The sequence below is a fragment of the Stenotrophomonas sp. YAU14A_MKIMI4_1 genome (assembly GCF_003086855.1).
Lineage (GTDB): Bacteria > Pseudomonadota > Gammaproteobacteria > Xanthomonadales > Xanthomonadaceae > Stenotrophomonas.
Genome location: NZ_CP025998.1, coordinates 3,637,994 through 3,868,679, shown reverse-complemented (window position 1 = coordinate 3,868,679; position 230,686 = coordinate 3,637,994). Strand labels below are relative to the sequence as shown.

At 67.9% G+C, this 230,686-nt stretch carries 184 protein-coding genes (2 of these 184 cut by a window edge); 111 read left to right on the top strand and 73 right to left on the bottom strand.

Going from position 1 to position 230,686, the window contains the following annotated elements:
• On the top strand, positions 1-587 hold the 3' end of the coding sequence (gene glmU, locus C1931_RS17445; RefSeq protein ID WP_108757231.1) for a bifunctional UDP-N-acetylglucosamine diphosphorylase/glucosamine-1-phosphate N-acetyltransferase GlmU. Its footprint begins 781 nt before the window's first position; only the last 587 of its 1,368 coding nucleotides appear in the window; its start codon lies off the left edge, out of view; it ends in the stop codon at positions 585-587.
• The gene (locus C1931_RS17440) at positions 556-1,089 is read left to right on the top strand and encodes a GNAT family N-acetyltransferase (RefSeq protein ID WP_108757230.1); all 534 of its coding nucleotides are present in this window, start codon (positions 556-558) and stop codon (positions 1,087-1,089) included. The genes glmU and C1931_RS17440 overlap by 32 nt, the downstream gene beginning before the upstream one ends.
• Before the next feature lie 92 nt (positions 1,090-1,181).
• Here the strand turns inward: C1931_RS17440 and C1931_RS17435 are convergent, their stop codons facing one another.
• The 6 genes from C1931_RS17435 to C1931_RS17410 all read right to left on the bottom strand — a co-directional run bounded on the left by C1931_RS17435 (position 1,182) and on the right by C1931_RS17410 (position 8,571).
• Positions 1,182-2,543: an ATP-binding protein gene (locus tag C1931_RS17435; protein ID WP_108757229.1), complete on the bottom strand. Its 1,362-nt coding sequence runs from the start codon at positions 2,541-2,543 to the stop codon at positions 1,182-1,184.
• Complete coding sequence (locus C1931_RS17430) at positions 2,540-3,886, bottom strand: sigma-54 dependent transcriptional regulator (protein ID WP_108757228.1); 1,347 nt, start codon at positions 3,884-3,886, stop codon at positions 2,540-2,542. The genes C1931_RS17435 and C1931_RS17430 overlap by 4 nt, the downstream gene beginning before the upstream one ends.
• Positions 3,887-3,990: 104 nt before the next feature.
• Entirely contained in the window at positions 3,991-5,208 is a 1,218-nt protein-coding gene (locus C1931_RS17425) for an FtsX-like permease family protein (protein WP_108757227.1), read from the bottom strand.
• 20 nt (positions 5,209-5,228) lie between these two features.
• On the bottom strand, positions 5,229-6,530 hold the full coding sequence (locus C1931_RS17420) for an ABC transporter permease (RefSeq protein ID WP_108757226.1): 1,302 nt from the start codon (positions 6,528-6,530) through the stop codon (positions 5,229-5,231).
• A 10-nt stretch (positions 6,531-6,540) separates the two neighbouring features.
• Positions 6,541-7,263, bottom strand: coding sequence for an ABC transporter ATP-binding protein (locus C1931_RS17415; protein ID WP_108757225.1), 723 nt, complete (start codon positions 7,261-7,263; stop codon positions 6,541-6,543).
• 24 nt (positions 7,264-7,287) lie between these two features.
• Positions 7,288-8,571 carry an efflux RND transporter periplasmic adaptor subunit gene (locus C1931_RS17410; RefSeq protein ID WP_108757224.1) on the bottom strand — a complete coding sequence of 428 codons (1,284 nt, stop codon included), beginning with the start codon at positions 8,569-8,571 and terminating at the stop codon, positions 7,288-7,290.
• A 201-nt stretch (positions 8,572-8,772) separates the two neighbouring features.
• On the opposite strand from C1931_RS17410, the gene glmS reads away from it, so the two are divergent.
• Positions 8,773-10,611 (top strand): glutamine--fructose-6-phosphate transaminase (isomerizing), encoded by a 1,839-nt coding sequence (gene glmS, locus C1931_RS17405; RefSeq protein ID WP_108757223.1) that lies wholly within the window; start codon positions 8,773-8,775, stop codon positions 10,609-10,611.
• 119 nt (positions 10,612-10,730) lie between these two features.
• Here the strand turns inward: glmS and C1931_RS17400 are convergent, their stop codons facing one another.
• The 3 genes from C1931_RS17400 to C1931_RS17390 all read right to left on the bottom strand — a co-directional run bounded on the left by C1931_RS17400 (position 10,731) and on the right by C1931_RS17390 (position 12,410).
• On the bottom strand, positions 10,731-11,132 hold the full coding sequence (locus C1931_RS17400; protein ID WP_108757798.1) for a hypothetical protein: 402 nt from the start codon (positions 11,130-11,132) through the stop codon (positions 10,731-10,733).
• 426 nt (positions 11,133-11,558) lie between these two features.
• The gene (locus C1931_RS17395) at positions 11,559-12,005 is read right to left on the bottom strand and encodes a 3-dehydroquinate dehydratase (RefSeq protein WP_108750447.1); all 447 of its coding nucleotides are present in this window, start codon (positions 12,003-12,005) and stop codon (positions 11,559-11,561) included.
• A gap of 3 nt (positions 12,006-12,008) precedes the next feature.
• Positions 12,009-12,410 carry a hypothetical protein gene (locus C1931_RS17390; RefSeq protein ID WP_108754228.1) on the bottom strand — a complete coding sequence of 134 codons (402 nt, stop codon included), beginning with the start codon at positions 12,408-12,410 and terminating at the stop codon, positions 12,009-12,011.
• A 255-nt stretch (positions 12,411-12,665) separates the two neighbouring features.
• Between C1931_RS17390 and C1931_RS17385 the strand changes: the two genes are divergently transcribed.
• The 6 genes from C1931_RS17385 to C1931_RS17360 all read left to right on the top strand — a co-directional run bounded on the left by C1931_RS17385 (position 12,666) and on the right by C1931_RS17360 (position 21,344).
• A complete protein-coding gene (locus tag C1931_RS17385; protein WP_108757222.1) occupies positions 12,666-13,394 on the top strand; it encodes a TorF family putative porin in 729 nt (242 codons plus the stop codon).
• Positions 13,395-13,465: 71 nt separating this feature from the next.
• Entirely contained in the window at positions 13,466-15,199 is a 1,734-nt protein-coding gene (gene kdpA / locus C1931_RS17380) for a potassium-transporting ATPase subunit KdpA (protein WP_108757221.1), read from the top strand.
• A 25-nt stretch (positions 15,200-15,224) separates the two neighbouring features.
• Positions 15,225-17,273 (top strand): potassium-transporting ATPase subunit KdpB, encoded by a 2,049-nt coding sequence (gene kdpB / locus C1931_RS17375; RefSeq protein ID WP_234412924.1) that lies wholly within the window; start codon positions 15,225-15,227, stop codon positions 17,271-17,273.
• Between the two features lie 9 nt (positions 17,274-17,282).
• Positions 17,283-17,909, top strand: coding sequence for a potassium-transporting ATPase subunit KdpC (kdpC, locus tag C1931_RS17370; protein ID WP_108757219.1), 627 nt, complete (start codon positions 17,283-17,285; stop codon positions 17,907-17,909).
• A 71-nt stretch (positions 17,910-17,980) separates the two neighbouring features.
• The gene (locus C1931_RS17365; protein ID WP_108757218.1) at positions 17,981-20,623 is read left to right on the top strand and encodes a sensor histidine kinase KdpD; all 2,643 of its coding nucleotides are present in this window, start codon (positions 17,981-17,983) and stop codon (positions 20,621-20,623) included.
• Between the two features lie 10 nt (positions 20,624-20,633).
• Positions 20,634-21,344: a response regulator transcription factor gene (locus tag C1931_RS17360; RefSeq protein WP_234412688.1), complete on the top strand. Its 711-nt coding sequence runs from the start codon at positions 20,634-20,636 to the stop codon at positions 21,342-21,344.
• A gap of 22 nt (positions 21,345-21,366) precedes the next feature.
• On the opposite strand, the gene C1931_RS17355 is transcribed toward C1931_RS17360, so the two are convergent.
• A complete protein-coding gene (locus C1931_RS17355; RefSeq protein ID WP_108757216.1) occupies positions 21,367-22,482 on the bottom strand; it encodes an NADH:flavin oxidoreductase/NADH oxidase in 1,116 nt (371 codons plus the stop codon).
• A gap of 47 nt (positions 22,483-22,529) precedes the next feature.
• On the bottom strand, positions 22,530-23,054 hold the full coding sequence (locus tag C1931_RS17350; protein ID WP_199912372.1) for an SRPBCC domain-containing protein: 525 nt from the start codon (positions 23,052-23,054) through the stop codon (positions 22,530-22,532).
• 101 nt (positions 23,055-23,155) lie between these two features.
• On the opposite strand from C1931_RS17350, the gene C1931_RS17345 reads away from it, so the two are divergent.
• The 5 genes from C1931_RS17345 (at position 23,156) to C1931_RS17325 (ending at position 29,916) form a co-directional block, all read left to right on the top strand.
• Entirely contained in the window at positions 23,156-24,046 is an 891-nt protein-coding gene (locus C1931_RS17345) for a LysR family transcriptional regulator (protein WP_108757214.1), read from the top strand.
• A 212-nt stretch (positions 24,047-24,258) separates the two neighbouring features.
• A complete protein-coding gene (gene yddG, locus C1931_RS17340; RefSeq protein WP_199912371.1) occupies positions 24,259-25,251 on the top strand; it encodes an aromatic amino acid DMT transporter YddG in 993 nt (330 codons plus the stop codon).
• Between the two features lie 138 nt (positions 25,252-25,389).
• Positions 25,390-28,131, top strand: coding sequence for a TonB-dependent receptor (locus C1931_RS17335; protein ID WP_108757212.1), 2,742 nt, complete (start codon positions 25,390-25,392; stop codon positions 28,129-28,131).
• Between the two features lie 27 nt (positions 28,132-28,158).
• Entirely contained in the window at positions 28,159-29,118 is a 960-nt protein-coding gene (locus C1931_RS17330) for a pectinesterase family protein (protein WP_108757211.1), read from the top strand.
• A gap of 366 nt (positions 29,119-29,484) precedes the next feature.
• The gene (locus C1931_RS17325; RefSeq protein WP_108750461.1) at positions 29,485-29,916 is read left to right on the top strand and encodes a CBS domain-containing protein; all 432 of its coding nucleotides are present in this window, start codon (positions 29,485-29,487) and stop codon (positions 29,914-29,916) included.
• A 166-nt stretch (positions 29,917-30,082) separates the two neighbouring features.
• Here C1931_RS17325 and C1931_RS17320 read toward each other — a convergent pair whose 3' ends face one another.
• The 3 genes from C1931_RS17320 to gloA form a co-directional block, all read right to left on the bottom strand.
• Complete coding sequence (locus C1931_RS17320) at positions 30,083-30,913, bottom strand: prolyl oligopeptidase family serine peptidase (protein WP_108757210.1); 831 nt, start codon at positions 30,911-30,913, stop codon at positions 30,083-30,085.
• A gap of 88 nt (positions 30,914-31,001) precedes the next feature.
• Entirely contained in the window at positions 31,002-31,430 is a 429-nt protein-coding gene (locus C1931_RS17315; protein ID WP_108754214.1) for a VOC family protein, read from the bottom strand.
• A gap of 141 nt (positions 31,431-31,571) precedes the next feature.
• Positions 31,572-32,090 carry a lactoylglutathione lyase gene (gloA, locus tag C1931_RS17310; RefSeq protein WP_108754213.1) on the bottom strand — a complete coding sequence of 173 codons (519 nt, stop codon included), beginning with the start codon at positions 32,088-32,090 and terminating at the stop codon, positions 31,572-31,574.
• Between the two features lie 124 nt (positions 32,091-32,214).
• On the opposite strand from gloA, the gene C1931_RS17305 reads away from it, so the two are divergent.
• Entirely contained in the window at positions 32,215-33,327 is a 1,113-nt protein-coding gene (locus C1931_RS17305; RefSeq protein WP_108754212.1) for a PLP-dependent cysteine synthase family protein, read from the top strand.
• Between the two features lie 132 nt (positions 33,328-33,459).
• On the opposite strand, the gene C1931_RS17300 is transcribed toward C1931_RS17305, so the two are convergent.
• A complete protein-coding gene (locus tag C1931_RS17300) occupies positions 33,460-33,819 on the bottom strand; it encodes a hypothetical protein (RefSeq protein ID WP_233615042.1) in 360 nt (119 codons plus the stop codon).
• Positions 33,820-34,036: 217 nt separating this feature from the next.
• Here C1931_RS17300 and C1931_RS17295 point away from each other — a divergent pair, with 217 nt between their 5' ends.
• On the top strand, positions 34,037-36,067 hold the full coding sequence (locus C1931_RS17295; protein ID WP_108757208.1) for a M3 family metallopeptidase: 2,031 nt from the start codon (positions 34,037-34,039) through the stop codon (positions 36,065-36,067).
• A 457-nt stretch (positions 36,068-36,524) separates the two neighbouring features.
• On the opposite strand, the gene C1931_RS17290 is transcribed toward C1931_RS17295, so the two are convergent.
• Complete coding sequence (locus C1931_RS17290; RefSeq protein WP_108757207.1) at positions 36,525-37,328, bottom strand: SDR family oxidoreductase; 804 nt, start codon at positions 37,326-37,328, stop codon at positions 36,525-36,527.
• Positions 37,325-37,891 (bottom strand): DUF1415 domain-containing protein, encoded by a 567-nt coding sequence (locus tag C1931_RS17285; protein ID WP_108754208.1) that lies wholly within the window; start codon positions 37,889-37,891, stop codon positions 37,325-37,327. Before C1931_RS17285 ends, C1931_RS17290 begins: the two co-directional genes overlap by 4 nt.
• Before the next feature lie 195 nt (positions 37,892-38,086).
• Between C1931_RS17285 and C1931_RS17280 the strand changes: the two genes are divergently transcribed.
• From C1931_RS17280 to C1931_RS17270, 3 genes are all read left to right on the top strand, one after another.
• Positions 38,087-39,553, top strand: a complete 1,467-nt coding sequence (locus tag C1931_RS17280) for a benzaldehyde dehydrogenase (protein ID WP_108757206.1) — start codon at positions 38,087-38,089, stop codon at positions 39,551-39,553.
• 18 nt (positions 39,554-39,571) lie between these two features.
• Complete coding sequence (locus C1931_RS17275) at positions 39,572-40,699, top strand: NAD(P)-dependent alcohol dehydrogenase (RefSeq protein ID WP_108757205.1); 1,128 nt, start codon at positions 39,572-39,574, stop codon at positions 40,697-40,699.
• A gap of 129 nt (positions 40,700-40,828) precedes the next feature.
• Positions 40,829-41,914, top strand: a complete 1,086-nt coding sequence (locus C1931_RS17270) for a helix-turn-helix domain-containing protein (protein WP_234412841.1) — start codon at positions 40,829-40,831, stop codon at positions 41,912-41,914.
• Positions 41,915-41,989: 75 nt separating this feature from the next.
• Here the strand turns inward: C1931_RS17270 and C1931_RS17265 are convergent, their stop codons facing one another.
• Entirely contained in the window at positions 41,990-42,472 is a 483-nt protein-coding gene (locus C1931_RS17265; RefSeq protein ID WP_010481366.1) for a YajQ family cyclic di-GMP-binding protein, read from the bottom strand.
• Positions 42,473-42,629: 157 nt separating this feature from the next.
• Here C1931_RS17265 and C1931_RS17260 point away from each other — a divergent pair, with 157 nt between their 5' ends.
• From C1931_RS17260 to C1931_RS17250, 3 genes are all read left to right on the top strand, one after another.
• Positions 42,630-43,526: a DMT family transporter gene (locus tag C1931_RS17260; RefSeq protein ID WP_108750472.1), complete on the top strand. Its 897-nt coding sequence runs from the start codon at positions 42,630-42,632 to the stop codon at positions 43,524-43,526.
• 205 nt (positions 43,527-43,731) lie between these two features.
• Positions 43,732-44,739 (top strand): methionine ABC transporter ATP-binding protein, encoded by a 1,008-nt coding sequence (locus tag C1931_RS17255; RefSeq protein ID WP_108757203.1) that lies wholly within the window; start codon positions 43,732-43,734, stop codon positions 44,737-44,739.
• Complete coding sequence (locus C1931_RS17250) at positions 44,736-45,425, top strand: methionine ABC transporter permease (RefSeq protein ID WP_108750474.1); 690 nt, start codon at positions 44,736-44,738, stop codon at positions 45,423-45,425. The genes C1931_RS17255 and C1931_RS17250 overlap by 4 nt, the downstream gene beginning before the upstream one ends.
• A gap of 86 nt (positions 45,426-45,511) precedes the next feature.
• Here the strand turns inward: C1931_RS17250 and C1931_RS17245 are convergent, their stop codons facing one another.
• Positions 45,512-46,120: a lipocalin family protein gene (locus C1931_RS17245; RefSeq protein WP_108754201.1), complete on the bottom strand. Its 609-nt coding sequence runs from the start codon at positions 46,118-46,120 to the stop codon at positions 45,512-45,514.
• Positions 46,121-46,246: 126 nt separating this feature from the next.
• Between C1931_RS17245 and C1931_RS17240 the strand changes: the two genes are divergently transcribed.
• The gene (locus tag C1931_RS17240; protein ID WP_108757202.1) at positions 46,247-46,570 is read left to right on the top strand and encodes a hypothetical protein; all 324 of its coding nucleotides are present in this window, start codon (positions 46,247-46,249) and stop codon (positions 46,568-46,570) included.
• A gap of 69 nt (positions 46,571-46,639) precedes the next feature.
• On the top strand, positions 46,640-48,736 hold the full coding sequence (locus C1931_RS17235; protein WP_108757201.1) for a prolyl oligopeptidase family serine peptidase: 2,097 nt from the start codon (positions 46,640-46,642) through the stop codon (positions 48,734-48,736).
• Positions 48,737-48,844: 108 nt separating this feature from the next.
• Here C1931_RS17235 and C1931_RS17230 read toward each other — a convergent pair whose 3' ends face one another.
• Positions 48,845-50,029 carry a pyridoxal phosphate-dependent aminotransferase gene (locus C1931_RS17230; RefSeq protein WP_108757200.1) on the bottom strand — a complete coding sequence of 395 codons (1,185 nt, stop codon included), beginning with the start codon at positions 50,027-50,029 and terminating at the stop codon, positions 48,845-48,847.
• 69 nt (positions 50,030-50,098) lie between these two features.
• Entirely contained in the window at positions 50,099-51,061 is a 963-nt protein-coding gene (locus C1931_RS17225; protein ID WP_108756303.1) for a transposase, read from the bottom strand.
• Positions 51,062-51,375: 314 nt separating this feature from the next.
• Between C1931_RS17225 and C1931_RS17220 the strand changes: the two genes are divergently transcribed.
• From C1931_RS17220 to hslU, 8 genes are all read left to right on the top strand, one after another.
• Positions 51,376-53,487 carry a S9 family peptidase gene (locus C1931_RS17220; RefSeq protein WP_108757199.1) on the top strand — a complete coding sequence of 704 codons (2,112 nt, stop codon included), beginning with the start codon at positions 51,376-51,378 and terminating at the stop codon, positions 53,485-53,487.
• 54 nt (positions 53,488-53,541) lie between these two features.
• Positions 53,542-53,964 (top strand): YbaN family protein, encoded by a 423-nt coding sequence (locus tag C1931_RS17215; protein WP_108757198.1) that lies wholly within the window; start codon positions 53,542-53,544, stop codon positions 53,962-53,964.
• Positions 53,965-54,057: 93 nt separating this feature from the next.
• Positions 54,058-54,297, top strand: coding sequence for a lipoprotein (locus C1931_RS17210; protein ID WP_108750481.1), 240 nt, complete (start codon positions 54,058-54,060; stop codon positions 54,295-54,297).
• The gene (dapF, locus tag C1931_RS17205) at positions 54,290-55,141 is read left to right on the top strand and encodes a diaminopimelate epimerase (protein WP_108757197.1); all 852 of its coding nucleotides are present in this window, start codon (positions 54,290-54,292) and stop codon (positions 55,139-55,141) included. The genes C1931_RS17210 and dapF overlap by 8 nt, the downstream gene beginning before the upstream one ends.
• Complete coding sequence (locus tag C1931_RS17200) at positions 55,138-55,812, top strand: DUF484 family protein (RefSeq protein WP_108754195.1); 675 nt, start codon at positions 55,138-55,140, stop codon at positions 55,810-55,812. The genes dapF and C1931_RS17200 overlap by 4 nt, the downstream gene beginning before the upstream one ends.
• Before the next feature lie 16 nt (positions 55,813-55,828).
• Positions 55,829-56,707 carry a tyrosine recombinase XerC gene (xerC, locus tag C1931_RS17195; RefSeq protein ID WP_108757196.1) on the top strand — a complete coding sequence of 293 codons (879 nt, stop codon included), beginning with the start codon at positions 55,829-55,831 and terminating at the stop codon, positions 56,705-56,707.
• Positions 56,708-56,819: 112 nt separating this feature from the next.
• Positions 56,820-57,371, top strand: a complete 552-nt coding sequence (gene hslV, locus C1931_RS17190; RefSeq protein ID WP_005411093.1) for an ATP-dependent protease subunit HslV — start codon at positions 56,820-56,822, stop codon at positions 57,369-57,371.
• 89 nt (positions 57,372-57,460) lie between these two features.
• Complete coding sequence (hslU, locus tag C1931_RS17185) at positions 57,461-58,834, top strand: ATP-dependent protease ATPase subunit HslU (RefSeq protein WP_108750485.1); 1,374 nt, start codon at positions 57,461-57,463, stop codon at positions 58,832-58,834.
• A gap of 589 nt (positions 58,835-59,423) precedes the next feature.
• Here the strand turns inward: hslU and C1931_RS17180 are convergent.
• Positions 59,424-60,077: a TetR family transcriptional regulator gene (locus C1931_RS17180; RefSeq protein ID WP_108757195.1), complete on the bottom strand. Its 654-nt coding sequence runs from the start codon at positions 60,075-60,077 to the stop codon at positions 59,424-59,426.
• 226 nt (positions 60,078-60,303) lie between these two features.
• Here C1931_RS17180 and smeD point away from each other — a divergent pair, with 226 nt between their 5' ends.
• Genes smeD through smeF form a run of 3 tightly spaced genes read left to right on the top strand, consistent with a single transcriptional unit; the run spans position 60,304 to position 66,070 of the window.
• Entirely contained in the window at positions 60,304-61,491 is a 1,188-nt protein-coding gene (gene smeD, locus C1931_RS17175) for a multidrug efflux RND transporter periplasmic adaptor subunit SmeD (RefSeq protein WP_108754192.1), read from the top strand.
• Positions 61,492-61,503: 12 nt separating this feature from the next.
• A complete protein-coding gene (smeE, locus tag C1931_RS17170; RefSeq protein WP_108757194.1) occupies positions 61,504-64,626 on the top strand; it encodes a multidrug efflux RND transporter permease subunit SmeE in 3,123 nt (1,040 codons plus the stop codon).
• A gap of 58 nt (positions 64,627-64,684) precedes the next feature.
• Complete coding sequence (gene smeF / locus C1931_RS17165; RefSeq protein ID WP_108757193.1) at positions 64,685-66,070, top strand: multidrug efflux RND transporter outer membrane subunit SmeF; 1,386 nt, start codon at positions 64,685-64,687, stop codon at positions 66,068-66,070.
• 220 nt (positions 66,071-66,290) lie between these two features.
• Here smeF and C1931_RS17160 read toward each other — a convergent pair whose 3' ends face one another.
• The 4 genes from C1931_RS17160 to C1931_RS17145 all read right to left on the bottom strand — a co-directional run bounded on the left by C1931_RS17160 (position 66,291) and on the right by C1931_RS17145 (position 68,099).
• On the bottom strand, positions 66,291-66,713 hold the full coding sequence (locus C1931_RS17160; protein WP_108754189.1) for a low affinity iron permease family protein: 423 nt from the start codon (positions 66,711-66,713) through the stop codon (positions 66,291-66,293).
• 70 nt (positions 66,714-66,783) lie between these two features.
• Entirely contained in the window at positions 66,784-67,110 is a 327-nt protein-coding gene (locus C1931_RS17155; protein WP_108750491.1) for a hypothetical protein, read from the bottom strand.
• A 75-nt stretch (positions 67,111-67,185) separates the two neighbouring features.
• A complete protein-coding gene (locus tag C1931_RS17150; RefSeq protein ID WP_108757192.1) occupies positions 67,186-67,446 on the bottom strand; it encodes a hypothetical protein in 261 nt (86 codons plus the stop codon).
• A 200-nt stretch (positions 67,447-67,646) separates the two neighbouring features.
• Positions 67,647-68,099 carry a nucleoside deaminase gene (locus C1931_RS17145; protein WP_108750493.1) on the bottom strand — a complete coding sequence of 151 codons (453 nt, stop codon included), beginning with the start codon at positions 68,097-68,099 and terminating at the stop codon, positions 67,647-67,649.
• Between the two features lie 81 nt (positions 68,100-68,180).
• Here C1931_RS17145 and ubiE point away from each other — a divergent pair, with 81 nt between their 5' ends.
• The 4 genes from ubiE (at position 68,181) to C1931_RS17125 (ending at position 72,530) form a co-directional block, all read left to right on the top strand.
• Positions 68,181-68,942, top strand: a complete 762-nt coding sequence (ubiE, locus tag C1931_RS17140; protein WP_108750494.1) for a bifunctional demethylmenaquinone methyltransferase/2-methoxy-6-polyprenyl-1,4-benzoquinol methylase UbiE — start codon at positions 68,181-68,183, stop codon at positions 68,940-68,942.
• Between the two features lie 193 nt (positions 68,943-69,135).
• Positions 69,136-71,064, top strand: coding sequence for a M1 family metallopeptidase (locus C1931_RS17135; protein WP_108757191.1), 1,929 nt, complete (start codon positions 69,136-69,138; stop codon positions 71,062-71,064).
• Positions 71,065-71,184: 120 nt separating this feature from the next.
• Positions 71,185-71,916 (top strand): hypothetical protein, encoded by a 732-nt coding sequence (locus tag C1931_RS17130; RefSeq protein ID WP_108757190.1) that lies wholly within the window; start codon positions 71,185-71,187, stop codon positions 71,914-71,916.
• Positions 71,904-72,530 carry an HAD-IA family hydrolase gene (locus tag C1931_RS17125; protein WP_267895957.1) on the top strand — a complete coding sequence of 209 codons (627 nt, stop codon included), beginning with the start codon at positions 71,904-71,906 and terminating at the stop codon, positions 72,528-72,530. Before C1931_RS17130 ends, C1931_RS17125 begins: the two co-directional genes overlap by 13 nt.
• 72 nt (positions 72,531-72,602) lie before the next feature.
• Here the strand turns inward: C1931_RS17125 and C1931_RS17120 are convergent, their stop codons facing one another.
• Entirely contained in the window at positions 72,603-73,541 is a 939-nt protein-coding gene (locus C1931_RS17120) for a carbohydrate kinase family protein (protein ID WP_108757189.1), read from the bottom strand.
• Positions 73,542-73,824: 283 nt separating this feature from the next.
• Here C1931_RS17120 and C1931_RS17115 point away from each other — a divergent pair, with 283 nt between their 5' ends.
• The 5 genes from C1931_RS17115 to rodA all read left to right on the top strand — a co-directional run bounded on the left by C1931_RS17115 (position 73,825) and on the right by rodA (position 79,728).
• Positions 73,825-74,871, top strand: coding sequence for a rod shape-determining protein (locus tag C1931_RS17115; RefSeq protein WP_005419402.1), 1,047 nt, complete (start codon positions 73,825-73,827; stop codon positions 74,869-74,871).
• 122 nt (positions 74,872-74,993) lie between these two features.
• A complete protein-coding gene (gene mreC, locus C1931_RS17110; protein WP_108757188.1) occupies positions 74,994-76,055 on the top strand; it encodes a rod shape-determining protein MreC in 1,062 nt (353 codons plus the stop codon).
• Positions 76,052-76,537 (top strand): rod shape-determining protein MreD, encoded by a 486-nt coding sequence (mreD, locus tag C1931_RS17105; protein WP_005419400.1) that lies wholly within the window; start codon positions 76,052-76,054, stop codon positions 76,535-76,537. Before mreC ends, mreD begins: the two co-directional genes overlap by 4 nt.
• 3 nt (positions 76,538-76,540) lie before the next feature.
• Positions 76,541-78,619, top strand: a complete 2,079-nt coding sequence (mrdA, locus tag C1931_RS17100) for a penicillin-binding protein 2 (protein ID WP_108757187.1) — start codon at positions 76,541-76,543, stop codon at positions 78,617-78,619.
• Positions 78,616-79,728 (top strand): rod shape-determining protein RodA, encoded by a 1,113-nt coding sequence (gene rodA / locus C1931_RS17095; RefSeq protein ID WP_108754183.1) that lies wholly within the window; start codon positions 78,616-78,618, stop codon positions 79,726-79,728. Before mrdA ends, rodA begins: the two co-directional genes overlap by 4 nt.
• A 451-nt stretch (positions 79,729-80,179) precedes the next feature.
• On the opposite strand, the gene C1931_RS17090 is transcribed toward rodA, so the two are convergent.
• Positions 80,180-80,590, bottom strand: a complete 411-nt coding sequence (locus C1931_RS17090; RefSeq protein WP_108757186.1) for a hypothetical protein — start codon at positions 80,588-80,590, stop codon at positions 80,180-80,182.
• A 1,286-nt stretch (positions 80,591-81,876) separates the two neighbouring features.
• Here C1931_RS17090 and mltB point away from each other — a divergent pair.
• From mltB to C1931_RS17075, 3 genes are all read left to right on the top strand, one after another.
• On the top strand, positions 81,877-83,022 hold the full coding sequence (gene mltB / locus C1931_RS17085) for a lytic murein transglycosylase B (RefSeq protein ID WP_108754179.1): 1,146 nt from the start codon (positions 81,877-81,879) through the stop codon (positions 83,020-83,022).
• Entirely contained in the window at positions 83,019-84,272 is a 1,254-nt protein-coding gene (locus C1931_RS17080) for a septal ring lytic transglycosylase RlpA family protein (protein WP_108757185.1), read from the top strand. Before mltB ends, C1931_RS17080 begins: the two co-directional genes overlap by 4 nt.
• A 99-nt stretch (positions 84,273-84,371) precedes the next feature.
• Positions 84,372-85,589, top strand: coding sequence for a D-alanyl-D-alanine carboxypeptidase family protein (locus C1931_RS17075; protein WP_108754177.1), 1,218 nt, complete (start codon positions 84,372-84,374; stop codon positions 85,587-85,589).
• Between the two features lie 190 nt (positions 85,590-85,779).
• On the opposite strand, the gene C1931_RS17070 is transcribed toward C1931_RS17075, so the two are convergent.
• A complete protein-coding gene (locus tag C1931_RS17070) occupies positions 85,780-86,853 on the bottom strand; it encodes a lipid A deacylase LpxR family protein (RefSeq protein ID WP_108757184.1) in 1,074 nt (357 codons plus the stop codon).
• 340 nt (positions 86,854-87,193) lie between these two features.
• Between C1931_RS17070 and C1931_RS17065 the strand changes: the two genes are divergently transcribed.
• The 8 genes from C1931_RS17065 to gnd all read left to right on the top strand — a co-directional run bounded on the left by C1931_RS17065 (position 87,194) and on the right by gnd (position 95,880).
• Positions 87,194-88,186, top strand: coding sequence for a CsgG/HfaB family protein (locus tag C1931_RS17065; protein ID WP_108757183.1), 993 nt, complete (start codon positions 87,194-87,196; stop codon positions 88,184-88,186).
• Positions 88,187-88,381: 195 nt separating this feature from the next.
• The gene (locus C1931_RS17060) at positions 88,382-88,660 is read left to right on the top strand and encodes a DUF493 family protein (protein ID WP_108750506.1); all 279 of its coding nucleotides are present in this window, start codon (positions 88,382-88,384) and stop codon (positions 88,658-88,660) included.
• Positions 88,648-89,358, top strand: coding sequence for a lipoyl(octanoyl) transferase LipB (gene lipB / locus C1931_RS17055; protein WP_108757182.1), 711 nt, complete (start codon positions 88,648-88,650; stop codon positions 89,356-89,358). Before C1931_RS17060 ends, lipB begins: the two co-directional genes overlap by 13 nt.
• A gap of 18 nt (positions 89,359-89,376) precedes the next feature.
• The gene (gene lipA / locus C1931_RS17050; protein ID WP_108750508.1) at positions 89,377-90,387 is read left to right on the top strand and encodes a lipoyl synthase; all 1,011 of its coding nucleotides are present in this window, start codon (positions 89,377-89,379) and stop codon (positions 90,385-90,387) included.
• Between the two features lie 262 nt (positions 90,388-90,649).
• On the top strand, positions 90,650-92,827 hold the full coding sequence (locus tag C1931_RS17045; RefSeq protein ID WP_108757181.1) for a carboxy terminal-processing peptidase: 2,178 nt from the start codon (positions 90,650-90,652) through the stop codon (positions 92,825-92,827).
• Positions 92,828-93,045: 218 nt separating this feature from the next.
• Positions 93,046-93,705 carry a DUF2242 domain-containing protein gene (locus tag C1931_RS17040; protein WP_108757180.1) on the top strand — a complete coding sequence of 220 codons (660 nt, stop codon included), beginning with the start codon at positions 93,046-93,048 and terminating at the stop codon, positions 93,703-93,705.
• 2 nt (positions 93,706-93,707) lie between these two features.
• Positions 93,708-94,964: a hypothetical protein gene (locus C1931_RS17035; RefSeq protein WP_108757179.1), complete on the top strand. Its 1,257-nt coding sequence runs from the start codon at positions 93,708-93,710 to the stop codon at positions 94,962-94,964.
• A 10-nt stretch (positions 94,965-94,974) separates the two neighbouring features.
• Positions 94,975-95,880, top strand: coding sequence for a phosphogluconate dehydrogenase (NAD(+)-dependent, decarboxylating) (gene gnd, locus C1931_RS17030; RefSeq protein ID WP_108754170.1), 906 nt, complete (start codon positions 94,975-94,977; stop codon positions 95,878-95,880).
• A 292-nt stretch (positions 95,881-96,172) separates the two neighbouring features.
• Here the strand turns inward: gnd and C1931_RS17025 are convergent, their stop codons facing one another.
• Positions 96,173-97,216, bottom strand: a complete 1,044-nt coding sequence (locus C1931_RS17025; RefSeq protein ID WP_108757178.1) for an oxidoreductase — start codon at positions 97,214-97,216, stop codon at positions 96,173-96,175.
• 171 nt (positions 97,217-97,387) lie between these two features.
• Here C1931_RS17025 and C1931_RS17020 point away from each other — a divergent pair, with 171 nt between their 5' ends.
• The 4 genes from C1931_RS17020 (at position 97,388) to C1931_RS17005 (ending at position 101,671) form a co-directional block, all read left to right on the top strand.
• Positions 97,388-97,774 (top strand): BON domain-containing protein, encoded by a 387-nt coding sequence (locus tag C1931_RS17020; protein WP_108750513.1) that lies wholly within the window; start codon positions 97,388-97,390, stop codon positions 97,772-97,774.
• Between the two features lie 126 nt (positions 97,775-97,900).
• Positions 97,901-99,718, top strand: coding sequence for an ATP-binding protein (locus C1931_RS17015; RefSeq protein WP_108757177.1), 1,818 nt, complete (start codon positions 97,901-97,903; stop codon positions 99,716-99,718).
• A complete protein-coding gene (locus C1931_RS17010; protein WP_108750515.1) occupies positions 99,715-100,155 on the top strand; it encodes a response regulator in 441 nt (146 codons plus the stop codon). Before C1931_RS17015 ends, C1931_RS17010 begins: the two co-directional genes overlap by 4 nt.
• 4 nt (positions 100,156-100,159) lie before the next feature.
• Complete coding sequence (locus C1931_RS17005) at positions 100,160-101,671, top strand: ATP-binding protein (protein ID WP_108757176.1); 1,512 nt, start codon at positions 100,160-100,162, stop codon at positions 101,669-101,671.
• A 27-nt stretch (positions 101,672-101,698) separates the two neighbouring features.
• On the opposite strand, the gene C1931_RS17000 is transcribed toward C1931_RS17005, so the two are convergent.
• Positions 101,699-102,451: a 20S proteasome subunit A/B gene (locus C1931_RS17000; protein ID WP_108757175.1), complete on the bottom strand. Its 753-nt coding sequence runs from the start codon at positions 102,449-102,451 to the stop codon at positions 101,699-101,701.
• 92 nt (positions 102,452-102,543) lie between these two features.
• Between C1931_RS17000 and folK the strand changes: the two genes are divergently transcribed.
• Positions 102,544-103,029: a 2-amino-4-hydroxy-6-hydroxymethyldihydropteridine diphosphokinase gene (folK, locus tag C1931_RS16995; RefSeq protein ID WP_108757174.1), complete on the top strand. Its 486-nt coding sequence runs from the start codon at positions 102,544-102,546 to the stop codon at positions 103,027-103,029.
• An 86-nt stretch (positions 103,030-103,115) separates the two neighbouring features.
• Here the strand turns inward: folK and C1931_RS16990 are convergent, their stop codons facing one another.
• Positions 103,116-103,853, bottom strand: a complete 738-nt coding sequence (locus C1931_RS16990) for a pteridine reductase (RefSeq protein WP_108757173.1) — start codon at positions 103,851-103,853, stop codon at positions 103,116-103,118.
• 58 nt (positions 103,854-103,911) lie between these two features.
• Between C1931_RS16990 and C1931_RS16985 the strand changes: the two genes are divergently transcribed.
• Entirely contained in the window at positions 103,912-105,096 is a 1,185-nt protein-coding gene (locus C1931_RS16985; RefSeq protein WP_108754163.1) for an SAM-dependent methyltransferase, read from the top strand.
• A complete protein-coding gene (locus C1931_RS16980; RefSeq protein WP_108757172.1) occupies positions 105,093-105,485 on the top strand; it encodes a VanZ family protein in 393 nt (130 codons plus the stop codon). The genes C1931_RS16985 and C1931_RS16980 overlap by 4 nt, the downstream gene beginning before the upstream one ends.
• A gap of 143 nt (positions 105,486-105,628) precedes the next feature.
• Here the strand turns inward: C1931_RS16980 and C1931_RS16975 are convergent, their stop codons facing one another.
• The 3 genes from C1931_RS16975 to C1931_RS16965 all read right to left on the bottom strand — a co-directional run bounded on the left by C1931_RS16975 (position 105,629) and on the right by C1931_RS16965 (position 111,867).
• Positions 105,629-107,962, bottom strand: coding sequence for a family 20 glycosylhydrolase (locus C1931_RS16975; protein ID WP_108757171.1), 2,334 nt, complete (start codon positions 107,960-107,962; stop codon positions 105,629-105,631).
• Between the two features lie 128 nt (positions 107,963-108,090).
• Positions 108,091-110,715: a TonB-dependent receptor gene (locus tag C1931_RS16970; RefSeq protein ID WP_108757170.1), complete on the bottom strand. Its 2,625-nt coding sequence runs from the start codon at positions 110,713-110,715 to the stop codon at positions 108,091-108,093.
• A gap of 135 nt (positions 110,716-110,850) precedes the next feature.
• Complete coding sequence (locus C1931_RS16965) at positions 110,851-111,867, bottom strand: glucokinase family protein (RefSeq protein WP_108757169.1); 1,017 nt, start codon at positions 111,865-111,867, stop codon at positions 110,851-110,853.
• A gap of 375 nt (positions 111,868-112,242) precedes the next feature.
• On the opposite strand from C1931_RS16965, the gene C1931_RS16960 reads away from it, so the two are divergent.
• From C1931_RS16960 to C1931_RS16935, 6 genes are all read left to right on the top strand, one after another.
• Positions 112,243-113,532 (top strand): sugar MFS transporter, encoded by a 1,290-nt coding sequence (locus C1931_RS16960; protein ID WP_108757168.1) that lies wholly within the window; start codon positions 112,243-112,245, stop codon positions 113,530-113,532.
• A gap of 39 nt (positions 113,533-113,571) precedes the next feature.
• Positions 113,572-114,639 carry a LacI family DNA-binding transcriptional regulator gene (locus C1931_RS16955; RefSeq protein WP_108757167.1) on the top strand — a complete coding sequence of 356 codons (1,068 nt, stop codon included), beginning with the start codon at positions 113,572-113,574 and terminating at the stop codon, positions 114,637-114,639.
• Between the two features lie 7 nt (positions 114,640-114,646).
• The gene (locus C1931_RS16950; protein ID WP_108757166.1) at positions 114,647-115,675 is read left to right on the top strand and encodes an SIS domain-containing protein; all 1,029 of its coding nucleotides are present in this window, start codon (positions 114,647-114,649) and stop codon (positions 115,673-115,675) included.
• Positions 115,675-116,838, top strand: coding sequence for an N-acetylglucosamine-6-phosphate deacetylase (gene nagA / locus C1931_RS16945; RefSeq protein ID WP_108757165.1), 1,164 nt, complete (start codon positions 115,675-115,677; stop codon positions 116,836-116,838). The genes C1931_RS16950 and nagA overlap by 1 nt, the downstream gene beginning before the upstream one ends.
• Positions 116,838-117,905 (top strand): heparan-alpha-glucosaminide N-acetyltransferase domain-containing protein, encoded by a 1,068-nt coding sequence (locus C1931_RS16940; RefSeq protein WP_108757164.1) that lies wholly within the window; start codon positions 116,838-116,840, stop codon positions 117,903-117,905. Before nagA ends, C1931_RS16940 begins: the two co-directional genes overlap by 1 nt.
• A gap of 373 nt (positions 117,906-118,278) precedes the next feature.
• Positions 118,279-121,284 (top strand): autotransporter outer membrane beta-barrel domain-containing protein, encoded by a 3,006-nt coding sequence (locus C1931_RS16935; RefSeq protein ID WP_108757163.1) that lies wholly within the window; start codon positions 118,279-118,281, stop codon positions 121,282-121,284.
• A 176-nt stretch (positions 121,285-121,460) separates the two neighbouring features.
• Here the strand turns inward: C1931_RS16935 and C1931_RS16930 are convergent, their stop codons facing one another.
• Entirely contained in the window at positions 121,461-121,856 is a 396-nt protein-coding gene (locus tag C1931_RS16930; protein ID WP_108757162.1) for a hypothetical protein, read from the bottom strand.
• Between the two features lie 387 nt (positions 121,857-122,243).
• Between C1931_RS16930 and C1931_RS16925 the strand changes: the two genes are divergently transcribed.
• From C1931_RS16925 to C1931_RS16915, 3 genes are read left to right on the top strand one after another with little or no spacing between them, the layout of a single operon-like run.
• Positions 122,244-123,269, top strand: coding sequence for a S41 family peptidase (locus tag C1931_RS16925; RefSeq protein ID WP_234412840.1), 1,026 nt, complete (start codon positions 122,244-122,246; stop codon positions 123,267-123,269).
• Between the two features lie 3 nt (positions 123,270-123,272).
• Positions 123,273-123,608, top strand: a complete 336-nt coding sequence (locus tag C1931_RS16920) for a hypothetical protein (RefSeq protein ID WP_108757160.1) — start codon at positions 123,273-123,275, stop codon at positions 123,606-123,608.
• Positions 123,609-123,658: 50 nt separating this feature from the next.
• Positions 123,659-124,093 carry an SseB family protein gene (locus tag C1931_RS16915; RefSeq protein WP_108750534.1) on the top strand — a complete coding sequence of 145 codons (435 nt, stop codon included), beginning with the start codon at positions 123,659-123,661 and terminating at the stop codon, positions 124,091-124,093.
• A gap of 6 nt (positions 124,094-124,099) precedes the next feature.
• On the opposite strand, the gene C1931_RS16910 is transcribed toward C1931_RS16915, so the two are convergent.
• Together C1931_RS16910 and C1931_RS16905 are read right to left on the bottom strand one after the other, a co-directional pair.
• Positions 124,100-125,320, bottom strand: coding sequence for a multifunctional CCA addition/repair protein (locus C1931_RS16910; RefSeq protein ID WP_108757159.1), 1,221 nt, complete (start codon positions 125,318-125,320; stop codon positions 124,100-124,102).
• Positions 125,321-125,446: 126 nt separating this feature from the next.
• On the bottom strand, positions 125,447-127,420 hold the full coding sequence (locus tag C1931_RS16905; protein ID WP_108757158.1) for a transglycosylase SLT domain-containing protein: 1,974 nt from the start codon (positions 127,418-127,420) through the stop codon (positions 125,447-125,449).
• 163 nt (positions 127,421-127,583) lie between these two features.
• Here C1931_RS16905 and C1931_RS16900 point away from each other — a divergent pair, with 163 nt between their 5' ends.
• Complete coding sequence (locus C1931_RS16900) at positions 127,584-127,991, top strand: biopolymer transporter ExbD (RefSeq protein ID WP_108757157.1); 408 nt, start codon at positions 127,584-127,586, stop codon at positions 127,989-127,991.
• Positions 127,992-128,080: 89 nt separating this feature from the next.
• Here C1931_RS16900 and C1931_RS20350 read toward each other — a convergent pair whose 3' ends face one another.
• Positions 128,081-128,434: a hypothetical protein gene (locus C1931_RS20350; protein WP_159095510.1), complete on the bottom strand. Its 354-nt coding sequence runs from the start codon at positions 128,432-128,434 to the stop codon at positions 128,081-128,083.
• Between the two features lie 259 nt (positions 128,435-128,693).
• Between C1931_RS20350 and C1931_RS16895 the strand changes: the two genes are divergently transcribed.
• Positions 128,694-131,552 (top strand): TonB-dependent receptor, encoded by a 2,859-nt coding sequence (locus tag C1931_RS16895; RefSeq protein ID WP_108757156.1) that lies wholly within the window; start codon positions 128,694-128,696, stop codon positions 131,550-131,552.
• 401 nt (positions 131,553-131,953) lie between these two features.
• Here C1931_RS16895 and fhuE read toward each other — a convergent pair whose 3' ends face one another.
• The 7 genes from fhuE to C1931_RS16860 form a co-directional block, all read right to left on the bottom strand.
• The gene (gene fhuE / locus C1931_RS16890) at positions 131,954-134,119 is read right to left on the bottom strand and encodes a ferric-rhodotorulic acid/ferric-coprogen receptor FhuE (protein ID WP_108757155.1); all 2,166 of its coding nucleotides are present in this window, start codon (positions 134,117-134,119) and stop codon (positions 131,954-131,956) included.
• Between the two features lie 271 nt (positions 134,120-134,390).
• A complete protein-coding gene (locus tag C1931_RS16885) occupies positions 134,391-134,864 on the bottom strand; it encodes a hypothetical protein (RefSeq protein ID WP_108757154.1) in 474 nt (157 codons plus the stop codon).
• A gap of 101 nt (positions 134,865-134,965) precedes the next feature.
• Positions 134,966-135,517 (bottom strand): M23 family metallopeptidase, encoded by a 552-nt coding sequence (locus C1931_RS16880; protein ID WP_108757153.1) that lies wholly within the window; start codon positions 135,515-135,517, stop codon positions 134,966-134,968.
• Positions 135,518-135,644: 127 nt separating this feature from the next.
• Complete coding sequence (locus C1931_RS16875) at positions 135,645-136,382, bottom strand: endonuclease/exonuclease/phosphatase family protein (protein WP_199911379.1); 738 nt, start codon at positions 136,380-136,382, stop codon at positions 135,645-135,647.
• 52 nt (positions 136,383-136,434) lie between these two features.
• On the bottom strand, positions 136,435-137,274 hold the full coding sequence (locus C1931_RS16870) for a thiol:disulfide interchange protein DsbA/DsbL (RefSeq protein ID WP_108757152.1): 840 nt from the start codon (positions 137,272-137,274) through the stop codon (positions 136,435-136,437).
• 107 nt (positions 137,275-137,381) lie between these two features.
• Positions 137,382-138,032: a thiol:disulfide interchange protein DsbA/DsbL gene (locus tag C1931_RS16865; RefSeq protein ID WP_108754143.1), complete on the bottom strand. Its 651-nt coding sequence runs from the start codon at positions 138,030-138,032 to the stop codon at positions 137,382-137,384.
• A gap of 106 nt (positions 138,033-138,138) precedes the next feature.
• Positions 138,139-138,939 carry a c-type cytochrome gene (locus C1931_RS16860; RefSeq protein ID WP_108757151.1) on the bottom strand — a complete coding sequence of 267 codons (801 nt, stop codon included), beginning with the start codon at positions 138,937-138,939 and terminating at the stop codon, positions 138,139-138,141.
• Positions 138,940-139,096: 157 nt separating this feature from the next.
• Here C1931_RS16860 and yihA point away from each other — a divergent pair, with 157 nt between their 5' ends.
• Positions 139,097-139,699 carry a ribosome biogenesis GTP-binding protein YihA/YsxC gene (yihA, locus tag C1931_RS16855; RefSeq protein ID WP_108750547.1) on the top strand — a complete coding sequence of 201 codons (603 nt, stop codon included), beginning with the start codon at positions 139,097-139,099 and terminating at the stop codon, positions 139,697-139,699.
• Between the two features lie 82 nt (positions 139,700-139,781).
• On the opposite strand, the gene C1931_RS16850 is transcribed toward yihA, so the two are convergent.
• From C1931_RS16850 to C1931_RS16840, 3 genes are all read right to left on the bottom strand, one after another.
• Entirely contained in the window at positions 139,782-140,753 is a 972-nt protein-coding gene (locus C1931_RS16850) for an MBL fold metallo-hydrolase (RefSeq protein WP_108757150.1), read from the bottom strand.
• Between the two features lie 660 nt (positions 140,754-141,413).
• The gene (locus tag C1931_RS16845) at positions 141,414-142,238 is read right to left on the bottom strand and encodes a helix-turn-helix transcriptional regulator (protein WP_108757149.1); all 825 of its coding nucleotides are present in this window, start codon (positions 142,236-142,238) and stop codon (positions 141,414-141,416) included.
• Positions 142,235-142,939 (bottom strand): VIT family protein, encoded by a 705-nt coding sequence (locus C1931_RS16840; protein WP_108757148.1) that lies wholly within the window; start codon positions 142,937-142,939, stop codon positions 142,235-142,237. Before C1931_RS16840 ends, C1931_RS16845 begins: the two co-directional genes overlap by 4 nt.
• Before the next feature lie 153 nt (positions 142,940-143,092).
• On the opposite strand from C1931_RS16840, the gene C1931_RS16835 reads away from it, so the two are divergent.
• Positions 143,093-144,457 (top strand): glutamate--cysteine ligase, encoded by a 1,365-nt coding sequence (locus C1931_RS16835; RefSeq protein ID WP_108757147.1) that lies wholly within the window; start codon positions 143,093-143,095, stop codon positions 144,455-144,457.
• Positions 144,458-144,504: 47 nt separating this feature from the next.
• On the top strand, positions 144,505-144,921 hold the full coding sequence (locus C1931_RS16830) for a hypothetical protein (RefSeq protein ID WP_108757146.1): 417 nt from the start codon (positions 144,505-144,507) through the stop codon (positions 144,919-144,921).
• Between the two features lie 87 nt (positions 144,922-145,008).
• Here the strand turns inward: C1931_RS16830 and C1931_RS16825 are convergent, their stop codons facing one another.
• Complete coding sequence (locus C1931_RS16825; RefSeq protein ID WP_108757145.1) at positions 145,009-146,061, bottom strand: NAD(P)-dependent alcohol dehydrogenase; 1,053 nt, start codon at positions 146,059-146,061, stop codon at positions 145,009-145,011.
• Positions 146,062-146,168: 107 nt separating this feature from the next.
• Between C1931_RS16825 and C1931_RS16820 the strand changes: the two genes are divergently transcribed.
• Positions 146,169-147,053, top strand: coding sequence for a LysR family transcriptional regulator (locus C1931_RS16820; protein WP_108750552.1), 885 nt, complete (start codon positions 146,169-146,171; stop codon positions 147,051-147,053).
• A gap of 49 nt (positions 147,054-147,102) precedes the next feature.
• Here the strand turns inward: C1931_RS16820 and C1931_RS16815 are convergent, their stop codons facing one another.
• Entirely contained in the window at positions 147,103-147,519 is a 417-nt protein-coding gene (locus C1931_RS16815; protein WP_108757144.1) for a VOC family protein, read from the bottom strand.
• Positions 147,520-147,643: 124 nt separating this feature from the next.
• Here C1931_RS16815 and C1931_RS16810 point away from each other — a divergent pair, with 124 nt between their 5' ends.
• A complete protein-coding gene (locus C1931_RS16810; RefSeq protein WP_108757143.1) occupies positions 147,644-148,321 on the top strand; it encodes an SMI1/KNR4 family protein in 678 nt (225 codons plus the stop codon).
• 159 nt (positions 148,322-148,480) lie between these two features.
• On the opposite strand, the gene C1931_RS16805 is transcribed toward C1931_RS16810, so the two are convergent.
• Positions 148,481-149,584: an alkene reductase gene (locus C1931_RS16805; protein WP_108757142.1), complete on the bottom strand. Its 1,104-nt coding sequence runs from the start codon at positions 149,582-149,584 to the stop codon at positions 148,481-148,483.
• A gap of 126 nt (positions 149,585-149,710) precedes the next feature.
• Between C1931_RS16805 and C1931_RS16800 the strand changes: the two genes are divergently transcribed.
• The 8 genes from C1931_RS16800 to C1931_RS16760 all read left to right on the top strand — a co-directional run bounded on the left by C1931_RS16800 (position 149,711) and on the right by C1931_RS16760 (position 173,170).
• Positions 149,711-150,619 (top strand): LysR family transcriptional regulator, encoded by a 909-nt coding sequence (locus C1931_RS16800; RefSeq protein WP_108757141.1) that lies wholly within the window; start codon positions 149,711-149,713, stop codon positions 150,617-150,619.
• Between the two features lie 56 nt (positions 150,620-150,675).
• Positions 150,676-150,951 carry a metal/formaldehyde-sensitive transcriptional repressor gene (locus tag C1931_RS16795; RefSeq protein ID WP_108757140.1) on the top strand — a complete coding sequence of 92 codons (276 nt, stop codon included), beginning with the start codon at positions 150,676-150,678 and terminating at the stop codon, positions 150,949-150,951.
• A gap of 58 nt (positions 150,952-151,009) precedes the next feature.
• Positions 151,010-152,119 (top strand): S-(hydroxymethyl)glutathione dehydrogenase/class III alcohol dehydrogenase, encoded by a 1,110-nt coding sequence (locus tag C1931_RS16790; protein WP_108754128.1) that lies wholly within the window; start codon positions 151,010-151,012, stop codon positions 152,117-152,119.
• Between the two features lie 48 nt (positions 152,120-152,167).
• Complete coding sequence (fghA, locus tag C1931_RS16785; protein WP_108757139.1) at positions 152,168-152,998, top strand: S-formylglutathione hydrolase; 831 nt, start codon at positions 152,168-152,170, stop codon at positions 152,996-152,998.
• Positions 152,999-153,254: 256 nt separating this feature from the next.
• A complete protein-coding gene (locus C1931_RS16775) occupies positions 153,255-154,685 on the top strand; it encodes a GGDEF domain-containing protein (RefSeq protein WP_108754126.1) in 1,431 nt (476 codons plus the stop codon).
• A gap of 272 nt (positions 154,686-154,957) precedes the next feature.
• Positions 154,958-155,557: an ECF-type sigma factor gene (locus C1931_RS16770; protein ID WP_108754125.1), complete on the top strand. Its 600-nt coding sequence runs from the start codon at positions 154,958-154,960 to the stop codon at positions 155,555-155,557.
• A gap of 8 nt (positions 155,558-155,565) precedes the next feature.
• A complete protein-coding gene (locus C1931_RS16765) occupies positions 155,566-158,382 on the top strand; it encodes a serine/threonine-protein kinase (protein ID WP_108757137.1) in 2,817 nt (938 codons plus the stop codon).
• Positions 158,383-158,530: 148 nt separating this feature from the next.
• Complete coding sequence (locus C1931_RS16760) at positions 158,531-173,170, top strand: ESPR-type extended signal peptide-containing protein (RefSeq protein ID WP_108757136.1); 14,640 nt, start codon at positions 158,531-158,533, stop codon at positions 173,168-173,170.
• A 215-nt stretch (positions 173,171-173,385) separates the two neighbouring features.
• Here the strand turns inward: C1931_RS16760 and C1931_RS16755 are convergent, their stop codons facing one another.
• Positions 173,386-173,826 carry a universal stress protein gene (locus tag C1931_RS16755; RefSeq protein WP_108757135.1) on the bottom strand — a complete coding sequence of 147 codons (441 nt, stop codon included), beginning with the start codon at positions 173,824-173,826 and terminating at the stop codon, positions 173,386-173,388.
• A 142-nt stretch (positions 173,827-173,968) separates the two neighbouring features.
• On the opposite strand from C1931_RS16755, the gene C1931_RS16750 reads away from it, so the two are divergent.
• The 4 genes from C1931_RS16750 (at position 173,969) to C1931_RS16735 (ending at position 179,119) form a co-directional block, all read left to right on the top strand.
• Entirely contained in the window at positions 173,969-174,877 is a 909-nt protein-coding gene (locus C1931_RS16750) for a LysR family transcriptional regulator (RefSeq protein ID WP_108757134.1), read from the top strand.
• Between the two features lie 259 nt (positions 174,878-175,136).
• Positions 175,137-176,651, top strand: coding sequence for an MFS transporter (locus C1931_RS16745; protein WP_108757133.1), 1,515 nt, complete (start codon positions 175,137-175,139; stop codon positions 176,649-176,651).
• Between the two features lie 21 nt (positions 176,652-176,672).
• Positions 176,673-177,710, top strand: coding sequence for an HlyD family secretion protein (locus C1931_RS16740; RefSeq protein ID WP_108757132.1), 1,038 nt, complete (start codon positions 176,673-176,675; stop codon positions 177,708-177,710).
• Positions 177,707-179,119, top strand: coding sequence for an efflux transporter outer membrane subunit (locus C1931_RS16735; RefSeq protein ID WP_108757131.1), 1,413 nt, complete (start codon positions 177,707-177,709; stop codon positions 179,117-179,119). The genes C1931_RS16740 and C1931_RS16735 overlap by 4 nt, the downstream gene beginning before the upstream one ends.
• A gap of 151 nt (positions 179,120-179,270) precedes the next feature.
• On the opposite strand, the gene C1931_RS16730 is transcribed toward C1931_RS16735, so the two are convergent.
• The 5 genes from C1931_RS16730 to C1931_RS16710 all read right to left on the bottom strand — a co-directional run bounded on the left by C1931_RS16730 (position 179,271) and on the right by C1931_RS16710 (position 184,035).
• Positions 179,271-179,609, bottom strand: coding sequence for a hypothetical protein (locus tag C1931_RS16730; RefSeq protein ID WP_108757130.1), 339 nt, complete (start codon positions 179,607-179,609; stop codon positions 179,271-179,273).
• Between the two features lie 68 nt (positions 179,610-179,677).
• Positions 179,678-180,619 (bottom strand): DegV family protein, encoded by a 942-nt coding sequence (locus C1931_RS16725; RefSeq protein ID WP_108750563.1) that lies wholly within the window; start codon positions 180,617-180,619, stop codon positions 179,678-179,680.
• Between the two features lie 93 nt (positions 180,620-180,712).
• Positions 180,713-181,345 (bottom strand): 2-hydroxychromene-2-carboxylate isomerase, encoded by a 633-nt coding sequence (locus C1931_RS16720; protein ID WP_108757129.1) that lies wholly within the window; start codon positions 181,343-181,345, stop codon positions 180,713-180,715.
• 18 nt (positions 181,346-181,363) lie between these two features.
• Entirely contained in the window at positions 181,364-182,626 is a 1,263-nt protein-coding gene (locus C1931_RS16715; protein WP_108757128.1) for an amidohydrolase family protein, read from the bottom strand.
• Positions 182,626-184,035: an amidohydrolase gene (locus C1931_RS16710; RefSeq protein ID WP_108757127.1), complete on the bottom strand. Its 1,410-nt coding sequence runs from the start codon at positions 184,033-184,035 to the stop codon at positions 182,626-182,628. Before C1931_RS16710 ends, C1931_RS16715 begins: the two co-directional genes overlap by 1 nt.
• 265 nt (positions 184,036-184,300) lie before the next feature.
• Between C1931_RS16710 and C1931_RS16705 the strand changes: the two genes are divergently transcribed.
• The 3 genes from C1931_RS16705 (at position 184,301) to C1931_RS16695 (ending at position 189,167) form a co-directional block, all read left to right on the top strand.
• Positions 184,301-187,687, top strand: a complete 3,387-nt coding sequence (locus C1931_RS16705; protein WP_108757126.1) for an autotransporter serine protease — start codon at positions 184,301-184,303, stop codon at positions 187,685-187,687.
• Between the two features lie 119 nt (positions 187,688-187,806).
• A complete protein-coding gene (locus C1931_RS16700; protein WP_108754113.1) occupies positions 187,807-188,583 on the top strand; it encodes an AMP nucleosidase in 777 nt (258 codons plus the stop codon).
• Between the two features lie 44 nt (positions 188,584-188,627).
• Positions 188,628-189,167 (top strand): DUF924 family protein, encoded by a 540-nt coding sequence (locus C1931_RS16695; RefSeq protein WP_108750569.1) that lies wholly within the window; start codon positions 188,628-188,630, stop codon positions 189,165-189,167.
• Between the two features lie 110 nt (positions 189,168-189,277).
• On the opposite strand, the gene grxD is transcribed toward C1931_RS16695, so the two are convergent.
• A complete protein-coding gene (gene grxD / locus C1931_RS16690) occupies positions 189,278-190,204 on the bottom strand; it encodes a Grx4 family monothiol glutaredoxin (protein WP_108754112.1) in 927 nt (308 codons plus the stop codon).
• A gap of 59 nt (positions 190,205-190,263) precedes the next feature.
• On the opposite strand from grxD, the gene C1931_RS16685 reads away from it, so the two are divergent.
• Positions 190,264-191,043 (top strand): polysaccharide deacetylase family protein, encoded by a 780-nt coding sequence (locus C1931_RS16685; protein WP_108757125.1) that lies wholly within the window; start codon positions 190,264-190,266, stop codon positions 191,041-191,043.
• A 102-nt stretch (positions 191,044-191,145) separates the two neighbouring features.
• On the opposite strand, the gene C1931_RS16680 is transcribed toward C1931_RS16685, so the two are convergent.
• Genes C1931_RS16680 through C1931_RS16670 form a run of 3 tightly spaced genes read right to left on the bottom strand, consistent with a single transcriptional unit; the run spans position 191,146 to position 193,756 of the window.
• A complete protein-coding gene (locus C1931_RS16680; RefSeq protein ID WP_108757124.1) occupies positions 191,146-191,856 on the bottom strand; it encodes a class I SAM-dependent methyltransferase in 711 nt (236 codons plus the stop codon).
• A 4-nt stretch (positions 191,857-191,860) separates the two neighbouring features.
• On the bottom strand, positions 191,861-192,478 hold the full coding sequence (locus C1931_RS16675; protein ID WP_108757123.1) for an SGNH/GDSL hydrolase family protein: 618 nt from the start codon (positions 192,476-192,478) through the stop codon (positions 191,861-191,863).
• A 3-nt stretch (positions 192,479-192,481) separates the two neighbouring features.
• Complete coding sequence (locus tag C1931_RS16670; RefSeq protein ID WP_026347275.1) at positions 192,482-193,756, bottom strand: pyridoxal phosphate-dependent aminotransferase; 1,275 nt, start codon at positions 193,754-193,756, stop codon at positions 192,482-192,484.
• 111 nt (positions 193,757-193,867) lie between these two features.
• Between C1931_RS16670 and rsgA the strand changes: the two genes are divergently transcribed.
• The 4 genes from rsgA to C1931_RS16650 all read left to right on the top strand — a co-directional run bounded on the left by rsgA (position 193,868) and on the right by C1931_RS16650 (position 200,300).
• Entirely contained in the window at positions 193,868-194,968 is a 1,101-nt protein-coding gene (rsgA, locus tag C1931_RS16665; protein ID WP_199913887.1) for a ribosome small subunit-dependent GTPase A, read from the top strand.
• A gap of 192 nt (positions 194,969-195,160) precedes the next feature.
• On the top strand, positions 195,161-196,414 hold the full coding sequence (locus C1931_RS16660) for a flavohemoglobin expression-modulating QEGLA motif protein (RefSeq protein ID WP_108757121.1): 1,254 nt from the start codon (positions 195,161-195,163) through the stop codon (positions 196,412-196,414).
• Between the two features lie 445 nt (positions 196,415-196,859).
• A complete protein-coding gene (locus C1931_RS16655) occupies positions 196,860-199,151 on the top strand; it encodes a TonB-dependent receptor (RefSeq protein WP_108757120.1) in 2,292 nt (763 codons plus the stop codon).
• Positions 199,152-199,304: 153 nt separating this feature from the next.
• Positions 199,305-200,300, top strand: a complete 996-nt coding sequence (locus C1931_RS16650) for a DUF4274 domain-containing protein (protein WP_108757119.1) — start codon at positions 199,305-199,307, stop codon at positions 200,298-200,300.
• Positions 200,301-200,407: 107 nt separating this feature from the next.
• On the opposite strand, the gene phbB is transcribed toward C1931_RS16650, so the two are convergent.
• From phbB to C1931_RS16635, 3 genes are read right to left on the bottom strand one after another with little or no spacing between them, the layout of a single operon-like run.
• A complete protein-coding gene (phbB, locus tag C1931_RS16645; RefSeq protein WP_108757118.1) occupies positions 200,408-201,148 on the bottom strand; it encodes an acetoacetyl-CoA reductase in 741 nt (246 codons plus the stop codon).
• Between the two features lie 25 nt (positions 201,149-201,173).
• Positions 201,174-202,502: a CitMHS family transporter gene (locus tag C1931_RS16640; protein WP_108754875.1), complete on the bottom strand. Its 1,329-nt coding sequence runs from the start codon at positions 202,500-202,502 to the stop codon at positions 201,174-201,176.
• Positions 202,503-202,559: 57 nt separating this feature from the next.
• Complete coding sequence (locus tag C1931_RS16635) at positions 202,560-203,696, bottom strand: porin (RefSeq protein ID WP_108754874.1); 1,137 nt, start codon at positions 203,694-203,696, stop codon at positions 202,560-202,562.
• A gap of 272 nt (positions 203,697-203,968) precedes the next feature.
• Between C1931_RS16635 and C1931_RS16630 the strand changes: the two genes are divergently transcribed.
• The 5 genes from C1931_RS16630 to C1931_RS16610 are packed head-to-tail and all read left to right on the top strand — an operon-like array spanning position 203,969 to position 208,252.
• A complete protein-coding gene (locus C1931_RS16630; RefSeq protein ID WP_108751623.1) occupies positions 203,969-204,658 on the top strand; it encodes a response regulator transcription factor in 690 nt (229 codons plus the stop codon).
• Positions 204,651-206,036: a sensor histidine kinase gene (locus tag C1931_RS16625; protein ID WP_108757117.1), complete on the top strand. Its 1,386-nt coding sequence runs from the start codon at positions 204,651-204,653 to the stop codon at positions 206,034-206,036. The genes C1931_RS16630 and C1931_RS16625 overlap by 8 nt, the downstream gene beginning before the upstream one ends.
• The gene (locus tag C1931_RS16620; RefSeq protein WP_108757116.1) at positions 206,033-207,088 is read left to right on the top strand and encodes an ABC transporter substrate-binding protein; all 1,056 of its coding nucleotides are present in this window, start codon (positions 206,033-206,035) and stop codon (positions 207,086-207,088) included. The genes C1931_RS16625 and C1931_RS16620 overlap by 4 nt, the downstream gene beginning before the upstream one ends.
• Before the next feature lie 60 nt (positions 207,089-207,148).
• Complete coding sequence (locus C1931_RS16615) at positions 207,149-207,796, top strand: response regulator transcription factor (RefSeq protein WP_108754101.1); 648 nt, start codon at positions 207,149-207,151, stop codon at positions 207,794-207,796.
• Between the two features lie 3 nt (positions 207,797-207,799).
• Positions 207,800-208,252, top strand: coding sequence for a DUF695 domain-containing protein (locus C1931_RS16610; RefSeq protein ID WP_108757115.1), 453 nt, complete (start codon positions 207,800-207,802; stop codon positions 208,250-208,252).
• A 98-nt stretch (positions 208,253-208,350) separates the two neighbouring features.
• Here the strand turns inward: C1931_RS16610 and C1931_RS16605 are convergent, their stop codons facing one another.
• From C1931_RS16605 to C1931_RS16595, 3 genes are all read right to left on the bottom strand, one after another.
• Entirely contained in the window at positions 208,351-209,187 is an 837-nt protein-coding gene (locus C1931_RS16605; RefSeq protein WP_199913886.1) for an ankyrin repeat domain-containing protein, read from the bottom strand.
• A 64-nt stretch (positions 209,188-209,251) separates the two neighbouring features.
• Complete coding sequence (locus C1931_RS16600; protein WP_108757114.1) at positions 209,252-211,900, bottom strand: PAS-domain containing protein; 2,649 nt, start codon at positions 211,898-211,900, stop codon at positions 209,252-209,254.
• A gap of 80 nt (positions 211,901-211,980) precedes the next feature.
• Positions 211,981-213,147, bottom strand: coding sequence for a porin (locus C1931_RS16595; RefSeq protein WP_108757113.1), 1,167 nt, complete (start codon positions 213,145-213,147; stop codon positions 211,981-211,983).
• Between the two features lie 321 nt (positions 213,148-213,468).
• Between C1931_RS16595 and C1931_RS16590 the strand changes: the two genes are divergently transcribed.
• A complete protein-coding gene (locus C1931_RS16590) occupies positions 213,469-214,824 on the top strand; it encodes a dicarboxylate/amino acid:cation symporter (protein ID WP_108754097.1) in 1,356 nt (451 codons plus the stop codon).
• 228 nt (positions 214,825-215,052) lie between these two features.
• Positions 215,053-217,344, top strand: coding sequence for an NADP-dependent malic enzyme (locus tag C1931_RS16585; protein ID WP_108754096.1), 2,292 nt, complete (start codon positions 215,053-215,055; stop codon positions 217,342-217,344).
• A 152-nt stretch (positions 217,345-217,496) separates the two neighbouring features.
• Here C1931_RS16585 and C1931_RS16580 read toward each other — a convergent pair whose 3' ends face one another.
• Together C1931_RS16580 and C1931_RS16575 are read right to left on the bottom strand one after the other, a co-directional pair.
• Positions 217,497-218,234 carry a basic secretory protein-like protein gene (locus C1931_RS16580; protein ID WP_108750587.1) on the bottom strand — a complete coding sequence of 246 codons (738 nt, stop codon included), beginning with the start codon at positions 218,232-218,234 and terminating at the stop codon, positions 217,497-217,499.
• A gap of 4 nt (positions 218,235-218,238) precedes the next feature.
• Entirely contained in the window at positions 218,239-221,583 is a 3,345-nt protein-coding gene (locus C1931_RS16575; protein WP_108757112.1) for a GH92 family glycosyl hydrolase, read from the bottom strand.
• Between the two features lie 394 nt (positions 221,584-221,977).
• Here C1931_RS16575 and C1931_RS16570 point away from each other — a divergent pair, with 394 nt between their 5' ends.
• The 4 genes from C1931_RS16570 to C1931_RS16555 all read left to right on the top strand — a co-directional run bounded on the left by C1931_RS16570 (position 221,978) and on the right by C1931_RS16555 (position 225,185).
• On the top strand, positions 221,978-222,175 hold the full coding sequence (locus C1931_RS16570; RefSeq protein WP_108750589.1) for a zinc-finger domain-containing protein: 198 nt from the start codon (positions 221,978-221,980) through the stop codon (positions 222,173-222,175).
• 15 nt (positions 222,176-222,190) lie between these two features.
• Positions 222,191-223,306 (top strand): glycosyltransferase, encoded by a 1,116-nt coding sequence (locus C1931_RS16565; protein WP_108757111.1) that lies wholly within the window; start codon positions 222,191-222,193, stop codon positions 223,304-223,306.
• A complete protein-coding gene (locus tag C1931_RS16560) occupies positions 223,287-224,618 on the top strand; it encodes an O-antigen ligase family protein (RefSeq protein ID WP_108757110.1) in 1,332 nt (443 codons plus the stop codon). Before C1931_RS16565 ends, C1931_RS16560 begins: the two co-directional genes overlap by 20 nt.
• A 117-nt stretch (positions 224,619-224,735) precedes the next feature.
• Positions 224,736-225,185: a transposase gene (locus C1931_RS16555; RefSeq protein ID WP_108757109.1), complete on the top strand. Its 450-nt coding sequence runs from the start codon at positions 224,736-224,738 to the stop codon at positions 225,183-225,185.
• A 352-nt stretch (positions 225,186-225,537) separates the two neighbouring features.
• Here the strand turns inward: C1931_RS16555 and C1931_RS16550 are convergent, their stop codons facing one another.
• Positions 225,538-226,455: an LpxL/LpxP family Kdo(2)-lipid IV(A) lauroyl/palmitoleoyl acyltransferase gene (locus C1931_RS16550; protein WP_108757108.1), complete on the bottom strand. Its 918-nt coding sequence runs from the start codon at positions 226,453-226,455 to the stop codon at positions 225,538-225,540.
• Between the two features lie 60 nt (positions 226,456-226,515).
• Here C1931_RS16550 and waaA point away from each other — a divergent pair, with 60 nt between their 5' ends.
• A complete protein-coding gene (gene waaA, locus C1931_RS16545) occupies positions 226,516-227,814 on the top strand; it encodes a lipid IV(A) 3-deoxy-D-manno-octulosonic acid transferase (RefSeq protein WP_108757107.1) in 1,299 nt (432 codons plus the stop codon).
• Between the two features lie 204 nt (positions 227,815-228,018).
• Positions 228,019-229,230, top strand: a complete 1,212-nt coding sequence (locus C1931_RS16540) for an amino acid transporter (RefSeq protein ID WP_108757106.1) — start codon at positions 228,019-228,021, stop codon at positions 229,228-229,230.
• Between the two features lie 76 nt (positions 229,231-229,306).
• On the opposite strand, the gene C1931_RS16535 is transcribed toward C1931_RS16540, so the two are convergent.
• Both C1931_RS16535 and C1931_RS16530 read right to left on the bottom strand, forming a co-directional pair.
• A complete protein-coding gene (locus tag C1931_RS16535) occupies positions 229,307-230,665 on the bottom strand; it encodes a TolC family outer membrane protein (protein ID WP_108754088.1) in 1,359 nt (452 codons plus the stop codon).
• A 16-nt stretch (positions 230,666-230,681) separates the two neighbouring features.
• Positions 230,682-230,686 carry the 3' end of a protein-L-isoaspartate O-methyltransferase gene (locus C1931_RS16530; protein WP_108750596.1) on the bottom strand. The gene runs 643 nt beyond the window's last position, so the window shows 5 of its 648 coding nt (coding positions 644-648); its start codon lies off the right edge, out of view; the stop codon is at positions 230,682-230,684.

The window sequence follows — 230,686 nt, the reverse complement described above, 5'->3', positions numbered from 1 at the left end:
TACGCGGCCAGGTGACCGTGGGCAGCGACGTGCAGATCGACGTGGACGTGATCCTGGAAGGCGCCGTGGTGCTGGGCGATGGCGTAAGCATCGGGCCGTTCACCCGCTTGAAGGACGTGACCCTGGGGCCGGGCACCGAGGTGCGCGCGCACTGCGATCTGGAAGGCGTGGTGAGCGAAGGCGCCGCGCAGATCGGCCCGTTCGCGCGGCTGCGTCCGGGCACGGTGCTGGCCGATGGCGTGCACGTGGGCAACTTCGTGGAAACCAAGAAAGTGACCCTGGGCGTGGGCAGCAAGGCCAACCACCTGACCTACCTGGGCGATGCGGTGATCGGCAGCAAGGTGAACATCGGCGCCGGCACCATCACCTGCAACTACGACGGGGTGAACAAGTCGACTACGACCATCGGCGACAACGCCTTCATCGGTTCCAACAGTGCACTGGTGGCGCCGGTGCTGATCGGCGAGGGCGCCACCATTGCGGCCGGCTCGGTCATCACCCGCACCGCACCCGATGGCAAGCTGACCCTGGCGCGCGCACGACAGGAAACCATCGATGGCTGGAAGCGCCCGATCAAGAAGTCCTGAGCCACGTGTGCCGCACGCCGATGAGCTCGGCGTGCTGCCAGGCATCGAACAGCGCGCCGGCGAGCTGCTGAAGGGCCATGATGCCTATCCGGTGTTTGCCGGGCATGGCCTGGATCTGCCTGCGCTGCACGAAGGTCTGCGGCGCCGGCAGGTGTGGGTGGTGGATGCGGCCGACGGCGGAATCGCCGGTTACCTGCTGGCCGGTGAACTGGCAGGTGAGTTCCATGTGCTGCAGATGGATGTGGATCCCGCGCACGCGCGCCGGGGCCATGGACGTGCGCTGTTGCGCCACGCATTGGCGATGGCCAGGGCAGACGGCTATCCGGCAGCGGTACTGACCACGTTGAGCGATGTGCCGTGGAACGCGGCCTTTTACGCCAGCGAAGGATTCGTCACGGTGCCGGAAGCGGAATGGGGCGCCGGCCTTCAGGCCGTGATGGCCGAAGAGGCTGCGTTGGCGTTTCCGATGCATCTGCGGGTCGCGATGCGTCGGGTGCTGTAGCGGCCGACCTTGATCGGCCTATGGATCTACTGCCGCCCGCCATGGTCCTATCCCCGGTAGATCCACGCCATGCGTGGATACGCCCCCCCTGTTCACCCCACCGGCAACAGGATCGACACGCACAGCCCGCCCTCGCCGCGGTTCTGCAATGACACCCGCCCGCCGTGCGCTTCCACGATTTCCCGGGTCAGCGCCAGGCCCAGCCCGGTGCCGTTGCGCTTGGTGGAATAGAACGGCATCAGTGCGTTCTGCAGCACCTGCTCGTTCATGCCCTTGCCGCGGTCCAGCACATCCAGCCGCAGCCACTGCGGCAGGCGGGTCAGCTGCACCTGCACATCGTCGTTGGGCGGGTCGGCTTCGGCGCAGGCTTCATGCGCGTTCTTCAGCAGGTTCAACAACGCCTGGCCGAACTGGGCGATGTCGATGCGGCTGCTCAGGTCTTCGCTGGGCGGGTGGTCCATGGTGAACGGAATCTGCTGGCCCAGGCTGGCCAGGAACGGCGCCCAGTGCACGGTCTGCAGCTGCGGCTGCGGCAGCTTGGCAAAGCGCGCGTAGCCGCGGATGAAGCCTTCCAGGTGGCGTGCGCGGTCTTCGATGGTGCTGAAGATCTCGGGCAGGCGGTCGAAACGCTCGCGCTTCACCAGCTCGCCGCCGGAATGGGCCAGCGAGGCAATCGGCGCCAGCGAGTTGTTCAACTCATGGCTGATCACCCGGATCACCTTCTTCCAGGTCTGCACTTCCTGCCGCCGCAGTTCGGCGGTCAGCAGCCGCACCAGCAGCAGATCGTGCGGGCGGCCGTTCAGATGGAACGCGCGCCGCGACAGGTGGTAGACCTGTTCGTCGTCCTCGTCCAGTTCGGTACCGTCGTCCACGTCCGGGCGCACCGCGAACAGGCTGTCGCCGCCGCGCTCGATGGCATCGCGCAGCTCCACCGGCATCTGCTGCAGCACATCCTGCAGCCGCTGGCCCTCCAGCTTCCAGCCGCCGTGCAGCAGCTTGCGTGCGGCCAGGTTGGAAAACACCACGCGCGCAATGCCATCGCCACCGGCGGCGATCAGCAGCATGGCCACCGGCGTGTTCTGCACCATGGTGTCCAGCAGCAGCTCGCGCTGCACCAGCCCCTGGCGCTGTTCGCGCAGCACATCGCCCAGTTCGCGGTGGGCCTGTACCAGGTCACCCAACTCGTCGTTGCCCGGCCAATGCACGCTGAAGTTGTATTCGCCGTCGCGGTAGCTGCTGGTGGTGCCGGCCAATGCCCGCATCAGCGATCGAACCGGTGCGGTGGCACGGCGCAGCGCCCACCACATCAGCGCCAGCAGCAGTACGGTGGACACCAGGGTGACCGCCCAGCCGTGGTCCAGCCAGTAGGCCAGCAACCACGGCAATGCCGCAGCCAGCGCCAGCACCGGCAGCAGGCGCAGGAACAGGCGGAAGGTGAACGAGCGCCGCTTCATTCGCGCGGAATGCCGTGGCGGTCCATGCGGCGATACAGCGCCTGCCGGCTCAGCCCCAGTTCGGCGGCCGCCTGCGCGATCACCCCGTGGTTGCGTGCCAGCACCTCTTCAATACGCGCACGGTCCGGGTCGTTGCCGGCGCTCGGCGCGGGGCGTGCTGCGGCCGGCGCACGCGGCAGGTTCAGATCGGTCACCTCGATGCGCGGGCCACTGGCCAGCAGTTCGGCGCGCTGGATCACATTGCGCAGTTCGCGCACGTTGCCCGGCCACGGGTGGCGCTGCAGCGCGGCCGCGGCGGCGCTGGACAGCGGCTTGCCGGCGGCCAGGAAACGCTCGGCCAGCGGCAGGATGTCACCGGGACGCTCGGCCAGCGGCGGCAGTGCCAGCTCCACGGTGTTCAAGCGGTAATACAGATCTTCGCGGAAGCTGCCGTCGCGGATCATCGCCGGCAGGTCCGCATTGGTCGCGCTGACCACGCGCACCTTCACCTGCCGCTCGCGGTTGGAGCCCAGGCGCTCGAAGCGGCCAGTTTCCAGTACGCGCAGCAGTTTCATCTGTCCGCCCAGGGACAGGTTGCCGATCTCATCCAGGAACAGCGTGCCGCCGTCGGCCGCTTCGAACTTGCCCTCGCGTGCCTTGTTGGCACCGGTATAGGCACCGGCCTCGGCGCCGAACAGTTCGGCTTCGATCAGTTCCGAGGGCAGCGCGCCGCAGTTCACCGCCACGAACGGGCCCTTGGCGGCCAGTGAATTGGCCTGGATGATCTGCGCGATCTTTTCCTTGCCGGCGCCATTGGGGCCGGTGATCAGCACCGGCAGTTCCGAGCGTGCGACCTGGCAGGCCAGGGCGATGATGCGCTCGCTGGCCGGATCGGCGAACACTGCATCACACAGCTCGTACTTCGTTTCCAGGGCGGTGCGCTGGCGCTGTTCGCGGGCGCGGCGCTGGTCCAGCTCGCGGCGCGCCTCGGACAGCTCCAGCAGGTTGTTCACCGTGGTCAGCAGCTTGCGGTCATCCCACGGCTTGGCCAGGTAGTCGGCGGCACCGGCCTTGACCAGGTCCACCGCACTGCTCAGGTGGGTCCAGGCGGTCAGCAGGATGACCGGCAGATCGGGGTGGCGCGCGCGGATCTGCGCGAACAGTGCTTCGCCCTCCTCACCTGAGGTGGTGTCTTCGGTGAAGTTCATGTCCTGGATCACCAGATCCACCGGCTGCGATTCCAGCAGGGCCAGCCCTTCGGCCGGGCTCTGCGCCTGCAGGGTGTCGATGTCATGCAGGGAAAACAGCACGTCCAACGCGGTGGCGACGCTGGCGTTGTCGTCGATGATCAGGATCGCAGGCATGGACGCATTCTGGAGAAGGGATGGGTGGCGCCAAGAGAGCCGTGACCGGCGCCACCCATCAAGCATAGCCAAACCCGTGGCCGCGCAGGGCCCGGGGGTACGTCTCAGGCCCCGCGGGTGGCCACCGCCGGCGGTACCGCGGCGGCGCGCCGGGCTGGGCCGAACACTGCGATCTGGCCCAGCACCCACAGCAGCAGGGCGCCCAGCGGCAGGTACAGCAGCGGCATGCGCGGCAGCTCGTACATGTTCATCAGGGCCAGGTTGATGGCGTAGGCCGCCAGCATGCCCAGCACGATGCCCAGGGTGGCCAGCAGGAAGTTCTCGGTCTGGAAGTAGCGCAGGATCTGCCCGCGGGTGGCACCCAGCGCACGGCGGATGCCGATCTGCTTGCTGCGCTGCTGCACCCAGAAGCTGGCCAGGCCGACGATGCCCAGGGCCGTGACCACCAGCAGCGCCACGCACACCGTCACCAGCAGGCCGACCATGGCGCGGTCGTTGCTGAAGTACTTCTGGCGCTGTTCTTCATAGGTCATCTTTTCGCGCATCAGGCGGTTGGGATCGTTGCGTTCCAGCGCAGCCACCGCAGCCTTCAGCACCTCGTCGCGGCGCTCCGGTGCGGTGCGCAGCATGTAGGTGCCGCCTTCGTCGAAGCCACGGCGCAGCGGCAGCAGCATCGATTCGGACCAGTTGTTGGCCCAGCCGGTGGGGGTGGTGAGGGTGTCGACGATGCCGATCACATGCAGCGGCTGCTTGCCCATGTAGTAGGTCTTGCCCAGCGCATTGCCATTGGGTTCCATCTTCGCGGCAGTGGCCTGGGTGAAGATCACCGGGATCGCCTTGTCCTGCGAACCGGCCTTGCTGACCACTTCGTAGTCCCGGTATTCGTCGGGCTGGAAGTCACGGCCGGCGATCACGTTGATGCCCATCGTGCGGATGCCATCTTCGGACATCGTGTACATCGATGCTTCGGTGGTGGGCTGTTCCTGGTCCTGCTGGCGCTGGATGCTGCTGCTTGAAGAACCGCCGCGGAACGGCACCTGGTTGATGATGGTGGCGCTGGTGACACCGGGAATGGCGCGCAGCGCGGCCAGGTCTTCGCGGGTGCGGGCCAGGCCGTTGGTCTGCTTGCCGATGCCGCTCACGCGCACCATTACCAGTTCGTTCTCGGCGATGCCGCTGGGCATGCTGATCTTTTCCACGCGCTGGCTGACCAGGAACAGCGCATTGCAGACGATGGCGCAGGTCAGGGCGACTTCCAGCACGATCAGCGCGGCAGCGGTCTTGTGCCGGCGCAGGGTGCTGAGGATGGGGCGGATGTCCATGGGAGTCCTCGTTCGGGTGCTTACTGCGACTTGAGCTGGATGGCCGGGGTGACCTGCATCGCGCGCCAGGCGGGCAGGAAGCCGGCAGCAAGGCTGGCAAACAAGGTCAGGCCGATGGCCAGCAGCAGCATGCTGCCGTCCAGGTGGGCCAGCTTGGCGTAGTCCACCGGCTGCTGGCGCACCGCGAACAGCCCCAGCAGGGCCACGCCGATGCCGAGCACGCCGCCGACCACGCCCACCGCACCGGCTTCCACCAGACACTGCAGGAAGATCTGCCCACGGCTGGCGCCCAGCGCACGGCGCACGCCGATTTCACCGCTGCGGCGCAGGAACTTGGCCAGCAGCAGGCCCACCGTGTTGACCAGGCACACGCCCAGGAAGCCCAGGGCCAGCCACAGCTGCAGGCGCACATCGCTGGGCACCGCGCCGTTGAAGTCCAGCCACTCCATCACGTTGCGCAGGCGCACGTTCGGCGGGCGCTGGAAGCGACCGGCCTCACGCTGCTGGCTGGAATAGTTTTCCAGGTAGCGGCGATAGTCGTCGGCCTTGGCCGGGTCGACCTCGACCCAGTACTGCAGCCAGGTGCAGGGTGCGTTCAACGAGTAGCTGTTGCCGTCCGGGTTCTCGCCGAAGCAGTTCATGTTGCCGCTGCTGCCCAGCTTCATTTCGAAGGACGTGCTGACCGGCAGCAGCAGGTCTTCATCCTTGCCGTAGCTGCCGGTGGTCAGGTCGAAGAACTGCGGTTCGGGATTCCATTCCTTCATTACGCCCACGATGCGGAAGCTCTGGCCATCCATGCGGATGTCCTTGCCCACGCTGTTGCCGCCCTGGTACAGCTTGTCGTTCAGCGCCTTGGAAATGACCACCACGCGCGCGCGGGCGTCATCGTCCTGGCGGGTCCAGGGGCGGCCGTACTGCATGGGCACGTTGAACATCGGGAAGAAATCGGCCGAGGTCCAGCGCGTATCGATCGTGAACGGCTGCAGGGTGCTGTTGTCCGGTTCGATGGTGCCGCCGCCGGCGCTCATCAACGCCTGGCGTTCGGCCTTGGCCTCGCGCAGCAGTGCCTCACCGTCGAAGCGGGTCATCTGCGAATTGGGTTCTTCGCCGGGCACGTAGCCACCGCGCTGGCCCGGGTCCAGCTGCACGTAGAACAGGCGATCACTCTTTTCCGGGATCGGATCGCCGGAAAGCACGTGGAAGACAGTCAGGGTGGTCATCGAGGCACCGATGCCCAGCGCGATGGCTACCACCATCAGCGCGGTCAGCACCTTGTTGCGGCGGAAGCTGCGCGCCGCCAGGCGGGCGTAGTAGGCGAACATGGTCAGGCCCTCACTCGTTCACGGCAACGATGCGGCGCGGGGTAGCCAGCACCGGCTCACGCACCAGGTCGGTCACCTGGCCATCGACGATGTGCACGTTGCGCTGCGCGCGCGCGGCCAGTTCCGGGTCATGGGTGACCATGACGATGGTGGTGCCGGCGGCGTTGATTTCTTCCAGCAGCTCCATTACGCCGCGTGCCATCTGCGTGTCCAGGTTGCCGGTCGGTTCGTCGGCCAGCAGCAGGCGCGGGCTGCCGGCCAGGGCACGAGCAATGGCCGCGCGCTGCTGCTGGCCGCCGGACAGTTCGTTGGGATAGTGCTTCATGCGCGAGCCCAGGCCGACCTGGGTCAGCGCCTTTTCAATGCGCTCGCGGCGTTCGTTGGCGCTCATCTTGCGGTAGCGCAGCGGCACGTCCACGTTGTCGAACAGGTTCAGGTCGGGAATCAGGTTGAAGCCCTGGAAGATGAAGCCGATCTTCTGGTTGCGCAGGCGGCTGCGCGCATCATCGCCCAGCGTGCTCACGTCCTGGCCGTCCAGCAGATAGGTGCCGCTGGTGAAGGTTTCCAGCAGACCGGCAATGTTCAGGAAGGTGGTCTTGCCAGAGCCGGACGGGCCGGTGACGGCCACGAATTCGCCTTCCTTCACCTGCAGTTCCAGCGAGCGCAGTGCGTGGGTTTCCACCTGTTCGGTGCGGAAGACCTTGGCGACCGAACGCATTTCGAGCATGTACATGGGGTGTCCTCTCTCCAGGATGTGTCAGTTGACGGAGACGCGTTCGGCGTCCTTGAACAGGTCGCTGCCGGAGACCACGATGCGGTCGCCCGGCTGCACACCCGACTTGATTTCCACTTCGCCCAGGCTGCTGACGCCCAGTTCCACCGGCCGGCGCACCGCGGTGCGGCCGTCCATTACATAGGCCACGCCGTTGCCCTGTTCCACGAACGGGCCACGCTCGACCTTCATCACGTTCCGGCGCGTATCCAGCAGCACGCGCACCGACATGCGCTGGCTCTGGCGCAGGCCTTCGGGCTGTGCGGCGGCAAAGCGCACGCGGGCGTTCACTTCACCGTTCACCACCTCCGGCGAGACGGCGCTGATCTCGCCGGCGAACGGCTTGCCGTTGCCGCCGGTCAGCTGCGCCGGCATGCCGATGGCCAGGTCGCGGGCGAAGCTTTCCGGCACCTTGATCTCCACTTCGAACTTGGACAGGTCCACCACGCCCAGCACCGGCGCGTTGGCCGCCAGGTTGGTGGCCTGGGTGGCCTGCACCTGGCCCACCTGGCCGTCGAACGGGGCACGCAGGGTCAGCGCGTCCACCTGGCGCTGCACTTCGGTCACCACGGCCTTCTGGCGGTCGGCCAGCAGGCGCTTGTTGCGCGCATCCAGGTCGGCGCCCTGGCTCTGCAGGCGGGCGTCGGTGGTGGCGTTGGCCAGGGTGATGTCGGCCTTCTTCAGGCTGTCCTGGGCCTTGGCCAGGTCGATCTGCGGCACCGCGCCGCCGTCGTAGCCGCGCTGGTAACGCTGCAGGTCGCGGTCGGCGGCCTGCCGTTCGATGCTGGCCTGGTCGGTTTCCTTGCGCGACTTGGCGCGGGCCAGGGTGGCGTCCAGCGCGGCGCGGCTGGCTTCGGCTTCCAGGCCGGCCAGGGTGGCCTGTTCCTGGGCCAGCTTGCTGCGCAGTTCCGGGCTGTCGATGATCGCCAGCTCCTGGCCCTTCTTCACCACGTCACCGGCCACCACCTTCAGGTCCACGGTGCCGGCCGAGATGGCGTACAGGGTGGGGCTGTTGGCGGCGATCACGCGGCCGTCGGCGGCGATGTCGCGCACCAGGTCGCCGCGCTGCACTTCGGCAATGCGCACCCGGCTGCTGTCGAAGGAGCGGCTGGCATTGGACCAGGCATGCACCGCCCAGCCGATGGCGGCCAGCAGGGCAAGCCCGCCCAGCACCGGCCAGCGGTAACGGCGCAGGGCGGCGCCCGAGCGGGAGGTGCCGGCCGGGGCGGAGGAAACGATCTGGTCCTGGGCAGAGGTGTCGCGGATCATCGGGTACGTGCCTGTCGGTGGTAGTCCATACCAAGCACGTCGCGTGCCAACTTTTTGGTGTTATGAATCAGTGATTTAGCGGCCCGTGATCGGTGTCCGGGTGTCCGCGGACACTGCAGCGGACACTTTCATTAAGCGGACAGGCGGGGGAGGGCGGACACCCACGCTAGAATGCCGACACCGTCTTGAAGGAAACGCGACATGTGTGGAATCGTAGGTGCGATCGCTGATCGCGATGTGGTGCCGGTGCTGATCGAAGGACTGAAACGACTGGAATACCGCGGCTACGATTCTTCCGGTATTGCGGTGATCGACCAGGGCGAGCGCCCGGACGTGCGCCGCGTGCGCCGCACCGGCCGTGTTTCGGAAATGGCCACCGCCGCCGAGGCCGAGGGCTTCAACGCCAGCCTGGGCATCGGCCACACCCGTTGGGCCACCCATGGCGGGGTGACCGAGGCCAATGCGCACCCGCACATCAGCCACGGCGTGGCGCTGGTGCACAACGGCATCATCGAAAACCACGAAGAGCAGCGCGAGAAGCTGCGCGCGCTGGGCTACACCTTCGAGTCGCAGACCGACACCGAAGTGATCGCGCACCTGATGCACCACCACCTGAAGGGCGGCGACAGCCTGCTGGGCGCGTTGCAGCGCACGGTGAAGGAACTGACCGGCGCCTACGCCCTGGCCGTGGTCAGCCGCGCCGAGCCGGACCACTTCGTCTGCGCGCGCATGGGCTGCCCGCTGCTGGTGGGCCTGGGCGAGGGCGAAAACTTCGTCGCGTCCGATGTGTCGGCCGTGATCTCGGCCACGCGCAAGGTCATCTTCCTGGAAGAGGGCGACACCGCCGATATCCGCCGTGATGGCGTGCAGGTGTTCGACGAACACGACCAGCCGGTGCAGCGCGACACCCATCTGTCCGATGTGTCGCTGGCCTCGCTGGAACTGGGCCCGTACCGCCACTTCATGCAGAAGGAAATCCACGAGCAGCCGCGCGCGCTGGGTGACACCATCGAAGCGGCGATCGACGCCGGTGGTTTCCCGGCCGAGCTTTTCGGCAAGAATGCCGAAACCGTGCTGGCCGGCATTGAAGGCGTGCAGATCCTGGCCTGCGGTACCAGCTACTACTCGGGCCTGACCGCGCGTTACTGGATCGAATCCATCGCCGGCCTGCCGTGCAGCGTGGAAATCGCCAGCGAGTACCGCTACCGCTCCGCGTATGCCAATCCCAAGCACCTGATCGTGACCATTTCCCAGTCCGGCGAAACGCTGGATACGATGGAAGCGCTGAAGTACGCCAAGTCGCTGGGCCACACCCACACGCTGTCGATCTGCAACGTGCCGGAAAGTGCGATTCCGCGTGCCAGCGAACTGGTCTGCTACACCCGTGCCGGCGCCGAAATCGGCGTGGCCTCCACCAAGGCCTTCACCACCCAGCTGGCCGCGCTGTTCCAGCTGACCGTGGTGCTGGGCAAGCTGCACGGCCGGGTGGATGCAGCACAGGAAGCGGAATACCTGGAACAGCTGCGTTTCCTGCCGGGCAGCGTGCAGCACGCCCTGAACATGGAACCGCAGATCGCCGCCTGGGCCGAGCGCTTCGCGCGCAAGAGCAGCGCGCTGTTCCTGGGCCGTGGCCTGCATTACCCGATCGCACTGGAAGGTGCGCTCAAGCTGAAGGAAATCACCTATATCCATGCCGAGGCCTACCCGGCCGGTGAGCTGAAGCACGGCCCGCTGGCGCTGGTGGACGAAGACATGCCGGTGGTGGTGATCGCGCCCAACGACAGCCTGCTGGAAAAGGTGAAGTCGAACATGCAGGAAGTGCGCGCGCGTGGCGGCGAACTGTTCGTGTTCGCCGACCAGGACAGCAACTTCAACGAGTCCGAAGGCGTGCACGTGATCCGCACCCCGCGCCATGCCGGCGTGCTCAGCCCGGTGGTGCACACCATTCCGGTGCAGCTGCTGGCCTACCACACCGCGCTGGCACGCGGCACCGACGTGGACAAGCCGCGCAACCTGGCCAAGAGCGTTACGGTGGAATAAGCCGGAAGGGCTGTGGCCGCCGGGCATGGCCCGGCGCTACCAGGGGCCGGGCAACACCGGCGCCGCGGGGCACGGCTCGGCCACCATCGGTAGCGCCGGGCCATGCCCGGCGGAATGCCTCAGGCCGCGTGCACCTGCACATCCACGTATTCGGCCAGGCCACGGCACGCGAGCAGCAGGCCTTCGCGCACATCGTTGCCGACCTGCTGCGCTTCGTCGCCATCCACGCGCACGCGCTCGCTGGCGTGCAGCAGTTCCAGCAGCAGCGTCAGCCCGGCGTTGGCGCGATTGATGCGCGCCAGTGCCATGCACTGGCCGTTGCTACGCCCCTTGCGCTGCAGCGGCTGGCCATCGGCGGCATCTACCTGGCGGATGCGCTGCAGGCTGCCCAGCAGAGTGATGCCCGCATCGGTCTGCTGGGCGGCAAGCGTGGTTTCCAGCGGCTGGGCAAGTTCATCGGGCAGGGTGTTGGCGGCCTCGCCCAAAGTGGCGAACAGGTACGGGTATCGCGAGGTGCTCATGGCGGCTTCCTTCTGCATGCGGCGAAGAAGCCACCCCGCTTAACAGCAAGGGTGGCGGACGGTGCGTGGTTGCAATACCGGGGAGCTTCTGCAAAAGCCGGCGGGCACGAGGCCCCCACGCACCGCCCGCCATAGGTGCGCGGACAGAGTGCCTGCCGACGCCACCCACAGGGAATGGGCGACGCCGACAGGCTAGCGTAACCAGCAGAAACTACCCACGGGATTGCAAGCCCGTGCCACCCGTTTTCGGTGGCCACCCATATTTCGCATGGGTCGCCTTGGCCGCCAATGAGGAAAGTTGGAAAGATCGAAATTGTTGCAATACACCGATGCGCTGCAGACGCACGCGGCGGCGCGCCGATTGCGACACCGGTTGCCGACGGTTCGTCGAGCAAGGCTCGACGCTACAGATCTTCCGGGTGCGGCTCAGGTCCCCACGTGGAAGCGGTTGCTGTCTTCGGCCAGCCCCAGGTGTTCCAGCGCGATCTCCAACCCCAACGCATAGCTCTGCGCACCGTAGCCACTGGCCACCGCCAGCCGGCGCCCCGCACCGGCGGGAATGCAGGTCTCGCGCTGTGCGCCATCGTCATGCACTTCCACATAGGCGTTATGCAGGTGCGGCAGCAGGCGCTGCAGGCGGGCGCTGTCGGCGCACGCACCGGGGTCGAGCAGGGTGATCTCGCCGCGGCTGTGGTCGGCCACGCGCAGTGCGTCCAGCAGTTCCTGCTCGGAACCGCACGCGCGGATGGCGATGGTGGTGCCGGCATCGATGGCGCGTTCCACCAGCGCCTTCAGCACGGGGCTGGGCAGCGGTGCGGCCGTGCGGATAAGACGGCCACTGGCTTCCGGGCCACGAATGATGAAGATCGACATGGCTCAGGCCTCCATGGCCAGACGGTGGCGGATGATGCCCAGCGAGAGCGGATAGCCGCCCTGCGCGTTGCGATGGTCGACCACCACGGCGGCCGGCGCGTGCTGCAGGCGCAGCCGCGACTGCAGGTCCAGTTCGCAGGTGGCCTGGACTTCGATGTACTGCGCCGGCAACTGGTCCAGCGCGTGGCCCAGCGCGGCGGCCTGTTCGCACCATTGCTGCTCGTCCACGGCACCCAGTTCCAGCACCACCCAGTCGCGGGGCTGGGCATCGATCTGGCACAGACACTGGCGAATCTCTTCCACGCCACTGCAGTCTTTGCAGACCACGGGATGGTTGCCCACGTGCGCAGGCAGGCTCGGCGGCACACTGCTGGGGGTTGCGTGGCGAATCACGATCACGGTCATGGCGGTTCTGGTTTCACACCCTGCGGTGCGGTGATGCCATGGTCGCGGTGGGCTACGTAAAATCGCCAGCCGTGTTCTGCCTGCCCTGCATAAAATCAACGTAACGGCCGGCGCGGTGCGCTGCATCGTCGCCAGCGGGGCGTGAAATTTTATGAAGATTTTACGCGGCGTATCAACGCGGGAATGGGCTTTTTACAGGCATCGATTCGACAATTTTCGCATCGGCTGAACAGCCATCCTGTGAGTTGTCATTCCATGTCTCTGCACCTCTTCCCGGGCCAGCGCGTCAGCGCCCAGGTCATTGCCATCCGTAGCCTGGCCGGCCTGGTCCTGTTCGCCGGCACCGCGCTCAGCAGCCATGCGGCCACCGTGTCCGGCTCGGCCGCCATTGCCAATGATTACGTGTGGCGCGGTTCCAGCCAGACCCAGGGCGATGCGGCCGTGCAGGCCGGCTTCAAGGCCAGTGCCGAATCGGGCTGGTACGCGTCGGTCTGGGGCTCCAACGTCGAATTCGCGCCGGAGACCCATGCCAGCAGCGAGCTGGATTTCATCGCCGGCTGGTCCGGCGGCCTGTCCGACGATTGGGCGCTGGACGTCAACCTGACCCACTACCGGTACCCGTCCACCACGGTGGATCTGAACTGGACCGAATTGAACAGCACCGTGACCTGGAAGCAGAACTACTGGCTGCAGGTGGCGTACTCGCCCGATGCCCTGGCCACCGACGAGCGCGGCGTGTACGCGCAGCTGGGCGCGCGACTGCCGGTCAGCGACAGCGTCCGCTTCGAGGCCGCCGTGGGCCATTACTGGCTGGAAGACGCCTACAACGACAGCTACACGCACGGCCAACTGAGCGGCATCTGGGCCTTCAAGGCGCCGTTCGAACTGCGCGTGACCGCGCACGCCACCGATTCGGCGGCCAAGCGCATCTTCCCCGATCTGGCGGGGTCGCGCGTCGAAGCCGCGCTGCAGGCGTCGTTCTGAACTGAGTCCGGCATCGCTGGCAGGCGCCCCCGCGCGCACGGCGATCCAACCACAACAAGGTGGGACATCCCATGTTCGAGTTCCTTTCCGTAATTGCGCTGGCCCTGTTGCTGGGCTGGCCCATTGGCCGCTATCTGGCGGCGGTGATGCGTGGCAACCCCATGTGGGGTGACCGCGTGTTTGGCCTGATCGAACGGCCGCTCTATCGCATCCTGGGCGTTGCGCCTGGCCAGGGTATGGGCTGGAAGCAGTACGTTACGGCGTTCCTGGTCAGCAACCTGGTGCTGGCCGTGCTGACCCTGGCCATCTTCATGACCCAGGCCTGGTTGCCGCTGAACCCCAACAACGCGCCGAACATGCGCTGGGACCTAGCGCTGCACACGATGGTCTCGTTCCTGACCAACACCAACCAGCAGCACTATTCCGGCCAGGCGCAGTTGTCCTACTTCGCGCAGATGACCGGCATCGTTGGCCTGCAGGTGATCACCCCGATGATGGGCCTGGCCCTGGTGGTGGCGACGCTGCGCGGCCTGTTCGGCGGGCGCAGGCGCGATGTGCTGGCCGCTACGGGCAAGGATCGCGCGCCGTCGGCCGTTGCAAGCGATGGCGAACCCGACCTGGGCAACTACTGGGCCGATGTCATCCGCCCGGCCGTGCGCCTGATGCTGCCGCTGTGCCTGCTGTGGTCGCTGCTGCTGACCTGGCAGGGCGTGCCGTCCACATTGAACGGCGGCCCGGTGGCCACGCCCATCGACGCGTCTGCGGGCATGGCCGAGCAGAAGATTCCGCTGGGGCCGGTGGCCTCGATGGTGGCGGCCAAGCAGCTGGGTACCAATGGCGGTGGCTGGTACGGCCCCAACAGTGCGGTGCCGCTGGAAAACCCGACCGCGCTTTCCAACCTGCTGGAAACCCTGGCTCTGATCCTGATTCCGGTCAGCATCGCCTTCATGGTCAGCGCCTTCACCGGGCGCCGCCGCTTCACCGCGCTGGTGGTCGGCACCATGCTGGCCATGTCGCTGGTTTCCACCGGTGTGGCCCTGTGGTCTGAATCGCTGTCGTCCACCAGTACGGACATTGCGCTGATGGAGGGCAAGGAAGTGCGCTTCGGCGCCGACGCTTCCGCGCTGTGGGCGGCGTTGACCACGCAGACCTCCAACGGTTCGGTCAACGCGATGCACGATTCGCTGGCGCCGCTTACTGGCCTGGTCACGATCGGCAACATGCTGGTCAACTCCATCTGGGGTGGCATCGGCTGCGGCCTGCAGCAGTTCCTGGTCTATCTGTTGCTGAGCGTGTTCCTGGCCGGCCTGATGACCGGCCGCACCCCGGAACTGTTCGGCCGCAAGATCGAAGCGCCGGAAGTGAAACTGCTGGCCGTGCTGGTGCTGCTGCAGCCGCTGGTGCTGCTGTCCCTCACCGCCATCACCCTGGCCGTGCCCAGCCTGACCGGCAATTCCAACCCGTCCTTCCACGGCATCAGCCAGGTGTTCTATGAATTCACTTCGGCCTTTGCCAACAACGGCTCCGGCTTCGAAGGTCTGGGCGATGCCACCTACTGGTGGAACCTGACCTGTGCGGTGGTGCTGGCGCTGGGCCGTTACCCGGCACTGATCATCCCGCTGGTCATTTCGGCAATGTTGGCGCGCAAGCGTGCCGTTCCGGAAAGCCCGGGCACGCTGCACGTGGAAACGCCCACCTTCGCACTCACCCTGATCGCGGTGGTCGTCATCCTGACCCTGCTTCAGTTCATGCCGGTTCTGGTGCTGGGCCCCATCGCCGATCACCTGGCGCTCAAGGCCTTCTGAGGATTTCCCAATGACTGATACTTCCATGCACACCGGGCATCGCCCCGGTCGCCCGGCGCTGCTGGATGCCGCCGGGTTCAAGGCCGCTGTCATTGCGTCCTTCGCCAAGCTGTCGCCTGGCCATGCCTTCCGCAACCCGGTGATGGCGGTGGTGTGGCTGGGCACCCTGCTCACGGCGGGCCTGACCATCACCGGCAAGGCCGCCACCGGCACCGGCTGGGCGGTTACCGCACTGCTGCTGGTCACCGTGCTGTTCGCCAACTTCGCCGAGGCCGTGGCTGAAGCGCGCGGTCGCGGCCAGGCCGCCTCGCTGCGCCGTGCACGCAAGGATCTGGTGGCGCGCCGGATCAGCGATGCGGCCAAGCCGGCCAGCGCGGTATCGGTGCCGGCCGCAGAGCTGCGCCCGGACGATCTGGTGGTGGTGTCGGCGGGCGAGATCGTGCCCGCCGACGGCGAGATCATCCGTGGCCTGGCTACCATCAACGAATCGGCGGTGACCGGCGAATCGGCACCGGTGCTGCGCGAGGCGGGCACCGACCGCTCCGGCGTGATCGGTGGCACCAAGGTGCTGTCCGACGAGATCGTGGTGCGGGTGACCGCCGAACCGGGCAACAGCTTCCTGGACCGCATGATCTCGCTGGTGGAAGGTGCCAACCGGCAGAAGACCCCGAACGAGATTGCGCTGGGTCTGCTGCTGGTCACCATGACGCTCACCTTCCTGATCGTGGTGCTGACCCTGCCGTCCATCGCCGGTTTCGTGGGCATTTCGCTGGACCCGCTGCTGCTGGTGGCGTTGCTGGTCTGCCTGATCCCGACCACCATCGGTGGCCTGCTGCCGGCCATCGGCATTGCCGGCATGAACCGCGCGCTGTCGTCCAACGTGCTGGCCAAGTCGGGCAAGGCGGTGGAAGTGGCCGGTGACGTGGACGTGCTGCTGCTGGACAAGACCGGCACCATCACCCACGGCGATCGCCAGGCCACGGCGTTCCATCCGCTGGCGGGCGTGGACATGCAGCGCCTGCGCGAAGCGGCCCTGCTGTCCTCGCTGGCCGACCCGACCCCGGAAGGCAAGTCGATCGTCAAGCTGGCCCGCCAGCCGAACACGCCCATCGAAGAGCCGACCAACGCGCACTTCGTGCCGTTCAGTGCGCACACCCGCATGTCCGGTGTCGACCTGAACCTGGCCGATGGCCACGTGCGTGCCATCCGCAAGGGCGCCATCGACGCCATGGTGAAGTACGCGCAGTCGCTGGGCTCGGAGCCGTCGCCGGAACTGTCGGCGCGCGTGGAACAGGTAGCCCGCAATGGCGCGACGCCGCTGGTGGTGGCCGATGGTCGCCACCTGCTGGGGGTGATCGAGCTGTCCGACGTGGTCAAGCACGGCATCAAGGAAAAGTTCGCGCAGCTGCGTGCAATGGGCATCAAGACGGTGATGATCACCGGCGACAACCCGCTGACCGCCGCGGCCATCGCTGCCGAAGCCGGCGTGGACGACTACATCGCCGAGGCACGCCCGGAAGACAAGCTGGCCCGTATCCGCCAGGAACAGGCCTCGGGGCGCCTGGTGGCGATGGTTGGCGACGGCACCAACGATGCGCCGGCGCTGGCGCAGGCCGACGTCGGCCTGGCGATGAACTCGGGCACGCAGGCAGCCAAGGAAGCCGGCAACATGGTCGACCTGGATTCGGACCCGGCCAAGCTGCTGCAGGTGGTGGAAGTGGGCAAGCAGCAGTTGATCACCCGCGGCGCGCTGACCACGTTCTCGCTGGCCAATGACGTGTCCAAGTACTTCGCCATCCTGCCGGCGATGTTCGCCGCCGTTCCCTCGATGGCCGCGCTGAACGTGATGCACCTGTCCAGCCCGACCAACGCGGTGGTGGCCGCGCTGATCTTCAACGCGATCATCATTCCGATCCTGATTCCGCTGGCCCTGCGCGGTGTGCGCTTCCGTGCCGCCAGCGCCACCGCGCTGCTGCGCCGCAATGTGCTGGTGTACGGCCTGGGCGGCGTGCTGCTGCCGTTCCCGGCCATCAAATTGATCGACATTGCGCTGGCCGCCGTGTTCGGTGCCTGAGGACCTGCCATGAACAACATCATTGAACACGCTTCGTCGCACTCCGCTCCCACCCGCAGTGGCGTCTGGCGCGCTTCCATCGGCCTGGCGATCACCTCGCTGCTGGGCTTCGGTTTCGTCTACTCGCTGGCGGTCACGAACCTGGGGAACCTGATGTTCCCGGCCGCCGCCAGTGGCAGCCTGATCGAGCGCGACGGCAAGGTGGTCGGCTCGTCACTGGTGGCGCAGCCGTTTGCCGATGACCGCTACTTCCAGTCGCGCCCGTCGGCGGCGTCCTACGACGTGATGGCGCTGGCCGGCAGCAACCAGGCCCGCACCAACCCGGACCTGCGCACGCGGGTGGACGAGGCCCGCGCGGCCGTGGCGGCGCGCGACGGCGTGGCGCCGGAAGCGGTGCCCAGCGACCTGGTGACCCAGTCTGGTGGCGGCATCGATCCGCACATCTCGCCGCAGGCCGCGCAGATCCAGGTGCAGCGCGTGGCCAAGGCACGCGGCATGCAGGCTGCCGATGTGCAGGCCTTGCTGGCCAAGCACACCGAAGGCATGCGCTTTGGCCTCTATGGTGCGCCGCACGTGAACGTGCTGGAGCTGAACCTGGCGCTGGACCAGGTGGCACCGGCCCCGACCCGGAACTGAGCGCGGCACGCTCGGATCGAGCCGCCCCTGTGTACGCACAGGGGCCTGCGCACACCTGATGGAACCTGCCCATGAACGATGACCGCAACGCCAAGGCCGATGCGCTGGCGGGCGAACTGCGCCGGCAGAACAGCGGCCACCTGACCGTCTTCCTGGGCGCCGCGCCCGGCGTGGGCAAGACCTACGCCATGCTGTCGCGCGCACGCGAGCTGCGCCGCCAGGGCATCGACCTGGTGGTGGGGATCGTCGAAACCCACGGCCGTTCCGAAACCGCCGCGCTGGTGGACGGGCTGGAGCTGATTCCGCGCAGGCGCATTGAATACCAGGGCCGCAAGCTGCAGGAACTGGATGTCGATGCAATCCTGGCGCGCCGTCCGCAGGTGGCGTTGATCGATGAACTGGCCCATCGCAACGTTCCGGGAAGCCGCCATGAACGGCGCTGGCAGGATGTGATCGATCTGCTGGATGCGGGCATCGATGTCTACACCACGATCAACATCCAGCACCTGGAAAGCCTGAACGACGTCGTCCATCGCATCACCGGCATCCGCGTCAGCGAGACCGTGCCCGATGCGGTGTTCGACCGCCTGCGCGACATCCGCCTGGTCGACCTTCCCGCGCGCGAACTGATTGAACGCCTGAACCAGGGCAAGGTCTACCTGCCCGAGCAGGCGACCCACGCCTTGCAGGCGTTCTTTTCGCCGTCCAACCTGGCGGCGCTGCGCGAACTGGCCATGCAGACGGCGGCCGACCACGTGGAAGAAGACCTGCGCGAATCGCAGATCGCACGCGGCCTGCCCGGCATTGCGCTGCGCAACCGGGTGCTGATCGCCATCGATGGCATGGGCGCATCGGAATACATGGTGCGCGCGGGGCGCAGGATCGCCCAGCGCCGTGATGCGCCCTGGACGGTGGTGACCGTGCAGTCCGGCAAGCCGGTGGAGGCCACACGCCAGGCCGAGCTGGACCGCGCCTTCGCACTGGCACGCAGCCTGGGTGCGGACGCCGAGGTGGTGCACGGCACCCACGTGGCCGATGCGCTGCTGGACCACGCCGAACGCTGCGGTGCATCCACGCTGATCGTGGGCCGCACCCGCGAGCGGCCGCTGGCCCGCATGATCAACCGCACGCTGACCCAACAACTGCTGCAGCGCGGGGCGCATTACGAACTGGTCATCATCAGCTCGCCCGAAGCACGTGCGCGTGCGCGCCGCCGGCTGCGCATTCCCGACCGTTCGCTGCTGCGGCACGATCTGAGCGCTGCCGTGCTGGCCACCCTGGGCGCGATCGTGGCTTCGTGGATGGCGCAGCGATGGCTCGGTATCGACGACATGTCGATGGTCTTCATCGTGGCGGTGATCCTGGTGGCCACCCGCACCAGCATGCTGGGCGTGGTTGGCACCGCGGCGCTGTGCTTCTTCAGCTACAACTTCTTCTTCATCGAACCCACCTTCACCTTCAGCATCAGCGCCAACCGTGGCGTGGCCACGGTGGTCATCTTCCTGGTGGCCGCACTGGTCTGCGGCAGCCTGGCCACCCGGCTGCGCGCGCAGATCCTGGCGCTGCGCGCGGTCAATGCGCAGGCCACGATGATGGAACGGCTGGGGCGCGGCCTGAGCAGCGCGGCCGACCTGGGCCAGGTGCTGCATGTGGGGCGCATTGCGATGGAACGCAGCCTGGGGGTTGCGGTGTGGATCCAGTCCGCCGATCGCACCGAGCAGTCGCCTGGCACGGTGCTGCAGGCCACCGATCAGGCGGCGGCGGACTGGTCATTGGCGCATCGCCAGCAGGCCGGGCGCTTCACCGATACGCTGGCTGGCTCACCGTGGTGGTTCGTTCCGCTGCTGGCCAACCGCACCGTGGTGGGCGTGATGGGGCTGCGCTGGGGCGAGGACACCGCGCGCCTGGCGCCCGAGCAGCGCCGCCTTGCCGAAGCGATGATCGACGATGTGACCCAGGCCATCATGCGCACCCGGCTGGTGGCCGATCTGGAGGGCGCGCGGGTCAGCAATGAAACCGAGCGCCTGCGTTCGGCGTTGCTGTCGTCGGTGTCGCACGACCTGCGCTCGCCGCTGGCGTCGATGATTGGTTCGGCCAGCAGCCTGGTGAGCTACCCGGATGCGCTGTCCGCCGAGGACAAGGCGAACCTGCTCGACACCATCCTGGAGGAGGGCGATCGGCTCGACCGCTACATCCAGAACCTGCTGGACATGACCCGGCTGGGCCACGATGGGCTGACGTTGAACCGGGACTGGGTGGGCGTGGATGAACTGATCGGATCGGCCGCCGGGCGTCTGCGCCGGTACCAGCCGGGGGTCACGCTGGATGTGGCCATCGCCGCGGAACTGCCGCCCATCTGGGTGCATCCGGCCCTGGTCGAACAGGGGCTGTTCAACGTGCTGGAGAACGCCGCCAAGTTCTCCCCGCCGGGCGCGGCGGTGGATGTGTCCGCTCGCCTGCTCGGCGGCAACCTGCAGATCGACGTGCGCGATCGTGGCCCCGGCATTCCCGAAGACGAGCGCAAGCGCATCTTCGACATGTTCTACAGCGTCGAGCGTGGCGACAGGAACCGCAAGGGCACCGGGCTGGGCCTGACCATCGCGCAGGGCATGATCGGCGCGCATGGCGGATCGGTTGAAGCGTTTGCCGGGCCGGATGGCGTGGGCACCGTCATCCGCATCACCCTGCCGATGCTGCGGCCCACGGCGGCATGAGGAACCCGATGTGACGCAGATTGCCGCCGTGGAATCGGGCATCAACGTGCTGGTCATCGATGATGAGCCGCATATCCGTCGCTTCCTGCAGATCAGCCTGCGTGCGCAGGGCTATACGGTGCTGCTGGCCGAGAACGGGCAGGGCGGGCTGGACGTGGCCCGCAGCTGCAGCGTGGATATCGTGGTGCTGGATGTCGGCCTGCCCGACATGGACGGGCACGCGGTGCTGGCCCAGCTGCGGGCGTTTTCGCCGGCACCGGTGATCATGCTGACGGCGCGCGCCGGTGAGCGCGAGAAAGTGGCCGCGCTCGATGGCGGTGCACATGACTACGTCACCAAGCCGTTCGGCATCGATGAACTGATGGCGCGCATCCGGGTGCTGCTGCGCTCGGCCAGCCGCAGCGGCGATGAGCCGTTCCGCTTCGACGACGGTTGCCTGTGCATCGACGACCAGACCCACGTGGTCACCTTCCAGGGCAGCCCCCTTGCGCTGTCGCGCAAGGAGTACGCGCTGCTTCTGCTGCTGGCCCGCAACGCCGGGCGGGTGGTGACCCAGCCGGTCATCCTGACCGGCATATGGGGTCCCACCCACAACCGCGATGCGCACTACATCCGCATCCTGCTGGCACGCCTGCGGCCGAAGATCGGCGACAGCGCCGCCGCACCGCGTTACATCCAGACGCTGCCCGGGGTGGGGCTGCAGTTCCACGGCAGCGGCTGACAACGGCGCCGGTGCTGCGCCGTTACTGCGCGGCGCCCTTGCCGGGGCCGCGGTAGCGCGACAGCCAGTACGCGTAGGGCGGCGGCAGCACACCGGCCGGGTTCTGTTCGCCCAGTGCCAGCGCCAGCTGGTACGGGTAGTGCGGGTTGGCCAGGTGCGCACGGGCGATCAGCACCAGGTCCATGCTGCCCTCGGCCACGGCCTTTTCGGCCATGTGCGGATCGTCGATGCACCAGCTCGCGGCCACCGGCATCTGCACATCGCGCTTCAGGCGTGCGGCTACCGGAACGAAGAAGCCCGGTCCCCACGGCGCGCGACTGGCGGCGGTGGAAAAGCCGATGCTGGCGTCGATCAGGTCCAGCCCGCCATCGCGCATCTCCCGCACCAGCTGCGCGGCTTCGTCGTAGAAGCGCTCGTCGTTGCCGTCGTATTCCACGACGCCGAAGCGCGCGGTCAGCGGCAGGTGTTCGGGCCACACGCGGCGCACGGCGGCCAGGGTTTCGCGCAGGAAGCGGCCGCGGTTTTCAGCGCTGCCGCCGTAGGCATCGGTACGCTGGTTGGCCACCGGCGAGAAGAAGCTCTGTGCCAGATAGCCATGGGCGAAGTGCAGTTCCAGCCACTGGAAACCTGCGGCAAGCGCGCGTTGGGCGGCGGCCACGAAATCGGCCTGCACGCGCGCGATGTCGTCCAGCGTCATCGCCTGCGGCACCTTGCCCAGCCCGCCACCGAAGGCCAGCGCGGACGGCGCCAGTGTCGGCCAGCCACGGCGGTCGCCCTCGGCGATATGGTCGTCGCCTTCCCACGGCAGGTTGGCGCTGGCCTTGCGCCCGGCATGGCCGATCTGGATGCCCGGCACGGCGCCGGCGGCCTTGATCGCCGCGGCAACCTGCGCCATGCCTTCGATCTGGCCGTCTTCCCACAGCCCGGCACAGCCGGGGGTGATGCGGCCTTCAGCGGAAACGGCGGTGGCTTCGACGATGACCAGACCGGCGCCACCCCGCGCCATGCCGGCGTAATGGGTGGTGTGCCACGGGCTGAGATAGCCCTCGTGCGCCGAGTACTGGCACATGGGCGGAATGGCGATGCGGTTGCGGAGCGTGATGCCCTTCAGGGTGAAGGGACTGAACAGAGCGGTCATGAAGATCTCGGTAGCGGGGTGCAGCGAACGGGCGGGGAGCGATGGGATCAGCGCGGCGGAAGGGCGCGGGCAGCGCCGACCAGACCGTCCAGCCAGTCCTGGTGGCCGTTGATCATCGGGTTGGGCTTGGCCGCCTGCAGCGCCTTGGCCGGTGCGCCGTTCTGGGTTTCCTGGGTGAGGATGCGCACGCGGCCAGCGTCCAGGTCTTCCACCAGCCAGGCATGGTGGACATCCAGCCGATCGGCGGCGCCTTCCTCGCCGGCCCAGCCGTGCCACGCCACCCGGCCCGGCGCGCCGGCGGTGGGCGCAACGTATTCGGTGCAGCGGGCTTCGACCGGGAAGCCGAAGGTTTCGAAGTAAAAGCGGTCGCCGGCTGCCAGCACCGGGCCACGGCCATCGTGGAAGCGCACGTTGGCCGAGTTGGCGTAGTAGGTCGGCCAGTGCGCCGGGGTGGCCAGCAGCGGCCAGAGGTCGGCGGCGGTCAGGCCGGCGACGATGACTTCGTTGGAGACAAAGTTGTCGGTCAGGCCCGGCAGGTAGCCGTCGGGCCAGTGGATGGCGTTCATTTTCATGGGGGAGTGGTGCAGGGAAGGGAAAGAGGGCCTTACAAGCGTAGGTGGCCCATGCCCATAGGTGGTCTAATGGCGACTTATCCCGTGGATAAAATCTGCTTATGCATAATCCGCAGTGGCTGCGCTCGTTCGCGGCCGTGGTCGCCCACGGGGGCTTCACCCGTGCGGCGCAGCAGCTCGGCCTGACCCAGGCCGCGGTGAGCCAGCACGTACGCCACCTGGAAGACGAACTGGGGCCGCTGTTGATCCGCCGGCCGCGGCAGGTCGAGCTGACCCCGGCGGGCACCGCCTTGCTGGCCTTCATCCAGGACATGGAGCGCGCGCACGGGCGCTTGCGAGCGAGCCTGTCGCAGACGGTTTCAGACCAGGGTGAGGTGAGCCTGATCAGCCCCGGCAGCGTGGGCCTGGCGCTGTATCCCATCCTGCTGGACTACCAGCGCAATCACCCCGGGCTGGTGATCCGCCACCGCTTCGCGCCCGACCCGGAAGCGCTGCAGGCCGTGGTGAACAAACAGTACGAACTGGGCCTGGTGACGCTGAAGCCGGACGACCCGCGCGTGGCCGCCTCGGCCTTCACCGAGGAAGTGCTGGAACTGGTGGTGCCTGCCGGTGCGCAGGCCGAAGACTGGGCAGATCTGCAGCGGCTGGGCTTCATCGACCACCCCGATGGACGAGCGATGGCTACCCGCCTGTTGTCGCGGCGCTTCCCGGGCAACCCCGGGGTGGGCACGCTGCCGGTGCACGGCTTCACCAACCAGGTCGCGCTGATCCTGGAGCCGGTGTCGCGCGGCCTGGGCTTCACTGTCATTCCGCGCCACGCACGCGAATCGTTCGCGCAGCCGGCGCTGATCGATACGGTGGAATGTGGCGATCCGGTGCGCGATACGCTGTGGCTGATCCACCGTGCGGAGTGGCCGTTGTCGGGCGCGGCGCAGTGGCTGGTGGAGCGCCTGCGCGGGCTGCCGCGCTTCCGCCGCGACCGCGCCACGTAGCGCCTGAACAGGGTTCTATTGCGGCGCAACATCGAAGGCGTACAATCCGCTTCGGCCAGTCGGCTGCTGTAACCCGCCTCCCGCCGTTTTCCCCTGCAACGCACAGTGCCGGGGCATTCCGGGGACGTCGCTACGGACCAGCGTACTTCCCAGGACTCACCTGTCCCCCTGTCCTGCCTGTCCCGTTGTCGGGGCCGGGCGCAGGCGGGCGCGTGCCTTTCAACCGAACTGCCCTTGTTGTCGTCGCCCCCATGTACGGCTTCCGCGCGCTGCGCGCTTCTGCGTCCCCCCATCTTCCTACCCTGATCGGCGCCAGTGCCGTGCTGCTGTGGAGCCCCACGCTGGGCATGCTGCGCACGATCAGCGAGATCTTCGGTGCCACCGGTGGCGCCGCACTGATCTTCACCGCTGCTGCGTTCTTTTCCGCGTTGATGCTGGGCATGCCGCGGCCATCGCAGCTGCCGCGACGTTACCTGCTGCTGGGCGGTGCGTTGTTCATCGGTACCGAGGCGTCGCTGTCGCTGTCCATCGGCCTGGCCCACCACCGTGGGCAGGCGCTGGAACTGGTGATGATCAATTACCTGTGGCCGTGCCTGACCGTGCTGCTGACGGTGTTGACCCGCATGCAGCGCGGCAACTGGCTGCTGCTGCCGGCCACGGTGCTGTGCCTGCTGGGCGTGGTGATGGTGGTGACCGGCGAGGGCGCGTGGTCGCCGGCGGTGCTGTGGGGCAACCTGCGCAGCAACCCGCTGGCCTATGCGCTGGCACTGGGCGCGGCCTGCATGTGGGCTACCTATTCGCTGGTGACCAAGCGCATCGGCGGCACCCGCAATGCGGTACCGCTGTTCATGGCCGCCACCGCGGTCGTGCTGTGGCTGAAGTACCTGCTGGGCGATGCGCCGCCGCTGCACCTGCACTGGGGCGGGCTGGCCCAGGTGGCGGTGTTCGGCCTGCTGACCGCCACCGCCTATGGCTGCTGGAACCACGGCCTGCAGCACGGCAACGTCACCTCGATGGCGATCTTTTCCTACTTCGCGCCGGTGCTGTCGGTGCTGTGGAGCAGCCTGTGGCTGTCGCTGCAGCCGGGCATGGGCTTCGTACGTGGGGTGGCCTGCGTGACCGCCGGTTCCCTGCTGTGCTGGTGGGCCACCCGCCCGCCGCGCGCGCTGCCACCGCCGGCGCCGCCGGCCGCACATACCGCCTGATATCCCTTGGCTGCCTGTGGCGCCGTGTTGCGCCGCACGATGTTTCAGCCGGATGACACTGTTACGTTGCCTGTCCCCCGGTGTCATCGACTGATGCGCACCTACGACCGCCAGTAGCAGTGATTGCAAGGGATTTTCATGACGCACAGGCTGAATCGCAAAAAGACACCGGTTACCTTCGTCGCCAGCGCGCTGGCCAGCGCCGTGATGCTGGCCCTGGCCGGCCCGGCCGCCGCGCAGGACAGCGGCGCCAACCCCACCGACCTGGATGCGGTGACCGTGACCGGCTATCGCGCCAGCGTGGAAAAGGCGCTGGACATCAAGCGCTCTGAAAAGGGCATGGTCGATGCGATCGTGGCCGAGGACATCGCCAACTTCCCCGATCTGAACCTGGCCGAATCGCTGCAGCGCATTCCCGGGGTGACCATCACCCGCGACGCCGGCGAAGGCCGCAACATTTCCGTGCGCGGGCTGGGCCCGGATTTCACCCGCGTGCGCATCAATGGCCTGGAAGCGCTGACCACCGTGGGCGGCTCGGACCAGTCCGGCGGCACCAACCGCAGCCGCGGCTTCGACTTCAACGTGTTCGCCTCGGACCTGTTCTCGCAGCTGATCGTGCGCAAGACCGCCTCGGCCGACGTGGAAGAGGGTTCGCTGGGCGCCACGGTGGACCTGCGCACCGCGCGTCCGTTCGACTACGACGGCTTCACCTTCGCTGCCAGCGGGCAGGGCAGCTTCAACGATCTGTCGAACAAGGCCAGCCCGCGCGCGGCCGCGCTGATTGCCGATACCTGGGCCGATGGCCGCTTCGGTGGCCTGCTGTCGGTGGCCTATTCCGAGCGCCAGGTGCGCGAAGAAGGCAGTAACACCGGGCGCTGGTACAGCGCCAGCAGCAATGGCGGCTTCAATCCGGCGTCGCCGTTCACCGCCGGCCTGGCCGATGGCGTGTGGCACCCGTACTTCCCGCGCTACACGCTGTTGGAACACGACCAGAAGCGCCTGGGCGTGACCGCCGCGCTGCAGTGGAAGCCGACCGACAACACCGAGTTCGCGTTGGATGCGCTGTATTCGAAGATCGATACCGTGCGCAGCGAGAAGTACATCGAAGCGATCTCGTTTGCCTATTCGGCGCAGAAGCAGAACATGCTGCTGCGCGATGGCTACATCGATCCGACCTCCGGCGCGCTGCTGTACGGCGTGTTCGATGGCGCCGGCGTGCGCTCGGAACAGCGCCGCGACGAATGGAGCACCGAGTTCAAGCAGGTCTCGCTCAGCGGCGAACACCGCTTCAGCGATGCGTTCAAGATCAACCTGCTGGCCGGGCATTCCAGTTCCAGGCACGCCAACCCGGTGCAGACCACGTTGATCATGGACAAGGCCAACGTGGCCGGCTACAGCTACGATTTCCGCGACAGCGTCACCCACCCGACCTTCAACTACGGCATCGATCCTACCGACGCCAGTGGCTGGACCCTGGCCGAAGTGCGCCTGCGCCCGCAGTACGCCACCAATACCTTCGACACCGCCGCGCTGGATTTCAGCTGGAACTTCGGGCCGTCGTTCACCCTGAAGGGCGGTCTGCTGGCCAAGGACTACCAGTTCGACACCAGCGAATACCGCCGGCGGAGCGAGACGGTGGTGCCGGCCTTCGCCGATGGCAGCTACACCGTGCCGGCGGCCATGGTGGACATCGCGCGCCTGGGCGGCGTGGCCGGTTCGCCCGACGCCTGGGCCGTGCCGGATCTTGCCGCGCTGTCGCAGCTGCTGGGCATCTACAGCGGGCAGGGCATCTACCAGCTGTACGAACGCAACGCCACGCGCCGCAGCGTGGAAGAGCGCGACCGCGGTGCCTGGCTGATGGGTGAGTTCGGCTTCGATATCGGCAGCGTGCCGGTGTCGGGCAACGTGGGCGTGCGCCGGGTGAAGACCACCCAGTCGTCCACCGGCTATTCCACCGTGGACGGTGCGATGGTGCTGACCCATGTCTCGCGCGACTACACCGATACGCTGCCCTCGCTGAACCTGGTGGCCGAGCTGGGCCCCGACGTGATGCTGCGCTTTGGTGCGGCCAAGGTGATGGCGCGGCCGGGGCTGTCATCGCTCACGCCGGGCACCACGCTCAGCCTGTCCAGCGGTCACCGCTACGTAAACGGCGGCAACCCCAACCTGGACCCGATCCGTGCGCGCACGCTGGATCTGGGCGTGGAGTGGTACTTCCAGGAAGGCGGTCTGCTGGGGTTGGCGTTGTTCCACAAGGACATCGAAAGCTTCGTGCAGGGCACCAGCACGGTCATGCCGTTCACCGCCAGCGGCCTGCCGGCCAGTCTGCTGGACGGCACCGGCGTATCGCCCAACGAGGACTTCACCTTCACCCGCCCGTTGAACACGCCCGGCGGTGACCTGAAGGGCGCCGAGTTCAACTACGTGCAGCCCTTCAGCTTCCTGCCCGGGCGCTGGAGCAACCTGGGCCTGCAGTTGAACTACACCTGGGTGGATTCGCAGATCCAGTACCTCACCTCCACCGGTGCGGCATCGCTGAAGACCGATCTGACCGGGCTGTCGAAGAATGCGTACAACAGCACGCTGTTCTACGAAGGCGAGAAGCTGGGCGCGCGCGTGTCCTACACCCACCGCGATGGCTACTACACGCAGGTGCCGGCCAGCGTGCAGGGCTTCAGCTTCCACGGCATGGATGCGGTGGACACGGTGGATGCCTCGATCAGCTGGAAGATTGATGACCAGCTGGAAATCAGCCTGGAAGCGATCAACTTGACCAACGAAACCAGCAACGAATGGGTGGGCACGACGGCGTGGAAGCTGCCGCTGACCTACACCCAGACCGGGCGCGAATACCTGGTCGGCCTGCGCTACAAGTTCTGACCGTTGCCACGTCCAGCAGGAGCCAACATGCGCAAACCATGCCGTCGTTTCCTTCCCCTGGCGGTGCTGCTGCTGTGTGCCAGCCTGCCGGCCACTGCCCGTGACTGGGTGGTGGCCGCCGATGGCAGCGGCGACTACCGCAGCGTGCAGGCCGCCATTGATGCGGTGCCCGATGGCAACCGCACGCGCCAGGTGATCGTGCTGCGCGAAGGCCTGTACCGCGGCGTAGTGAAAGTGCCCAAGGAGAAGAGCCGGGTCACCCTGCGCGGAGCGGGTGCAGGCGCCTCGATCATCAGCTGGAACAACTACGCCGACCTGATTGACCCGGCCACCGGCAAGGCGATGCGCACCAGTGGCTCGGCCACGGTCTATGTGTACGGCGATGAGTTCATCGCCGAAGACCTGACCATCGAGAATACGGCCGGCAATGTCGGCCAAGCCTTGGCACTTTATGCGGCGCCGCCGCGCGGTGGCTTCCGCAACGTGCGCCTGCTTGGCAACCAGGACACGCTGTACACCCACGAAGGCAGCGTGCTGCATTTCAAGGACTGCTATATCGAAGGCACGGTGGACTTCATCTTCGGCGCGGCCACCGCGTTGTTCGATGACTGCACGATCGTGTCCAAGGGTCGGCTGGGCTGGGTGACTGCTGCATCCACGCCGGAAGGCCAGCGCTTCGGTTACGTGTTCCGGCGTGCGCTGCTGCGTGGCGAAGGTGCCGGCACCACCTACCTGGGCAGGCCGTGGCGGCCGTTCGCGCGCACGGTGTTCCTGCAGTCCAACCTGGGCCCGCACATCGTGCAGGCCGGGTGGCATAACTGGGACAAGCCCGATGCCGAACGTACCACTTACTACGGTGAGTTCGGCAGCACCGGGCCCGGTGCCTCGCCCGAGGAACGCGTGCCGTGGTCGCACCATCTGTCGGGCGATGAGGCGGCGCAGTACAGCACCGAGGCGGTGCTGGGCAGCTGGCGCCCGTTCCCCTGACTTTGCAGGGTCGGGCGGCTGCGCGTGCGTCGGCCGGCGCGGCGCCAACTTTAGCGTTGGCCGACGGCTGTATTCAGCGCCGGTTTCAGCGCGGGTGCGATTCTCGGAATCGTCGACAGGTTCCACGACGAACTGTCCCACCGGTGCCGGTAGTGGCCGCACAGAGCAGTCGTAGAATCGAATCGACCGGGGCCTTCGCTGCTGCTGCAGCGTTCGGTTTCGATCGCGTTGCAGCACGCTACCTGCCCACTGATTCCACCGGCAGGTGGCATGCGCCAGACGTGCGCTGAAAGGTCTGTTCCCGGGGAGGGGGCGATTCGGAAGAGCACACTTTTTGACTTCAGTGACCTGCACCAGGAAACAAGAATGAACGTCCGCGAACTCCTGCAATCGAAGAAAGAAGCTGTCATCACCATCGACGCCGAAGACACGATCGGTGCCGCCGCGCACAAGATGAGCGCGAACCGTATCGCCGCGTTGGTCGTGGTCAAGGACGGTGCCCCGGTGGGCATCATTTCCGAAAAGGACATCGTGCGCGTGCTGGCCGACGACGGTCCGCAGGCCGGCCGCCGGGTCATTTCCACGCTGCCGTCCACCGGCCTGGAAGGCATTGCGCCGGACGCCACGCTGAAGCAGGCCATGTCGCTGATGACGTACTCGCGCCGCCGCCACCTGATGGTGACCGAAGGCAACACCCTGGTCGGCATCCTCAGCCTGGGCGATATCGTGAAGAACCTGCTGGGCGAGCTGGAGCTGGAAAAGGCTGTGCTGCAGGACATCTACATGGCGGCACACTGAGTGCCGTGTGCGCGCCGGCGTCGGCCCCGGCGCGCAGCAGGTATTCGTACAGCGGAAAAGCTGCAACAACGCAGACGTTCCGATGTTCCGGTCCGCCGGGCATGGCCCGGCGCTACCGGTACGCACGATGACAAGTGCAACGGGCGTCTAGCCTGCGATCTGCGCCTTACGGATGTGCGTCGAACCAGGCCAATATGCGCGCCGGTGAACTGGCGAACCATTCATGCCCGCCAAGCGGTTCGGTGTAGAGCGCCGTTTCCAGGCCCTGGTCCTGCAGGCGGTTGAAGTAGCGGTTGGTGGTCCACCACGGCACCACCGTGTCGACGAATCCTTGCAGGAACAAGGTGGGCGGATGGTCGGACGGCAGCACCGCCGGCACATCGCACAGCGGCCCGCTGCAGGTGGCGTACGAGCCGGACTGGATGGCCAGCGCGCGGAACTCGCCCGGGAACGATACGGCCATGCGGCTGGTGTTGTAGCCGCCACTGGAAATGCCGGTGGCGTAGCGCCGCAGCGGGTCGAGCGGGCCGAACTGGCCGGCGGCAATCGCATCGAAGACGTTGCTGAGGAAATCGTAATCGGTGCCCAGCTCGTAGGCCGCACTCAGGCCCGGCACATTGGTCTGCCAGAACAGATCGGCCGGCGCGGCCGGTGCCACCACCGCGTAACCGTGGTCGAGCAGGGTCTGGATCAGCTTGCCTTCGTAATAGCCGCCAAACGGCTGGTTGCTGCGGTAGTCGAAATTCTGCAGCGGGAAGAACGAGCCCTGGTAGACCAGCACTACCGGCCAGCCATGTGTCGGCGGTGTGCCCAGCGGCAGCTGGTAGGTCACCCGGCGCTGGCCGACCACGCCCGAATCGATCCACGCGGTCTGGTGCGTGCAGGTCACCCGCGCGGGAGTCAGCAGGCCGCGTGGTGTATCGGTACAGCGCGATTGCGCAGCGGCGTTCTGGCCCAGCAGGGCCCACAGCAACAGGCACGACAACCACATCCTCATTGCACGCTCCTTGCAGACAGGGACGGCGGGGATCAACTCGCTTCCGTCCCACTGAGGTAGAGCGACGCGATCCCCTTCGTCGCTGGGTTCAGAAGGTGACTTTCACCGAGTCGGCGCTGTAGCGGGCCGGGCCGTGGTAGACCACTTCGATATTGTTGCCATCGGGGTCGAGCACGAAGGCGCCGTAGTAGCCGGGGTGGTAGGGGCGCTCGCCGGGGGCGCCGTTGTCGGTGCCGCCAGCGGCCAGGGCGGCGCGGTGGAAGGCATCGACGGTGGCCGCATCACGGGCCTGGAACGCCAGATGGTGGCGGCCGGTCAGCTGGCCGGCGGCGGCCCCGCTGCTGGCGGTGGAAATGAACAGTTCGTCGGCCCAGAAATAGTCCGGGCCTTCGCCGGCCACCGGAATGCCGATCGTGTCGAACACCGCCTGGTAGAAGCGGCGGCTGGCGGCCAGGTCGCGCACCACCAGTTGCAGGTGGTCGATCAGGCGGCCGCGGTGCAGCTCCATTGTTTCCATACGCACCTCATCAAAGTGGCTCGTTGGTAGCGCCGGGCCGTGCCCGGCGAGCGCTTGGCGCGGTCTGCTTCCGGTGCCGTGAAGCCCGGAGGCGGCCGCCGGGCATGGCCCGGCGCTACCGGAACGATACCTTCTTTTGGATCAGGTATTGGCGATGATCTCGACCCAGTAGCCGTCCGGGTCCTTGATGAATGCGATGTTCTTCATGCGGCCGTCGGTCAGGCGCTTCTGGAACGGTACGCCCAGATCCTCGAAGCGCTGGCAGGCCGCTTCCAGGGCCGGCACCGACACGCACAGGTGGCCGAAGCCGCGCGGGTCGCTGTTGCCGTCGTGGTAGACCGGGCCGTCCTGGCTTTCCGTGCCGTGGTTGTGGGTCAGTTCCAGCACGCCCGGCAGGCCGGCCATCCACACCCGGCGGGTGGCATCGTCCTCCGGCACGGTCACGCCGGCCGGCACGTAGGCCAGGAAGTACAGGCTGAACTGGGCTTCGGCGAAATCGCGCTTGTCGATCAGCTGGTAACCCAGCACGCGGGTGTAGAAGTCCAGCGAGGCGGTGATGTCCTTCACCCGCAGCATGGTGTGGTTGAACACGAAGCCGTGGGTTTCGGCCGGGGCCTGGGCAGCCACGCCGGGAACGTCGCGCAGGGCGGCAAGGGTCATGGGGGAAGTCCTTCAGACAGGGCCGGGAACGGCCGGATGGACCATTCTAACGGGCGCCCACCGTGCTGATTGCGACATACAATGGACGGATCGCACCGTTCCGTCCTGACAACGACTCTCCGCCATGTCGCAGCGTGAATGGGTGGCTGCCGCCATCCGCAAGATCGAAGCCGATTTCAACCGCTCCGCCGATACCCATCTGATCCCGCTGGCGCTGCCCGGGTTTGCCGGGATCGATGTCTATCTGAAGGACGAGTCGAGCCACCCCACCGGCAGCCTGAAGCACCGGCTGGCGCGCTCGCTGTTCCTGTATGCGCTGGCCAACGGCTGGCTGCGTGAAGGGCGGCCGGTGATCGAGGCCTCCAGCGGCTCCACCGCGGTGTCCGAAGCGTACTTCGCGCGCCTGCTGGGGCTGCCGTTCGTGGCGGTCATTCCGGCCAGCACGTCGCCGGAAAAGATCGCGGCCATCGAATTCCATGGTGGGCGCTGCCACCTGGTCGAGCGTGCCTGCGACCTGAACTGCGAATCCGAACGCCTGGCCCGCGAAACCGGCGGCCACTTCATGGACCAGTTCACCTACGCCGAGCGCGCCACCGACTGGCGTGCGAACAACAACATCGCCGAATCCATCTTCAAGCAGATGGCCGAAGAGCCCAGCCCGGTGCCGGACTGGATCGTGTGCAGCCCGGGCACCGGCGGCACCGCCGCCACCCTGGGCCGTTATGTCAGCTACCGCCGCCACGACACGCGCATCCTGTGCGCCGACCCGGAAGTCTCGGTGTTCTACGCCGGCTACCAGGCGGCCGTGGCCGGTGAACAGGACTGGCGCGGGCTGACCTGCAGCGGCGGTTCGCGGGTGGAAGGCATTGGCCGGCCGCGGGTGGAACCCAGCTTCATTCCGACCAGCGTGGATGCGATGGTGAAGGTGCCCGACGCGCTGAGCCTGGCCGCCATGCGCCATGTCAGCCGCCAGCTGGGGCGCCGCGTGGGCGGTTCCACCGGCACCAATTTCATCGGCGTGCTGCAGGCCGCGCAGTGGATGCGGGCGGCCGGGCGCAGCGGCAGCATCGTCAGCATCCTGTGCGATGCCGGCGAGCGCTACGCGCACAGCTATTACAACCCCGAGTGGTACCTGAAGCAGGGCATCGATGTGGACGGCGCCGATGCACAGCTGGCCGCCGCCGTGGCCGGGCAGGGGCTGCCCGAGCTGGCATGCTGCAGCCTGGAAGCGCTGTAACGCAGCGACCTCATCCGCCGGGCATGGCCCGGCGCTACCACGGTGGGTGGCACGGTAGCGCCGGGCCATGCCCGGCGAGCGAAGCGGTGGTCAAGATAGCGCCCGGCCATGCCCGGCGGTCGCGATGGCGTCTCAATACCCCGCCGCCATGAACGCATCCAGCACCGCATCGCGCAGTGCATCGGGCAGCGCCTCGATATCCATCGCGCGGTCATCCAGGTGCAGGTGCGGGTCCAGGCTGCTGGCCCGGCCCTGGGCCAGTGCCTGCAGCCACAGCAGCACGCAGATCACGAACTCGCGCTCATGCCCGGGATGCAGGTGGCTGGCGCCCCGTTCGATCACCTCGAACGGGTACCACTCCTGGGTCTCGTTCAATCGACCGCCCTGCTGCTGCACGGCCTGCAACTGGGCAAGATGGCGCGGCGCATCGTCGCCGGCGTCGCACAACGCGGCGATCCAGGCCAGTTCGTTGGCACTGGCCGTCAGGGCCATCGACCGGCCCGGTGCTGCGGTTGGGGCTGGAGCCAGACCTTCCATGTGGGGCCTCGTCGGTACGTACCGCTGCGGTCTCCCCCGCGCGGCCAGCTTCGGCGCGGTGCCGTAAGGCCGGTGTGAATGCCCGGTGCGCCGCCCCCTTGTCTGCTGCCGCTGCCAGCGCCATATCGACGGTGATGCCCGCGCGCCGGGCCTGTCCCCCTGGAGATCTGCCGTGACCGAAGCCAACCCTCTGCTCGATTTTTCCGGCCTGCCGCGTTTCGAGGCGATCCGCCCCGAGCACGTGGCACCGGCGCTGGATGTGCTGCTGGCCCAGGCCGAGGCGGCGGTCAGCGCGGCCGAGCAGGTGCAGCCGGTCACCTGGCAGACCTTCGTAACCCCGCTGGACGATGCCACCGAGCGCCTGTGGCGTGCCTGGGGCCTGGTCAGCCATCTGCAGGGCGTGGTGAACACCCCTGAGCTGCGCGAGGCCTACAACAGCAACCTGCCGCGGGTGACCCGCTTCGCCAGTGCGCTGGGCCAGAACCTGGCGCTGTTCCGCCAGTACCAGGCCCTGGCCGCCAGCGCCGAAGCGGCGCACTTCGATGTGGCCCAGCGCAAGGTGCTGGACAACACCCTGCGTGATTTCCGCCTGGGCGGTGCCGAACTGGAGCCGGCCGCGCAGCAGCGCTTCGCCGCAATCAAGGAGGAGCTGTCGGCACTGTCGGCGAAGTTCTCGCAGAACGTGCTCGATGCCACCGACGCCTGGTCGCTGGTGGTGGACGACGAAGCGCGCCTGGCCGGTGTGCCCGACGACGTGAAGGCCGCCGCGCGTGCGGCCGCACAGAAGGACGGCCACGATGGCTGGAAGCTGACCCTGCAGATGCCGTGCTATCTGCCGGTGCAGACCTGGGGCGAAGACCGCGACCTGCGCGAGATCCTGTACCGCGCCAGCGCGCAGCGCGCCTCGGAATTCGGCGATGACGCGCTGGACAACAGCGGCAACATCGACCGCATCCTGGCCCTGCGCGGCGAGCTGGCGGCGCTGCTGGGCTTCGCCTCGTACGGCGACTATTCGGTGGCCACCAAGATGGCGCAGGACCCGGCCGAAGTGCTGGGCTTCCTGCGTGACCTGGCCGTGCGTGCCAAGCCGTTCGCCGCACAGGATCGCGCCGAACTGGAACAGTTCGCCAGCGAACAGCTGGGCATCGCACCGCTGCAGGCCTGGGACCTGGCGTTCGCCGCCGACCGTCTGAAGCAGGCGCGCTACAGCTATTCCGAGCAGCAGGTGAAGCAGTACTTCACCGAGCCGAAGGTGCTGGCTGGCCTGTTCGCGGTGATCGAGCAGCTGTACGGCCTGCGCGTGCAGCCTGACAGCGCACCGATGTGGCACGACGATGTGCGCTTCTTCCGGCTGGTGGATGCGCAGGGCGCGCTGGTGGGCCAGTTCTACCTGGATCTGTACGCGCGCGAAGGAAAGCGCGGTGGCGCGTGGATGGACGACTGCCGCAACCGCCGCGTACGCGCCGATGGCAGCGTGCAGACGCCGCTGGTCTACCTGGTGTGCAACTTCGGTCGCGGTGCCGACGGCAAGCCGGCCACCTTCAGCCACAACGAAGTCACCACCCTGTTCCATGAAATGGGCCATGGCCTGCACCAGCTTCTGACCCGCATCGGCGAACTGGGCGTGGCCGGCATCAACGGCGTGGAATGGGACGCGGTCGAGCTGCCCAGCCAGTTCATGGAGAACTTCTGCTGGGAATGGGACCACCTGCAGGCGATGACCGCGCACGTGGACAGTGGCGAGCCGCTGCCGCGCGCGCTGTACGAGCGCATGCTGGCCGCGCGTAACTTCCATAGCGGCATGGCGACCGTGCGCCAGCTTGAATTCGGCCTGTTCGACATGCTGCTGCACAGCCAGTTCGAACCGGCGCAGGACAGCGTGCTGGCGTTGCTGGATCGCGTGCGCGCGGAAGTGGCGGTGAACCATCCGCCGGTGTGGAATCGCTTCCCGCACCAGTTCAGCCATATCTTCGCCGGTGGCTATGCGGCGGGCTATTACAGCTACAAATGGGCCGAAGTGCTGAGTGCCGATGCGTATGCGGCCTTCGAAGAAGCGCCGCAGGCACTGGCCGAAACCGGTGCGCGTTTCCGCGACGAGATTCTTTCGCGCGGCGGCAGCCGTGCCGCAGCGGAGAACTTCAAGGCCTTCCGCGGCCGCGCACCGCAGATCGACGCGCTGCTGCGGCATTCGGGCATGGCGTAACACGGTGGTGCTGTGGTGGGTGCCAACCTTGAAGCGGTGATGCCGTGGTAGGTGCCAACCTTGGTTGGCACTGTCCGGCATTTGTGCGGACCAAGGTCCGCACCTACCGAAGAGCGGTGGTGCTGCGGTGGGTGCCAACCTTCAAGCGGTGGTGCTGTGGTAGGTGCCAACCTTGGTTGGCACTTGCTGGCAATCGTGCGGACCAAGGTCCGCACCTACCGAGCAGCGGTGGTGCTGCGGCGGGTGCCAACCTTAAAGCGGTGGTGCTGTGGTAGGTGCCAACCTTGGTTGGCACTGTCTGGCATTTGTGCGGACCAAGGTCCGCACCTACCGAAGAGCGGTGGTGCTGCGGTGGGTGCCAACCTTCAAGCGGTGGTGCTGTGGTAGGTGCCAACCTTGGTTGGCACTTGCTGGCAATGGTGCGGACCAAGGTCCGCACCTACCGAGCAGCGGTGCTCTACTCGGTGTAGATCATCTTCCGGGTCATGCCGCCGTCCACGATGAAATCCTGGCCGGTGCTGAAGCCGGACAGCGAGGACAGCAGGTACACCGCCAGCGCGCCGATGTCTTCGGGCTGGCCCACGCGGCCGACCGGGTGTTGGGCGTGGTCGCTGGGCGAATAGTCCGGCGCGTAGCGGCGCGACGGCGCCTGCCAGGCACTGGTGCCGATCCAGCCCGGGCTGATGCTGTTCACCCGAACCGCCGGCCCGGCACTGATGGCCAGTGCATGGGTGAAGGCCACCAGCCCACCCTTGGCGGCGGCGTAGGCTTCGCTGTGCGCTTCGGACTGCCAGGCACGGGTGGAGGCGATGTTGATCACCGCGCCTGCGCCACTGGCCGCCAGTGCCGGCAGCGCATGCTTGCAGCACAGGAACGCGCCATGCAGCGACGACAGCCGCCGTTGCCATTCGTCCCACTCCATGTTTTCCAGGGTGGTGCCATGCGGTCCGGCGATGCCGGCGTTGTTCACCAGGCCATCGATGCGGCCGAAGCGCTGCTGCGCCACGGCCATGAACTCGCGCACGCTGCCTTCGTAGGCAATGTCCAGACGCTGGAACGCGGCATCATCGCCGCGCTGCCATTCGTCCAGACAGGCCTGGCCCGCCTCGGTGTCCAGATCGCCGATCAGCACGCGGCCGCCGGCGCCCAGCACCGCCTGGGCGATGCCGCGGCCAATGCCGTTGGCACCGCCGGTGACCAGCACCACCTTGCCCAGCAGGGGCGCCGCAGGCCACGGGGCGATTGGTGGTGCCGCGCTCACGACAGGTCTTCCCCGCGCAGGCGGCGGTACCAGCCGTCCACGCCAATGCGGTCCAGGGTCTGGATGTTGCGCTCCACGATCACGTCCGGGTCCGGGAAGGCGTCCACCGCGCGCGCCACGCTGTCTTCGCGCAGCAGGTGCAGGGTGGGGAAGGGGGCCCGGTTGGTGTAGTTGCTGGCATCGTCAGCGGCCACGCCGTCGAACTGGTAATCCGGGTGGAAGCTGGCCACCTGCAGGATGCCCTGCAGGTCCAGTGCCTCGATCGCCGCGTCGGCGTTGTCGAGGAAATCGTTGTAGTCCAGGAAGTCCACCAGCACCTGCGGATGCACGATCAGCGTGGTGTCGATCTGTTCGGCCGGGGTGTCGCGCAGCAGCACCAGCTCTTCGGCCAACTGCTCCACCAGCGCTTCCGGCGTGGTGGCATCGCTCAGCACGAAACGCACCTGGTCCTTCACGTACACGGCCTTGGCGAACGGGCACAGGTTCAGGCCGATCACGATGCGCTCCAGCCACAGGCGGGTGGCGGCGATCGGGTCGTCGGTGGGCAGGGCGGTATCGGTCATGGCGGGCACATCGGCTGGCGGGGCCGCCATTGTAGGCGTGCGGTCACCGCCGCGCTGTTCACTGTCCACGAACTGGACAGCGGCGATGCTGGAAAGCCGTGTGCATTCAATCACCTGGCCGCGCACAGCCAATGGCCGATTGCCGCCCCGGCAGTGAAAGGCGTGCAATGGCCCCACGTAACTGGAGGACCCAACATGACTGCATCTTCCCCGTGGCTGCCGGCCGATCTCTGGTCCGGTGCTTTCTTCGACGGCCAGTGGCGCGCCGCCGCGCAGCAGCAGCCGGTGCTTGAACCGGCCACCGGCCAGACGCTGGGCCAGGTGGGCCTGGCCGATGCCGCGCAGGTGGCACGTTCGGCCGCGGCCGCCGCGCAGGCACAGCGCGACTGGGCCGCCGCGCCCTACGAACAGCGCGCGCAGGTGCTGCGCCAGGCCGCACGCTTGGCCGAAGACAACATCGACACGCTGGTGGACTGGCTGGTGCGCGAAAGCGGCTCGACCCGCCTGAAGGCCGGCTTCGAGGCCAAGGTGACCATCAAGGCGCTGCACGAAGCGGCCGCGCTGCCCTCGCGCAGCACCGGCGAAATCCTGCCTTCCGAACCGGGCCGGCTGAGCCTGGCGCGGCGCCGCCCGCTGGGCGTGGTCGGGGTCATTTCGCCGTTCAATTTCCCGCTGTACCTGGCCATGCGCGCGGTGGCCCCGGCCATCGCGCTGGGCAATGCGGTGGTGCTCAAGCCCGATCCGCGCACGGCGGTCTGCGGTGGCGCGGTCATCGCACGCCTGTTCGAGCAGGCCGGTCTGCCCGCTGGCGTGCTGCACATGCTGCCCGGTGATGGTGCCGCCGGTGCCGCGCTGACCAGCGACCCGCACGTGGCAATGATCCAGTTCACCGGTTCCACCGCGGCCGGCCGCAAGGTGGGCGAAGCGGCCGGCAAGCACCTGAAGAAGGTGTCGCTGGAGCTGGGCGGCAAGAATTCGCTGATCATCCTGGACGATGCCGATCTGGATCTGGCCGTGGCCAACACCGCCTGGGGCGTGTACCTGCACCAGGGCCAGATCTGCATGGCCACCGGCCGCGTGCTGGTGCATCGGAAGATCCACGCTGCCTTCCTGGAAAAACTGGTGGCCAAGGCGAAGTCGCTGAAGGTGGGCGACCCGGCACGCGAAGACGTGGCCATCGGGCCGCTGATCAACGCCACCCAGCGCGACCATGCTGCGCGCGTGGTGGCCGATGCAGTGCAGGCCGGTGCCACGCTGGAAGCCGGTGGCACCCATCAGGACCTGTTCTTCGCCCCCACCGTGCTGGGCAACGTGGCCGCCGACAACCCGGCGTTCAACGAAGAAATCTTCGCGCCGGTGGCGGTGGTGGTGCCGTTCGACGATGACGACCATGCGGTGCAGCTGGCCAACGACAGCGAGTACGGCCTGTCGATGGCCATCGTGTCCAGCAACGTGGGCCGCGCGCTGAAGCTGGGCGAGCGCCTGCGCACCGGCCTGCTGCACATCAACGACCAGACGGTGAATGACGAAGTGATCAATCCCTTCGGCGGCGTGGGTGCGTCCGGCAACGGCACCAGCATCGGCGGCCCGGCCAACTGGGAAGAGTTCACCCAGTGGCAGTGGATGACCGTCAAGGGCGAAGCGCCCGCCTACCCGATCTGATCCAGGAGGAACATCGCGATGAGCAACACTACTGCAGGCCGTGACATCACCGCGGCCGTCGTGCGCGGCAAGGAACAACCCTTCGTGATCGAGCAGGCGCACCTGCGCGGTCCACAGGACGACGAAGTGCTGGTGAAGGTGGTGGCCACCGGTCTGTGCCACACCGACCTGATCGTGCGCGACCAGTACTACCCGGTGCCGTTGCCGGCGGTGCTGGGCCACGAAGGCGCGGGCATCGTCGAAGCCGTGGGCCCGAATGTGCGTGACCTGAAGGTGGGCGACCACGTGGTGCTGACCTACGGCGCCTGCGGCCACTGCAATCCCTGCCGCGGCGGCCATGGTGCCTACTGCAAGGATTTCTTCGGGCTCAACTTCGGCGGCGATGATGGCCACGGCCATACCGCCATCACCGATGCGCAGGGGCAGCCGTTGCACGATCATTTCTTCGCGCAGTCCTCGTTCGCGACGTTTGCCATCGCGCGCGAGATCAATGCCATCAAGGTGCCCGACGATGCGCCGCTGGAACTGCTGGGCCCGCTGGGCTGCGGCATCCAGACCGGTGCCGGTGCGGTGCTCAATTCGCTGCAGGTGCGTTCGGGCAGCAGCTTCGCCAGCTATGGTGCCGGTGCGGTCGGCCTGAGTGCGGTGATGGCGGCCAAGGTGGCCGGCGCGACCACCATCATCGCCATTGATGTGGTGTCTTCGCGGTTGGAACTGGCGCTGGAACTGGGCGCCACCCACGTGGTGAACAGCCGCGAGACCGACGTGATCGAGGCGGTGCGCGCGATCACCGGTGGTGGTGCGGATTACGCGCTGGAATCCACCGGTCGCCCGGAAGTGCTGTCGGCCGGCATCGAGGCGCTGGGTGGGCTGGGCATGATGGGTGTGGTGGGCGCGCCGAAGCTGGGTACCACGGCCAGTTTCGATGTGAATAACCTGCTGCTGGGCGGGCGCAGCATCCGCGGCATCGTGGAAGGTGACAGCGTGCCGCAGGTATTCATTCCGCAGCTGGTGACGCTGTACCAGCAGGGCCGGTTCCCGTTCGACAAGCTGGTGAAGTTCTATCCGCTTGAGCAGATCAACCAGGCGGCCGAGGACAGCACCAAGGGCATTACGTTGAAGCCGATCCTGCGTATTGCCGCGTAAGGGTGGGGTGGGTCCGGTTGCGGGGAACGAGCAAGGGGTCGGATCCGTTTTCCAGAGGAAAACGGCTCTGACCCCGCAAACGACCACATAACGCGGGCATGGCACGGGTAGGTGTACGCTGTTGCGATGATGGCCACGACAGTCGGGCAACAACAGTTGGTGGCGGCGCGCGATGCGTTCGTCGAGGGCGACATGGCGTCGCTGGCCGGGCTGCCGTTGCCGCTGCAGCAGTCCTGGCAACGCTCGCGGGCGGCCGGGGTGCTGCCCGGGCAGGAACCGTATTACCCGCCGCTGCAGGGCGATGGCCGGCGCCTGCGCGATGCCGACGACCGTCGCCTGGCGCGCTGCGTGCAGCCGGAACTGGAACAGCTGTGGGCGGCCTTCGGCGGGCGTGGCTGGACGATGTTCTGTGCCAACCGCCACGGCATGGTGATCGCGCAGCAGGCCCATGGCCTGGAAGATGCCGCCTTGCTACGGCCGATCCAGGTGGGGCGGCAGCTGGGTGAAGCGGAGATCGGCACCACCGCGCCGGCAGTCAGCCTGGCCGACGACATGCCCGCCCTGGTGCGCGGCAACGAGCATTACCTGCAGCGCTTCGCGCCGGTGTTCTGCCTGAGTGAGCCGCTGCACGATCTGGACGGCCAGGTCTGCGGGGCGATCGACATCACCGGGCTGGGCGAGCGTGATCCGGCGCTGCTGCAGGGCTATTTCCGGCAGGCCGCGCTGGCCAGTGAAAACCGCTTGTTCCATACCCTGGCCGATGTGCACCTGCTGGCCGTGCAGCATGATCCGCGCTGGCTGGCCACGCCCCTGCAGGGGCTGTTGGCAGTGCAGGAGGACGGGCAGCTGCGTGCGGCCAACCGTGTGGCGCGGCGCCTGCTGGGCCTGCCGCGGCGGGGGCCATTGCCCCTGTTGTCGATGGAAACCGTGTTTGCTGGCGCCAGTGCGGCGCAGCGTCGCCATCTGCTGCAGCCTGGCCCTGCGCACCGGGTGCGGCTGGGCGAGGGCAGTGCGGTCTATCTGCAGCACCTGCGGGCCCCACGGGCACCGCGCACACGTGCGCCGGCGCCTGCAGCGGTGGCTGCCGCGCCCCTGCGCGAGCAGCAGCGCGAAGCGGCGCGACGTGCGGCACATGCCGCCGATGGCAACCTGAGCCTGGCCGCACGCCAGTTGGGTGTCTCGCGCACCACGCTGTACAAGCTGCTGCGCGATTAGTCGCGCAGTCCGCCGGGCATGGCCCGGCGCTACCGCTGAGGCGCGGGTAGCGCCGGGCCATGCCCGGCGAAAGAATCAATCGCGGAAGTTGTTGAACTGCAGCGGCAGTTCGAACTTGCCGGCCTTCAGCACGGCAATCGCATCCTGCAGGTCGTCGCGCTTCTTGCCCTGCACGCGCAGCTTGTCGCCGTTGATCTGGCTTTCCACCTTCAGCTTGGCTTCCTTCAGCGCTGCGGCGATCTTCTTGGCGATCTTCTGCTCGATGCCCTGCTTGACGGTGATCTTCTGCCGGGCCTGGGCCAGGTTGGTTTCGATATCGCCAAATTCCAAGCTCAGCACGTCGATGCCGCGGGCGGCCAGACGCGCGCGCAGGATGTCGTTCATCTGCTTGAGCTGGAATTCGGTCGGTGCGGTCTGGTTGATCACATCGCCATCGCGTTCGAACTTCGCATCCACGCCCTTGAAATCGAAGCGGGTGGCGAGTTCGCGGTTGGCCTGGTCGATGGCGTTGGTCAGCTCGTGGGTGTCGACTTCAGACACGACGTCGAAGGAAGGCATGGGCGTGGCTCCGCGGAATTCAGTGGCGGCCATTCTATCGCGTGGGCCCCGCGGTGTTCGTAGAGTCGAGCCTGCTCGACTGCCCCGTGCCCGTGCCCGTGCTGCCAGTCGAGCAAGCTCGACTCTACAGACGGCGGTTGCCGGGCGATAATGGGCCATGAACCTGCAACGCTCCCCTTCGCGCGCGGTGGCCTGGATGGTCGCGGCGGTGGCCTGTTTCTCGCTGATGGACGCCGGCATGAAGCAGCTGTCGGCCAGTTACCCCTCGCTGGAAGTCACCTTCCTGCGCGGTGCGGCCTCGCTGCCGTTCGTGCTGGTCTGGGTGCTGGCCAGCGCCGGCCCGCGCTCGCTCATTCCGCGCCGCTGGGGCCTGCATCTGCTGCGCGGCGGCCTGGGCATGGCGATGATCGGCTGCTTCGTGTTCGCCCTGCGCGACCTGCCCCTGTCCACCGCTTACAGCATCTACTTCGTCGCCCCGCTGCTGATTGCCGCACTGTCGGTGCCGCTGCTGGGCGAGCGGGTGGGGCCGCGCCGCTGGGTGGCCATCGGCGTCGGCCTGCTGGGGGTGATCGTGGTGCTGCGGCCGGGCGTGGACGGCTTCATTTCCATCCCAGGCCTGATGGTGCTGGCCGCAGCCACGGCCTATGCCATCGCCGCCATCACCGTCAGCCTGCTCACCCGCACCGATACCTCGCAGTCGATGGTCGTCTGGTTCCTGGTCATCATGGCCATCGGCGCCGGCCTGCTGGCGCTGCCTGACTGGGTGCCGCTGCAGCTGGCCCATGCGCCGCTGATCGCCGGCATGGGCCTGGCCGGCGCACTGGGCCAGATTGCCCTGACCCGTGCCTTCCAGCTGGGCGAGGCCTCGATGATCGCGCCGCTGGAGTACAGCGGCCTGGTCTGGGTGATCGGCTGGGACCTGGCGTTCTGGGGCCAGCTGCCGGACGCCTACACCTGGGTGGGCGCGGCCATCATCGTGGCCTCGGGCCTGTACCTGCTGCACCGGGAGCGCCTGAACCGGGTGCAGCCTCCGAAGCCGCTGGACCACCCGTAATCGTGGCGGGTCGGGGGTCGGAGCTCCTGCGGGGATCCGACCCCGGGGTCAGCCCCCCCGCAGGGGCTCTGACCCCCGCCGTCATCGCCGGTACACGCGGCTTAGAACCAAAAGGAATAACATTCTGGCCCAAGGCGCAGGCGCGGAACCGCCGGCGCTGGTAGGCTGCACGCCCCTTCTTCCGCCCCGCCGGTGAGCCACGCCCGTGATCGAGTTCCAGCGCCTGCACAAATCCTATGCCGTTGCCGGCCGCCAAGTGAGCGCGCTGCAACCGTTGGACCTGACCATCGACGCCGGCGAAGTGTTCGGCATCATCGGCCATTCCGGCGCGGGCAAGTCGACCCTGATCCGCATGATCAACCGCCTGGAAGAACCCACCGGTGGCAAGCTGCTGATCGGCGGTGAAGACATCACGGCGCTGGATGCCGACGGCCTGCGCGCGCTGCGCCGTCGCATCGGCATGATCTTCCAGCACTTCAACCTGCTGTCTTCGCGCACGGTGGCCGGCAACGTGGCCTTCCCGCTGGAACTGGCCGGCACGCCGAAGGCAGAGATCGACGCGCGCGTGGCCGAGCTGTTGCAGACCGTTGGCCTGCAGGACCACGCGACGAAGTACCCGGCGCAGTTGTCCGGCGGCCAGAAGCAGCGCGTGGGTATTGCCCGCGCGCTGGCCACCCGCCCGCAGATCCTGCTGTGCGACGAAGCCACCAGCGCGCTGGATCCGCAGACCACCGCGTCGGTGCTGGCGCTGCTGTCGAAGATCAACCGCGAGCTGGGCCTGACCATCGTGCTGATCACCCACGAAATGGATGTGATCCGCCGCGTCTGCGATCGCGTGGCCGTGCTCGATGGCGGCCACCTGGTGGAAACCGGTCCGGTCACCCAGGTCTTCCTGCACCCGCAGCATGCCACCACGCGGCGCTTCGTCAGCGAATCCGAACACGTGGACGAAGGCGTGCTGCACCGTGATTTCGACGTGGTGGGCGGGCGCATCGTGCGCCTGACCTTCCTCGGCGGTGACACCTACGAGCCGTTGCTGGGCCGCGTGGCCCGCGAAACCGGCATCGACTACAACATCCTGTCCGGCCGCATCGACCGGATCAAGGACACCCCGTATGGCCAGCTGGTGGTCGCCCTGGTGGGCGGCGACCAGTCCGCCGCGCAGGCCGCGTTCGTGGCTGCCGGCGTGCACGTTGAGGAACTGCGCCGATGATCGTCGCCACTGCTGAAGGTTTTTTCCGCCACCTGGATGCCAACAAATGGGTGGATATCGGCAAGGCCACCATCGAGACGCTGCTGATGATGGCCGGCTCGCTGCCGCTCACCCTGGCCATCGGCCTGCCGATGGGCGTGCTGCTGTATGTGTTCGGTGCGCCGCAGATGAAGCGCCGGCCCCTGGCTTACGGCGTGCTGGCGATCGTGGTGAACCTGCTGCGCTCGGTGCCCTTCATCATCCTTATGGTGGTGCTGATTCCGGTGTCGCTGTGGCTGATGGGCCAGTCGATCGGCGTGCTCGGCACGCTGCCGGCGCTGGTGATCGGCGCGGCGCCGTTCTATGCGCGCCTGGTCGAAACCGCCCTGCGCGAAGTGGACCGTGGCGTGGTCGAGGCGGCGCAGTCGATGGGCGCCACCACCTGGCAGCTGGTCACCCGGGTGCTGCTGCCTGAAGCCCGGCCAGGCCTGATCGCGGCCGCTACCGTCACCACGGTGGCCCTGGTCGGCTTCACCGCCATGGGCGGTGCGATCGGTTCCGGTGGCCTGGGCGACCTGGCGCTGCGCGAAGGCTACCAGCGCAACCGCACCGACGTGGCCCTGGTCACCGTGGTGGTGCTGCTGATCCTGGTGCAGCTGCTGCAGATGCTCGGCGACCGCCTGGTCGCGCATTACACCCGCAAGTAACCGGTTCATCCGCCGGGCATGGCCCGGCGCTACCGCGATGATCGCGCGGCTACGGTAGCGCCGGGCCATGCCCGGCGAACGCTCTTTCAGCGCACGTTCGGCACTTCGTAACCGAGCTTGCCCACCTGTTCGGGGTGCTGCGGCACGCGCTTGAGCTTGTCGGTGTTCACGCCGTACTCGTCACGCAGCCGCTCGGCCAGCTCCTTGTACAACGCTTTGTCCATGTCCGGCTGGCGGGCAAAGATCCAGGCCATCTCGCGGCCGGGATAGCCGATCAGCGCCCACGAATAGTCCGGCGCCACTTCCAGCACGCGCGAATGGGTCGGTACCACCCGGTAGAACCAGGTGCGCCACGCGTGGTTGCCACTGTCCGCATCGACGCTGGCGCGCGCCCGCACTTCCTGCAGCGGCTGGCCGAAGCCATCGCGGTAACGGTAGGTGATGGCGACCTTGTGGTCGTCGCGCAGTTCGTACTGGTTGACGCTGGCCACGTGGCCACGCTCGATGAAATTCGGCACGCGGCCGATCACATACCAGGTGCCCATGAAGCGCTGCAGGTCGACCGGGGCGTCCGGATCGATGGCCGTACGGTCAGGCAGCGCGCTGCGCGATGCCGGCGGATCTTCGGCAGCCAGCGCGGCGCCTCCCAGTGACAGGGCCAACACCATGGCGCAGAACGGGCGGATCGGGGACATGCGGGAGCGGGCTCCAAAAGGCTTGCCCGCGCATGGTCACTGGGTGCAGCCGATCCGTCAATGGTGTCGCAGCCGGTGAGAAGCGTTGCCGCCACGCTGTGCACCATCGACCACGGGAGAACGACCATGAACGCACGCACCGCACATCGCCCCTCGGCTGAACGCCTCAGGCAGCGCCCCGATCCGCGCGTGCTGCGCCTGGTGCAGCAGCTGGCCCTGGCGGGCGTGGCGCTGGTGCTGGTGTGGCCGGCTGCGCGTGGCCACCACGCCTGGCTGGGCTGGGCGCCGCTGTGGCTGGTGGGCATGCCGCTGGTGGCATGGTGGGCCCTGCTGGGCTGCCCGTTGCCCGTGCGGGCCGCCCTGCGGCGGCTGCGCGGCCCGCAGCAGCAGGCACGGCGGCGTCCGCCGCGCAGGCAGCGGCGCGCACGTGGGCAGGCGGCCACAGCCTGACCTTCGACACGGGGGCGGCTCATCCGAACCGTGCTAGCGTTCCACGGCTAATGACTGCCTGGAGCTGCAATGTCGCGATTCGCTTCCGCCTGCCTGTTGGCCGGCATGATGACCGGCGCCTCGGTGGGGACCGCCGTGGCCGCTGAAGACACCGACCGTTACGCTTGGCTGGAGGACGTGACCGGCGACAAGCCGCTGTCCTGGGTGAAGGAACAGAACGCCAAGTCCGAGGCGCGCCTGGCGCAGACGCCGGCGTTCAAGCAGATGGAAGCGAGCATCCGCGAGGTGCTCGATTCGGACGCCAAGATTCCCGGCGTGCAGAAGATCGGCGAGTACTACTACAACTTCTGGAAGGACAAGCAGCACGAGCGCGGCCTGTGGCGCCGCACCACGCTGGCCGAGTACCGCAAGGCCTCGCCGCAGTGGGAAACCGTGCTGGACCTGGACGCGCTGAACAAGGCCGAGGGTGAGAACTGGGTCTGGCACGGTGCCGATTGCCTGCGCCCGGATTACAGCCGCTGCCTGATCGCGCTGTCGCGCGGTGGCGCCGACGCCGATGTCACCCGCGAATTCGACCTGGCCAGCAAGACCTGGATCAAGGACGGCTTCTTCCGCCCCGAATCGAAGGGCGGGCTGAACTGGATCGACCGCGACACGGTGTTCGTCTACACCGATTTCGGTGCCGGTTCGATGACCACCTCCGGCTACCCGCGCATTGCCAAGCTGTGGAAGCGTGGCACGCCGATGGCCTCGGCCAGCGTGGTCTACGAAGGCAAGCCGGAAGACATGTACATCGCGGCCATGCACGATGACACCCCCGGTTTCGAACGCAACCTGGTCAGCCGCACGCTGGCCTTCTACAACAACGAACTGTACCTGCGCGCCGACGACGGCACGCTGAGCAAGATCGATGCGCCGAATTCGGCAGAAAAGGGCCTGCACAAGCAATGGCTGACCCTGGAACTGCGCGATGCCTGGACCGTGGGTGGCAAGACCTACGCCTCCGGCTCGCTGCTGGCGACCAGGCTGGACGATTTCCAGGCCGGCAAGCGTGATTTCGAAGTGCTGTTCACGCCCACGGCCACCACCTCGCTGGCCGGCACCGCCTGGACCCGCAACCATCTGGTGCTGAACGTACTGGATGACGTGAAGAATCGTCTGTCGGTGCTCACCCCGGGCGCCAAGGGCTGGCAGAAGAGCGAGTTCGTCGGTGCGCCGTCGTTCGGCACGCTGGCCGTGGGCGCGGTCGACAGCAATGACAGCGACGCGGTCTGGCTGACCGCCACCGATTACCTGACCCCGACCACCCTGGCCCTGGCCGAGATCGGCAAGGCACCGGAAACGCTGAAGACCATGCCGGCCTTCTTCGATGCCGACGGCAAGGTGATCGAACAGCATTTCGCCACCAGCAAGGATGGCACCCGCGTGCCGTACTTCGTGGTGCACGACAAGGCGATGAAGCTGGACGGCTCCAACCCGACCCTGCTGTACGGCTACGGCGGTTTCGAGATCTCGCTCACCCCGAACTATTCCGGCGGCATGGGCCGCGCGTGGCTGGAAAAGGGCGGCGTGTACGTGGTCGCCAACATCCGCGGCGGTGGCGAGTACGGCCCGCGCTGGCACCAGGCGGCGCTGAAGCAGAACCGTCACAAGGCCTATGAGGACATGGCGGCCGTCGCCCAGGATCTGGTCACCCGCAAGATCACCAGCGCCAAGCACCTGGGCGTGCAGGGCGGCAGCAACGGTGGCCTGCTGACCGGCAACATGCTCACCCAGTACCCGGAACTGTTCGGTGCGGTGGTGGTGCAGGTGCCGCTGCTGGACATGAAGCGCTACAGCCACCTGCTGGCCGGTGCCTCGTGGATGGCCGAGTACGGCAACCCGGACACCAGCGACTGGGAGTTCATCAAGACCTTCTCGCCGTACCACCTGTTCGACGCGAAGAAGAACTACCCGCCGGTGCTGTTCACCACCTCCACCCGCGATGATCGCGTGCATCCGGGCCACGCCCGCAAGATGGCGGCCAAGATGATCGACGCCGGCAAGGATGTGACCTACTACGAGAACATCGAAGGCGGTCACGGCGGTGCAGCCAACAATGCGCAGGCCGCGCATATGTCTGCGCTGGCCTACAGCTTCCTGTGGGAGCGCTTGGGCGGAAAGTGATGGCATGAAAAACGCCGCCCCCGGGCGGCGTTTTTCGTTGGGGGCCACGTATCCACGCATGGCGTGGATCTACCGGTGCGCGGTGCGTTCTCCGGGCATGGCCCGGCGCTACCGGAACCGCTGCAGCCCGCGCGCGATGCGCACCACCGCTTCCTGCAACCGCGGCACTTCCTGCGTGTACGCCAACCGCACGTGCTGGTTGGCCCGGTGGAAGCCGAAGTCCAGGCCCGGCGTAAACGCCACGTGCTCGGTTTCCAGGAAGTGCGCGCAGAACGCCTGCGCGTCGTCGGTGAACGCGCTGACATCGGCGTACAGGTAGAACGCGCCCTGCGGTTCCACCTCGATACGGAAACCCAATTCGCGCAGCGCGGGCAGCAGGAAGTCACGGCGCTGCTGGAACGCCTGCCGGCGCTGCTCGAAGATCGCCATCGATTCGTCGCTGAAACAGGCCAGCGCCGCATGCTGGGCAATGCTCGAGGCGCTGATGTACAGGTTCTGCGCCAGCTTTTCCAGCTCGGGCACCGCGGCCGGCGGCGCCACCAGCCAACCCAGGCGCCAGCCGGTCATGCCAAAGTACTTGGAGAAGCTGTTCAGCACGAACGCGCTGTCATCCACCTGCAGCACGCTGGGCGCATCCAGGCCATAGGTGAGGCCGTGGTAGATCTCGTCCACCACCAGGTGGCCGCCGCGCGCATGCAGCGACGTCGACAGGGCGGCCAGTTCATCGGCCGACAGCACCGTGCCGGTCGGGTTGGCCGGTGAGGCCACCAGCGCACCGACGCTGTCGCTGTTCCAGTGCTGTTCCACCAGTGCAGGGGTCAACTGGTAGGCGGTGTCCGGGCCGACCGGCACCAGCCGCGCGCCGCCTTCCACCAGGCGCAGGAAGTGGCGGTTGCACGGATAGCCCGGATCGGCCAGCAGCCAGTGCCGGCCCGGATCGACCAGCAGGCTGCTGGCCAGCAGCAGCGCGCCCGAACCGCCGGGGGTGACCAGGATGCGCTCGGGATCGATGTCCAGCCCGTAATGGCGGGCATAGAAACCGCTGATCGCCTGGCGCAGCGCCGGCAGCCCGCGCGCAGCGGTGTAGCGGGTGTGGCCGGCGGCCAGTGCGGCCTGGCCGGCGCGCACGATGGGTTCGGCGGTGGTGAAGTCCGGCTCGCCGATCTCCAGGTGGATCACATCGTGGCCGGCCTGTTCCAGCGCCTGTGCGCGGGCCAGCAGGGACATCACGTGGAACGGGGCGATTTCATGGCTGCGCCGGCTGTAGCCCGGCGTGTGGGGCAGGGTGCTCATGCGCCCATGGTACGCCGCACGCCGGGGGGGCGCTGCGGCAATGGTAGAGTCGAGATCCTATGTTCGTGGTCAAGTCTGCTGGAAGCAGGCTTCACCCACTTTCAGCATGCTCGGGTCGAAATCCCGGCCGCTCTTGAAGACGCCCCACGCGATTCTGGCCAGCTTTCTGGCCAGGATGTTGAAGCTGGCGGTGCTGCTGTGTCCGCGGTCGCGGATGGCTACGTAGAGGGGTTTTCCCCCCTTGGATCGGGTCAGGCCCATGGCCGCCATGTAGAGGATCTGACGCAGGCCGGCATTGCCTCGTTTGGACAACCGGCGACGGCCTATCCGGGCACCGGATTCGTTGGGGCGTGGATCCAGGCCGGTGCAGGCCACCCAGGCGTCTGAGTTGGCCAACGGCCAGCGGGTGAGGTGATGGGTAACAAAGGCTGCCACCGTCGGCCCCACGCCCGGAATGGTCATGATCCGCCGATACAGATCGCGCTGTTCGCCGCTGCGACAGAGGTGTTGGATCTCTCGATCCAGCATCGCAATGGCCCCTTTCAGACCACTGAATATCGGCCCGAAGATGGCCGACTCAGCCGCGTCGGTCCCCAGAGAAAGATGGAGTGTTGCCTTGTTCCGGACCAGGCTGTCACGCTGCTGCAGAAGCACATGCAGCCGTTCCTGCTCCGGCGAGCGGGCGATGTGCTCGTGCAGATTGTCGGCCTCCCTGGCGATGTACCGTGCGATGACCTGCGCGTCCCCGGAATCAGTCTTGCCCCGGCAGGCCACGCCCTTGGCGTAGTGCTTGATGTCACGCGGGTTGAGCAGGAAGACAGCGTGGCCGGCCTTCTGGGCTGCCCGAACCACAAGCTCGTGATGGCGATTGGTCGCTTCAACGCCGATACGCGACTTGGCAGGCACGCTAGACAGCCACTTGCCGATGGCCGAGGCTGAATTGGCGATTCGGGCGCTGCCCTTGGTGCCGTGGCGCGCCACCACCAAAGTCTTTGAATCGGCGTCGATGCCGATGGCCGAATGATCTGACATCTGTGCAACTCCCAGCTATTGTTAAGGGGCTGGGGTGGTACCGCACCACGTTGGCTTGCCTACATCGGCGGTCCTCAAAAGGCCGCTAGATCCTTTATCGACGTTAAGGTGCGGGATGGGGATCGCTCGACTCGTCTGTCGGCTCGACTCCGCAGATGCTTGCTTGACGGTCCCTCCACCCTGGCTCCTACATACCTCGTAGGAGCCGGCGGGAACATACAAGCTTGCTCGACTGCTGTTGCGGTCAGCCGAGCAAGCCCGACCCGACCTACGCCACGGACGCCATTGCGTAACCGCACCAGGACCCTTATTTCATGAAACCCACCCTCTGCCTGTTGCTTGCCAGCCTGATGACCAGCACCGCTACCGCCGCCACCCCGCCCGTTCCGCCGGACGCCCAGAAGCGTCCGCACGAGGTCAAGGCGCCGTTCGGCGCGACCCGCAACGATGACTATTACTGGCTGCGCGACGACACGCGCGAAAACAAGGACATGCTGGCCTACCTGCAGGCCGAGAATGCCTACGCCGACCAGCGGTTGGCGCCGCTGAAGCCGCTGGAAGACACCCTCTACAAGGAAATCGTCGGCCGCATCAAGCAGGACGATGCCAGCGTGCCGGCGCGCGAGCGCGGCTACTGGTACTACAGCCGCTTCGAGACCGGCCAGGACTATCCCATCCATGCGCGCCGCAAGGGCAGCATGGAAGCGCCGGAAGAAGTGCTGCTGGACGTGAACACGATGGCCGCCGGCAAGGGCTACTTCAACGTCGGTTCGATGGAAGTAAGCCAGGACAACCAGCTGCTGGCCTGGGCCGACGATGACGTGGGCCGCCGCCAGTACACCATCCGCTTCAAGGACCTGCGCACCGGCAAGGTGCTGCCCGATGTGATCACCGGCAGTTCCGGCGATCTGGTCTGGGCCGATGACAACCGCACCGTGCTGTACGTGGAAAACGACCCGGAAACCCTGCTGACCGTGCGGGTGAAGAAGCACGTGCTGGGCACCCCGGCCAGCGCCGATACCGTGGTCTACGAAGAAGAGGACGACAGCTTCTACATGGGCATCGGCCGCACCCGCGACGATCGCTTCATCACCATCGGCGTGCACAGCACGGTGTCTTCGGAAGAGCGCTACGCCCCGGCCAGCGACCCGACCACCTTCACCGTACTGGCCCCGCGCCAGCGCGACGTGGAATACGATGCCGACCACTACGATGGCCGCTGGGTGATCCGCACCAACGATGGCGCGAAGAACTTCAAGCTGGTCACCGCGCCCACCGATGCCACCTCGCGCGCGCAGTGGAAGGACTGGATCGCCCACGACGATGCGGTGTTCATCGAAGGCTTCGAGCTGTTCGACAGCTACACCGCCATTGCCGAGCGTTCCGAAGGCCTGGAGCGCGTGCGCCTGCTGTTCAAGGACGGCCGCACCGATTACGTGAAGGCCGACGAGCCGGCGTACTCGATGGGCCTGGGCGACAACACCGAGGCCGATACGCCGTGGCTGCGCTACGTCTATACCTCGATGACCACCCCGACCACGGTGTTCGAACTGAATACCGCCACCGGCGAGCGCCGCCAGCTGAAGGTGCAGCCGGTGATCGGCTACGACGCCAGCAAGTATGAAACCGACCGTGTGTGGGTGACCGCGCGCGACGGCGTGAAGGTGCCGGTGTCGCTGGTGTATCGCAAGGGCTACCAGAAGGATGGCAAGGGCGCGCTGTTCCAGTACGCCTACGGCAGCTACGGCATGTCGATGGACCCGTACTTCAACCAGACGGCAGTCAGCCTGCTCGACCGGGGCGTGGTGTATGCCATCGCGCACATCCGCGGTGGCCAGGAAATGGGCCGCGACTGGTACGAGAACGGCAAGCTGCTGCACAAGCAGAACACCTTCAACGACTTCATCGACGTCACCCGCGCGCTGGTGGCGCAGGGATGGGCGGCGAAGGACCGGGTGGCCGCCTCCGGTGGCAGCGCCGGTGGCCTGCTGATGGGCGCGGTGGCCAACCAGGCGCCGCAGGATTACCGGGTGATGGTGGCGCAGGTGCCGTTCGTGGACGTGGTCACCACCATGCTCGACCCGACCATTCCGCTGACCACCAACGAGTACGACGAGTGGGGCAATCCGGAACAGAAACCGTACTACGACTACATGCTGTCCTACTCGCCCTACGACAACGTGAAGCGCCAGGCCTACCCGGCGCTGTTCGTGGGTACCGGCCTGTGGGATTCGCAGGTGCAGTACTGGGAACCGGCCAAGTGGGTGGCCAAGCTGCGCGATGACAACACCGGATCGTTGCCGATCCTGTTCCGCACCAACATGGAAGCCGGCCACGGCGGCAAGTCCGGGCGTTTCCAGCGCTACCGCGAACTGTCCGAGTCGTATGCGTTCGTGCTGCAGCAGCTGGGCGTCGCCCAGCCGTAAGCGGGGTGGGGTGCCGGGCACTGCCTGGCACCCTGAACCGGTATTCTTGCTGCCATGACCCTGCCCGAACCGCCCCCGGCCCGCGATCCCGCTCCGCCCCCGCGCGTGGTGCGTTTCCGCTGGGCCTGGTGGCTGCTGGCCTACGTCAGCCTGGGCACCGGCATCGTCGGCATCTTCGTGCCGGGCCTGCCCACCACCGTATTCATCCTGATTTCCGCCTGGGCCGCCTCGCGCGGTTCCGAGCGCCTGCACACCTGGCTGCTGCAGCATCCGCGCTTCGGCCCGGCCATCGCCAACTGGCAGGCGCACGGCGCGGTCAGCCGCTACGGCAAGTGGATGGCCACGATCACCATGGCCGTGTGCGCCGGCATCATGCTGTGGTGCGTGCCCATTGCCTGGGTGAAGTGGTTTTCCATCGGCAGCATGACCGTGGTGGCGATCTGGCTGTGGACGCGGCCGCTGCCGCCGGACGCTTGACGGGCCGCGGGCGAAAACCCCGCGCTGCGCGCGATGGTCGACCAACGGTCGACTCTACCTACCGCTCAGCCACCAATGGCTATACTCGGGGCCATGAAGATCCCCCATCGCAATGCCATTCTGATTCCGTTGGCAGCGGCCTCGCTGCTGTTCCTGTCCGCCTGCGGCAACAAGGGCCCGCTGGTACTGCCGCAGAAGCCGGTGCCGGTGGAAGAGGTGGTTGAGCCGGCCGCCGATGCCGAGGCCACGCCGCCGGCCACCCAGCCGACCAGCGACGGCAGCCCGTCCACCACCCCCGACCCGATCAAGCCGGTGGACGACGGGAATGAGTAAGGCTGGCAACAACGCGCTGCGCTTCAGCAAGATGCACGGCGCAGGCAACGATTTCGTGGTGATCGACCTGCGCGACGGCACCCCGCCGCCGTCGCCGGAACTGGCCGCGCGCCTGGCCGACCGCCATACGGGCGTGGGCTGCGACCAGATCCTGACCATCGAGCCGCCGCGTGCGGAAGGCGCGGTGGCCTCGTACCGCATCTGGAACGCCGACGGGTCCAATTCCGAACAGTGTGGCAACGGCGCGCGCTGCATCGCCGCCTGGCTGGTGCGCGAGGGCAGTGCGCAGGGCGCGCAGTTCGTCATCGACAGCCCGCTGGCCAGCCATGCCGTGCAGGTGCTGGGCGATGGCCGTTTCTCGGTGGCCATGGGCGTGCCGGCGTTCGAACCGGCGCAGGTGCCGCTGGTGGGCTTTGCCCATCCGCGTGAGGAATACCTGCTGCCGCTGCAGGGTGAAAGCGTACGCTTCGCCGCCGTGTCGATGGGCAACCCGCATGCGGTGATTGAAGTGGGCCTGGTCGACGCCGCGCCGGTGGAACGCGTGGGTGGCCTGCTGCAGCAGCACGCCTCGTTCCCCAATTCGGTGAACGTGGGCTTTGCCCAGGTGATGGCGCCGGACCATGCGCGCCTGCGCGTGTTCGAGCGCGGCGTGGGCGAGACCCTGGCCTGCGGCAGCGGTGCCTGTGCCGCTGCGGTCACCCTGATGCAGCGCGGCCGCCTGCAGCGCGATGCCCGCATCAGCCTGCCCGGCGGTGAACTGCGCATCCAGTGGCCCGGTGAAGGCCAGCCGGTGGTGATGGCCGGCCCGACCGCATTCGTCTTCGAAGGGGAGTGGAGTGCATGACTGAGACCGCCGACAAGCTCGGGGCCCACGAAGTCGCCAGCTGGCTGCGGCGGCATCCGGGCTTCCTCAAGCAGTTTCCCGACCTGGCCCTGACCCTGGTGGTGCCACGCGACGACGGCCCCACCGCGTCGCTGGCCAGCTACCAGCTGGAAGTGCTGCGCGAGAAGAACCGCGAGCTGGCGCGGCGGCTGGCCGACCTGGGCGCCACCGCCCAGGTGAACGAGCGGCTGGCGGTGCGTACCCACCAGCTGACCCTGGCCCTGATGAAGCAGGACAACGCCGCCGACACGCTGCGCGCGATGGCCGCCTCGCTGCAGGAAGACTTCGCCGGCGATCTGGTGCGGCTGGTGGTGCATGCGCCGGTGGCCGGGCTGGAACAGGCCGACTGGCTGCAGGTGATTGCCGCCGATGACCCGCAGCTGGGCCCGTTCCGCGACTGCCTGAAGGATGGCGAGCCGATCTGCGGCCGCCTGCAGGCCGACAAGAACGCCGTGCTGTACGGCGTGCGCAGCGAGGAAGTGCAGACCACCGCGCTGCTGCCGCTGCCGGGCGTCGGCCTGATTGCCGTGGGCAGCCACGACCCGAATCGTTTCTACCCGGGCATGGGCACGCTGTTCCTGCGCATGATGGGCGATGCACTGGCCACCGGCCTGAAGCGATTCCACGACTGAACGGAGCGCTGCCTCGATGAGCGCGGTACAGCAGTTCCTGCAGCACCTGCAGGTGGAACGGCGGATGTCGGCGCACACGCTCGACGCTTACCACCGCGACCTGGATGCGCTGTCGCTCTGGGCCGAACCGCGCGGTGTGGCGGTGGAGGCGCTGGACGTGGACGCCGTGCGCCAGTTCGTGGCCGACGAGCACCGCCGCGGGCTGTCGGCCAAGAGCCTGCAGCGCCGCCTGTCGGCCTGCCGCAGTTTCTATGCCTGGCTGCTGCGGCATGGCCGCATCGAGGCCAGCCCGGCGGCCACCCTGAAGGCACCGCGCGCGCCGCGGCGCCTGCCGCAGGTGCTGGATGCCGATGAAGCGGTGCAGCTGGTCGAGGTGGAGCCGGAAGGCGAGCTGGGCCGCCGCGACCGCGCGCTGCTGGAACTGTTCTATTCGTCGGGCCTGCGCCTGAGCGAAGTGTGCGCGCTGACCTGGCGCGACCTGGATTTCGCCAGCGGCCTGGTGAACGTGATGGGCAAGGGCAACCGCCAGCGCCGGGTACCGTTCGGGCGGCCGGCGCGCGAGGCGTTGCTGGCCTGGCGCAGTGAAAGTGGCGGACTGCCGGCCCTGCCGGTGTTTCCCGGCCGCAACGGGCCGATCAGCCAGCGCGCGGTGCAGGTACGCATCCGCCAGCTGGCGCAGCGCCAGGGCCTGTTCAAGCACGTGCACCCGCACATGCTGCGGCACAGCTTCGCCAGCCACATCCTGGAATCGTCGGGCGATCTGCGCGGCGTGCAGGAGCTGCTGGGCCACGCTGACATCGCCACCACCCAGATCTACACCCATCTGGATTTCCAGCATCTGGCCAAGGTCTACGACGCGTCCCACCCGCGCGCCAAGCGCAAACCGACCGGGTAGCGCTGGCCCATGCCCGGTAAGCGCAGCGGCGCCGCTGAACGGCAGCCATCCACGCAGGCTTGATCGCCCCCGTCGCTGTCCCCATTTCCGGTGAACAGCTATCGGAGGCCGCATGGACCCCAGTCAGAATCCCAACGTTTTCCACGCCACCACCATCGTCTGCGTCCGCCGCGGCGAGCACGTGGCCATCGCCGGTGATGGCCAGGTCACGCTGGGCCACACGGTGATGAAGGGCAATGCACGCAAGGTCCGCCGGCTCGGCCGCGACGGCCAGGTGCTGGCCGGTTTCGCCGGCGCCGCCGCCGATGCCTTCACCCTGTTCGAACTGTTCGAAGCCAAGCTGGAAAAGCATGGTCAGCTGCAGCGCGCGGCCGTCGAGCTGGCCAAGGATTGGCGCACCGAGCGCCGCCTGGGCAAGCTGGAGGCCCTGCTGGCCGTGGCCGACAAGGAAACCTCGCTGATCATCAGCGGCACCGGCGATGTGATCGAGCCGGAGGACGGCATCATCGCCATCGGTTCCGGCGGTTCCTATGCGCTGTCGGCCGCACGCGCGCTGATGGCGCACACCGAACTGGATGCACGCACGATTGCCAGCGAAGCCATCGGCATTGCCGGCGATATCTGCATCTACACCAACCGCAACGTGGTGGTCGAGGAGCTGTAAGGCTCCCCGATCCGCCGGGCAGGGCCCGGCGCTACCGGCCGGAGCCGTTCGGTTCCGGCGTCATCGACAACGCATTCGTGAGCACATCCATGTCGAAGATCGAAGTTTCCTCTGCCACCATGACCCCGCGCGAGATCGTGCAGGAACTGGACCGGCATATCGTGGGCCAGCACGACGCCAAGCGCGCGGTGGCCATCGCCCTGCGCAACCGCTGGCGCCGCATGCAGCTGCCTGCCGAGCTGCGCAATGAAGTGATGCCGAAGAACATCCTGATGATCGGCCCCACCGGCGTGGGCAAGACCGAGATCGCACGCCGCCTGGCCACGCTGGCCAATGCGCCGTTCGTGAAGGTCGAAGCGACCCGCTTCACCGAAGTGGGCTACGTCGGCAAGGACGTGGAACAGATCATCCGTGACCTGGCCGACACCGCGGTCAAGCTCTACCGCGAGCAGGCCAAGGTGCGCGTGCGCACGCAGGCCGAAGAGCGTGCCGAAGACCGCATCCTGGATGCGCTGCTGCCGCGCCGTAGTGGCGGCATCGGTTTCGATCCGGAAGCCGCACGCAACGAACCGTCGGCGCAGGACAACGAAACCCGCATCAAGTTCCGCAAGATGCTGCGCAGCGGCGAGCTGGACGAGCGCGAGATCGAACTGGACCTGGCCGCCAACGTCAGCATGGACATCATGACCCCGCCGGGCATGGAAGAAATGGGCCAGCAGCTGAAGTCGATGTTCGCCAACCTGGGCGGTGGCGCCAAAGCGCACAAGCGCACGCTGACCATCAAGGCCGCGCGCCCGCTGCTGGTGGAAGAAGAAGCCGGCAAGCTGGTCAACGAAGACGATATCCGCACCGCCGCGATCGAAGCCTGCGAACAGCACGGCATCGTCTTCATCGACGAGATCGACAAGGTCGCCAAGCGCGGAGACAACGTGGGTGGTGGCGACGTGTCGCGCGAAGGCGTGCAGCGCGATCTGCTGCCGCTGGTGGAAGGTTCCAACGTGTCCACAAAGTACGGCACGATCAAGACCGACCATATCCTGTTCATCGCCTCCGGTGCGTTCCACCTGGCCAAGCCCAGCGACCTGATTCCGGAACTGCAGGGTCGTTTCCCGATCCGCGTGGAACTGGGCGCGCTCAGCAAGAACGATTTCGTGCGCATCCTGACCGAGCCCAAGGCCGCGCTGACCAAGCAGTACGAAGCGCTGCTGGCTACCGAGGGCGTCAAGGTCAGCTTTACCGCTGATGCCATCGACCGCCTGGCCGAGATCGCCTTCCAGGTGAACGAGCGCCAGGAGAACATCGGTGCCCGTCGCCTGCACACCGTGCTGGAACGCCTGCTGGATTCGCTCAGCTACGAAGCACCGGACCGTGATGGTGAGACCCTGGCCATCGACAGTGCGTACGTCGATGCGCACCTGGGCGAACTGGTGCAGGACCCGGATCTGAGCCGCTACATCCTGTAATGCCAGACGGGGTCGGATCCCTCGCGCCAGCGAGGGCTCTGACCCCGGACCCGTAGTGCATGAGGTCGGATTCCATGCACGTGCCCATCCACGCATGGCGTGGATCTACCAGGTAGTGCGGGATGGGGTCGGATCCCTCGCGCCAGCGAGGGCTCTGACCCCGGACCCGTAGTGCATGAGGTCGGATTCCATGCGCGTGCCCATCCACGCATGGCGTGGATCTACCAGGTAGCGCGGGGTAGGGTCGGATCCCTCGCGCCAGCGAGGGCTCTGACCCCGGACCCGTAGTGCATGAGGTCGGATTCCATGCACGTGCCCATCCACGCATGGCGTGGATCTACCAAGTAGCGCGGGATGGGGTCGGATCCCTCGCGCCAGCGAGGGCTCTGACCCCGGACCCGTAGTGCATGAGGTCGGATTCCATGCACGTGCCCATCCACGCATGGCGTGGATCGACCCGGTAGTGCGGGACGGGGTCGGATCCCTCGCACCAGCGAGGGCTCTGACCCCCCGACCCATAACGCATGAGGCCGCCGAAAGGCGGCCTTTTTCATGGGGTCGGATCCCTCGCATCGCGAGGGCTCCGACGCTACGGCAGCGGCTCGGGAATCGATCCCGGCACGAACACGCCGTCCTTCACGTAGGCGGCCAGGGTCATGTCCAGCGCCAGCATGCCGTCGCGCTTGAGGTCCATCAGCTCCGGTTCCACCATCGCCCCGTGCAGCACGCCCAGCACGGTGGCGTGCAGCATGCGCGCGGCAATCTTCGGGTCGGCACCGGCGCGCAGCTGGCCAAGGTTCTGCGCCCGGCGCAGCGCACGTTCCATCCGGTCCAGCGCATCGCGGAAACCGGACTGCTGCAGTTCGGCCAGCGCCCGGCTTTCCGACGAGGCATCACTGCGCAGCATGATTTCCATGGTCTTGCGCAGGCGCTCGTCCTCGGACAGTTCGATGAACGAATAGATCATCACCGCGCGCAGGTCGTGGATCGGCGTCTGCCGCTCATCGCTGGACGTGCGTTCCAGCTCCTGCATGAAGGGCAGGTGCACCCGCTGGATGATCGCGGCCAGCACCTCGGTCTTGTTCTTGAAGTGCCAGTACACCGCGCCGCGGGTATAGCCGGCGCGCGCGCCGATCATCTCCAGCGTGGTGCGGGCCACCCCGTGTTCATGGAAACAGGCCTCGGCCGCATCAAGGATGCCTTCGCGGGTGGCCTGGGTGTCCTCTTTGGTCTTGCGCGCCATGGGTCGGTGAGTGGGTACGAATGCCGGTGAAACCTGGCTGAATTGTACCGCTTTACAAACAAACAAGCATGTATGTATATTTCGCATCCACGCTCCCCGCCGTGTATGTGCGTCAGCCCATGCCCCGGGGAGGGCTCCCTCTGCGACCACCCAGCCCGCCTTCTGGCGCCCGGCAGTCGTATCAGGGCGCCCTGAGAATTCCCCCTTGTCGCGAGCCCCCAGCCCCATGCACCTGACCCGAATCCGTCCTTTCCTGCTGTCGCTGGCCATCGCCGCGACCGTGGCCGCCTGCGGTGGCCAACCCGAACAGCCCCAGCAAGGCCCCGGCCAGGTGACCGTGGTCACCCTGAAGTCGGAAAGCGTGGGCCTGACCCGCGAGCTGCCGGGCCGCACCAATGCTTTCCTGGTGGCCGAAGTGCGCCCGCAGGTCAGCGGCATCGTGGCCAAGCGGCTGTTCGCCGAAGGCGGCCTGGTGAAGGAAGGGCAGCCGCTGTACCAGATTGAAGACGCCAGTTACCGCGCCCAGGCCAACAGCGCCCGCGCCCAGTTGGCCCGCGCCGAAGCCACCGCCAACGCCGCGCGCCTGAGCGCCAAGCGCATTACCGAACTGGCCAAGGTCGATGCGGTCAGCCAGCAGGACCTGGAAAACGCCGTGGCCGCGCAGAAGCAGGCCGAGGCCGATGTCGGTGCCGCCAAGGCCTCGCTGGATGCGGCCAACGTCACCCTGGGCTACGCCCGCATCACCGCGCCCATCAGCGGCCGCATCGGCAAGTCCAGCGTCACCCAGGGTGCGCTGGTCAGCGCCGGCCAGGCCGACGCGCTGGCGACCGTCCAGCAGCTCAGCCCGATCTACGTTGACCTGACCCAGTCCTCGGCCGAGCTGCTGCAGCTGCGCCGCGAACTGGCCGCCGGTCGCCTGCAGGACAACCAGACCCTGCCGGTCACCATCCTGCTGGAAGACGGCAGCGAGTTCCCGCACAAGGGCGCGCTGGAGTTCTCAGAAGTCAGCGTGGACCCGACCACCGGCAGCTACGCGCTGCGGGTGAAGGTGGACAACCCCGATGGCCTGCTGATGCCGGGCATGTACGTGCGCGCGGTGATCGGCGGCGGCGTGCGCGCCGATGCGGTGCTGGTGCCGATGCAGGGCATTGCCCGCGACGCCAAGGGCGATACCAGCGCCATGGTGGTGGGCAAGGACAACAAGGTGGAAGTGCGTCCGGTGAAGGTCAGCCGCGCGATCGCCGACAAGTGGCTGGTCGAGGACGGCCTGCAGCCGGGTGACAAGGTCATCGTTGAAGGCCTGCAGAAGATTGGCCCCGGCATGCCCGTGCAGGCCACCGAGAAGGGCGCTGCTCCGGCCACGCCGGACGCCGCCCCGCAGCCTGCCGCGCAGCCGGCCGGCGACGCGAAGTAAGCGGAGAATTCCATGGCACGTTTCTTTATTGATCGACCCATCTTCGCGTGGGTGATCGCCATCATCATCATGCTGGCCGGTGCGCTGGCGGTGATGAAGCTGCCGGTGTCGATGTATCCCGAAGTGGCCCCGCCGGCCGTCGAGATCAGCGCCACCTACCCGGGTGCATCGGCCAAGGTGGTCGAGGACTCGGTCACGCAGATCATCGAGCAGAACATGAAGGGCCTGGATGGCCTGATCTACTTCTCGTCCAACAGCTCGGCCAACGGCCAGGCCACCATCACCCTCACCTTCGAAGCCGGCACCAACCCGGACATCGCCCAGGTGCAGGTGCAGAACAAGCTGCAGCTGGCCATGCCGCTGCTGCCGCAGGAAGTACAGCGGCAGGGCATCAACGTGGCCAAGTCCAGCAGCGGCTTCCTGCAGGTGCTGGGCTTTGTGTCCAACGATGGCAGCATGGATGCCAACGACATCGCCGACTACGTGGGCTCCAACATCGTCGACACGCTCAGCCGCGTGCCGGGCGTGGGCAACATCCAGGTGTTCGGCGGCAAGTACGCCATGCGCATCTGGCTGGACCCGAACAAGCTGCACACCTACAAGCTGTCGGTCGATGAAGTGACCGCGGCGATCACCGCGCAGAACGCACAGGTGGCCATCGGCCAGCTGGGTGGTGCACCGTCGGTGAAGGGCCAGCAGCTCAACGCCACCATCAACGCGCAGGACCGCCTGCAGACCCCGGAACAGTTCCGCAACATCCTGGTGCGCGGTGGTACCGATGGCAGCGAACTGCGCCTGGGCGACGTCGCCCGCGTGGAACTGGGCGCGGAAAGCTACGACTTCGTCACCCGCTACAACGGCAAGCCGTCCACCGGTATCGCCATCACCCTGGCCACCGGCGCCAACGCGCTGGATACCGCCGAAGGCGTGCGCGCGGCACTGGATGACATGAAGGCCAGCTTCCCGGCCGGCCTGGAAACGGTCATTCCGTACGACACCACCCCGTTCGTGAAGGTCTCGATCAAGGGCGTCATCAAGACCCTGATCGAAGCGATCGTGCTGGTGTTCGTGGTGATGTACCTGTTCCTGCAGAACTTCCGCGCCACCCTCATTCCCACCATCGCGGTGCCGGTGGTGCTGCTGGGTACCTTCGGGGTGCTGGCTGCGCTGGGCTTCTCGGTGAACATGCTGACCATGTTCGCCATGGTGCTGGCCATCGGCCTGCTGGTGGACGACGCCATCGTGGTGGTGGAGAACGTCGAACGCATCATGTCCGAAGAGGGCCTGTCGCCGCTGGAAGCCACCCGCAAGTCGATGAGCCAGATCACCGGCGCGCTGGTGGGCATCGGCCTGGTGCTGTCGGCGGTGTTCGTGCCGATGGCCTTCATGAGCGGCTCCACCGGCATCATCTATCGCCAGTTCTCGGCCACCATTGTTTCGGCCATGGCCCTGTCGGTGCTGGTGGCGATCGTGCTGACCCCGGCGCTGTGTGCCACCATGCTCAAGCCGCTGAAGAAGGGCGAGCACCACGTGGCCCACAAGGGCCTGGTCGGTCGTTTCTTCAACGGCTTCAACCGCGGCTTCGACCGTTCCAGCGAAACCTACCAGCGCGGCGTGAAGGGCATCATCCACCGCCCATGGCGCTTCATGGGCATCTTCCTGGCGCTGGCCGTGGTGATGGGCGTGCTGTTCGCGCGCCTGCCCAGCTCGTTCCTGCCCAATGAAGACCAGGGCATCATGATGGCGCTGGTGCAGACCCCGGTCGGCGCCACCCAGGAACGCACGCTGGAAGCGATGGCCAAGCTGGAAGACCACTTCCTGAAGAACGAAGCCGACGCGGTCGAATCGATCTTCGCGGTGCAGGGCTTCAGCTTCGCCGGCATGGGCCAGAACGCGGGCATGGCGTTCGTGAAGCTGAAGGACTGGAGCGAGCGTGATGCCGACCAGAGCGTGGGTGCGATCACCGGGCGTGCGATGGGCGCGCTGGGCCAGATCAAGGACGCCTTCATCTTCGCCTTCCCGCCGCCGGCCATGCCGGAGCTGGGCATTGGTTCGGGCTATACGTTCTTCCTGAAGGACACCAGCGGCAAGGGCCATGACGCCCTGCTGGCCGCGCGCAACCAGCTGCTGGGTGCGGCGGGGCAGAGCAAGCTGCTGGCCAACGTGCGCCCCAACGGCCAGGAAGATACGCCGCAGCTGCGCATCGACGTGGATGTGGAAAAGGCCAACGCACTGGGTCTGTCGATCAGCTCGATCAACAACACCCTGGCCGCGGCCTGGGGCAGCAGCTACATCGATGACTTCATCGATCGTGGCCGGGTCAAGCGCGTGTACGTCATGGCCGATGCACCGTTCCGCATGAACCCGGACGACTTCAACGTCTGGTCGGTGAAGAACGGGCAGGGCGAGATGGTGCCGTTCAGTGCCTTCGCCACCAAGCGCTGGGATTACGGTTCGCCGCGCCTGGAACGCTACAACGGCGTGTCGGCGATGGAAATCCAGGGTGAGCCGGCCGCCGGCGTTGCCTCGGGCGATGCCATGGCCGAGATCGAGCGCATCGCCAAGGATCTGCCGCCGGGCTTCGAGATCGAATGGACGGCGCTGTCCTACCAGGAACGCCAGGCCGGTTCGCAGACCCCGCTGTTGTACACGCTGTCGCTGATGATCGTGTTCCTGTGCCTGGCCGCGTTGTATGAAAGCTGGAGCGTGCCGACCTCGGTGCTGCTGGTGGCGCCGCTGGGCATCCTGGGTGCCGTGCTGGCCAACACCTTCCGTGGCATGGAGCGCGACATCTACTTCCAGGTGGCGATGCTGACCACGGTGGGCCTGACCAGCAAGAACGCGATCCTGATCGTGGAGTTCGCCAAGGAAAACCTGGAGAAGGGCGTTGGCCTGATCGAAGCGACCATGCACGCCGTGCGTGACCGTCTGCGCCCGATCATCATGACCTCGCTGGCCTTCGGTCTGGGCGTGCTGCCGCTGGCCATCGCCTCCGGCGCGGGTTCCGGTGCGCAGCGTGCCATCGGCACCGGCGTGCTGGGCGGTATGCTGGTCGGCACCGTGCTGGGCGTGTTCTTCATCCCGTTGTTCTTCGTGGTCGTGCAGCGCGTGTTCAAGCGCAAGACCGCGGCGTAACCCTGCCGGCGGCGCCGGGCCCTGTCCGGCGCCGCCATCGTGACCCCAAGGTGTCGCCATGAAATTCCATACCCTTGTTCTTTCTGCCGCCGTGGCCCTTGTGCTGGGCGGCTGTTCCACCCTGGTGCCGAAGAACACCGCCGTCGCCCCGGGCATTCCCGCGCAGTGGCCGGCGGAAGCCACCGAAGGTGAGGTGGCCGATGCGGCCGCCGTCGGCTGGCGCGATTTCTTCACCGATGCGCGCCTGCAGGAGGTGATCGGCCAGGCCCTGGCCAACAACCGCGACCTGCGCGTGGCCGTACTGAACGTGGAAAAGGCGCGCGGCCAGTACCGCGTCCAGCGCGCCGACCGCGTACCTGCGCTGGCCGCGCAGGGGCAGATGCAGCGCAGCGGCGGTGATGTGCCGGTCAGCGAACAGTTCAGTGCCAACCTGGGCGTGGCCGAGTTCGAACTGGACCTGTTCGGCCGCGTGCGCAACCTGAGCGAAGCGGCGCTGCAGCAGTACTTCGCCGTGGCAGCCAACCGCCGCAACGCGCAGCTGAGCCTGGTGGCCGAGACCGCCACCGCATGGCTGACTTACGGTGCCGACCAGCAGCAGCTGAAGATTGCCGAAGCGACCCTGAAGACCTACGAGGATTCGCTGCGCCTGGCCGAAGCACGCCACGAGCGCGGCGGCAGTTCGGGCCTGGAACTGAGCCAGACCCGCACGCTGGTGGAAACCGCGCGCACCGACGCGGCGCGTCTGCGCGGTCAGGTGGCGCAGGACCGCAATGCCCTGGCGCTGCTGGCAGGCGGCCAGGTCGATCCGGCGCTGCTGCCGGACAGCATCGCACCGCAGGTGCTGGCGCTGGCGCCGCCGCCGGCGGGCCTGCCCAGCGACGTGCTGCTGCAGCGCCCGGACATCATGGCCGCCGAACACCAGCTGTTGGCCGCCAACGCCAACATCGGTGCCGCGCGCGCCGCGTTCTTCCCGAGCATCAAGCTGACCGGCAGCGTGGGCAGCAGTTCCGGTGAACTGTCCGGGCTGTTCGACAGTGGCACCCGGGTCTGGAGCTTCCTGCCGACCATCACCCTGCCGATCTTCCAGGGCGGCAAGCTGCGCGCGAGCCTGGCCGTGGCCAATGCCGAGCGTGATATCGCACTGGCCGAGTATGAAAAGTCGATCCAGACCGGTTTCCGCGAAACCGCCGATGCGCTGGCGCTGAACGTCAGCCTGGACGAGCAGGTGGCCTCGCAGCAGCGCCTGGTGGAGGCCGCAGAACTGGCCAATCGCCTGTCGCAGGCACGCTATGACGCCGGCCTGGACAGCTTCGTCACCCTGCTCGACGCGCGCCGCACCGCCTACAGCGCACAGCAGACCCAGCTGCAGGCGCAGCTGGCGCAGCAGGCCAACCGCATCACCCTGTACAAGGTACTGGGCGGCGGCTGGCGCGAGCGCAGCTGAGCCGCGCCCCCGGCACGGCCCAGCGCAGGCAGCGCGAGGTTGCCTTGGCTCTGGTAGGTGCCAACCTTGGTTGGCACAACGCAGGCACGTGGCAGGCACGTGCGTTGAAAAGCATGCCAACCAAGGTTGGCATCTACCAAAGCGGGATTGCGGGCGCGGGCGTTGAAGAGCATGCCAACCAAGGTTGGCATCTACCGAAGCGGGATTGCAGGCGCGGGCGTTACACGGCTTCATCATCGCGCGGGGGAACGCGGCATGCGCGCACCCGCGCCAGCGCGTCACCCGCCTCGCGGGCCATGCGCTCGTACTCGGCGCGGATCTCCTCCAGCCGCTCCTCATCCATCTCTTCCAGATCCAGCAACTCGTTGTTGGCATCGGCCGTGGCGCGGATCAGCTCGTCCAGCTTGATCTGCATCGCTGCGGTATCAGAGTTCTGCGTGTGCTGGATCAGGAACACCATCAGGAAGGTGATGATGGTGGTGCCGGTATTGATGACCAGCTGCCAGGTGTCGTTGAAGCCGAACACCGGGCCGCTGATACCCCACAGCACCACGATGCTGATCGCCGTCAGGAAGGTCCACGGCGAGCCGGCCGCGGCGGAGGCCTTCTTGGCCAGGGTGTTGAACAGGTTGCGTGCGCTCATCGGGGTCGTTCCAGGGGAATGACGCGGATGATCGGCAGCGGCCCGTGCACGGGCCGTGCAGCAGCGCGGCTCAGGCGCGCAGGCGCGGCGCCTGCTGGCTGCGTACCGGGCTGCTCTGGTAGACGTGCTGCCAGCAGCGTTCGACGAACTCGCGGGCCTGCGCCTCGGTCAGGCGCGGCATGATCTGCAGGGCGTACTGGGTCTGGAACATCTCGTCGCGCTGCGCATCACTGGCACGCGGCTGGGTGATCAGCGAATCGCAGGCGAACTTGACCCACGGCACGTACGAACCGAACGAGTTGTGCGCAAGCGCGCCATCGGCATGCTGGCGGCGCCAGTGGTCCAGCTCGGCGTCGACATTGATGACCGGGGGAATGGTGGGGACTTCAGCGTGCATGACGATCCAATGGGCAGAAGGTGAAAGGGAGTGGGGGCTGATGCCGAGTGTCGTGGGTTGCCGGTGCATGCAGTGTCAGTGCGGCGTGCATCCGGTGTGCGCATCCAGCAGTTGCGCATGCTCCACCGCGCCCAGTGCTTCGGCCATGTCGGCCATGGCATTGCACAGCTGCACCTGATCGCGCGGGTGCTCGCGCATCACTTCCAGCTGCAGGCCTTGGTAGGCAGCCCAGAACGGCGCGCCACGGCGGTGCAGCGCGAACTGCTGGCGCAGGCGTTCGCGGATGCCGGCAAGGGCCGGGTGGTCGGGCAGGGAAGGTGCGGCGTGCGCGCTCATCGGCTGGCTCCGCCGGAGCAACGGGCCCCGGTGCATTCCACCGTAGGCCCCTTGCGTGCACGCGATGTTAGTGGCGTGTGTGCAACTGACGTGGCTGACTGTGCAGCAGTGCGCACGCAACGCCGCAGACGCAGCCGGCACAAGGCGGTGCCGGCGCTGAAGAATTCATAAAGCGTGCAGCGCCTTCACGGCGCGGCGGCTTATTCGCCGATGTCTTCGTTCCAGATGTCCGGATGCTGCGCAATGAAACCGCCCAGCAGATCCACGCATTCTTGGCTGTCCAGGTCGATCACGTTCACGCCGTTCTCGCGCAGCCAGTCGATGCCGCCCTGGAAGGTGCGCGATTCGCCCACCACCACGGTGCCGATGTTGAACTGGCGCACCAGCCCGGAGCAGTACCAGCACGGGGCCAGGGTGGTCACCATGATGGTGTCCTGGTAGCGGCGCTGGCGGCCGGCCTTGCGGAAGGCATCGGTTTCGCCGTGCACCGACGGGTCACCTTCCTGCACGCGGCGGTTGTGGCCGCAGCCCAGCAGGCGGCCATCGTTGTGGTACAGCGCCGCGCCGATCGGCACGCCGCCTTCGGCCAGGCCCTGGCGGGCTTCGGCAATGGCGGTCTGCAGCAGGGCCTGGTAGTCGGGCGTGGTGATCATGCGGGGCTCCGGTGGGTCATGGCCGGCCATGATACGGCGCCGTTGCCCCGCAGCGGCCCCAGCGGTGCGATAATCGGGGCCATGAGCGAATCCCCCTACAAATCCGGTACCACCCACTTCGGGTTCCGCGACGTCGACGCCAAGGACAAGCAGAAGCTGGTCGGGCAGGTGTTCACTTCGGTCGCGCGCAACTACGACCTGATGAACGACCTGATGAGCCTGGGCGTGCACCGGGCCTGGAAGCGCTACTACGTAGCCACCGCGCAGGTGAAACCGGGCGACCGCGTGCTCGACCTGGCCGGCGGCACCGGCGATATCGCCGCCCTGCTGAAGGAGCGCGTGGGCGCCGAGGGCTCGGTTGTGCTGGGCGACATCAACGCCGGCATGCTGTCGGTCGGCCGTGACCGCCTGACCAACCGCGGCCTGGTGCTGGGCCTGGACTACGTGCAGTGCAACGCCGAAGCCCTGCCGTTCCCGGACAACAGCTTCGATCTGGTCACCATCGCCTTCGGTCTGCGCAACGTGACCGACAAGGATGCCGGCCTGCGCGAGATGTACCGCGTGTTGAAGGTGGGCGGCCAGGCCCGCGTGCTGGAGTTCTCCGAGGTCACTGCCGACTGGTTCAAGCCGATCTACGACTTCCACTCGTTCAGGATCCTGCCGAAGCTGGGCAAGCTGTTCGCCAACGATTCGGACAGCTACCAGTACCTGGCTGAAAGCATCCGCAAGCACCCGCCGCAGGAAGAGCTGAAGGCGATGATGGGGCAGGCCGGTTTCGAGCGCTGCCACTACAAGAACCTGACCGGCGGCATCGTTTCGATCCATTCCGGTTACAAGCTGTAAGCCCTGCCCTGGTAGGTGCCGACCTTGGTCGGCACGGGCCTGCAGCACGCGTGGATGGATCCGTGCCAACCAAGGTTGGCACCTACCAACGCCGCAGGGCGGGCCCCCGGCCGGCCTTACCCCGCATCGCGCAACGCCTGCGGGGCCGGAGGGAGGTACCATTGGGGTTTGATCCCCGTAACGGTCCCGATTCATGCGTAATCCGCTGATGCTCCTTCCGCTGGCCGTGGCCCTGGCCGCCGGCTGCTCCCAGGAGGCGGCCGCGCCCGCCGCCGCCCCGACTGCCGGAAAGGCCCCCGCCGCCCCCGTGAACGCCGAAAACCGCAGCCACGACGAAAGCTCCTATGCCGAGCCGGACAAGGTCGTCATCAAGGACATCGCGCTGGATCTGAAGCTGGACTTCGACCAGAAGCAGATTGGCGGCACCGCTACCTACACCCTGGAATGGAAGCAGAAGGACGCCCAGCAGCTGGTGCTGGACACCCGTGAGCTGAGCGTTTCCAAGGTCGAGGCCATCGCCGCCGACGGCGCGCGCAGCCCGCTTAAGTTCGAACTGGCCCCGGTCGACAAGGTGTTCGGCAGCAAGCTGACCATCGAAGCCCCGGCCCAGCCGGCCAAGGTGGAAGTGAGCTACCACACCGCCCCGACCGCCTCGGGCCTGCAGTGGCTGGAGCCGTCGATGACCGAGGGCAAGAAGCTGCCCTTCATGTTCAGCCAGTCGCAGGCCATCCACGCCCGTTCCTGGGTGCCGCTGCAGGACACCCCCAGCGTGCGCTTCACCTACAGCGCGCACGTGGTCTCGCGCCCGGACGTGATGGTGCTGATGAGCGCCGACAACGATCCCAAGACCGCGCGTGATGGTGACTACACCTTCAAGATGCCGCAGCCGATTCCGTCCTACCTGCTGGCCATCGCCGCCGGTGACCTGGTGTTCGAGCCGATTTCCGGCCGCTCCGGCGTCTGGGCCGAGCCGACCATGGTGAACAAGGCCGCCAAGGAATTCGAAGACACCGAGAAGATGATCGGTGCCGCCGAAAAGCTGTACGGCGAATACCGCTGGGGCCGCTACGACATGCTGGTGCTGCCGCCGTCGTTCCCGTTCGGCGGCATGGAAAACCCGCGCCTGACCTTCGCCACCCCCACCGTGATCGTCGGCGACAAGTCGCTGGTTTCGCTGGTGGCCCACGAACTGGCGCACAGCTGGTCGGGCAACCTGGTCACCAACGCCAGCTGGAAGGACATCTGGTTGAACGAAGGCTTCACCACCTACGTGCAGGGGCGCATTACCGAAGCCCTGTACGGCAAGGAAATGGCCGAAATGGAAAAGCAGATCGACCAGACCGACCTGCTGGCCGAAGTGAAGGACATGAGCCCGGCCGACCAGGCCCTGGCACTGCCGCCGCTGAACGAGCGTGACCCCGACGAAGCCCTCAGCCAGGTGGCCTACGTGAAGGGTTCCTGGTTCCTGGAGTTCCTGGAACAGCGCTTCGGCCGCGAAACCTTCGATCCGTTCCTGCGTGGCTGGTTCGATGACCATGCCTTCCAGAGCGCCAACACCGACCAGTTCGTCGAGTACCTGAAGAAGAACCTGCTGCCGAAGAACCCGACGGCGGTGAGCGAAGCCGAACTGAAGGCATGGCTGGACGAGCCGGGCATCCCGGCGTTCGCCGCCAAGGCGCAGTCGCGCAACTTCAGCAGCGTCGATGCCGCGCGCATCGCCTTCTCCGGCGCCGGCAGCCTGCCGGGCAGCCAGGTCACCGCCGAATGGGGTACCCAGGAATGGGTGCGCTTCATCGACGGCCTGGGCACCACCCTGCCGCTGGACAAGCTGGCCGCGCTGGACAAGGCCTACCACTTCACCGGCACCGCGAACGGTGAAATCGCCATGCGCTGGTACCCGCTGACCATCCGCAGCGGCTACACCCAGGCCAACGAAGCGGCCGGTGCGTTCATCGAGCGCGTGGGCCGTCGCAAGCTGATCATGCCGATCTACGCCGAACTGGTGAAGACGCCCGAGGGCCTGGCGTTCGCCAAGCAGGCCTTCGAGAAGGCCAAGCCGGGTTACCACCCGATCACCACCGCCTCGGTGCAGGACATGCTGGCCAAGGCCGAAGCCAAGTAAGCAGAAGCGCCGGGCACCCCCCGGCGCTTTTTCGTAGAGTCGAGCTTGCTCGACTGCTCCTGAAGAGCAAGTCGAGCAAGCTCGACTCTACATATCTGTGCACACACGAAGGACCACCACATGAAACGTCTGTTCCTGATCGCCGCCTGCACCCTGGCGCTGGCCGCCTGCAGCAACCCCGAAGAAGAGCGCAAGGCGCAGGAAGCAGCGGCCGCGGCCGCGCAGGCGCAGAAGGAAGCCAAGGCCGACGACGTGGCCAAGCAGTACGACACCGCCGTGGCCGCGCAGGATTGGGAACGCGCGCGCATCCACGGCGGCTCGCTGCTGGACCAGTACAAGGACACCGCCGCCGCCGAGCGCATTGCCGCCGGCTTCGATGAGGTGAAGGCCAAGGCCGATGCCGCGCGCAACCTGCGCCGCATGCAGGCGCTGTGGCAGTACAACGAGATTCCGGTCGGCAGCAAGGGCGTGCAGCGTTCGGCGTCGATCTACAGCAAGGAACGCGTGGACGTGGATGGCAGCGGCGCCAAGCCGGTGCAGCTGGTGTTCCGCGACCACCCCGAATGGAAGCGGCACGCCTACCTGGTGCTGCAGGCCGGCGATTTCCGCTGCCCGCAGTGCACGGTGAAGGTGACCGTGGACGACGGCAAGCCGGTATCGATGGCTGCGTGGCGGCCGAAGACCGACGAGGCCATCGCGATGTTCATCACCGACCAGAAGGCACTGTGGAAGCTGGCGCAGAAGGGCCAGTCGATCAGCATCGAGTTCCCGGTGAAGGCCGGCGGCACCCGCACCGCGGTGTTCGAGACCGGCGGCGTGGACAGCAGCCGCATGCCGTCGTGGTGGAAGTAACGGCCCACGCGACGGTGGCAGCGCCCCTGTCGGCCGTGCGCCACTGGGTGTTCGACATGGATGGCACGCTGACCGGGGCCATGCATGATTTCGACGGCATCAAGCGCGCGCTGGGCATCCCGCCCAGTGCGGACATCCTGGCGCACCTGGCCGGCCTGCCGGCGGCGGAGGCGGCGCAGAAGCACGCCTGGCTGCTGGACCATGAGCGGGCGCTGGCCGCAGGCGCACTGCCGGCGCCGGGGGCGGTGGCGCTGCTGCGTGCGCTGGCTGCAGCCGGCTGCCAGCTCGGCATCCTGACCCGCAACGACCATGCGCTGGCCAAGCTGACGCTGGATTCGATCGGGGTAGGGGATCTGTTCGACGATGGCGCCATCATCGGCCGCGATGAAGCGGTGCCCAAGCCCTCGCCCGATGGCGTGCAGCAGCATCTGCGGCGCTGGGGTGCCAGCGCCGGCGGGGCGGTGATGGTGGGCGACCACGCCTACGATCTGGACTGTGGCCGCGCCGCCGGTGCGCGCACCGTGCTGGTCAACCTGCCGGACAACCCGTGGCCGGGCCGCGCGGATTGGCATTTCGCCGATTGCCGCGCGTTGCACGCGGCGTGGCAGGGCTGATCATTCCGCCGTGCCGGGCCATGCCCGGCGTGTCGACCAAGGTCGACACCTACCCAGGGCATTGGCCTTCGGTTACGCGTTCAGCGCGTAGCCGAACTGCTGTTTGAACTGTTCGTTGAACTCGTCAAAGGTGAAGCGCTGGTTCTGGGTGCCCGGGTGCTCGACCTTCAGCGCGCCCATCAGGTTGCCCATGCGGCCGATGGTCAGCCAGTCGTAGCCCTTCTGGATGCCGTAGATCAGGCCGGCGCGGAAGGCGTCGCCGCAGCCGGTCGGGTCGACCACGCGGCGCTCGTGCGCCGGCGGGATGTCGTAGCTCTTTTCCGGGGTGTGGATCACCGCGCCCTTCGGGCCGCGGGTGGTGATGTAGGCCTTCACCCGGCTCACGATCTCCCTCTCATCCCAGCCGGTGCGTTCCTGCAGCAGGTTCGACTCGTAGTCGTTCACCACCACGTAGTCGGCCTGCTCGATGAACGCGCGCAGTTCCGGGCCGTTGAACAGCGGCATGGCCTGGCCTGGGTCGAAGATGAACGGGATGCCGTCCTCGTGGAATTCCTGCGCGTTCTGGATCATGCCCTCGCGGCCGTCCGGGCCGACCAGGCCCAGGGTCACGCCCGGCACGCCGCGCACGTGGTTTTCGTACGAACGCATCATCGCGCCCGGGTGGAAGGCGGTGATCTGATTGTTGTCGTGGTCGGTGGTGATGAACGCCTGCGGGGTGAACAGCTCATCGATCACGCGCACGCGCGACAGGTCGATGCCCAGGCCTTCGAAGTATTCGCGGTAGGGGCCGAAATCCGAACCCACGGTGCCCATCGGGATCGGCTCGCCGCCCAGCAGGTGCAGGTTGTAGGCGATGTTGCCGGCGCAGCCGCCGAACTCGCGGCGCATGCGCGGGACCAGGAAGGACACGTTCAGGATGTGCACCTTGTCCGGCAGGATGTGATTCTTGAACTGGTCCGGGAACACCATGATGGTGTCGAAGGCAAGAGAACCACAGATCAGAGCGGACATCGATGTAAGCCTATGCGGTGAATTTTGGGGTGGGCCGGCCCGCTTCGGCGGGCAAGCAAACGGCGCCCATGGGCGCCCGACGGCGCAAAGGTTACCCGCTGGTGCCGCTCAGGGCCAGAACCGGGTGATGCCCGATCAGGCCGAAAGCCTGTGAAGACGCGGGTTCAGCTAGTTTTTTCCTTGCTCGGCGGCAGGCGGGTTGCTAGGCTTGTCGGCCTCGATTTCTGCCCATTTTTTCGCCATCCCGCGGCGGGCACGACACCCCTCAGGACTCCTTCCTCAGATGTTCAAGAAACTCCGTGGCATGTTCTCCAACGACCTGTCCATCGACCTGGGCACGGCCAACACCCTCATCTACGTGCGCGGGCAGGGGATCGTGCTGAACGAGCCGTCGGTCGTGGCCGTGCGCCAGGACCGTGCCATTGGTGGCACCCGCTCGGTGGCAGCCGTAGGCGCCGAAGCCAAGCAGATGCTGGGCCGTACCCCGGGCCACATCACCACCATCCGCCCGATGAAGGACGGCGTCATTGCCGATTTCACCTACACCGAGGCGATGCTCAAGCACTTCATCAAGAAGGTGCACAAGTCCCGCGTGCTGCGCCCCAGCCCGCGCGTGCTGGTCTGCGTGCCGGCCGGTTCCACCCAGGTCGAGCGCCGCGCCATCAAGGAATCGGCCGAGGAAGCCGGTGCCCGTGATGTGTTCCTGATCGAAGAGCCGATGGCCGCCGCGATCGGCGCCGGCATGCCGGTCACCGAAGCCCGCGGTTCGATGGTCATCGATATCGGCGGCGGCACCACCGAAGTGGCGGTGATCTCGCTGAACGGCATCGTCTATTCGGCCTCGGTGCGCATCGGCGGCGACCGCTTCGACGAGTCGATCACCAACTACGTGCGCCGCAACCACGGCATGCTGATCGGTGAAGCCACCGCCGAACGCATCAAGGTGGAACTGGGCTGCGCCTACCCGCAGGCGGAAGTGATCGAGATGGAAATCTCCGGTCGCAACCTGGCCGAGGGCGTGCCGAAGATGATCAAGATCAGCTCCAACGAGGTGCTGGAAGCCCTGCACGAGCCGCTGTCGGGCATCGTCAGCGCGGTCAAGCTGGCGCTGGAACAGACCCCGCCGGAACTGTGCGCCGACGTGGCCGAGCGCGGTATCGTGCTGACCGGTGGTGGCGCCCTGCTGCGCGACCTGGACCGCCTGATCTCCGAGGAAACCGGCCTGCACGTGCAGGTGGCCGACGATCCGCTGACCTGCGTGGCCCGCGGTGGCGGTCGTGCGCTGGAGCTGGTGGACATGCACGGCAACGAGTTCTTTGCGCCGGAATAAGCCGTCCCGGCTGCTCCCGCCCGCAGCGCCCCTCCGGGGTGCGGCCTGCCCGCATGGGCCGGCCCGCACCGGCGGGGCGCCCGCATGTTTCCCTTCCGCCTTCTGCCAGTTGAATCGTTGACGTGCCGCCCTACGCCGGACCCCCCGTCGCCTCCCGTTCCGGTGATGCCGCCAGCCCGCTGCGGCTGCTGGCCTATCTGGCGCTGGCCATCACCCTGATCGTGCTGGATGACCAGGCCGGCTGGCTGGCGCGCCTGCGCGAACAGGCCAACAGCCTGGTGCAGCCGGTGTGGTCGCTGGCCGGCCTGCCCGGCAAGCTGGGCAGCCAGGTGAAGGACAGCGCGGCCAGCCATGGCCAGCTGGTGGCCGACAACCGCGAACTGCGCAACCAGCTGCTGCTGGCCAACGCGCGCCTGACCCGCCTGCAGACCGCCGCGCTGGACAATGCCCAGCTGCGCGAACTGCTGAACGTGGCCGAGCGCAGCGGGCTGGACGTGCAGCTGGCGCCGATCCTGGATATCGATCTGGACCCGGTGAAGCAGCGCCTGGTGCTTGATGCCGGCAGCCGCGAAGGCGTGCACGTGGGCCAGGCGGTGATCGACGCCGGTGGCCTGATGGGGCAGGTGATCAGCACCACCGGTGGCACCTCCACCGTGCTGCTGCTGACCGACCCCGACCATGCCGTGCCGGTCACCGTGGCCCGCAACGGCGTGCGGCTGATCGTCTATGGCCGTGGCGATACCCTGGAACTGCGCGACATTCCGCTCAGCGCGGGCGTGGAAGTGGGCGATGAGATCGTCACCTCCGGCCTGGGCGGGCGTTTTCCGGCCGGCTTCCCGGTCGGCACCATTACCAGCCTGCGCCCGGACGATACCCACGCCTTCCTGGTGGGCGAACTGAAGCCGGCGGCGCAGCTGGATCGCGGTCGCGACGTACTTCTCCTGCGCCCGGGTGCGGCGATCCGGATTCCGCAGGCGCTGCGGCAGAGCCTGCAGATGGGGGCTGCCGACGCTCCCGCCGGCAGCGCACCGCAGCCGGCAGGCAGCGCACCGGCCGCGGCCGCCCCGGGCGCCGCCGCACCGGCACCGGCACCTGCTCCCTCTTCGGCTTCGTCTGCGCCGCCGCCGACGGCTCCGCCTGCAGCAACGCCCACCGCGCCCACCACGCAGGAGCCCGTACGATGAGCCGCCTGCGCGACAACCCGTGGGTGCTGCCGGCCAGCCTGGTGGTGGCGCTGCTGCTGGGCCTGCTGCCGTTGCCGGCGCTGCTGCAGCCGCTGCGCCCGTACTGGCTGGCGCTGGTGCTGGCGTACTGGGTGATCGAAGCCCCCGAGCGCGTGGGCCTGGGCATCGCCTTCGCCAGCGGCGTGGTGGCCGACCTGCTGTACGGCGGGGTGCTGGGCGAACAGGCCCTGCGCCTGGTCATGCTGGCCTTCATCCTGCAGCGCTTCCGCGCCCGCATCCGCTTCTTCCCGATGTCGCAGCAGATGCTGGCCATCGGTGGCCTGCTGTTCAACGACCGCATCGTCAGTGCGCTGGTACACATCGTGGTGGACGAACCGACCCTGCCGTGGTCGTACTGGTGGGCACCGCTGCTGGGCATGGGCCTGTGGCCGCTGGTGTTCGTGCTGCTGGACGCGGTGCGCTTCGGCAAGCGTGGGCGCTGAGCCATGATTCCGCGCCGGCAGGTGAAGAACCCGCACGCTGAAGCCGAGCAGTTCCGCCGCCGCGCGGCGCTGGGCTTCCTGGGCGTGCTGGTCTGTCTGCTCGGCTTGGGCGGCTGGTACTTCAAGCTGCAGGTGCTGGACCACGACATCTACGCCACGCGTTCGGAAGCCAACCGCATCAAACCGCGGCCGGTGGTGCCCGGGCGCGGCATGATCTACGACCGCAATGGCCGCCTGCTGGCCGAGAACGTGCCGGCCTTCCGCCTGGACGTGACCCCGGACAAGGTGAAGGACATGGACGCCACCCTGGAAGGGCTGGCGAAGATCATCAGCATCAGCCCCGAAGAGCTGGAAGCGTTCAACAAATCGCGCAAGGCGCGCCGCAAGTTCCTGCCGGTCACCCTGAAGCTGCGCATGACCGACGAGGAAATGGCGCGGTTCGCGGTGGACCGCTGGCGCTTCCCCGGCGTGGAGCTGGAACCCTACCTGACCCGCCGCTACCCCTATGGCGACCTGTTCGCGCACATCATCGGCTACGTCGGCCGGGTGGACGACAAGGATCTGGAAATGCTGGGCGAGGGCAATGCGGCCCTGACCCATATCGGCAAGTCCGGCCTGGAGCGCTATTACGAGCACGAACTGCGCGGCAAGGTCGGCTACGAGCAGGTGGAAACCAACGTGCAGGGGCGGGCCATCCGCACCATCGGCCGGGTGGCCGCGCAGTCCGGTGCCGATCTGCGCCTGTCCATCGATGCCGACCTGCAGCGCGCCATGGTCGCCGCCTTCGGCGAGCAGGAAGGCTCGGCCGTGGCGATGGACCCGCGTACCGGCGAAGTGCTGGCGATGGTCAGCCTGCCGTCCTACGACCCGAATCTGTTCGTCAACGGCATTTCCCATGCCGATTTCAAGGCGCTGAACGAGAACCCGTCGCGGCCGCAGTTCAACCGCCTGGTGCTGGGTGGCGTGGCCCCCGGTTCCACCCTGAAGCCGTTGATCGGCCTGGCCGGCCTGGATTCGGGCGTGCGCCGGCCGGAAGACAAGGTGCTGTCCACCGGCATGTTCTACCTGCCGGGCACCAGCCGCGGCTGGGGCGATTCGCACCGCGGCGGCCATGGCTGGACCGACCTGCGCAAGTCGATCGCGCAGTCGGTGAACACCTACTACTACAAGCTGGCGCTGGACCTGGGCATCGAGCGCTTCGACCATTACATGGAGTACTACGGCTTCGGCGCGCCGACCGGCATCGACCTGACCGGCGAAATCGGCGGCATCCTGCCGTCGCCGGCCTACAAGGCCAAGAGCCGCAAGGAGCGCTGGTACCCCGGCGATACGGTCAACATCAGCATCGGCCAGGGCGACTGGAAGGTCACCCCGCTGCAGCTGGCGCGCGGCGTCAGTGCGTTGGCCGATGGCCAGCTGCGCACCCCGCATCTGGTCATGCAGCAGCGCGCCGGCTTCGACCACGATTGGGTGACCACCGAAGCCGGGCCGAGCAAGCCGGTCAGCCCCAACCCGAACAACGTGCAGGCCGTGCGCGAAGGCATGATGGCCACCATGCAGCCCGGCGGCAGCGCCGCGCGCATGGCCGTCGGCGCGCCGTATACCATGGCCGGCAAGACCGGTACCGCGCAGGTGATCAGCCGCAAGGGCACCGCAGCGGTGAACCCCAAGAGCCTGCCCATGCACCTGCGCCACCGCGCGCTGTTCGTGGGCTTCGCGCCCGCCGAACAACCGGTGATCGCCTTGGCCATTGCCGTGGAAGGCGGTGGCTACGGTGGCTCGGCCGCGGCACCTATCGCGCGCAAGATCTTCGATGCCTGGCTGCTGGGCAAGATGCCTGAAGGCATGCAGCCGCTGGACAGCGAGCGTGGCACCACCGCCATCGGCACCACCGCCTTCGACAACGAAGACGTGAACGCGCGCCCGGCCGGTGATGCCGCCGCCGCGCTGCTGGCCGAACTGCCGGTGCTGGTGGGCGTTCCTGCACCTGCACCCGAGCCCGTTCCTGCGCCTGCGCCGCCCGCACCGGCCGCCGCCGCCCCCAGCGCGCCGCGCTCCCCTGCCGCCGAGGCTTCGCGATGAGAGTGTTCCTGCGCTGGGCCGGCGACATGCTGCGCCGCTTCTTCAGCACCCTGGACTGGGTGCTGTGCCTGGCCCTGGGCGCCTTGATGGCCATTGGCCTGGCCACCTTGAAGAGCGCCGGTGGCGACACCCTGGTGATGGCGCAGGGTGCCCGCTTCATTGTCGGCCTGGCCGCGCTGTGGGCCATTTCGCGCGTGCCGATCCTGCGCATCCGCTCGGCCACACCGATGATCTATGCGATCTCGATGATTCCGCTGCTGGCGGTGTTCGTGCTGGGCACCGGCAAGTACGGGCGGCAGTGGCTGGACCTGAAGTTCTTCTACCTGCAGCCGGCCGAACTGCTGAAGGTCAGCCTGCCGATGATGGTGGCCTGGTACCTGCACAAGATGCCGTTGCCGCCGCGCTTCAACACGGTGTTGATGGCGCTGGTGATCATCGGCGTTCCCACCGGCCTGGTGATGCTGCAGCCCGACTTCGGCACCGGCGTGCTGATTGCCGCCAGTGGCGTGTTCGTGCTGCTGCTGGCCGGCCTGCCGTGGTGGTGGGTGGGGCTGGGCGTGGGCGGCGTGGCCGCGGTGGCGCCGGTGGCCTGGTTCTGGCTGCTGCGGCCGTACCAGAAGGACCGCATCATGATGTTCCTGGACCCGGAAATGGACGCCCTGGGCGCCGGCTGGAACATCATCCAGTCGAAGATCGCGATCGGTTCGGGCGGCTTCGACGGCAAGGGCTGGGGCGAAGGCTCGCAGTCGCACCTGAACTTCATTCCCGAACAGACCACCGATTTCGCCTTCTCGGTGCTGAGCGAAGAATTCGGCTGGATCGGCGTGGCCACCGTGCTGGCGCTGTACCTGGTGGTGATCGGGCGCTGCCTGTGGATCGCCAGCCAGTCGCGCGATTCCTATTCGCGCCTGCTGGCCGGGGCTACTGGCCTGGCGTTCTTCGTCTATGTGCTGGTAAACGGCGGCATGATTTCCGGCCTGCTGCCGGTGGTGGGCGTACCGATGCCGCTGATCAGCTACGGCGGCACCTCCGCCGTATCGCTGCTGGCCGGCTTCGGCCTGGTAATGGCCGTGCGCAGCCACAACCCCGTGCACGGCGGCTACGGCTGACACCCCTGGGGTCGGATCCCTCTCTCCGGGGAACGGGATCTGACCCCGATGCACGACTGCGTTAGGGCCCTCGTCGGGTACCGTTGATGGTGCTCGACTGCGCTCTTGCCCTCGTCGCGTACCCTCGACGGTGCCCGACTGCGCTTTGGCTCTTGCCGCGTGCCGACGATGGTGCGCCGACGGCGCTTTGGCCTTTGTCGCGTGCCGTCCGCGGTGCTCGACCGCGCTTTTGCCTTCGTTGCGTACCGACGACGGTGCTCGACTGCGCTTTTGCCCTCGTCGCATACCGTCGATGGTGCTCGACTACGCCTTGGCCTTTGTAGAGTCGAGCTTGCTCGACTTCGCTTTTGCCCTTGTAGAGTCGAGCTTGCTCGACTGCTTTCCGGGCAAACCAGTCGAGCAAGCTCGACTCTACGAACAGCCAACAGCCAACAGCCAATACGCGTTTCGCTCACGCCACGCGCAACTGCACATCCACGTATTCGGACAACCCCCGGCAGGCCAGCAGCAAGCCCTCGCGGGCGTCGTCTCCCAGTTGCTGGGCCTCGTCGCCGTCCACCCGCACGCGTTCGGCGGCATGCAGCAGTTCCAGCAGGAAGGTCAGGCCGCTGTTGGCGCGGTCGATGCGTGCCAGCGCCATGCACTGCCCCGGCGTGTGCTGCCGCCCTTGCCAGGCCTGCCCATCGGCGGCGTCCACCTGGCGGATGCGCCGCGGGGCGCCCAGCAGGGTGATGCCGTCTTCGGTATTGGCCGCCTGGTGGGCGGTCAGTGTGGTTTCCAGGGCGCGGGCGATGTCGGCCGGAAGTTGATGGGCGGCGTCGCCCAGGGTGGCGAACAGGTACGGGTAAGGCGATAGCGTCATGGCAGGATCCTCGCGCGGCAGGCAGATCCACCACCCCGCAGGGCGAGGGTGGCAGGCGATGCGTGGCTCCAATACCGGTAACCAATGCGGGAACTCCGGTGGGCACAAGGCCCTCCACGCACCGCCCGCCAAAGACGCACGGACGGATTGCCAGCCGACGTCGCCCACACGGAAAAGACGACGCCGACTGGCAAGCGTAAACAACGCATCGGTTAACGGGATTGGAGTCCCGTGCCACCCGTTGTCGGTGGCACGGGATGTTTCGCACGCCACGTCCGCTGGGCCAATGAGGAAAGTTTGAAAGTCGAATTCGTCAGAAGGGCGCCGCACGACGCACCCATAGTGGCGATAGCGACAGGACGCGCCGCTCGAAACCGCCGCCATTCCCCGGCGTTCGCCGCCTGAATCTGCGCAAATTCGTTGCAGGATCCTCGCGCGGCAGGCAGATCCACCACCCCGCACGCAGGGCGAGGGTGGCAGGCGATGCGTGGTTGCAATACCGGGGACCAACGGCGAAGAACCGGCGGGCACAAGGCCCCCACGCACCGCCCGCCAGAGACGCACGGACGGATTGCCAGCCGGCGTCGCCCACACGGAAAAGACGACGCCGACTGGCAAGCGTAAACAACGCGTTGGTGCTACGGGATTGCAAGCCCGTGCCACCCGTTGTCGGTGGCCCCGCATGTTTCGCACGCCGCGCCCGCCGCACCAATGAGGAAAGTTTGAAAGTCGAATTCGTCAGAAGTGCGCCGCACGATGCAACCCTAGTGGCGATAGCGACACGACGCGCCGCCCGAAACCGCTGCCATTCCCCGGCGTTCGCCACCTGAATCTGCGCAAACCCGTTTCTGTAAGCGTTTGCGTAACCCCGGATGAACACCAGCTCGCTGACGAAGTTCCAATAAAAGTGGGCGACCAATCACACTTTGACGCGATGTTGATCTTGATCAATAGACTTGTCGCAATCGGCCTGCACAATGGCGGCCCGTTCGGCACGGCGCGCCATCACTGATGCAGCGCGAGGGGCGCCGGGCGGGAAAGCAGTACTGATCCAACGGGTACAGGGAGCGCGGAGCACTGCCACTGGGGAGCGGCAGCCGCGCAGGTACCGACCGGATCCGGTCGCCGGTTGCGTCTGCGGGGATGGGGACGCAACCGGCCACCTCTGTTTCTGAATGCGGCAGGTCACTCACACCGTTTTCACAAAAGCGTCTGCCTGCAGGCAAATCGTTGTGATTCATGGTGTTAGGGGTTTTAATTCATCCATGACCTGCTAACCTGCGGTGATGATTCGACGCACTCTGGCCTGCATGCTCACCCTCGGCCTGGTCGCCTGCGCGACCCAGCCGACGTCCCCCCCGTCGTCTCCGCAGGCCAGCAGTTCGCCGCGCCACCCGGCCAGCAAGCCGCAGGGCCCGGCCGAAGCCGCGCCGGAAGCTGCCGCCAGCACCGCACCGCCGGTGGATCTGACCCCGGTGCCGTTTGAAACCGCGCGCGCCAACTTCATTGCCGATACCGCCAAGCGTTACGGCCTGGCACCGCAGCAGATCAGCGCCGTGCTGGACCAGGCGCAGGTGCGCCAGCCCATCATTGCCGCCATGGCCCGCCCGGCCGAACGGGTGAAGCCGTGGAACGAATACCGGCCGATGTTCATCAGCAAGGCGCGCATCGATGGAGGCCGCGCGTTCCTGGCCGAACACCGTGCCGAACTGGACCGCGTGCAGCAGCGCACCGGCGTGCCGGCCGAAGTGATCGTGGCGATCATCGGCGTGGAAACCAGCTACGGCAAGAACGCCGGCAACCATCGCGTGCTGGATGCGCTGTACACGTTGGCCTTCTATTACCCGCGCAGTGGCGACCCGGCCAAGCTGGAACGCGAAGTGCGCCGCGAACTGTTCTTCCGCGATGAACTGGCCAAGCTGTTCGAGCTGGGCCGCGAAGAAAAGCTGGACATCACCACGCTCAAGGGCAGCTACGCCGGGGCGATGGGCATGGGCCAGTTCATGCCGTCCAGCTATCTGGACTACGCCGTGGACGGCAACGGCGATGGCCGCCGTGACCTGTTCACCAGCTACGACGATGTGTTCTCGTCCATCGCCAACTACTTCGTGAAGAAGGGTGGCTGGGTGCGCGGTGGCCCCGTGGTCGTACCGGCCACGCTGGCGCCGGGTCGCGAGGAGTTCAATCCCACCGAGTGGATGCCGACCTGGTCGCTGGCCGACCTGGCGCAGCGTGGCTACCAGCCCAGCGCGCCGGTCCCGGCGGGCGCCACCGCAACGCCCATCACCCTGGAAGGCAGCACCGGCAAGCAGTACTGGCTGGGCTTCCAGAACTACTACGCCATTACCCGCTACAACCTCTCGAAGATGTACGCGATGGCCGTGCACCAGTTGTCGCAGGCCATTGCCGGACAGGAGCTGCCCCCGGCATGAACATCAGATGGCTGGTTCCCGCACTGGCGGTACTCGCACTGGCCGCGTGCAGCAGCGCGCCGAACAAGCCCAGCGCCGGCCACGGCGGCAAGGTGCCGGGCACGGTGGTGCAGGGCAAGGGCGGGCGCCCGGCGCACTGCCCGGACGGTTCGCCCTATGCGGCGGCCACCGAAGACCTGAGCACGCGCGGCAACTACACCGCCGGTGGCCTGTACAAGCCCGGGGTGAAAGACAGCACGCCCAGCTACGTGCCCAACGTGGCCTGCATTCCCGAGCCGGAAGTGACCGCGGTCGAGCGCTCGACCATCGGCAACAAATCGCCGTATGTGGTGCTGGGCAAGTCGTACAAGGTGCTGGACGACACCCATGACTATGTCGAGCGCGGTACCGCGTCGTACTACGGCGCCAAGTTCCACGGCCGCCTGACCTCCAACCGCGAGGTCTACGACATGTACCAGTTCACCGCCGCACACAAGACGCTGCCGCTGCCCAGCTTCGCCCGCGTGACCAACCTGGACAACGGCGAATCGGTGATCGTGCGCGTCAACGATCGTGGTCCGTTCCACGATGGCCGCGTGGTGGACCTGAGCTATGCCGCCGCCGTGCGCCTGGGCATCACCCAGCGTGGCACCGGCAATGTGGAAGTGCGCGCGCTGCAGCCGGGCGAAGGCAACCTGCTGGCGCAGAAGCCGTCGCGGCGCGAGCGCCGTGCCGCCGAAGCCGCTGCCGCCACGGCGGTGGCCTCGGCACGCCCCACAGCAGCAGCGCGCAGCGCGCCGGCCAGCGATATCGACCGCCTGGTGCAGCGCCTGCCTGCCGATGCCATGCCCGCACGTGGCCAGCCGGCCACCACCCAGGCCGCCAGCAGCACCCTGCCGGACGTGGCAGTGAGCGCGCTGCCGCCCAGCGCCCCGGCACCGCGTGCACCGGTGGCCGTGGCCGCCGCCGCCCCGCGCGCAGCTGCCGCCCCGGCACGCAGCACGCCGGCCCCCACGCCCACGCTGTCGCAGCAGGTGGTGGGTGCGGTGATGGTGCAGGTGGCCAGCTTTTCCAGCCGCGACAACGCCACCCGTGCCATGGGCCAGCTGAACGCGGCCGGCATCGTCGGCGCCACCATCAGCGACATCGCCGCCGGCGGCCGGACCCTGTTCCGCCTGCGCGTACCCGCCACCGACCATGCCAGCGCCGCGGAACTTGTCGGGCGCATCGCCGGTCTGGGCCTGGGCGCACCGCAGATCGTCAAAGACTGATTCGACCGGGGCCGGTGCTGCCGGCCTCCGCCCCGTCGGCCTTACAATGGCCGCTTCGTACCACCCTCCATCCTGGCCGTCCCTGGAGCCTGCTGTCCCATGAATTTCCGTTCCGCCGCCACTGCCCTGGCCGCCACCCTGGTGGTCGGTCTGGCTTCCGCCCAGACCCCCCTGCCGACCCCGGCCACCCCGGCACCTGCCGCCGCCGCTGCGCCGGCCACCGTGGCCACGCCGCCGGCCCCGGTGCCGACTGTTTCCAAGGCGTGGGTCCTGATGGATTACGCCACCGGCCAGGTGCTGGCCGGCGAGAACGTGCACGAAGAGCTGGCCCCGGCCAGCATCACCAAGGTCATGACCTCCTATGTCATCGCCGCCGAAGTCAAGAACGGCAAGGTGCGTGCGGATGACCAGGTGATGATGAGCGAGCGCGCCTGGCGCGAAGGCGGCGCGGGCACCGACGGCAGCTACAGCGGCTTCCCGGTGAACCAGACCGCGCGCCTGGAAGACATGGAAAAGGGCATGGCGATCCAGTCGGGCAACGACGCCGCCATCGCCCTGGCCGAACACGTGGCCGGCAGCGAGGAAGCCTTTGCTTCGCTGATGAACAGCTACGCCGCCAAGATCGGCATGAAGAACTCGCACTTCGTGAACGCCCACGGCCTGACCGCCGAAGGCCACCACAGCACCGCCTACGACCTGGCCCTGCTGGGCCGGGCGATGGTGCGCGATTACCCGGAAACCTACGCTTACAACAAGATCAAGGAATTCCAGGTCGGCAACATCAAGCAGCCCAACCGCAACCTGCTGTTGTGGCGCGATGGCAGCGTGGACGGCATCAAGACCGGCCACACCTCCGAAGCCGGCTACTGCCTGATGAGCTCGGCGCAGCGCGGCGACCAGCGCCTGATCGCGGTGGTGCTGGGTGGTTCGTCGGAAAAGCAGCGTGCCGATGACAGCCTGGCCCTGCTGAACTGGGGCTTCCGCTTCTTCGAAACCCACCGCCTGTACGAGCCGGGCAAGGCCGTGGCCGAGCACAAGGTCTGGAAGGGCACCACCGACAAGGTGCAGCTGGGCGTGGCCCAGCCGATGCTGGTGAGCGTGCCGCGCGGCCGCTACAACGACCTGAAGCCGAGCATCGACGTGCCCAAGACCCTGGAAGCACCGTTCACCGCTGGCCAGCAGATCGGCACCGTGAAGGTCACCCTGGACGGCAAGGTGGTGGCGGAAGCCCCGCTGGTGGCCGTGGCGGCTGTTGAACAGGCCGGCTTCTTCAAGCGCCTGTGGGACAGCTTCTGGATGTGGTGGGAATCGGAATGATCCACGCCCTGGCGTGGTGAATGAAAAGGCCGGCGAAAGCCGGCCTTTTTCGTGGATTTGCGCCGGGCATGGCCCGGCGCTACCCGGTTGTCGGTAGCGCCGGGCCATGCCCGGCGGAATGACGCCCCGGTTACAGCGAGGTGTGCCGACCAACGGTCGGCACCTACCCGCTTCACCATCAGCCACTCGCCTACAGCGAGCGGCTGATGGTGAAGCTGCCGAACACCGGCGCTTCGCGCTGGCCGTCGAATTCGCGGGTGCTGTGGTAACGGGCCAGGGCGAACTTCCAGCGTCCCTTCATCACCGCCAGGCCGTAGCCGCCCAGCGCCACGAAGTTGCGCTTGTCCACGCTGTGGCTGTTGCGGAAGGTGTTGCCGTCCAGGGTGATATCGCGGATCACCCACGAGGCATCGGTGGTGGCGAACAGGTGCCACGACCAACCGGCCGGGCGGCCGCCGCGGGTCGGCGCGGTGTTTTCGCCGGCCGGGCGCAGCGGGGTGCTGCCGAAGTCGTCGGGCAGCTTCCAGCCAAAGCGCACTTCGGCGCCGGCATTGGCGTGGGTGGCCAGGTTGCCGATCGCACCGCCGTAGTGGGTGATCGCATCCCAGCCCCAGCCGCCAGCATTCTCAGTGGCATCGCCCGGCCAGCGGCGCATGCGCTCGTGGGTCAGCATGAACACCGGTTCGTTGTGCAGCTGGTTGTCCCAGCCCTGGAATTTCTCGTCACTCAGCACCTCGTGCACGGCGTTCTGCACCTGCTTGCCCTGTGCCCACGGGCCCACCACGCCCAGCGCCAGCTGGGTGGTCTGCAGGCGGTCGCCGCGGCGCGCGTTGTAGCCGAAGCTGGCGATCAGCACGCCCGCATAGGGGCGGTCGTCCTCGATCAGGTCCTTCCGGGTGAAATCAGTGGGGGTGAAGATGCCCTGGGCCAGGCTGAAGATCATGTTCTGCTGCTCGAACTCACCCGGGTGCAGCCGTTCCAGATGCCGGTTCACCCAGCGCGCCAGCTTCGGCAGGCAGGGGTCGTCGGTGTAGTCCACCAGGTTGGGCGAGACCAGGGTGAGCTGGGCGCCGTTGGTGTAGCCCTGGTCCTGGTCCTTGCCACCGAACAGGTCGTTGTCCACGCGGAAGTTCACCTGCGGCGGGTGGTCGCGCATGGCATCCGGGCCGCACTGTTCGGCGGCCTGGGCGGCAAGGGGGAGGGTGGCAGCGAGCAGACCCGACAGCCCGAGGGCTGCGAGGCGGTGTTGGGAAGGGGAGCTCATCGGGTGCGGGTTCTTCTGTCGTTTTATGCCGCGACACGGTACATCCACGCAGCCGCCGAAACGACCACATGGCGCTCACATGTCTGTTCCGAAAACAACGTTGTCCCACTGGCACAGCCATACGTGGCGGGGGGCGGCGCCGGCGGCGTGCCGGCAGGGGGCGTGTGCCGTGCGTGTCGTCATCGGCATTGGCAGTCAGCTGCGGTTGTAGCGTGCGGCGCAGGCGTGCCATACCTCCTACGCCGGCGCCTGAGGGGGGCGTCGCAACGGACCCAGGTCCTGGACCCTTTCTCAACCCATGGAATGTGCTTCGCCCACGGCGAGGTGCTGGATGACTCAAATGAAAAAATCGAATTCGCTCCCCCCTGCGTTGGGCTGCGTGCTGCTGGGTGCTGCGCTGGTCGCGGTCAGTGGCCCGGCGTCGGCCGGCCTGCGCGACAGCTTCGCCAACAGCCGTACCTCTGCCCAGCAGCAGAGCAAGAAGGGCCAAGCCGAGATCCCCGTCTGCACCAAGCCGCTGGGTTCCATCTCGGTGATCGAATCGGAAGATGCGGTGAACTGGTGGACCGGCCAGCAGCTGCCGGCGCCTTCGAAGCTGATCAAGGTGTTCGTCAACAAGTCCAAGTGCTTCACCCTGGTCGACCGCGGCGTCGGCATGGCCGCGGCCCAGGCCGAGCGCGCGCTGGCCAGCCAAGGCCAGCTGCGCGGGCGTTCCAATATCGGCAAGGGCCAGATCCGGGCCGCCGACTACGTTCTGGTGCCGGACCTGATCTCGCAGAACAGCAACGCTGGCGGCAGTGCCATCGGTGGCCTGGTGGGCGGCCTGATCGGCGGCAAGGCCGGCTCTGTCGTAAGTGGCCTGAACTTCCGCAGGAAGACCGCCGATGTGACCCTGACCCTGACCGATGTGCGCTCTTCCGAGCAGGTTGCGGTCGTTGAAGGCAACTCCAAGAAAACCGACCTGGGCTGGGGCGCCGGTGGCGGCCTGTTCGGCGGTGGCGGCATCGGCGCGATGGGCGTGGGCGGCTACGCCAACACCGAAATCGGCCAGGTGATCACCCTGGCCTATCTGCAGGCCTACAGCACCATGGTGACCGAGCTGGGCGGCCTGCCGGCCAATGCCTCCGCTGCCAATGCCGGCCAGGCCGTGACCATGCTGAAGGCTGGCCGACTGCTGGCCAACGCCAAGGGCACCGGTGCGGCGGTGCGCGCGCTGGAGCCGGGCATGCTGCTGTACCCCACCGGTGTGAAGGACGGCACCATGTGGGAAGTGGAAGACGAAATGGGCAACAAGGGCTGGGTCAATTCCACCCTGATGGAAACGGCCAAGTAGGCCGCTGGCGTGCCGGCATCGGGCCGGCACGCGTTGCCTGCCGGGGCCGGCCCGGCAGGCTGGCCCAGCAGGCTGGCCCAGCAGCGTGGCTCCGGCCGGCACATGCGCCCCCTGCAACGCAGCGGCTCGCCGGTGCCGCTGTCGACTTTGATGAATACTCTTGGGTTTGTTGCCTTCCGGCCCGATAATGGGCCCATGGAAATCAAGTCCGACAACCCCGACCACGGCTTCCAGTTCCCCGGTCAGTTCGAGCTCAGTGCCATGGGCGCCGCCAACCGCGGCCTCGAGCACGAGCTTCCGCGCCTGTTGCAGGCCGCGGGCATCACCGTGGTGAACGAGCGCATCAGCTGGAAGCATTCGACCAACGGCAAGTATGTTTCGGTTCGCCTGGTGTTCCAGGCCGAGAACCGCGAACAGTACGACGTGGCCCATGAGGCGCTGCGTGGCCACCCGGAAGTGAAGTGGACGGTGTAGCCGCCAGCTGCCCGGCCGACGCCGCCCCCGAAAACCGCCCGGCGCGTCCGGCGGTGGTCCGTGACCTGGGCCGCCAGGCCTATGAACCGGTCTGGCGCGCCATGCAGCGCTTCACCGACCAGCGTACGGACGACGACGCCGACGAACTGTGGGTGGTCGAACACGATCCGGTGTTCACCCTCGGCCAGGCCGGCAAGGACGAACATGTGCTGGCCCCGGGCGATATTCCGGTGCTGCACGTGGACCGTGGCGGCCAGGTGACCTACCACGGCCCCGGCCAGATCGTGGTCTACCCGCTGCTGCGCCTGCCGCGGCTGGGCATTGGCGTGCGCGACTACGTGTGCCGTATCGAACAGGCCATCATCGACACCCTGGCCGACTGGAACATCGGCGCCGAGCGCCGTGAAGGCGCCCCCGGTGTGTACGTGGGTGCGGCCAAGATCGCCGCGCTGGGCATCCGCGTGCGCCGCGGCTGCACCTTCCATGGCCTGGCCTTCAACGTGTCCATGGATCTGGAACCCTTCCACCGCATCAACCCCTGCGGTTACCAGGGGCTGCAGGTGACCTCGGTGGTAGACTTGGGCGGCCCGTCCGGGATGGACGCCGTCAAGCCGGTGCTGCTGGACAACCTGGCCCGCCAGTTTGGCCTGCTGCTGCAGCCCAGGCCCGAACTGCCCGATCTTTCTGCGGCCGCCTGACCGCCCCCCGGAACTGCCATGACTGAGACCACCGCCCGCACCATTCCCCTGCAGATCGTGCAGGCCGACCTGCCGACCGCCGCACCGTTGCAGGTGGGCGTGAAGCAGATGGGCGGGGACAAGATCAACCGTTCGCCGGTGCAGTTCGCCGATGCCCCGGTGCTGCGCAAGCCGTCGTGGATCCGCGTGCGCATTCCTTCGGGCAATGCCGTGCAGAACCTGAAGGCCAAGCTGCGCGAGAACCGCCTGGTGACGGTGTGCGAAGAAGCCAGCTGCCCGAACATCCATGAATGCTTCGGCCACGGCACCGCCACCTTCATGATCCTGGGCGAAGTCTGCACCCGCCGCTGCTCGTTCTGCGACGTGGCCCACGGCCGCCCCAAGCCGCCCGATGCCAACGAACCGGCCAGCCTGGGCCAGACCGTGGCCGACATGGGCCTGAAGTACGTGGTGGTGACCAGCGTTGACCGCGATGACCTGCGCGACGGCGGTGCCCAGCACTTCGTCGACTGCATCACCGCCATCCGCGAGAAGTCGCCGGGCACCCGCATCGAGGTGCTGACCCCGGACTTCCGTGGCAAGGGCCGCATGGAGCGCGCGCTGGAAATCCTGGCGCAGAACCCGCCGGACGTGTTCAACCACAACATCGAAACCGTACCGGACCTGTACCGCAACGTGCGCCCCGGTGCCGATTACCAGTGGTCGCTGAACCTGCTGAAGAACTTCAAGGCGCAGCACCCGTCGGTGCCGACCAAGAGCGGCATCATGCTGGGCCTGGGCGAGGAATTCGAGCAGATCAAGGCCACCATGCGTGACCTGCGTGCCCACGACGTGGACATGATCACCATCGGCCAGTACCTGCAGCCGACCGCGCACCACCACCCGGTGCTGAAGTACTGGACCCCGGAAGACTACAAGGCGCTGGAAGACTACGGCTACGAACTGGGCTTCAGCCACGTGGCCTCCGGCCCGATGGTGCGCTCGTCGTACCACGCCGACGTGCAGGCCAAGGGCGCCGGCATTTCCTGAGGGTAGGTGCGAACCTTGGTTCGCACGCCTTGGCCGGGCATGGCCCGGCGCTACCAGTGGGTGCGGACCGTTGGTCCGCACACCTCATCTCGCCGGGCACGGCCCGGCGCTACCCCCTGCATTCACAATTTGCTACACCGGCCCGGCTAGGCTGGTTTTCCACCGATCGTGGGCGGATGACAAATCCGGCAACTTTCGGCACTGTCGTGGTGTCTGAACACCGCGCAGTCTCCCCCTTGGCAAGCCGCCCTTGAGCACGTTCATGAAATTCAAAGCCCCTGCATTCCTGATGGCCCTGGCGCTGGTAGCGCCGCTGGCGCTGGCGGCCAAGACCGATTCGCCGGCCCTGCCGGCTGCGGCCACCGCCGACCAGGTGACCACGTCCAAGCTGGTCTACGGCCTGCTGTCCGACAGCCGCTACGCCTACCGGCCGCGCGCGCTGGACGAAGCCACCGCCAAGGACGTGTTCAAGCGCTACCTGGACACCCTGGACGGCGGCAAGCAGTACTTCACCCAGGCCGACGTGACCCGCTTCGCGCCGTTCGAGGCCAACATCGCCAATGCCATCCGTGGCGGCGAGATGGAACCGGCGTTCCAGGTGTTTGCCGTCTACAAGCAGCGTGTGGGCGAGCGCGTGGCCTATGCGCGCAAGCTGCTGAAGCAGGAACCGGACTTCACCACTGACGAGCGCTTCGAGTACGACCGCAAGGACGTGCCGTGGGCCGCCAGCAGCGCTGAACTGGACGAGCTGTGGCGCAAGTCGGTGAAGAATGACTGGCTGCGCCTGAAGCTGGCTGGCAAGAAGTCCGACGACATCCGCAAGACGCTGGACAAGCGCTACGCCACGATGGAAAAGTCGGTGAACGAGCTGAAGGGCGAAGACGTCTTCCAGTTCTTCATGAACGCCTATACCAGCGCGGTCGATCCGCACACCGATTACTTCACCCCGCGCACGGCCGAGAACTTCAACCAGGCCATGTCGCTGTCGCTGGAAGGCATTGGCGCGCAGCTGCAGCGCCAGGATGACGTGGTGGTGATCCGCGAGATCATCGCCGGTGGCCCGGCCGCCGTGGACGGCACGCTGAAGCCGGGCGACCGCATCGTGGGCGTGGGCCAGGGCAAGTCGGGCACCATCGAAGATGTGATCGGCTGGCGCATCGACGACGTGGTGGCCAAGATCCGTGGCGCCAAGGACACCCAGGTCAAGCTGGAATTCATTCCGGCCGAAGAGGGCGCCGACGGCAAGCACCACACCCTGGTGCTGACCCGGCAGAAGGTGCGCCTGGCCGAACAGGCCGCCAAGGGCGAAACCATGACCATTCCGGGCAAGGACGGCGAGCCCGAGCGCAAGGTGGGCGTGATCAAGCTGCCGACCTTCTACCAGGACTTCGAAGGCCGCCGCCGCAACGCGACCGACTACGCTTCGGCCACCCGCGACGTGGCCAAGCTGCTGGCCGGCTTCAAGAACGACAAGCTGGACGGCGTGGTGCTGGACCTGCGCAACAACGGTGGCGGTTCGCTGGACGAAGCCATTGAACTGACCGGTCTGTTCATCGAACAGGGCCCGGTGGTGCAGGTGCGCGAATCCGGCGGCCGGGTGACCGTGAACAACGACCGCAACCAGGGCGTGGCCTGGGACGGCCCGCTGGCCGTGCTGATCAACCGCGGTTCGGCCTCGGCCTCGGAAATCTTCGCCGGCGCCATCCAGGATTACGGCCGTGGCCTGGTCATTGGTGAAACCACCTTCGGCAAGGGCACGGTGCAGAACATCGTGGATCTGGACCGTTGGCCGAGCGGCGAGACCCAGCGCTTCGGCCAGGTGAAGCTCACCATTGCCCAGTTCTTCCGCATCAGCGGCAGCAGCACCCAGCACAAGGGCGTGGTGCCCGACCTGGCCTTCCCGGCCAGCGTGGATGCCACCGAATTCGGCGAAAGCACCTACGACAACGCCTTGCCGTGGACCCGCATCGCCGCCGTGCCGCACACCCAGTACGGCAACTTCGCGCCGCTGCTGCCGAAGCTGGAAACCCGCCACGACACCCGTATCGCCACCGACAAGGAATTCCAGTGGTGGAACGAGGACGTGCAGCAGTTCCGCACCGAGGCAGAGAAGAAGTATGTGTCGCTGAACGAGGCCACCCGTCGTGCCGAGCGCGAGCGCCAGGACACCCAGCGCAAGGAGCGCCAGGTGATCCGCAAGGAACTGGGCCTGGCCCTGGACCCGCTGGCCGACGACAGCAGCGATGACGGCCTGACCGGCAACGAGCGCGACATCGTGAAGGATGCCGCTCGCGAGAAGGCCGCCGAGAAGCGCCCGGACCCGCTGCTGCGTGAATCGGCCGCGATCCTGGCCGATGCGGTGAACCTGCTGGAAACCGACCGCCCGCTGTCGGCGCAGGTGCTGCCGCAGTCCACCGGCGTGGGCCGCTGGGCCGACTGATCGCACCGCACCGTGATACCCGACGGGGCCGGCAATGCCGGCCCCGTTTTGTTTGGCGGGCGCGCGTCGGCGCCCTGACGGTAGCGCCGGGCCATGCCCGGCGAGCGCAGCGGCCCGCCAATCGGCGCATGAACCGGCAGCAACGGGCCGGTTGTCCTCGACCCGCCGCACACGGTGCCGGGTCTACCCTTGGGGCTTCCGTTCTCGCAGGAGCACCCATGCGGGCCCCGCGCATCCGTTTCCCCCTGCTGGCCATGGCTGGCACCCTGGCTCTGGCCGGCTGTGGCGGCCGCGCCGCCGACAACGCGCTGCTGCGCGAATCCTTCGATTCGGGCGATACCTTCTCGCGCACCGTTGATGGCCGCCCGGCCGAGGCCTGCGAAGCCGCCCGCCGCACCCTGCTCAGCCAGGGCTATGCGATTGCCCGCGCCGACGACGGCCAGGTGGAGGGCAACAAGAACTTCCAGCCGCGCGAAGACGACCACGAGCAGCTGGTGCTGCGCATTTCCTGTGCCCCGCGCGGCGCCGACCAGGCGCTGGTGTTCGTCAGCGCGGTGCAGGACCGCTACGCGCTGAAGAAGAGCCCGACCTCGGCCAGCGTGGGCGTGGGCGCGCTGGGCTCGGTGTCACTGCCGTTCGGCAGCAACGACGATTCGCTGGTGAAAGTGGCCAGCAGCACCATTACCGATGCCGATTTCTACCGGCGCTTCTTCCAGCGCCTGCAGCAGTACCTGCCGGCGGCTGCGGCCAAGCCCGCGCCCCCGGCGGCCAGCGCGCCGCAGCCGGCACCGTTGGCAACCCCGCCGCTGCCCACCGAGCCTGCGCCCCCCGAATCCACCCCGGCCGATGTGCCGGCCCCGGCGGCGGCCCAAGGCTGAGCATGCGGGGGCGGGCGCTGCTGCTGGGCCTGCTGCTGGCCGGTCCGCTGGGCAGCCACGCGGCGCCCGCGGTGGACTGCACGCAGGGGCTGCTGCAACGGCTGGGCTGGCGCTTTGAAACCAGCGCGCTGCCGGCGCCCGACATTCACGGCGGCCCGGTGTGCCAGCGTGCCTCGCTGGCCGATGCGCAGGCCGCCGGTGATCTGCGCGTGCGCTGGCCGGCGGATCTGCCCGACAGCGTGCGGCAGGCGCTGCTGCAGCAGCTGCTGGACGACCCCGCTACAGTCTGCGCGTACAGCTTCCTGTTGGGTGCGGCCACGCGCAGTGCCACCCAGGCACTGCAGGACAACCCCGGTTTCCGGTTTTCCGGCCTGCAACTGGGCTGGATCGGCTTCGGCGCGGGTGGTGCGGAAGTCCAGGGCTGGCAACGCACGCGCAGCTTCGGTCGCGGTTACGTGCCCCAGGGCAGCAACAGTGCGGCGCTGCAGGCCTTCCAGAGCGGCCGCGTGCGCGCCGAATGCGGGGTCGGCCGGCAGGTGGCACAGCTGGCCAGCCAGCGCGCGCTGTATGGCGATGCGGCCTTCGACGCCGAGTTCAGCCCCGCCGAGCTGTCCATCGGCACCTTCTTAGGCCTGCACGCCACCGACAGCATCCTGCTGGGCGCACACGCCGGCGACTTCGTGGCCGACGGCAAGGCGGTGCGCGCGTCGGCGCAGGGGCGGCAGGCGTTCGTCGGCCTGCCCGGCTTCATTGAACACGTGGGCGACACGGCGCTGCTGGACGATCTGAACAACCAGGCCGAGAACTTCGTGGTGGTGGATGTGGGCGCCGACGCCGCGCAGGTGCTGGCCGCGCACGCCGGGTTTGCCTGGTACGACCAGCGCAATGCGCAGCTGTGGCGGTTGGCGCAGGGCATTCCGCGGGTCGGCCGGCGCTACTTCGAGCGGCTGCTGTACGAGCGCGATCCGGCGCTGCGGGCGCAGCTGGCACCGCGCTACCGCGCCACCCTGGAACGCATGGACCAGTTGCTGGACGATCCGTTCTACCAGCAGTTCGTGATCTATGTGCACCCACGCGGTATACGTCCCATCGGCTACCACATCGTGCGCCTGCTCGACCGGAACCCGCGTACCGCGTTTTCCATCGACCTGGCGTTGCACAATCTGCATACCACGCTCTACCGGCGTTGGCGCCAGGCGCAACTGCGTGCCTGCGCGACGACCGGCCGGCCAGGCAGCCTGACTTCCGACAACAACTGAAGGTGAAACAATGGATATTGCAATGATCGGCCTGGGCCGCATGGGCGCCAACATGGCCCAGCGCCTGCATCGCGGCGGCCACCGCGTGGTGGGTTACGACCCCGGCGAAGGCGCGCGCCAGCGTGCGGCCGAGGCCGGCCTGCAGGTGGTCGATTCGCTGGCCGCTGCAGTGGCCGCGCTGCCGGTGCCGCGCGTGGTGTGGCTGATGGTGCCGGCCGGTGAAACCGTGGACCAGACGCTGGGCCAACTGACCCCGCACCTGGCCGAGGGCGACATCGTGATCGATGGTGGTAATTCCAATTACCAGGACTCGATGCGCCGCGCCAAGGCGCTGGCCGAAGATGACCTGGGCTACGTGGACTGCGGCACCAGCGGTGGCGTGTGGGGCCTGCAGGAAGGCTACAGCCTGATGGTGGGCGGCGATGAAGCGGTGGTCGAGCAGATCGCGCCGCTGCTGCGCACGCTGGCGCCGGCCGAAGATCGTGGCTGGGGCCGTGTCGGCCCGTCCGGTGCCGGCCACTTCACCAAGATGGTTCACAACGGCATCGAATACGGAATGATGCAGGCCTATGCCGAAGGCTTCGCGCTGATGGAGCGCAAGGACGAGCTGCAGCTGGACCTGGCCCAGGTGGCCGAAGTCTGGCGCCACGGCAGCGTGGTGCGTTCGTGGCTGCTGGACCTGAGCACCGAAGCGCTGAAGCGCAACCCGTCGCTGGATGGCATTGCCCCGTACGTGGAAGATTCCGGCGAAGGCCGTTGGACCGTGGCCGAAGCCATTGCCCTGGATGTGCCGGCGCCGGTGATCACCCTGTCGCTGCTGGAACGCCTGCGCTCGCGCGAATCCAATTCGTTCACCGACCGCCTGCTGTCGGCCATGCGCAACGAATTCGGCGGCCACGCCATCAAGAAGTCGTAAGCAATCGGGGTCGGATCCCTTTCCGCAGGAAAGGGGTCCGACCCCGCCGATTCCGATTGTTTCTACGTCATCCACGCATGGCGTGGAGGCGTCGGGGTCGGATCCCTTTCCTCAGGAAAGGGCTCTGACCCCATGGCGCCCAAAAGCGTGTTCCGATCATTTCCACGTCATCCACGCATGGCGTGGATCTACTGGCAGATCGCGGGAAAGTGCCATCCCCAGATAGCCCGCTTTTGACGTTGAAGTTGAAGTTGCCGTTGCATTGAGCAGGTGCAGGGCGCAGCCCTGCCGGTCACCCCAGTTCGATCCGCCGCCCTTGCTGGGCGCTGTCCATGCCTGCCTGCAGCAACTGCATCACCTGCAGCGCCTGGGCCAGGCTGACCGTCGGCTCACCGTCGCCATGCAGCGCGGCGGCGAACTGCGCGTACAGGTGCCGATAATCACCGGGCACGTTGTCCACAGTGCTGCGCTGCACGCTGTCGTCGGCCTCGCAACGCAGCAGTTCGCCATGCCGTGGGTCAATGCCCCAGCCCGGCGCGCCCGGCGCCACGCCACGGCGCAACTGCGCTTCCTGCACATCCAGACCGTATTTCACCCAGCTCGCCAATTCACCGTGCACGGCGAAACGCGGCGTCGGTGCGGCCACCAGCGAACCGGCATGCACGATGGCCCGATGGCGCGGGTAGTGCAGCACCGCGTGGAAATAATCCACGCCACTGCCGCCGCTGCGCTGCACGGCCAGATCGGCATCGATCGCCTGCGGCCAGCCGAACAGCACCAGCATCTGGTCCAGCAGGTGCGGCCCCAGGTCGTACCACAGGCCGCTGCCGGGCCCATCCTGCTCGCGCCAGCGATCGCGCACCTGCGGCCGGTAGCGGTCGAAGTGCGCATGGCATTCGGCCACCTTGCCCAGCACGCCCTGCGCCAGCAGTGCCTGCAGGGTGAGGAAGTCAGCGTCGAAGCGCCGGTTCTGGAACACGCTGACGATGCGCCCGGCATCGCGCGACGCGGCTGCCACGGCGTTGGCCTCGGCCATGTCCAGCGCGAAAGGCTTGTCCACCAGCACGTGCTTGCCTGCCGCCAGCGCGGCCAGCGCCAGCGGCGCATGCAGTGCATTGGGGGTCGCGATCACCACCGCATCCACGGCGGGGTCATCGAACACCTGTTGCGGCGTGTCGCGCACGTGCACATCGCTGAAGCTGCGCAGCAGCGTGTCGCGCTGCGAACTGACGATGCTGTGCAGGGCCAGACCGGGCGTGTGCTGGATCAGCGGTGCATGGAACACACGGCCGGCCAGGCCGTAGCCGATCAGGGCCAGTTGCAGATCGGGGCGCATGGCAGGTCTCCGTGGGGGCGGGAAGGGCAGGGTAAACGAGCACGCGCGCTGCGCAAAACTGAACGGTTTGCCGTGCAAGTACGCTGATTCACGGCGGCATGACCGTGGCGCCACGCCTGCCACACATGACGGTGCGCACACTGGCGCCACACACAGAAGGAGCACCGCACGATGAGCACCCTGACCCGCACGATGATTGCTTCGGCCCTCACCCTGGGCCTGGCCCTTTCCTCCTCTGCTGCATTCGCCAAGGACCCGGCCGCCAAGAGCCCGCCGAAGGCCGACCATTCGGCGATGACCCATGCCGATCGCCACGATTCCAACGAGCCGGTGACCGACAGCTGGATCACCACCAAGGTGAAGGCCGACCTGCTGGCCAGCAGCAATGTGCCGGGCACCGAAGTGAAGGTGGAAACGGTAAACGGCGTGGTCAGCCTGAGCGGCACGGTGGCCACCCAGGCCGAGCATGACAAGGCGGTGACCACGGCCAAGGGCATCAAGGGCGTGACCCGCGTCGATGCCGCGGCGCTGAAGGTGAATGCCGCCGCCAAGCGCTGAGACCGGCGCTAACGCTTGAAGCACGACGGGGGCGTCCACGGGGCGCCCCCGTTTTTGCCGCGCCCGGGAAACCACGTGACCGTCTGCGCTATATTGCCGGTTCCGCTGCGGTGCTGACGAGGGACTATGGCGCTGGTGTTCAGTGATGATGTCTGGGACCGCTGGCGATTGCCGGCCTTGGCCCTGGCGGCGGCCGCGATCATCGTGGTGCCGTGGCTGACCCTGCGCAAACTGCAGCAGGACAACGAGGCGGCGATGGCCTGGGTGACCCATACCCAGGCGGTGGGCGTGGCCCTGCAGCAGCTGCAGGCCGACGTGCGCGACGTGGAATCGGCGGCGTTGACCTTGTCCAAGGGTGTGGATGCGCCCGGTCTGCGCGAGCGCATGGCCAAGGCGCAGGACATTCCCGGCCGCCTGGCCGAACTGGGCCGCCTGACCCGCGACAACCCCGATCAGCTGATCCGCATTGGTCGCATCGAAGCGATGCTGGACGGGCGCATGGCGTTGGCGCGCGAACTGGCCCGTGCCGAGCCCAATACCGACCAGCGCGAGCTGGTGCAGGACCTGAGCACCCGCTATCCGATCCGTGGCCTGGTGGAAGAACTGCAGGCCAACGAGCAGAGACTGCTGGCCCAGCGCGCCGAGCAGGCCAGCCGCCAGCGCCGGCAGACCGAGTTCATTTCGTGGAGTTCGCTGGCCGTGCAGCTGGGCCTGCTGGGCCTGGTGCTGTGGCTGCTGCAACGGCAGATCGGGCGCCGCCTGCAGGCCGAGCGGCAGTCGCTGCGCGCGGCCGGGCGTGCGGCGTCGGTGCTGCAGACCGTGCGTGAACCCATCGTGCTGCTGGATCGCGAACTGCGCGTGCAGCTGCACAACCCGGCCTTTTCCGAGCTGTACGACCTGCAGGATGAGCGCGCCGACGGCACGCTGCTGGGCGATGTCGGCGACGGTGCGTGGAAGGACCCAGTGGTGCGCCAGCGCCTGGCCGACGTGCTGCTGCGCGGCCGCGAACTGTGGGATTTCGAACACGAACAGCGCACTGCCGATGGCATGGTGCGCTACATGCTGTTGAACGCACGGCGCATGCCGCTGCCCGACAGTGACGATGAAGTGGTGTTGCTGACCATCAGCGATGTGACGGTGCAGCGTGCCGTGCAGTGGCGCGTGGAAGAGCTGAACCGGCAGCTGGAAGGCAAGGTCGCGCAGGTGTCCGAGGTCAACCGCGAACTGGAAGCCTTCAGCTATTCGGTATCGCACGACCTGCGTGCACCACTGCGCCACGTGGCCGGCTTCTCGGACAAACTGACGCGCCACCTGAGTGACGACGCGGACGAGAAGAGCCGCCACTACCTGGACGTCATTTCCAGTTCGGCGCGGCGCATGGCCGCGCTGATCGACGATCTGCTGGTCTATTCGCGGCTGGGCCGCGCGGCCATGCGCCAGCAGGCCGTGGACATGCAATCGCTGGTGGCCGACACCCGCGCCATGCTCGACGCCAACCTGAAGACCGATGCCGAAGCCGGCGCGCCCGCGCACAGCGTGGAATGGTCGATTGCACCGCTGCCGATCGTGGTGGCCGATGAAAACATGATGCGCCAGGTGTGGCTGAACCTGCTGGGCAATGCGGTGAAGTATTCAGGCAACCGAGACCCGGCGAAGATCCGCGTGGACTACCAGGCACAGCCCGATGGCGGTCATCAGTTCACAGTCAGCGACAATGGTGCAGGCTTCGACATGGCCTACGCGGCCAAGCTGTTCGGGGTGTTCCAGCGCCTGCACAAGGCCAGCGACTACCCCGGTACCGGTATCGGCCTGGCCAGCGTGCGCCGCGTGCTGACCCGCCACGGTGGCCGCATCTGGGCCGAAGCCGAGCCCGATGCCGGCGCCACCTTCCACTTCTACCTGCCTCCCGCGCTGGACGCGGTCAACCAAGGTCCTTCCGCATGACGACTCTGCGTACCATCCTGCTGGCCGAAGACAGCCCGGCCGACGCTGAAATGGCCATCGACGCGCTGCAGGAAGCGCGCCTGGCCAACCCCATCGTGCACGTGGAAGACGGCGTGGAAGTGATGGACTACCTGCTGCGCCGCGGTGCCTTCGCCGATCGCGAGGAAGGCCTGCCGGCGGTGCTGCTGCTGGATATCAAGATGCCGCGCATGGATGGCCTGGAAGTGCTGCGGCAGATCCGCGAACACGAAGAACTCAAGCGCCTGCCAGTGGTCATCCTGTCCTCCTCGCGCGAGGAAAGCGATCTGGCGCGCAGCTGGGACATGGGCGTGAACGCCTACGTGGTCAAGCCGGTGGACGTGGACCAGTTCTTCGGTGCCGTGCAGACCCTGGGCAAGTTCTGGGCGCTGATCAACCAGGCGCCGGAGCGCGAGTAAGCCCATGGTCCTGACCGCCCACGCGCTCGGCCCGCTGCGCATCCTGCTGGTGGAAGATTCGCCGGAAGATGCCGAGCTGATGTCCGAACAGATTCTGGACGCAGGCCTGGAGGCCCGCTTCGAACGCGTGGAAAGCGCGGGCGAGCTGCGCCAGGCGCTGGCCGGTTTCCTGCCCGACATCGTGCTGTCCGACCTGAGCATGCCGGGCTTTTCCGGCGATGAAGCGCTGCGCATCGTGCGCGAGAGCGCGCCGGATGTGCCCTTCATCTTCGTCTCGGGCACGATGGGCGAAGACAATGCGGTGGAAGCGCTGCAGAAGGGCGCCAACGATTACATCATCAAGCACCAGCCGGCGCGCTTGCCGTCGGCGGTGGCGCGTGCGGTACGCGAGGCACGCAGCGCGGTGGAACGCATGCGCGTGGAAACCGAACTGATGCGCGCGCAGCGCCTGGAAAGCCTGTCGCTGCTGGCGGCGGGGTTGAGCCATGACCTGCGCAACATCCTGCAGCCGCTGCTGATCATGCCGGACCTGTTGAAGGCGCGTACCCAGGACCCGCAGCTGCACCACCTGGCCGATGTGATTGCCGAATGCGGGCGCCGTGGCCATGAGATGGCCGAATCGATGCTGTCGTTCGTGCGCGGTTCGCGCAAGCCCAGCGAACACATCCGCATCGATGACCTGTTCCAGGCGGTGGCGCTGCTGTTGCGCAGCAGCGTGCCCGATGCGGTCACCCTGGACGTGCAGGTGCTGGACGAAGGCCTGGCCGTGGACGCCAATTCCACCGAGCTGCAGCAGGTGCTGTTGAACCTGGCGTTGAATGCGATCCAGGCAATGCCCGACGGCGGCCGCCTGAGCCTGGTCGCGCGCCATGATGGCCAGCGCGAGGGCGTGGACTGGATGCGCATTGCCGTGGCCGACGAAGGCATCGGCATGGACGCAGATACGCTGTCGCACCTGTTCAATCCCTTCTTCACCACCAAGGCCGAGGGCACCGGGCTGGGCCTGATGTCGTGCAAGCGCATCGTCGAAGGCGCTGGCGGCAGCATCCAGGTCAGCAGCCAGCCGGGGCAGGGCAGCTGTTTCGAGCTGCACCTGCCGATGCACGACCGCGCCGACCGCAGCGAGCCGGTGGAACAGCTGGTGGCGCTGGGCAGTGGCCAATCGATCCTGGTGGTGGATGGCGAAGCGACGCGGCTTTCGCTGCTGGGCAATGCGCTGTCCAGCCAGGGCTACCAGTTGCAGCTGGCTTCCGACGGCCCAGCGGCGTTGCGCTGGATGCAGCAGGAGGCGATGCCGGCGCTGGTGATTGCCGATGCGGGATCGCGGTTGTTGCCGGCCAGCCAGCTGCTGGGCGAAATGGCGGCGTTGGGCTATCGCGGCCCGGCGCTGGTGCTGGAAGAGGCGCAGGTGGACATGCCCGCCGACGATGTTCCGGAAGGCATCCAGGTGCATGTGCTGCGCAAGCCGCTGCAGATGCAGCACGTGTTCCGCGCCGTGGCCGAAGCATTGGGGTGAGCGCAGGCCGCCGGGCATGACCCGGCGCTACCCCGCTTCGCCGCGCGAGGTTTCCCACGGGAACCTGGGCAGGCTTTCCACCGCCTGTTCCAGGCGCCGCGACCAGTTCTGGTGGATGTCGGCGTACAGCGCTGAATCGGCCCCCAGCCGCAACTGCTGGCCGACCCGCAGCTCGCCATCGCGGATCAGCGCCAGATCGATGGGCAGGCCCACCGACAGGTTCGAACGGATGGTGGAATCGAGCGACACGATGGCCGTGCGTGCGGCATCGCCCAGGCGCGTGGCCGGGCTGAGGATGCGGTCCAGGATCGGCTTGCCGTACTTGGATTCGCCGATCTGCAGGTACGGCGTTTCCGGTGAAGCGGCAATCGCGTTGCCCAGCGGGTACACCATGTACAGGCCGGGTCGCTCGCCGGCCACTTGGCCGCCGAAGATCAGCGTGGCCTGGGTGTTGACCCCGTCGTGGCCGTGTTCGGTGTGCTGGCACTTCACCTGGCTGTCCACCAGCAGCTGGCCGACGTAGGCCGCCGCCTCGAACAGGTGGGGCATATCGCGCAGGTTCGGCGTGCGCCGTTCGGCGGCATCGCGGGCCAGCCGCGAGACCAGCAGCTGGGTGGTGGCCAGGTTGCCGGCGGCCATCAGCACGAAGGCGGCCTGGCCGGGGTAGTCGAACACGTGCAGCTTGCGGTGCACGCGCACGTCGTCCAGCGAGGCATTGGTGCGGGTGTCGGCGGCGAAGACCAGGCCCTCATCCACCTCGATTCCAACGCAATAGGTCATGTCGGTGCCCTATCATGTGCGTCCCGGAGTGTAGGCAGGCCGCCGTGATGACGGCATGCCCACGTCCCCCAGAACGCCGCCACCGGAATCGCATGACCACCGTGCTCCTGAGCCTGGGCAGCAACGTCCAGCCCCGCCGCTACCTCCACGCCGCGGTGGCGGCCCTGCGCGAGCGTTTCGGCGCCGTGCGGGTGTCGCCGGCCTACCAGACCGCCGCCGTCGGCTTTGAAGGCCCGGCCTTCCTCAACAACGCCGTGGCGATCGAGACCGACCTGCCGCTGCAGGAACTGGACGACTGGCTGCATGCGCTGGAAGACGCGCATGGGCGCGATCGCAGTGGGCCGCGTTTTTCCGACCGTACGCTGGACATCGACGTGGTGTTCTACGGCGATCTGATCGTGGAAGGCCCCGGCCACCTGCGCATTCCGCGCCCGGAGCTGAAACATGCCTTCGTGCTGAAGCCGCTGGCCGATATCGCGCCGGATTTCATCGACCCGGTCAGTGGCCAGGACCTGGCCACGCTGTGGCGGGCGCACCGGCAGCATGGCGAGGCGTTCGAGGTGGTCGATCTCGCGTAGTGGCGGTTCCCGCTGCGCTCGCCGGGCACGGCCCGGCGCTACCCGCCGCCCGCATCGGTAGCGCCGGGCCATGCCCGGCGGAACGTTCAACTGACGGTGCGGCCGCCATCCACGCGCAGCGTGTGGCCGGTCACGAACTGCGCATCGGCCACCAGCCAGTAGACCGCCTCGGCAATCTCTTCCACGGTGCCGATGCGCGCCAGCGGCGTGCGCGCCAGCAGCGCTTCGCGGGCGAAATCATCCTTGCCCTGTTCCGGCCACAGGATCGCGCCCGGGGCGACCGCGTTCACCCGCACCTTCGGCGCCAGCTCCAGCGCCAGCGAACGGGTGGCCATTTCCAGCGCGGCCTTGGCCATCGTGTAGGCCACGTGGTCGCGCATCGGGTCGGTGCCGTGCAGGTCGGTCAGGTTCACGATGCTGCCGTGCTGGCGGCGCAGGTGCGGTGCGGCGGCCTGGGCCAGCAGCAGCGGGGCGCGTGCGTTCACCGCATACAGTTCGTCCATCGCCTCGGCGGTGACCTGGCCCAGCGGGGTGGCGAAGAAGTTGGAGGCGTTGTTGACCAGCGCGTCCAGGCGGCCGAAGTGGGCCGCCGCCTGGTCCACCAGGTCGGGCAGGGCGGCGGCGTCACGCAGGTCGGCCTGCAGGGCCAGCACGCTGCCGGGGCGGACGTTTTCCAGATCGAAGGCGGCCTGCTGCAGTTCGGCGCTGGATGTATGCGCGTGCAGCACCACCGACCAGCCACAGGCGTGGAACTGGCGGGCAATGGCCGCGCCGATCCGGCGTGCGCTGCCGGTGATCAGGGCCACGGGGGCGGTGTCGCTCATGAGGGTCCTCCAAGGCTCGGCTATCCTGTGCACCATTGTCACCGCATTCGAAGACGCCATGCAGCCCACCTTCCCCCTGCCCGAAGCCGATGCCCTGGCCCACAGCGACCAGCTGGCCGCCGCCCTGCGCGCTGAAATCCTTGCGCAGGGTGGGGCGATGCCGTTCTCCCGCTTCATGGAACTGTGCCTGTACGCGCCGGGCTGGGGCTATTACAGCGCCGGTGCCAGCAAGTTCGGCGGCAGTGGCGATTTCACCACCGCGCCGGAACTGGGCGCGCTGTTCGCCGGCAGCGTGGCCAATGCGCTGGCGCCGGTGTTCGGCCAGCTGGGCGCGCACGCCCGCCTGCTGGAACTGGGCGGTGGCACCGGCGCATTCGCCGAAGCCGTGCTGCTGCGCCTGGCCGAGCTGGATGCCCTGCCGGCGCGCTACGCGATCCTGGAACCCAGTGCCGACCTGCGCCAGCGCCAGCAGCAGCGCCTGCAGCAGAACCTGCCGGCCGAGCTGGCCGCGCGCGTGGAGTGGGTGGACCGCCCGTTCGACGATGACTGGGAAGGCGTGGTGTTCGCCAACGAGGTGATCGACGCGCTGCCCACGCCGCGCTTCCTGGTGAAGGACGGCGAGGTCTATGAAGAAACCGTAGAACTGGATGGCCAGGGCAACTTCATGCGCGGCGCGCAGCCGGCCGATGTGCTGCTGAACGGCGCGGTGCGCCATATCGAGCGCTATCTGGAAAAACCCTTCGCCGAGGGCTATCGCTCCGAAGTGCTGCCGCAGCTGCCGTACTGGCTGCAGGCGGTGGCCGGTGGCCTGCAGCGCGGTGCGATGCTGTTCGTCGATTACGGCTACAGCCGCGCCGAGTTCTACCAGCACGACCGCGATGACGGCACGGTGCGCGCGTTCTACCGCCACCACGTGCACAACGAGGTGTACCGCTGGCCGGGCCTGCAGGACATCACCGCGTCGGTGGATTTCACCGCGATGGCCGAGGCCGGCCTGCACGCCGGCTTCGATCTGGCCGGCTACTGCAGCCAGGCCAGCTTCCTGCTCGGCAATGGCCTGGACCAGGTGCTGGTACTGGCCGAAGAGCGCACCGATGAGGTGGGCCGCATCCAGCTGCGTGACCAGGTGAAGAAGCTGACCTTGCCGACCGAGATGGGCGAGCGCTTCCAGGTGATCGGCCTGCAGCGCGATGTGGATTTCGAGCCGGCCTTCGAACTGGGTGACCTGAGCTGGCGCCTGTGAGTGCGGCGCTGCCGCTGCTCAAACCACTGCGCCGGCCGCGGCTGTGGGCGGCGCTGTGGGCGCTGGCGGTGCTGGTGGTGATCGTGGTCTGCCTGATCCCACCGCCGCCGCTGGACCTGCCGAAGAACAGCGACAAGGTCGAGCACGTCCTGGCCTATTTCATCCTGGCCGGCAGCGCCGTGCAGTTGTTCCGCCGTGGCCGCCCACTGCTGTGGGCGGGCGTGGGCCTGGTGCTGATGGGCGTGTGCATCGAGTTCGCGCAGGGCGCGCTGACCAGCAACCGCAGCGCTGACGCGATGGATGCCATCGCCAACACGATCGGCGTGCTGGCGGGCATGGCCACCACCTTTACCCCGCTGCGCGACCTGCTGCTGCGCTGGCGGGGGTGAGGGATCCTGGCTCGGGGTCAGAGCCCTTTCCTGCGGAAAGGGATCCGACCCCGTAGTAGATCCACGCCATGCGTGGATGGGGGCAACGCGACCCGCGGGGTCAGAGCCCTTTCCTGCGGAAAGGGATCCGACCCCAGGGGCGCTTACCGCAGCGTGGCCTCATCCAGCACCCACATCGCCGGGCGCGTATCACCGGTGAAGTTGATGCACAGATCATCGGTACCGGTGATGCCGGCCGGCAGCGTGGCGTGCAGGGTCACGAAGCCATCGGCATCGGGCTTTTCCGGCAGCGGCACTTCGGCCAGCACCGGGCCGCTGCAGTCGCCGCGGCGGATGCGCATTTCACCGTTCGCGCGCGTGGCTTTTTCGAACTTGCGCGCCGGTTCGTCGTGGGCCAGCTGGAAGTAGTACGGAATGCGCCCGGCACGCACGTCGATGCCGCTGATACCGGCCAGCTGTGCATCGGCCCAGCGCCAGCACGGCTGGAAGATATCCACGTTGAATACGGCACGCTCGCCTTCGCGCGGGCCGTCGTCTTCCAGGCGCAGCACCAGGCCCTTTTCGCCCACGCAGCTGAGCAGCTGCTGGCTGCGGCGACTCAGCAGCGACTGCGCGCTGTAGTCGACCACGGTGGGCGCAGCGGCCAGCATCTGGCCCTGGTAGAACGCGGCCGCCTGCACGCTGGCCGGCAGCTTCTCGGTCAGCGGCGTGGTGTACAGCGGCGACTGCGCGGTCACCGGCTTGCCATCGGTGCGGTAACGCACCTCGTAGCCCAGCGGGTTGGACAGCGACACCGTTACCGTGTTGGCGGCGCGGTTGTCGGTCTGGCCCACGGCCACCTGGAACGGCGTCTGGGCGTAGGCCAGGCCCCAGGCACGGTAGCGCTGCAGCTGCGCCGGCAGGCGGGCCAGGAAATCGCGGAAATCACGCTGCGCGACCGGGCTCCAGCCGGTTTCGGCCACCGCTGCCAGGCGCGGGAACAGGTTGTGCTGCAGGCGCGCGTAGCTGCGCGTGTGCTCGGTGAACATGTTCGCCTGCAGGCCCAGGATGTGCCCGCGCTTGTCGGCGGCCAGTTCGGCCGGCACCGGCTCGAAGGCGTACAGCTTGGCCAGGTTCACCTGTGCCGGGCGGCCCGGCGGTTCGTTCGGCGAAGCAGTCTGCAGGTAATCCAGGTACAGGTGGGTGACCGGCGACATGATCACGTCGTGGCCGGCGCTGGCCGCGGCCAGGCCGCCTTCGGTGCCGCGCCAGGACATCACCGTGGCCTGCGGCGGCAGCCCGCCTTCGAGGATCTCGTCCCAGCCGATCAGGCGGCGGTCGTGTTCTTCCAGAAAGGTTTCCAGGCGCTTGATGATGTGGCTCTGCATGGCCATCTCATCCTTGATGCCCAGCTGGCGCATGCGCTGCTGCACGCGCGCCGAGGCGATCCACTGGTCTTTCACTGCTTCGTCGCCGCCCACGTGCACGTAGCGCGCGGGGAACAGCGCGATCACTTCTTCCAGCACGTTTTCCAGGAACTGCACCGTGCTGTCTTCGGTATTGAACAGGTTGGGGAACACGCCCCACTCGCTGATCGGCTGCAGCGGCGTGCTGATCGAGCCGAGTTCGGGATAGGCCGCAATGGCGGCGGTGGCGTGGCCGGGCACGTCGATTTCCGGAATCACCTGGATATGCAGCTTGGCCGCATAGGCAATCACTTCGCGGATCTGGTCCTGGGTGTAGTAGCCGCAGTACGGGTACTGCTTGCCGCTGACCGGATCGATGCCGCCATCGCCGGCGGGCAGGCGGCAGCTGCCGACGCTGGTCAGCTTCGGGTAGCGCTTGATTTCCATGCGCCAGCCCTGGTCGTCGGTCAGGTGCCAATGGAAGGTGTTGAGCTTGTGCGCGGCCATCGCATCGAGCACGCGCTTGATCTCGTCCAGGCTCTGGAAATGGCGCGCCGAATCGAGCATGAAACCGCGCCAGCTGAAGCGCGGTTCGTCGGAAATCTGCACGGCCGGCAGTACGCCGTTGCTGCCGCCGGTGGCCAGCTGGGCCAGGGTGGTGGCGCCGTAGAACAGGCCGGTCTCGTTGCCGGCCTGCACCCGCACGCCCTGTGCGTCGCTTTCCAGCGTGTAGCTTTCGCCGCTGTCGCGGAAGGTCGGCACGATCTGGAACTGGATGCTGCCCGTGTTCGCTACTGCGCCCTCACGCGCTGCGGCCAGGCGCGGGCCACCGCTGCGCGCCAGCAGGTCGGCAAACTGCGCGGCCACCCGCTGTGCGGCTTCGCCGTCGGCCAGCAGCGGGGTGTCGGCACGCACGGTGATACCCGCACCGGTGCCGCGCTGTACCCGCGCCGGCGCGGGAATCAGCATCAGGCTGCCATCACGCAGTTGCGGGCCCGGGCCCGAATCCAGGGCCGGCGCATCGGCGGCCAGCGCCGGCAGGGCCGCGAACAGGGTGCCCAGCAGCAGCGGGGCAAGCGGGGAAAATCGCATCGTGTCACTCCTGTGGTGGGCGGCCTGCAGTGGCCGCCGCGCAGGCGCCTGTGCGGGCGCCCACCGGTATCCCATCGTACGACGGGCCCGGAAGACCGGGCCCGTCGCGCGTGTTGCACTGCGCTGGCTTAGAACTTGAAGTGCACGGTGGCCATGTAGCGGCGGCCACTCTTGTACTTGCCGGCCAGGTGTTCCTTGTCGCCCAGGTACTGGAAGTAGGTCTCGTCCAGCAGGTTCTGCGCGTCGATGTTCAACGACCAGTTGTCGTTGAAGGTGTAACCGAAGCTGGCACCCAGTTCAGCGTAGTCATCCACGCTGGCCGGGGCCGCACCGGCCACGTAGCCACCGGCCAGGTAGCTGTCGCGCCAGTTGTAGGTCAGGCGGGCATTCACCGGGCCCTTTTCGAAGTACGGGCTGAGCGCGATGGCGTTGCGCGACTGGTAGGGCAGCGGATCGCCGGTGTTGTTCTCACCGTTGGCATAGGTGTAGTTGGCGGTCAGGCCGAAGCCGCTTTCACCGAAGGGCTGCTGCAGGCTGATGTTGAAGCCCTTCACGTGGCCGCTGCCGGCATTGCGCGGGCGCTGGATGCTGTAATCGCAGTAACCGTCGGCGGTGCAGCCGTTGGTACCGACGATGTTCGCCCAGGTGGCCGGCGAGGTATCGCGGATCGAGTTGTACTGGCGCTCGATGGTGGCCGAGGTGTCGATGTAGTTGTCGATCTTCTTGTAGAACACCGACCAGGCCACCACCGACTGCGGTGCGTAGTAGTACTCGGCCGATGCGTTGAAGTTCCACGACTCGTACGGCGACAGGTCGGCGTTGCCGCCCGAGCCGGTCAGGGTGGTGTCATTGAGGAAGGTGTTGTTGACCATCTGGTTGTACGGCGCCCAGGCGATCACCTTCGCCGCGGCAAAGCGGAACACCCAGTCATTGTCGGTGTCCCAGGCCAGGCTGAGCGACGGCAGCACGAAGTCTTCCTTCTTGGTGCGGGTCTGCCACTTGCTGTCCAGGTCGGTCAGGGTGGGGGTGCCACCGTAGACGAAGCCGCTGCCTTCGGTCTTGGAATCGACGTAGCGCACGCCCAGGTTGCCGCGCAGCGGCCCGTTGGAGAAGTTCAACTGCGCGTAGGCGGCGTTGTTGGTCTGGGTGAGCGCCCAGCTGTTGTTGAGGTAGCTGGCCGGATCGGGGTTGCTGTAGTCGATCGGGCTGTTGCGCACCCAGTTCAGCACGTTGTCACGGCCGGCCTGCACGTGGCGGCCCTGGTCCACGGTGAAGCCCTGGATGTCGGTCAGGCCGATGGTACCGACGTCGGCCAGGGTGCCCGGGGTCACGCCGCCATACACGTTCAGGGTGAAGGCTTCATCGTGCTTGCCATGGCGCACGCCGAACTGCAGCTGGTTGAAGATGCTGTCGAACTGCACGTTGAAGTCGAGCTGGGCGTAGGTGTCCTTGCTCTCGGTGGAGAACACGCCGTTGTTGCCGAACCAGCCACCGGCCGAACCCCAGTTGGCCGGATCGCGGGCACCGGCCGGGTCATCGAAGGTGATGCCCTTGTCCATGTTCCAGCTGTAGCCACCGTTGTAGAACGGTTCGATGAAGTACTGCGCCAGGTCCTTGTTCTCCGACTTGCTCTGGCCGACCTGGCCGCTGACGCCCCACGATTCGCTCTTCCATGCGCCGCGCAGGTCCACGCCCTTGGTGGTCACCTCGGACAGGCGCACGTTGTTGTCATAGATCAGCGTGCCGCTGTTGGCGGTGGCGCTGGCATCGGAATGGCCGCTGGTGGCCACGCCGTTGCGCACGGTGCCCAGCTGGTCCACCGCGTTCACGGTGCCCGGGTTCCAGGTCAGGAAGGAATAGAGCGACTGGTTGTAGTTGTCGAACTTTTCCTTGATGTACAGGCCGCTCAGGTTGAACTCGAGTTCGTCGGTCGGCTTGAACTGCAGGTTGACCACGGCGCTGTCGCGCTTGCGTTCCTGCTGGAACCAGGCGGCGTTGAACGAGTTCGGCACGTCCACGTCGGCGGCCACGCCGGTCGCGTTGGCGAAGGTGCTGGCCTTTACGTAGCCGAACACTTCCTTGCCCTGGCGGTCCACGGCTTCTTCATAGTGCTGCGCCGACACGGCCACGCCGAAGGTCTCGGCATCGTTCTTCCAGCTGTACAGCACGGCCGCGTTCGGCTTGCCTTCGCTGGCCTGCTGGCTGTAGCTGTAGCCCACCGAGGCGGCCACTTCGTTCTGCTTCATGTCCAGCGGCTGGCGGGTGTGCATCAGCACGGTGCCGCCCAGGCTGCCTTCGGTCAGGCGCGCTTCAGAGGACTTGATGATTTCAGCGCGGCCCAGGATCTGCGGCGCCAGCAAGGTGTAGTCGAAGCCGCGGTTGGGCTGTTCGCCGTACAGCCAGATGGCCTGCGCCACCGGGTGGTTGTCCAGGAAGGACAGGTTGAGGCTGGGATCGGTGCCGTCGATGCTGACACGCTCGCCCTGGCCGAAGCGACGGTCCAGGGTCACGCCCGGAATCTGCGACAGCGCTTCGGCCACGTTGGTGCTGGGGAACTTGCCGATGTCTTCGGCGGTGATCGCTTCAGACACACCCACGTTGTTGCGCTTGGTGTCCAGCGACTTTTCCAGGCTGGCACGGATACCCACCACCTGCACGGTGTCCAGGTCCTGCGGGGTCGTTTGCTGTGCATGCGCCGAGAAGGCGAGGCAGCCGACGATGGCTGCCGAAAGCAGAGTCTTGCGGGTGTTCATGATGTCTCTCCTCATCACTGGGTTGCGGTGTCGGCGGCGTGCGGTAGGTAGGAACGCGCACGGCTGCCTCTGCAGCAACCTGCGCGGTGGTGCGGATACAGCGCGTACAGCGTGTTGCGTACTGCGTATTGCCGATCAGGCGGGGTGGTGCAGCAGGAACCAGCTGGCGCCGCCGATCACGCCCAGCTGCCCATGCTCGACCACCTTCACCGGGATGCGTGCCAGCGCTTCGCCCATCGGCCCCTTCTGCAGGTAGCGTTCGACGAAGGTGCTGGCGCGCAGGTATTCGCGGATCTGCGGCAGGATGCCGCCGGCCAGGTACACGCCACCGTGGGCGCCGTAGAACAGCGCCATGTCGCCGATGGTGCTGCCCAGCAGGCCGCAGAACACATCCAGCGCCTGCCGTGCGTGTGCATCGCTGCCGGACATGGCCGCCGCGGTCACCGCGTCGGGGCTGGCCAGCTGCGGGGCATCGCCCTGCAGGGCGCAGACAGCGTGGTACAGGTTCATCAGGCCGGGGCCGGACAGGGCGTGTTCGATCGACACATGCGCACGCTCGCGCTGCATGTGGCGCACGATGTCCATTTCCAGCGCGGTGCTGGCCGCCAGGGTGGGCTGGCCGGCTTCGGTGGCCAGGACCACCGGGCCGTTCGCGGTGGGAATCCACAACGCCGCGCCCAGGCCGGTGCCGGGGCCGACCACCAGGGTCGGGCCGCGCGCGGCGCTTTCGGGCCCGCACAGGTGCAGCACGCCGCTGGCATCGACCTGCGCGGCGGCATAGGCCACTGCTTCGAAGTCGTTGACGATGTGCACGCGCTGCACGCCCACCTCGGCTTCGATCTGCCGCGCCGACAACGGCCAGGGCACGTTGGCGGTGATCACCGTGCCGTCTTCGCGGGCGTAGCCGGCGGTGGCCACCACGCAGTGCGCGGGGCGGGCGTCGTCGCCCAGGAAGTCGGAAAGGATGGCGGCCAGGCCGGCATGGTCGGCGTTGCGGTACTTGCGGTAGTCCAGCACCTGCACCGGATGGGCGGCATCGCCGCTGGCCTGCACCCGGGCCACGCGCACATGGGTGCCACCGACGTCAGCGGCCAGGAACGAGGGCGCGTGACGGGAAAGCACATGGGCCGGGGCGGGATGGCTGGCGGTCACGCGGGCTCCTGCTGCAGGTGGGTACCGGGCCCACGAAAGACCCGGCGATGGGGCGGAGTCTGTAACTGCGCTGACAACGATGTCAACGAGTTCGTGACACTTTCGTTGCTGCGACGCAACGAATCAAGTGCCGGGTAAACGTTTACACCGCGTGATGGTCGTTCGGTCCCGCAGGCCGTTGTCTCACAAGCGTCAAGGCCTGTCGCCCATTCAGCGGGATTGCCTCGGGTGTCCTTGCGCAGTGCAGCACCCGCGCGAACCGGTGCAGATTGGAAGTTGACAAACCGCCGCCGTCCATCGAAAGAATGTGACAACGTTGTTCCCAGCCACTCTCCGACGCCGCGTTCTGCGGCCGTCGCCGCAGGAGCCCTCCTGATGTCCGCCGTCCCCGCTGCAAGCGCGCGCCCGAACGTGGCCACCTCCATCGCCATCGTCGGCGTGTTGTTCTTCCTGATCGGCTTCTTCACCTGGCTCAACGGCCCGTTGATCACCTTCGTCAAGCTCGCCTTCGAGCTCAGCGAGGTCGGCGCCTTCCTGGTGCTGATGGTGTTCTACCTGTCCTACTTCTTCCTGGCGCTGCCCTCGTCGTGGATCCTGCGCCGCACTGGCATGAAGAAGGGCCTGAGCCTGAGCCTGCTGGTGATGGCCGGTGGCGCGGCACTGTTCGGCGAATTCGCCACCCAGCGCTGGTACCCCGGCGCACTGGGCGGCCTGTTCGTGATCGGCAGCGGCCTGGCGTTGCTGCAGACGGCCATCAACCCGTACATCTCCATCCTGGGGCCGATTGAAACGGCGGCGCGGCGCATTGCGTTGATGGGCATCTGCAACAAGATCGCCGGCATCCTGGCGCCGATCCTGATCGGCACGGTGGTGCTGCATGGCATTGGCGATCTGGACGTGCAGGTGCAGGCGGCCGATGCCGCGACCAAGGCCGTGCTGCTGAACCAGTTCGCCGCCAAGATCCACGCCCCGTACCTGGCCATGGCGGCGCTGCTGGTGGTGCTGGCGGTGGCGGTACTGTTCTCGCCGTTGCCGGAAATCAAATCGTCCGAAGCCAACGCCACGCCGGTGGCCGCCGGTGCGGTCGAGCGCCGCAGCATCTTCCAGTTCCCGCACCTGTGGCTGGGCGTGCTGTGCCTGTTCGTGTACGTGGGCGTGGAAGTGATGGCCGGTGATGCCATCGGCACCTACGGTCATGGCTTCAACCTGCCGCTGGACGAGACCAAGATGTTCACCGCCTTCACCCTGGGCGCCATGCTGGTCGGTTACGTGGTCGGCCTGCTGGTGATTCCGCGGGTGGTGTCGCAGTCGCGCTACCTGACCCTGTCGGCGGTGCTGGGCGTGGTGTTCTGCCTGGGCGCGTGGGCAACGCACGGCTATGTGTCGGTGGCCTTCGTGGCCCTGCTGGGCTTTGCCAACGCCATGATGTGGCCGGCCATCTTCCCGCTGGCCATCCGCGGCCTGGGGCGTTTCACCGAAACCGGTTCGGCCCTGCTGGTGATGGGTATTGCCGGTGGCGCGATCATTCCGCAGCTGTTCGCCCTGCTCAAGCAGCACATCGATTTCCAGCTCACCTTCGTGCTGCTGATGGTGCCCTGCTACCTGTACATCCTGTTCTATTCGGTGGTGGGCCACCGCGTGGGCCTGCCGCAGGACCGGGGCTGATCGGCGATGATGGACGGCAGCCAACCCCAGGAAAAACCGATGCGCAGAGCGACCATCAAGGACGTTGCCGAAAAGGCCAAGGTCTCGCTGAAGACGGTGTCGCGGGTGATCAACAACGAGCCCTCGGTGATGCAGGCCACCCGCGCGCGGGTGCTGCGTGCCATCGCCGAGCTGGACTACGAACCCGATCCGTCCGCGCGCAACCTGCGCAGCGGCACCACCTTCGTGATCGGGCTGGTGTATGACAACCCCAACCCGTACCACATCATCGGCGTGCAGAACGGTGTGCTGGCGGCCTGCCGCGAAACCGGCTTCGGCCTGCAGATCCACCCCTGCGATTCCAGTTCGCCGCTGCTGGCCGACGAGCTGGCCGACTGGGTGCAGCGCTCGCGCTTGGCCGGGCTGGTACTGACCGCCCCGATGTCCGAGCGCCGCGACCTGATCCAGGCGCTGACCGCGCGCGGCATCAAGCTGGTGCGCATCATTGCCGCCACCGAAGACCCGGCCGATGGTGCCTGCGTGTTCGTGGACGACCGCGAGGCCGCCTACGAGATCACCGAGCACCTGATCCAGCTCGGCCACCAGCGCATCGGCTTCCTCTGGGGCGGCACCTCGCACCGTTCTTCCGGCGAACGTTATGCCGGTTACGAGGCGGCCCTGAAGGACTACGGCATGACCGTGGACAAGCACCTGGTGGTGCAGGGCGATTACACCTTCGACGATGGTTTCCGCGGTGCGCGCCGCCTGCTGGCGCTGCGCGAACCGCCCACCGCCATCTTCGGTTCCAACGATGAAATCGCCGCCGGTGTGCTGGCCGCGGCCAAGTCGGCCGGCATGAGCGTGCCCTACGACCTGTCCATCGCCGGCTTCGAGGACAGCCCGTTCTCGCGCCAGTCGTGGCCGCCGCTGACCACCGCCAAGCAGGCCACTGAAGACATCGCCCGCCATGCCGCGCGCCTGCTGATCGGCCAGCTGCGCAGCGATGCCTACGATGAGGCGCCCGCGTCGCTGCACAACCAGGGCTTCGTGCCGCAGCTGGTGGTGCGCGGTTCCACTGCGCCGATGCGCCCGTCCGGCGCCCGTCCCCTTCCTTCCGAACCCGCCTGAGCCCGCCATGTCGCTGTCAGACCCCACCGCCACCCTGATGTTTGCCGAAGCCGCCGAAGCGGCCGATGTGGTCGCACGCCAGTTCGCCCGCAACCACGCCACCATGGAAACCCTGGCCGCCAGCCTTCGCGCGGCGCCGCCGCCGTTCGTGGTGACCTGTGCGCGCGGCAGTTCCGATCATGCCGCCACCTACGGCAAGTACCTGCTGGAAACCCAGCTGGGTCTGGTGGTGGCCTCCGCGTCGCCATCGGTGGGTTCGGTCTATGCCGCACCGCTGCAGTTGCGCGGCGCGCTGTTCATCGTCATTTCGCAGTCGGGCAAGAGCCCGGACCTGCTGCGCAATGCCGAGGCCGCCAAGGCCGCCGGCGCACGCGTGGTGGCGCTGGTGAACGTGGAAGATTCGCCGCTGGCGCAGCTGGCCGACACGGTCATTCCGCTGCACGCCGGTGCTGAAAAGAGCGTGGCCGCGACCAAGAGCTACCTGGCCTCGCTGGCCGCGCTGCTGCAACTGGCCGCGTACTGGAAGCAGGACAGCGCCCTGCGCAATGCGCTGGACCTGCTGCCCGATGCGCTGCGCGAAGCGTGGCAGTGCGACTGGACGGCGCTGACCGAGGGTCTGGTCGATGCACACAACCTGTTCGTGCTGGGCCGTGGCCTGGGCCTGGGCGCAGCACAGGAAGCCGCGCTGAAGTTCAAGGAAACCTGCAGCCTGCACGCCGAAGCGTATAGTTCGGCCGAAGTGAAGCATGGCCCGATGGCGCTGGTGGACCGCGGTTTCCCGGTGCTGGCCTTCGCCCAGCCCGATGAAACCGGCGCCGGCACCCGTGCGGTGGTGGATGAATTCAGCGCACGCGGTGCGCAGGTGTGGCTGGCCGGTGCCGGTGGCAACCTGCCGGTGGCGGCAGCACCGCACCCGCTGTGCGCGCCGTTGCTGACCGTGCAGAGCTTCTACCGCGCGATCAATGCGCTGGCCCTGCGCCGCGGCTTCAACCCGGATCTGCCGCCGCATCTGAACAAGGTTACGGAGACGGTGTGATGGCCGCTGCCCCGCGCAAACAGGTGCTGCGCAACGCGCGCATCCTGACCGGCGATGATTTCCGCGACGACCTGGCGGTCGTGGTCGAAGACGGGCGCATCACCGCGCTGCTGCCCGATGCCGCCCCGCAGCTGGGCGCCGCCGGTGAACAGGTGGACCTGGGCGGCGGCTGGCTGCTGCCCGGCTTCATCGACGTGCAGGTGAACGGCGGTGGCGGCGCACTGTTCAACAACACGCCGGACGTGGCCGCGCTGCGCACGATCGCGCAGGCACACCGGCGCTTCGGTACCACCGCCATGCTGCCGACGCTGATCAGCGACGACGTGGGCGTGATGCGCGAGGCCATCGCGGCGATGCGCGATGCCATCGCGCAGGGCGTGCCGGGGGTGATCGGCATCCATCTGGAAGGCCCGTACATCGCCCCGGCGCGCAAGGGCACCCACGATGCCAGCAAGTTCCGCGTGCCCGATGCCGAGGAGATTGCGCTGGCCGCTTCGCTGGATAACGGCGTGACCCTGCTGACCCTGGCCCCCGAGCGGGTGCCGCTGGAGTCGATCCGTGCACTGGTGGAGCGCGGGGTGATCGTGGCCGCCGGGCATACCGCCGGCAGTTATGAAGAGATCCGCGCCGGCCTGGATGCCGGCGTGCGCGGCTTCACCCATCTGTACAACGCGATGTCACCGCTGCAGGGGCGCGAGCCCGGTGCGGTGGGTGCTGCGCTGGAAGACCGTGACAGCTGGATCGGGATCATCGTTGATGGCGTGCACGTGCACCCGGCCAGCCTGCGCGTGGCGCTGGCAGCCAAGCCGCGCGGGCGCCTGCTGCTGGTGACCGACGCCATGCCGCCGGTCGGTGCCGATGACCCCAGCTACGTGCTGTACGGCGAAACCATCACCGCCGTGGATGGCGTGGTGCGCAACGCGGCCGGTGCGCTGGCCGGTTCGGCGCTGGACATGGCCACGGCCGTGCGCAACACCGTGCAGTTGCTCGGCCAGCCGCTGGCCGAGGCCGCGCGCATGGCCTCGACCTACCCGGCGCAGTTCCTGAACGTGGATGATCGCCTGGGCCACATCGCCGAGGGCTACCAGGCCGACCTGGTGCTGCTGGACGATGCATTGCAGGTGCGCGGCACCTGGATTGCCGGGCAGTACGAGGCCGCGTGATGGGCGCGGCGGCGTCGGCACGGCTGGGCTCGATCGACGCGCTGCGTGGCCTGACCGTGGCCGGCATGCTGCTGGTCAACAACCCCGGTGACTGGGGCGCGGTGTTTGCGCCGTTGCGCCATGCCGAGTGGCATGGCTGCACGCCCACCGACCTGGTGTTTCCGTTCTTCCTGTTCCTGGTGGGCGTATCGATGGCCTTCAGTGTGGCCCCGCGTGCGCAGGACCGTGCCGCGCGCCCGGCGTTGGCCAAGGGCGTGCTGGAGCGCGCGCTGCGCATCGCCATTGCCGGGGTGCTGCTGCACCTGCTGGTGTGGTGGGCGCTGCATACTCATCACTTCCGCATCTGGGGGGTGCTGCAGCGCATCGCGCTGTGTGCGGCGCTGGTGGGCGTGCTGGCGGTGTATGCGCGGCCACGCACGCAGCTGGCGCTGCTGGTCGGCCTGCTGGTGGGCTACGCGGTGCTGCTGCTGGGCAGCGGCGATCTGGCGCCGTTTACCAATCCGGCCAGCCGCTTGGATACCGCGTGGTTTGCGCCGTGGATCTACCAATGGCAGGCCGACACCGGTCTGGGTCACGACCCGGAAGGCCTGCTGAGCAGCCTGGGCGCGCTGGCCACCACCGTGCTCGGCCTGCTGGCCGGTGGCCTGCTGCGCGCCGGCCGTGGCGCTGCACTGGCCGGGGTGGGCGTGGCCTGTGCCGTGCTGGGTCTGCTGCTGGCAACGGTACTGCCGTTGAACAAGCAGCTGTGGACGTCGAGCTACGTGCTGTGGACCGGTGGTCTGGCCGCGTTGGCGCTGTGGCTGGGGCATGTGTTGATTGACCGCCGCGGTTGGCCCGCGCTGGGGCGCCGTTTCGGCGTGAACGCGATTACCGCCTACCTGGGCGCATCGGTGATGTCGGTGGTCTTGCTGGCCAGCGGGGCGTGGGGCTGGGTGTGGCAGCAGCTGTCCACGGCGATGCCGGGGGCGCTGGCGTTGGCGTCGCTGCTGCAGGCGGCGGCGTTCGTGGCGCTGTGGTGGGGCGTGGTGTGGTGGCTGGACCGGCGTCGCATTTATTTGAAGGTATGAGCGGGGTGGGGTTGGCGGGTGGAGCATCCACGAATGGCGTGGATCTACTGGCCGTGCGGGGGTAGGCGCATCCACGCATGGCGTGGATCTACTGGCCGTGCGGGGGTAGGCGCATCCACGCATGGCGTGGATCTACTGGCCGTGAGGGGGGCGCATCCACGCATGGCGTGGATCTACGGCCCGTGGGGGTTGCGTGGATGTGGCGAGTAGAGCCACGCCATGCGTGGCTGCGCGTGCCGTCCGGCGGAAGTCACACTTGTCGCGTGATGGAATCTTCACTTCCAGCCTTGGGGGCTTCTTTTAGGGTAGGCGCGCCCGTTTTCTGAGCAGTGCCGTGCATCGCAGTTCCTGACCCCCGTTCCAGGAGTGCTGTATGTCCCGTGCAGATCTGTGTGCAGTACGTCGTTCGCCCTTGTTCCTCGCCTCGGTGCTGGCCCTGGCTGCCCCATCGGCCTGGGCAGGATGCGATTCCAGCGCCCCCGTGGCCGGACAGACCGTCACCTGCAGTGCCGATCCGCCGAATCCGTACATCACACCGATTACGGCCAGTGGCGCCGGCGGCATCACCGTGAACGTGGCCAGTGGCGCGCAGCTGCTGCAGAGCGGTGGTGCAACGCCGCTGGCACTGACCGGCGCAGGTGGCCATGTGCTGCTGAACCAGGGCGCGATCACCGCCACCGGCGGTATTGCCGTGCAGCTGGGCGGGGGCAGCCGCGTCGACAACCTGGGCAGCATCAGCACCGGCAACACTACTGCGCTGCAGTTCACTGGCGCGGGGGACAGCGTGCTGGTCAACCGCGGCACGATCAGCGGCCGCACCGGCGTGCAGTTCGGCGCCGGCAATGATCGACTGGAGATGCTCGCAGGCAGCATCAGCGGTGCCGTACTGCAGGGCGATGGCAACGACGTGCTGCTGCTCAGCGATGGCACCCTGGACAGCGTTGACCAAGGCAACGGCGATGACCAGATGACCGTGCGCGGCGGCACCATTACCGGACTGGTCACGCAGGGCAGCGGCGCCGACGATTTCGTCATGAGCGGCGGCAGCATCGGCGCCCTGCAGCAGGGCGACAACATCGATACGTTCCGCATGAGCGGTGGCCGCATCGTCGGTGCGTTCGAAGATGGCGACCAGGCCTGGATGACCGGCGGCCGCATCGGCCGGGTCAACATGAAGCTGGACAAGAACCTCTGGGACCAGTCAGGCGGCACGGTGGATGGCAACGTGGTGACCGGTTTCGATACCGACACCATCATCATTTCCGGCACCGCCTATATCGGCGGCAACATCAGCGTGAGCGGTGGCGCCGACAGCGTGACCATCACCGATGGCACCGTGCGCGGGCAGATACTGCTCAGTACCGGCAACGACACCTTCACCTGGAATGGCGGTGGCATCGTCTATGGCGCCATCGATGCCGGCCCCGACGATGACGTGGCCACGCTGGCCAACCTCAACCAGGGCAGCCTGGGCGCAGTGCCGCTGTTCGACGGCGGCAGTGGCAACGACCGGCTTGCGCTCAGCAACGTCAAGATGACCGGCGTGGGCCGCCTGCAGAACTGGGAAACCATCAGCCTGGCCAGCAGCACCGAACTGACCTTCGATGGCGATCTGCGGCTGGGCGACAGTGCAACCGGCACCGGCACGCTCACCCTGGATGACACCAGCACGCTGTACGCGGGCAGCGGTTCCAATGCGGTGCGCCCGTTCACCGGCAGCGCGCTGGTGAACGTGGTCAATGCCGGGCGCATCGACCTGACCGGCGTGGGCGCCGGCGATGTATTCACGATCCGCGGTAACTATCGGGGTGAGGGTGGCGGTCTGTACCTGCGCACCGTGCTGGGTGGGGACGATTCGGTCACTGATCGCCTGGTGATCGATGGCGGCGCGGCAACCGGCACGACTGGCATCGGCGTCCTCAATGCCGGCGGCGGCGGCGCGGCCACGCTGGCCGACGGCATCCTGGTGGTGCAGGCGCTGAACGGTGCAACCACCGCAGCCGGTGCGTTCTCGCTGTTCGCCCCGGTGTCGGCCGGTGCCTACGAGTACTTCCTGTTCAAGGGCGGCGTAAGCGCGGGCAGCGGTGAGAACTGGTATCTGCGCTCCACCCTGGTATCCGGCCCGGTGGCGGCACCCAGCGGAATCGGCAGCACCGCCGAGCCGCCGCCGCCCACGCCGCCCGTGGCGCCGCCGCCCGCGATTGCACCGGCCCCGCCACCGCCGCCCGAAGGGGCGGTGGACCCGGACCTGACCGCTGCCGAGACTGCGCCCCCGGCGCCACCGCCGCAGCCGGCCGACGTTGCCCCGCCCAGCGACCCACCGGTGCCCGATGTGCCGGTGGCCGGTGGTGCACTACCGGGCCTGGGCCCAGCGCCCAGTGCCGGCGCGCGACCTGCGCAGAGCGACGTGGTGCCGTTGTACCGCCTGGAAACGGCGACCTATGCGGTGGTGCCGCCGCTGTTGCGCGAGGCGTCGCTGGCCAGCCTGGGCACCTTCCACGAGCGCCAGGGCGAGCAGCGTCTGCTGTACCACACCGGCGCCCTGCGCACCGCCTGGGGCCGACTGGTCGGGCAGAGCAGTGAGATCCAGTGGAAGGGCGATGCCCAGCCCGGCTTCGACGGCGATCTGATGGGCGTGCAGGCCGGTCTGGATGTCTGGGCCGCCGCCGCCGATGCACATCGCAACCAGATCGGCGTGTTCGTCGGCCGCACCCGCGCCGATGGCCGGGTGACCGGCCTGGCCTTGGGCTGGGAGAACGTGCAGGTGGGCCAGAGCCGCCTGGACGACAAGCACGTGGGCCTGTACTGGACGCTGACCGGCCGTGACGGTGGATATCTGGACGCGGTGGCGATGCAGAGCCGCTACGACGGCCGCATGCGCTCATCGCGCGGGCTGGGCATTGATGTGCGTGGCGACGGCACCACGCTGTCGCTGGAAGCCGGCAAGCCCCTGCTGCAGTTCGGGCAATCGGCCTGGTGGCTGGAACCGCAGATACAGGTGATCTGGCAACGCAGCTCGCTGGATGACCAGCGCGACGCGGTGTCGGCGGTGTCGTTCGACAGTGACAACGCCTGGACCGGCCGCGTGGGCCTGCGCCTGGCCGCTGATTATCAGTTGGCGGACAACGGTTGGCAGCCGTACTTCAAGCTGAACTACTGGCACGGCCGCTCCGGCGAGGACCGCGTGCAGTTCGACACCGACGTGATAACCAGCGCGCAACGCTCGCGCGCGCTGGAAGCCGGCATCGGGGTGGTGGGGCGCTTCAACCGCACCATCAGCGCGTATGCCGTGGCCGACTACACCCGCGAAGTAGGCGGCAGCCGCAACGAAGAACGGCGCGTGATCGAAGGCAACATCGGCCTGCGCGCAGACTGGTAGCGCCGGGCCCCTGCTTTGGTAGGTGTCGACCTTGGTCGACACGCCATGACCCGCCGGAAAATCCACCCGACGCCATGACCCGCTCTGGTAGGTGTCGACCTTGGTCGACACGCCATGACCCCGTAGCGTCGAGCTTGCTCGACGGCTGTTGGCAAGGCAGTCGAGCAAGGTCGACGTTACCGGCGGCTACCGACAACGTCATGAACCAGCGCGCCCGCATGCCCGGCTAGCACCACCACCGCCTGCAGCAACCCTTCTTCCACCTGCGCCGGGCACTGCGCGGCCACATCATCCAGCTCCCGCGCCGACTGTGCCGCCAGCAGCACGCCACCGCAGGCCGAAAGCGCCGCCAGGCAGCGCGCAGCGTCGGCCAGACCGCGCCCGCGTGCATCGTCAGCCTCGTGTGCCACGCCGCGTAACCGGGTGAAGAATGCCGATGGCGGTGTGGTTTCTGCGGCTTCCATCAACGCATGTTCCAGGGCCTCGGCCACGGCACTGGGCAACGCCAGCCCGGGCAGCGCATTGCCCAGCAGGGCTTGCAGACGGGGATAGGTGGGGTAGAGCGTGGTCATGGCGGCAACCTCACAAGGCAAGGCCACCGGCGTCGTGCAAGGTGGCGGGCGGTGCGGGTTGGCGTGCCGGTGAAGTTGCTCAAAGGGAACGAAGCCGGCGGATCCGGGAGATCCCCACGCACCGCCCGCCGCAGAACGACGGACGGTGCAGTATTCGGGCCAGCGACATGTTCGCAAGCCCGCCTTTGAACTACTTCATTCAGGACGCCAATCCCGGCCAACGCTGGATGCGTTGGCAAAGCCACCTTCGCGGTTTCACTGCAGCGCAGCCATGAGCAAAGTTGCAAATCCTGCCGCGGCCCAGGAGTGCGAAACACGACACGTCGCGCGACGTCCAACGGCGTATCCTCGTTCCTCCATCTTCCGGCGAAGGAACGTCGAATGCCCATGGGTATCCGCATCACGATTCTGGCACTGACCGCCGCAATGGCGGCACCTGCCCACGCCATCGAACTGCCCACGCGGCAGGCCCAGATCGAACTGGTGGACCTGCTGGAGCGCGAGGCGCTCTACCGTGATCGCGTGGATTGGCCGGAGATCCGTGCACGCATGAGTGCGGCGCAGGGCAACCCGGAGAAAATACGCGACGTACTGAAGGAAGCCATTGGCCGCAGTTCGGGCGGGCACGGTGCGTGGCTCAGCCCGAAGCGGATGCGCGCGGAAGCGCAGCGGCCAGGACGGGCCAACAACGGCGGCGCCGCCAACGCCACCGCAGGCATGACGGCCACGTCGACCGATACACCGCCTGTTGACCCACGCATCGGCTGGGTCGAGATCGGCGCGTTCTCCATCGTTCCCGGCCCGGAGCTGCAGCAGAAGATGCAGCAACGCGCCGCGCGCTGGCAGGCGACCATCGGTGAGCAGGACAACGGCACCCGCTGCGGCTGGATCGTGGATCTGCGTGGCAACACGGGCGGCAACATGTGGCCCATGCTGCTGGGTGTCGCCCCGTTGCTGCGGATGACCGCCGGCGATGACGAGACCGTGGGCGCGTTCGTCACCGCCGACGGCCCTTCCGCCTGGCAGTCCACACCGTCTGGCCTGCGTCTGGGCGCGGGCGCCATCGTCGATCTGGGTAAGCCGGGCTATCAGCTGAAGCACCCGGCCGCGCCCGTGGCCGTGCTGACCGGGCCGCACACCGCCAGTGCCGGCGAAGCGACGGCGCTGGCATTCCGTGGTCGCCCGCAGGCGCGCAGTTTCGGCGAACCCACCCGGGGTGTGTCCACCGCCAACGTGGTGCGGCCGCTGGTCGACGGCAGTTCCCTGGTGTTGACCACCAGCGTGATGCAGGACCGCCACGGTCGCGGCGATGGGCGGAAGATAGTGCCTGACGAGCACACCCGCGGCGCTGCAGCCACCGTTGCCGCCGCCCAGGCGTGGCTGCTGGCGCAGCCGGCGTGTAGTGGAGGCTGAAGGATGTTGCTGATCGGCCAGCAGGAACGGGTGGTGGTGGTCGGCCCGACCGAGGCACACCACTGCCTGCGCTGCCAGACAGAAACCGACTTTGCCCCGCAGCTGCGCTACCGCATGGCGCGCATCGACCTGCTGTTTGGCTTCGTCTACCAGCGCCGCTACGAACTGGCCTGCACCGGCTGCGGCCATGGCTGGGTGCTGGACACCGAGACCCTGGACCAGCAGCTGGGCGGGGTGCCGATACCGTTCCGGCACCGCTTTGGACTACCGCTGATGCTGGTGGTGGTGGCTGGGCTGGCGGTGGTGGGGTGGATGTGGCGGCAGGGCTATCTGGCCTGAGGTCCCGGCCTGCTAAAGTGGTGGCCAGCAATCACGTACCGGAAGCGACCATGGACCACGACACGCCGTTTGAACCCACCAACGACCTGGAGGTCCGTCTGCTGCAGGCACAGGACGGCACGCTGACCGCCGCGCAGTTCCTGGACGGCCTGCTGACCGCGCCGGTGTTCGTGCTGCTGGACAAGGCCATTGGTGAAGATGGCGCCTGGGACGAGAGCATTTCACCGCTGGTGCTTACCAGCGAAAGCGGCGAGCCGATGTTCGCTGTGTTCACCGCGCCGGAACGCGCCGAGCTGTGGCACGAACAGCTGCCGCAGTTTGCCCATGCCATGCCGATTGCCGTGCACGCGCTGCTGTCGGGCATTGGCGAGGGCGTTGGCCTGGTGCTGAACCCCGGCCTGGACGTGGGCATGGAGATGATTCCCGATGCCGTGGCCCAGCTGAAGGAGCGCGCCGCGGCGATTACCCGCGGCATGGCGCACTGACCGCGCTCAGCGCGCCGCCGCGATCGCCTTCACCCGCGCCCTGGCCAGCGCTTCGCCAATGGCCGGGCCTTTCAGGTGGGTGGTATCCAGATCGCGCGCCTGCACTGAAAGCGCGGCCTGGTGCAGGCGCTTGAGCGTTTCGCCCTGCGGGTAGTCGCTGTCTTCGAAACCCAGCCGGCCGCGCTTGTCGGCCTCGCAGCACAGCGCGATGCGCGCCACGCGTTCGGGCCGGCGCAGCGCATCGCAGCGGCCCAGCAGCTCCAGCACGGTGGCATCGCGCAGTTCGTCGATGCGGTGCACGTTCAAGTGCTCACGGCAGACCGCCTCCGCCAGCTGCTGGTGCTCGGTGGGAATCTTCAGCCGTGCGCACAGTTCCTTCAGCGGCTTCACGCCACGCTGCTCGTGCATGATGTGGCGCGGCCATTCGTCCTGCGGGGTCAGGCCCTTGCCGAGGTCGTGGGTGAGGGCGGCGAAGCCGACCAGGTCATCGCCCGGCGCCAGGCGTGCGGCCATGTCGCTGACCATTTCCTGGTGGATGCCGGTGTCGACTTCCGGATGGAATTCGGCACGCTGCGGCACGCCGTACAGTGCTTCCAGTTCCGGCAGGATCGGGCCCAGCGCGTGCGCGTCGTGCAGCGTGCGCAGGAAGGCGGACGGGCGTTCGCAGACCAGCGCTTTGCGCAGTTCCTGCCAGACGCGTTCGGGCACCAGCGCATCCAGCTCGCCACTGGCGGCGACCTCGCGCATCAGCGCCATGGTTTCGTCGGCGACGGTAAAGCCCAGCGGCGCGAAGCGCGCCATGAACCGTGCCGCGCGCAGCACGCGCAGCGGGTCTTCCACGAATGCCGGACCGACATGCCGCAGCACGCGCTGCTGCAGATCGCGTGCACCGCCGTAGGGGTCGACCAGAGTGCCGGTGTCTTCGTCGCAGGCAATGGCGTTGATGGTGAAATCGCGGCGCTGCAGATCCTCTTCCAGGGTGACCGCCGGATCGGCATCGACCACGAAGCCGCGATAGCCGCGGCCGGATTTGCGTTCGGTGCGCGCCAGTGCGTATTCCTCACCGGTCTTGGGATGCAGGAAAACCGGGAAATCGCGGCCCACGGCGGTGTAACCCTGCGCTTCCATCTGCGCGGGGGTGGCGCCGACCACCACCCAGTCACGGTCACCGGCGGGGCGCTGCAGCAGGCGGTCGCGCACGGCGCCGCCGACAAGATAGATCTTCATGGTGAGGATGATCGCACGGGCGTGTGTTGCCGCGCTGCGCCCTGGCCGGGCATGGCCCGGCGCTACCGGTTCGGACGGCATTGCGGGGTGGCGCCGGACCAAGCCCGGCGCCACCCGCTGCGTCGATCAATCCCCGCCCTGTTCGGCGTTGGTGGCGCAGGTGAAGGCCTTGCGCTTGTCCACCAGGCGGCCCATCAGGCGGTCGCTGAGCGGCAGGGCATTGCCGTTGAGGCGCCAGTCGTAGATCACGCTGAAGGCCAGCACGCGGGCCACGTATTCGCGGGTTTCCTTGTAGCTGATGGTCTCGATCCACAGGTCCGGGTCGAAGCCCGGGCGCTGGGTCTGCCAGCGTGCGGTCGGGGTCGGCCCGGCGTTGTAGGCGGCGATGGTCACGTAGGGCAGGCCGTCGTACTTGTTCATCAGCTGGCGCAGGTACGCGGTGCCGATGGCGATGTTGGTGTCCGGGTCGTACAGGCTGTCGGCGCCGCCGTAGCCGGTCAGGCCGATCGACTTGGCCACGCTGGCACCGGTGGTGGGCAGCACCTGCATCAGGCCCATGGCGTTGGCAGGCGAGCGCGCGCGCGGGGTGAACGTGCTCTCGGCGCGTATCTCGGCGGCCACCCAGGCCGGGTCGATGGCGTTGCGCGCCGATTCGCGGCGGATGGTGCTGTCGTGGTGCAGCGGGAAGCGCAGGTCGTACAGGCGCTGTTCCTGCGGCTGCTTGCCCAGCGCGAACACGGCGCGGTCGAACCAGCCGTTGTCCTGCGCCACGCGCACGGCCAGGCGGCGCTGGGTGTCATCGAAGCGCGACAGCGCGCTGTTCCATTCGGCCACGGCCCAGCCGGTGCGGTCGATCTGGTACAGCGCCATGGCGCGCTGGATGGCCGGATCGCGGGCGACCGCGGCCTGCGCCTGGGCACTGTCGTTGGGCTTCCACGGGCACAGCGTGTACGCCTGCTGCAGCTTGTCGGCCGCCAGGAAGCCGTGGAAGGTGGGCGCGCGCGCGGCATCGCGGAACAGCGGCTGCGCCTGCTGCACCTGCCCGGTCTTTTCCAGCATGCGCCCTTCGAAATACGCCCAGCGCGAATCGCTGCGCTGCTTGCTGCCCATCTTGCGGATCGCGGCCAGCGCGGCCGGCCAATCGCCGCGCGACATCGCCTCGCGGGCGCGCCATTCGTGCAGGCGCTCGTCGTAGGCCGATTCGGGCACGGCATTGAGGCGGCGCGCCGAATCGGGCAGGTACGAGGCCACGGTCCACAGCGCGATCTGGTAGCGCACCTGGCCTTGCTGCTCGGCGCTCAGGCCCAGCGCCTGTGCGTACTGCGGCAGTTGCTGTTCGGTGGCGCCGGGATCGGCCTTGGCCAGTTTTTCCAGGCCGTCGGTGGCGATGCGCCGGCTGCGCTCGGTGCGCGGCCAGTTCAGGGCGCTGGCATTGGGGCGGTCGACGAAGGCGGCATAGCTGTTGGCCTGGGCCAGCTCGGCGGCTGGCAGGCCACGCGCGGCGCTGCGCATCACCGCCGGTTGCTGGGCGTCGGCGGCCGCATCGATGCGTTCCCAGCGCAGGGCATCGCTCATGCCGCCCTGCGCCTGCAGCACGGCAAACACCGCATCGCAGGCGTCGGGCAGCGACTTGCCGTTCTTGCGCCACAGGTCCTGCGCTTCGCTGGTCCACTGCGCGTCCACCTTGCCGGTGGCCTGGCGGGCGGTCAGCTGCGCGCAGCGCAGGCCCAGGTTTTCGGTCGGCGCCCAGTTGGCCAGCAGAGTCGGCCAATCCTGACGGCGGGCCACCGAGGGCAGCCACACGCTGCGGAAGCTGTTGGCCACGGCCTGGCCGTCATAGCGCTTCAGGAAGGCCTGGGCCTGGCCGTTGTCCACGCTGTCGATGTTGCGCCGCAGTTGGGCGAACTCGACCCAGCCATAGGCCGGGTGGCGGCTGAGCGCGGCGGCCTGGGCGGGCGCCAGCTGGCCACGCTCGGCGGCGTCCAGCGCGGCCTTCAACTGGCCGCTCTGGGCATCAAGGGACTGGGCACTGGCGCAGCCGATCAGCAGCGTGGTGGCCAGCGGGAACAGGGACAGGGCGGTCGAAGAGCGTCGGGTCATGGCCCCAGCATAGCGGGCCCTGGCTGAATTCAGTTTCGCGCAGCGTGCACGTGTGGTGTGGGCGAACGGCGGCTGAACGACTACCTGCGCAGCACTGCAGTGTGGGCGATGTGCGGCGTAAGTTCGGCCACAGGGCAAGCGGCCCTGCTGCAGGGAGCGGCACATGGCATTCAGTAGCGCAGGACGAAGCGGACCACTGGCTGAGATCAACGTAACGCCACTGGTGGATGTGATGCTGGTGTTGTTGATCATCTTCATCGTGACCGCACCGATCGTGGCGCGGCCGATCACGGTGGATCTGCCGCAGGCCACCGACCGGGTGGTACAGCGACCGGACCCGCCGCCGCCCATCGAGCTGCGCCTGGATGCGGCCAGCCAGTTGAGCTGGAACGGGCAGCCGATGGCCATCGGTGATCTGCAGCAGCGCCTGCGTGCGCAGGCGGGCGAGCACCCCGGCAACCTGCCGGAGCTGCGCATCAGCAGCGACCCTTCGGCCGAGTATGAAGGCATGGCGCGCATCCTGGCCGCGGCCGAGGCCACGGGCATGCAGCGGATCGCATTCGTGCGTTGACACGATACGACCGGCGTTGAGGGGTTCTGCTTCCTCAACGCCGGTCTGGCGCTCAGTACTGGCGGCAGTAGACCGTCCGGCCGTCCCAGCTACAGGACATGCGGCTGCTGTCGCCACGCTGCACGCTCAGCCCCTTGATTCCGGGTTGTGGAAGTGCCGTCGACGATACGCAGGAACGCCATCTGGATCTGATTGGGCACCGGGATGGGAAGGGCCCGCCATTTTCTGAACTCGCGATCGTATTCGACGTTGAATGCAGTAAGTCGTGCTCGCTCGAAGTCCATGACCACCGTCAGGCCAGCGCCCGATGGCAGCGCTGCATCCCGGGGGGACGCACAGTTGTTGCATTCGACCAGCCCGCCCGCGCGGGCGTTGGTGGGCAATGACAGCAGGGCAATTGCAAGGAGCGCTGCGGGCAGCAGCACGGCACTGAGTGCTTTCACGATGAGACCTCGCGTTCAGCGTCGGAAGCCTCAGTCTGTGATGAAGCTGCACGCAAGTTTGCTCGGGCACTTGAATTTCAAACAATTCCTAATCGTTCGCCAGTGCTGCGGATACGGTTGGTTCATTTGTCAAAAGCACGTGAAAGAGTGTTCTTCATCACGTCGTCATTTTTACAGGTTGTTTACAAAGGAGACGCTGCCGCCATGCAGGAGGGAGCGCGGCAGTCACTGTCCCGACATTCCTTTGGAGAGAGAGCGAATGAAGTACCTGCATCACCGCCCCTTGGCGGTTGCCGTCGCCCTGTGCGTGACGGCTCTGGCACCGATGAGTGCCGCGGCCCAATCCACCACCGATCTGGACCGCGTTGAAGTAACCGGCACGCGCATCAAGCGCGCCGAAGTGGAAGGCCAGGTGCCGATCCAGACCCTGACCCGCACCGAGATCGAACGCACCGGGCTGAACTCCATCGGCGAGGTGCTGCAGCAGCTGACCGGTTCCGGTTCGGCGCTCAACGCCAAGTTCAATTCTTCCGGCAACTTCGGCTTCCCGCCCGACGGCAGCGGTGTGGGCGCCGGTTCGGCGCAGGTCGATCTGCGCCACCTGGGCGCCAAGCGCGTGCTGGTGCTGGTCGATGGCATCCGCTGGGTGAATGAATCGTCCGCTTCCGGCGTGGGCGCGGCCACCGATCTGAACACCATTCCGCTGGCGATTGTTGAGCGCATCGAAGTGCTGGAAGACGGGGCCTCGTCGCTGTACGGCTCCGATGCGATTGCCGGCGTGGTCAACATCATCACCCGTCGCGATTTCGACGGTGGCCATGTAACCTTGAACTACGGCGAGTACAGCAAGGGCGATGGCACGCAGAAGGGCGTGGACCTGGCCTGGGGTACGCGCGGTGACCGCTACAGCCTGTTCGTGGGCGGCAGCTGGACCAAGCAGGACGCGGTGTATGCGCGTGACCGCGAGCAGTCGCGCTTCCCGGTACCGGGCACCGGCCTGGCGCTGGGCAGTTCGGCCACGCCCGATGGCCGCTTCATCTTCACCGACCCCAACACCGGCACCACCCACGACCTGACCCCGAATGCCGGCGCGCGGCCCACCTACAACGGCGGCGATGGCTGCGACCGCACCGATGGCTACCACTGCTTCGGCACGGCCGATCGCTTCAACTTCGCCGAATACAACATGGTGCTGACGCCGTCGGAGCGCAAAGGCATCTTTGGTCAGTTCCGTTTCGACTTCAGCGACAACGTGCAGTGGTACGTGAAGGCACTGGGCAACCGCCGCGAATCGACCAACCAGGCCGCACCGGAGCCGCTGTTCTTCGGCCCCGAAGCCGGCACCGGTAATCCGCTGGCCGACAACATCGTCATTTCCGCGCTGAACCCCTACAACCCGTTCGGCTTCACCCTGGATTCGTCGGACAACCTGATCATGATCGGCCGGCGCCCGCTGGAAGGCGGCGCGCGCGTGTTCGAGCAGAAGGTGGATACGCAGTACTTCGCCACCGGCCTGGAGGGTAATTTCCAGGCGGCCGACCGCCAGTGGTACTGGGACGTGAACGGCATGTACAGCAAGAACAAGGCCACCCAGACCAACTACGGCAGCTACAACATCTACAACATCAACCTGGCGCTGGGCGATCCGGCCATCTGCGCGGCCACGCCGGGCTGCGTGCCGCTGGATATCTTCGGTGGCGCCGGCTCGATCACCCCGGCCATGCTGCAGTGGATCCAGCCGGTGGTGCGCGACCGCAGCCAGAACGAACTGACCCTGTTCACCGCCAACCTGTCCAGCGAACTGTTCAACCTGCCGGCCGGTGCGGTGTCTTTCGCCACTGGCCTGGAACACCGCAAGTACGAAGGCTGGTACCAGCCGGATCCGCTGACGGTGATCGGCCATTACAACGGCGTGCCGTCGCAGCCGACGTCCGGTTCGTACGATGTGAATGAAGCGTACCTGGAATTGAACGTGCCGCTGTTCGCCGCCCCGTCCTATGGCGGCAAGCTGGACCTGAGCGTGGCCGGGCGCTACTCGGATTACTCCACCTTTGGTGGCGAGTTCACGCCCAAGTACGGCCTGCGCTGGCAGGTGACCAACGACTTCGTGCTGCGCACCACCTATGCCGAAGGCTTCCGCGCACCTTCGATCGGTGAACTGTATGGTTCGGCCGCGCGTGCCGACCTGCAGATCTTCGACCCGTGCTCGATCGGTCTGGGTGGCACCGCACCGCGTGGCAGTGCGGCCAACTGTGCTGCGCTGGGTGTGCCAACCGGTTTCCAGCAGGCCAATTCGCAGATCTCGGTAACCACCGGCGGCAACCGCGAGCTGGACCCGGAGCGTTCACGCAGCTTCAGTGCCGGCTTCGTGTGGAGCCCGTGGTTCGGTAACAACACCAGCTGGTCCGAGCGCTTCGACGTGGACGTGACCTTCTACCGGCACACCATCGACGGTGCGATCCAGGCCATCAACGCGCAGACCCAGCTGGACCTGTGCGTGGATACGCTGGACCCGCTGTACTGCGATGGCATCACCCGCGCCAGCACCGGCGGCATCAACGGCTTCAACAACCGCCTGACCAACCTGGGCTCGATCAAGACCGATGGCTGGGATGTGGACCTGCACTGGACGCTGCCGCAGAGCGCGGCCGGCCAGTTCAAGATCGGCTGGCAGAACACCTTCGTGGGCCGTTACGAGGCTACCGGCGCGGCCGGGCAGAAGCAGCCGCAGGGGCCGGGCATCGAAGTGGCTGACAGCTCCATTCCCGAATGGACCAGCAATCTGTCGCTGGGCTGGACGCTGGGCAACTGGAGCGCGAACTGGACGATGCGCCACATTTCCGAGCTGACCGAAGACTGTGGCGATGCGGTGGCATTCGCGGTGTGCAGCGACCAGGCAGCGGGCACCAACACGCTGGCGGCCACCACCTTCCACGATGCGCAGGTGGGCTACCGGATTGAATGGATGAAGGGGCTGCAGTTGACCGCTGGCCTGAACAACGTGTTCGACAAGGATCCGCCGATCTGCCTGTCGTGCTCGTTGAACGGCTACGACGCCTCGACGTATGACATTCCGCGTGGGCGCTACTGGTACCTGCGCGCGGATCTGCGGTTCTGATGGGAGGGCACCGCGCCGGGATCATCCCGGCGCGGTGCTTGTGGCGCTGGGATCGGGTGGGGGCTTGCTGTGCTGTGGACCGCACGGGCGGGGTGCTTGCTGTGCTGTGACCGACCGCGTGGGGGGCTTGCTGCGCTTTGGACCGACCGGGCGGGGTGCTTGCTGTGCTGGGACCGACTGCGCGGAGGTGCTTGCTGCGCTTTGGTAGAGTCGAGCTTGCTCGACTGCTTTTCGCGGTTCAGTCGAGCAAGCTCGACTCTACAAGAGCAGAGCAGTCGAGCAAGCTCGACTCTACAAGAGAGGGGCAGTCGAGCAAGCTCGACTCTACAAGAGCAAGGCGGTCGAGCATGGCTCGACGTTGCGCAATGGCGGCGCCGGGTTGCCCCGGCGCCGCGTCTGCATCAGAACGACCAGGTGAAGGTGATCGAGCCGTTGCGGCCGTCGCCGTAGGCACCGTAGCCGTTGATCTGCGAGAAGTACTTCTTGTCCAGCAGGTTGTTCAGGTTGGCCTGCACGCTCCATTCCGGCGACAGGCGGTAACGCACGAACGCGCTGACCAGGGCGTAGCCGCTCTGTTCGATGCGACCGTAGGCCGGCACGGCGTAGTAGATGCGGTTCTGCCAGTTGGCACCACCGCCGACGGTCAGCTCCTGCAGCGACTGCGGGGTGTAGCTGGTGAACAGCTTCAGCGCGGTCTGCGGCAGGTTGGTGTTGATGTCAGCGTCGTTGATGTCCTTGGCCACGTATCGCGAGGCACCGAAGGTGGCATTCCAGCCCGGGGCCAGTTCGCCGTTCAGTTCGAACTCGAAGCCACGGCTGACGGTGCCGCGTGCGGCCACGTAGGCGGTTTCACCACCGGTGCCGCCGATGACCGGCTCGCCGGTGGACTGGCCGACGTTGTCCTGCTCGATGCGGAACACGGCCACCGAAGCATTCAGTCGGTTGTCGAACCAGGCACCCTTCACGCCCACTTCGTAGCTCTTGCCGTCCACCGGGTCCAGGTAGCTGCCGTTGCGGTCCTTCAGCATCTGCGGCTGGAAGATCTCGGTGTACGAGGCATAGGTGGAGTAGGTGTCGTTGATGTCGAACACCAGGCCGGCATACGGGGTGGTGACCTTGTGCGAACGGTCGGCGCCTTCGCCTTCGCTCTTCCAGTCGGTGTAGCGCGCGCCCACGATCAGCTTCAGCGGGTCAGCCAGCGACAGGCGTGCAGCGGCATAGGCAGCCTTCTGGGTGATGGTGCCTTCGCTGGCCAGCGCCAGCGGATTCCAGTTCGGTTCGCTGATGTTGCCGTCCCAGTTCAGGTAGCTGGAGAAGGGGTCCCAGGCGAGACCGGCACCGCCGATCTGGTAGTCGCCGTAGTTGGCGTACTCGCGCTTGTTGTAGCTCAGGCCACCCATCACTTCGTGCTTCAGGCCAAACAGCTCGAACGCGCCACTGAAGTAGCCGTCCACCGCATTGACCTTGCGTTCGGTGTTGTAGAAGCCGGCCGACGGCGAGATGCCGGCACCGGTGTTCTTGTCGAAGAAGGAAGCGCCGGTGACCCAGTCGTTGTAGGCCGGGTAGAACAGCTTGTCGTCGGCCTTGGTCTCGTCATGGGTCGCGCCGATGCGGACTTTCCAGTCATCGTTGAAGGCGTGTTCCAACGTGGCGAAGGCACGCTTGCTGGTGGTGTCCCAGTAGGTCCAGTTCGGGCTGGCGTTGAACGATTCGTCGTAGCCGGTGCTGGTGCCATCGGAGAACAGCATCGGGAAACCACCCCAGGTGGCGCCGTTGGCGCGCTTCTGCTGGTAGTCGTAGCCCACGCTCAGCTGGGTGTCCGGGGTCAGGTCGGCGTCGATGACGGCGTAGCCCAGCGTCTTGTGCTGGTTGTAGCGGTCCATCTGTGCGTCGGTGTCCAGGTAGCTGCCGATCACGCGGGCGCGCACCGAACCGCTCTTGTTCAGCGGGGTGGTCACGTCCACGGTGCTGCGGGTGCGGCCCCAGCTGCCCACGTTCACCGACACGCTGCCGGTCAGCTCGGCGCTGTCGGCGTGCTTGCGCACCAGGTTCACCGACGCCGACGGGTTGCCGGCACCGGTCAGCAGGCCGGTGGCGCCGCGCACCACTTCCACGCGGTCGTACAGGGCCAGATCCAGGCCGGAATCGCCGTAGCTCCAGTTCTGCACCATCTGCGTGGGCAGGCCGTCGAACTGGTAGCTGTCGATGTAGAAGCCGCGCGCGTAGAACTCGGTGCGCTCGGTATCGGACTGGGTGCTGCTGACACCGGTGGTGTTGGCCAGCACGTCGATGATGTCATCCAGGTTCTGATCTTCGATGCGCTGGTGGCTGATGATGCTGACCGACTGCGGAATCTCGCGCGGTGCCAGGTCGAAGCGGGTACCGGCCGAGGTGCGGCGCACGGAATAGCCTTCGGCGCGCTCGCCCTTCACCACGATCTTGTCCAGGGTGGTGGGGTCGGCAGCGGCGGTCTGGGCGAAGGCGGCCGGGGCGGCGGCCAGGCACAGGGCGGAAAGCACCGCCGCGGACAGGCGATGCGGCAGCAGGGCAGGGGTTGAACGGATCATGGGGGTTCCTGGACGGGCACGTGCGTGCGTCCGACCGGCTTCCCGGATGGTCTGGCGCCGCGGCTGGTGGGGTTCTCACGCCGCTGGCCCGGTCCTGCTGGCAGGACGGGGGCTGGGCATTGTGATGGTGGACGACCGTCCTGGCCGCCCGGAAAACGCAAATATCGTAATGGGAATTGTTTCTATTTACAAATGGGCCGGTCGTGGCCCGGACGGCGGTAGCGTCGAGCTTGCTCGACTGCCGTTTGGGATCAGTCGAGCAAGCTCGACGCTACAAAGGCGGGTCGCGTTCGGCCTGGATCTTCATGCTCGGCCGCTGTCCCTCGATGCCATCGGCATACTCGACGGTGACCATCACGTCTTTATCGATCATGGGGGCGCCGTACACCCGCACCTTGCCGGTCAGGTACACCGGCGTGCTGCGCCAACGGCCTGCGTGCAGGGCGGTGGGATCCAGGCAGGCCAGCGCGCGGCGGATGTTGGCCGAGGCGTATTCAGTCGATGTGTTGGGGATCAGCCAGCGACAGAACTGCCGGCCCGCTTCGGTGCCATGGTCTACGCACCACTTGCTCCATTCAGCCCAGTCGGTGACCAGCTCGATCGACTGTGCGGTTTCCACCTGCGCGCTGTTGGCGAAGGCTGCCAGGTGCCCGCACCACGGGTCGCGGTGAGCCCGCAGGGTGCTGCAGCCGGTCACCAGGGTGAGGATCGCGATCAACAGCGGTGCGGCGCGCAACAGGCCCATCGGTGCTCTCCCTGGCAGTGTGGCGATGATGCGGCGCGCGAGGTGGTGCGGGCAACCGCAGTCGAGCAAGCTCGACTCTACAAAGGCGCGGCGTCCTGCGCTCAACGCAGCAGCGGCAGCGGGTCGCGTGCGCCGTCGGCGCCGTAGATGCCCCAGTGCAGGTGCGGCGGGGTGCCTTGGGCGTTGCCGCTGTCACCCACCTGGCCCAGCAGGTCGCCGGCCTGCACGATCTGGCCCCGCGCCAGACCCTCGGCCCAGCTGTCCAGGTGGGCGTAGTAGTAGCGCTCGCGTGCCGGGCCGATCACCCAGACCTGGCGCCCGCCCAGGCCGCCGTCGCGCACATCGGCGATCACCCCGGTGGTGACGCTGCGCACCGGCGTGCCGCGCTTTGCGAAGATGTCGATGCCGGCGTGGGTGCGGTCGCGCCCGCGCGGGGCACCGAAAGTATCGGCAATCTGCCGGGGGCGTACGCCGTCCACGGGCACCGGCAGCTGCTGCGCCGGCGGCATGCGCGACAGCGACCACAGCAGCTTCGGTGCGGCAGCCCAGGGGCTGTTCCACACGGCGAGTGCGGCGATGAGGGCGATCAGCAGCAGCAGGCCCCGAAGCAACCAGCGGCGCAGGCGTAGTGCAGGGGAAGGCGGAGTGGTCATGCCACCGAGTGTAGAGTCGAGCTTGCTCGACTGCATTGCATGGCGCGAAGGTCAGTCGAGCAAGCTCGACTCTACCGGGAGCGTGCCAAGTGTGTGCCAACCAAGGTTGGCACCTACCGAAAGCCGGTCAGCGCAGGGCGTCGGCCGGCACGTCGATCGCCATGGCCAGGGCCAGGTGATCGGAAAACGCGGCGGGAACGGCTTCCACGCTGCGGGTCTGCAGGTTGCTGCTGACCAGGATGTGGTCGATCGCGCGGTCGGGGCGCCAGCTGGGGAAGGTGGGCACCGCACAGCCGGGCGGTTGCAGCTGGGTCTTCTGGTACAGCACCTGCATTTCCGGGCGTTCGGCCAGGCAGTTGAAGTCGCCCATCAGCACCGCGTTGGGGTGGTCGGACAGCAGTTCGGCAATGAAGCCCAGCTGCGACATGCGCGAGCCGGCGCCCAGCGACAGATGGGCCACCGCCACGGCCAGGCCGTCGGCACCATCGCCGAACTTTGCCAGCAGCACGCCGCGCCCGCCGATGCGGCCGGGCAGGGCGTGATCCTGTACTTCCACCGGTTCCAGCTTGCTCAGCAGGCCGTTGGCGCTGGACGCCACACCGCCCATGCGCCGGTTCGGCTGGTGGCTCCAGTAATTGAAGCCGGCGCGCTGGGCCAGGTAGTGGGTCTGGTTGGTGAAGCCCGAGCGCAGGCTGCCCGGGTCGGCCTCCTGCAGGCCGACGATGTCATGGTTGCGGGCCAGGGTGGCGATCGCATCCAGGCTGCTGCGCTTGCGCCCCGCCGGCAGCGCATGTGACCAGCTGCGGGTCACATAGTCGCTGTAGCGGCGGGTGCTTGAGCCGGCCTGGATATTGGCCGTCAGCAAGCGCAGGGTCCGTGTGTGGGGGGAAGTCACGGCCGGGGAAACGTCTCTGGAATCAATGAGCCTGGGCGGCCGCGCGCTCGCGGGCGATCAGGTGGTCGGCAATGCGCAGCATGTCCGGGAAGCCCTTGCCCTTCACCAGGTACTTACCGTTGACGATGATCGACGGAGTGCCGGAGATCTGGCTGCGCTGGGCGAACTGCTTGGCCGAATTGGTCTTGGCGTTCACTGCGAAGCTGCCCATGGTGGCGGCGAACTGCTTGGGGTCAACGCCGTAGGCACCGTAGAACTTGGCGATGTCGTCCACCGAGTCGGCACCGCGCTCGCCCTTCAGGGTCTTCTGCACGTGGATGGCCTGGTACAGCGCTTCGTGCGACTTCTCCTGCACGCCCAGGGTCTGCGCGGCGTAGAAGGCGCGGCCGTAGTTATCCCAGGTGCCGCCGAACATGGCCGGCACGTAGACGAAGTTCACGTCGCTGGGCAGGCCAGCCTTCCACGGGCCCACCAGCGGCTGGAAGGCGGCACAGGCCGGGCAGACGTAACCGAAGATTTCCACCACTTCCACCTTGCCGGCAGCCGGCTGGAACGGCTGGCCGTTCGGGATCAGCTGGTAGTCGGCGCCTTCCACCGGGGCCGGGCCGGTCAGCGCGGTGGTGGTCGGGGCCGGTGCGGCCGCCGGTGCGGCGTCGGCCGGGGCGGTGCTGCCTTCGGCGGCGGGGGCGGCGCTTTCGCTGCCTGCGGCCGGCTCGGCGGCCGGGGCCGGGGTCTCGGTGGTGGCCGGGGTCGCGGCCGGTTCAGCCGGCGCGGTGGTATTGGCGGTGCCGTCGTCGGCCTTGCAGGCGGCCAGGATCGGCAGCAGCGCTGCAAGTGCGAGGGCGGCGTAACGGGTCTTCATGGAAACGTCTCCAGCATCTGGAATGGTGGGGCCGGCGGGTGAACGCCGGCCAGGGGGAAATGATGACACGCGGCGGCGGATGCGCCGTGTGCAGGGTCGGGATTGGTTCAGCGGCCGCGGCTGGCGCGGGCCTGGGCGATCAGCGCCGAGGCAATGCGCAGCTGGTCTTCGAAGCTGTTGCCGCGCACCAGGTACTGGCCATTGATGATGATGGCCGGGGTGCCCGGCACCTGGGTGCGCTTGGCGAAGGCACGGGCGGCGGCGACCTTCTGCTGCACGGCTTCACCGCGCAGGGCCTGCTTGTAGCGGTCCGGGGCCACGCCGTAGGCCTTGTAGAAGGTGGCCAGTTCATCGGCCGACACGTTCTGCATGGGCAGCGAGCCGTCTTCGTGCAGGGCCTTGAACACCGCTGCATGGCTGCGCTTGGCGACGCCTACTTCATCGGCGGCGTAATAGGCCAGGGCCCAGGCGTCCCACGGACCCCCGAAGGCGGCCGGGACCGGGGTGAAACGCACGTCGGCCGGCAGCTTGGCGGCCCAAGCGGCCAGCTGCGGCTCGAAGTGGGCGCAGTGCGGGCAGGTGTAGCCGAACACTTCCACCACTTCGATCTTGCCAGCCAGCGGCTGGAACGGGCCGGGCTGGGCGATGCGCTCGTAATCTTTGCCTTCCACCAGCGGGGCGTTGGCGGGGGTGGCGGCGCAGGCCGCCAGCGGCAGCAGCACCAGCAGGGACAGCAACAGGCGGGACATCAACCTCATCGACGTGCATCTCCATTGAAAATAACAACGCCGGCGCAGCCGCCGGCGTGAAGGAAACATACCGCAGCAGGGGGCCGCCGTGGCGACCCGCGCCGACCAATGGCCGTCAGGGGGCGGCGGCCGGTGGCATGGCGGTGGTCTGCGCGGCCACGTCGTCGGCGCGGTTGTGCAGGCCCTGCAGGTAGCTGGACAGCGCCTGGACTTCCTGCTCGGTCAGCTTCTGGGCGATGGCCGCCATGATCTGGAAGTGCGCCTTGTCGGCTTCGTGGGTCTGCCCGGCCTGGTATTCCTGCAGGCGCCGGGCGACATAGCTGGCGTGCTGGCCGCCGATATGCGGATAGGCCGGACCCGGATTGCCGGCGCCGCTGGGGCCGTGGCAGGCCATGCAGGCCGGCAGGCCGCGCTGGGCATCGCCGCCGCGGTACAGCTGCTGGCCGATTTCGTAGAACTTCATGCCCTTGTAGGGGCCGTCGGCCACCGGCGTGTCGTCGGCAATGCCGGCGGTGGCCTTCTGGGTGGCGAAGAACGCGCCAATGTCGCGCATGTCCTGCGGGCTGAGGTTCTGCACGAACGGCACCATGGCCACGGCGGCGCCGGAGCTGCGCTGGCCGTTGGCGATCAGCGCCATCTGCTGGGCCACGTAGCGTTCGCTCTGGCCGGCGATGGACGGGTACATCTCGACCGTGGAATTGCCGTCGGCGCCGTGGCAGGCCGCGCAGGCGGCCGCCTTGCCCTGGCCTTCCTTGGCGTTGCCCCAGGTGGTCTTGCTGAAATCCACCTCGAGCGAGGCGGTCTGGATCGGGCCATTGTCGGGCAGCGGGACCAGGGTGGTCTGCGCAAAGGCAGCGGCGGCAACCACCACGGCCATGGCAAGGGCGGATACGGCAAGAACGCGAGCGTGGCGCATGCTGAAGCTCCGTTTGGACCGGGCCGGGCGGCAGCGACCGGCATCGCCCGGATTATCAACGCCGTTTCCGCGCACGGTCAACGAAGCAGCGCAGCATTTTCCGGACCCACGGTGCCCCGGGCGGGCGCGCGGCGCCGCAACATGCGATCCTACGCACATGTCATTGCTCATCGAACGCGCCCGCTACCACCTCTCGGCCCACAACGCGCGGCAGCTGCCGCCCGATGAAGGGGCCGAAGTGGCCTTCGCCGGCCGCTCCAACGCTGGCAAGTCCAGTGCCCTCAACGCGCTGACCCGGCAGAACGCGCTGGCCCGCGTGTCCAAGACGCCCGGCCGCACCCAGCAGCTGGTGTTCTTCCAGATCACCCCGGAAGCCAGCCTGGTCGATCTGCCCGGCTACGGCTATGCCAAGGTGCCGCTGGAACTGCAGGCGCATTGGCAGGCCTTCATCGACAAGTACTTCCGCACCCGCGAGGCACTGCGTGGCCTGGTGGTGGTGATGGATATCCGCCACCCGCTGAAGGACTACGACCGGCAGATGCTGGCCTACGCCGTGCAGCGTGGCCTGCCGGCGCACGCGCTGCTGACCAAGGCCGACAAGCTCAGCCGCAGCCAGCAGATGCAGACCCTGCAGAAGGTGCGCAAGGAGCTGCACTCGGCCTATGGCGATACGGTGAGCGTGCAGGTGTTTTCCGGCGAAGACCGTACCGGCGTGGAAGAAGCACGCGGGGTGATCGGCGGCTGGCTGGGGCTGGAATAGGCGGCCGTCGTTGCGTTCGCCGGGCATGGCCCGGCGCTACCCGTTCGGGTCTGATGGGTGCCGACCTTCGTCGGCACATCCCTTACAGCGGCGAATATTCCGCCGGCACCCAGGCATAGGCCTGGCCTTCGCTGCGCACGTGGCCCAGGCCGGGGAACGGCAGGTGCGCGCCGGCCACCCACCAGCCCTTGGCGGTGGCCTGCTGCAGCACGCTGCGCCGGCTGGCGGTGGCCGCCGGGCGATCGGCATCGGCTTCGAACGCGGCTTCCGGGTGCGCGAACTGCACCGCATGGAAGTGCAGCACATCGCCCCACACCAGCAGTGACTGGCCCTGGCTGTCGAACCGGTAGGAGACATGGCCGGGGGTATGGCCGTGGGTGTCCATGGCCACCGCGCCACCGGGCAGCGCGTCGCCGGGCTGGAAGGTGCGCAGGCGCCCAGCGGCCTGGTACGGCGCCACGGCATTGCGGGCCAGCGGGAAGGCGAAGCGCACGCCTTCGGGCGCGCTGGCCGCGCTGGCCGGGTCCAGCCAGTAATCGGCATCGGCCTGGGTGAGCCACACGGTGGCATTGGGGTAGGCCGGCTGGCCCTGCGCATCGAGCACGCCGCACATGTGGTCGGGGTGGGCGTGGGTGAGCAGGATGTCATCCACCTGGGCTGGATCAACGCCGGCGGCGCGCAGGTTGGCCAGCACCTGGCCCAGGCCGGGGCCGAAGCACTGCGCGGTGCCGGTATCGACCAGGGTGAGGTGGTTGCCCTGGCGCACAAGGTAGGCGTTCACCGCGGTCTGCAGGCCCTTGCTGTCTTCGGGCACGTAGCGGCCTTCCAGCAGGCGGCTGACCAGGGTGGGCGGTACGTCCACCACTTCCTGTCGACCCAGTGCCACTACGCCGTCGAACAGGGCGGTGACCTGCAGGTTGCCGATGCGCTGGTGATAGACGCCGGGCACCTGCTGGGTGGGGGCGGGGGTGGTGGCTTCGGCATGTGCGGCGGAGGGCAGGCCGGCAATGGCCAGCAGCAGGGCGCCGCACAGCGGCAGGTGACGCGGGGTCATGGGGTGTCCTGGGTGAGGCGGAGGATTCCGTCGCTGTGCAGCGTGCCGTGCGCGCGGCGCGCGATGCGCTCAAAGCAGTGCGCGCAATGCTCAGGGTTGGGGAGTTTGTTTGCAGGGCTTGCAGCCCTGCACCTGCTTGGAGCAACGGCAACGGCAACGGCAACGGCAAGGGCAAAAGCTGGGTATCCGTGGTATGGCGGGGTGGGTCCGGTTGCGGGGGACGGCGCAAGTACGTCCATGTAGCCTCGGTCGCGCCATCCATGGCGCTCACGCCCCCGCAACCGGACCCACCCCGCCTTCGACAGATTTCCGCGCGCTGTTGGAACGGCACGGGGTCGGATCCCGTTGCTGCGCAACGGGCTCTGACCCCAATCCGGAATTCGATATCTGACAGATGTGTCGACCAAGGTCGACACCTACCAACAGCCGCGCGCAACACCCGTCGCAGTTACCACCAGCCGCAGGAATCTGTCAGAGGTGGGGCGGTGTCGGATTGCGGGGTGTCAGCCGCATGGATGCGGCTGCCAAGCCTACATGGACGTACTTGCGGCGTCCCCGCAATCCGACACCGCCCCGCCATCCCACGGAATGCAGCTGTTGCTGTTGCTTTGGCCGTTGCTCTGAGCAGGTGCAGGGCGCAGCCCTGCCGATACCCCCCCCTTAGATCTCGCTGGGGGAAAGACCGTACTGCTCGGCGAAGCGCTTGCTGAAGCTGGCGGCGGAGCGATAGCCCGCGCGGGCGGCCACGGTCTTCAGCGGCAGGTCGGTGGTGTACAGCAGGTTCATGCCATGGGCCAGGCGCGCTTCGGTCAGCAGTTGACGCAGGCTGGTCTGTTCGGCCGCCAGGCGGCGGCGCAGGGTGGCGCCGCTCAGCGCGAACTGCGCTTCCACATCGCGTGATTGCCAGTCGCGCGCGGGGTCGGTGGCGATGCGGTCGCGGATCTGTTCGCCCAGGGTAGGCGCCTGCGGCAGCAGCAGGTTGCCGTGACCCTTGCGGCACCACGCCAGGATCAGGCTGGCCAGGGCCAAGCGTGCTTCGCTGTAGTGGCCGTCCTGCAGGTGCTGGCGCCACTGCCGCAGCAGGGCGCCGTGCTCGTGCAGGGCCAGCCGCGCCACGCTGGCGCCCGGCAACGGCAGGGGTTCGTTCCACAGTGTGCGCGCTGCGGCCAGGGCTTCGGTGCACAGCGGCACGATGGCGCTCAGGTAGCGCCCGGTGCGGGGGTCGGGTGTGTTCACCACATCGATGCGGCAGCGCTGGGTGACCAGCAGGATGTCGCCCGGTGCGTACTCCAGCGCCTGGTGCGCGGTGCGCACCTGCTTGCGGCCCTCCAGCAGGATGGCGAACTGCGGCTGCGGAATTTCCACCGAACTGGCGCCGTGTTCGCGCCGCGCGGTGATGCAGGCATAGCCTTCGGCGCGCCCGCAGTGGGCCAGGCTGGCCAGTTCGGCCAGCAGCGCGGTGGCGGGGGGCGGTTGGCCGGTCATGTGATGTGTGCGCCCAGCAGGCGCCCGATCGCGGCGGCCGCGGCCATCGCCACTGCGCCCCAGACCATCACCCGCAGGGCGCCGCGTACCGGCGCCGCACCGCCGGCGTGGGCGGCCAGCGCACCGGTCACGCACAGGCCCAGCAGGGTGGCGATGGTGGTCATGGCGGCAACCCGCTCTGCGGCCGCCAGCAGCGCGGTCACGACCGGCAGCGCTGCGCCGCAGGTGAAGGCCGCCGCCGACGCCAGCGCCGCCTGCAGCGGTCGCGCGCGCAGCGTATCGGTGATGCCCAGTTCGTCGCGTGCATGCGCGCCCAGTGCATCGTGGGCGGTGAGCTTTTCGGCCACCTGCCGCGCCAGTGCCGGTTGCAGGCCGCGGTGGCGATAGATGGCGGTCAGTTCGTCCAGTTCGCTGTGCGGGTCTTCGTGCAGCTCGCGCTTTTCCACGGCCAGGTCGGCCGCTTCGGTATCGGCCTGGGTCTGCACTGAAACGTATTCGCCGGCGGCCATCGAAATCGCGCCGGCCACGGTGCCGGCAATGCCAGTGGCCAGCACGGTGCTGGCCGACGCGCCACCGGCGGCCACGCCCACCACCAGGCCGGCCACCGAGACGATGCCATCGTTGGCACCCAGCACGGCCGCCCGCAGCCAGCCGACACGGTCGGTCCGGTGCAGCTCGGGGTGTCGTGAATGGCGACTCATGCGCGCCAGTGTACGGGGGTCAAGGGGCCGTCGGTAGGATGCTGAAACCCGTCACAGTGGCATGACGCGGTGAACCGCCACGCTATAGTGCGCCCTTGCGATGGAAGGCCCTGGGCCCCACATCCCCAGCCCCCTGCACAGCGAGCCACCCCCTTGTCGAGCCCCAGCCACGTCGCCGATACGCCCATTACCGACCGCACGCAGCTGGTCGAGGTGCTTGCCTCCGGTGAAAAGCCCCGCGCGCAGTGGCGCATTGGTACCGAGCACGAGAAGTTCGGCTTCCGCCTGGACGATCTGCGCCCGCCCACCTACGACGGTGATCGCGGCATCGAGGCGCTGCTCAACGGCCTGGTGCGCTTCGGCTGGGAACCGGTGCAGGAAAACGGCAACACCATCGCCCTGCTGCGCGACGGCGCCTCGGTGACGCTGGAGCCGGCCGGGCAGCTGGAACTGTCGGGTGCGGCGCTGGAAACCATCCACCAGACCTGCGTGGAAACCGGTACGCATCTGAATGAAGTGGCACAGGTGGCCGGCGAACTGCAGCTGGGCTTCCTGGGCATGGGTTTCCAGCCCAAGTGGACGCGCGATGAGATGCCGTGGATGCCCAAGGGCCGCTACAAGATCATGCGCAACTACATGCCCAAGGTCGGTTCGCTGGGCCTGGACATGATGACCCGCACCTGCACGGTGCAGGTGAACCTGGACTACGCCACCGAAGCGGACATGGTGAAGAAGTTCCGTGTGTCGCTGGCGCTGCAGCCGATCGCCACCGCGCTGTTTGCCGATTCGCCGTTCACCGAAGGCAAGCCGAACGGCTACCTGAGCTACCGCTCGCACATCTGGACCGACACCGACGCCGACCGCACCGGCATGCTCGACTTCGTGTTCGAGGATGGCTTCGGCTACGAGCGTTACGTCGACTATCTGCTGGATGTGCCGATGTACTTCTCCTACCGCGATGGCATCTACCACGATGCCAGCGGGCAGAGCTTCCGCGACTTCATGCAGGGCAAGCTGCCGGTGCTGCCGGGTGCGCTGCCGACGCTGCGCGACTGGTCGGACCACATGACCACCGCGTTCCCGGAAGTGCGTCTGAAGAAGTATCTGGAAATGCGCGGCGCCGACGGTGGCCCGTGGAGCCGCCTGTGTGCACTGCCGGCGTTCTGGGTGGGCCTGCTGTACGACGATGCCTCGCTGGACGCCGCCTGGGACCTGGTGAGTGACTTCACCCTGGCCGAGCGCCATGCGCTGCGCGATGGCGTGCCGAAGTACGCGATGGGCCTGCCGTTCCGCAACGGCACCGTGCGCGACCTGGCCCGCGAAGCGGTGAAGATTTCCGTGGAAGGGCTGAAGCGCCGCGCCGCGCGCAATGCCGATGGCCAGGACGAAAGCAAGTTCCTGGACGTGCTGCAGGAAATCGTCGAATCGGGCCTGACCCCGGCCGAACGCAAGCTGGCGCTGTTCCATGGCCGCTGGCACGGCGACGTGGATCCGGTGTTCCGCGAGTTTGCTTACTGAGGCATCGCGTGGCCGCCGGGCATGGCCCGGCGCTACCGGTCCATGCCATGAGCCAATTCATCCTGTTCGAGCAGAATCCTGCCGCAGAGGGAACCTGGCGTGATGAGATGGTGCCAGCGCGGAACAGTGATTTCCTGGCTGGCGTTGCCGATCTCTACTTTCCCGCGTCGGAGCAGGTAGTCAGCTGCGCCGCAGTTGGCGGGGATGCCAGTGATCTGATCAACGACGTCTACCTGTGCATCAGATCCAACGCGGATGTGGAAGGCTCGCGCATCGCCCGGCTGGTGAAGCGTGCGTTCGAGATGAACATCGGGTTCGTGTTCTGGGCTGAATCGGACTACCGGGATCTGCCCGCCGTAGGATCCTATGCGGACTTTCTGCAGGCATTGGCGGAGCAGGCGGAGCAACAGCCTGCGGACGTCTTCATGAAATGCATTCCGCATTGCGCCGGCGGTGTTGGTTGATTTGACTGGGCTGAACGTGCCAGCCGACGGTGCACCATGAAAAAACCCCGGCGGTGCCGGGGTTTTTTCGTTCCATCACCGCGGCGGTCAGGCCTTGATGGTGGCCATGTCGATCACGAAGCGGTAGCGCACATCGTTCTTGGCCATGCGCTCCCAGGCGTCGTTGACGTTCTTGATGTCGATCACTTCGACGTCGGCCACGATGCCGTGCTCGGCGCAGAAGTCCATCATTTCCTGGGTTTCGGCCATGCCGCCGATGGCCGAGCCGGTCACGTGCTTGCGGCCGAAGATCACGCTGGCGCCCATCAGCGCCGGGTCCAGTTCGGTGATCACGCCGACCAGGCACATGGTGCTGTCGCGCTTGAGCAGGCTCATGTACGGGTTGGTGTCATGGCTGACCGGCACCGTGTTGAGCAGGAAATCGAAGCTGTTGGCGTGGGCCTTCATCTGCGCCGGATCGCGCGAGACCAGCACTTCGTCGGCGCCCAGGCGCTTGGCGTCGGCACCCTTTTCCGGGGTGGTGGTGATCATCACCACGTGCGCGCCCAGCGCCTTGGCGAACTTCACGCCCATGTGGCCCAGGCCGCCCAGACCGATCACGCCGACCTTCTGGCCGGGGCCGACCTTCCAGTGGCGCAGCGGCGACCAGGTGGTGATGCCAGCGCACAGCAGCGGCGCGGCAGCCTTCAGGTCCAGCTTCTCGGACACCTTCACCACGAAGCGCTGTTCCACCACGATGTGGTCGGAATAGCCGCCCTGGGTCAGTTCGCCGGTGGCGCGGTCGCGGCTGTTGTAGGTGTAGGTCGGGCCCTTTTCGCAGTACTGCTCCAGGTCGTGGTCGCAGGCATCGCAGTGGCGGCAGGAATCGACCATGCAGCCGACGCCGGCGAAATCACCGGCCTTCAGCGTGGTCACGCCCGGGCCGACTTCAACCACGCGGCCGATGATCTCGTGGCCCGGCACCATCGGGTACTCGGCGCCGCCCCAATCGTCGCGGGCCTGGTGCAGGTCGGAATGGCAGATGCCGCTGTACAGCACTTCGATGCGCACATCGTTGGCGCCGACCGCGCGGCGTTCAAAGCTGATGGGTTCGAGCGGGGCGGTGTTGCTGCGCACCGCATAACCGAGGGCGAGGGACATGGGGAATCCTTGGCGGGGTTTGTCGAAAGGCGTTTTACAATACGCCCCTCGCGCGGGGGTAAGAACCCCGGATATCGGCATGATTCATCAAGTGGGACTGCACAATCATGGCCACTGACAACCTGACCCACCTGGCCGCGTTCGCCGCGGTGGCCCGGCACCGCAGCTTCCGCCGCGCCGGGGCCGAGTTGGCCCTGTCCACCTCGGCGGTGAGCTACGCGATCCGCGCGCTGGAAGAACGGCTGGGCGTGGGCCTGTTCCACCGCACCACCCGCAGCGTGGCCCTGACCGAGGCCGGCCAGCGGCTGCTGCAGCGGCTGCAGCCGGCACTGGGCCAGGTGCACGAGGCGCTGGAGGAGATGAACCAGTTCCGGGCCAGCCCCACCGGCCTGCTGCGCATCAACGCCGCGCGCGCGGCCGTGCCGACCCAGCTCGGCCCGCGCCTGACCCGCTTCCTGCATGCGCACCCCGATGTGCGCCTGGAGCTGACCGAGAACGACGGCCTGGTCGATATCGTGGGCGAAGGCTACGACGCCGGCGTGCGCCTGCACGAGTTCGTGCCCGAGGACATGGTGGCGGTGCCACTGGGGCCGGCGCTGCGCGGCATGATCGTCGCCTCGCCGGACTACCTGCGGCGGCACCCGGCCCCGCAGCACCCGCGTGACCTGCTGGAGCACGAATGCATCCGCTTCCGCTTCGCCAGCGGGCATCTGTACAAATGGCAGTTCGACCGCGGTGGTGAATCGCTGGAAATCGATGTGCGCGGGCGGCTGACGCTGAGCGAGCAGACCACCATCATCCGTGCGGTGATCGATGGCTTCGGCCTGGCGTATGTGCTGGAAGATGCGGCCCGCCCGCATATCGAGGCCGGGCGCATGGTGGCAGTGCTGCAGGACTGGAGCGAGCCGTTCGCCGGCTTCGTTCTGTATTACCCCAAGCAGCGGCAGATGGCCTCGGCGCTGCGCGCGTTCGTGGACATGTTGCGGGAGTGAAGCGCAGCAATGCAGTAGATCCACCCCATGCGTGGATGGCTGGCCCCGATCACTCCACCAACGCGTCATACCCCTTGCCGACGAACTGCAGCAGGCAGAATCCATGCCCGAACGGGTCGGCCAGCACGGCCAACCGGCCCCATGCGCGCTCGCTGACCGGGCGTTCGATCAGCGCGCCGGCGGCGACGGCGCGTGACAGCGCGGCGTTGATATCGTCCACCACCCAGTCCAGGTGGATGGGCGTCCAATGGCGCTCGTAGTCGCGCACATCGCCATCGTCGGCGGCGGCACTGCCGTCGGCGTTCTGCAGCAGGTACAGCGGCGTGGGCCCGCCCAACAGTTCGGTGGCGCCCGGGCCGAGCCGGCGGCCGATGCGCAGGCCGAACGCCTGGGTGTAGAACGCCTCGGCTGCGGCCAGGTCGGGCACGTCCAGATTGATGATGAAGGAGGGGGCGGGGGAATCCATGGCGGTGGCACGTACGGCGGGGCAGTGCAGTCTAGGCCCGTGGCGTGACGGTGCCGGTTCATCTTGCTGGCCGCGCGCGGAAGGTTCAGGCAAGGTAGTCGGCTGGGTTCCAACAAGGATATGTATGAACACGCTTGCCGACGTCGAACAGGCCACCGGCCAGGTCTTTCCGCCGCTGTACCACCAGTTGTCCGCCGCTGGGCAGCTGCAGTGGGGCGCGTTGGGCTGGGAGGGTTTCCAGCAGCAATCCGCGCAGCTGCGCGCGCAGCCGCCGCTGCTGCTGTTTGCCGATGAGTTCGAGCCGATCGGTCGTGACGAACTGCAGGAAGCGTGGGAAGTCCTGACCGCCGAGGACCACTACAACCCGCTGCGCGAGGACCTGGAGCTGCTGCCGTTCGCGCGCAGCGGCGCCGGCGACGTGTACTGCTTCTGGACCAATGCGCCGGGCTTCAGCGAGCCGCCGGTGCTGTTGGTGTGGCACGACGACGACCGCGCCGACATCCTGGCGGCCAACCTGCAGGACTTCGTCTTCCGCAAGATGGTGGAGGCGGTGGTGGAACTGGAGACGCAGTACTCGATGCTGGGCAAGGACACGCTGGCCGACGATCTGCAGGCGTGGCTGGGCACGCACCGCGCGTGGCTGCGGGCCGACCAGGTGGCGGCGCTGGAACGCCTGTACGCGCGTATCGACGAGATCGTTGCAGGGCGCATCAGCGAGGACGAGGGACAGGCGCTGCTGAAGCAGGTGATCGGCTTTGCGCGGCTGGATGAATCGTTCGCGTACGTGCGCGAAGGGGCGTGAGTGATGGGGTCGGATCCGCGCGCAGCGCGGCTCTGACCCCGTCTTCGCCGAACCGGGGTCAGAGCCCTTTCCGCTGGAAAGGGATCCGACCCCATGCCAGATCGCCGCGCCGGGGTCAGAGCCCTTTCCGTTGGAAAGGGAATCCGACCCCATGTCCGATCAGCTGGCGACCGGGTAATCAAGATAGCCCTCGCGGCCACCACCGTAGTAGGTGGCGCGATCCGGCGTGGTCAGCGCCACGTCGGCCTGCAGGCGCTCGACCAGGTCGGGGTTGGCGATGAACGGCTGGCCGAACGCGGCGATATCGATGATGCCGTCGTCCACCAGGCGCAGAGCACGTTCGCGGGTCATGCCGCCGGCCAGGATGACGGTGCCGCCGTAGGCCTGCTTGAAGGCCTTCAGGAACGCTTCGCCGATGGCCGGCGCGCCGTGCAGGTAGTTGTCGTTCAGATGCACATAGGCCAGCCCACGCTTGCCCAGTTCTTCGGCCAGGTACAGATAGCTGGCCTCGTTTTCTGCATAGGCCGGCATGTCGAAGACCTGGCTGTTCGGTGCCAGGCGTACGCCCACGCGCTGCGCGCCGATGCGTGCGGTCATGGCATCCACGGTGTCCAGGATCAGCCGCGCGCGGTTGGCCAGCGAACCGCCGTAGTCATCCTGGCGATCATTGGTGAGCGGGTTGAGGAACTGTTCGAACAGATAGCCGTTGGCGGCATGCAGCTCGATGCCATCAAAACCGGCGGCGACGGCATTCTCGGCGCCGCGCACGAAGTCGTTGACGATGCCCGGCACTTCATCGGTGCGCAGGGCGCGCGGCGGGGTCGGGTCGGCCGGGCCGCGGCTGCCGTCGTCGCGATACACGAAGGCGAAACTGCGGGGATCGTGGGCCACCGCGCGCGTGCTGGCGCTGACCGGCTGGCCACCGTCGGGCTGCAGCGAGCGGTGCGACATGCGGCCCACGTGCCAGAGCTGGGCGAAGATGGCGCCCTGTGCGCCATGCACGGCATCGGTGACCTGGCGCCAGCCGGCCACCTGTTCCTGCGACCAGATGCCCGGCACGTCGATGTATCCCTGGCCCTGCGGCGACACCGGGGTGCCCTCGCTGATGATCAGGCCGGCACTGGCGCGCTGGCGGTAGTACTGCGCGGTCAGTTCGTTGGCCACGTAGTCGGGATTGCGTGCACGGGTCATCGGTGCCATGGCGATGCGGTTGCGCAGCGGTGTGCCGGCCAGGTCAAACGGTTGGAAGAGCGGAGCGGTCATGTGCAGGTCTCTTGGGGAAGGAGCGCCGGTGGCGCGATGCCTACAGGATGGCGTTGACATCGGACCCCATAAATGGGTTCAATTTCCCATCGAGCGGGACTATTTGTCCCCAATGAGGCCCCCGGCATGCTTCCCGTTGAATCCTTGAATGGCCTGGTCACCTTCGTGACCACCGCACGCGCGGCCACCTTCACCGAAGCGGCCGAGGCGCTGGGCATTTCCCGCTCGGCGGTGGGCAAGGCCATCGCCCGGCTGGAAGTGCGGCTGGGCGTGCGCCTGTTCCACCGCACCACCCGGCGCATCTCGCTGACCACCGACGGCGAGGCCTACTACGCGTCCTGCGCCGCCGCGCTGGAGGAAATTTCCGCGGCCGAGGCCTGTCTGGGCCTGGGCGCGCACGTGCCCAGCGGTCGCCTGCGCATCGACATGCCCTCTTCGTTTGGCCGCATGGTGGTCATGCCGGTGCTGCTGAAGCTGTGCCAGCAGTACCCGGACCTGCAGCTGACGGTGACCTTCACCGACCACTTCGTCGACCCCATCGAGGAAGGCATCGATCTGCTGATCCGCTTCGGCGGGCTGCAGCAGGCCGAGCACCTGGTGGCGCGGCGGCTGGGCAGCCAACGCCTGGTGACCTGCGCGGCGCCGGCCTACCTGCAGGCGCACGGCGTGCCGCGCACGGTGGACGATCTGCGCCAGCACCGCAGCATCGTCGGCTACCGCCATGGCCAGCCGGTGGCGTGGCGGGTGGGCGTGGAGGGCGAGGGCGGTACCTTCATTCCCAGCGCCACCCACCAGTTGAACGACGGCGATGCAGTGATCGACGGTGCGCTGGCCGGGCTGGGCATCTGCCAGATGCCGATGTCGCTGGTGCGCCCGCATCTGCAGTCGGGCACGCTGCAGTCGGTGCTGGACGAGCAGATGCAGCGCCATGTCGATATCCATGCCCTGTGGCCGCCCACCCGTCATCTGCGGCCGAAGGTGCGCCACGTGGTGGATGAACTGACCCGGCTGGCGGCGCAGGGCGCCTTCGATTGAGTTTGCGCGGCCGGTCTGTATACTATCCCCCAGTATAGTTCCGCAGGTGGCCGCCCATGCCGCATTCACCCGAAGAGAAAAAGAAGGTCCTGGCCCGCGTGCGCCGCATCCGTGGCCAGTGCGATGCGCTGGACCGCGCGCTGGAAGCCGGCGCCGAGTGCGGCCCGGTGCTGCAGCAGATCGCGGCCATCCGCGGCGCGGTGAACGGGTTGATGTCCGAAGTGATGGAAGCCCACCTGCGCGAGGAATTCGGCCAGCCGGCCGCATCCGATGAACAGCGCGCCGAGCGCGTGCGCGAGATGAGCGGTTTGATCCGTTCGTACCTGAAATAAACGAGGGCGCAACACTGCGCCATCCATGCTGTCTTTGTCTGTCCTTGGAGAACCCGCCATGAAATCCCGTGCCGCCGTCGCCTTTGGTCCCGGCCAGCCGCTGCAGATCGTCGAAATCGACGTCGCCCCGCCGAAGGCTGGCGAAGTGCTGGTGAAGATCACCCACACCGGTGTCTGCCACACCGATGCCTTCACCCTGTCCGGCGATGACCCGGAAGGCCTGTTCCCGGTGGTGCTGGGCCATGAAGGCGCCGGCATCGTGGTGGAAGTGGGCGAGGGCGTGACCAGCGTGAAGCCGGGCGACCACGTGATTCCGCTGTACACCGCCGAGTGCGGCGAATGCCTGTTCTGCAAGAGCGGCAAGACCAACCTGTGCGTGTCGGTGCGCGCTACCCAGGGCAAGGGCGTGATGCCCGACGGCACCAGCCGCTTCAGCTACAACGGCGAACCGATCTATCACTACATGGGCTGCTCGACCTTCAGCGAGTACACCGTGGTGGCCGAAGTGTCGCTGGCCAAGATCAACCCGGAAGCGAACCCGGAACACGTCTGCCTGCTGGGCTGCGGCGTGACCACCGGCATCGGCGCGGTGCACAACACCGCCAAGGTGCAGGAAGGCGACAGCGTGGCCGTGTTCGGCCTGGGCGGCATCGGCCTGGCGGTCATCCAGGGTGCCCGCCAGGCCAAGGCCGGCCGCATCATCGCGGTGGACACCAACCCGTCCAAGTTCGAGCTGGCGCGCGAATTCGGCGCCACCGACTGCATCAACCCGAAGGACTTCGACAAGCCGATCCAGCAGGTCATCGTGGAAATGACCACCTGGGGCGTGGACCACAGCTTCGAGTGCATCGGCAACACCAGCGTGATGCGTGCGGCGCTGGAATGCGCGCACCGCGGCTGGGGCCAGAGCGTGGTGATCGGCGTGGCCGGCGCGGGTCAGGAAATCTCCACCCGTCCGTTCCAGCTGGTGACCGGCCGCAAGTGGATGGGCACCGCCTTCGGCGGCGTGAAGGGCCGCAGCCAGCTGCCGGGCATGGTGGAGGACGCGATGAAGGGCGATATCGAACTGGCCCCGTTCGTCACCCACACCATGGACCTGGACAAGATCAACGAAGCCTTCGACCTGATGCACGAAGGCAAGTCGATCCGTTCGGTCGTCCACTATTGAACCACGCCAGGCGGCAGGCCGCGCGCCTGCCGCCACCGGGAGCACTCCATGGAACGCATTGAACACCGTGCCTGCTTCGGCGGCTGGCAGGATGTCTATCGCCACACGTCCACCACGCTGGGCTGCGACATGCAGTTCGCCGTGTACCTGCCGCCGCAGGCGGCCACGCAGAAACTGCCGGTGCTGTACTGGCTGAGCGGCCTGACCTGCACCGAACAGAACGTGATCACCAAAGCTGGCGCGCAGCGTTACGCCGCCGAACACGGGGTGATCCTGGTGGCCCCCGATACCAGCCCGCGCGGTGACGACGTGGCCGATGCCGAAGGCTACGACCTGGGCAAGGGCGCAGGCTTCTATCTCAACGCCACCGAACAGCCATGGGCACGGCACTACCGCATGCACGACTACGTGGTGCAGGAGCTGCCGGCGCTGATCGAGGCGCACTTCCCGGCGACCGATGCGCGTGCCATCAGCGGCCATTCGATGGGGGGCCATGGCGCGCTGGTGCTGGCGCTGCGCAATCCCGGCCGCTACCGCAGCGTGTCGGCGTTTTCGCCGATCGTGGCACCCAGCCAGGTGCCGTGGGGCGAAAAGGCCTTCACCGCCTATCTGGGCGACGACCGTGCGGCCTGGGCGCAGTGGGATGCCACCGCGCTGATCGCCGGTGCCAGCGAGCGCCTGCCGCTGCTGGTGGACCAGGGCGATGCCGATGAGTTCCTGCAGACCCAGTTGCAGCCGCAGCGCCTGCAGCAGGCATGCGAAGCGGTGGGCCACCCGCTGACCCTGCGCCTGCAGCCGGGCTACGACCATAGCTATTACTTCATCGCCAGCTTCATTGGCGAGCACATCGCGCACCACGCCAAGGCACTGCGCGGCTGAGGCGAATGCGGCGGGGGAGATAAGAACGCGGCGGTGCTGAGGCGTAGAGTCGAGCTTGCTCGACTGGCGTGGAAAATCAGTCGAGCAAGCTCGACTCTACCGAAGCGGGGCAGGCGAGCACGCTCGACTCTACCGAAGCGGGGCAGGCGAGCACGCTCGACGCTACCGGGCCGGCCGGGTTTTCGGCAGTCGATCACGCCCCGCTGGCGGGGCAACGCGCTATGGTGCGCACAGACGGCTTGCCGATGGGGGATCCATGCCGGTAGTGCTTGCGCTGCTGTACGTGCTCTGCCACGGGGTGGTCGTGGCGTTCTGGCCGGGGCCGGCCGGGGAAGGTTCGTTCGTGTTCCTGACCGCCGCGCCGGTGCTTGCGGCGATGGCCTGCCTGTGGCGCGCGCGGCGTGACCGGGCGGCGCTGGGCTGGCGGGCCACCGCATTGGCGCTGCTGCTGTGGGCCGGCGGCATGGCGGTGAACATGGCCGATGCGATCGGTGCCGGGCGTGCCGATCTGACCCCGCGGGTCAGCCTGCTGCTGTATGTGATCTATGGCGTGCCGCTGGTGTTCATCCTGGCCCGCGCCCGCCGCGAGCGCTGGACCATCAGCACCATCGACGGCCTGATGGCGGCGCTGCTGGGCGTGCTGTTCTTCGTGCACACCCTGTCCTTCGCCGACCGCATCAACGTCGATGACACGGCCATGGCCAACATGCGCCGCATGTTCGACATCCAGAACCTGTGCATTGCTGCGTTCGCCTGCGTGCGCTGGCTGGCCGGCGACGTGCCCGAACGGCGCAGCTTCTTCCGCGCGCTGGCGCTGTATGCGCTGCTCTATCTGGGCGTGGCGTACTACATCAACCATTTCACCGCCGAACAGTCCTTCGGTGCCTACAACGACCTGCTGATCGACGTGCCGTTCCTGCTGCTGGCGGTGCTGGCCCTGCGCCAGGCGCCGGCCCCCGGCGGCGTGCTGCACCCGCGCCTGTCGCGGCTGGTCCAGGCCGGTGGACCGATGATCCTGCCGCTGCTGCTGCTGGTGGTCGGGGCGCTGGTGGTGGACCACGCGCGCCCGCTGGCGCTGGCCGGCTTCGTGGTCGCTACGCTGGGTTTCAGCCTGCGCAGCACCCTGCTGCAGATCGACCTGCTGGAAGCGCAGGCACGGCTGGACCAGCTGGCGCGGCAGGACGGCCTGACCGGCGTAGCCAATCGCCGCCAGTTCGATGCGGCGCTGACCAGCGAGTGGAACCGGGCCCGTCGCAGCGGCACCGAAGTGGGCCTGCTGCTGGTGGACATCGACCATTTCAAAGCGTTCAACGACCAGCACGGGCACCCCGCTGGCGACCGCTGCCTGCAGGCCGTGGCCGCGGTGCTGCAGGCCACCGCCAACCGCGCGGCCGACACCGTGGCGCGCTATGGCGGCGAGGAATTCGCGGTGATCGTGCCCGGTACCAGCGTGGAGGGCGTGCTGGCGCTGGCCGAGCGCCTGCGCGTGGCAGTGCAGGCGCTGCAGCTGCCGGAAGGGCGGGTCAGCATCAGCGTGGGGGTGGGGTTCGCCCATCCGCCGGTGATGGCCACGGCCGAACAGTTGCTGGCCCACGCCGATGCGGGTCTGTACGCGGCCAAGCGGGGCGGCCGCAACCAGGTGGCTGCGCTGCCGTCCGGGCCGATGGGCTTCAGCTTCGCCCGGTAGCGCCCAGCCAAGGTTGGCACCTACCAGGGCGGGGCATGAACCCGGTAGTGGCCAACCTTGGTTGGCCGCCTTTCCTGGAAGTGCCAACCAAGGTTGGCACCTACCAGGGCAGGCTGGTCAACCGCCGCGTATTGATGGCCGTTTACCAAGGCAGGGCATGAACCCGGTAGTGGGTGAAGGCCGGGCGCCTGTGGGATACTGCCGCCGAATGTGCGGATGATCACATTCGGGCGGGGAGCCCGGATCACCACTGGCGGAATGGGGAAAGGACGATGGCCACGGTGTTCACCGAGGAGCCGGCGCGGCCGGCGGCCGATGCCACGGTACTGCTGCAGCGCTGGCGACGCGGCGACGCGGCCGCGCTGGATGCACTGATGGAACTGCTGTACGGCACGCTGCGGGCGATGGCGGCGGCGCGCGTATCGGCGCGCGGCGGTGATCGCACCCTGCGCCCCACCGCATTGGTGAACGAAGCGCTGCTGCGCCTGCTCGACAGCCGTGCCGACCCGCAGGACCGCCAGCACTTCCTGGCACTGGCCGCGCTGAAGATGCGCGGCGTGGTGGCCGACCATGCGCGCGCGCTGGGCGCGGTCAAGCGCGGTGGCGGCCAGGTTGCGCTGACCCTGTCGGCGGTCGATCACGAAGCGCTGCCGGCGATGACCCTGCAGCAGGATCTGTTCGCGCTGGACCAGGCCTTGCTGCAACTGGAAACCCAGGACCCGCGCGCGGCCCGCGCGGTGCAGTGCATGTACTTCGCCGGCATGGACCGTGAGGCCATCGCCGAAGTGCTGGAGATTTCCGTGCCCACGGTCGACCGTGACCTGCGCTTTGCCCGTGCCTGGCTCAACAGCCAGCTGGGCAGCGCGGCCTGAGCACGGCCATGCAGCAGGCCGCGCACTGGGGGCAACTGCGTGAACTGTTCGATGCGGTGTGTGAGCTGCCGCGGGAACAGTGGGGCCCGGCATTGGCGGCGCGCAGCAGCGATGCCGCGTTGATTGCCGAGGTCACCCGGCTGCTGCACGCACAGACCGATGAGCTGATGCGGGTGCGTGCGCCGCTGGAGCGGCTGGCCGAAGACATCGCGCGGCCGGAAGTGCAGGTGGGCGATTGCCTGGGCCCGTGGCGGCTGACCGCACTGCTGGCCGAAGGCGGCATGGGTGCGGTGTTCAGCGCCGAACGTGCCGATGCCCTGTACCGCCGCACGGTGGCGGTGAAGGTGCTGCCCAGCCCGATGGCACCAGCGCTGCGCGCGCACCTGCTGGCCGAGCAGCAGATCCTGGCCGACCTGCAGCACCCGGGCGTTGCGCGCCTGTACGACGCAGGCGAAACGCCGTCGGGTAACCCATACCTGGTGATGGAGCACGTGGCCGGCCTGCCGCTTGACCGCTATCTGCAGGCGCACGCGCCGCCGCTGCGGCAACGCCTGGCGCTGTTCGTGCAGATCTGCCGCATCGTGCAGTTCGCCCATGCGCAACTGGTGGTGCACTGTGACCTGAAGCCGTCCAACGTGCTGGTGGATGACCAGGGCCGACCGGTGCTGCTGGACTTCGGCGTGGCGCGACTGCTGGGGCAACCGGCCGACGAGTCGGCCGACGACGGGCTGCCACGCTACGTCACCCCGGCCTACGCCAGCCCCGAGTTGCTGGGTGGCCAGCGCGTGGGCGTGGCCAGCGATGTGTTCAGCCTGGGTGCCATGCTGGCGGAAACAAGCAGTGGGCAACGCGTGCTGCGCCCGTTGCAGGGCGAGCCGGTGGCGGTGCCTCTGCCCAGCGCGCTGGCCCGCACGGCACGCGAACGGCGCGCGCTGCGCGGCCCGTTGGATGCGATCGTGGCGCGGGCCTGCGCGATGGTGCCCGAACAACGCTACGCCACCGTGGAAGCGCTGGCCGACGATGTGGAGCGCTATCTGGCATTCCGCCCGGTGCGCGCCGGGCACAGCGGCGCACTGCAGCAGACGCGCTTGTTCCTGCGCCGCAACTGGCGCAGCAGCGTGGCCGCCGCCGGCGTGGTGCTGGTGGTGGCAGGGCTGCTGGTCCGGTTGGACATGGCTGGGCGCGAATCGGCGCGCAACGCCGATATCGCCAACCGCACCAGCGATTTCCTGGTGGCGTCCTTCGATGTGCTGGACCCGGGCACCCGTGGCGGCGCGGCCACCTCGGAACTGAGTGCGCGCGAGCTGCTGGACCAGAGCGTACGCCGCCTGCAGGCCACGCCTACGATGCAGCCGGTGCTGCGTGCGCGGCTGCAGGTGGTGCTGGGCCGCGCCTACATGAATCTGGGCCAGCCGCAGCAGGCCGAGACGCTGTTGCAACAGGGCGCGCAGGCGCTGGCGGCGGCCGGCGCGGCCGATCTGCGCGATGCCGCGCTGGCCTATGCCGACCTGGCCACCCTGCAGGACCAGGCGCGGCAGCGCGACGCAGCCGCGCGCAGCGCCAGCCAGGCCGCTGCGCTGCTGGCCACGGCCACGGCGCCCGATGCGTTGGCACGCGCGCGGGTACTGGCCGTGCAGGCGCAGGTGCGCAGCCGAAGTGCAGGCGGCACCCAGCCGGCCGTGGCCATGTTCACCCAGGCGCTGGGCATGCTGGATGACCAGCACACGCTGGATGCGCGCCGGGTGCGTTCCAGCCTTCGCCGGCAGCTGGCCAGCGTGCAGGCCGCGACCGGCGCATTGCTGGCCGCCGAGCAAACCCTGCGTGCGGCGATCAACGACGATGGTGGCGTCGGTGGTGAAGGCATCGATTACCAGAAGGACCTGCAGCTGCTGTCGCAGGTGCTGTTCGACCAGGGCCGCATCGATCCTGCGCTGCAGGTGATGGAACGCAACCTGGAACTGACCCGGCACATCTACGGTGAACAGAGCAGTTTTACCGCCAGCGCCGAAAGCGCACTGGCCGGGCAGTACCTGGATCTCGGGCGCTACGAAAGCTCGGACCGCCACTTCCGCCACAGCCTGCAGATCAGCGCGGCGATCGACGGCGTGGACAGTTTCGCCTACGCCCGCAAGCTGTTTGCGCACGGCATCATGAAGGAAGCCTACGGCGATACGGCGGCAGCCGAGGCGCTGTACCGGCAGGCGCTGGACCGCCACCAGCGCTTGCTGGGTGCCGACCAGGGCGAAACGCTGGACGTGGAAATGGTGCTGGCGCGGCTGCTGATGCGGGTGGGCCAGCTGCAGGCATCCGACGCGCTGCTGCAGCGCGTGGGCCGGGTCTGGCGGCGCCAGTCCGACCCGGGCAGCCCGGACCGGCAGTCACTGCGCCTGGTGGAAATCGAGTGGATGACCCGCAGTGGCAACCTGGTGGCCGCACGCACCGCGCTGGATGCGTTCCGCGCGCAGCATCCTTCACCGTCGTCGTCGCTGGCGCTGCGCCAGACCATGCAGGAGGCCCTGTTGGCCCAGCGCAGCGGCGCGGCCGATGCGGCCGAACGTGCCGGGGAAGTCGTGCGCGAGTTCTCGCGGCTGTACGGCGCCGATTCGGTGGCCACGGCCAAGTGGCGCATTCCCTACGCCGAAACCCTGACTGACGCGGGCCACATCGCGCAGGCGCGCGCCGAGGTGAAGCGGGCCCAGCCCCGCCTGGGCGAAATCTACGCGTGGTCTGAGTTCAATACGCGCATGCATGCGCTGGCCCAGCGCTGGGCCCAGGGCACGACGGCTGTCGCCCCGCCGCCGGTCGGGGAGAGCGCTGCCCCCTGACGGCCCCCTGTTCACAAACGAAAGTATGAACCATTCATAATTTTCGCAATTTTGTGTGATGGGAATCCCGTTTCTTTTCCGGTTGCTCTGGTGAGACCCCGCGTATGCCCCGCGGTCGGGTCGCTTTCACTCGCCTCCGGATGCTCCCATGAACAAGATCTACAAGCTGGTTTTCAACGCTGCCCTCGGCGTTGTCCAGGTCGTTTCCGAAATTGCCCGCAAGCCCGGCCGCCTGTCGGCAGGTGGCGCCGCCGTCGGCCTGCGCCGTGACGTGCTGGCCATGGCGCTGGCGTTGGGTCTGGGGCTGCTGCCGGGGCTGGCGCTGGCGGCCAACTATTCGATCCGCAACCCGGATGGCAGCTATTCCACGGTCGACCTGATCCTGACCAGCGAAGTGGCCGGCGAAACCAATGACGATGGCGATGTGATCGCCTCGCGCAAGGTGGGCGTGATCGCCACCGATGGCAGCAACGATTACCTGGTGCGCGACATCAAGGGCTTGGGCAGCAGCGTGCTGATCGCCAGTTCCGGCACCGGCGTGGAAACCGATGGCACCGGACAGGCGCAGTCGGTGACGGTGGTGGGCTACCGGCTGGCCGGCAGCCCCGGCACCACCACCCGCGATGTGGTGTTCAACAGCAGCAGCGGCCGCTGGGAAAACAGCAACGGCGATGCGGTGACCATCGTGGCCATGGTTTACGGCAGCACGTCCACCGACGACGAGGGCAACCTGACGGTGACCGAGAACGGCACCGTGGACGTGGCCACGCGCATGCTGGCCGATGGCGATGGCCCCGACCCCACCGACAGCTACGGCAGCGGCACGCTGGTGAAGGTGACGCGGGTGGGCAGCAAGGGCAGCAAGGGCCGCACCGGTGCCCTGTTCGTACCGGCCAAGGCCGGTGGCAACGGCGGCCGCGGGCCCGACATCACCCTGGGCCCGGGCCAGGATTCCAAGCTGCAGATCAACGACACGGTCACCATCAGCAATGGCAACCCCGGCATCCTGATCACCAGCACCGGCGGCAATGGCGGCAACGGCGGCAGCATCTATCTGTCCACCTCCAAGGCCAAGCCCGGCGGTGATGGTGGCTCGGGCGGCAACGTGGATGTCACCGTGGCCGGTTCCGGCAGGATCATCACCACGGCGTCCGGCGGCACGCCGGCGCCGGGCATCGCGGTGCAAAGCCGCTCCGGCCAGGGCGGCGATGGTGGCAATTCCTACGCCGGTGGTGGCGCCGGCGGTGGCGGCGGCACCAAGCAGGGCGGTGACGTGTCACTGACCAGTTCGGTGAACGTGGAAACCCATGGCGCCGATTCGGCCGCGCTGCTGGTGCAGTCGCTGGGCGGCGGTGGTGGCAGCGGCGGCAATTCCTATGGCCTGTTCCCGACGGCGGGCGCCAGCGGTGGTGCCGGTGGCCACGGCGGCAAGGTGACGCTGAACAACAGCGGCACGCTGGTGACCGACGGCGCCGGTTCGGCGGGCATCAACGCGCAATCGATCGGTGGCACCGGCGGCAACGGCGGCACCACCGTGGCGCTGGTGGTGCTGGGCAGTGACAGCAGTTCGATTGGTGGCAACGGCGGCGCGGTGGAGGTGTTCAACAGCGGGGCGATCAGCACCGGCGGCACGGGGTCCGATGGCATTTCCGCGCAGTCGATCGGCGGTGGCGGTGGCCGCGCTGGTACCCAGATCGGTCTGGTCACCCTGGGTGGCAGCAGTGGCGCCGGCGGCAACGGTGGTTCAGTCGCGGTCGACAACGACGGCAACATCACCACCCGTGGCGCCGATGCCAACGGCATCCTGGCGCAGTCGATCGGCGGCGGCGGTGGCAAGGCGGGGTTGAGTGCGGCGCTGGCCGCGCTGGGGTCGTCCGGTGGCGATGCCGGTACCGGCGGCACCGTGCGCGTGGACAACAGCGGGCGCATCCTGACCCTGGGCGAGCGCGCGATGGGCATCCTGGCGCAATCGATCGGTGGTGGTGGCGGCACCGGCGGCAGCAGCCTGGGCGTGTTCGCGCTGGGCGGCGATGGCGGCAAGGGCGGCAATGCCGGCGATGTCAGCGTGACCCACAGCGGCAGCATCGAAACCCACGGCACGTCCGCCGATGGCATCCTGGCGCAGTCCATTGGTGGCGGTGGCGGCAACGGCGGCGGCGCCAGCGCGGTGGCACCGTTCATTGCGTTTGCCTTCGGTGGCAGTGGTGACAACGGCGGCACTGCCGGCAAGGTCTCCACCACGCTGGTGGATGGCGGCAGCATCCTGACCCAGGGCAGCAACGCGGCCGGCGTGCGCCTGCAGTCGATCGGCGGCGGCGGTGGCAACGGCGGCAGCGCTACCGCGGTGTCGGTGGGCGTTGTCGTACCGATCAGCCTCAGTGCTTCCTACGGCGGTTCCGGCGCGGCGGGCGGCAATGGCGGCGTGGTGGAACTGCAGGGCAACGCCGATGTCACCACCCATGGCAACAACGCCGATGGCCTGTACGTGGCCTCGATTGGTGGCGGTGGCGGCAGCGGTGGCAACGCGCTCGGTGTTGCATTGACCGGCGGCAACGCCTTCGCGGTGAGTTTGAACAGCAGCAAGGGCGGCAGCGGTGCCGGTGGCGGCGACGGCGGCACGGTCACCGTCGACAGCGGCGGCACGCGCGGTTCGATCTGGACCGCGGGCGATTTTTCCAACGGTCTGGTGGCGCAGAGCATCGGCGGCGGTGGTGGCTCCGGTGGTGATGCCATCGGCGTGACCGGTGCGGCCAGCGGCGGGATTTCGCTCACCGTGTCGTCCACCCTGGGCGGCACCGGCGGTGCCGGCGGCAAAGGCGGTGATGTCGATGTCACCTACAGCGGGGACATCACCACCGGCGGCACCAGCACGCTCAACACCGATGCCAGCGGGCAGGGTGCAGTGGGTGCGCTGATCCAGTCCGTCGGTGGCGGCGGTGGCAGTGGTGGCAGCGTGGTGTCGGTGGCTGCCGGCCTGGGCGCCACCGCCATCAACATCGGCCAGAGCCTGGGCGGCAGCGGCGGTGATGGTGGCAACGGTGGCCGCGTGGATGCCGTACTGGACAGCAGCATCTGGACCGGCGGCGACGATGCGGTGGGTGCGCTGATCCAATCGGTGGGTGGCGGTGGTGGCAACAGCGGCAACAAGATCGACGTGGGCGTGGCGGTCGGGGGAAGCACCGCCCAACTGTCGCTGGGCATCGGCGCGACCGGCCTGAGCAGCACCGGCGGCAACGGCAGCAACGGCGGCATCGTCACTGGCGACTACCGCGGTGAAGTGACCACGCTGGGGCAGCGCGCCAGTGGCGTGCTGATGCAGTCGATCGGCGGCGGTGGCGGCAACGGTGGCTTCACCGTGGATGCCGACGTGTCGGTGAGCGCAGCGCTTTCGCTGCAGGGCACGCTGTCCATCGGTGCATCCGGGGGCGAGGGCGGCAATGGTGGCGCGGTCACCGGTGCGGTGGATGCCACGGTGATCACCGCCGGCGACCATGCCACCGGCGTGCTGCTGCAGTCGGTGGGCGGTGGCGGTGGCAGCGGTGGCTTCGATGTGGCCGTGGGCCTGCAGACCGCGGTGATTTCCGGTGCCACTGTCGGCGCCACCATGGGGCTGGGCGGTGACGGTGGCGACGGCGGTGATGGCGGCGCGGTCAGTGGCCAGTTCGCCGGCAGCGCATCGACGCTGGGCGCGCAGTCCGATGCTTATGTGGTGCAGTCGCTGGGCGGCGGTGGCGGCAACGGCGGGTTCGCCGTGGCCGGTGGCCTGGCGATCAGCAACGGCGCTGCGGCGCAGGCCGCGATCGGCATCGGCGGCAGTGGTGGCAAGGGCGGCAATGGCAGCAGCGCACACGCGGAACTGGATGGCCTGCTGCAGACCTTCGGCGCGCAGTCCACCGGCATGCTGGTGCAGTCGGTGGGCGGTGGCGGCGGCAACGGTGCCTTCAGCGTGGGGGGCGCCCTGACCATCGGCAGCACCGGTGCGGGTTCGGCATCGGTGGGCATTGGTGGCAACGGCGGTGACGGCGGTACCGCGGGCGCGGTCAGCGCCACCTTCAACGACAGCACGGTGCTGACCGAAGGTGCGGGCTCCGGCGGCGTGGTGCTGCAGTCGATCGGCGGCGGTGGTGGCAACGGTGGCTTCAGCGTGAGCGGTGGGGTCACCGTCAGCACGGTGGCGGTGAGTGCGTCGGTGGGCCTGGGCGGCACGGGCGGCTCGGGCGGTGTGGCCGGCAGCGTACGTGCCGATGCCACTGATCTGCAGGTGCAGACCTTGGGTGACGGTGCTACCGGCATGCTGCTGCAGTCGGTCGGTGGTGGTGGCGGCAACGGCGGCTTCGTGGTGGCCGGGGGCATCAGTGCCGGTGCGGCATCGGGCGCAGTGTCGGTCGGTATTGGCGGCAATGGTGGCGATGGCGGGCGCGCCGGCGCGGTAACCGCCGATCTGCGCGGCGGTTCGGTCTACACCGTGGGCGACAACGCCTCGGCACTGGTGCTGCAGTCCATCGGCGGCGGCGGTGGCAACGGCGGCTTCAACATCAGCGGTTCGCTGGCCGCCGGCATGGGCAGTGCTGCGGTCAGCGTCGGCCTGGGTGGCAACGGTGGCAGCGGCAACACCGGTGGGCGCGTTATCGGCTACGTCGATCAGGACGTGCAGACCGACGGCGATGATTCCACCGGTGTGCTGGCGCAGTCGGTGGGCGGTGGCGGCGGCAACGGCGGCTTCAACGTGGCCGCCGGCATCAGTGCGTCGTCCAGTGGCGGCGTGGCCGTGTCGGTGGGCCTGGGGGGCAGTGGCGGCACGGGGGGCAATGCGTCCACGGTGCAGCTGGAAAAGCAGGGCAGCGTGCTGACCCGTGGCGATCGTGCCGACGCCGTGGTGGCGCAGTCCATTGGCGGCGGTGGCGGCAACGGAGGCTTCAATGTGACCGGCAACCTGGCCGCCAGTGGGGGCGGTGCCGGCAGCGTGTCGGTGGGCCTGGGCGGCACCGGTGGCACCGGCGGTACCGGCGCGGCGGTAGGCCTGACCCAGGTCGGTCGTGTCGCCACCGAAGGCGAACAGTCGCTGGGTCTGCTGGCGCAGTCGATCGGTGGTGGCGGCGGCAACGGTGGCTTCAACGTCAGTGGCGCATTGACCGCCAGCGGCGGCGCTGGCGGTTCGGTGTCGGTGGGCCTGGGGGGCAGCGGTGGCGACGGCGGCAGCGCCGGCGCGGTGACCGTGGACAGCACCGGCCTGGTGTCCACCGAAGGCGACGGCAGCCATGGCGCACTGGCGCAATCGCTGGGCGGCGGCGGCGGCAACGGCGCCTTCAACATCAGCGGCGGGCTGACTGCCACCGGCAGTGCCGGTGGCTCGGTCACCGTGGGCCTGGGCGGCAACGGCGGCCAAGGGGGCAGCGCCGGCAACGTGCGCGCCACGTTGCAAGCGGCTGCGCCGGACGGTTCGGCCGACGACGGCCGGGTGCTGGCCACGCTGGGCGACGGTGCCTCGGGTCTGGTCGCGCAGTCGATCGGCGGCGGCGGTGGCAACGGTGGCTTCAGCGTGCAGGGCGCGCTGACTGCCAGTGGCGGTACCTCCGGTTCGGTCAGCGTGGGCCTGGGCGGCAACGGCGGTGACGGCGGCAGTGCCGGTTCGGTGGAAGGCAGCACCGTGGGCCTGGTTACCACCGCAGGCAATGACAGCCATGGCGTGCTGCTGCAGTCGCTGGGTGGTGGTGGCGGCAACGGCGGCTTCAACGTGAGTGGCAGCCTGACCGCGACGGCCGGTTCGGGCGGTTCCATCAGCGTGGGCCTGGGCGGCAACGGCGGCCAGGGTGGCCTGGCTGGCAACGTGACCGGCAGCGTGCGCGCGCTGGCGCAGAACGATGGCTATGCGGTGATCACCGAAGGCGATGACGCCATGGGCGTGGTGGCGCAGTCCATTGGCGGCGGCGGTGGCAACGGCGGCTTCGTGGTCGGTGGCGCGCTGACCGCCTCGGCCGGCAATTCCGGTGTCATCGGCGTGGGTGTGGGCGGGCGTGGTGGCAGCGGCAATACCGCAGGCGATGTGCACGTGGACGTGGAAGGCCATGTGCAGACCGCCGGTGATGGCGCGCAGGGCATCCTGCAGCAGTCCATCGGCGGCGGCGGTGGCAACGGCGGCATGACCATCGCCGGTGCACTCAACGCCAGCGCCTCCAACGGCGGCAGCATCGCCATCGGCGTGGGCGGCAGTGGCGGTAGCGGCGGCGATGGCGGCGCCGTGAGCGGCAGCCTGGTCGGCAACGTGGTGACCGCCGGTAGCGATGCCGGTGCGGTGACCTACCAGAGCCTGGGCGGTGGCGGCGGCAATGGCGGCATGACCATCGCCGGCAGCCTGGCCGCGTCGGGCAACGGCAGCGGCAATGTCAGCGCCAGCATCGGTATTGGTGGCAGCGGCGGCACCGGTGGTACCGGCGGTGGTGTGCAGGCCGATCTGGACGGCACGCTTTCCACGTTGGGCGACGGTGCCTGGGGCGGTCTGTTCCAGTCGATCGGTGGCGGCGGTGGCAATGGCGGCATGACCATCGCCGGTGCGCTGACCGTGGCCGCCTCGGCACAGAATCAGTTGGCGGTGAGCGTGGGTATCGGCGGCAGTGGTGGCAGCGGCGGCACGGCCGGCGATGTGCAGGTGAACCACACCGGCAATGTGAGTACCGCGGGCAACGATGCGCAGGGCATGGTGCTGCAGTCGCTGGGCGGCGGTGGCGGCAATGGTGGGCTGACCGTGAGCGGTGCCGGCGGCATCAACCTGGGCGATGGTTCGCGCAACCTGGCGGTGTCGGTGGGCGTGGGCGGCAACGGCGGCAGCGGTGGCAGCGCCGGCGATGTCAGCGGCACGCTGGAAGGGGACTACTTCACCGCGGGGAATGGATCGACGGCCGTGCTGGCGCAGAGCCTGGGCGGCGGTGGCGGCAACGGTGGCATCACCGTGGCCGGCAGCATCAGTGCCAGCCTGGGCGACAACGGCGTGGCCAGCATCGGCATCGGTGGCACCGGCGGCAGTGGCAATACCGCCGGCGATGTCAGTCTGCTGCGCCAGGGCAGCACCGTGACCGAAGGTGAGCGCGCAGACGCCATCGTCGCGCAGTCCATCGGCGGTGGTGGCGGAAACGGCGGCATGACCATTGCCGGTGCGCTCAGTCTGGGCGACAGCCGCAACGGCAGCGTGGTGGTGGGCGTGGGCGGCAAGGGCGGCAGCGGTGCCACGGCCGGGGATGTGAGCGTGGATGTGCTCGGCACGGTGGCCGCGCTGGGTGGACTGGGCGACGTGCTCACGCTCGGCAACGGCAGCGCCTTCCAGGTCGATGCCAGCGATCTGTCCAAGGGGTCCAGCGGCATCGTCGCGCAGTCCATCGGCGGTGGTGGCGGCAATGGTGGCATCAACATCCAGGGCGGCCTGGCGGTCGATCCGACGGCGGTGTTCGGCGGTGGCAGCAGCGGCGGTGGCAGTGGCGGATCGTCCGGCGGTGGCAGCGGCAACAGCTCCACCAGCGTCGGCATCGTGCTGGGCATCGGCGGCAATGGTGGTACCGGTGGCCATGCCGGCAAGGTGGCGGTGAACGTGGGCCCGGAAGACACCGACACACCGCTGGTGGTCGCCATCGGCGATGAACAGTCGGCCATCCTGGCGCAATCCATCGGCGGCGGTGGCGGCAACGGTGGCATCAACATCGGTGCAGCGGTCACCACCGGCAGCAGCATCACCGTGGGTCTGGGCGGCAACGGTGCCGATGCCGGCCGCGGCAACGATGTGCAGGTCGATGCCAGCGCCGATGTGTTCGCCTTCGGCGATCACGCACGCGGCATCCTGGCGCAGTCGATCGGTGGTGGCGGTGGCGCCGGCGGCATCAACATCAGCGCGGCACTCAGCAAGCCCTCGTCGCAGAACAGCGCTTCGCTGGTGGTGGGGCTGGGCGGGTCCGGCGGTACCGGCAACACCAGTGGCGTGGTGGACGTGACCCACATGGGCAGTATCAACGTGGTGGGCAGCCATGCCAGCGCACTGCTGGCGCAGTCGATCGGCGGTGGTGGCGGTGCCGGTGGGCAGAACATTTCCGCCTCTGCCAGCCAGGGCGCGCAGCGCCTGGCGGTGTCGGCCGGCATTGGCGGCGACGGCGCCGAGGGCGGCGATGCCGGTGCGGTGTACGTGCAAAGTGGCGGCGGCGACATGTTCGTCAATGCCAATGGGGCCGACGAGGTGGCGCAGGGCGGCACCGGCATCCTGGCGCAATCGATCGGCGGCGGTGGCGGTGCCGGCGGTGGCAGCATCAGCGGTCTGTATTCGTCGGCGCAGGTGCCGATCAGCATCGGCATCGGCGGCACCGGTGGCAGCGGCGGCAATGCCGGTGCCGTCAGCGTGCTGCGTGGTGACGCGGCGGCCTGGGGCAGCGGCACGACGCCGGCGCTGAACCTGTTCGTGGGCGGCGACCATGCCACTGGCATCCTGGCGCAGTCGATCGGCGGTGGCGGCGGCAACGGTGGCGGCACCCTGGTGCTGGAAAAGTATTCCGACAGTTCGGGTTCCGGCTCAGGTTCGGGCTCGGGTTCGGGCAGCGGCACGGGCACTGGAAATGGCAGCGGCAACCAGCAGCGCACCACGGTGGCGGCCAGCCTGCAGATCGGCGGCGGTGGCGCCGGTGCCGGCAGTGGCGCCGCGGTGGAGGTGACCAGCATCGGCAACATCATCACCGATGGCCTGGCGTCGTCGGCCATCGTGGCGCAGTCGATTGGCGGTGGCGGCGGCAACGCCGGCCAGAACGTGCGCAAGGCCAGTGGCCTGGATGATGTGGATGTGGGCCTGAAGGTCGCGCTGGGCGGTGCGGCCGGTGCGGCCGGCACCGGGGGCGATGTGACGGTGCGCAGCCAGGGCAATCTGCTGACTGCGGGTGCATCGGCTTACGCGATCCTGGCGCAGTCGATCGGTGGCGGTGGCGGCAACGCGGCGGTGGACAACACCGGCGATGCGGCGGGCCAGAACAGCCTGGCCTTCACCCTGGGCCGCCAGGGCGGCGAAGGCGGCAGCGCCGGTACCGTGCAGGTAGCGCTGGAACAGGGCGTGCTGCAGACCGCCGGTGACGGTGCAACGGCGGTGCTGGCGCAGTCCATCGGTGGTGGCGGCGGTACCTCCAGCAGCACGTCGGTGGCCGTGGCGGTGGCCGGGTCCAGTGGCAGTTCCGGCGGCAGCTCGGGCGGCGGCACGGGTTCTGGAACGGGCACGGGCACGGGCACGGGCGGCAGCAGCAACAGCGCCGATGAACCCGATGCACTGGCGCTGGATATCAGCCTGGGCGTGGCCGGTGGCAAGGGCGCCGCCGGCGGCGCGGTGGTGGTCAGCAGCGTGGCCGATTCGCAGATCCTGACCAGCGGCGACGACGCGCGCGGCATCGTCGCGCAGTCGGTGGGCGGCGGCGGTGGTACCGGCGGCAGTGCGGCCAGCAAGGGCGGCACCGCGACCGTGGCAGTGAACCTGGCACTGGGCGGTGCCGGCGGTGAAGCCGCCACCGGCGGCCGCGTCGACCTGGACCTGGGCGGCGTGATCGAGACCCGTGGCGACCGCGCCGACGGCGTGCTGGCGCAGTCCATCGGCGGTGGCGGTGGCCTGGCCGGTTCCGCTTCGGCGACCTCCACGTTCAAGCAGGGCGGCACGAGCGGCGGCCAGGGCAGCGGCAGCACTGGCAGCAACGGCAGTGGCAATGGCAGCAGCACTGGCAGCAGCGAAGCGGCCACCAGTGTGGCGCTGAACCTGGCCCTGGGCGGGCAGGGCGGCGACGGTGCGACCGGCGGTGATGTGAGCGTGGCCCACGGTGGCACGGTGATCACCTGGGGCGACGATGCGGTGGGCATCAACGCCCAGTCCGTCGGCGGCGGTGGCGGTGTGGGCGGGCAGAGTTCGGCCAAGGGTGAAGCGTCGGCCAGCAGCGCACTGACCCTGGTGATGGGCAACATCGCGCTGTCCGGCGCGGGCGGCACCGGTGCATCCGGTGGCGCGGTAAGCGTGGAAAACAGCGGTCGCGTACAGACGGCGGGCGCGCGCTCGGTGGGTATCGGCGCATTGTCGGTCGGAGGTGGCGGCGGCAGTGGCGGGGTGGCATCCAGCGAATCGAAGGTGGACACCGACAAGGACGAGACCGGTTCAACCACGGTGTCGTTGCAGTTGGCGCTGGGTGGCAGCGGCGGTGATGGCGGTGTCGGCGGCGACGTGGCCGTGTTCAACGTGGCCACGGCCGGCAGTGACGATGCACCGGTGGTATTGACCCTGGGTGACAGCGCGCACGGCATTCACGCGCGCTCGATCGGCGGCGGTGGCGGTGATGCCGCGATGGCGTCCAGCCGCAGCGCGCAGAGCGGGGGCGGCACGGCGGTATCGCTGGACCTGGCATTGGGCGGCAGCGGTGGCACCGGCAACACCGGCGGCAACGTGCAGGTGCGCAACGAGGGTTACGTGATCACCGGCGGTGACACCGCCCATGGCGTGTTCGCGCAGTCCATCGGTGGCGGTGGCGGCAGTGCCGGGGTGACCGTGGCCGACGCGGCCAGTGCCGGTGAAGGCAGCATGGGCCTGGCACTGGCGCTGGGCGGCGAAGGAGGCAGCGGCGCCGCCGCCGGCAACGTGCAGGTGGACAACAGCGGTTGGATCAGCACCGTTGGCGCACGAGCATTCGCGATCTTCGCCCAGTCGGTGGGCGGTGGTGGCGGCGATACCGCACTGACCCTGGCCAACCGCAACGAGGTGGACAGTGGTGATGAGGATGCCGACAGCAGCACGGGCAACAGCAACAACAGCCAGGCGCAGCAGGGCAGTGGCGCGCTGCAGTTGAACCTGGCATTGGGCGGCAGCGCCGGCGACGGCGGTACCGGTGGCAATGTGAGCGTGAGCAACCGGGTGCAGGCCGGCGTAGCCGACAGCGGGGTGATCAGCACCACGGGTGAGGGCGCACACGGCATCTTCGCCCAATCCATCGGCGGCGGCGGCGGCAGCGCGTCGCTCACCGTGGCCAGCGTAGCCAATGCCGTGGAAGGTGCGACGTCGCTGAACCTCGCGCTGGGCGGGCAGGCTGGCAGCGGCAACCGCGCCGGCAGCGTGGAGGTGATCAATGACGGCCTGGTGCAGACCCGTGGTGACGCGGCCTACGGCATCCTGGCGCAATCCATCGGCGGCGGTGGTGGTGATGGCGGCCAGTCGGTGGCCATGACCGCGGCGGCGCTGCAGGGCGGTGCGGTGGATGCCAGTGTGCTGGCCGGTCTGTCCGGTGCAGCGAATCTGTTCGCAGGCAACAGCGGCGACTACTTCATGGCCGTGGGTGGCCACGGCGGTGATGGCGGCGACGGCGGCGATGTGCGGGTGGTCAACAACGGCCGCATCGTTACCTTCGGCGCCGATGCCGATGGCATCGTGGCGCAGTCGATCGGTGGCGGCGGCGGCAACAGCCGCCTGGGCTTCGGCAGCATCGATGGCGGTGGCGGCCTGTCGCTGGCCGGGGTGCTGCTCAGCCAGCTGGGCGGCAGCAACCTGGACGGTGGCGGCAAGGCCGGCACGGTCTCCGTGGAAAACAATGGCAGCATCAGCGTGTCGGGTGCCGGTGCGGTGGCCGTGCGCACGCAGGCCATCAACGGTGGCGGCGGCGTGCTCGACCAGACGTTCACCGGTGTGGATCTGTCTGCGGCAGCGGCGGATGCGGGAACTGGCAGCAGCGCAGCGTCCGGCATCGGCAGTGTGCTGGGCAGCCTGCTGGGCAGCCGGGATGCCACCAACACCAGCGGCGGTGATGTGGATGCCGGATCGAAGGGCGACTACGCCATCGCCGGTGACTTCTCGCTGGGCGAACTGACCCAGTCGATCGGTGGCGGTGGTGGCAGCAGCCTGACCCGCGTGCTGGGCGGTACCGACAGCGTCGCGCCGCGCGTGGCGTTCACTGCGGCCAGCGCCGGCAATGGCCTGTCGCAGGCCCTCGCGCAGGCGCAGCCGACGGCACCGGCGCTGGTGTTCGCCGCCAGCCTGGGTGCAATCGGCGGCAGCAACAACAATGGTGGTGCACTGCGCCTGAGCCACGACGGCATGATGCTGCTGGAAGGCAGCCAGGGCGTGCTGGCCCTGCACCAGTCCATTGGTGGCGGCGGTGGCGAAAGCCGCGCGCAGCTGGAAGGCGGCGGTAGCGCCGTGCAGCTGCAGTTGCAGATGGGCGCCAGCGGCGCGCAGGACAGCCGCGGTGGCGCGCTGGCGTACACGCAGCGCGGGGATGTGGCCGTGGCCGGGCAGGACACGCAGGGGCTGCTGCTGCAGAGCATCGGCGGCGGTGGTGGCGTGGCGCGGGTGAGCCTGGATGCACCGGGTGCGGCGCAGGCGCAGGCGCGATTGGGGGCCGACGGCGGTGCCGGACTGGATGCCGGAGCCGTGGACATGCAGGTGGCCGGCAATGTGCTGGACCTGTCGGCCAATTCGGTCGCACTGCTGGCGCAGTCGATCGGCGCCGGTGGTGGCATGGCCCTGTTGTCGCAGGGCGTCGGTGCCGACGTGCAGTTCGGCGCACGCAATGGTGCGCAGGGCGATGGCGCTGCGGTCAGCATGGATGTGCAGGGCAGTGTGATCACCACCGGCGACAACAGCCTGGGCGTGGTGGCGCAGTCCATCGGCGGCGGCGGTGGTCTGTTGATGCAGTCCGCTGACACCGCCGCCATCGGCCTTTCCGCCGACAACCAGGGCGACGCCGGTGCGGTCAGCGTGCAGGTGCAGGGCGATGTGCTGGGCCTGGGCGCGCGCAGCGTGGGCGTGCTGGCGCAATCCATTGCCGGCGGCGGTGGCTGGGTGGCCGGGGTGGGCTCGGCGGCTGCGGGCGGGCAGGGCAGCGCAGGCGCGGTGCGCGTGGCGGTGAGCGGCGATGTGCTGCAGACCGGCACCGACGCGGTGGGCGTGCAGGCTGCCAGCCTGGGCCGCGATGGCCGCGGCAACATCGACGTCGCCCTGGCCGGTGCCGTGCGCGGTGGCAGCGGTGCCGGCGCGGGCGTGGTGATCGAAGGCGGCGCCGACAACCACATCGTGGTCGAGCGTTCGCTGTCGTCGGTGTCCACGCTGGCTGCGTTGGCCGGTGAAGGCAACGACCTGTTGCAGAACCAGGGCAGCCTGTACGGCAATGTCGACCTGGGCAACGGCAGCAACCGGCTGTTGAACGAAGCCGGCGCACGCCTGGTCACCTATGACCGCCTGGCCATCGGCCAGGGCAGTGGCGTGGCCGCGCTGACCAGCGCAACGTCGGGCACGTTGGTGAACCGTGGCGATCTGCATTTCGGCCTGGCCGCACCGCAGTTCCCGATCGATCTGGCCGCCGGTGCGGTGCATGCCAACGTGGATGATGCAGCGGCCGCAGCGGACAACCTGCTGCTGGGCGCACGGGTGATCAGCCAGGTCGCCCTGACCGGCAACTTCGTGCAGGAGAGTAGCGGTGCGCTGTACATGGATGTGGCCTTCGGTTCGCCAGCGTCTGATCGCCTGATCGCAACCGGCTCGGTTGCGCTGGCCGGCACCGGCTACTTCACCCTGGCCTCGTTGTCGAACGCACAGTGGTTGCCGATCCTGTCGGCCGCGCAGGGCAGCCGCGATGATGGCTTCCAGATGCAGGACACGCTGGCGCTGACCTTCAAGGCCAGCTACCGCGCCGATGGCGTGCACCTGTCCTACGATCCGCACTTCCAGCAGGCGTGGCTGCGCGACAACCAGAATGCGCTGGCGGCGCACATGAACAGCGCACTGCTGACTGGCAGCAGCGATGGCATTGGTCGCCTGATGGCCCTGCTGGGCAACTACAAGGCCGGTGATGAAGCCGCCTACCGGCAGGTGTTCGATCTGATCAACGCAGATGGCCTGGGCTCCACGCTGTACAACCAGGTGCAGGTGCAACGCGGATTTACCGGCAGCCTGTTCGGTTGCGGCAGGGTGCTGGACGATGGACGCTGCGTGTGGGGCGGCATCAGCAGCTACGATGCGCACCGCGATCGCACCGCTGCCGATCTGCCGATCGCGTTGTCAGGCAGCTACGCACGCTTCGGCATCGATGGCACCCTGCAGGGGCCATGGTCGATTTCCACGGCATTCGAGTTCGACCACTTCTCGCAGATCAACGTGGACGATGGCCAGACCCGCAGTCGCGGTCGTGGCGTGAACCTGGGCTTGGGCTTCGAGCACGATGTGGACAACGTGCAGAGTCGCCTGAGCCTGGCCGCCGGCTGGTCGTGGTATGACACCACACGGTTGTCGCCGGTGTTCGACGACAACGCACAGGCCACATCGTCACCGCGCACCGGCTACGTGAGCCTGGGCGCAGGCATCGGCACGCGCCTGGGCAGTGGCGGCTGGTCGCTGCAGCCGCGGGTGGACGCGCGCTACACCCTGCTGCACCACGACGGCCTGCGCGAACAGGGCATGGGAGACATCGGCTATCGCGCGGGTGCCCACAACCAGAGCCTGTTCTCCGTGGTGCCCAGCGTGAAGCTGGGTTACGAGCAGGCAGTTGCGAAGAGCCGTTTCGGTGTGTCCACCCAGGTGGCCTACGAAGTGTCCACGCGCACTGCAGTGAACCTGCCGGTGTCGCTGATCGGGGCCAATGCCGATGCCAGCGCCGCCGACATCCAGATTCCGATTGCCAGCCCGGCACTGAACTGGCGTTCGCGCCTGTACTACGGCAACGAGCGGGTGACGGTGGGCATGCAATACGGCGTGCAGCACGGCAGCCGCGTGGGGGGCGAAGTGTATGGCGTGGACCTGCGGGTGAAGTTCTGAGGTAGTGGCCAACCTTGGTTCGCCGCCGTTCCCGGAAGTGCCAACCAAGGTTGGCACCTACCAGAGCCGGGCATGAACCCGTGAGTGCCAACCAAGGTTGGCACCTACCAGAGCCGGGCATGAACCCGTGAGTGCCAACCAAGGTTGGCACCTACCAGAGCCGGGCATGAACCCGTGAGTGCCAACCAAGGTTGGCACCTACCAGAGCGGGCCGGTCAACCGCCGCGCGTTTCCACCAGCACCGGGCACGGTGCGTGGTCCAGCGTCCACTGCGCGACCGAGCTGTCGAGCAGGCGCTGCAGCCGCGACAGGTGGCGATGGCCGATGACGATCAGATCGGCGCCCAGCTCGCGGGCCTGGGCGCTGATCACTTCGCCCGGGTCCCCGGCCGGCAGCAGCGAGCGCGCATCCACGCCGCGTTCGCGCAGCTGCGCCGTGGCGTCCTGCAGCAGGCCTTCGGCCTTGGCCCGCTGGCGGGCGGCCGCCGGGCACTCGCGGCGGTCGGCGTCGCTGGCGTCAGCGGGCAGGGCGAACTCGGGATCGAGCACACACAGCAGGTGTACAAGGCTGCGCGGCCCGGCGACGTGGGCGACCAGGTCCAGCAGCGGGTCGTGCTGGCGGCCGCCATCGAGGGCGACCAGCAGGGTGGTGAACATGGGGAGGACTCCTTGGCAGGCGGTGATGGTCCCCTATGCCGCAGCGCGCACCCATGCCGTGCGGCGCAGGCAATGCGTGCAGTGGATGCAATCGACTTCGGGCTGGAGTGTCGTAGAGTCATTCCAATTGTTGGAGACCGCCATGCCCCTGCCCGACCTGAACCTGCTGCTGGCCCTGGACGTCCTGCTGGACGAAGGCAGTGTCGCCGGGGCTGCGCGGCGCATGAACCTGAGCGCGCCGGCGATGAGTCGCACCCTGGGGCGGATCCGCGAGGCGCTGGGCGACCCGGTGCTGGTGCGCGCCGGCCGCGGGCTGGCGCCGACCCCGCGCGCACTGGAGCTGCGCGAGCAGGTGCGTGATGTGATCGAGCAGGCGCACCGGGTGTTCAACGACGGTCGCGAAGTGGACATGCTGACCCTGGAGCACACCTTCAGCATCCGCGCCAACGACGTGTTCATCGGCAGCTACGGCGGCCGCCTGCGCGAGGTGTTCCGTCAGCAGGCACCCGGTTGCACCCTGCGCTTCATGCCCGAAGGCGATACCGACGATGACGCGATGGTGCAGGGGCGGATCGACCTGTACATCAGTACCGCCGGCAAGCACACGCAGGAAACCAAGGTGCAGAACCTGTTCACCACGGCATTGCTCGGCGCGGCGCGCGAGGATCATCCGCTGTTCGACGGGGATATCACCGCCGAACGGTTTGCCGCCTGCGATCACATTGCCGTCTCGCGGCGTGGCATCGCCCATGGGCCGATCGATGACGAACTGGCGCAGATGGGCCTGCGCCGACGGGTGGCGATGGTCATTCCCACCTTCCATGGCGCGATCTTTGCGGCGGCCGCTTCGGACCTGGTGCTGCCGCAGATGCCGAGCGTGATGCTCGATCGCATCACCTACATGGGGCTGCCACTGCGCATGTTCCCGCTGCCGGTGTCGGTACGCACCGTGGCCCTGGTGCAGGCCTGGCACCCGCGCATGGACAACGACCCGGCGCACCGCTGGCTGCGCCGCGCGATCAAGAGCATGTGCGACGCCGACGCCCTGTAGAGTCGAGCTTGCTCGACTGCTTTGCCTGATCCCGCGCACGGCAGTCGAGCAAGCTCGACTCTACCAGGCACCGGCCCATCGATCCGGTCGATCAACGCATCATCCAACACTCTTGTATTCGTGCGTTGCACGCACGACTGGCATCGCACCCACGCCATTTTTCGCAGCAGTAGGCCTGCCTAGACTGCGCTCCCCACCTTCACGGAGCGCACGCCATGTCGCTTCACCTGCCGTGCGCTGCACGGATCGAGCTGCGCCGATGAGCGCGGTCACCTTGCCCAGCACGCCTGCCGCGCCCGTTCCCGCCGCCTTCGATCGCCGCATCGTGGTGGGCCTGTGCGGCGTACTGCTGGTCGTGCTGCTGTCGGGCTTCAACGAAAACGTCACCAAGGTCGCGCTGGCCGACATCCGCGGTGCGATGGGTTTCAGCGTGGATGAAGGCAATTGGATCACCGGCATCTACAGCGCCATGTCGGTCAGTGCGATGGCGTTCGCACCCTGGTGCGCGGTGACCTTCTCGTTGCGCCGCTTCGGCTTGGTGATGATCGCGGCCTTCATGCTGCTGGGCGTGTTGTGCCCGCTGGCGCCGAATCTGCCCTCGTTCCTGCTGCTGCGTGCGCTGCAGGGCCTGGCCGGCGGTGCGCTGCCGCCGCTGCTGATGAGCGTGGCGCTGCGCTTCCTGCCGCCGGGCATCAAGCTGTACGGCCTGGCCGGCTATGCGCTCACTGCAACGTTCGGGCCCAGCATGGGCACGCCCTTGGCGGCGCTGTGGGTCGAGCATGCGGGGTGGCAGTTCGCGTTCTGGCAGATCGTGCCGTTCTGCGTGGCCGGCATGCTGATGGTGGGCTGGGGCTTGCCGCAGGACCCGCTGCGGCTGGAACGCTTTGCCCAGTTCAACGGCGTGGGCCTGGCCCTTGGGTTTCCGGCGCTGGTGATGCTGGTGCTGGGGCTGACCCAGGGCGCGCGCCTGGGCTGGTTCGATTCGCCGCTGATCACCGCGTTGCTGGGCGGCGGCGCGGGCCTGCTGGTGCTGTTCTTCGTCAACGAATGGTTCCACCCGCTGCCATTCTTCAAGCTGCAGTTGCTGGCCCATCGCAACCTCAGCTATGCGCTGGTGACCTGCATGGGCGTGCTGTTCGTGCTGCTGGCGGTGATCTCCATCCCGTCTGGCTTCCTGGCCAGCGTGCAGGGCTACCGTCCGCTGCAGACTGCACCGATGTTGCTGTGGGTGGCGCTGCCACAGGCGCTCGCATTGCCCCTGGTGGCCACCCTGATGAACCAGCGTGCGGTGGATTGCCGCTGGGTGCAGGCGGCCGGACTGCTGCTGCTGGCAGTGGCGTGCCTGCTGGGCGCGCAGCTGGATGTGCAATGGAACCGCGACAACTTCCTGTGGGTGCAGCTGCTGCAGGTAGTGGCGCAGCCGATGGCGGTGCTGCCGTTGCTGCTGCTGGCCACCACCGGCCTGGCGCCGCAGGACGGCCCGTATGCCTCGGCCTGGTTCAACACCGTCAAAGGCTTCTCTGCAGTGTTCGCCGGGGGCGTGCTCGATGCGGTCGGGCAGTCTCGGCGCCACTTCCATTCCACCGCGCTGGTCGACCACCTGGGCAATCAGCCGTGGCTGCCGGCCGGTGCCGATCTGCCCGCGCGCCTGCATGCCCAGGTGCAGGCGCTGACCTCGGCGGACCTGTACTGGCTGGTCGCACTGGTGGCCCTGGGCTGCCTGCCGCTGCTGCCGTGGGCCACCCGCGTCCATCCGCCACGTGCCGTGGCCTGACCCCTTTTGCAAGGAACCCCCATGACCGTCAACAAGACAACCCTCAACGCCGGCCTGGCCCTGGGCGTGCTGGCCTTGGCCATCGGCGGCTGGCTGCTGCTGCGCGATGGCCGCTACCAGCGCACCGACAACGCCTATGTCAATGCGGATTTCACCGTGGTTGCGCCGAAAGTGGCCGGCTTCGTCAGCAGCGTCGAGGTGCAGGACAACCAGACAGTGAAAGCCGGCGACGTGCTGGCCCGCATCGACGACCGCGACTACCAGGTGGCGCTGCAGGCCGCACGCGCCGACCTGGCCAATGCGCGTGCACAGCTGGCCAATGCCCAGGCGGCGCTGGCCCAGCAGGGCTCGCTGATCGAACAGGCGCGGGCCAGCGTGGACGTCAGCCAATCCGAACTGACCCTGGCCCGTGCCGATCAGCAGCGCTACCGTGCACTGGCCAGTGACGGCGCCGGTACGGTGCAGAACGCGCAGCAGGCGGAGTCAAAGCAGGCCGTGGCCCGTGCCCACCTGCAGCAGGGCCAGGCCGCGTTGAGCACCGCCCGCCAACGCACCGACATCCTGGCCGCGGGCGTGCAGGCCGCGCAGGCGGCAGTGCAGCGTGCCGAAGCGGCGCAGGCACGTGCCGAGCTGGACCTTTCGCATACCGAACTGAGGGCGCCGATTGATGGCGTGGTCGGCCGGCGTGCGGTACGCGTGGGTGCCTACCTGACCCCGGGGACCGCGGTGGCGGCCGTGGTGCCGCTGCAGCGTGCCTTCGTGGTCGCCAATTTCCAGGAAACGCAGATGACCCGCATGCACGCGGGGCAGCCGGTGGAACTGACCGTGGATGTGTTTCCTGGCACCTCGCTGCGTGGACACGTCGACAGCATCGCACCCGCCACCGGCGTGACGTTCGCTGCGGTCGCGCCGGAGAACGCCACCGGCAACTTCACCAAGGTGGTGCAGCGCATTCCGGTGAAGATCGTGCTGGAACCGGGCCAGCCGTTGCTGGACCAGCTGCGTGCCGGCATGTCGGTGGAAGCCCGCGTGGACCTGCAGGGCGGGGAGGGCGCATGAGCGCGCGCAGCGTGATGCAGGCACTGGCCAGCGCGTTGCTGTGCGTGGCACTGGCGGCCTGCACGATGGGCCCGGATTTCGTACGCCCGCAGGCTGCGCTGCCGGCGCACTGGCAGGGCGATGCGGTGGCCAGCATGGCCATCGACGATGACGCAGCCTGGTGGGCCGGTTTCGACGATCCGCTGCTTGGGCAGCTGGCCCAGCAGGTGCTGCAGTCCAACCTGGATCTGCAGCTGGCCGCCAACCGCGTGCAGCAGAGCCGGGCGGCACGTGGCATCAGTGCCGCCGATCGCCTGCCGTCGGTGGCGGCCACTGCCAGCGGCGCGCGCGCGCGCAACAGCGAGGTGGGCCTGAGCGATCCTTCCGGCAACGGCGGGCGCGATGACTACGGCCTGTTCCAGGCCGGCATCGGCCTGAGCTGGGAACTGGATCTGTGGGGCCGCGTGCGCCGCCAGGTGGAGGCCGCCGACGCGCGCGTGCAGATGGCTGAAGAAGATGCACATGCGGTGCGCATCGCGCTGTTGGCTGAAACCGCACGCAGCTACCTGCAGCTGCGCGCGACTTCGCAGCTGCTGGCGATCACCGAGCACAACCTGGGCATTGCCGCCGACATCCAGCGGCTGACCGAAGCACGCCAGCGGCAAGGCGTCGCCACGACCCTGCAGGTGTCGAGTGCGGCCGCACAGGTTGCCGCGCTGCAGGCGCGCATCGCCCCGCTGCGGCACCGCCAGTCACAGCTGCGCAATGCACTGGCATTGCTGCTGGCCAGGCCGCCGCAGGCGCTGGATACCCTGCTGCAGGACGCGCGTGCCGACTGGCCGGCATTGCCTGCCGTTGCGGTGGGCCTGCCCAGTGAACTGGCCGAACGCCGCCCGGACATCCGCCGTGCCGAAGCGGCGTTGCATGCGGCCACGGCGAACATTGGCGTGGCCAAGGCCAGCTTCCTGCCGCGCATCACCTTGAACGGCGATGCCGGGTTCCAGGCAAAACAGCTTGATGACCTGGACGGATGGGATGCCCACCGCTTCAGCATCGGCCCGTCGATCAGCCTACCGATCTTCCAGGGCGGGCGGTTGCAGGCCAATCTGGCGCTCAGCCGCCTGCAGCAACAGCAATCGGCGCTGCAGTTCCAGCGCACGGTGCTGCAGGCCTGGCATGAAGTGGACGATGCCATCGATGGCTACGCCGCCGAACAGCAGCGCACCACGCAGCTGCAGGTGGCGGTGGCGCAGAGCGAAACCGCGCTGGGTGCCGCGCGCCGCCAGTACCAGGCCGGCGTGGTGGATATGCTGGATGTGTTGAGTACCCAGCGCATCGCGCTGGACAACCAGGCTGCGCTGGCCAACAGCCAGGCCTCGGCCGCCATCGCCCGGGTGGAGCTGTACCGCGCGCTGGGTGGTGGCTGGTAGCGCGTGGCCAGAGCCGGGCATGAACCCGGTAGTGGCCAACCTTGGTTGGCCGCCTTTCCCATGAGTGCCAACCAAGGTTGGCACCTACCAGAGCGGTGCATGAACCCGGAAGTGCCAACCAAGGTTGGCACCTACCAGAGCGGCGCGCTGCTTAGCGCACGTCGCGCAGTTCCCAATGGTGGCCGGCCAGCAGGCGCAGGCGCTGCTTGAACACATCGCTGTCGATGCGGGTGGTCGCCACCAGGTTGATGCGCAGGTCCTTCTGTTCGCCGGTCACCGTGGCGTCCGGGTCGGTCACGCCCCACTGCGGCTCCACCGCATCGGGATCCGGCTGCTTGGCCTTCCAGCGTTCGAACAGGGTGCCCGTGCGCAGCGCGTCCTGCAGTTCTTCGGCGAAACCGCCGGCGCTCTGCGAGTGGAAGGACAGGTCGGGGTCGTTGCCGCGGGCCTTGGACGGGTCGGGCAGGCTGATGTGGTACTGCGCAGGCATGAGGGTTCTCCTTCAGAGGTGGCAAGGCTGGCACAGTGGCGGTGCAATGCGCGTGTAGGCGCGGCCCGTCAATCGAAGGCGTGCGGGCCGTCGGCGAAGCCCACCGTCACCGCGCCCTTGCCCACGTTCACCATGCCGGTCAGGCTCATCACCGCTTCGTACACGGCCACGCCGTGCGCGGCACAGGTTTCCTTCAGCGCCGCATAGCCGGGCAGGGCACGCAGTTCGTCCAGTTCACCGCCGTAGCTCACGCACACCGTGGGGGTCATCAGGCCGGCACGCACGCGCTTGCCGACCACGCCGAACAGCTTCTGCACCGCATTGTCGAAGCCCTTGATCTTGGCCACCGGGCCGGTTTCGCCGCGGTACCCGTGCAGCACCGGCTTGATGTCCAGTGCGCTGCCCAGCGCGGCGCTGATCAGGCCCACGCTGCGGTCGCCCTTGTGCCGGGCGCGTGCGCGCATGTAGTACAGATCGCGGGTGACCATGTAGCCATGCACGTTGCCAGCCAGCGCTTCCAGCCGCTCGCGGATCTGCTGCACGCTGGCGCCGCTGTCGCGCAGGCGCACCGCTTCGATGGCGGTGACCGCCTGCGCGGCGAACAGGTTCTGGGTGTCCAGCACGCGCAGCGCGAACGGCGAATTGAAGCCCGCCGCCTGCCGCACCGGTTTGTAGTCGTTGAGGATGGCGAAGCTGGCCTGCAGCGCGTTGTCGTGGATCGGGCTGCGGGTCTTGGTGATGGTCATGCAGAACACGTGGTCGTAATCGATCACCAGCTGCTGCAGGAACAGATCGCGGATCTGGTTCACGCTGAAGGGAATGGTTTCCGCTTCGGCACCGTGCTCGGCCACGTGCGCGTGCAGGAAGCTGAGCGTGGCCTGCTCATCACGGTGGTCGGCCAGCACCGCTTCGCCAATGCGCACGGTGATCGGCAGCAGCACGATGTTGTGCGCGGCAATGAAGTCCTGCGGCAGATCGCAGGCCGAATCGACGACGATTCCGATGCGCATCCGGCTCCCCCTCCAGGGCGGTTGTAGGTTCGGAAAGTGTGAAAACTATCTCAAAACCAAGCCGGGCGCGCGAGGGAATCACGCCATGCCTGTTCAGCGATTGCGCTGTACCGCCACTGGAAGCGTTATCACGTGCTGCCATTCCGGCTGCTGCAGCAGGCCGGGGTCGGCCAGCACCGCGGCCATCATCGGATGCGCGTCGTTGCCCCAGAACAGTTCGCCGTCGATGGACAGGGTCGGCACGCCGAACACGCCGGCGTCGATGGCCGCGTCGGTGTTGCGGCGCAGCTGTTCCTTGATGGCCGGGTCAGCCAGGGCGGCTTCCACGTCATCCACGCCCAGCCGCTGCGCCGGTTCGCGCAGGGCCTGGGCGCTGTCGGCGCTGTTGCCGTCGCGCCAGATCCAGTCGAACAGCACATCCACCGCCTGCGCGCTGCCACCGGCGGCCAGGCACAGGCGCAGCACGGCCAGCGGGTTGAACGGATGCCCCGGCGGAAAGCGCAGCGGCGTGCCTTCGGCCTGCGCGGTCCACAGCAGCTGGCGGTAGATGAAGCGGCGCTTGGCCGGAATCTCGGCCGGCCCCAGGTTGCCCAGGTGGTGCAGGATCGCGCCGAAGGCAATCGGCACCGGCTGGATGCGGGTGAACTGCGGCAACTGCTTCAGCTTCTGCCAATGCAGGTAGGAATAGGGCGAAACGAAGTCGAAGTACCAGCGCAGGGTGGCCATCGGCGTTATCTCGGTCGGTCAGGGCGGGGTGGTGCGCTGCAGGTAGCGGTCACGCAGTTCGGTCTGGCGCGAGCGCATGGGCATGGCGCGGCCGCCCAGCCAGACCTGCTCGGCATAGTGGGCCACATCCAGCGGGTCGCCTTCCCACAGCACCAGGTCGGCGCGCTTGCCCGGTTCGATGCTGCCGATCTGGTCGGCCACGCCCAGCACCTGCGCCGGTACCCGGGTCAGGCCGGCCAGGCCATCGGCCCAGGGCAGGCCGTTGGCCACCGCATTGCCGGCCAGCTGGCGCATCTTGCGCGCGTTGTGCGAAGCGTCTTCGCGCTGGGCGAAGGCCACCGGCACGCCGGCACGCTGCAGGCGCGCGGCGTTTTCCAGGCTGGCGCCGATCTGGTCGAAGGTGCTGGGCAGGTTGCCCAGCGCATCCACGAACACCGGCACCTGCGCAGCGGCCAGTTCCGGCGCCAGCTGCCAGGCTTCGGCACCGCCGGCAATGGCGATCTTCACCTTCTCGCGCGCGGCCCAGCGCAGCAGTTGGCGGATGTCGGCGGCGCGGTCCACCTCCACCACGATGCGGCCCTGGCCCCCCAGGTAGCGGGCCAGCGTGCGCCGCCCGGCCGGGGTCAGCAGCGCATGCGGTGAATCGGCCGGGACCTGGCCGCGGGCCTCGTCCACCATCTGCTGCAGCAGCATCCACTGGGCGGCACGCGACTGCCCGGTCAACTCGGCTGCGGCCGCACCCAGGCGCAGGTACAAGGCACGTGGGCCGATCGGGTCGGCACTGCCGTCCAACCGCACCACGCCGCCCTGGCCGGCCACGAAGCCACCGCCGGTATGCGCGCCCAGCGCGGTGAAGCCGATGCCATCCAGGCGTGCCACCGGCACCAGCACCGAGGCCGGGTTGTAGGCCAGGGTGACGTCGAATTCCGGGCGCAGCGGCTGCTCGCCGATCTTCAATGTGCTGTCCACCGTGCTCGATTCACCGGACACTTCCTCGATGCCGATCTCGGTGATGCCGCCGAACAGGGCCGGGGTCAGTGGGCGACCATTGGCCTCCACCACCGTTACCCCGGCCGGCGCGGCCAAGCCCGGCCCGACCGCGCGGATCAGCCCGCCCTGTACCAGCACGTCGCTGTTCTGCAGGCTGCCGCGCGCGCCGGCGGTATGCACCGTGGCATTGCGCACCAGCAGGTCCTGCGCCGACGCCGTACCGGCCAGCAGCAGCAACAGCGCGGCGGTAGCGCCGGGCCATGGCCGGCGGCGTTTGTTCAACATGCCCATCAGCGCACCTCCTGGCCAAGCTGGAAATCAGAACGCGGCGTGGCCTCGGGCACGCTGCGGTCATACAAGCGCCGCCCATCGATGAACACCTGTTCGGCCAGGGCATAGGAACTGAAGGGGTTGCCATTCCACACCACCACATCGGCCATCTTGCCGGCCTCCAGGGTGCCGGTCTGGCCCTCGATGCCCAGTGCCTTGGCCGCGTTGGCGGTCATCCAGGCGATCGCCCGTTCGGGTGCGATCGCCGGCATCTGCGCGCGCCGCGCGGCGGCGATCACTTTGGCCGCTTCCTGGTTCAAGCGCTGGATGCCTTCGGGGGAATCGGAATGGACGATGGCGCAGCTGTTCTGCGGCCGGTCCACCAGCGCGATGTTCTCGGCAATGCCATCGAAGGCTTCCATCTTGAAGCCCCACCAGTCGGCCCACAGCGCGCCGCAGACGCCGTCGGCGGCCAGGCGGTCGGCCAGCTTGTAGGCTTCCACGCCGTGGTGGAAGGCGGCGACCTTGAAGCCGAATTCCTTGGCCAGGTCGAGCATGGTGGCCATTTCGTCGGCGCGATAGCAGTGGATGTGCACGCGGATGTCGCCCTGGATCGCCCCGGCCAGCGTGTCCAGCTTCAGGTCGCGCTTGCCGCCGGCATCACCGGCGCTGTCGCCCTTGTCGCTGCCGAACCAGCCCTTGCGCTTGGCCGGCTTCGGGCTGTTCTTGGCGATGTAGTCGGCGGCATCGATGAAGGCGGCGCGGTAGCCGGCCACGTTGCCCATGCGGGTGCCGGGGGCCACGCCCTTGCCGCCGCCGTAGACGCGCTTGGGGTTTTCGCCGCAGGCCATCTTCAGGCCCCACGGCGCACCGGGGAATTTCATCGCCTGGTAGGTGGTGGCGGGCACGTTCTTCAGCACCACGCCGCGCCCGCCCACCAGATTGGCCGAACCGGGCAGCACCTGCATGCTGGTCACGCCACCGGCCAGCGCGGCCTGGAAGCCGGGGTCCTGCGGCCACACCGAATGCTCGGCCCAGACGTTGGCGGTAACCGGTGCGGTCATCTCGTTTCCATCGCTGTGCGCGCCCACGCCGGGGCTGGGGTAGACGCCCAGGTGCGAATGCACGTCGATCAGGCCGGGGGTGACCCACTTGCCCTGCGCATCGATGCGGGTGACGCCCGCATCGGCCTGCAGCTGCGGGCCGACCGCCACGATGCGGCCATCGCGCAGCAGCACGTCGGCATTGTCCAGGCGCTGGCCGGTGCCGGTCAGCACGGTGGCGTTATGGATCAGCACCGGCGCGCCCGACTGGGCCCGGTAGGTGCTGGGGTAGGGGTCGGCCACGAAGCGCGACGCACCCACGGCCGGCGCCGAAGTCAACGAAACCAGCGCCAACCCTAGAGCAGCGCGCAACACCATCGAAGCCATGCAGATTCCCCAAACCCCCACGTGAATCCAGCGACGCTATCCGTCGTCGGTGCCACTTGCCAAGTGACGTTGGGCAGGGGCCGAGAAGAGCGGGGTAGGAATTTCCCTATACAGAAATTGTGAATCAAGCATTAATTTTTTGTGATGCCTGCCGCTACCACCCGGTGGGTTAGCGCGCGCTGATCCGCCGCGAGGGTGTTCTTTCCACTGCTCCATGACGGAGCTGCACCTGAAACATTCCATGGAATCAAGGACGTAACTGCAGATGACTGTCTCCCCGTCGTACCGTTCCACCGCTTCCCGCCGCTCCATCCTCCCCTCTCCCCTGGCTTCGGCCATCGTTGGCTCGCTGCTGATGGCCGCCGCCCTGCCGGCCCTGGCCCAGGACAGCAACGCAGACGCGCTGTTGCGTTACCAAGCGCAGCGCAGCCTGCAGGCCGCGTTTGCCGCCCCGGTCCTGACCGCTTCGCCGTCGCTGAAAATCACTGCCGCCGATGTGGAAGTCGATCCGGAACCCATCATGGGCACGCCGGGTGATGCCGCCAGCTGGCGCACCACCGAATTCAACAGCGACTGGGGCCTGCAGGCGATCAACGCCGATGTGGCCTACGCACGCGGCCTGACCGGCACCGGCATCCGCCTGGGCGTGTTCGACAGCGGCACCGGCCTGGACCACGACGAGTTCGCCGGCAAGGATCACCGCAGCATCCACTTGGCCGATGTGCTGGCCGATGGCAGCCTGTGCGCACGCGAAGTACTGGATGGCCCGGATGCCTGCTTCGCCAGCGACGGTGACCAGGTGGCCGTGTCCTACCAGGTGCTCGACCCGGACTACGCTGCGCTGCTGGAACGAAACGGCTTCTACGAAGGCCTGAGCTACAACGTGCACGGCACCCACGTGTCGGGCACCATCGCCGCCAACCGCGATGGCAATGGCACCCACGGCGTGGCCTTCGGCGCCGATCTGAGCGTGGCCCGCCTGTTCTCCAACAGCGCCACCTACCTGTCGGTGGTGAACATCGGCGGCAACCTGTACCTGGACGAGCAGACCATCGCCGCCATCCAGGCTGATGATTCGATATACCCGCAGCTGTACGCGCAGATGAACGAACAGGGCGTGCGCGCGATCAACCACAGCTGGGGCCTGGCCAACGAGCCGACCACCGCTGAAGACCTGGACCTGTACCAGTCGCACCCGGTGTTCGCCGCCAGTCTGGCCGCGATGGCCGAAGGTTCGCGCAGCAGCGGGCTGATCCAGGTCTGGGCCGCCGGCAACACCGATGCGCCCAACACCTCGCCGGAAGAAGCGCCGATCGCCGGCATGTATGCCTCGCTGCCGCGCGCCATCGCCGACATCGAGCCGTACTGGCTGGCCGTGGTCAACGTCAATGAAGACCTGGAGCTGAGCAACCGCTCGATGCGCTGTGGCCTGGCCGCGAACTGGTGCCTTGCTGCGCCGGGTTCGAACATCAACTCGACCGTGTACGGTCCGGATTCGGTGATCGAAGGTGATTTCTACGATGACAACGGCAACCTGGTGGTGGACATCATCAGCCAGACGCCGTCGTCTGATTACCAGGAACTGAGCGGCACCTCCATGGCCGCCCCGCACGTCACCGGCGCGCTGGGCCTGCTGTTCGAGCGCTTCCCGTACCTGGACAGCGCGCAGGTGCGCGACGTGCTGCTGACCACCGCCACCGACCTGGGTGCCGAAGGCGTGGACGATGTCTACGGCTGGGGCCTGATGAACCTGGCCGCGGCCGTGGAAGGCTACGGCTCGCTGCGCGTGGACACCGACGTGGTGATGAACCAGAAGGCCGGCGGCCTGAAGGTGTGGGAAGGCGATGCATGGGACGACTGGACCAATGACATCGGCGGCCCGGGCAAGCTGACCAAGAGCGGCATCGGCTGGCTGCGCCTGAGCGGCGACAACAGCTTCAACGGCGCGGTGGTGCGCGAAGGCGTGCTGGAACTGGACGGCGTGAACACGCTGACCAGCGCCGTGGACGTGACCGGCGGTACCTTCCTGCTCAACGGCACCCTGCAGAACACCGCGCTGAACAGCCTGGGCGGCAACAGCCGCATCACCACCACCGGCGTGCTGGACGGCTCGGACCTGACCGTCACCGGCGGCGTGGTCTCGTTCAACGGCGTGCAGACCCGCGGCAGCACCTTCGTCGGTGAAAAGGGCACGCTGAAGGGCGTGGGCCAGCTGGGTGACACCACCGTGGCCGGCATCATCGCCCCGGGCAACTCCATCGGTACGCTCACCATCAACGGTGACTACGTGCAGACCGCCACCGGCGTGTACCAGGCCGAAGTGGCCCCGGGCAGCCGCAGCGATCAGCTGCACGTGACCGGTACCGCCACCCTGGGCGGCACCCTGGTGGCGCTGCCGGAACCGGGCATCTACTACCTGGGCGAGCAGTTCAACTTCATCCAGGCCGACGGCGGCGTGAACGGTCAGTTCGCCACCACCGATTTCAGCGCCTTCTCGCCCTTCATGCAGTTCAGCCTGGCCTACACCGCCGCTGGCGCGCGCATTGAAGTGACCCGCGGCAACGCGCTGGCCACCTCGGCCACCACCGCCAACCAGCTGGCCGTGGCCACCGTGGCCGACGGCCTGGCGGTCAACCAGGGCCTGCCGCGTCCGCTGACCATGCTGTTCCCGGAACAGGTGGGCAGCGCACTGGACAGCCTGAGCGGCGAACTGCACGCCGCCACCAGCGTGGCCCTGCTGGAAAGCAGCCGCTACGTGCGTGATGCCGCGCTGGCCCGCCGTGCCGGTGCCGCTGCACCGGGTGCCGAAGGCGGCGACGCCACCGGCGTGTGGGTGCAGGCCCTGGCCGGCAGCACCACCCTGGACGGCAACACCAACACCGCCCGCACCGAAGCCAACAGCAACGGCCTGCTGGTCGGTGCCGACCGCGAGTTCGGCGGCTGGCAGGTGGGCGTGCTGGCCGGTACCGGCCGCACCGACGTGAAGCAGGGCGAAGGCCGCCGTGCCAAGTCGAAGGTGGACAACACCCACTTCGGCGCCTACGCCAGCCACAACTGGGGCGGTTTCGGCCTGCGTGGCGGCCTGGCCTGGAGCGAACACGAGGTGGACAGCACCCGTGAGCTGGCGTTCGCTGGTTACAGCGACACCCTGAGCGCCCGTTACGACGCGCGTACCCGCCAGGCCTTCATCGAAGCGGCCTACCGCTTCGGCGGCCGCGAGGCCGGCCTGGAGCCGTACCTGCAGGTGGCTCGCGTGGAAGTGGACACCAAGCACGTGAACGAGCGTGGCGGTGCCGCGGCCCTGCAGGGTTCGGTGGATGACGTGCGCACCACCCTGGCCACGGCCGGCGTGCGCTTCGACAAGGGCCTGAAGGCCTCGTTCCAGCAGGACAGCTGGCTGCACGTGCGCGGCGCGGTGGCCTACCGCCACGCCAGCGGCGACCGCAACCCGGCGGCCCGCCTGGGCTTTGCCAGCGGCGGTGACAGCTTCGTGGTCAACGGTGCCCCCATCGCCGACAGCGCGGTGGTGGCCGAACTGGGCCTGTCGGCCTGGCTGACCGCCAAGCAGCAGCTGGAACTGGGTTACAGCGGCCAGTTCGGCGACGAAAGCCGCGACCACGGTGCCAACCTGCGCTGGTCGGTGCGCTTCTAAGCCACCGGTTCCCGCAGGGAAACCAGAGGGGGGCGGCCGCAGGGCCGCCCCCTTTCTTTGTGTGGCAGGGCAGGTGCAGCGTTGCCTACAATGGCCCCCCCTGCAGCACCGGACCGGGCATGAAGAGCAAACAGGAAATCGTCGACAACTGGCTGCCACGCTATACCGGCGTGCCGCTGGACCAGTTTGGCGAGCACATCCTGCTGACCAACTTCGGCGGCTACCTGCATACCTTTTCCGAACTGACCGGGGCGCCCATCGTCGGCCTGGACCGGCCCATGGCCAGTGCCACCATCGATGGCATCACCCTGATCAACTTCGGCATGGGCAGCCCGAACGCGGCCATCATCATGGACCTGCTGTCGGCGGTGATGCCCAAGGCGGTGCTGTTCCTGGGCAAGTGTGGCGGCCTGAAGCGCAAGAACGCGCTGGGCGACCTGGTGCTGCCGATCGCCGCCATCCGTGGCGAAGGCACCTCGGGCGACTACCTGCCGCCGGAAGTGCCGGCCTTGCCGGCCTTTGCCCTGCAGCGTGCGGTGTCCACCATGATCCGCGACCTGGGCCACGACTACTGGACCGGCACGGTGTACACCACCAACCGCCGGGTCTGGGAACACGACGAGGCCTTCAAGGAACGGCTGCGGGCCATGCGCTGCATGGCCATCGACATGGAAACGGCCACTGTGTTCGCCGCCGGCTTTGCCAACCACATTCCCAGCGGCGCCCTGCTGCTGGTGTCCGACCAGCCGATGATCCCGGACGGGGTGAAGACCGAGGCCTCCGATGCCAAGGTCAGCTCCCAGTTCGTGGAAAACCATATCCAGATCGGCATCGAGGCGCTTAAGCTTATCCGGCGCAACGGCAAGTCGGTCCGCCACCTGCGCTTTGACGAATGATTGATGACGGCCTGGCGCGGCGCGCGGGGCCCTGGGAGTAGGTGATGGACGTTGCCGCGCAAGTGGTGGAATTCTGGAGCGAGGCCGGCCCGGCCAAGTGGTTCGCGCGCGACGATGCGTTCGACGCGCGTTTCCGCGAACGCTTCCTGGACGAGCATTACGCCGCCGCGGCGCGTGGCCGCGAACACTGGCTGGGCAGTGCCGAAGGCGCGCTGGCGCTGATGCTGCTGCTGGACCAGTTCCCGCGCAACTGCTTCCGCGGTACCGCCCATTCCTATGCCACCGATGGCCTGGCCCGGCACTACGCCATGCGTGCCATCGAAGAAGGCCTGGACCTGCAGCTGGTGCCCAAGCTGCGCGCCTTCATCTACCTGCCGTTCGAGCATTCCGAAGATCCGTTCGACCAGGATCGTTCGGTGGCCATGTTCGACGTGCTGGGCGACAAGGAATACCTGCAGTACGCCGAACTGCACCGCGACATCATCCGCCGCTTCGGCCGCTTCCCGCACCGCAACGCCGTGCTGGGGCGCATTCCCAGCCCGGAAGAGCTGGACTACCTGGCCGAAGGTGGCTTCGCGGGGTAGACCCACGCCCTGCGTGGATGCAAAAAAAACGCCGGCAGATGCCGGCGTTTTCTGTGCTGGGGTCAGAGCCCTTTCCGCAGGAAAGGGCTCTGACCCCGTGCCGGCGCCGATCAGTACTTCGGCACGCCGTTGTCCACTTCGTCCGACCAGGCATCGATGCCGCCGGTCACGTTGAACACCTTGGTGAAGCCCAGGGTGCGGAACTGTTCGGCAGCCTGCGCGCTGCGGCCACCGTGGTGGCACAGGAAGGCCAGCGCGGTGTCCTTGGGCAGGGCTTCCAGCTCGGCGCGGCCGTTGCCATCGAAGCTCTTGAACGGCACGCCCACCGCGGCGATCGCGCGTTCGTCGGCCGGGCGCACGTCCACCAGGGTCACGTTGCCGGCGCGCACCAGATCGTCGGCGTCGCGCACGCTGATTTCCTGCACCGGCTTGGGCGCATTCGGGTTGTCGATGGCCAGGCCCTTGCCGCGGATATCGTCCACCCAGTCGATGGTGATGCCGTCGGCGCGGCGCGCGCTGGACAGATCGAACTGCACGCGCAGGCCGTTGGATTCGGCAGCGATGGCGCTGTCGTCATGCGGGGCCAGCTGGAAGTTCGGCTGGAAGCGCGCATCGATGGTCAGCTGCAGCGAGGCGCCGGGGGCATCGGCCAGCGCGCCCTTCAGCATTTCCACAGCGGCCGGGGTCACGGTGATGCGCGGCGGCGTGCGGTCCGGTGCGGCCAGGCCCAGCACGCTGCTCAGTTCGCCGCTGGCGGCCATCTGCAGCACGATGTCGCTGCCGCCGACCAGTTCGCCGTCGATGTACAGCTGCGGGATGGTCGGCCAGTCGCCGTAGGCCTTGATGCCTTCACGGATCTCCTGGTCGGCCAGCACGTTCACGTGGGCGAAATCCACGCCCAGATCCTGCAGGGCGCCCACGGCCTTGGCCGAGAAACCGCACTGCGGCATGGACGGCTGGCCCTTCATGAACAGCACGACGCGGTTGGCGTTGAGGAGGGATTCGATGCGCGAACGCAGGGCGGGATCGAGGGACATGGCAGTCGTGGTCCGGGAAATTCGAATCGCTCATTCTACGCCCCATGGCATCATGGGGCATGACCAACGCAGGAACATTGCATCGCATCCCGTCCCGGCCCTGGCGCTGGCTGCCCTGGCTGGTGGCGTCGCAGCTGGCCGTGATCCTGCTGTGGTGGTGGGCCGGCTGGGTGTGGGGGTTGCCGTTGATGGTGGCCAGCCACGCGCTGTTCCTGGTGCCGGTGTTCCTGCCCAACAGCCGCTTCTACGCACCGGTGCTCGACCGCCTGCCGGCCACCGGCAACAGCGTCTGGCTGACCATCGACGACGGCCCCAGCGCCGAGACCCCGGCCGTGCTGGACCTGTTGGATCGCCACCAGGCCAGGGCCACGTTCTTCCTGGTGGGCGAACGCGCATTGGCGCATCCAGCCCTGGTGGCCGAGATCCTGCGCCGCGGCCACGACCTGGGCAACCACAGCCACACCCACCCGCAGACCCGTTTCTGGCGGCTGGGCCCGGCGGCGATGCGGGCCGAGATCGAGGCCTGCCACCATGCCCTGCAGGCGGTCGACGGCCGGCCCGTGCGCTGGTACCGCTCGGTGGTCGGCATGACCAACCCCTTCGTGGCCCCCGCGTTGAAGGCGCTGGGTCTGGTGCGGGTAGGCTGGAGCGCGCGCGGCTTCGACGGCGTGGGCTGCACCCCCGACGGCGTGCTGGCGCGCCTGCTGCCCGATCTGCAGCCCGGTGCCATCGTGCTGCTGCATGAAGGCGCCGCGCACGGGCACAACCTGGCCATCATCGAACGGGTGCTGCAGGTGTTGGACGAGCGTGGCCTGAAGGCCGAACTGCCGGCCGGGTAACGCACTCGCCGGAAATCCGCGCGTGCCGCCGAACACCCGGTAGCGCCGGGCCATGCCCGGCGAGCGCAGCGGCCCGCAGGTAATCCGCCGGGCAGGGCCCGGCTAGCGCTGGGCCACCAGCAGCCAACTGTTGAACGGTGTGCGCCCATGCAGCGGACGCACCTGGCCGACCTGCAGGCCGCAGTCGGCCAGGGTGGCGCGCAACTGCGCCGGGTCCGGGTAGTGTCGCGGGCGCGTGCCCATCCAGCCCACCAGCCAGGCCAGCCGGTCGGCCACCCGGGTGGTACGGTCGCGGCGGTCGCCGGTCGCCAGTGGCGTGCGCAGCAGCAATCGCGCACCGGGGGCCACGCGCGCGCTGGCGGCCTTCAGCAGCTGCAACTGCGGCTGCGCATCCAGATACTGCAGCACGTCCAGCAGCAGCACGTGGCCGTGTTGTGCCGGCAAGGGGGCCTGCACATCCAGGCAATCGAACTGCGCATCGGCAAGGCCGGCGCCGGCGCGCTGGGCACGGGCGATCTTGGCGGCGTCCACATCCACACCCAGATACGGTGCGCGGCGGCCACGCTGGCGCAGCACATGGGCGAACAGGCCCAGCCCGCAGCCCAGATCCAGCAGCGGCTGGCCATCATCGGGCAGGTGCTGCAGCACCCCGTCGTACAGCGGATCGCTGCCCAGCTTGCCGCGGGTGTAGTAATAATCGCGGCGGTTGCCCCAGGCCTGCGCAGGCCGGAAGGCTTCGGCAATCGCCCGCGCCTGTGCGGCATCGAGCGGTGAACAGTGCAGCGGTGTGCCGTTCCGTGGCGTGCCGTCCATGGGTTCAGTCGGCTCCAGCCAGCATGCGCGTGGCCACCGGCAGTGCCCGCGCGCTCCACAGCGCATACATCGCCGCCGAAGGGTGCAGCCCGTCATCGGCAATCATCGCCGGGTCGTGGCCGTGCGCACGGCTGATGTCGGTGATATCCACGAACGCCACGCCGTGGGCTGCACAGATCGCGGCAGCGGCCGCATTGAAGGCATCGGTCTGCGCGGCTACCTGGGCCAGGTCGCGGCCACTGCCGGCGCCGAACGGGGTCACGCCCCAATCGGGGAAGGCCAGCACCAGCACGCGCTCGGCGCGCCCGCCGGCAAAGCCGATCGCGCGCTGCAGAAGGGCTTGGAACTGCACGCGGTACTCGTCCAGCGCGCGGCCCCGGTACTGGTTGTTCACCCCGATCAGCAGGCTGACGAAGTCAAACGGACCCTGCGGCGCGGCCGCATCGATGCCCGCATCCAGTTCGTCGGTGGTCCAGCCGGTGGTCGCGATGGTCTGTGGTTCGGCCAGTGCCACGCCCTCGGCCCGCAGCGCGGCGGCCAACCGGTGCGGCCAGCGGCCATCAACGTCCACCGCTTCGCCGATCGTGTACGAATCGCCCAGCGCCAGGTAATGCAGCGCCACGGCTCAGGCCACCGAACGGCGTGGCTTCAGCGGCACGACCTTGGTGGCGTCCTCGGCGCGGCGGGCCAGCACCCGGTCGATGCGTGCGAATACATCGCGCATCACCGAGGCTTCCGGCAGCAGGGTCACGCGGAAGTGGTGGCGGTAGGGCACGTTGAAGCTGGAGCCCGGTACCACCAGCACGCCTTCGTTGTTCATCAGGTCCAGGGCGAAGGTGTGGTCGTCGAAGCCCTTGGCGGCGGCGCCGACCACGGCCGGGAACGCGTACAGCGCGCCGGCCGGGGCAACCAGCGACAGGTGTTCGCTGGCCTCGCAGGCCTCGATCACCGCACGCCGGGTTTCATACAGACGACCGCCGGGGGCGCACAGCTCGGAAATCGTGTCCGGGCCGTTCACCGCCGCGTCGATCGCGTACTGGCCCGGCACGTTGGCGCACAGGCGCAGCGCGCTGAGCAGGTCCAGCGCGGCGCGGAAGTCACCCAGGCGCGCATCGTCGCCGCTCAGGTGTGCCCAGCCCACGCGCCAGCCACAGGCACGGTGCACCTTGCTCAGACCGCTGAAAGTCAGGCAGGGGTGGTCGCCGGCCAGCGGCGCGACCGGCTGGAACACCGCGTCGTCGTACAGGATCTGGTCGTAGATCTCATCGACCAGCAGCAGCAGGTTGTGGCGGCGCGCGATCTCGACCACGCGCTCCAGCAGTTCGCGCGGGTAGCTGGCGCCGCTGGGGTTGTTCGGGTTGATTAGCACGATGGCACGGGTGCGCGAAGACACCAGCGTCTCGATCTCGGTCGGGTCGGGCTGGAAGCCGTTTTCCGGCGCGCAGCGGTAGTACACCGGGCGGCCGTCGTTGAGGATGGCCGCGGCCGACCACAGCGGGTAGTCCGGCGAGGGCACCAGCACTTCATCGCCCGGGTTCAACAGTGCGCGCAGCGACAGGTCGATCAGTTCGCTCACGCCGTTGCCGACGAACACGCGGTCCGGATGCGCATCGGGCGCACCGCGGCGCGCATACGCGGCGGCAATGGCTTCGCGCGCGACCGGCAGGCCCTGCTGGTGGGTGTAGGGGTCGGTACGGCCCATGTCATCGGCAATCGCGCGCTGCAGGTGCTCGGGCGCACGGAAACCGAAGTTGCCGGGGTTGCCGATGTTCAGCTTGATCAGCTTGCGGCCCTGCGCTTCCAGCTCCCGCGCTCGCCGGGCCAGTTCTCCGCGGATTTCGTAGCGCACTTCGGAAAGGCGCTCGCGGATGGCCAGGGGCTTGGGCGAGGGGGTGGACATGGGGGCTGGGCCGTCGTAAGGCATGGGGCTTCCATCCTACCGGAATTGGTGCAGCGCATGGCAAGGGCGCAGGCCCCGCCGTTGCTGGGCTGGCCGGGTAGAATGGCGGCGATGACCCAGACCCCCGATTTCACCGCCCTGCAGACCATCGGCTGGCCCTGGCCGGGCCCGCCGCAGCAGGCCGACTGGCAGGCCGCCATGGCCGCGCACCCGCAGGCCCGCCCGGCGCGGGTGATCGAACAGCACCGCACCCACTACGTGGTGGCCGATGGCCCGGACGCGTCGATCAAGGCCGAATCGCTGCCGGAATGGCAGCGCCCGCGTTTCCCCAGCCATGAACGACCGGCGGTCGGTGACTGGGTGCTGCTGGACGGCATCCGCATCGTCGCCCTGCTGCCGCGGCGTACCGCGATCAAGCGCGGTGCCGCCGGCGAGCATTACCACCAGCAGGTGATTGCGGCCAACATCGATACGGTGTTCATCGTCTGTGGGCTGGATGCCGACTTCAATCCGCGCCGCATCGAACGCTACCTGCTGCTGGTCGGCGGCGGTGGTGCCGAACCGGTGGTGGTACTGACCAAGGCCGACCAGACCGAATACAGCGAAGATGCGCTGGCGGTGCTGGAAGAGCTGGAAATGCAGGGCATTGCCCTGCACGCGATCAATGGCCTGGATGCCGACAGCGTGGCCGTGCTGCAGCCGTGGCTGGGGCCGGGCCGCACGGTGGTGCTGGTGGGGTCGTCGGGGGCGGGCAAGTCCACCCTGACCAACACCCTGCTGGGCGAGCAGCGCATGAGGACCAATGCGGTGCGCGCCAACGATTCGCGCGGCCGCCATACCACCACCCACCGCGCGCTGATGCCGCTGCCGACCGGCGCCTGCCTGATCGATACCCCTGGCATGCGCGAGCTGAAGCCGACCGGCGAAGAGACGCTGTCCGAGGGAGGCTTTGCCGATATCGAAGCGCTGGCCGAACAGTGCCGCTTCAATGACTGCAAACACCAGCAGGAACCGGGCTGTGCAGTGCGCGCGGCGATCGATGCCGGCGAAATTGAAGAAAGCCGCCTGCTGAACTACTTCAAGTTGAAGGAAGAAGTCGCCGCAGCCGCAGCGAAGCTGGCCGTGCGCCAGGCCGAGACCGCGCAGGAACGCGGCGGCAAGAAGGGCAAGGGCCAGCAGTTCCGCCCGGCCAGCAAACCGCGCCGGCGCTGATCGCGCGCGGCGGGGTCGGATCCCATTGCACCGCAATGGGCTCTGACCCCGGCAATGAACCTGTCCGCAGCCCGTCTTCGGCGCGTGCCACCAAGGTTGGCACCTACCGGGGGTCCACCTTTGCCTGCTTTTGGTAGGTGCCAACCTTGGTTGGCACGAACCAAAGCAAGGGCAGGGCGCTATAGTCCGCCCATGGAACCCACCACAATGCTGGACCCCGATGTGGCCCACCATGCCGCGCTCGATGCGCGCCTGGTCGAGGCTGTCGGCGGCATCCGCCTGCTGGGGCTCACCAGTTGGCCGGCCACCGCGCAGGCGCCGTTCCTGGCCAGCGTGGCACGTGGCCAACCGGTGCTGCCGCAGGTCGATTACCCACGGCTGGATTTCAGCGAAGAACGCCGTGCCCTGGAAGCCATCGCCAGTGCATGCGACGACAGCCATCCGTTGGGGCACTACGTGCGCCAGTCCGCGCAGAGCTGGGACCTGGCCGCGCAGCTGCTGGAAGGATTGGGCACCGCCACCGTTGACCGCTGTTCGGTGCAGCTGTTCGGCGCACCCGAGCAGCCGTTGCCGGGCAACGGCCCCAGCACGCGCGAAGCGGCGCGGCACTTCATCCAGATCGCCGCGGAACTGGACCACGAACTGCTGGCCCCGGAAGAACAGGTGCCGGTGTCGGCCATCGCGCTGCAGCTGCAGCTGCAGAACGATCTGGACGCCTTCTTCGAATCGCGCATCATCCAGGTGCAGCTGGACCCGGATCTGGTGTCGAAGGCCGCGGCCGGTCCGACCCGCATCCGTCTGCGCACCACCGCGCGTTTCAGCGCCTACGACCGCGCGCAGCTGTTCCACCACGAAGCGCTGGTGCATTCGCTCACCGCGTTGAACGGGCGCGAGCAACCAGTACTGCCCAGCCTGGGCCTGTCCTCGCCACGGGTGACCGCTACCCAGGAAGGCCTGGCCACGTTTGCCGAACAGATCACCGGCAGCATCGATATCGAGCGGCTGAAGCGCATCAGCCTGCGCACCGAGGCCATCGCGATGGCACGCGAAGGCGCGGATTTCATCGAGGTCTACCGCTACTTCTGCGATGCCGGGCAGAACCCGGAAGAAAGTTTCGCCTCGGCCCAGCGCGTGTTCCGCGGCGTACCGCCCAGCGGCGGCCTGGCCTTCACCAAGGACACCGTGTACCTGCGCGGCCTGGTGTCGGTCCACACCTTCTTCCGCCACATGCTGGCCCAGGATCGCCTGCAGGTCTGCCGCTGGTTGTTCGCCGGCAAGATGAGCCTGACCGACGCCATCGCCTTTGCACCGCTGTTTGAAGCCGGCGTACTGAAGCCCCCACGCTGGCTGCCGCACTGGGTCAGCCGCGCCAACGGCCTGGCCGGCATGCTGGCGTTCTCGCTGTTCGCCAACCGCATCCGCATGGACCAGCTGGCCCCAGAGTAAATGGCGTACGACAGCAGTAGATCCACGCCATGCGTGGATGAATCCGTCAAACATCGATAAACAACATGGGGTCGGAGCCCGTTGCCACGCAACGGGATCCGACCCCGTGCCCTCCCGGCAGATCGCGGAAATCTGTCGAAGGCGGGGTGGGTCCGGTTGCGGGGGCGTGAGCCGCATGGATGCGGCGACCGAGCTTACATGGACGTATTTACGGCGTCCCCCGCAACCGGACCCACCCCGCCCTCCCACGGAATGCACGCTTTTGACGTTGCAGTGAGCAGGTGCAGGGCGGCAGCCCTGCCGACACACCCACCCCCACAAACGAGACGCGCGTCACCGCCCGCAGCACGCGCGCCACTTCGTAAACAACCTTTCATCTTCCATTCGCATAGTGGCGGCGCGCCGCGCGCAGACGCGCCGGTCTTCCCCCATGCAATGGACTCACATGCAGACCCGATACCTGACGATCGCCGTGGCGATCGCGCTTTCCGCCGCCGCCAGCACCCATGCCGCCGAAACCACCGACGCCAGCACCGATGCCGCGCTGAGCGCGCAGACGCTGGACACCGTCTCGGTGATCGGCCAGGGCGAAACCCGCCAGGTGCAGCGCATCACCGCCGTCGACAAGCAGGTGCTGCCGCCGGGCACGAGCGGCCAGAAGATCCTCGACCGCCTGCCGGGCGTATCTGTGCAATCCAACGATGCGTTCGGCGCCAATGAAGAATCGCAGACCATCAGCCTGCGCGGATTCGACAAGAGCCGCCTGGGCTACACGCTCGATGGCATTCCACTGGGCGACAACAGCTACGGCAACTACAACGGCCTGAGCATTGCCCGCGCGATCATTGCCGAAAACCTGGCCGGCGCTGAACTGTCGCAGGGCATCGGCTCGCTGGGCGTGGCCTCCACCAGCAACCTGGGCGGCACCATCCAGTACTTCTCGATGGATCCGTCCACCGATTTCGGCGGACGCGCCAGCGTCACGGTCGGTGACAACAACCAGCGCCGCGGCTACCTGCGCGTGGATACCGGCGACATCAACGGCTTCTCGGCCTACGTGTCCGGCGTGCACCAGGACCAGGACATGTGGGCCGCGCCGTACCAGAACCAGACCACCCGCCAGTTCAATGCCAAGGCGGTATGGAACGTCGGCGACCATCGCTTCGGTGCGTTCGTGGCGACCTCGCGCGCCAGCCAGGCCAACTATGCCTACCTGTCCAAGGACATGCTGGCGCGTGGCCTGGGCTGGGACTGGAACATCTACGCACCGGACTGGGACCGCGCAGTGGCCGCAGCCTACTGCGCGCCGGGCACCCGTGACCCGGCCAAGTGTGCCTTCAGCGGCGGCGTCAACAGCATCGACGATGCCTACTACCAGAGCCGCGCGCTGCGCGATGACAACCTGTACTCGGTCGATGCCGACCTGCGCCTGGGCGAGCAGGGCCGCCTGAAGCTGATGGCCTACCACCACGACAACCGTGGCCAGGGCCACTGGTGGGCGCCGGGCCAGCCGTCCTACCCGGGCACCGACCGCATGCTGCCGATCTCGATCCGCAGCACCAACTACACCATCAACCGCGATGGCCTGACCGCCGCGCTGTCGTGGACGGTCGGTATCCACGAGCTGGAAGCCGGCCTGTGGTACGAGCAGAACGACCACAATGTGTCGCGCAATTTCTACTACATCAGCGGGCCGTTCCTGGACGATCTGTATCTGCAGAATCCCGACCGCCTGCTGTTCAACCAGGACTTCGACATCCGCACGCAGCAGTTCTACGTGCAGGACCGCATGCGCTTCCTCGACCAGCGCCTGACCGTGGACGTGGGCCTGAAGAGCCCGAACACCCGCATGCGCGCCACCGCGAAGGGCGGCGTGGAAACCAGCATCGCCTCGGGCACGCTCACCGCCAAGGAATCGGTGCTGCCGCAGCTGGGCGTGGGCTTCAAGCTCAACGCCAACAACGAGCTGTTCGCTTCGTACGCGGAAAACATCGCCGCGTTCGTGGGCGGTGGCAGCGGCGGCCCGCTGCAGGTGTCGCCGGAATCGTTCGCGGCCAGCGCCGGCCTGGAGCCGGAAAAGTCCAAGAGTCTGGAAGCCGGCTTCCGCACGTTCGGTGAGAAGTACCAGGCCTCCATCGCCGCCTACAACGTGAAGTTCGACAACCGCCTGCTGTCGCTGAACCCGTGCTCGAGCATCGAAGTCGGCACGCGCCCCGAGTGCGTGACGCGCTTCATCAACGTCGGTTCGGTGAAGAGCCATGGCGCCGAGCTGACCTTCATCCTCAAGCCCATCGACGGTCTGCAGTGGTACAACGCGCTGTCCTGGAACAAGACCACCTACGAGGACGACTACACCTCGGGCGGTGCGATCGTACCGGTGGCCGGCAAGATCACCGTGGACACGCCGCAGCGCATGGCGTCCAGTGAGATCAGCTGGAACCGTGATGGCTTCTTCGCCAGCCTGCGCGCCAAGTACACCGGCAAGCGCTACTACACCTACACCAACGACCAGTCGGTGCCGGGCGTGACCACCTTCGATGCCGGCGCCGGCTATGACTTCGGCCCGGGTCTGGGCCTGCGCAACGTGCGTGTTTCCTTGAACGCCACCAACCTGACCAACAAGCGCTACGCCGGCCAGTTGAGTTCGTTCGCCCCCACCGACCCGAACGGCACGCGCTACGCGATCCACGCCAGCGCACCGCGCCAGGTGTTCATGACCGTCGCCGCCGAGTTCTGATGCGATGGGGTCAGAGCCCTTTCGCGCGCGAAAGGGATCTGACCCCGATTCGGGGCATGGGCGGGGTCGGATCCCTTTCGCCTGCGAAAGGGCTCTGACCCCGGTGCAAGGTGCCGCTAGACTGCACGCGCCCCTGAGCCACGGAAGCCCCACGTGACCGCCGACGACTACCACGCGTCCTGCAGCCGCCTGCTGCAGGACTACCTGCACACCGCTTCGCCCGAACAACGCCACATCTACGTGGCACGGCGCAACTACGACGACAGCCCCGACGTGCTGGCCTGGCTGGCAGAGCAACACGATCTGGACCGTGCCACGGCACTGCTGATGCACGCATCGCTGGGCGCCGGCCGGTTCGCCCAGTACGCAGGCGTCAGCGAGGTGCCTGGCCACGAGCAGGCGGCGTACGCGCTGGCCCGTCGCATCGAGCAGCGGTGTCTCGATGGCTTCTACGCCGACCATGGGCTGGACTTCGATCCGTTTGCCGAAGCGGTCGATGATGCGTACGACGATGGCCTGCCGTTGCCGATCGCGCAGCAGCTGCACGATCTGGCCGCGGCGTTTGAACCCGAACGCGGCCCGGCACTCGGTGATGCCACCGCAGGCGAGGTCGATATCTGGGCGGAGGTGGTGCCTCCAGCACTCTCACCCGTAGCAACCGCGTCGGATCCGGGCTGGCCGTTGCTCGCTTCGTTCCTGCAACACGCCACGCCGCAGCAACGCCACCAGCTGATGCTGTTCGCCGACACCCACACGCTGTCCGATGCGCTGCAATGGCTGCTTGAACAGCCGTCGTTGGCCGCATCCAGCGCACTGGCGCTGTACTGGAACCTGGGGGCGGCCTGGTACGTGCCGTTTGCCACGGTCGACGATGTGCCTGCATCGCACCGGCACACCGCCGCGGTGCTGCGCGGCATCGAACAACGGCTGGCCGGGGGCGGCTACGCCGACCAGGGCCTGGGCTTCGACCTGGCACAGAACCGGCCGCGTTTCCCGGCCCGTTGGCCCGGCCGGCCGGTGCTGCGCGCGATTCCCGAGGCGATGTGGTTGCCGCGCGACGGCCAGATCGTGCAGGAGTCCGACGAGGTGGATTTCATCTCCGGCCTGCCGGAGGAGGTGGCTGGCGCACTCGCGCAGGCGCGCGGGTAGACCGCAGAGCGCATCGGGGTCAGATCCCTTTCGCGCGCGAAAGGGCGCTGACCCCAGGGATGACCGAGCATCCACGCACGGCGTGGATCTACTGCTACGCGCGGGGGTCAACCCATGTACAAGCCACCGTTGACCGCGTAATCGGCGCCGGTCACGTACGAAGCCTCGTCCGATGCCAGCCAGCCCACCAGCCCGGCCACTTCCTCCGGGCGGCCCAGGCGGCGCACCGGCACCGACGCGGCCAGCCGGTCCAGTACATCCGGCGGGAAGCTGCTGATCGCCTGGCTGGCGATGTAGCCGGGCGACAAGGTGTTCACGGTCACACCGCGCGAGGCCACTTCGGCGGCCAACGCCCGGCTGAAACCGTGCATGGCGGCCTTGGCCGTGGCGTAGTTCACCTGGCCGATCTGCCCCTTGTGGGCGCTGACCGAACCGATGTTGATGATGCGGCCCCAGCCGCGCGTGGCCATGCCATCGACCACCTGCTTGGTCAGGTTGAACAGCGCGTTGAGGTTGGAGGCGATCACCGCGTTCCAGTCCTCCACGGTCATCTGCCGGAACAGCAGGTCACGGCTGCCGCCGGAATTGTTCACCAGCACATCGATCTCGCCCACTTCCGCGCGTACCTTGGCAAACGCAGCGCTGGTGGAGGCCCAATCGGTGGCGTTGCCTTCCGAGGCGATGAAATCAAAGCCCTGTTCGCGCTGTTCGCGCAGCCAGTTTGCCTTGCGCGGCGAATTCGGTGCGCAACCAGCCACCACGGTGTGGCCGGAACGGGCCAGGCCCTGGCAGATGGCAGTACCCACGCTGCCCATGCCGCTGGTGACGTAAGCAATTCGAAGCGTCATTGCAGAGAACTCCCTGGTACGTGGATCAGGCGGCGAGGGGATACAGGGCAAACAGCAGGCCACCGGCCATCAGCAGCAGCGAAATGGCGATCGCCCACTTCAGCGTGAACTTCTGGTGGTCGGCGAATTCAACCTTGGCCAGGCCCACCAGCAGGTAGGTGGACGGCACCAGCGGGCTGAGCAGGTGCACCGGCTGCCCGGCCAGCGATGCGCGGGCCATTTCCACCGGGGTGATGCCGTAGTTGCCAGCGGCCTCGGACAGGATCGGCAGCACGCCGAAGTAGAAGGCGTCGTTGGACATGAAGAAGGTGAACGGCATCGAGGCCAGCGCGGTGATCACCGCCAGGTACGGGCCCCAGGCATCGGGAATGATCGCCAGGAAGCTGTGCGACATCGCCTCGACCATGCCGGTGTTGTTCAGGATGCCGGTGAAGATGCCTGCCGCGAAGATCAGCGATACCACCGACAGCACGTTGCCGGCATGGTTGACCACGCGGCGGCGCTGCTCGGCCAGGTTCGGGTAGTTGATGACCAGGGCGATGGCGAAGCCGACCATGAACAGCACCGGCATCGGCAGCACGCCGATGATCAGCGCGGTCATCAGCGCCAGGGTCAAGGCCAGGTTCACCCACAGCAGCTTGGGCCGCTTGATGTCTTCGGCGTCTTCCACCGACGGCAGCGCGGTGTTGTCGTCGGAGACGGTGCTGTCCATCCAGCTGCCGCCCTGCGGCAGGGTGACCACGCCCAGCCGGCGGCGTTCCTTCATGCCCAGGTACCAGGCCAGCACCAGCACACCGGCGCAGGCGATCACCATCGACGGAATGAGCGGCACGAACACATCGGCCGGGTCCACGTGCAGCGCGGTGGCGGCACGTGCGGTGGGCCCGCCCCACGGGGTCAGGTTCATCACGCCGCCGGCCAGGATGGTCACGCAGGTCATATTCAGCGCGCTCATGCCCAGACGCTGGTACAGCGGCAGCATGGCCGACACGGTGATCATGTAGGTGGTCGAGCCATCGCCATCGAGCGAGATCAGCATGGCCAGCACCGCGGTGCCGAGCACGATCTTCATCGGATCGCCCTTCACGAAGCGCAGGATCACCCGCACCAGCGGATCGAACAGGCCCGCATCGATCATCACCCCGAAGTACAGGATGGCGAACATCAGCATCACGCCGGTGGGCGCGATCTTCTTGATGCCTTCCAGCATCATTTCGTCGATGTTGGCGCCGAAGCCGCCCAGCAGGGCGAAGATGATCGGAATGGTGATCAGGGCGACCAGCGGCGACAGTCGTTTGCTCATGATCAAGTACATGAACGTAATGACCATGCCAAAGCCGAGGATGCTCAGCATCATCTGCGGACTCCTAGTGAAGACAGGACGTGGGGAAGGGGAGGGGAAGGGGGAGGCTTAGAAGTCGAACTGCAGGCGGCCGGTGACCGCGCGCGTGCGGTCCACCGTGATGCCGGCCAGGCGGTCGCGGTTGCGGCTTTCGATCACGTTCAACATGAAGCGCAGGTTGTCGCGCAGGTACCAGTTGCCGCCCAGCGTCCACGCCTCGGTGCTGCCGCGGCGCAGGTCCGGCGCGCCATCCAGGTGCTGTGCGCCCCACATCTGGTCGTAGCGCAGCGCCACTTCGAACGCGCCGGCCTTGTGGCGGATGTCCTTCACCCGGGCGAAGCGGCCGGTCTTGCGGTCGTAGGCGCGGCTTTCGCCGGTCACGAACCAGCTCAGCATGCCGTAGGCCGCCATCACGTCGCCGCGCTGCGCACCGTCATCGAACGTGGCGCCACTGAATTCGCCCTGCCAGGACAGTGGACCGCGCACCTGCGCGTACTCCAGCGACCACTTGTTGACGTCGGTATCGCGTCCGGCGGAGAAGTCGACCAGGGTCAGGCGGCTTTCATCGGACAGGTGCCCGGCCGGGCGCGGGCGGATCTTCAGCCCCGGTGCACCGCTTGCGCCAGGGTTGTCGTAGGCCTCGCGGGCCAGCGACAGGCCCAGGTGCAGCACGTCACCATCGCGGGGGGCCGGGGCCCAGGTCACGCGGCCACCGGCGGCGCGGCCCTTCACCTGCCAGGCGTCGATGCTTTCCAGGCTGTAGACGCTGGCCGCCCAGGTGAAATCGCCCGGATTGGCCTGCCAGGACGCGCCCAGGCGGTACAGCGGCGCCAGCGTGGTGCCGGCGTTGCCACGCTCCAGGAAGCTGCCGTAGTTGGACCCGGTGCGGTCGTCCAGCGAGAAGTACTGCTTGAACTGGCCCACCGTCAGGCGCCCGGCGCTGCCGAAGCCGCGGCTCAGGTAGACGTCCTTGGCCTCCACGCGGTCGCCGGAAAAGTCCGCTTCCATCTTGTAATCGACCACGAAGAACTTGCCCGACACATCCAGCCAGGCGCGGCGTACTTCGGTGTCGTCCTTGTTCGGGGTGCCACGGTCGTCGTTGTCGAACGTGGCGAAATCCAGGTGCAGGCGGCCGCCGACGGTGGCGGTGACCGGCCGGTCGTCCTCGGCAAAGGCCGGCGCGGCCAGCGCAGCCAGGGCCATCATGGCGGCGGGGCGCTGCCAGGCAAACTTCAGTTCCACAAACCCTCCCAGGTGCGCGCCAGGCGCGCGGCAATCGTGGGCACCGGATGGTGCGCGGCCGCAGTCTGGGTTGCGGTAGCTGTCATCGTCCTGTCAGCGGTTTGTGCGGTGCAGCGTAAACGCGGCCGCCGCGCCCCCGGTAGCGCCGGGCCATGCCCGGCGGAATGCACCCGCCACACGCCATCGCGCCGCACGCGGTAGCATTCGCTTCCCCCCGCGTCCCTCTGTTCCCGCCGATGCGCCTGCTGCTGGTCGAAGACAACCCGGACCTGGCCGATGCCATCATCCGCCGCATGCGCCGCAGCGGGCATGCCGTGGACTGGCAGGCCGACGGCCTGGCCGCCGCCAGCGTGCTGCGCTACCAGAGCTTCGATCTGGTGGTGCTGGATATCGGCCTGCCCAAACTGGATGGCCTGCGCGTGCTGGCCGGCATGCGCGAACGCGGTGACAGCACCCCGGTGCTGATGCTGACCGCGCGCGATGGCATCGAAGACCGCGTACAGGCGCTCGACGTGGGCGCCGACGACTACCTGGGCAAACCCTTCGATTTCCGCGAATTCGAAGCGCGTTGCCGCGTGCTGCTGCGTCGCGCGCGCGGCCAGGCAAGCGAAGTGGTGCAGGTGGGCGGCTTCCAGTTCGACAACGCCGCCCATCGCGTCACCCTGGACGGGGAACCGATCGAACTGCCCAATCGCGAATACCGCCTGCTGGAAATCCTGGTGGGCCGCATGGGCCAGGTGGTGGGCAAGGACGAGATCGGCAACGGCCTGTTCGGCTTCGATGACGAGGCCGGCCCGAACGCCATCGAGCTCTACGTGGGGCGCCTGCGCAGGAAGCTGGCCGACGCACCGGTGCGCATCACCACCGTGCGCGGCGTGGGCTATCTGCTGGAACCCACCGACGGCGGCAATGACGGCGATGGCTGAGCGGCGCGCCACGGCGCCGGGTTCCCTGCGGCGCACGCTGCTGCTGTATCTGGGCGGATTGCTGGCGGTATTCGCGGTGGCGCTGTTGTTCGCCGCGCGCGACTACGGCCAGCGCGCCGCCAACCGTTCCTACGATCACCTGCTGGTGTCCTCGGCGCTGTCGATTGCCGATTCGGTGGCGCTGGTCGATGGCCAATGGCAGGTGGACCTGCCCTATGCCGCGCTGGACCTGCTGTCGATGGCCGCCGAGGACCGCGTGTTCTACCGGCTGACCGACAGCCGCGGCAACCTGATCACCGGCTACGGCGACCTGCCGTCGCCGCCGCGCCGCCCGGGCCTGCAGCCGCAGTTGTTCGATGCCGCTTACAGCGGCGAGACCGTGCGCTTCGTGGTGGTCAGCCGCAGTTTCGCGGCGGCGTCTGCGCAGGGCGATGTGCAGGTGCAGGTGGGGCAGACCCGGCGTGCGCGCGAAGCGCTGGCGCAGGACATGGTCAACCGCGCCCTGCTGGCCATCGGCGTGTTGTCCGGCCTGCTGCTGGCCCTGGTGGCCTTCGGCGTACACCGTGCGTTCCGCCCGCTGGTACGGGTGGAGCGCGAGTTGTCGCGGCGCGAGCCGTCCGACCTGAAACCGCTGGATGCGCGCGTACCGCGCGAAATGGACCAGATGGTCGCAGCGTTGAACCGCTTCATGGAGCGGCTGTCCAGCAGCAACGAAACGCTGCGCGCGTTCATGGCCGAGGCCGCGCACCAGATGCGCACGCCGTTGGCAGCGCTGCGCGCGCAGGCGCAATTGGCGCTGGACGATGATGATCCGCAGGACATGCGCCGCAGCCTGCTTGCGATCGAACGCAATGCCACCCACATGAGCCGCCTGCTGAACCAGCTGCTGAGCGATGCCAGCGTGATCCATCGTTCCCACCTGCAGCGCTTTGCGGCCGTGGACCTGGCCGAGACCGTGCACCAGGCCCTGCATGAAGCGCTGCCGCAGGCGGGGCCGGCGCCACGCGTGCAGTTGGCCATGACCGCCGAACCGGTGCAGGTACAGGGCGATGCGCTGCTGCTGCGCGAGGCCATCAAGAATCTGGTCGACAACGCACTGAAGTACGGTGGCGACGGCGCGCTGCAGATCGCGCTGACCGTGGAAGGCGGGCAGGCCGTGCTGACCATTGCCGACCATGGCCCCGGTATCGCCGCAGCCGATGCCGGACGCGTGTTCGAACGCTTTGCGCGTGGCGAGGGCGCGGCGGCCGGCGGCGCCGGCCTGGGCCTGGCCATCGTCAAGCGCGTGGTGGACAGCCACAACGGCCACATCGACCTCAGCAACCGCCCCCAGGGCGGCCTGGTGGCCACCATCCGCCTGCCCCGGAGTACCGCATGATCCGCCTGTTCGCCGCCGCGCTGACGCTGTTGTTGGCCGCCCCCGTACTGGCTGCGCCCGGCGATGTACGGCGCTTTCCCGCGCAGGGCGCGGCGACCGCGCAGCTGCGCATCCACGGCACCACCGATATCGAAGTGTTTGCCGAGGTCATCGCCGATTACCAGCGTCTGCACCCCGGCACCACGGTGGTCTACGAAGACATCATCACCCAGGACCTGTACGCGCGTTACCTGCACGACCGCAGCGGCCCGGATTCGCCGGACCTGCTGATTTCCAGCGGTATGGACCTGCAGACCAAGCTGGTGAACGATGGCCACGCGGTGCCGCACCGCTCGGCGCAGACCGCCGCACTGCCGACCTGGGCGCAGTGGCGCAGCGAGGCCTTCGGCATCAGCTACGAACCGGTGGTGATGGTCTACAACACGCGCGCACTGCCGGCAGCCAAGGCGCCGCGCACGCGCCGGCAACTGCTGGACCTGCTGCGTGCCGAGGGCCTGCCGCTGCGTGGCAAGGTCGGTACCTACGATATCGAACGCAGCAGCGTGGGCTACCTGCTGGCCACCCAGGATGCGCAGCGTGGCAGCATCGCCGGCGCGCTGCTGGGCGCGCTGGGCGACAACGCGGTGGTGCGTGAAGAACGCACCGGCGTGCTGCTGGACCAGGTGGCCAGTGGCCAGTTGTCGCTGGTCTACAACGTGCTGGGCTCGTATGCGCAGGCGCGCATCGATGCCGGCGCGCCGCTGGCCATCGTCGAACCCGAGGATTACACCTTGGTGGTGCTGCGCACGGCAGTGATTCCGCGCACCGGCGCGCACCCGGAAGAGGCCGGGCGCTTCCTCGATTACCTGCTGTCGCCGCGTGGCCAGCAGGTGCTGTCGCGCGAGGCGCGGCTGATGCCGATCGTCACCGGCAACACGCGCAGCGACGATGCGCCGGGCCGCAGCCGGCGCCCGATCCAGCTCGGCCCGGGGCTGCTGGTCTACCTGGATGCGCTGAAGCGCCGCCAGTTCCTGGATGCCTGGCGCAGCAGCGTGGAACCGGCCGGGCGCTGAGCCCGTGGGCGCGCCGGGACACGCCCGGCGGATGCGCGGCAGTGCCCGTACAATGGGCCCATGAGCGAATACACCATCCTGATCGCCGATGACCACCCGCTGCTGCGTTCGGCGGTGGTGCAGTCGTTGCGGCAGAGCCTGCCGCTGGCCCAGGTGCGCGAAGTGGCCAGTGCCGATGCGCTGGCACAGGCGCTGGACGCCCAGCCGGATGTGGACCTGGTGCTGCTGGACCTGACCATGCCCGGCGCGCATGGCTTTTCCGCGCTGCTGCACGTGCGCGGCTCGCACCCGGACATCCCGGTGGTCATCCTGTCTTCCAACGACCACCCGCGGGTGATCCGCCGCGCCCAGCAGTTCGGCGCCGCCGGTTTCATTCCCAAGTCCGCCCCGGCCGAAACCATCGGCGAAGCGGTGCAGGCGGTACTGGACGGCAGCCTGTGGTTCCCGGCGATGGCGCCGGAGCGCAGCGAATCCGACGCCCTGCTGGCCGCACGCCTGGCCCAGCTCACCCCGCAGCAGTTCCGCGTGCTGCTGTGCCTGGCCGATGGCCTGCTGAACAAGCAGATTGCCTACGAACTGGGGCTGGCCGAAAACACCGTGAAAGTGCACGTGACCGCCATCCTGAAGAAGCTCGAATGCCACAGCCGCACCCAGGCCGCCGTGCTGGTGAAGGCGCTGGAGCCGGAAGGCGACGCGGGCGGGATCTGACCGATGCGGGAAACCCCGGTACCGTTCTACACCCTCATCAACACGGTCATCGGCGAGGCACCGGCTGTGGTCGTGGTCAATACGGCGCTGCGCACCGATGCCGTTCGAACCCTGTTCCCCTGGCACCTGCGGATTGGCATCGCCTGCCGGTCGCTGGGCGATAACGGCATGCCCACCCCGGAGGAACTGGAGGTGGTCACGCGCTTGGAAACGCTTATCGATTCAAGCGTCGGAGCGGAGGGCAATGCCGTTTTTCTCGCGCGCATCACCGCCCGGGGCGAGCGCGTGCTGCTGTATCGGGTACATGATCCCGAACAGGCGAATGACCGCCTGCAGCAATTGCTCGCAATGCCCGGGCCGGCGCGGCCATGGGAGTTCCAGATGGAACACGATGTCGATTGGACCCTGGCAGCGCCCGAGCTTGACCTGCCGCTGCAGGATCCCGGAGTCAACTGAACCTCGCAGCGCTGAGCCATGCTCGGCTGCCGCTTCTGTAGAGTCGAGCTTGCTCGACTGGGCGGAAAAGCAGTCGAGCACGCTCGACTCTACGCCCGTCAGGCGCTGAGCGAACGCAGATCGATGCAGGGGCGCATGCGCTCGGTGCCATCCCATTCGGCAGGCAGGCCGACGCTGGCGAAGGCATCGACGATGGCATGGCCGATGCGCTCCATGGCCGCGCTGTCGGGCGGGCCCCAGAAACCAATCGACAGATCGCTGGTGCGCTTGGCGCGCTTCATGTCATCGCCGGAATAGAAGCAGAAACCCTTCAGGCCTGCTTCTGTTCCACCACGACGCCAGAACAGTTCATTGGTGTCGTCGGCAGCGTCGTCGCGGGTATCGCCGCATCCGCGGGTGGTGACGATGCCTGCCGCTTCCAGAATGGCAAACGCGTCCTTGATCTTCGCCTGTGCCAGTTTCCATGCCGCAGCGGACATCTTCCGGTCCGGTTTGCGCACGACCACCGGGGGAACGGCGTGGCCGGTCAGGGCGGACAGCAGAGATTTCACCTGCCGCGACCAGGCGTTTTCCACGATGTGGTTGCCATGCGCGTCGCGGACATCCGGCTGTGCGCCGGCGTCCACCAGCAGTTGCACCGCTTCGGGGCCGTCCGGCGAGAACTCTGCCGCCAGGAACAACGCCGTGCGTCCACCCGCGCCGACGTGCTCCAGCGGACTGCCGGCATCGATCAGCAGACGCAGCGTGGCGAGCGTGTGTTCCATCGGCGCGCGGTCCTGGCTGGATGCGGCCCGCTCCAGCGCGGTAAAGCCAAAGGCATCCACCGCGTGTACATCTGCGCTGGCGGCGAGAAAGGCCGCCGTGGCCTGCGTGTCGGCGGCCCATGCGGCGGCAAACAGATCAGCGGGGCGCTCGGCCTTGGGGGATTTCGGCACGATCCATCCTTAAAACGTTGCAATGACCGCCGATTCTAGGCGAAGCAGTCGAGCAAGCTCGACGCTACCCGCGGTGGCGCAGCAGCAGCTGGGTCATCAATGCGCGCAGGGCCGGGGGCCGCACTGGCTTGGGCAGGAAGCCCCAGCCCTGTTCTGCGGCATGTGCCTTCAGGGCTTCATCGCGTTCGGCGGTCACCAGGATCACCGGTGGCCGCGCCTGCCACAGTCTGCACAGCGCTTCGTACAGGTCCGGGCCGTGCCACTGGCCCATGCGCACGTCCAGCAACAGCAGCTGCGGCACGTTCAGCGCGCTGGCGATTTCCAGCGCGCCCTGCGGGCCGTCGGCCAGTTCCACGTTGCAGCCCCAGCGCTCCAGCAGGGCGCGGGTGGCGGCGCAGACGCGCGGGTCATCGTCGATGCTCCACACCCGGCACTGGCGCAGCGGGCTGTCGTCGGTCAGCTCGGCGGCCACCACCGGCGCGGGCGTCGGCACCGCCACGTCTTCGGCCTGCCCCAGCGGCACGCTTACCGCGAACACGCTGCCCTTGCCCAGGGTGGAGCGCAGGCTGATGCGGTGGCCCAGCAGGCGGCCGATACGTTCAACGATGGCCAGGCCCAGGCCGGCGCCGCGTTCCTGTTCCACGCCGTCGTTCAAGCGGCGGAATTCCTCGAAGATCTCACCCTGCAGGCTTTCCGGAATGCCCGGGCCCTGGTCGTGCACTTCGATGCGCAGATGGTCGCCCACGCGCCGGCAGCCGATCAGCACGCGCCCGCGCGGGGTGTAGCGCAGCGCGTTGGACAGGAAGTTCTGCAGGATGCGGCGCAGCAGTGCTTCATCGCTGACCACCACCGCGCGCGTATCCACCCAGTCCAGGTGCAGGCCACGGCTCTGCGCGGCCATGCCGAATTCACGGGCCAGGGTTTCCAGTAGCGGCGACAGCGCGAACGCGCGTACCCGCGTCTGCAGCGCACGCGATTCCAGCCGCGAAATGTCCAGCAGGCTGTTGAGGATGGCGTCCTGTGCGGCCAGGGCCGCATCCACGTGTTCGCTCAGTTCGCGTGCATCACCGCTCAAGCGGCCGCGCAGCACCGACACGAACATGCGCGCGGCATTCAACGGCTGCAGCAGGTCATGCACGGCCGAGGCCACGAAGCGGGTCTTGTAGCGGTTGGCCTGCTCGGCCTCGCGGCGCGCTTCGTCCAGATCGTGGGTGCGCTCGGCCACGCGGTGTTCCAGCGCGTCGGCCAGCGAGCGCAGCTCGCGCGCAGCGTTCTTGTAGCTGGTGATGTCCGCGTAGCTGGTGACGAAGCCGCCGTCGGGCAGGGGATTGCCGCGGATTTCAAGCACGGTGCCGTCGTCCTTCTCGCTTTCGCGCATGTGCGGGCGGCCACTGCGCAGGTGGTTCAGGCGGCGCTCGATGGCCTCGTCGATCGGCCCCGGGCCGAGCAGGCCGCGGCGCGCATTGAAGCGGAACAGTTCTTCGATCGGCCGGCCCACCCGCACCAGCCCCGCCGGGAAGCGGAACAGTTCGACGTAGCGCGAATTCCAGGCCACCAGGCGCTGCTCGCGGTCGATCACCACCACGCCCTGCGGCAGGTGTTCCAGGCTGCGGCTGAGCCCACTGTCGGCATCGGTGGCCGCCTGCAGCAGGCCATCCTGGGCGGTGCGCAGTTCCTGCGCGTGCTGCTTCAGCAGCGTTTCCAGTTCGCGGCGGCTGCGCTGGCGGTGCTTGGACAGGCGCCGGCGCTGCTGCACGAACAGCACCAGGAAGCCCAGCGCCAGCCAGGCGGCGGCACCGGCAATGGCTGCGCCGCGACCGGCGCTGCCGGCGGCACTGGCATCGTGCAGCAGGTGCAGGCTCCAGTCTTCGTCCTCCAGCGCCAGGCTCTGCCACAGCATCGGCGTGGCCAGCGCCGGGTCCAGCAGGCGCACCATGCGCCCGCCATCGGCCAGTACGTCTTCGGTGCGTACCCGCAGCGGTTGCAGGGAACGGTCGGCGTACTGGCGCGCGGCCAGCATTTCGCGGCGCTCGCTGGCACCCAGCGGGCGCAGCAGGCGGTAGCGCCAGGCATCGCGGTTGGCCAGGAACACCACGTCGTGGTTGTCGCTGGCCAGCACCACGTCGGGGCTGCTCAGCCATTCCTGTTCCAGCGCCGACAGCTCGATCTTGATCACGATCACGCCGATGCGCTGGCCCTGTGCATCCACGATCGCTTCGGACATGAAGTAGCCCGGCACGTTGGTGGTCATGCCGATGCCGTAGAAGCGGCCGCGGCCGTGGGCCATTGCCTGTTGGTAGTAGGGCCGGTAGCTGTAGTCCTCGCCCACGTTGCTGGCCGGTTCGCTCCAGTTGCTGGCGGCCACGGCCACGCCGTCGCGGCCGACCAGGGTGAGCGTGGAAGTACGGGTGACCTGGTTGGCGCGTTGCAGCTTCAGGTTCAAGCGCTGCCGCTCGGCGGCCGACAGCGGCGACTGCAGGGCCTGCAGCAGGTCCGGGTCCAGCGCCATCACCTGCGGCAATGTGCCGAAGCGGTCGATGCGCTGTTGCAGGCCCTGCCCATACAACTGCAGCTGGCGCTGCACCTGGGCGCTTTCGGTGGCCAGCGCGCGGCGCCAGGCGTAGTGGCCGGCCGCGACCGCGCACAGCACGGTACCGCCGATCATCACCAGCAGGGTCAGCAACAGCAGGCGGTGGCGGCTGAGCCAGTACATGGCGGCAGTCTACGCAGGGGCGGCGGGCGTGGGGAGCACGCCCGCCGCAGGCACTGTGGAAGGAAGTGCCGGAGAACGGATCAGAAGTGCATCTGCGCGCGCAGTTCGAAGATTTCCGGGGTGCTGTGCACGCCGCGACGGCTGGCGTCGACCTTCACGTAGTTGGCCTGGAACTTGAAGTGGCTGGTCAGGTACCAGTTGGCGCCGATGGTCAGATCGTGCTGGCGACCGCCCAGGATGCTGCCATCGTCCAGGTCCAGACGGCTGTAGCGGGCCAGCAGTTCCACCGCGCCGTAGTCGTGGGCGGGCTTGATGTTGGCCACCGCGCCGGCGTTGTACGGGCGCGATTCGCCGGTCAGCACCCAGCTGGCCATCGCGTACTGGCCATTGCCGGTGTAGTCGGGCAGGCCCTTGCGGGTCACCGTGGCCTGCAGGGCTTCGGCCTGCAGCGAGAACGGGCCACGGATCCAGATGCCTTCCAGGCCGGTGCGGCGGATCTGGTCGGCAGTGACCAGCGCACCCGAATCGACCAGGCGGATATCGGTCAGGCCGGCTTCCGGGCGGGCACGCAGGCGCGCGCTGGCTTCGTGGTGCACGTCGCGGCCATCGTGGTAGCCGCGCGGATTTTCCTGCGAATAGGCCAGGCCCAGGTGGACCACGTCGCCCGGTGCCTTCACCGGGGTCCACACGGCGCGCACGGCCTGGGTGGTGCCCGGGTTGTCACCCTGCAGATCCTTGCCGCCGTAGGCGCCGGCCTGCAGCAGGTACTGCGGGCGCTCCAGCACCCATTCCACACCGGTGCGGCGGCCGGCGTAGAACGCCTGCACCGGCAACGCGGTTTCCAGGAAGCTGCCGGCGCGCGAGGAGGTGTTGGCATCCAGGCCGACCGGGGTCTTCATGTAGCCGAAGCGGAAACGACCCACGTCGCGGCCGAAGAACGCCTTGCTTTCAAAGCGCACGAACACGTCCAGCCAGGTGTCGGCCTGGAAGTCGTAGTAGACCATCGCGTCGTACACGCCCTTCTTCTTCAGGGTCGCGCCGAACTCCTTGCGGCGCACCGCATCGTCATCCTCGATGCCGCTGGCCGAGGAAAAATCGTTGTAGTCGTAGGCGATGTTGGCCGTGGCGGCCAGTTCGGTGCCGTCGCCGAAGGCGTACTTGGTCGGCCAGTTGTCGAAATCGGCGGCGGAGGCGAAGGCGGGCAGTGCGGCCAGCGACAGGGCCAGCAAGGTGGGAATCGGGCGCATGGGTGGTGCGGCTCTCTCAGATTGCGTGTGGACAGGACAACAACGGCCGCGATGGCCGGAACTTGCGCGGGAACGTGCCCGACCGTTCAGCTCGGGCCACCGGCGTCCCCCGGGGCGTCGGTACGGCGCCAGTGTAGGCACCGCAGCCACCTGAACCGGGGGGCTAGTACCAATAGGTTATCTGCGCCGGCGTGCCCGGCGCGTACAAAGGCGTCCATTGGTCGCGCCGGCGCTCACCGCCGGGCCGCGCCCAGATCCACGGAGACGGTCCCGCCACGGCGGGAACCGTATGCGCCAGAACCGCCCCTTCCGGAGTCCGCCATGCACATCCCGACCACCGCACCGGTGCCCAGCAAGCCGTTGCCGCTCTACCGCCAGCTGTACTTCCAGGTGATCGTGGCGATCGTCCTGGGCGCCGTCCTGGGCCATTACGAGCCGCTGATCGGCGAAAAAATGAAGCCGCTGGGCGATGCCTTCATCAACCTGGTGAAGATGATCATCGCCCCGGTCATCTTCCTGACCATCGTCACCGGCATCGCCGGCATGACCCACCTGCGCACGGTGGGCCGCGTGTTCGCCAAGGCGATGGCGTATTTCCTGTTCTTCTCCACCCTGGCCCTGATCGTGGGCATGATCGTGGCGCACGTGGTGCAGCCCGGCGCGGGCATGAACATCAACCCGGCCGAGCTGGACCAGACCGCGGTGCACAGCTACGTGGAGAAGTCGCATGACCTGACCCTGGTCGGCTTCCTGATGGACATCATTCCGAAGACGCTGATCAGCGCCTTCGTCGATGGCAACATCCTGCAGGTGCTGTTCGTGGCCGTGCTGTTCGGCATCGCGCTGGCCTCGGTGGGCGAGAAGGGCAAGCCGATCGTGAACTTCCTGGAAGCGCTGGTCGCCCCGGTGTTCAAGCTGGTGCACATCCTGATGAAGGCCGCCCCGATCGGTGCCTTCGGTGCCATCGCCTTCACCATCGGCAAGTACGGCGTCGGCTCGCTGGTCAACCTGGCCTGGCTGGTGGGTTCGTTCTATCTCACCGCCTTCCTGTTCGTGGCCGTCATCCTGGGCGTGGTCTGCCGCCTGTGCGGGTTCTCGGTGTTCAAGCTGGCCCGTTACCTGAAGGCCGAGCTGCTGCTGGTGCTGGGCACGTCCTCGTCCGAATCGGCGCTGCCGTCGCTGATGGAAAAGATGGAACGCGCCGGCTGCAGCAAGTCGGTGGTCGGCCTGGTGGTGCCTACCGGCTATTCGTTCAACCTGGACGGCACCAACATCTACATGACCCTGGCCGCGCTGTTCATCGCCCAGGCCACCAACACCGAACTGACCCTGGGCCACCAGATCGCCCTGCTGCTGGTCGCCATGCTCAGCTCCAAGGGCGCGGCCGGCGTCACCGGTGCCGGCTTCATCACGCTGGCCGCCACCCTGGCCGTGGTGCCGGAAGTGCCGGTGGCCGGCATGGCACTGATCCTGGGCGTGGACCGCTTCATGAGCGAATGCCGCTCGCTGACCAACTTCATCGGCAATGCGGTGGCCACCGTGGTGGTGTCGCGCTGGGAAGGCGCGCTGGACCGTGACCGCCTGAAGCTGGCGCTGGACGGCCGCGAAAGCGAGCTGCCGCCGCCGGTCGACGCGGTGGCCCCGGTACTGACCGAGGCCCTGCCGGCCAAGGGCTGACGCCAGGTGTGTGGTACTGCGGGGCCGGTCACGACAGTGGCACGGCCCCGCAGCGTTTCAGGGCGTCGCTTGGCTGTCATCAAGGGCGCCCACGCTGGACCCGGATCGTTGCATACGGCACGGAATTGTGCGGTCGCAGCATGGTTGCGACAGGATAGCGACAGGTCCAGCCACTCCAACGGGGGTATCATCCCCTGTCCCTCTTGCCCATTCATGTAACCCACATCGATGTCCAACGAAGATTTCAAACAGGCCGCCCTCGATTACCACCGCATGTCGCCGCCGGGCAAGATCCGCGTCGCTGCGACCAAGCCGATGCTGACCCAGCGTGATCTGTCGTTGGCCTATTCCCCGGGCGTGGCCTATGCCTGCGAAGCCATCAAGGCCGACCCGCAGCAGGCCAGCGAACTCACCGCCCGCGGCAACCTGGTCGCGGTCATTTCCAACGGCACCGCCGTGCTGGGCCTGGGCAACATCGGCCCGCTGGCCGGCAAGCCGGTGATGGAAGGCAAGGGCGTGCTGTTCCAGAAGTTCGCCGGCATCGATGTGTTCGACATCGAAGTGGACGAAACCGATCCGGACAAGCTGGTCGACATCATCGCCTCGCTGGAGCCGACTTTCGGCGGCATCAACCTGGAAGACATCAAGGCCCCGGAATGCTTCGTGGTCGAGCGCAAGCTGCGCGAGCGCATGAAGATTCCGGTGTTCCATGACGACCAGCACGGCACCGCGATCATCGTCGGCGCCGCCGTGCTCAACGCCATGGCCATCACCGGCAAGAAGATCGAGGAAGTGAAGCTGGCGACCACGGGCATGGGCGCGGCCGGCATTTCCTGCGTGAACATGCTGGTGCAGCTGGGCCTGAAGCCGGAAAACATCCTGGCCTTCGACCGCGAGGGCGTGATCCACACCGGCCGTACCGATCTGGACCCGGAAAAGCAGCGCTATGCGCGCGACACCGACAAGCGCACCCTGGCCGAGATCGTCAACGGCGCCGATATCTTCCTGGGCCTGTCGGCCCCGGGCATCCTGACCGCCGAGATGGTCAAGACCATGGCGCCGGACCCGGTCATCTTCGCGCTGGCCAACCCGACCCCGGAAATCATGCCGGAAGAAGCGCGCGCCGCCCGTCCGGACGCGATCATCGGCACCGGCCGTTCGGATTACCCGAACCAGGTCAACAACGTGCTGTGCTTCCCGTACCTGTTCCGCGGCGCGCTGGACGTGGGCGCCACCGCGATCAACGAGGAAATGAAGATCGCCTGCGTGCGCGCCATCGCCGCGCTGGCCCGCCGTGCGGCCACCGACATGGGTTCGGCCTACGGCGGCGATGCACCGAGCTTCGGCCGTGAATACCTGATCCCGCGCCCGTTCGACCGCCGCCTGCTGGTGGAACTGTCCGCCGCCGTGGCCCAGGCCGCGATGGATTCGGGCGTGGCCGCGCGCCCGATCGCCGACATGGATGCCTACCGGCAGAAGCTGTCGCAGTTCGTCTACCGCACCAGCCTGATGATGAAGCCGGTCTACGACCGTGCCCGCGCCGACAAGCAGCGCGTGGTGTACGCCGAAGGCGAAGAGGAAGTGGTGCTGCAGGCGGTGCAGAACGTGGTCGATGAAGGCCTGGCGCACCCGATCCTGATCGGCCGCCCGGACGTGATCGAAGCGCGCATCGAACGCCTGGGCCTGCGCCTGAAGGTGGGCGAGAACATCGAGATCACCAACATCAATGATGATCCGCGCTTCAACGAATACTGGCAGTACTACCACGGCCTGACCGGCCGCCGCGGCGTGACCGTGGCCGCGGCGAAGAACCTGATGCGTTCGCGCCCGACCCTGATCGCCGCGGTGATGGTTGCCCGTGGTGAAGCCGATGCCATGCTGACCGGCATCGTCGGCCGCTTCCACAAGAAGCTGGGTTATGTGCGCAGCGTGCTGCCGCTGGAATCGAAGGTGACTTCGACCTCGGCCATGACCGGCGTGATCAACCAGCAGGGCGTGTTCTTCTTCGTGGACACCCACGTGCAGGAAGACCCGACCGCCGAGCAGATCACCGAAGCCACGCTGCAGGCGGCCTACCGCATGAAGCTGTTCGGCATCGAGCCGAAGGTGGCGCTGCTGTCGCACTCCAACTTCGGCAGCCACGATTCCAAGGACGCACTGAAGATGCGCCAGGTCCGCGAGATGCTGCTCAAGCGCAACCCGCGCCTGAACGTGGACGGCGAAATGCAGGGCGACACCGCGTGGGATGAAGCACTGCGCCAGAAGCTGCTGCCGGGCTCCACCCTGCAGGGCCGCGCCAACCTGTTCGTGCTGCCGAACCTGGAAGCGGCCAACATCGCCTACAACCTGGTGCGCGTGTTCACCGATGGCGTGGCGATCGGCCCGATCCTGATGGGCGTGAACAAGCCGGTGCACATCCTGACCACCAGCGCGACCTCGCGCCGGATCCTGAACATGACCGCCATCGCCGCGGTGGATGCGCAGATCCGCAAGCAGCTGGAAGCGGAAAAGAAGGCCTAAGCCTTCTTTCCAGCGGCAGAAACGCGCCCCACGGGGCGCGTTTCTGTTTGCGCAAAGCGCAGACCCGGATCGGGTAGCGCCGGGCCATGCCCGGCGAGCGCGCAGCGCGGTAGATCAGGGATTCCGCCAGGCATGGCCTGGCGCTACCGCCCTCAGCGTCGGCCGCGGCGCGCCGGGGCCGGTGGCGGGGCATCGCTGCGTGGCTTGGCGTACTGCGCCCACAACACCGGCAGGGTCTTGCCGGTTTCCTTCTGCCACAGCGTGGGCACGTAGCGTCCGTCGCGCAGCGCCTTGTCCAGCGCCAGCACCAGCCCCGGGTGCTCGCCCTCGGCCCACTTCAGGAACGCACCGGTCACCCGATAGCCGCTTTCCACGGTCTGGCCCTTTTCCACCTTCACCGGCAACGCCCAGCCGGCGGCGGTGTTGTTCATGCCGTAGCGGTCGCGTGCGTAATCGGCAATGCCTTCCACCAGCCAGCCCGGCACGCGCTTGTCGCCGTAGCTGGGGTAGCCCTGCACGATGTGCATCGCCTCGTGGGTCACCAAGTCGATGTCATCGGGGTGCTTCAGCAGCCAGCCCGGATTGATGGTGATCGTGCTGGCCTTGTCCTTGTCACCCACGTAGGCCACGCCGTTGTAGGCCGGATCGATCACGATGCGCACTTCGTTCGGCGCCGCCGGGCGGAAGTCCGCCCGCTCGCGCAGGTAAGCAAAGTAGAACGTGTCGATGATGCGCTTGCGCACCGGTGCCGCCAGGGCACCGCTGGCATCCTGGTAATACAGGGTCACGCCATCACGGCTGACCTGGCCATCGAAGGCCTGGGTCTGCGCCTGGCCAACACCGGGGAAGGCCAGGGCAAGAAAGAGCAGGGGAATCAGACGAAGGCGCATGGCGTCATTGTACGGTGGCCGGTGCCAGCAGTTCGATCTCGGCCAGTTGCAGACGGCCCGGACCGATCACGCGCAGACGGTACTCGCTGTAGCGTGCCGGCGTGGCAATGCGGAACGGACGGGTCTGCCGCGGTGAGGTGAAATCTTCGCCTTCGCGCTGGTCCAGCGTACGCCAGCTTCCGTTGCCGCTGCGCGCTTCCAGCACCCATTGGCCACCACGGATCGCGCCATCGCCACTGGTCAGCGTGTACATCGTCGGCACGCCATCGGCGCCGCCGCTCAGGCTGATGGTCGCACCCGCACCCAGCGCCACTGCGGTACCCGCATCGTCGTCGGTCAGGGCGGGCAGGGCGCGGCCATCGGCCAGTGCCGCGCGCGCGCTGCTGCCCAGCAGGTCGTGCAGCAGCTGCGGGCGCTTGCCGACCGCGGTCAGCGAAGGCGGTACATCGTCGGCACCGCTGCCCCAGCGCGACGGCTGCGGGCCCATGGTGAAGTCCAGGGTGGCGCCCTGGGCGATCAGCGCGTGCGGCACCCAGGTCTTCGTCCACGGCTTGCCGTTGATCTTCAGCGACTGCACGTACACGTTTTCCGGCGAATTGTTCTCGGCGTTGACGGTCAGCACCGCGCCGCCCTGCAGTTCCACCCGTGCATGGGCGAACGCTGGCGAACCGATCACGTACTCCGGCGCACCCATGCGCAGCGGGTACAGACCCAGCGAGGCGAACAGGTACCACGCCGAGGTCTCGCCGTTGTCCTCGTCACCGGGGTAGCCCTGGCCGATCTCGCTGCCTACGTACAGCCGCGACAGGATCTCGCGCACGTGCTGCTGGGTCTTCCACGGCTGCCCGGCGTACAGGTACATCCACGGTATGTGGTGCGCCGGCTGGTTGCTGTGCGCATACATGCCCATGCGCACGTCGCGCGCTTCGGTCATCTCGTGGATGATGCCGCCGTAGGAACCGGCGAATTCCTTCGCGGCGGTTTCCGGGGTGGCGAAGAAGGTGTCCAGCTTGGCCGCCAGTTTTTCGCGGCCGCCGTACAGCGCGGCCAGGCCTTCGCCGTCGTGGGCAGCGGTGAAGGCGAAGGTCCAGCCATTGGATTCGGTGTAGTCGTGGCCCCACACGCGCGGGTCGTAGTCCTTGGCGTCCACGCGCCAGCTGCCATCGGCCTGGCGGCCCTGGAAGAAGCCCACTGCCGGGTCGAACACGGTCGCGTAACCGGCGGCGCGGTAGCGGAAGTACTCGGCCTCGGTGCGGTAGCGCTCGCGCGCGGCCGGCGTGGTTGCCTTCGTTGCCAGTGCCTGCGCCATGTTGGCAAGGCCGAAGTCATTCAACGCGCCTTCCATCGTCCACGACATGCCTTCGTGCACGTCGGCGCTGGCGTAGCCGCGGAAGGTCGAACGGTCCATGCCCTTGCGGCCGACGTGGCGGTCCGGCGGCACCACGGTCGCGTTCTTCAACGCGGCCGCATAGGCTTCGGCCGGATCGAAACCACCAATACCCTTCAGCCAGGCATCGGCGAAGGCCACGTCGGAACTGGTGCCGACCATCAGGTCCGCATAGCCCGGCGACGACCAGCGCGCGATCCAGCCGCCGGCCCGGTACTGCTCGATGAAGCCCTGCACCAGCTGCCCGGCATCCTGTGGGGTGAACAGCGCATAGGCCGGCCAGGTGGTGCGGAAGGTGTCCCAGAAGCCGTTGTTCACGTACACCTTGCCATCGCGTACCGGCGCGAAGCTGCGGCTGGCGCTGCCGTCGGTGTTGTTGTCTTCGGCGCTGGCCTGGCTGGCGTAACGCCAGTCCGGCGCGGCGGCGGTGCCGGCATTCTCGTGGCCCGAATTGGGGTACAGGTACAGGCGGTACAGGTTCGAATACAGCGTGGTCTTGGCGTCGTCGCTGGCCTGGCCGATATCGAAGCGCGACAGCCGTGCATCCCAGGCGTCCTGCGCGCGCCCGGCCACGCTGGCCAGGGTGTCGGCGTCGGGGATTTCCAGCGCCAGGTTGTGGCGTGCCTGGTCCAGCGAGATCAGCGAGGTGGCAATGCGCATCGTCACCGTGCGGCCCTGCGCGGTATCGAACTTGATGTAGCCGGTGGGGCGGCCGGTATCGATGCGGCCGCTGCTGCGCCACGGCCGGTCGAAGCGGGCGACCACGTACATGCGGGTGGCGCCGTTGGACAGGCCGCTGCGCGTATCGGTGTAGCCGCTCAGGGTCTGCGTGGCTGCATCCAGGGTCAGGCCGCCGCGTGCGTCCACGTTGTCGAACAGCAGGTTGGCATCGCTGCCCTGCGGGAATTCAAACTGGAACAGGGCGGCATGGTCGGTGGGCGCGATCGACGCCGCGATGCCGTTGTCGAAGCGCACGTCGTAGCGGTACGGGCGCGCCGATTCCTGGCTGCGGTCGAAGGACAGGGCGCGCTTGCTGCGGTCGGCCTCGGGCACGCCGCGGCTGGCCGAGGGCATCACCTGGAAGGTCTGGCGGTCGCCCATCCACGGGCTGGGCTGGTGGCTGAGCGCCAGCGCCTGCAGCTGCGGGCGGTTCTTCGCATCGTTCTGCTCGCTCCAGCGGTACAGCCAGTTCAGCGCGCCGGCGTCGGTCACCGGGGTCCAGAAGTTGAAGCCGTGCGGCACCGCCGTGGCCGGGAAATTGTTGCCGCGCGAGAAGGTGCCGTTGGCCTGCGTGCCGCGGGTGGTCAGCACCCAGTCCGATACGCGCTGCGGCACAGTGCGCGGCTGCGCATCCAGGCGCACATCGTCGATCCAGCCCGACACCGGCGCGCCATCGGCGCTGGCCACGGCCAGTTCAATGGCCACGACCCGGCGCCCCAGCAGGCCCGGGACATCGCCCAGGCGCACCGCCTTGCGCGCCCACTGCTGCGGGTACAGCGTCTTCGAATCGCCCTGCGCGCGCGCGCCCAGCGCGATCCCGTGCTGGTCGCGCGCGGCGCTGGCCGACACCCGGCTGCCATCGTCCAGGCGCAGGTCCAGCGACACATAGGTCGAGGCCACGGTATCGCTGCCGACGATCTCCGGCAGCACCAGCCACGACAGCGTGGTGTCGGCGGCAATGGTCAGATCGGTGGTGAACAGTTCGCGTGATGCAGGGCCGCCATTACCGCGGTAGTGCAGGGCATGCAGGCCGGTGTAGCCGGCATTGCGCTTGGCGGCATACGGGGCGGCCGGACCATTGCCGATCTGCACCTGCAGCGCGCCCGCGGCCTTCAGCGGTGCCGGCTCGCCCGGCTCGAACGAGGTCTGCAGGCCCTGCGCCAGCGCCGGCGTCGCAGAGGTCGCGCAGGCCAGGGCCAGGGCGAGGGGAAGCAGGGCGCGGCGCGGATCGGTCAGGGTCATGCAGGGTCTCCCGGGTAAGGCAGGCGGCTGGCAGGACCCGCATCGGCGAACACCCAGGACGGCACCGCCCGTGCCGCCCAGGGGCAGCGCGGAAGCGATGCAGGTCCGGTGGGGGGCGGGCCGTGCGATCGGGTCGGGTTGTGAGGGTCCCGATGCTGCAACAGGCGGCCGCACCCTGACAAGTGCCATTTAGTTCGATCCAAATGCGGCAAATCCTCGCCAGTGCAGGGCGGTGCCCGGAACTGCTTGGATCGATTGAAGAAATCCGCCCAGGTGGGTGTCTGAGCGTCGGGACGGAAGGGATGCAGACGCCAACCCGCCTGTTGCGGCGCAATGCTGGCCCGGCCCAGATGCTAGAATCCCAGCCCTCGCAATCCGTTCATCGACACCCGCCATGAGCCATACCGCCACTGCGCCCGCCAACGCCGAAAAGCGCTACACCGTGCACCGCGCCGACCTGCCGCTGAGCTGCCCGACCCCGGAAATGGCGCTGTGGAACTCGCACCCGCGCGTGTACCTGCCGATCGAAGACGAGCCCAACGGTGAAGCGCAGTGCCCGTACTGCGGCTCCACCTTCGTGCTGGCCGACTGATCGGGCGGCCGTTCGATGCGCCGATTGACCGTGGTGCAGTTGCTGCCGGCGCTGCACTCCGGCGGCGTCGAGCGTTCCACCCTTGAAATCGCCGCCGCCCTGGTGGCGGCCGGCCACCGTGCGCTGGTGGTGTCCGCCGGCGGGCGCCTGGTGCAGCCGCTGCTGGACAGCGGTGCCGAGCACCTCACGCTGGATATCGGCCGCAAATCGCTGCTGACCCTGCGCCACATGCCGACCCTGCGCCGCCTGTTCGCCGAAGTGGGCGCGGACATCGTGCATGCGCGCTCGCGCCTGCCGGCCTGGCTGGGTCTGTACGCGATCCGTGCATTGCCGGCCGCGCAGCGCCCGCGCTGGGTCACCACCGTGCATGGCCTGAATTCGCCCAGCCGCTACAGCGCGGTGATGACCAGCGGCGAACGCGTGATCTGCGTGTCCAATACCGTGCGCGAGTATGTGCACACCCATTACCCGACTGTTCCCGACGCGCGCCTGCAGGTGATTCCGCGCGGCGTGGACGTGGGCCAGTTCCCGCGCGTGGCACGTGCCGATCGTCGCCCACGCCTGGCCCTGGCGGCCGATTACCCGTGGCTGGCGCAGGTGGACGGCCCGCTGCTGCTGCTGCCGGGGCGCGGTACGCGGCTGAAAGGCCATGCGCACGCGCTGCAGTTGCTGGCCGACCTGCGTGCCGCCGGCGTGCCGGCGCAGTTGTGGATGCTGGGCACCGATGAGCCCGGCCGCGAAACCTATGTCGCCGGTCTGCGCGCGCAGGCGGCCGCACTGGGTATTGCCGAGGCCGTGCACATCAGCGTGCCCACCGCGCGCATCGCCCAGGCCTACGCCGCCAGCGATCTGGTGCTGCAGTTGTCGGACAAGCCCGAAGCGTTCGGCCGCACCGTGGTCGAGGCCCTGTCGGTCGGCCGCCCGGTACTGGGCTGGAACCACGGCGGCGTAGGCGAACTGCTGCAGCAGCTGCAGCCGTCGGGCGCGGTGCCGCTGGGCGATGCGCAGGCCCTGCGTGAACGCGCGCTGGACCTGCTGGCACAACCGCCGTCGTTGCCGGGGCGGATCCCGTTTACCCTGCAGGCCATGCAGCGTGACACCCTTCGCCTCTATGCCGACCTTGCCGGCTGACCCCACGCCGGCCCTGCGCGACGATCGCGCCGGGCGCTGGGCGCCGTGGTGGGTGCTGGCCTACGTGGCGCTGTGGCCGCTGCCGGGCATCGCCGAAACCGTGCTCGGCCTGGGTGCGCTGTACGCCGCCGCGCGCATGGTGCTGCGCCGGCTGCAGCACCGGCCGCATCTGCTCAGCCCTGCCGCGTGGGCTCTGACCTCCATCCTGTTCCTGGGCTATTGGCTGCCGCAGGCGTTCTCGGCGCTGGATGCCATCGATCCGTCGGCGGCCTGGACCAAGGCCGCCGCCGGCCTGCGCTATCTGCCTTTCATGTGGCTGGTGGCCATTGCCGTGGCCACCCCGCAGCGGCGTCGGCTGACGCTGGGTGGGCTGGCGCTCATCACCGGGCTGTGGACCGTGGATGCGCTGGTGCAGGCGCTGGCCGGCAGCAGTCCGTGGTTCTGGTCGCTGGACCAGTTGAAGCATGTGGTCAGCGGGCACGGCCTGTGCCCGGCCGATGAAGTCGTGCTGGCCGACCGTCTGAGTGGTGCGCTGGGGCCGTGCAACCTGAAGTTCGGCCAGGTGCTGGCCAGCCTGTCACCGTTCCTGCTGCTGCCACTGGCCCGCCGTTTCGGCCATGCCGGCTGGCTGCTGGGCGCGGCCGCGCTGGGCGTCGTGCTGCTGCTGGCGGGCTCGCGCGCGTCCTGGGTCACCTTTGGCCTGGTGCTGGTGTACAGCGGCCTGCGCCAGTTCGGTTGGAAGCGCCTGCTGCTGTTGTCGCTGGCCGGCCTGCTGGGCGCGGCCGCGTTGACCGCCAGCGTGCCGCAGCTGCGCGAGCGCGTGGCGCGCACCGCCATGGCCTGGGATGGCGCCGACGATGGTGTGGACCAGGCGCTGTCCGGCCGCGCGCGCATCTGGTCGGCGGCGGCGTGCATGATCGAAGAACACCCGATCAACGGCGTGGGCGCGCGCGGTTTCCGCGATGCCTATCCCGCGTGCGTGCACGAGCAGGCACCCGCCGTATGGGGCGCCGAGCCGGCCCTGCACGCCCATCAGATCGTGCTGGAAATCCTCGCCGAAACCGGCGTGCTGGGCCTGCTGCTGTGGCTGGCGGCCGTGGCCCAGGCATGGCGCGCCTGGCGCTTCGCCCCGGCCGCCGCGCGTGAGCGCGCGCGCCCGGCCATGCTGGCCCTGGCCGTCACCGTGTTTCCCTTGAACACCCACCTGGCGTTCTATTCCACCTTCTGGGGCGGGGTTACCGTGCTGCTGGCGGCGCTGTTCGTCGGCACGCTGCTGGCGCGTGAACCGGACGATCCGCCCAACGCGATGTAATCGCCCACCCACCCCACGCGCAGGTAGATCTACGCCATGCGTGGATGGCGCTTTCCCGACCCAACCTCGGGCAACTCCCCAATACCCCTGCTGACCTCGGCAGCGCAGGCTGTGGTCATGGCCAGCCCCAGACTCCGCTACGGCCGTTACTCCCGCACCGGCAACGTGTACGTTCTGACCACGGTCACCGTGCGCCGTGAACCCTTGTTCGCCGACGCTGCCAACGTGGCGGTCCTGGTCGATGCACTGCGCTTCGTGGAGCGCGTCGGCATCAGCCACAGCCTGGCCTGGGTGGTGATGCCCGACCACGTGCATTGGTTGATGGAGCTGCAGAAGGGCACCCTGGCCGAGTGCATGTCCCTGCTTAAATCCCGCAGCAGCCGCCTGTTGAACCAGCAGCTGGGCCGGCGCGGTGCGCTATGGCAGCACGGCTACCACGACCACGCGGTGCGCAGCGATGAGTCACTTCACGAGAAGGCCATGTACATCCTGGCCAACCCGGTCCGTGCAGGCTTGGCGTGCGAGGTGGGGGAGTACCCTCACGCATGGTGCCGTTGGCCGTTGTAATCCGGTGGCGTCGCGCGGAAATCATCCACGCATGGCGTGGATCTACTGCACCTCATTCCACGCCACGCGTGGATGCAGCATTCCCGCCGATGCCCGTAGATCCACGCCACGCGTGGATGCAGCATTCCCGCCGATGCCCGTAGATCCACGCCATGCGTGGATGCAGCATTCCCGCCGATGCCAGTAGATCCACGCCATGCGTGGATGCAGCATTCCCGCCGATGCCCGTAGATCCACGCCATGCGTGGATGCAGCATTCCCGCCGATGCCCGTAGATCCACGCCATGCGTGGATGCAGCATTCCCGCCGATGCCAGTAGATCCACGCCATGCGTGGATGCCGCATTCCCCGGTTATTTGTAAAAATCGCTGCGGCCGCCGGGCTGGCGCTTGAACCGGCGGTGGATCCACAGGTACTGGTCGGGGGCTTCGCGCACCATCTGTTCGATGGCCTGGTTCACCCGCGTGGTATCGGCTTCCACGTCTTCACTGGGGAAGTTCTCCAGCGGCGCGCCGATCTTCAGGAAATACTTTCCGCCTTCGCGACGGTGGAAGTAGGGGATGACCGCGCAGCCGGTCATGCGCGCAAACTGGTGGGTGGCGGTGATGGTGGCCGCGGTATGGCCGAAGAACGGCACGAACACGGTGTCCTTGCCGCGCATGTCCTGGTCGGGGGCATACCACAGGAAGCCGCCCTTCTTCAGATGACGCACGGTGGCACGGATGTCCTCGTTGGCATACATCGCCTTGGCATAGCGCAGGCGGCCGAACTTCACCGCCCATTCGTACACCGGGTTCTTGTGCTTGCGGTACATGCCCGACAGGTCCACGTGGTCGCACAGCAGGCGCCCACACATTTCCAGGGTCATGAAGTGGCCCGACACCAGCAGCACGCCACGGCCTTCGGCCTGCATCTGCTTCAGGTGTTCCAGGCCTTCGATCTGCACCTGCGGGCGGATGCTGTCGATGCTGCCCCACCAGGAGCGCGCACATTCGAAGATGCCCACGCCCAGCGCGTCGAAGCTGTCGCGCACCAGGCGGTTGCGCCAGGCCTCGTCCTTTTCCGGGAAGCACAGCTTCAGGTTCACCTCGGCGGCACGGCGGCGGCTGCCGAGCAGGCGCCAGGTGATCCAGCCAACCCCGCGCCCCAGCGCGCGCTGCAGGAACCACGGCAGGCGGGCAATGCCGAATGCGGCAAACATCGCCGCGAACATCGGCCAGTTGCGGGGATCGGCCAGGGACGGGCGGATGGCGGTAGAGGCATCGGACATGCCGCCATTCTACCAACCCCGCCGCGTGTCTTTCCCGGGGGCGTCCCGTATCCTTGCCGCATGCGCAAAGACCCTGTCGAATGGATCCTGCGCGGCCTGTATTCGGCCGTGCTCTACATCCTGCTGCCGATCACCGTGTACCACCTGGTGTGGCGGGGCTTCCGGGTCCGCGAATACTTCCGGCGCTGGGATGAACGCTATGCCTCCTACCCGCAGCCGACCGGCCAACCCCGGGTCTGGCTGCACGCGGTATCGGTGGGCGAAGTCAACGCGGCCGCGCCGCTGGTGAACGCGCTGCGCCAGCAGCGCCCGGACATCCGCTGGGTCATCACCACGATCACGCCTACGGGCTCCGAGCGCGTGCGCGCGCTGTGGGGCGATGCGCTGGATCACGTCTACCTGCCGTACGACGTGCCCGGCAGCGTCAACCGCTTCCTCGGCCACTTCCAGCCCAGCTTGGCGCTGATCCTGGAAACCGAGCTGTGGCCGAACATGCTGTTCGGGTGCCGTGACCGCCGCATTCCCGTGTACATCCTCAACGCACGCCTGTCGGCGCGTTCGCTGCGCGGCTACCGCGTGCTGGCCGCGCTGATCCGCCGTGCCCTGCGCACCGTGACCTGCGTGGCCGCGCAATCGCAGGATGATGCCGCGCGCTTCGTGCAGCTGGGCGCCGCGCCGGAACAGGTGCAGGCACTGGGCAACCTGAAGTTCGACATTGCCACCCCGGAAGTGCAGCCCTTCATCGCCCAGTTCCACCAGCAGGTTCCGGCCCAGCGGCCGGTGTGGATCGCCGCCAGTACCCATGAGGGCGAGGAACAGGCGGTGATCGACCTGCACCGGCGGCTGCGCCAGCAGCATCCGGACCTGCTGCTGCTGTGGGCGCCGCGGCACCCCGAGCGCTTCCCGAAGGTGGAATCGCTGGCGCGCGAGCAGGGCTGGCGCGTGGCCACCCGGCGTGCGCAGCAGTGGCCGCAGGCCGATACCGACGTGTTCGTGATCGACACCCTGGGTGAGCTGATGCCGTTCTACGGCTGCGCCCAGGTGGCCTTCGTCGGCGGCAGCCTGCAGGCCATCGGCGGCCACAACCTGCTGGAGCCGGCGGCATTGGGCACGGCCGCCGTTACCGGCCCGCATCTGCACAACTTCGCGGAAATCTCGCGGCGCATGCGCGAGGCCGGTGCACTGCTGATCGGCGACGACGTGCAGGCCGTGGGCGACCATCTGCAGCACCTGCTGCAGGATCCGCAGGCCCGCGAAGACATGGCGCACGCCGGCTGCACGCTGGTCAGCAACGGTCGCGGCGCGCTGCAGCGCACCGTGGCGCTGGTGGAACCGCACCTGCCGCCGCCGCGCGACTGACCCGGCTCGGCGGTGTGCTGACGCAAACAGCCGCATAAAGCCTGCTTGATGGCCGAGGCGGTGTCGTAGCTGGCCTGCCTGCGCGGCCGTGCGCGTGCCTTCCATCACAGCGCGGTGCTTGCGCGCCGTTTCCCGATACCGCCGCGTCGTCGCCGCTGCCAGCCTGCTGTCGACCACGCTTGGTCGGCATCAAGGAAGCTTTCAATGAACGTCGATGGCGGCAGCACCGCGCGGGGCGGCGTGCGAACCGGCGCTGTACTGGGCACGGATCATCTACTGGTGCTTGCGCTGGCGCTGCTGGTGGGCGGCAGCGTGGTGGCGCTGGTGGGCCAGCACACCGCAGCGCAGGCCGGCCCGGCAATCGTGCTCAGCCTGTTGCTGGCAGCGCTGGGCGCGTGGCTGGTGCTGTGCAGCCTGCGTGATGCGCTGCGTGCGCAACCCGATGGCAGCGGTCTGCACGATCTGCTGCGGGCGGCCTGGGGCCAGCGCGTGGCCGATCTGCTGCTGCTGGCCCTGGTGCTGGAACTGACCGCCACTGTGGCCGGTGCTGCGCAGTCCGGTGCGCGCCATCTCTACGCGGTCGCGGCCACGATGGGCGTGGAGCCGCGGCAGTGGCTGCCCGTGCAGGTGGTCGCCGCCGTGCTGGTGCTGGCCACTGCGGCGATGGCGCTGCTGCGGCCGCGCCGCGCGGTGCTGCTGGCCTGTGCGCTGTTGACCCTCAAGTTTGGCATTGGTGCGCTGCTGCTGGTCCTGGCCGCGCGCCATGTGCATTACGCCCACTGGATTCCGTGGTTGCCCAGCGCGGTGGCCCCGTACCGCTTCGGTATGGGTGGGGTGGTCGCCGCCAGTGTGCCGCTGCTGGCGGTGTTTGCCAGCACGGGCCTGCTGCTGGTGCTGGCTCCGCTGGTCACCCGGCCGCGGCGGCAACTGGTCCTGGCCGTTGGCGTGGCGGTGCCGGCGGGCATGCTGTGGCTGATGGTGCTGGCGGCGCTGCAGTCGGGGCTGGTGGCGTTCCCGGCATTGGCCAGCACACGGCCGCTGTCGGTGGCCCTGCAGGGGGTCACGCAGCTGCAATGGCTGCTGCCGCTGCTGCCGGCCGCCGGTGCAGCCGGCCTGGCCGCGCTGCAGGTGGTACTGGTGCTGCTGGCGACAACGCTGTGCCTGCAGCGCTGGCCGGGCAGCGGCGAGCGCCATCGGGTACAGCGCGCCGCAGTCATCGCATGGCTGGGCACCGGGGCGGCGCTGCTGGCGGTGTGGCTGCCCGAAGGGTTGCTGCCCAGCCTGCCGGGTCCGTTGGCGTTGATCGCGCTGGCGGCGGTCTGTGCGGGCCAGGTGAAGCAGTCCGGCGCGGCCCGGGTGCGTGCGCCGCTGGCCACCGCGCTGTGCCTGCTGCCGCTTCTGCAGCGGCTGTTCTAAGGGCGAGCAGCGTCGCACGGGCACAAAAAAACCACCCGTGAGGGTGGTTTTTCTGTGCGGCCAGCAACGCCTGCAATCAGCGCGTGGTGGTCGACGGGTTGCCCGCGTCCTGGGTCAGCAGGCGGTTGATGTCCTGCAGCTCGGCCACGTCCAGCGAACCCAGCGACTGGCTCAGCAGCAGGCGGTTCTGCAGGAAGGTGTAGCGGGCCTGGGCGTAATCCAGCTGCGCCGAGAACAGGATGCGCTGGTTCTGGATCACGTCCAGCACCGTGCGGGTACCCACTTCCAGGCCGACCTGCGAAGCGTCGTAGGCGCTCTGTGCCGAAACCACGGCCAGGCGGCGCGCTTCCACTTCGCTGATGCCCTGCACCAGGGTCTGGTAGGCATTGCGGGTGTTGCGGTCCAGCGCACGCTTCTGCTGTTCGTAGGTGTCCTGGGCGATATCACGCTGGGCCAGGGCCTGGCGCACGCCCGACTGGGTGGCACCGCCGGAGAAGATCGGCACGCTCAGGGTCAGGCCGATGCTGTTGGTGCGGGCATCGGGCGACAGCGAGCCGGCGCCGGTGCTGTCGCCCCAGGTCGCGCTCTTGCCCCAGCTGCCGCCCAGCGACAGGGTCGGGTAGTGACCGCCACGGGCCGCCTGCACGCCGGCTTCGGCGGCGCTGACCTTCAGTTCCTGCGCCTTCAGCGCCGGATTCTGGCCGCTGGCCTGGGTCACCAGTTCATCGATGTTGCCGCGGTTGGCCGGCACTTCCGGGCGGAAGTCGGCCGGCAGGCCGCGCAGGTTCACCACCGGCTGGCCGGTCAGCTCGGTCAGGGCCTGGTAGTTATCGGCCAGGGTGTTCTGCGCAACGATGGTGTTGGCGCGCGCCTGGTCGTACTGGGCGCGCGCTTCGTGCACGTCGGTGATCGGCGCCAGGCCCACTTCCAGGCGCTTGTCGGCGAAGTCGAACTGCTTCTTCGCGGCCGCTTCATTGGTCTGTGCGGCGGTCAGCGATTCGATCGCCACCAGCACGTTGAAGTAGGCCGCCGAGGTGCGCACGATCAGGCTGTCGTTGGCCGAATCGAGGGTGAAATCCGCCGCCTTGCTCAGCTCGCGCTGCGAACGCAGGTTGCTGATCTGGGTCCAGTTGAACAGCGTCTGGCTGCCATCGACCGTGTAGCTGCGGCGCTTGCTCATCACCGAACCGGAGTTGGCATCGGCATTGGCTTCGCTGCGCGTGCGGTTCAGCGCGGCGGTGCCGTTGATCTGCGGCAGCAGGGCAGCGCGTGCCTGCACGGCGCCTTCCTTGTCGTACAGCCGGGTCGATTCGGCAGCGGCCAGCTGCGGGTCACCGTTGCGCGCCATTTCGTAGACCTGCAGCAGGTCGGCGGCATGGGCAGACAACGGCAGCAGGGCAGTGGCCAGCGCAACAGCGAGGGATCGGCGGATCATTGCGGCTTCCTTGGACTCAGA

Excerpts from the sequence above, each read along its gene's own strand:
- C1931_RS17130 (WP_108757190.1), top strand. The coding sequence starts at position 71,185 with ATGAAACGTCTGTTCCTGATCGCCGCCTGCACCCTGGCGCTGGCCGCC.
- C1931_RS17075 (WP_108754177.1), top strand. The coding sequence starts at position 84,372 with ATGAATTTCCGTTCCGCCGCCACTGCCCTGGCCGCCACCCTGGTGGTC.
- C1931_RS17000 (WP_108757175.1), bottom strand. The coding sequence starts at position 102,451 with ATGACCTATTGCGTTGGAATCGAGGTGGATGAGGGCCTGGTCTTCGCC.
- hslU (WP_108750485.1), top strand. The coding sequence starts at position 57,461 with ATGTCGAAGATCGAAGTTTCCTCTGCCACCATGACCCCGCGCGAGATC.
- C1931_RS16760 (WP_108757136.1), top strand. The coding sequence starts at position 158,531 with ATGAACAAGATCTACAAGCTGGTTTTCAACGCTGCCCTCGGCGTTGTC.
- folK (WP_108757174.1), top strand. The coding sequence starts at position 102,544 with ATGACCACCGTGCTCCTGAGCCTGGGCAGCAACGTCCAGCCCCGCCGC.
- mltB (WP_108754179.1), top strand. The coding sequence starts at position 81,877 with ATGATTCGACGCACTCTGGCCTGCATGCTCACCCTCGGCCTGGTCGCC.
- C1931_RS17330 (WP_108757211.1), top strand. The coding sequence starts at position 28,159 with ATGCGCAAACCATGCCGTCGTTTCCTTCCCCTGGCGGTGCTGCTGCTG.
- C1931_RS16670 (WP_026347275.1), bottom strand. The coding sequence starts at position 193,756 with ATGTCCACCCCCTCGCCCAAGCCCCTGGCCATCCGCGAGCGCCTTTCC.
- C1931_RS17440 (WP_108757230.1), top strand. The coding sequence starts at position 556 with ATGGCTGGAAGCGCCCGATCAAGAAGTCCTGAGCCACGTGTGCCGCAC.
- C1931_RS17335 (WP_108757212.1), top strand. The coding sequence starts at position 25,390 with ATGACGCACAGGCTGAATCGCAAAAAGACACCGGTTACCTTCGTCGCC.
- C1931_RS16910 (WP_108757159.1), bottom strand. The coding sequence starts at position 125,320 with ATGAAGATCTATCTTGTCGGCGGCGCCGTGCGCGACCGCCTGCTGCAG.
- C1931_RS16710 (WP_108757127.1), bottom strand. The coding sequence starts at position 184,035 with ATGGCTTCGATGGTGTTGCGCGCTGCTCTAGGGTTGGCGCTGGTTTCG.
- C1931_RS16550 (WP_108757108.1), bottom strand. The coding sequence starts at position 226,455 with ATGTCCGATGCCTCTACCGCCATCCGCCCGTCCCTGGCCGATCCCCGC.
- C1931_RS16830 (WP_108757146.1), top strand. The coding sequence starts at position 144,505 with ATGAGCCAATTCATCCTGTTCGAGCAGAATCCTGCCGCAGAGGGAACC.
- C1931_RS17245 (WP_108754201.1), bottom strand. The coding sequence starts at position 46,120 with ATGTCCCCGATCCGCCCGTTCTGCGCCATGGTGTTGGCCCTGTCACTG.
- gnd (WP_108754170.1), top strand. The coding sequence starts at position 94,975 with ATGGATATTGCAATGATCGGCCTGGGCCGCATGGGCGCCAACATGGCC.
- C1931_RS16570 (WP_108750589.1), top strand. The coding sequence starts at position 221,978 with ATGAGCCATACCGCCACTGCGCCCGCCAACGCCGAAAAGCGCTACACC.
- C1931_RS16745 (WP_108757133.1), top strand. The coding sequence starts at position 175,137 with ATGAGCGCGGTCACCTTGCCCAGCACGCCTGCCGCGCCCGTTCCCGCC.
- C1931_RS17265 (WP_010481366.1), bottom strand. The coding sequence starts at position 42,472 with ATGCCTTCCTTCGACGTCGTGTCTGAAGTCGACACCCACGAGCTGACC.
- C1931_RS16805 (WP_108757142.1), bottom strand. The coding sequence starts at position 149,584 with ATGACCGCTCCGCTCTTCCAACCGTTTGACCTGGCCGGCACACCGCTG.
- C1931_RS17280 (WP_108757206.1), top strand. The coding sequence starts at position 38,087 with ATGACTGCATCTTCCCCGTGGCTGCCGGCCGATCTCTGGTCCGGTGCT.
- C1931_RS17400 (WP_108757798.1), bottom strand. The coding sequence starts at position 11,132 with ATGAGCACCTCGCGATACCCGTACCTGTTCGCCACTTTGGGCGAGGCC.
- C1931_RS16870 (WP_108757152.1), bottom strand. The coding sequence starts at position 137,274 with ATGAAGACCCGTTACGCCGCCCTCGCACTTGCAGCGCTGCTGCCGATC.
- C1931_RS17065 (WP_108757183.1), top strand. The coding sequence starts at position 87,194 with ATGAAAAAATCGAATTCGCTCCCCCCTGCGTTGGGCTGCGTGCTGCTG.
- C1931_RS16960 (WP_108757168.1), top strand. The coding sequence starts at position 112,243 with ATGTCCGCCGTCCCCGCTGCAAGCGCGCGCCCGAACGTGGCCACCTCC.
- yihA (WP_108750547.1), top strand. The coding sequence starts at position 139,097 with ATGTCATTGCTCATCGAACGCGCCCGCTACCACCTCTCGGCCCACAAC.
- C1931_RS17020 (WP_108750513.1), top strand. The coding sequence starts at position 97,388 with ATGAGCACCCTGACCCGCACGATGATTGCTTCGGCCCTCACCCTGGGC.
- C1931_RS16565 (WP_108757111.1), top strand. The coding sequence starts at position 222,191 with ATGCGCCGATTGACCGTGGTGCAGTTGCTGCCGGCGCTGCACTCCGGC.
- C1931_RS17070 (WP_108757184.1), bottom strand. The coding sequence starts at position 86,853 with ATGAGCTCCCCTTCCCAACACCGCCTCGCAGCCCTCGGGCTGTCGGGT.
- C1931_RS16985 (WP_108754163.1), top strand. The coding sequence starts at position 103,912 with ATGCAGCCCACCTTCCCCCTGCCCGAAGCCGATGCCCTGGCCCACAGC.
- C1931_RS16575 (WP_108757112.1), bottom strand. The coding sequence starts at position 221,583 with ATGACCCTGACCGATCCGCGCCGCGCCCTGCTTCCCCTCGCCCTGGCC.
- C1931_RS16770 (WP_108754125.1), top strand. The coding sequence starts at position 154,958 with ATGGCCACGGTGTTCACCGAGGAGCCGGCGCGGCCGGCGGCCGATGCC.
- C1931_RS16915 (WP_108750534.1), top strand. The coding sequence starts at position 123,659 with ATGGACCACGACACGCCGTTTGAACCCACCAACGACCTGGAGGTCCGT.
- C1931_RS16930 (WP_108757162.1), bottom strand. The coding sequence starts at position 121,856 with ATGACCACGCTCTACCCCACCTATCCCCGTCTGCAAGCCCTGCTGGGC.
- fhuE (WP_108757155.1), bottom strand. The coding sequence starts at position 134,119 with ATGATCCGTTCAACCCCTGCCCTGCTGCCGCATCGCCTGTCCGCGGCG.
- C1931_RS17045 (WP_108757181.1), top strand. The coding sequence starts at position 90,650 with ATGAAATTCAAAGCCCCTGCATTCCTGATGGCCCTGGCGCTGGTAGCG.
- C1931_RS17080 (WP_108757185.1), top strand. The coding sequence starts at position 83,019 with ATGAACATCAGATGGCTGGTTCCCGCACTGGCGGTACTCGCACTGGCC.
- C1931_RS17240 (WP_108757202.1), top strand. The coding sequence starts at position 46,247 with ATGAACGCACGCACCGCACATCGCCCCTCGGCTGAACGCCTCAGGCAG.
- C1931_RS16540 (WP_108757106.1), top strand. The coding sequence starts at position 228,019 with ATGAACGTCGATGGCGGCAGCACCGCGCGGGGCGGCGTGCGAACCGGC.
- C1931_RS17115 (WP_005419402.1), top strand. The coding sequence starts at position 73,825 with ATGTTCAAGAAACTCCGTGGCATGTTCTCCAACGACCTGTCCATCGAC.
- C1931_RS16630 (WP_108751623.1), top strand. The coding sequence starts at position 203,969 with ATGCGCCTGCTGCTGGTCGAAGACAACCCGGACCTGGCCGATGCCATC.
- C1931_RS16950 (WP_108757166.1), top strand. The coding sequence starts at position 114,647 with ATGTCGCTGTCAGACCCCACCGCCACCCTGATGTTTGCCGAAGCCGCC.
- C1931_RS16700 (WP_108754113.1), top strand. The coding sequence starts at position 187,807 with ATGAAGAGCAAACAGGAAATCGTCGACAACTGGCTGCCACGCTATACC.
- C1931_RS16535 (WP_108754088.1), bottom strand. The coding sequence starts at position 230,665 with ATGATCCGCCGATCCCTCGCTGTTGCGCTGGCCACTGCCCTGCTGCCG.
- C1931_RS17135 (WP_108757191.1), top strand. The coding sequence starts at position 69,136 with ATGCGTAATCCGCTGATGCTCCTTCCGCTGGCCGTGGCCCTGGCCGCC.
- C1931_RS16885 (WP_108757154.1), bottom strand. The coding sequence starts at position 134,864 with ATGGGCCTGTTGCGCGCCGCACCGCTGTTGATCGCGATCCTCACCCTG.
- C1931_RS16755 (WP_108757135.1), bottom strand. The coding sequence starts at position 173,826 with ATGTTCACCACCCTGCTGGTCGCCCTCGATGGCGGCCGCCAGCACGAC.
- C1931_RS16800 (WP_108757141.1), top strand. The coding sequence starts at position 149,711 with ATGCTTCCCGTTGAATCCTTGAATGGCCTGGTCACCTTCGTGACCACC.
- C1931_RS17420 (WP_108757226.1), bottom strand. The coding sequence starts at position 6,530 with ATGTTCGCCTACTACGCCCGCCTGGCGGCGCGCAGCTTCCGCCGCAAC.
- smeE (WP_108757194.1), top strand. The coding sequence starts at position 61,504 with ATGGCACGTTTCTTTATTGATCGACCCATCTTCGCGTGGGTGATCGCC.
- C1931_RS16660 (WP_108757121.1), top strand. The coding sequence starts at position 195,161 with ATGGAACCCACCACAATGCTGGACCCCGATGTGGCCCACCATGCCGCG.
- C1931_RS17320 (WP_108757210.1), bottom strand. The coding sequence starts at position 30,913 with ATGAGGATGTGGTTGTCGTGCCTGTTGCTGTGGGCCCTGCTGGGCCAG.
- C1931_RS16765 (WP_108757137.1), top strand. The coding sequence starts at position 155,566 with ATGCAGCAGGCCGCGCACTGGGGGCAACTGCGTGAACTGTTCGATGCG.
- C1931_RS17025 (WP_108757178.1), bottom strand. The coding sequence starts at position 97,216 with ATGCGCCCCGATCTGCAACTGGCCCTGATCGGCTACGGCCTGGCCGGC.
- C1931_RS16815 (WP_108757144.1), bottom strand. The coding sequence starts at position 147,519 with ATGGATTCCCCCGCCCCCTCCTTCATCATCAATCTGGACGTGCCCGAC.
- C1931_RS16590 (WP_108754097.1), top strand. The coding sequence starts at position 213,469 with ATGCACATCCCGACCACCGCACCGGTGCCCAGCAAGCCGTTGCCGCTC.
- ubiE (WP_108750494.1), top strand. The coding sequence starts at position 68,181 with ATGAGCGAATCCCCCTACAAATCCGGTACCACCCACTTCGGGTTCCGC.
- grxD (WP_108754112.1), bottom strand. The coding sequence starts at position 190,204 with ATGTCCCTCGATCCCGCCCTGCGTTCGCGCATCGAATCCCTCCTCAAC.
- C1931_RS16620 (WP_108757116.1), top strand. The coding sequence starts at position 206,033 with ATGATCCGCCTGTTCGCCGCCGCGCTGACGCTGTTGTTGGCCGCCCCC.
- mrdA (WP_108757187.1), top strand. The coding sequence starts at position 76,541 with ATGATTCCGCGCCGGCAGGTGAAGAACCCGCACGCTGAAGCCGAGCAG.
- C1931_RS16715 (WP_108757128.1), bottom strand. The coding sequence starts at position 182,626 with ATGGGCATGTTGAACAAACGCCGCCGGCCATGGCCCGGCGCTACCGCC.
- C1931_RS16920 (WP_108757160.1), top strand. The coding sequence starts at position 123,273 with ATGTTGCTGATCGGCCAGCAGGAACGGGTGGTGGTGGTCGGCCCGACC.
- C1931_RS16925 (WP_234412840.1), top strand. The coding sequence starts at position 122,244 with ATGGGTATCCGCATCACGATTCTGGCACTGACCGCCGCAATGGCGGCA.
- C1931_RS16555 (WP_108757109.1), top strand. The coding sequence starts at position 224,736 with ATGGCCAGCCCCAGACTCCGCTACGGCCGTTACTCCCGCACCGGCAAC.
- rodA (WP_108754183.1), top strand. The coding sequence starts at position 78,616 with ATGAGAGTGTTCCTGCGCTGGGCCGGCGACATGCTGCGCCGCTTCTTC.
- C1931_RS16635 (WP_108754874.1), bottom strand. The coding sequence starts at position 203,696 with ATGATGGCCCTGGCTGCGCTGGCCGCGCCGGCCTTTGCCGAGGACGAC.
- C1931_RS17230 (WP_108757200.1), bottom strand. The coding sequence starts at position 50,029 with ATGAGCACCCTGCCCCACACGCCGGGCTACAGCCGGCGCAGCCATGAA.
- C1931_RS17260 (WP_108750472.1), top strand. The coding sequence starts at position 42,630 with ATGAACCTGCAACGCTCCCCTTCGCGCGCGGTGGCCTGGATGGTCGCG.
- C1931_RS16810 (WP_108757143.1), top strand. The coding sequence starts at position 147,644 with ATGAACACGCTTGCCGACGTCGAACAGGCCACCGGCCAGGTCTTTCCG.
- kdpB (WP_234412924.1), top strand. The coding sequence starts at position 15,225 with ATGCACACCGGGCATCGCCCCGGTCGCCCGGCGCTGCTGGATGCCGCC.
- C1931_RS17155 (WP_108750491.1), bottom strand. The coding sequence starts at position 67,110 with ATGCACGCTGAAGTCCCCACCATTCCCCCGGTCATCAATGTCGACGCC.
- nagA (WP_108757165.1), top strand. The coding sequence starts at position 115,675 with ATGGCCGCTGCCCCGCGCAAACAGGTGCTGCGCAACGCGCGCATCCTG.
- smeF (WP_108757193.1), top strand. The coding sequence starts at position 64,685 with ATGAAATTCCATACCCTTGTTCTTTCTGCCGCCGTGGCCCTTGTGCTG.
- C1931_RS17150 (WP_108757192.1), bottom strand. The coding sequence starts at position 67,446 with ATGAGCGCGCACGCCGCACCTTCCCTGCCCGACCACCCGGCCCTTGCC.
- C1931_RS16695 (WP_108750569.1), top strand. The coding sequence starts at position 188,628 with ATGGACGTTGCCGCGCAAGTGGTGGAATTCTGGAGCGAGGCCGGCCCG.
- C1931_RS16840 (WP_108757148.1), bottom strand. The coding sequence starts at position 142,939 with ATGAGTCGCCATTCACGACACCCCGAGCTGCACCGGACCGACCGTGTC.
- C1931_RS16560 (WP_108757110.1), top strand. The coding sequence starts at position 223,287 with ATGCCGACCTTGCCGGCTGACCCCACGCCGGCCCTGCGCGACGATCGC.
- C1931_RS17355 (WP_108757216.1), bottom strand. The coding sequence starts at position 22,482 with ATGACCGCTCTGTTCAGTCCCTTCACCCTGAAGGGCATCACGCTCCGC.
- C1931_RS17160 (WP_108754189.1), bottom strand. The coding sequence starts at position 66,713 with ATGAGCGCACGCAACCTGTTCAACACCCTGGCCAAGAAGGCCTCCGCC.
- C1931_RS17250 (WP_108750474.1), top strand. The coding sequence starts at position 44,736 with ATGATCGTCGCCACTGCTGAAGGTTTTTTCCGCCACCTGGATGCCAAC.
- C1931_RS17285 (WP_108754208.1), bottom strand. The coding sequence starts at position 37,891 with ATGACCGATACCGCCCTGCCCACCGACGACCCGATCGCCGCCACCCGC.
- C1931_RS17010 (WP_108750515.1), top strand. The coding sequence starts at position 99,715 with ATGACGACTCTGCGTACCATCCTGCTGGCCGAAGACAGCCCGGCCGAC.
- dapF (WP_108757197.1), top strand. The coding sequence starts at position 54,290 with ATGAGTAAGGCTGGCAACAACGCGCTGCGCTTCAGCAAGATGCACGGC.
- C1931_RS16970 (WP_108757170.1), bottom strand. The coding sequence starts at position 110,715 with ATGAACACCCGCAAGACTCTGCTTTCGGCAGCCATCGTCGGCTGCCTC.
- C1931_RS16895 (WP_108757156.1), top strand. The coding sequence starts at position 128,694 with ATGAAGTACCTGCATCACCGCCCCTTGGCGGTTGCCGTCGCCCTGTGC.
- C1931_RS17200 (WP_108754195.1), top strand. The coding sequence starts at position 55,138 with ATGACTGAGACCGCCGACAAGCTCGGGGCCCACGAAGTCGCCAGCTGG.
- lipA (WP_108750508.1), top strand. The coding sequence starts at position 89,377 with ATGACTGAGACCACCGCCCGCACCATTCCCCTGCAGATCGTGCAGGCC.
- glmS (WP_108757223.1), top strand. The coding sequence starts at position 8,773 with ATGTGTGGAATCGTAGGTGCGATCGCTGATCGCGATGTGGTGCCGGTG.
- C1931_RS16820 (WP_108750552.1), top strand. The coding sequence starts at position 146,169 with ATGGCCACTGACAACCTGACCCACCTGGCCGCGTTCGCCGCGGTGGCC.
- C1931_RS16850 (WP_108757150.1), bottom strand. The coding sequence starts at position 140,753 with ATGACCCCGCGTCACCTGCCGCTGTGCGGCGCCCTGCTGCTGGCCATT.
- C1931_RS16705 (WP_108757126.1), top strand. The coding sequence starts at position 184,301 with ATGACTGTCTCCCCGTCGTACCGTTCCACCGCTTCCCGCCGCTCCATC.
- phbB (WP_108757118.1), bottom strand. The coding sequence starts at position 201,148 with ATGACGCTTCGAATTGCTTACGTCACCAGCGGCATGGGCAGCGTGGGT.
- C1931_RS16825 (WP_108757145.1), bottom strand. The coding sequence starts at position 146,061 with ATGTCCCTCGCCCTCGGTTATGCGGTGCGCAGCAACACCGCCCCGCTC.
- C1931_RS16655 (WP_108757120.1), top strand. The coding sequence starts at position 196,860 with ATGCAGACCCGATACCTGACGATCGCCGTGGCGATCGCGCTTTCCGCC.
- C1931_RS17410 (WP_108757224.1), bottom strand. The coding sequence starts at position 8,571 with ATGATCCGCGACACCTCTGCCCAGGACCAGATCGTTTCCTCCGCCCCG.
- C1931_RS16900 (WP_108757157.1), top strand. The coding sequence starts at position 127,584 with ATGGCATTCAGTAGCGCAGGACGAAGCGGACCACTGGCTGAGATCAAC.
- C1931_RS16845 (WP_108757149.1), bottom strand. The coding sequence starts at position 142,238 with ATGACCGGCCAACCGCCCCCCGCCACCGCGCTGCTGGCCGAACTGGCC.
- C1931_RS16860 (WP_108757151.1), bottom strand. The coding sequence starts at position 138,939 with ATGCGCCACGCTCGCGTTCTTGCCGTATCCGCCCTTGCCATGGCCGTG.
- waaA (WP_108757107.1), top strand. The coding sequence starts at position 226,516 with ATGCGCAAAGACCCTGTCGAATGGATCCTGCGCGGCCTGTATTCGGCC.
- C1931_RS17035 (WP_108757179.1), top strand. The coding sequence starts at position 93,708 with ATGCGGGGGCGGGCGCTGCTGCTGGGCCTGCTGCTGGCCGGTCCGCTG.
- C1931_RS16955 (WP_108757167.1), top strand. The coding sequence starts at position 113,572 with ATGCGCAGAGCGACCATCAAGGACGTTGCCGAAAAGGCCAAGGTCTCG.
- fghA (WP_108757139.1), top strand. The coding sequence starts at position 152,168 with ATGGAACGCATTGAACACCGTGCCTGCTTCGGCGGCTGGCAGGATGTC.
- C1931_RS16585 (WP_108754096.1), top strand. The coding sequence starts at position 215,053 with ATGTCCAACGAAGATTTCAAACAGGCCGCCCTCGATTACCACCGCATG.
- mreD (WP_005419400.1), top strand. The coding sequence starts at position 76,052 with ATGAGCCGCCTGCGCGACAACCCGTGGGTGCTGCCGGCCAGCCTGGTG.
- C1931_RS16600 (WP_108757114.1), bottom strand. The coding sequence starts at position 211,900 with ATGTACTGGCTCAGCCGCCACCGCCTGCTGTTGCTGACCCTGCTGGTG.
- C1931_RS17015 (WP_108757177.1), top strand. The coding sequence starts at position 97,901 with ATGGCGCTGGTGTTCAGTGATGATGTCTGGGACCGCTGGCGATTGCCG.
- C1931_RS17215 (WP_108757198.1), top strand. The coding sequence starts at position 53,542 with ATGACCCTGCCCGAACCGCCCCCGGCCCGCGATCCCGCTCCGCCCCCG.
- C1931_RS17305 (WP_108754212.1), top strand. The coding sequence starts at position 32,215 with ATGTCGCAGCGTGAATGGGTGGCTGCCGCCATCCGCAAGATCGAAGCC.
- C1931_RS16725 (WP_108750563.1), bottom strand. The coding sequence starts at position 180,619 with ATGCGCATCGGAATCGTCGTCGATTCGGCCTGCGATCTGCCGCAGGAC.
- C1931_RS16940 (WP_108757164.1), top strand. The coding sequence starts at position 116,838 with ATGGGCGCGGCGGCGTCGGCACGGCTGGGCTCGATCGACGCGCTGCGT.
- C1931_RS17270 (WP_234412841.1), top strand. The coding sequence starts at position 40,829 with ATGGCCACGACAGTCGGGCAACAACAGTTGGTGGCGGCGCGCGATGCG.
- C1931_RS16775 (WP_108754126.1), top strand. The coding sequence starts at position 153,255 with ATGCCGGTAGTGCTTGCGCTGCTGTACGTGCTCTGCCACGGGGTGGTC.
- C1931_RS17225 (WP_108756303.1), bottom strand. The coding sequence starts at position 51,061 with ATGTCAGATCATTCGGCCATCGGCATCGACGCCGATTCAAAGACTTTG.
- C1931_RS17315 (WP_108754214.1), bottom strand. The coding sequence starts at position 31,430 with ATGGAAACAATGGAGCTGCACCGCGGCCGCCTGATCGACCACCTGCAA.
- C1931_RS16580 (WP_108750587.1), bottom strand. The coding sequence starts at position 218,234 with ATGCGCCTTCGTCTGATTCCCCTGCTCTTTCTTGCCCTGGCCTTCCCC.
- C1931_RS17220 (WP_108757199.1), top strand. The coding sequence starts at position 51,376 with ATGAAACCCACCCTCTGCCTGTTGCTTGCCAGCCTGATGACCAGCACC.
- C1931_RS17425 (WP_108757227.1), bottom strand. The coding sequence starts at position 5,208 with ATGGACATCCGCCCCATCCTCAGCACCCTGCGCCGGCACAAGACCGCT.
- C1931_RS16795 (WP_108757140.1), top strand. The coding sequence starts at position 150,676 with ATGCCGCATTCACCCGAAGAGAAAAAGAAGGTCCTGGCCCGCGTGCGC.
- gloA (WP_108754213.1), bottom strand. The coding sequence starts at position 32,090 with ATGACCCTTGCCGCCCTGCGCGACGTTCCCGGCGTGGCTGCCCAGGCC.
- xerC (WP_108757196.1), top strand. The coding sequence starts at position 55,829 with ATGAGCGCGGTACAGCAGTTCCTGCAGCACCTGCAGGTGGAACGGCGG.
- C1931_RS17005 (WP_108757176.1), top strand. The coding sequence starts at position 100,160 with ATGGTCCTGACCGCCCACGCGCTCGGCCCGCTGCGCATCCTGCTGGTG.
- C1931_RS17180 (WP_108757195.1), bottom strand. The coding sequence starts at position 60,077 with ATGGCGCGCAAGACCAAAGAGGACACCCAGGCCACCCGCGAAGGCATC.
- C1931_RS17430 (WP_108757228.1), bottom strand. The coding sequence starts at position 3,886 with ATGCCTGCGATCCTGATCATCGACGACAACGCCAGCGTCGCCACCGCG.
- C1931_RS16615 (WP_108754101.1), top strand. The coding sequence starts at position 207,149 with ATGAGCGAATACACCATCCTGATCGCCGATGACCACCCGCTGCTGCGT.
- C1931_RS17350 (WP_199912372.1), bottom strand. The coding sequence starts at position 23,054 with ATGAAAATGAACGCCATCCACTGGCCCGACGGCTACCTGCCGGGCCTG.
- rsgA (WP_199913887.1), top strand. The coding sequence starts at position 193,868 with ATGACCCAGACCCCCGATTTCACCGCCCTGCAGACCATCGGCTGGCCC.
- C1931_RS17235 (WP_108757201.1), top strand. The coding sequence starts at position 46,640 with ATGTCGCGATTCGCTTCCGCCTGCCTGTTGGCCGGCATGATGACCGGC.
- C1931_RS16990 (WP_108757173.1), bottom strand. The coding sequence starts at position 103,853 with ATGAGCGACACCGCCCCCGTGGCCCTGATCACCGGCAGCGCACGCCGG.
- C1931_RS16935 (WP_108757163.1), top strand. The coding sequence starts at position 118,279 with ATGTCCCGTGCAGATCTGTGTGCAGTACGTCGTTCGCCCTTGTTCCTC.
- C1931_RS17365 (WP_108757218.1), top strand. The coding sequence starts at position 17,981 with ATGAACGATGACCGCAACGCCAAGGCCGATGCGCTGGCGGGCGAACTG.
- C1931_RS17325 (WP_108750461.1), top strand. The coding sequence starts at position 29,485 with ATGAACGTCCGCGAACTCCTGCAATCGAAGAAAGAAGCTGTCATCACC.
- kdpC (WP_108757219.1), top strand. The coding sequence starts at position 17,283 with ATGAACAACATCATTGAACACGCTTCGTCGCACTCCGCTCCCACCCGC.
- C1931_RS16905 (WP_108757158.1), bottom strand. The coding sequence starts at position 127,420 with ATGACCCGACGCTCTTCGACCGCCCTGTCCCTGTTCCCGCTGGCCACC.
- C1931_RS17300 (WP_233615042.1), bottom strand. The coding sequence starts at position 33,819 with ATGGCCCTGACGGCCAGTGCCAACGAACTGGCCTGGATCGCCGCGTTG.
- C1931_RS16685 (WP_108757125.1), top strand. The coding sequence starts at position 190,264 with ATGACCAACGCAGGAACATTGCATCGCATCCCGTCCCGGCCCTGGCGC.
- C1931_RS16790 (WP_108754128.1), top strand. The coding sequence starts at position 151,010 with ATGAAATCCCGTGCCGCCGTCGCCTTTGGTCCCGGCCAGCCGCTGCAG.
- C1931_RS16975 (WP_108757171.1), bottom strand. The coding sequence starts at position 107,962 with ATGCGATTTTCCCCGCTTGCCCCGCTGCTGCTGGGCACCCTGTTCGCG.
- C1931_RS16740 (WP_108757132.1), top strand. The coding sequence starts at position 176,673 with ATGACCGTCAACAAGACAACCCTCAACGCCGGCCTGGCCCTGGGCGTG.
- C1931_RS17120 (WP_108757189.1), bottom strand. The coding sequence starts at position 73,541 with ATGTCCGCTCTGATCTGTGGTTCTCTTGCCTTCGACACCATCATGGTG.
- C1931_RS17395 (WP_108750447.1), bottom strand. The coding sequence starts at position 12,005 with ATGTCGATCTTCATCATTCGTGGCCCGGAAGCCAGTGGCCGTCTTATC.
- C1931_RS17210 (WP_108750481.1), top strand. The coding sequence starts at position 54,058 with ATGAAGATCCCCCATCGCAATGCCATTCTGATTCCGTTGGCAGCGGCC.
- C1931_RS17275 (WP_108757205.1), top strand. The coding sequence starts at position 39,572 with ATGAGCAACACTACTGCAGGCCGTGACATCACCGCGGCCGTCGTGCGC.
- smeD (WP_108754192.1), top strand. The coding sequence starts at position 60,304 with ATGCACCTGACCCGAATCCGTCCTTTCCTGCTGTCGCTGGCCATCGCC.
- C1931_RS17090 (WP_108757186.1), bottom strand. The coding sequence starts at position 80,590 with ATGACGCTATCGCCTTACCCGTACCTGTTCGCCACCCTGGGCGACGCC.
- C1931_RS17390 (WP_108754228.1), bottom strand. The coding sequence starts at position 12,410 with ATGACCGTGATCGTGATTCGCCACGCAACCCCCAGCAGTGTGCCGCCG.
- C1931_RS16640 (WP_108754875.1), bottom strand. The coding sequence starts at position 202,502 with ATGCTGAGCATCCTCGGCTTTGGCATGGTCATTACGTTCATGTACTTG.
- C1931_RS16720 (WP_108757129.1), bottom strand. The coding sequence starts at position 181,345 with ATGGCCACCCTGCGCTGGTACTTCGACTTCGTTTCGCCCTATTCCTAC.
- C1931_RS16680 (WP_108757124.1), bottom strand. The coding sequence starts at position 191,856 with ATGGACGGCACGCCACGGAACGGCACACCGCTGCACTGTTCACCGCTC.
- C1931_RS17435 (WP_108757229.1), bottom strand. The coding sequence starts at position 2,543 with ATGAAGCGGCGCTCGTTCACCTTCCGCCTGTTCCTGCGCCTGCTGCCG.
- C1931_RS16730 (WP_108757130.1), bottom strand. The coding sequence starts at position 179,609 with ATGCCTGCGCAGTACCACATCAGCCTGCCCGACCCGTCCAAGGCCCGC.
- C1931_RS16625 (WP_108757117.1), top strand. The coding sequence starts at position 204,651 with ATGGCTGAGCGGCGCGCCACGGCGCCGGGTTCCCTGCGGCGCACGCTG.
- C1931_RS16750 (WP_108757134.1), top strand. The coding sequence starts at position 173,969 with ATGCCCCTGCCCGACCTGAACCTGCTGCTGGCCCTGGACGTCCTGCTG.
- C1931_RS16880 (WP_108757153.1), bottom strand. The coding sequence starts at position 135,517 with ATGACCACTCCGCCTTCCCCTGCACTACGCCTGCGCCGCTGGTTGCTT.
- C1931_RS16610 (WP_108757115.1), top strand. The coding sequence starts at position 207,800 with ATGCGGGAAACCCCGGTACCGTTCTACACCCTCATCAACACGGTCATC.
- C1931_RS16595 (WP_108757113.1), bottom strand. The coding sequence starts at position 213,147 with ATGCGCCCGATTCCCACCTTGCTGGCCCTGTCGCTGGCCGCACTGCCC.
- C1931_RS16735 (WP_108757131.1), top strand. The coding sequence starts at position 177,707 with ATGAGCGCGCGCAGCGTGATGCAGGCACTGGCCAGCGCGTTGCTGTGC.
- C1931_RS16865 (WP_108754143.1), bottom strand. The coding sequence starts at position 138,032 with ATGAGGTTGATGTCCCGCCTGTTGCTGTCCCTGCTGGTGCTGCTGCCG.
- C1931_RS17040 (WP_108757180.1), top strand. The coding sequence starts at position 93,046 with ATGCGGGCCCCGCGCATCCGTTTCCCCCTGCTGGCCATGGCTGGCACC.
- hslV (WP_005411093.1), top strand. The coding sequence starts at position 56,820 with ATGGACCCCAGTCAGAATCCCAACGTTTTCCACGCCACCACCATCGTC.
- C1931_RS17415 (WP_108757225.1), bottom strand. The coding sequence starts at position 7,263 with ATGTACATGCTCGAAATGCGTTCGGTCGCCAAGGTCTTCCGCACCGAA.
- kdpA (WP_108757221.1), top strand. The coding sequence starts at position 13,466 with ATGTTCGAGTTCCTTTCCGTAATTGCGCTGGCCCTGTTGCTGGGCTGG.
- C1931_RS17060 (WP_108750506.1), top strand. The coding sequence starts at position 88,382 with ATGGAAATCAAGTCCGACAACCCCGACCACGGCTTCCAGTTCCCCGGT.
- C1931_RS17145 (WP_108750493.1), bottom strand. The coding sequence starts at position 68,099 with ATGATCACCACGCCCGACTACCAGGCCCTGCTGCAGACCGCCATTGCC.
- C1931_RS17385 (WP_108757222.1), top strand. The coding sequence starts at position 12,666 with ATGTCTCTGCACCTCTTCCCGGGCCAGCGCGTCAGCGCCCAGGTCATT.
- C1931_RS17345 (WP_108757214.1), top strand. The coding sequence starts at position 23,156 with ATGCATAATCCGCAGTGGCTGCGCTCGTTCGCGGCCGTGGTCGCCCAC.